Consider the following 230,686-nt stretch of genomic DNA (forward strand, 5'->3'; position numbering starts at 1 on the left):
TTCAGAAGCGGCATTCTAAGCGGCCGCGCGCGCCTTCACCAATCTGTTGCTACAGCAAAGAAAAAGTGAGTTTTCCCAGCCACCTACCCGCCACATTGCGGGAGCAAAATCGCGTCAGGGACGTTGAAGATAAAGCTCGTATCATTTTGAGGAGATAACGATGAAGAGACTTGCATCATCCTTCTTCGCAGCGTGTCTGTCACTTGGCATCGGTGTGCCTGCAATTACAACAAGCGCAAATGCGGCACAGCCAACATCGCTTATTGCACCCGCTGTCTCGCATGGCGCACAGGCTCCGGTTGAAACCATTCAATATTACGAACGTCGCGGAGATCGGCGTCATTGGCGTGATGGTTACAGGCATCACCGCCCTCATTACAGACCCCACTATCGGCCGCATTATCGCGATTGGGGTCCGCCACCACGTTATCGTCATCACCCACCGCGCTATCGCCCTGCACCAATCTATCGTGGCGGTGGCAATGCGCATGTGCGCTGGTGTTACAACCGCTATCGGTCATACCGGGCTTACGACAATACATTCCAGCCCAATTATGGCCCACGCCGCCAGTGCTACTCGCCTTATATTTAAACAGAAAAGCCCCGGGCAAACCGGGGCTTTTTCATAAGACTATTTAATTCAGAGATCAGGTGACGAAAGCACCGATGGACGCTGCGACCAGTCCGATAGCTACGGCGATCATCACGCCATAAACGCGCGGCTTGTCGAAAAGCACCGCAAAAGCAGAGAACCAGCCCACAACCGCCGCACCAAGCGCGAAAAGAAAACCGGGCTTATCGCCATGATAAAGATTGGCCGCCATCAGCGCGCCAACGATCAGCGCACCAAAAACGATCATCAGCCCTGTGGCATAGCGTTCGTAATCGTCCATTTAAACTTCCTCGTTCCGATCACATTCAACATGCACCGGAAGGTATCGCTCTGTCATTTGGCCATAAAAAGTCATGACTCATGGTCATTCCTATGGCGGTTGTCCCCACACAATCACTATTTGCTGTATTCTTCAACCATTTCGCTTAGCCATCCGCAGCAATTGTTGCGAATTATGCTATATCAATGCACATGGATTCGACCGGCATCAACATATTCGACACCCCTATCGGCCCTTGCGGGATTGCATGGGACGCCGGTAAAATCATCGGCGTGGAAATTGGTGACGCCGATGAAAGCGAAACGCGCTACCGGCTTCAGTCACGCTTTGCCAATGCGGAACCATCATCTGCACCTGACTACGTCAGCGAAGCCATCAACAAAGTTCAATTGCTGCTTGATGGCGGTGATCCTGATTTTTCACAGACACCGCTGGCGCTTGATCAGGTGCCGGACCTCAATCGAAAAGTCTACGAAATCCTTCTGGAATTAAAAGCCGGCGAGACCATCACCTATGGCGCAATCGCACGAAGGCTGGGTGACGTCAGTCTTTCGCAGGCAGTGGGCTATGCGCTTGGCAAAAATCCATTTCCGATCATTGTGCCCTGCCATCGGGTTTTGGGCTCCAATGGCAAGGTTGGCGGTTTTTCGGCTGCGGGTGGCACGGCGACCAAGCTGCGCCTACTGAATATCGAGCGTGCCAGAACATCGACCGAGCCTGACTTATTCGGCGGCCTGCCATTGCAAGCACGACTAGAGGCTGAATAATCAGCCCTTGTCGGTTACGACATCGGCAGAAAAACGTAGCTCACGCATCGGGCGTACATATTGCGTCGACGCATCGTATGTCGGATGGTTTTTATACGCGAAAAGCGCTTCTTCATCCTTAAATTCGGCATAAACAACGAGATCAATCGCGTTGCCCATCGGATCCACTTTGGAATTCGGCAGAACTTCAAACACGTCGGAATAAGGAATAGTACCCAACTGCTCCAAACCCTTGCGGACAACATCGATGTCCTGATCAGGCTTGACGCTGAAGAAAACAATGTGGCGGATCACGTCTCGTCTCCAAATCCAGAGCGGCCCGGTTCTAAATGAACCCATGCGGACCGCTCTATCTTTTTGTTTTGACGCATTATCCTACGCAAAACCGCTTCGCACTTTTGCTGGAAATGCTTTTATGAGGGTATCTACCCCATCAAGCAGACAAGCAAAACCACAAAAAGGTGATCGCTACGATTTAACTGGCTTTAATACGCCGCCAGGCAAAGCCACCTTCCTGTTGAACCGAGCCGCGACCAGGCTGATAATAGCCGGGCGTATCGACCAGACGCTGCTCGCCAAGGCGTGATTGCGCGACCTTGTTGGTCACTTGCAGGCTATCAAAACCTGTGCGCAGCATTAGTGCGGCCTGATCAATCAGCACATCACCCGTCGCCCGCAGCTCGCCCGCAAAACCCGCACGACGCAGAACCTCGGCCTTGGAATAGGAGCGGCCATCATTGAAGGCCGGAAACTCCAAAGCAATCAATGGCAGACTTTCCAGATGATCGAACAAGGGTTCGATTTTCTCCCCCGGCGCCACCGACACACCAATGCGGCGATTGGAGGCGCGACGCAATTCCTCGTCAAGTCCCAGCCAGACAGCCAGCGGAATAATGATCGCCGGTGCATCACCAGCGGTTTCGAGATCATCCGCAAAGATATAGTCATCTTCGCGAAAGCCCTGCTCGGACCAAAGTTTTGTTTCACTCATTTCTGGTCCAAAGCTCCATGATTTTTTAGGCTATCGGCAAGTCCGGTCAGATGGATGCCGCATTCGGTCTTTTCCGATCCCGACCAGCGTCCGGCGCGCTGATCTTCACCCTCGCTCACTGGCCGCGTGCAGGGCATACAGCCGATCGAGCGGTAGCCTTGTTCTGTCAGCGGATGGACAGGCAGGTCATATTTTTGCGCATAGTTTCGCAAATCATCCGCGCCTATACGTGCCAGCGGATTGATACGAATACGCGGGCCGACCGATTCAAAAACCGGCAATGCATTGCGGGTTGAGGCTTGAAACTGCTTCCGCCCGGTCATCCATGCGGTGTAAGGCGAGACTGCACGCGCCATTGGCTCGACCTTGCGGATAAAGCAGCAGCGGTCCTTGTCGGTCATGGATAGAGCACCAAACGGATCATCAGCTTTCACGCTGTCCTCAAGCGGCAGAATATCCTGCACATCAAGAAGCCCCAACCGGTCCACAAGATCATGCCGGTAATCGAGCGTTGCACGGAAATGCTTGCCCGTATCGAGAAACAGAACCGGCGTCGCTGGATCGATCCGAGAGATCATGTGCAGCAGCACAGCCGATTCAGCACCAAAGGATGAAACGACTGCAATGCGCCCATCAAAGAGTTCACGCGTGCTGAGCGCAATCACCTCTTGCGGAGAAGAAGCGCCATGGCTTCCTTCCAGCAAACGAGCCTGCGCTTCTGCTCTTTGATCTGAATTGAGATCGGCGTCAGGCAGCACGGCTCACTTCTCCATAAAGTGCCCGCTTGAAAGGCTCCATACCCACCCGACGATAGGCAACGATAAAACTTTCATCCGCATGCTCACGCAAGCCGAGATAGGTATCGACCACCGTTTCAATGGCATCGACCACTTCTTCGGATGAAAAGCCGCGTCCTGTAATGTCACCGATGGAGGTATATTCGTCCGCCGAACCGCCAAGCGTGATCTGATAGAGTTCCTCGCCCTTTTTCTCGACACCGAGAATGCCAATGTGGCCGACATGGTGATGGCCGCAAGCATTGATGCAGCCGGAAATCTTGATCTTGAGATCGCCAATTTCGAGCTGGCGCTGCTGATCGCCAAAGCGTTCGGAAATACGCTGCGCCACTGGGATCGAACGTGCATTGGCAAGCGCGCAATAATCAAGGCCAGGGCATGCGATAATATCGGTGATCAGACCGGCATTGGCCGTCACGAGCCCGTCCGATTGCAGCAGATCATAGACCGCCGGAAGATCGGCCTTCGCCACATGCGGCAGAACCAGATTCTGCTCATGGCTGACGCGGATTTCATCAGAGGAATAAGTCTGCGCAATATCCGCCACCAATTCCATCTGCTCTGCACTCGCATCACCCGGAATACCGCCAATTGGTTTGAGCGAGATCGTGACAACCGCATAATCCGGGTTCTTGTGTGACGTCACATTGCGCTGGGTCCATGCCGCAAAATCGCTATCGGCCTTCTGCGTGACGGCCAGAATTTCCCAGCCTTCCGGACGCTGTGGCAAATCCGGCATGCGGAAATAGCTTTCAATCGCATCAATATCGCGCTGCGGCAGTTGCAGATCGCTGTAACGGATTTGTTCCCATTCAGCGTCAATCTCTTCCACCAGCGGCTCAATGCCAGTTTCATGCACGAGGATTTTGATGCGCGCCTTGTACTTATTATCGCGGCGTCCATGGAGATTATAAACGCGGACAATCGCTGTCACATAGGTCAGCATGTCCTCAAGCGGCAGAAAATCGCGGATTTTCTTCGCAACCATCGGCGTGCGCCCCTGCCCGCCGCCGATATAGACAGCAAGGCCCAGCTCACCTGCTTCGCTCTTTTTAAGCTGCAAGCCAATGTCGTGCACCTGAATGGCCGCACGATCATGCTCGGAGCCGACAATCGCAATCTTGAATTTGCGCGGCAGATAGGAAAACTCAGGATGCAGCGACGACCACTGACGCAGAATTTCTGCCAGCGGGCGCGGATCGGCCACTTCGTCAGCGGCGGCACCTGCAAAATGATCAGCCGTCACATTGCGGATGCAGTTGCCCGAGGTCTGGATGGCATGCATTTCGACTTCCGCAAGTTCTTCAAGAATGCGAGGCACATCTTTTAGTGCTGGCCAGTTATACTGAACATTCTGACGCGTCGTGAAGTGTGCAAAGCCACGATCATAATCGCGCGCAATAGAGCCAAGCCTGCGCAACTGGCGGCTCGACAAAGTGCCATAAGGGATCGCAACACGCAGCATATAGGCATGCAGTTGCAGATAAAGGCCGTTCATCAAGCGCAGCGGCTTGAACTGGTCTTCCGTCATTTCACCTGAAAGACGGCGCTCAACCTGATCCTTGAACTGTGCAACGCGGGCCGCAACAAAGTCGCGGTCAAATTCATCGTAACGATACATGGTAATTTCCGATATTCAGATCAGGAGGCTTTTTTCAGGGCCGGTTGACCAAGCGTAATAATGGTGGGGCCGGAGAGCCGGATGCGCTCGCGCAGGCGAATGGGATAGAGCCCTTCGTCACGCTCTTCGACATCAATCACATTCACATCGACCACCAGATTGGCTTTGGCAGCAACTTTGCCAGCATCTTCGAGTGCTGCAACGGCTTCCGCATGACGGGCGACCAGCGCGCCATCAATCGTTTCCTGCCATGAACCGTCCGCGCCAAGCCACACGGCCTGACCATCAATGAGCCGGTTTGCGGTGAGAACTTTTACAACCATTTTTCCGACTCCTGATTTAAGCAGTGACTGCAACGGGTCTAACCGCCAGCGCTTGCGCCTTGTCGATAGCGGCACCTGCAACAGCATCGCCGATGATGACCATAACCGGACCAGCAAGCTCTTTGCGCTGTTCCAGCGATGGCAAATCTTTCAATGTTCCATGAAACAGCCGCTTATCCTTGCGGCTGGCATTTTCAACAACCGCGACAGCCGTATCTTCATGCAGACCGGCAGAGATCAGACGGCTTGCAACGGAGGCCGCAACGCTTGAACCCATATAGACGGCGATTGTTGCACCCGAGACTGCAAGTTTGGCCCAGCCCGGCAGCACATCGCCTGCCATATCGTGACCTGTTGTGAAAACCAGCGAGGATGCCACGCCACGCAAGGTCAGTGGCAGTTCCATATCGGCAGCGGCTGCGAATGCAGACGTGATGCCCGGTACGATTTCAAAGCCGATACCGGCTGACCGCAATGCGGCCATTTCTTCGCCCGCACGACCAAAGACTAGCGGGTCGCCCGCTTTCAGACGCACCACGCGCTTGCCCTGACGGCCAAGGCTGACGAGCAGATCGTTAATCTCGTTTTGGCTCTTGGAATGGCAACCCTTGCGCTTGCCGACCGAAAGACGCTCCGCATCACGACGCCCCATGGCGATAACGCCTTCTGGCACCAGTGCGTCATGCACAATCACGTCAGCTTCCATCAGAACACGATGCGCACGCAGGGTCAGCAAGTCTTCGGCACCCGGACCGGCACCAACCAGCCAGACATAACCGGCAGCATTTTGCGGCTCTGCGATCAATTCGTTTGCTGCTCTATACGCTTCCTCGCGGTCATCGTTTTCAACGGCACGGGCAACAGAACCTGAAAAGAAGCCGCGCCAGAAACTGCGGCGCGTCAGGCCTTTTGGCAGCAGCTTTTCAACCAGCGGACGCCAGCTTTCGGCATAATGCGCCAGTTCGCCAAGGCGTGGCGAGAAGGCTGCATCAATACGCGCACGCACCATCTGTGCCAGCACGGGGGCCGAACCTTCTGTGCCAATGGCAATTGCAATCGGTGCGCGGTTAACGATAGCCGGCGTCAGGAAATCGCAAAGTGCAGGACGGTCAACAACATTGACTGGAATTTTATGCGCTTTGGCAATCGCTGCAATTGCGCGATCGGTCTGTTCATCGCCGGTCGCGACAAAAGCCAGCTTTGCACCTTCAAGATGCTTTAGTTCAAAGGCTTGCTGGATCTGCTCTGCACCATGACTTTCGATGAAGCTCGCCAAGGCTGGCTCATACTCTTCTGCAACGATGCGCAAACGAGCCGACGTCTGTGCCACAAGGCGCGCTTTGTTAAGCGCTTCTTCGCCGCCGCCAACAATAACCACCACCTCTCCCGAAACACGGAAGAAGGCAGGAAAATCAGCAAGAAGTCGTTGGGACGCGAGAGCCACAGCAGTATCCTTTTTTAGACTGCTGTTATTATTCCCGGACTGGCGAAATTTTATAAGAAACGGGCTTGCGCGCGCAAATCGCGCGGAGCATCACTTTTCCTCTAAAAAGGTATTTTGAGGATTTTAATTCCTGTTTGTCTCAAATTATATCCCATAATTTTTGTAGGATTTACATTAGGTTAAAGGTAATTGCCCGACGTAAAAAATGCTGGAACATGCTTTGGCCAGCGTCGTGGCAAGACAGCCACGAGATCAAAGCGCAGCGATAATTGAGCGTAATCCGTTTGCCGTTGCAGCCACATATCCGCCGCCGCCTCGATCCGCCGCATGGCATGTGGGGTAACGGCCAGATGTGCCGCTTCCACGCTGGTCCGCGCTTTCACTTCAACAATGAGAATGAGATTGCCGCGTCGGGCAATGAGATCAATTTCGCCTAGCCGTGTGCGATAACGGCGTGCGACGATACGATAACCTTTGAGCATCAGCGCGAAAGCCGCAAGACGCTCGGCGCTGTGTCCGCGAAAGAAAGCAACTCGCTTTTTCTCGCGGAAATCACTCATTAGCTTTGCGCCTTCAACTGCATCAGACGCTGATAAAGCACTGACTTTTGCCCGCCGGTCATCTTCGCCGCCTCGCCTGCCGCCTTGGACGGAGACAATTCCTGCGATAGTGACAGCAGCAGTTTGTCGATGTCTTCTTCGCTTTGCGGTCCCGCCTCACCTGTTGGCGGACCAACGAGCAGCACAACCTCACCGCGAATACGATCTTCGCCATCAAATTGCTGTTTCAACTCCCCCAGAGTTGCGGTGACAATGGTCTCATAGGCTTTGGTCAGCTCGCGGCAGAGTGCTGCATCACGCGCGTCGCCAAACACGTCCGCCATATCGGCAAGCGTCGCGGCTGCTCGATTGGGTGATTCATAGAACACCAGCGTTGCATCGATATTCTTGAGGCTTTCGAGCTTCGAGGTCTTCTGGCCGTGTTTAACCGGCAGAAAGCCGCAGAACATAAAAGCATCGGTTGGAAGGCCGGACGCTGCGAGCGCTGCAAGAAGTGCGGAAGCACCCGGGACCGGCACCACGCGAATACCTGCCTCACGCGCTTCACCAACCAACCGGAAACCCGGATCGGACACAAGCGGCGTGCCAGCATCGGAAACCAGTGCTACACTCTTTCCAGCTTGCAAAGCTGCAATCAGCTTTGCGCCTGCCTCGGTAGCATTATGCTCATGATAGCTGATCGGGCGGCGTGCAATGCCGTAACGATCAAGCAACACGCGGGTTACACGGGTATCTTCACAGGCAACAATGTCAGCACTTGCCAGCACTTCCAGCCCGCGCAGCGTCATGTCGCCAAGATTGCCGATAGGGGTCGAGACGATATAGAGCGCGGGTTCAATCGGGCGCGCACGCTGGGCGATACCACCGACAACAAATTCGCGTTTCTGCTCGTCCAAAAATTCCGTCATTCAACTTTCCTAAGCCGCAAGATCGGCCACGAGCGCATCAAGCACTAGCGAACCATCCGGCGTTGCACGGATGAAAGTGCCATCCATTTTTTCAATCATGCCCGATGCAATCAGCCGTTCAAAGCGCTTGCGATCAATATCATGTCCCGTCAGCCGCTGATAACGCGCAAGATCGATGCCTTCGCGCAACCGCAGCCCCATCATCAGGAACTCATCGCCTTCCTGATTGCCATTGAGATATTCTTCTTCAATGATGCCGTGACCGTTGGTCTCGACTTTTTCGAGCCAGGTTTCGGGATGCTTTTCGGTCATTGTAACCGTGCGTATGCCATTCTCAACAAAACGGCCATGCGCGCCGGGACCAATGCCGACATATTGCCCGTAACGCCAGTAAACCAGATTGTGCTGCGACTCGCGCCCCTGCACCGCATGGTTTGAAATCTCATAAGCAGGTAGGCCGTGCTCCGCTGTGATCCTCTGCGTCTCTTCATAAAGAGCCGCAGCATGATCAGGTTCTGGCGTGGTCAGCTTGCCAGCCTTCCAGAGATTGTAGAACTGCGTGCCTTCTTCAATCGTCAGCTGATAGAGCGACAAATGATCAGCAGCCAGATCAATGGCTTCCTTCAGCTCTTCGCGCCATGCTTCAATCGTCTGATTGGGCCGCGCATAGATCAAATCAAACGAAAGACGTGGGAAAATCTCACGCGCCAGCCGGATTGCGGCCTTGGCTTCATCCACCGAATGCATGCGTCCGAGACGACGCAGATCGGGGGCATTCAGCGCCTGAATGCCGAGCGAGACGCGATTGACACCCGCCGCGCGATAGCCGCGAAAACGATCTGCCTCTACACTTGTCGGGTTGGCTTCCAGCGTCACTTCAATATCAGGTGCAACAGACCAGCGCGACGCAATGCCATCCAGCAGACTGCCAACCGTCGAGGGCTGCATCAGCGATGGTGTGCCGCCACCCAAAAAGATGCTGGTGACAGTACGCGAACCAGTGCGCTCACGCAGCGTGTCCATCTCTCGGTTGAAGGCTGCAGCAAAGCGATCCTGATCAACCGGCTGATGACGCACATGGCTGTTAAAGTCACAGTATGGGCATTTCGCCAAACAAAATGGCCAGTGCACATAAACGCCAAACGCACTCTCCCCATCCGCCCTCGCAATCGGCAGAATATCAACACTTCCAGCGGGTGGAGAAAAGTGTTGGTTCATTCAGCGGCATCCGAAACAACACCGAGCGCCTTTTCAGCAAACAGCTTGAAGGCACGCGCGCGATGCGAAAGTGCGGACGCATCACCTGGCTTCCAGCCATGCTTTTCGTCAGCAGTCATTTCACCAAAGGTCTTTTCATAGCCTTCCGGCTTAAAAACCGGATCATAGCCGAAGCCGATATCGCCGCGCGGAGGCCAGATCAGTGTGCCTTCCACTTCACCGCGATAATATTGAGCTTCGCCATCCGGCCATGCAAGGCAGATGACCGAAACAAAGCGCGCCTTACGCTGAACCGGAGTGGTCGCACCCTTTTCCTGCAAAAGATCTTCGACCTTCTGCATTGCCATACCGAAATCACGCGTGCCGTCTTCGGTTTCAGCCCAGTCGGCAGTGTAAACACCCGGATTGCCATCCAGCGCATCAACCATCATGCCGGAGTCGTCAGACAGCGAAGGCAGACCAGTGGCTTCGGCTGCGGCCAGTGCCTTGATATAGGCATTCTGCTCAAATGTGGTGCCGGTTTCCTCTGGCTCAGGCAGGCCGAGAGCCGCAACGGAACTGACTTCAAAGCCAAACGGCGCAATCAGTCCATCGAACTCACGCAATTTGCCTGCATTGTGCGATGCGACGATCAGTTTGCCTTTTTCAAGGTGTCTCATTGATTAGCTCCAAAGTTTCGGCTCTGCGAACTCCAGCGAATTACCGGAAAGATCGCGAAAGTAAATCGAACGCGCACCATTGGGCCATTCGAAATCGGACTCGACAGCAATGTTGTGCTTTTCGAGATAGGTGCGCCAGTCGTCAATTTCATGACGTGTGGCTGCAAAACAGACATGCCCCGGACCCGCAGTGCCATGTGGTGGCACCGGCAACGACCCTGGTAGAGGTGGTTTTAGCGTTTCTTCCGCTTTGAACAACAGCAATATGCCATCGCCACAGCGGAAGAATGCATTGCGTTCACTCACCTTGCCCACCGGCTCAAGCCCGATAATGTCGCGATAAAACGTAATCGCTTCACCAACATCACGGACATAGAGCGCAGTTTCAAGAATGCGGGATGCTTGCATAGTCTGGCCCCCTCATAAAACAAGAGAAGGCCTTAACTATCAGGCAAGTGCTGCCTTCTGCAACTCAACCAGCTGATTTACGCCGCTGCGGGCAAGCTTCATAAGCGCTGCAAACTCTTCTTCTGAGAACGGCGCGCCTTCAGCTGTACCTTGAATTTCGACAATCCCGCCTTTGCCGGTCATGACGAAATTGCTGTCGGTTTCAGCTGCCGAATCTTCAACATAGTCAAGATCAAGCACAGGCTGACCTTCATAAATTCCGCAAGAAATCGCCGCGATATGATCTTTCAGCACTTTTTCGATGCGGATCATCTGACGCGCTTCCATCCAGCGCAGGCAATCATGCAGCGCGATAAAGCCGCCAGTAATCGCTGCCGTACGGGTGCCGCCATCAGCCTGAATGACATCGCAGTCAACGGTGATCTGATATTCGCCCAATGCCTGAAGATCAACGACAGCACGCAGTGAACGGCCAATCAGACGCTGGATTTCCTGCGTGCGGCCACCCTGCTTGCCGGCTGCTGCTTCGCGGCGCATGCGGTCGCCGGTCGAGCGTGGCAGCATGCCATATTCTGCCGTGACCCAACCCTTGCCGGAATTGCGCATCCAGCCCGGAACCTTTTCCTCTAAGCTTGCGGTGCAAAGAACGTGGGTGTCACCGAACTTTACGAGGCACGAGCCTTCCGCATGTTTGGAGACGCCGCGCTCAAAAGAGACGGCACGCATTTCATCAGCAGCGCGCTTGGATGGACGCATTGTATTTCCTCAATTCGTTTTTCGTTGCGGCTTTTTAGGCTTGTCGTGCAGGAATGGAAAGGAATTTCGCATGATCCTCCAAGAGAGATGTTGAGAGAACTGTCATTATTGACGCAAAGCCTTTGACGCCTTGGGTTGCGCGCTTATATTTATAGCATGCAATTCAGAGGCTTCGCTCTAAGACCATGATCAAATCACCGGAACATCAGCTGCTTAATTCGCTCGACCAGCGGTCGCGCGATATTTTCCGGCTGATCGTTGACAGCTACCTCAATGATGGCGATCCGGTCGGCTCACGCAACCTGTCGCGTCTGCTGCCGCACAGCCTTTCGCCTGCGACCATCCGCAATGTGATGAGTGATCTGGAACAACTCGGTCTCATTTACGCACCGCATATTTCTGCAGGACGCCTGCCAACGCAAATCGGCCTGCGTTTCTTTGTAGATGCTTTCATGGAAGTAGGCGATCTGCGCCCGGACGAACGCACGTCGATTGAAGCACAGGTGCGCTCGGCGGGCATGAACAATTCGGTTGAAAGCGTTCTGACCGAAGCCAGTCAAGTTCTCTCTGGCCTGTCGCGTGGTGCGGGGCTCGTGCTTGCAACCAAAACGGAAGGCGCGCTCAAACATATCGAATTTGTACGCCTTGAACCCACCCGCGCATTGGCGGTTCTCGTGATGCAGAATGGCGATGTGGAAAACCGCGTCATCAATCTGCCTGTCGGCATTTCTGCCTCCCAGCTTGTCGAAGCATCAAATTTTCTCAATGCGCATATTCATGGCCATACGCTGTCCGAAGCAAAATCAGAGCTGGAAAAGCTGTCGCAAGAAACCAGACAGGAACTGGATCTTCTCTCGCAGGAACTGGTTGAACAGGGTATCGCCGTCTGGAGTGGTGCAGGTTCTGACCAACCGGCACGTTTGATCGTGCGCGGTCGTGCCAATCTGCTTGAGAACATTCATGCGCAAGAAGATATTGAGCGCCTGCGCCATCTGTTTGATGATTTGGAGACCAAGGATGGCATGATCCAGCTGCTTGATCTGGCTGAATCGGGTTCGGGCGTACGAATCTTTATCGGTTCGGAAAACAAATTGTTTTCTCTCTCAGGGTCTTCTCTGGTTGTGGCGCCTTATCGCGACAGCGAACAGCGCGTTGTTGGCGCGCTTGGCGTGATTGGCCCGACACGGCTTAATTATGCGCGCATCGTGCCAATGGTCGATTATACTGCGCAAATTGTATCGCGATTGCTGCGTTAAGTTGTCAGTCTTAACAAGGCCAACAAATTAGACCTTGATTTTAACGCCGCGAAACTCGATATCCGGCTCAAACACACTTCAAGACGGAAGACACAAAATGGCTGATGAAAAAAACACACCTGAAACCGCCGATCTTGAGCAGCGCGATATCAACAATCCTCGTGATCGTGATGCGCTGAAGCGTGCTGCCGACGATTTTCTGAAAAGCCGCAAGGCGGAAGCGCGCGCTGAGGTCGAAGAAGACGAAGTTGACGCCGAGAACCTCGCTGCCAACACGATTGCTGCTCTTGAAGCAGACAATGCAGAACTGAAAGACCAGATGCTGCGTCTGGTTGCCGAAATGGAAAACCTGCGCAAGCGCACCCAGCGCGATGTTCAGGATGCCCGCACCTATGCGGTGACAAACTTCGCACGCGACATGCTCTCGGTTTCCGACAATCTGAGCCGTGCACATGAATCGATCCCAGCAGAAGCGCTGGAAAGCGATGCCAACCTTAAGTCACTGGCCGAAGGCGTGGAAATGACAGAACGCGCCATGTTGCAAGCTTTGGAACGCCACGGCGTGACCAAGCTCAACCCTGAAGGCGAAAAGTTCGACCCGAACTTCCATCAGGCAATTTTTGAGGCTCCAAATCCTGAACTGCCAGCCAACACGGTCATTCAGGTTATGCAGGCAGGCTATGCCATTGGCGACCGCGTGCTGCGTCCAGCGATGGTTGGCGTTTCCAAGGGCGGCCCAAAGGCTGCTGCAGATGCCGCACCTGAAGGCAATGCATAAGCATACTGACTTCTGAACCTATTTGAGAGAAAGAGCGGCGCGTTAATCGCCGCTCTTTCTTTTTGTCGACATCCGTTGGAATATCGACAGACAATTGCTGGGAGGCGTGCTTGACGATTTTTGATTTTGCCAATTTTGCGGGCGTTTTCATCTTCGCTGCCACCGGCGCACTTGCGGCCTCGCGCCGCCAGCTCGACATTATCGGCTTTATCTTCCTAGCCAATATCACCGGCATTGGCGGCGGCACCATCCGCGACTTGCTTTTGGGTGCACCCGTTTTCTGGGTGATTGAGCCGTTCTATTTGCTGGCAGGCACATCAGCTGCCGTCATTGTCTATTTCACAGCCCATCTTGTTGAATCACGCTATCGGCTTTTGTTGTGGTTTGATGCCGTTGGTATGGCCGCATATACGGTGGTGGGCGCTGCCAAGGGTCTGGCTCTTGGCTTTGGCCCATCAGTGGCAATTGTGACCGGAATTTTCACCGCAACACTGGGCGGCATTTTGCGAGACATGGTGGCGGGCGAGCCATCGGTGCTGATGCGGCGTGAAATCTATGTCAGCGCAGCGCTTGTCGGAGCATGTCTCTATGTGATTTTGGAGCGTTTCGGGATCGATCCGCTCTTTGCCGGGCTTTCATCGGCACTAATCGCCTTTGTCGTGCGCGGCGGCGCGCTTTATTTTGGCTGGAACCTGCCAGTTTATAAAAGCCGTCCCGGTCGCACCGAGGAAGAACTCAAGCGCGACCGGATTGTGCCCTGATTAAATGAGCTTAGCCTGTGTTGCCACAGCCTTGAGATCGACCAGCGGACGCGGGCCCATTTGCTGGATAATCATGCCAGCGGCAAGCGAACCAAGACGTGCGCAATCCTCAAGCGAGCGATCCTTCGTGTAGCCATAAAGGAAGCCCGCAGCATAAAGATCGCCAGCGCCGGTGGTGTCAATCAGTTCTTCAATCTCGATAGCCGGTACTTCAATCGTCTGCTCAGACGTGACGACAACAGCGCCTTTTTCAGACCGTGTGATAATCGACAATTCACAATCCTTGCGGATCGCTTCGATTGCCTCATCTAGCGTCTTGGTCTGATAAAGCGACTTTGCTTCATCTTCATTCGCAAACACAATATCGACCGTGCGGCTGCGCATCAGATCGAGAAACTCTTCGCGATAGCGATCAACACAGAACGGATCAGACAGGGTCATCGCGACCTTGCGGCCATGTTCATGCGCGATCTTAGACGCCAGAACGATTGCTTCCTTGGCGCGCGGCGGATCCCAGAGATAACCTTCAAAATAGGTCACGCGTGCGTCTGCAACCTTGGATGTTTCCACATCTTCCGGCCCAAGCTCGACGCAGGCACCCAGATACGTGTTCATTGAACGCTCACCGTCAGGTGTCACGAAAATCGTGCAACGTGCGGTTGGCGATCCTTTTTCAAGCGGGCGCGTATCGAAAGCAACGCCCTGCGCTCGAATGTCATGTGCAAATACGCGGCCCAGATGATCCGTTGCGACTTTGCCGAAATAGGCAGCACGCCCACCAAGGCTTGCAATGCCCGCAGCCGTATTGCCTGCGCTGCCACCCGACATTTCTGTAACCTGACCCTTGATACGGCCATAGAGCAGCTCGGCCCGGTCCGCATCAATCAGGTTCATAGCACCTTTGATGATGCCGTTTGTTTCGAGAAATGCGTCTTCGGTACGCGAAATAATATCGACAATGGCATTGCCAATGCAAAGTACGTCGAATGTAGCCATGAGCTGGTCTGGGCTCCCGTTTGGTCTGCTTCTCGCCCTGATTGATGTTTTCAAACAGGGCTGGCCGCAGCAATGTGGGGCCGGTTTAACCGTTTGCAAGTGCTTTGGCCACCCTGTCAGACACGACTTAGACCTTTGGACTGGGGACAGGGATATTGCACAGGCCAAGCCCGCTTCCTACTTTCATGCGATGAGATTGCGAAAAGTGGACCTAAATGATCATTGAAGCGGCATCAAAAGCTCTCAAGCGCCTTCCAACGCCGGAATTTCGTTCGATTTTATGGAAAACACTCGGACTGACGCTTTTGCTGCTCATCGGGCTTTGGGTCGCAATTCGTCAATTATTTTTTACCTTGGCCTGGCCATGGATGGAGCAAATCCTGCCCGGCATGCCTGAATGGGCTGGCTGGCTTGGAATTGTGGCAGCTATTGTTGCTGGCCTTGGACTTGCACTCGTGCTCGCCCTAATGATTGCGCCCGTCACAGCACTTGTCGCCGGTATTTTCCTTGATGACGTGGCCGATGTGGTTGAGCGCGAGGACTATCCGGGTGAGCCAAAAGGCACGCCGCTCCCACTCGGACGGTCTGTCATCGTCTCGCTTAAATTCTTGGGCGTCGTTATTATCGGCAACATCATAGCGCTGTTTTTGCTGTTCATACCGGGCATCAATCTGATCGCCTTTTTCGTGATCAACGCCTATTTGCTTAGCCGCGAGTTTTTTGAGTTTGCTGCTATGCGCTATCGTTCAGAAGCCGAATCGAAGGCATTACGCTCGCAATATAGTGTCACCATATTTGCCGCGGGTTTGCTGATTGCAGGCTTTCTGGCAATCCCTATCATCAATCTGCTGACGCCGCTATTTGCTGCCACGATGATGATCCATCTCCACAAAGCGATCTCTGCAAAAGAGATGTTAAAACTGCGGCGGTAGCGGAATAAGCGCTGCCGGAACATCGCAGGTTTTGCCCGGATATTTACAAATATCGGCGACCACGCATTTTTCACATTCAGGCTTGCGCGCTTTACACGTATAGCGCCCATGCAGAATGAGCCAGTGATGCGCGTGGAACAAGTATTCCTTTGGAATCACCCGCATCAGAATAGCTTCCACCGCTTCCGGCGTTTTACCCGGTGCAAGCCCCATGCGGTTGCCGATGCGTAAAACATGCGTATCGACCGCCATGGTTGAATGCCCGAACGCCATACTCAGCACGACATTGGCCGTCTTACGACCAACACCCGGCAGCTCAACCAATGCATTCAAATCATCCGGCACTTCGCCGCCATGTTCGCGAATCAGCGCTTCTGACAGAAGAATAACGTTTTTGGCCTTGTTGCGCCAAAGCCCGATCGTGCGAATGTAATTGCCGACTGTCTCTTCGCCCAGCGCAAGCATCTTTTGCGGCGTGTCTGCAATCGCAAAAAGCGCACGCGTGGCCTTGTTGACCCCAGCATCGGTTGCCTGTGCCGACAGAACCACCGCCACAAGCAGCGTAAAAGCATTCACATGCTCAAGTTCGCCCTTTGGCTCAGGTCGCAATATCGAAAAGCGGCGAAAAATCTCATGAATCTCATCCGCCGTATAAAGCGTGCCAGCCACCCGGCGCGGACGGCGAGCGGGTGTTGCAACATTCACGGGGGATTTGATTTTGGCGTTTTCCATTTTGTCTCTATACTGGCACTTGGCTTTGGAAAAAACTTAGCAGCTTGACGCAGCCCCCACAGGACGTCGTTCCCATGCAGCATCCAGACGGCGCAAATCCGGATAATTTTGACACACCAATTTTCAGTGCATTGCTGACGCCCTATCGCTCGCTGGGGCGAACCGGTTTTCGTGTACTGATGGGCGCGCTGATCCTATGCTGGCTTTTTGTCTGCATCCTGTTCTGGTCAATCGGCGCCTGGCCAATCATCGGATTTTTCGGCCTTGATGTGCTGCTGATCTATCTGGCCTTTCGCTGGAATTACCACGCAGCCAATGCGCGGGAAGAAATATCCGTCTCCCGTTCAGCGCTGCATATTCGCAAATATGAGCCTTCCGGCAAAATGGTTGCGCATGAGTTTCACCCCTTCTGGTCGCGTTTCAGGATCGCCCGCAAACCGGAATTCGGCATCACATCGATGCATGTCGAAAGCCGCGAGAACCGCGTCCTTATTGGTGGATTTCTCAATCCCGATGATCGGGAAAGCTTCGCAACAGCTTTTCGCGATGCACTGGCACAGGCCAGAAGATAGACTTTCCACATCTTCTGGCAGCTTTTGCCGCCAGTGCCGCTGATTTACAATCTAAAGATGGGCTAAGGAAAGGAATCGAAATTCGGCTCTTGAAGTCGGGCTTTTCACAAGCCATATCAGTTGGGTGAAAGATACGCCGCAAGGGTGCTTTCCATAACCGGTCGCTTCGATAAGGACTGATGCAATGACACGAATGACACCGTTTTCGAGCCCTTTACTGCTCGGATTCGACACGATGGAAAAGACGCTGGAACGGATTGCCAAATCCGGCGAAGGCTACCCGCCCTATAATATCGAGCGCCTGCGCGGCGAGACCGGTTCTGAACGCCTGCGTATCACGCTGGCTGTTGCGGGCTTTGCCAGCGACGACCTCGAAGTCATGACGGAAGACAACCAGCTTGTTATCCGCGGACGCCAGACCGACGACACCGAACGCGAGTTTCTGCACCGTGGCATCGCTGCCCGTCAGTTTCAGCGCGTGTTTGTTTTGGCGGATGGAATGCGGGTTGTCGCCTGCGATCTGAAGAACGGTCTATTAGCGATTGATCTTGATAGACCTGAACCAGAACGGCTGATCAAACGTATTAATATAGCAGTTAAGGACTAAATCCGGTTCAGACTGGGTTCACGCTGAGACCGCTATAAAGAATTATTAAGCTCTTAAGCGCCATGATCGCAAATGATATGCCGCTAGAACGGAGGCTACGATGATGAACAGACATATTCTTACTGATCATGAATTCGCGCATCTGGGTGAAGGCGAACTGGCCTATGTGCGCAAGATCAGGTCCGACGACCTCTCGCGCACTTTCCCTGCGCTGCCACCGATTGCTCCGGGTTTAGAAATCTGGGCACTGTTTGGCGCGAGCGGTGAGCCGATTGTGCTCTCCGATGTCCGAGCCACAGCTCTTCAGGGCGCACAGGAACACGAACTGCGTACCGTCACTTTGCAGTGAAAGAAGTGCTGTCGTGCAGCTTTAGTTAGAAAAAAACCGCCGTTCTCCCGGAACGGCGGTTTTTTAAAACTCAATATTCGTCAAACTCAGGCAGCGTTGGTGGCTGGCTGTGCTTTGAGGAATGAATAAAGCGCCTGCGCGTCATGTGTGCCGCGCAGCTTGGCAACTGTATCGGCATCGCGCAACATACGCGCAATACGTGACAGAGCCTTCAGGTGGTCAGCGCCCGCGTTTTCCGGTGCCAAAAGCAGGAAAACGAGATCAACAGGCTGATCGTCCAGTGCTTCAAAATCCACTGGCGTTTCAAGGCGCGCAAAAATTCCGGCAATCTTATCAATACTCGCCAGCTTACCGTGTGGAATGGCGATGCCATTACCAACACCAGTCGAACCAAGGCGTTCGCGCTGGAGAATTGTTTCAAAAACTTCACGCTCAGGGAGACCGGTCAGTTCCGCAGCCTTTTCAGACAGAATCTGCAAAAGCTGCTTTTTGGAGCTGGCTTTCAACGCAGGGATAATCGCCCCTGGCTGAATCAGATCACTAAGATCCATTCTCTCCGTTCCTTCTTCAATCAAGCCATTTAAGGCCCGGTTTGGGGAAGCGCACGACAGTATCCACTGCGTGCGCTTCTGGTTTGCCGTCAGGCGCGTGGCGCGGACTGGCGGGTTACCGTTGAAGGATCAACCCAGCCAATGTTTCCGTCCGCACGACGGTAGACGATATTAACTTCATCATTGCCTGCATTGCGGAAAACCAGAACCGGATTTTCAATCAGGTCAAGTTCCACAACTGCCGACGCGACCGAGAGGGTGCGAAGAGCAACAGACGATTCCGCAACAATAGTTGGCGCGTAATCAACCGGAAGGTCCTCCTCTTCTTCCGGCAGCGGTGCCATAACACGATATGCCACATCATCATAGATCGCATTTGGTGCAGTGGCAGGACGCGATTTCAGCCGGCGCTTGTAACGGCGCAACCGGGTTTCAATCTTGTCAGCCGCCGCATCGAACGCCAGTTGCGGGTCTTGTGCATCTCCGGTGCTCTGAAGAGTGGCACCACTATCAAGATGCAAAGTGCAATCTGCGCTATAGCGCGATCCGGACTTGGTGACCGTTACCTGCCCGGAAAAGCCATGATCAAAATATTTGCCGACCGCATCATTAACCCGATCAACGATCCGGGTCGTAAAAGCTTCGCCGACGTCCATATGCTTTCCAGATACACGCAGAGTCATTTGGTACACCTCATTTGCGTTACACAACAGGACGTAGTCTAACCACATGGTGAGCGAAGCGCAAAGCGAACCAGCATCAATTTTGCTTTTCGTCCTGTGCTTATTTTAGCCTCGTTTCACATATTCCAGAGAAGCAGGCCTTGCTTTCCAGAATAGGTTCATTTTCACGGCTATTCGAGTAATTTCCCCATTCATCGTCAGGGATGGCTCACTGCACATCGTTCTTTTATGTAACGCAGAAAACGCAGAAGCGTTTCCCGAAATATTACCTAGCCTTCCATTCAAACAATCGGTCAGTGTGAAACCGACTTTTGCAGGTTCATATCGTTATGCGAGCCGGGCTTCTATTGACTGAAACGTCAATTGTCAATCGCGGCCTCTCTCGGTCACTTCTTATGCACTGCGCCCCGTCTATCAGGAAAAAGCAAATTTAAATAAACCGGATTTCAGTGGTTATGGAAGTTCCAGAGCAATTCCATGACGTTACCAAAGGGATGCTTCACTCTGATCCACTACAGGTAATCTTGATTACTTTGCGGATAATCTGGCTTTTTTCTCGCGCCTGCGTTGAACAGATGAAGCAATATTCATCGATTCCCGATATTTTGCGACTGTTCGGCGCGCGATATCCACCCCGTCTTTTTTCAACGCATCAACGATTGCATCATCGGAAAGCACGTCATCGGGCTTTTCTGCATCGATCATCTGGCGGATACGATGGCGCACACTCTCAGACGAATGCGCATCGCCACCCTCTGACGAGGCGATCGATGCATTGAAAAAATAGCGCAATTCAAAGACGCCCCGCGAGGTTGCCATAAATTTATTGGCCGTCACGCGGCTGATGGTTGATTCATGCATACCGACCGCATCGGCAACAGTGCGCAGGTTCAGTGGTTTGAGGTGTGTAACACCGTCGCGAAGAAAGCCGTCCTGCTGACGCACGATTTCCTGTGTGACTTTAAGAATCGTTCGCGCGCGCTGATCAAGACTGCGCACCAGCCAGCTTGCCGACTGCATGCAATCAGACAGAAATGCTTTTTCTTCCGCCTTCACGGAAGGGCTGACTTCCGCGTAATATTCATTATTCACGATCAGACGCGGCATCGCATCAGGGTTAAGCTCAATTGCCCAGCCCCCATCACTTGTCGGCGAAACCAACACATCAGGCGTAATCACATCAGCAACCAAGACTTCAAACTGTGTGCCGGGCTTGGGATCAAGCGCCCTTATTTCACCCAACATATCGAGAAGATCAGATTGATCGACACCACAAAGCTTCTTGAGCGATGCGAAATCTCTCCGCGCCAGCAGTTCAAGATTATCGATCAAAGCTGCCATTGCCGGATCATATCGATCTTTCAGCCGAAGCTGGATCGCCAGACATTCGCGCAGATCACGTGCAAAAATTCCTGGCGGATCAAAACCTTGCACCGCATGCAACACCCGCTCGACATGTGCGGTCTCAACACCAAGATTTTGCGCAAGCAACGATGTGTCAGCGCGCAAATAACCGCTTTCATCGAGTGCATCGGCAAGAGCAGTGGCGATAAAACGATCAGCCGGATTGCTGAATGAGAGGGCAACCTGCTCAGCAACATGCTCATTCAAAGATGGGCGGCTCGCGGTAAGCTGATCAATATCATAACTGCCGCCTGCGCCTCCACTATCGCCACCAGAAATTTTCCACTGCGGGTCAAGCATGCCCCCGGCATCATCGGAACGGCCAGGATCATCTGGGAAAATATTTTCTAACGAGCTGTCAAAGGTCGACGAAAGGTTCTGCGCGTCGGCAACGCTGTCGGTCTTGAACCAGTCTTCATCGGATGAAGCATCCGACGTGTCACCGCTATCGCTCGCAGTTTCAGGCTCTGCAAAATCGTCGTTTGCAGCTTCTATTCTGTCCAGAAGCGGATTTTTCTCGATCTCAATGTCGATAAATTGCTCCAGCTCAATATGCGTCATCTGCAACAGCTTGATGGACTGCATCAACTGCGGCGTCATCACCAGCGATTGCGACTGACGAAAATCAAGCTTTGGCGACAGAGCCATGCGGTGCGTAATCCCCCCGTTTCCCAAACGGCAATTGAGCTGGCACGCAACATGTTCCTGAATTGTTTTCAATTAAAGCGTGCAGCTCATCAAAACTGGTATGAACCTTGCTTGTCAATTCTGAATGTGCGTTTTTTCGAGAAAAGAGGAAAATAGTCGCAAAAATGACGCGACTGCTGAGGTAGTCGTCGCGTCATACATGGGAAGAAGGGAAGCGGTTTCCACAAGCCTGTGGAAACCTGAAAAAATCAAAGCGTAAACTGATCGCCGAGATAGAGCCTGCGCACGTCAGGATTGGCGACGATTTCCGCCGGGCGTCCATGGGTCAGCACCTGACCGGCATGGATAATATAAGCACGATCGATCAGGCCGAGCGTTTCGCGCACATTGTGGTCGGTGATCAGAACGCCAATGCCACGGCTGGTCAAATGGCGTACGAGCTGCTGAATATCGGAAACTGCGATAGGATCAACGCCTGCAAAAGGTTCATCCAGCAACATGAAATTCGGGCGCGATGCGAGAGCGCGGGCAATTTCGAGACGACGGCGTTCACCACCCGACAGCGAAATTGCAGCAGCTTTGCGCAGATGCGAAATGTGAAACTCTTCCAGAAGAGCATCTAGCTCCATCGCGCGCTTCTTACGGTCCTTTTCGACCACTTCCAGCACGGCCTTGATATTATTCTCGACCGAAAGACCACGGAAAATCGACGCTTCCTGTGGCAGATAACCAATGCCCAGACGCGACCGGCGATACATCGGCATCGAGGTTACATCATAACCATCGATTTCAATCGAACCAGCATCTGCCGGAACAAGCCCCGTCACCATATAGAAGCACGTTGTCTTACCGGCACCGTTCGGGCCGAGAATGCCAACCGCCTCACCAGCGCGCACACCAAAAGACACGCCGTTGACGACCTGACGTCCGCGATAACTTTTGCAAAGCCCACGCGCCACCAGAGTACCCTTAAGGCGCGTTTCTTTGCCCGGCTGCGCAGGCATCATCCCGTCAACAGCAGATGAAGGTGCAGCACTTTCAGAAACGGCCATAGACTCGTCGGCTTTCTTATTCCAGAACAATCCCACGCGTGCTCCGGTTAATTCGATTTGGGCGCAGCGCCGCCCTGCTGTTGATCCTTGGGCGACATAATGATCGAAACGCGACCCTTGCTCTGGCCCTTGCAGCTTTCGAGGAAAGCTTTGCCGGTGCCCATATTGGCTGTCAGTTTGCAACCGGTCGCCACATTGTCACCATCGGTGAGGACAACTTTCTGTCCCTGCAACACCATGACCTGACTTTTGCCGTCATAAGTGCCGGTATCGCCAGTCGCGACCTGCGTGCCGGATTTGAGGTAAACCTTGTCGCTGATTTCGAGGCGATCAATGCCGGAACCACTCAGGCCAGCAGTGCCGCCAGCGGGCTTGCCATCTTCACCCTGCGCGTCTTTGTTATAAAAGACGATCATCTTACCGGACTTCAAAAGCGCATCGCCCTGCATCACAGACACATTGCCTGTGAAAATGGCCTTGCCTTCTTTGTCGAGCATTTCGAGTTTGTCGGCATCGATCTTGATCGGGTTTTTGCCATCAGAAAGCTTGAGGCTGCCGAAAGGCACCTGCTGGCTATCCTGAGCCGACGCTACACCGGGCGCAACAATAAGACCGAGCGCCAAAGCCGCAAATCCCATCCGCAGCGTGCGGGTCTTCAAGATCTTGTTCATTGTGCCCGTCTCACGTTCCATCGCTTATACTTCCCCTAAAGACCCCTGCGGGATCAGGTCCAGCGCAATTCATAACTGTCTGACGCATAAACGGTTATGAAAAGTCGATCAACCTTTCACAACCGCAGCTCAGGCCAGAATATCAGCCTTAATCTTAAACATAACGCAGCCAGATAGAAATATCTGACTGCGCATAAACCTAATCACAACCACCTAAAAAGCGCGGCAAAAAACATGCGCTATTTTTCGGCAATTATCCCGCCCGATCATTTTCAGGCGTTTTGTCACCCGAAACTGCACCACCGTCAATGACGACACGCACTTTGTTTTCAAAGATCAGCACCTTGCCGCTCTCTTTAATCTGCATGCTGTCTGCACTGATCTGCGTGCTGCCATTGCGAATATCAACCGGCTTATCTGTCGTCACCTGTCCGCTCTTCAGATTAACATCTGCGTTGCGCATGACGGCATGAAGCCCTTCATCAGTGGTAACAGTAAAATCCTTATCAAGTTGCAAACGTCCATTCGCATTATCGTAAACGCCGGATGCAGCTTCGATTTTAGCATTACCCTTTTCGCCAACAGGCAGGTCTGCCGAAATACCTTCAAGTGCAATCGAGCCGCTATTCTTGGCATCCTGCACAGCTTTTGCTGCCACCATCGAATAAGGGCGATTATCCTTGGTGTAACCATTGAGCTGCGGATTGCTCATTACAAGCTTACCCGCCTCACCACCGTTATTAACTTCAACTTTAACCGGCGAAGCAGGTGTCGCAAGGAATGTGAACCATGAAAAAACAGCAGCCAGTGCGATTGCAGCGACAGGCAAAGCCGTCTTGAGTACCCGCACGCGGACCGAATGGCGCTGCGCTGCACGAAAAATTGAGGCTGCCTTTTCAGACGCTCCAAAATGCATGCCCGCGCTTTCAGAAACTGCGGCGGCAGCTCCTCGCGAAACATGAATATGTGGTGTGTCAGCGCTCATAGTGTCTTTCAATCGTTCCAGGTTTTCGTCAGCTTTTAATGTTGCTTTATTGCTCAACTGTTTACGAAAGCATTAGGATCAACATTTTTCGTCGAATGCTATCTTCGTTCAATGCGGCTTATTTGGGGTTCAATAGCCTGCTACTCAAGTCTGTTACAGACCACAAAACAACGCACCTGCCATGCAAACCGGGCATAGGCTCTATAAATTCGCAGAAAATACCGCGTATTCCGGCCTTTTCACTACTGATAAAAGCCCGATCAATTCCTTGTTAACATAAAACTAAATTTCATTATAGTCTCTAGCCTGAGCAGAAGGGAAGCGCACCACCTTCCCCAATTGCGAACCATATATTAAAAGGCATCAATTATTATTTATCTTGTTTGTTGAATGGATGGACCGACCGAATGGCTCAAGATGCCGAAGCCCTGATCGAAAGACGCAAGCTGCGCCGTAAATTGACTGTCTGGCGCGTCGCGTTTCTCCTTCTCTTGGCTCTATTGATCGCCGGCATCGCCTCCTATTCCATGCGCGGCACAAATTTTGCCACGCCGCATGTTGCGAAAGTGCGCATCGAAGGCACAATTTTTGAGAATGAAGAGCTTCTCAAGCGCCTTAACAAAATTGCCGATGACGATGCTGTCAAAGCTGTGATCCTTATTCTTGATTCTCCCGGCGGCACCACTGTTGGCGGAGAAACGATTTATGAAGCTGTGCGGAGAATCGCTAAAAAGAAGCCGGTCGTCACCCAGGTTGGTACCCTTGCAGCTTCCGCTGGCTATATGATTGCCGCTGGCTCAGACCATATTATTGCGCATCAGACCTCAATTGTCGGCTCAATCGGCGTGCTGTTCCAATATCCCGATCTGTCAAAACTGCTCGATACGATTGGCGTGAAGGTTGAAGCTATCAAGTCTTCGCCACTCAAAGCGGAACCAAACTATTTCAGCCCGGCAAGCGAAGAAGCCAAAGCCATGATCCGCAATATGATCATGGATTCCTATGACTGGTTTGTCGGCATTGTGCAGGAACGCCGCTCTTTCACCCATGAAGAAGCGTTGGCGCTCGCCAATGGTGCAGTTTTCACGGGCCGTCAGGCGCTTGAGAAAAAGCTGATCGACGGGCTTGGTGGAGAGCAGGAAGCGGTTGACTGGCTGACAAGCAAAGGCATTTCCAAAGATCTGCCGAAACTTGAATGGAAGCCGGTCAGCGCAGACACCGGATTTTCGCTCCGCGATCTCATTATTCATGCTGGCGCGAAACTTCTGGGCTTGCCTCAGGAAGCCAATGGATTACTTAATGAAATCGCTAAAGATCGTATCTTCCTTGACGGACTTCTCTCCGTTTGGCACGTTGACGGTCAGCCGGGCAGCAACCCGGCAAATAATTGAGTCCTTTCGTCGGACACCATAAACACAGGGGTTAAAAGCCGTGATCAAATCGGAACTCGTTCAGATTATCGCCAGCCGTAATCCGCATCTTTTCCAGCGCGATGTTGAAAACATCGTTGGAGCGGTTTTTGATGAGATCACAACCGCCCTTGCTGAAGGCAATCGCGTCGAGCTTCGCGGCTTTGGCGCGTTCTCGGTGAAAAACCGCCCTGCCCGCAGTGGTCGCAATCCACGCACCGGCGATACGGTGGACGTCGAAGAAAAGTGGGTTCCGTTTTTCAAGACGGGTAAGGAACTGCGTGACCGTCTCAACGGCGCCATCTGATCTGTCATGGTGGCAAAGCGCGTCGTAACAATTGTCATTCTTGTGCCGCTGGCGATCATTCTGATCGCTTTGTCGGTGGCCAATCGTCAAACGATTGGCCTGACAATTGATCCGTTCAATCCCGGCAATCCAGCACTGACCTATCAGGCTCCGCTGTTTATCTGGCTGTTTGGCGCGCTCATCCTTGGCGCTGTTATTGGTGCGGCCGTGACTTGGCTCACGCAAGGCAAGCACCGCCGTCGTGGTCGCCACTATAAAAAAGAGGCTTCACAGCTTCTCGAACGTGCCGAATCTGCCGAAAAACGCCACGCGTCTAACACTCTCACCAAGGTCTGATCGCGTCTTTTCGTTTTTTCACTTTCGTTCTGGCGGCATTTGCCCTACCTAAACCCAAAATAATAAACGGAGTTTCGGGTGAAGGCGCCAAAAGGAAAAGGCAAGAAGCCAACAGGCGGTAAAGAGCAGCGCGGTTCAGGCCGCGCAAAGCATGAAGAACCGCGTTCGGCTTCAAGACATGGGAACAAGCCTGACGACAAAGGTACGTTCTTTAAAAAGCCACGCCCGCAATTCGCTAAGGCACCTGTTAAGCCAGCCGAAGAAAAGCACGCTGCAGCTAGCCCTCTACGCGAAATCAAAGCGTATCAAGGCGAGCGTCCGGGCGAACGCGCACCTGTCATTCTCGAAACAGAGCCGTCAAACGATTATGCGCTGCTTGATAGCGGCGATGGTCTCAAGCTCGAACAATATGGCCCCTATCGCATCATCCGGCCGGAAGGTCAGGCCATCTGGCTTCCAAGCCTCGGCAAAGGCGAATGGGACAAGGCCGACGCAGTCTTTACCGGCAACACTGATGAAGAAGGCATGGGCCGCTGGGCATTTCCAAAGCTGCCGATTGGTGAGCAGCTTGGCGAAACATGGCCGATGCAGCATGACGGCATTTCATTTCATGGCCGTTTCACATCATTTCGTCATGTCGGCGTGTTCCCGGAACAGGCCGCCCACTGGTCCTATATGGACAAGCTTATTCGTGATGCAGCCAAGTCGGGTCGCACCGTAAAAGTGCTCAATCTGTTTGGTTATACTGGCGTAGCTTCGCTTGTTGCAGCACGCGCAGGGGCTGAAGTTACCCATGTCGATGCATCGAAGAAAGCAATCGTCTGGGCGCGCGAAAATCAGGAAATGGCCGGACTATCAGACAAGCCAATCCGCTGGATTTGCGAAGATGCGATGAAGTTTGTGCAGCGCGAAGAGCGCCGCGGCAGCACCTATGACATTATCCTGCTTGATCCCCCCGCTTATGGCCGTGGCCCGAACGGTGAAGTCTGGCAGTTGTTCGAACATCTGCCTGCTATGGTCGATACTTGCCGTGCGATCCTTTCGCCAAAAGCTTTGGCCGTCATTCTGACCGCCTATTCGATCCGCGCTTCCTTCTTCGCCATTCATGAACTGGTCCGTGACCGCTTCACCGGACTTGGCGGAACGGTCGAATCGGGCGAACTTATTCTTCGCGAACGTGCATCAAAGCGTGCGCTTTCCACCTCCATGTTCAGCCGCTGGGTAGCAAAATGAGCCGAGACGACGATTTTTCCAAAAGCGGCAATTCACATTCGGGCCAGCATTCAGGCCAACGCGTCGGTCAGGTGAAAGAAGTCACCAGCCTGACAAATCCAATTGTCAAAGACCTTCGCTCGCTCGCCCTTAAAAAGTTTCGTGATCAGCAGGGCGTGTTTCTGGCCGAAGGTTTGAAGCTCGTCATTGATGCCTTTGAACAGGATTGGCGCATTAAGACGCTTGTTTTTGCCAAGTCCGGCAAGGGCAACAAGATGGTCGAGCAGGTTGCAGCACGCACGTTTGCCAAGGGCGGACTGGTGCTGGAAGTGACCGAAAAGATCATGGCAGCCATCACCCGTCGCGATAATCCGCAGATGGTAGTTGGCGTTTTCGAGCAGCAGTATCAGCCGCTTTCAAGCCTCAAGCCAAAAGGCAATGATGTTTACATCGCGCTCGACCGTGTGCGCGATCCGGGCAATCTTGGTACTGTCATCCGCACAGCCGACGCGGTTGGTGCCAAAGGCATTATCCTGATTGGCGACACCACCGATCCTTATTCGCTGGAAACCGTGCGTGCGACGATGGGCTCGGTCTTCTCGTTGCCGCTTTATAAGACAACGGAATCCGAGTTTCTCAACTGGCGCAAAGGCTTTTCGGGGCTTCTCGTCGGCACACATCTGAAAGGTGCTGTCGATTATCGCACGATCCCTTATGCCAAAAAGCCAGTCATTCTCATGATGGGCAATGAGCAGCAGGGACTGCCAGATAACTTGGCAGAAAGCTGCGATAAACTCGCGCGTATTCCGCAGGCTGGTCGCGCCGATTCGCTTAATCTGGCGATTGCCACCGGCGTCATGCTCTATGAAATTCGCCGCGATGCCCTCACCCTTGATGAAAGAACCAGCGGATGAAGCGCCACGCCGTCCTGTCATCGTTTTTCGTTGTCTTCTTTACGGTTCTGATCGATCAGGGCGTCAAATATCTCGTTGAAACCCGGATGGGCTATCACGAGCAGATTGATATTCTGCCGTTTCTTGCACTGTTTCGCACGCATAATGAAGGCATCGCATTCTCGATGCTGGCATGGCTGCACGACTGGGGACTGGTTGCAATCACCGCAGCCGTCATTATTTTCGTGCTCTATCTCTGGTGGACCAATCCATCCAATCGTATCTTTGCGCGCTATGGCTTTGCGCTCGTTGTGGGCGGTGCGATTGGCAATCTGATCGACCGCGTGATGCACGGCTATGTGGTCGATTATATCCTCTTCCATCTGCCTACATGGTCATTCGCTGTTTTCAATCTGGCAGACACATTTATCACCATCGGAGCAGCACTGATTATTCTAGAAGAATTTCTTGGCTGGCGGCGCGAAAAAGCAGCGCGCTAACCATTCTTGCTGGTTGTTTTTTGCAGCCCGAGCGAAAGTCTTGATTGCACAGGGGCTTTCGCTTAATTTGAATTCAAATTTAACAGTTTTTTGAAGGGGATAAGCTCGACCCACTCCAATTGACACATTGGTGACACGCTTCTGTCATCCTCACGTAGCACTGAACGACTATTGCTTTGGCAAATACGGAACAAATCATCCGTTGCCGGGCAAGCCATTCGGGAATGCGCGGAAACGGAATTAGGAGCGAATCATCATGTCAACACTGCTTGGAATGAGCCAGCAAATCATCGATGATACGGTCATGTCGGGTATAGAAGCACAACAGGCACTTTTTGAGACAAACGGCGCTCCCATAGTTTTGGGACGCATCGGCACGCTCGAAGTGCGACTTGCAAATTCTCGCGAGGCGATTGAAGCCGCGCAGGAATTGCGGTTTCGTGTGTTCTTTGAAGAAATGGGCGCCCGCAAGGAAAGCATTGAAGAAGTTGAGTTGCGAGACGCCGACCGTTTCGATGCGATCTGCGATCATCTTCTGGTCTACGATACCGCCCTGCCCGTGCCAGAGCACAAGCAGATTGTCGGCACCTATCGTCTGATGCGCAGCGAACAGGCGGAAAAAGCACTCGGTTTTTATTCGGCTGATGAATATGACGTGCAGCGTCTGGCGCTTTCGCGCCCTGATTTGAGGCTTCTCGAGCTTGGTCGCTCCTGCGTCAAAGCGGAATATCGCTCCAAGCGCACAGTTGAACTGCTCTGGCAGGGTGCATGGGCTTATTGCCGCCGCCATTCGATTGATGTGATGTTTGGCTGTGCATCGTTCCATGGTGCTGTGCCGGCTGCACATGCGCTGGGACTGTCGTTCCTGCATCAGAATTGCCGTGCAACGCCTGACTGGGATGTGCGCGCACTGCCGCATCGCTATCAGCCGATGGATTTGATGCCGAAAGAAGCGATCAACACCAAGGTTGCGCTGTTCTCGATGCCGCCGCTGGTGAAGGGTTACTTGCGTCTCGGTGCGATGATCGGTGACGGCGCGGTGATCGATGAAGCTTTCGGCACGACAGATGTTTTCATCATCCTGCCGATTGAGCGGATTTCCAGCCGCTACATCACTTACTACGGTGCGGAAGCCAATCGTTTTGTATAAATAAAAAGGCGAAGCACCAGCTTCGCCTTTTTGATTTTACGCCCTGCCCGCCAATTCTTTGAGCTTATAAATCAGCTCAAGCGCTTCGCGCGGCGTCAGTTCATCCGGGCTGATGTCAGCCACAGCCTTGGACAATTCGCTGTCTTTTGCGCTCACTTGCGGCTTTGGCTTTTCCTGTTTCAGCACGACTGAAAACAGCGGCAGATCATCGATCAGCTTATCGGCTTTGCCAGATGTTTCACCGGCTTCCAGCTGATGCAGCACATCGCGCGCACGATTGACGACAGCTTCCGGCAGACCAGCAAGACGCGCAACCTGCACGCCATAAGAACGGTCAGCCGCCCCCTTTGCCACTTCATGCAGGAACACGACATCATTGTCCCATTCCTTCACCCGCATTGTCACATTCGACAGCCTGTCGAGCTTTTCAGAGAGTGCCGTCATTTCATGAAAATGCGTGGCAAACAATGCACGACAACGGTTCTTCTCGTGCAAATATTCAACCGCCGCCCAGGCTATCGAAAGCCCGTCAAAGGTTGCCGTGCCGCGACCAATCTCATCGAGAATGACCAGCGAACGCTCGCCAGCCTGATTGAGAATAGCCGCTGTTTCAACCATTTCCACCATGAAGGTCGAACGGCCCCGCGCCAGATCGTCCGATGCACCAACCCGGCTGAACAAGCGGTCCACCACACCGATCTGTGCCGAACCTGCGGGTACAAACGAACCCATCTGCGCCATGATCGCAATCAGCGCATTTTGGCGCAAGAAGGTCGATTTACCACCCATATTCGGGCCGGTCAGCAACCAGATCGCTCCATTTCCGCCATCTGATTGCGGTGAGAGATCACAATCATTGGCAACAAACGGATTGGCAGCCTGACGGCGCAGCGCCTGCTCCACCACCGGATGACGGCCAGCGACGATGTTGAAAGACAGGCTGTCATCGACCATCGGACGGCAATAGCCCTGCTCATCGGCCAGCACGGCAAGTGAAGCAGACACATCGAACACGGAAAGTGCAGCAGCAGCAGCACGGATACTATCAGCATGGCTGACTGCTTCGGCAGTCAGTTCTTCAAAGATTGCCAATTCAATGGAGAGCGCACGATCAGCGGCATTGGCGATTTTGCTTTCCAGTTCGGCCAGTTCCGTGGTCGTAAAACGCATGGCATTGGCCATTGTCTGACGATGGATGAAACGGCCCTTGGCTTCGACCGTATCGGTCATGGTGCCGGAATTATTGGCTGTAACTTCGATGAAGTAACCAAGCACATTATTGTGCTTAATTTTCAGAGTCTTGATGCCGGTTTCCTCGATATAATCGGCCTGAAGTCCGGCAATGACACGGCGCGACTGATCACGCAACGCGCGCATCTCATCAAGTTCTGTGTTGTAGCCTTCTCGCACGAAACCGCCGTCGCGCTTTAACAGCGGCATTTCGTCGGCAAGCGCGCGGTCGATATGGGCAGCAAAGCTGACGGGCAATGTCTCAATGGCTTCACGCGCTGCTGCCAATTCATCGGGCAGAATTGTGCCTTCAAGTATAGAAGCGATGCCGTTGGAGGCTTCAAAACCGCGCTGCAAAGCACCCAAATCTCGCGGACCACCACGACCAACCGCCAAGCGCGACAGTGCACGCGGCATGTCCGGCACGCCTTTCAGCTCCAGCCGCAGCCCTTCGCAAAGCGATTGTTCGCTTAAAAACCATGAAACCGCATCAAGGCGCAGCGCAATCGCCTTTGGATCAGTCAAAGGTGCGGTCAGACGCTCGGCAATCAGCCGCGCACCACCGCCTGTCACCGTGCGGTCAATGGCCTTGAGCAGACTGCCCTCGCGATTGCCGGACATGGTGCGGGCGAGTTCAAGGCTTGCGCGGGTGGCGGGATCGATGAATATCGTGCCGCCTTCCTGCTCACGTTCAGGCCGCATCAGCGGAGGACGCTCGGCAATCTGCGTCTTTTCAATATAGGCAATGGCGCCAGAAATGGCGGAAAGCTCGGAGCGGCTGAACTGTCCGAAGCCATCCAGCGTCGCCACATTAAAATAGCGCTGAATGCGATTTTCAGCCGCCGCACTGTCAAACAGAGTTGCAGGCTGCGGAATAACCGCCTTGCCGATAAGATCGAAAGTCGGGCGCAGCTCGGCATCATGAAATGCCGTATCCGCCACGATCAATTCACGCGGATCGACACGGGCAACATCGGCAAAAAGCCGGTCTTCGCTTGTTTCCGACACGCGGAATGTGCCAGTCGAAATATCAATCCATGCAAGCGCCAGCGCGCCGTCGCCTTTGGTGCGGCCAAGCGCCATCAGATAATTGGCCTCTGACGGATCAAGCAGCTTTTCTTCGGTGATTGTGCCGGGGGTAACAAGCCGGATCACATCGCGGCGGACTACCGATTTTGATCCGCGTTTTTTGGCTTCCGCCGGGTCTTCAATCTGCTCGCAAACCGCAACGCGATAGCCTTTGGCAATCAGTCTTTGCAGATAGTCATCAGAGGCATGAACCGGCACGCCGCACATCGGAATATCTTCGCCAAGATGCTTTCCACGCTTGGTCAGCGTGATGCCCAACGCCTTGGAGGCCTCAACCGCATCGTCGAAAAACAGTTCGTAAAAGTCGCCCATGCGGTAGAAAAGCAGCGAATCAACATTCGCAGCTTTGATCTCAATATACTGTTCCATCATGGGCGTGAGGCGAACAACGGTTTCCTGCGTGTTATTTTCATCCGCATCAACCTGTTTCTCTTCGACCTTCGCTTCCATGCCAAACCTTCATTTATTGCGATTTAAATCCATTTAAAGACATAATACGTTCAATATCATGCTTTTTAGGATCAATATCTATTCCAAAATGCGCTGTTTACACTCCTACGGACTGACGCTATCGAATTCGTCCCGCAGAAGAAACCGGAGGGAACATGCCAGTCTCGACGCCGAAGGGCAACACGCCAGAACGCACACCCACAGCCAGTGAGAAGGAAGCGCTCGACTTTCACGCGCATGGCCGTCCGGGAAAGCTGGAAATCAATCCCACCAAGCCGATGATGACACAGCGCGACCTGTCACTGGCCTATTCGCCGGGTGTCGCAGTACCAGTCAAAGCAATCGCCGAAAACCCTGCCACCGCCTATGATTATACGGCCAAGGGCAATCTGGTTGCGGTCATCTCCAACGGCACCGCCATTCTCGGCCTTGGCAATCTCGGTGCGCTGGCTTCAAAACCTGTGATGGAAGGCAAGGCCGTCCTCTTCAAGCGCTTTGCGGATGTGGATTCCATCGATTTGGAAGTCGATACCACGAACATTGATGAATTTATCAATGCCGTGCGCTATCTCGGACCATCCTTCGGCGGCATCAATCTCGAAGACATTAAAGCACCGGATTGCTTCATCATCGAACAGCGCTTGCGCGAGGTGATGGATATTCCTGTTTTCCACGATGACCAGCACGGCACAGCCATCATCGCCGCAGCAGGCATGATCAATGCGCTGCTTTTGACGGGCCGCGACATCAAGAATACCAAGCTCGTCTGTAATGGCGCTGGCTCCGCAGGCATTGCCTGTATCGAACTCATCAAGGCGATTGGTTTCCCTTCTGAAAACGTCACGCTCTGCGACACCAAGGGCGTCGTTTATCAGGGCCGTGAAGAAGGCATGAACCAGTGGAAGTCGGCCCACGCCATCAAGACGTCCAAGCGCACGCTTGAGGACGCGATGAAAGACGCCGACATCTTCTTCGGTGTTTCGGCAAAGGGTGCCCTGACCAAGGAAATGGTGCGTTCGATGGCGCCAAATCCGATCATCTTCGCCATGGCCAATCCGGACCCGGAAGTAACCCCGGAAGACGTGGCCGAAGTGCGCGACGATGCCATTGTCGCCACAGGCCGCTCGGACTATCCAAACCAGGTCAACAATGTTCTCGGCTTCCCGTATATTTTCCGTGGCGCACTCGACGTGCGTGCAACCACGATCAATGACGAGATGAAGATTGCAGCGGTTTACGCGATTGCGGAACTGGCGCGTGAAGACGTACCGGACGATGTGGTTGCCGCCTATCAGGGCAGCCGCCCGCGTTTTGGCCCACAATATATCATTCCTGTCCCGTTCGATCCGCGTTTGCTGGCCACCGTTTCGGCGGCTGTCGCAAAAGCCGCCATTGAAACTGGCGTTGCCGGTCGCGCTATCGAAGACATTGAAGGCTATAAGCAGGAACTGCTTGCGCGTCGTGATCCGATTGCTTCGACATTGCGCGGAATTTATGAGCGCGTGCGCCGTCAGCCAAAGCGCATCGTCTTTGCCGAAGGTGAAGAAGAGCCAACAATGCGCGCCGCTGTTTCCTATGTTAATCAAGGCCTTGGCACTGCCATTCTGGTTGGCCGCGAAGAGCGTGTTGCAGAAACTGCCAAGGAAGCGGGTCTTGATCTCAACCGTCCGGGCATTGAAATCATCAATGCGCGTCTGTCTAGCCGCAATGCGGCCTATGCCGACTATCTCTATGAGAAGCTTCAGCGCAAAGGCTATCTGACACGCGATTGCCATCGCCTGATCAACAATGACCGCAATCATTTTGCGGCTTGTATGGTTGCACTTGGCGATGCGGATGGCATGGTAACGGGCATCACCCGTAACTACGCAACTGGCCTCGAAGATGTGCGCCGCGTGATAGATTCAAAGCCGGGCCATCGTCTGGTTGGTGTGTCCATTGCGCTTTGCCGTGGCCGCACTGTCTTCATCGCCGATACCGCCGTTCACGAAAAGCCAACAGCCGAAGAGCTTGCCGATATTGCTGTTGAAGCCGCAGGAATGGCGCGTCGCATGGGCTATGTGCCACGCGTGGCACTCACCGCGTTCTCGACATTCGGTCATATGGGCGGTGAAAGCTCCGCGCGTATTCAGGAAGCCGTTCGCATTCTCAACACCCGTCACGTCGATTTCGAGTTCGACGGCGAAATGAGCGCAGACGTAGCGCTGAACCCGAAGCTGATGGAACGCTATCCGTTCATTCGCCTGTCGGGTCCGGCCAATGTCATCGTCACGCCGGATAATCACTCGGCATCGATTGCAGCCAACATGCTTCAGGAACTGGGCGGCGCGACCATTATCGGGCCGCTGCTCGTTGGTCTCGATAAACCAGCACAGATCGTCAGCATTGGTGCGAAAGATACCGACATCGTCAATATGGCGGCAATCGCTGCCTATAATGCCGGTAACTGAAAAGACGAATGAAAATTGGATAAAGGCCGGGCGATGCCCGGCCTTTTCTTTTGAATATTCATACAATTTAAAACCGGCTATAGGATAGTTCCGTCAGTTCCCTCCCAAAACGCCGGACATACAAGCCGCATGAGCGCACACGACCTGAAGCTTGAAGAAATCGTCAATCCCGAAACACTGCGTCGCAAGATCAATGAGCTCGCGGATTCAGCCGACGAAAGCTATACGAGCCTGCCTGTTCGCAAGGTCGTCTTGCATGCGCTAAAAGATGCGCTCGTGCGCGGTCGGGGTGTTGCCGAAAACATGCTGATGAAAGATGGCGGCGGTACGCTTTGCGCGCGTCGTCTCTCGTATCTCATGGACACGCTGATCAGCGCTCTTTTTGAATTTGCCAGCACAAAAGTCTATCCGGCGCTCAATCCATCCAAAGCTGAGAACATGGCGATTGTTGCTGTCGGCGGCTATGGTCGCGGCGGATTGGCTCCCGGCTCTGACATCGACCTCTTGTTTTTGCTGCCCTATAAGCAGACCCCATGGGGCGAACAAGTCGCCGAATATATGCTCTATATGCTTTGGGATATGGGGCTGAAAGTCGGCCATTCCACACGCAATATCGACGAATGCATCCGCCTTTCGCGCGAAGACATGACGATCCGCACCGCCATTCTCGATGCGCGTTTTATCATCGGCAATCGTGATCTGTTTAATTCGCTGGTTACGCGCTTTGACGAAGAAGTGGTCAAAAATACCGGCCCTGAATTCATTCAAGCCAAGCTTGCCGAGCGCGATAACCGCCACAAAAAGGCAGGCGAAACGCGCTATCTGGTCGAGCCAAATGTCAAGGAAGGCAAAGGCGGCCAGCGCGATCTGCATACGCTGTTCTGGATTGCCAAATATTTTTATCGCGTCAAAAGCAAGGAAGAGCTCGTCAAGCTTGGCGTGTTGTCACGCGCGGAGCTGAGGCTTTTCAACAAGGCTGAAGATTTTCTCTGGGCTGTACGCTGCCACATGCATTTTGCAACGCTGAAAGCCGAAGAGCGCTTGTCCTTCGATATTCAGCCGGAAATCGCCCAGCGTCTGGGTTACACCGCCCACCCCGGCCAGAACTATGTCGAACGCTTCATGAAGCATTACTTCCTCGTGGCAAAAGACGTGGGCGATCTGACACGCATTCTCTGTGCGGCATTGGAAGAAGAGCAGGCCAAGCATGTGCCTGGCTTCAATCGTATCTTTCTCACCTTCTCCAACCGCAAGCGCAAACTTGCGGGTAGCACTGATTTCATCTCTGAAAATCATCGTATTAACATTGCTGATGCCGATGTGTTCAAGCGCGATCCGGTCAATATCATTCGCGTTTTCCAGCTCGCTGATAAGCTGGGGCTGGAGTTTCATCCTGATGTGATGCAGCAGCTCACCCGCTCGCTGAAACTCATCAATTCGGAACTACGCGAGAACCCGGAAGCCAACAAGCTGTTTCTGGAAGTACTGACCTCGCCGCGCAATCCGGAACTCATTCTCAGACGCATGAATGAATCGGGTGTTCTGGGCAAGTTCATCCCCGATTTCGGCAAGATCGTCGCGATGATGCAGTTCAATATGTATCATCATTATACAGTCGACGAGCACCTTCTGCGCTGTATTGCGGTGCTCTCCGAGATTGAGCATGGCGATTTGGAAAATGAGCATCCGCTTGCCAATCATTTGGTCAATTCGATCAAGCGCGATCGCAATCTGCTTTATGTGGCCATGCTTTTACATGACATTGCCAAAGGTCGCCCGGAAGATCATTCGATTGCAGGCGCACGTATTGCCAAAAAGCTCTGCCCGCGTTTCGGGCTGTCGCCATCCGAGACTGAAACCGTCGAATGGCTGGTGCGTGAGCATCTGACCATGAGCATGGTTGCGCAGTCGCGCGATCTCAACGACCGCAAAACCATCGTCGATTTTGCCGACACCGTGCAGACCATGGAACGGCTCAAGCTGCTGCTGATCCTGACCGTATGCGACATTAAAGGCGTTGGCCCCGGCGTATGGAATGGCTGGAAAGGCCAGCTTCTGCGCACACTTTTCTATGAAACCGAGCTGGTTCTCACGGGTGGCTTCTCGAAACTGCCCCGTGCTGATCGCGACCGGCAGGGCCGCGCTGCGTTGGGCGAAAAGCTGAGCGACTGGCCAGAGGCTGAGCGCGATGCCTATCTTGGCCTGCATTACACCAATTATTTCCTCACGGTCAGTCTTGAGGATCAGGTGCGCCATGCTCATTTCATCCGCGAAGCAGACCGCAATGGTCGTGCGTTGGCAACCATGGCCAAGCCGCATACATTTGAAGCCGTCACGGAAATTACCGTGCTTGCGCCCGATCATCCGCGCCTTTTGTCGATCATCACCGGTGCATGTGCTGCCGCTGGCGGTAACATTGTCGATGCGCAGATTTTCACCACGGGCGATGGGCGCGCGCTGGATACAATTCTGATCAGCCGCGAATTTGACACCGACGAAGACGAGCGCCGCCGTGCCGAACGTGTGGGCAAGGTGATCGAGGATGTGCTATCGGGCAAAGCGCATCTGCCGGATGTTCTTGCCAAGCGCACCAAGCCCAAGCGCGGCGCAAAGGCTTTCAAGGTTGAGCCGCGCGTTGAAATCAACAACACGCTATCCGATAAGTTCACTGTCATTGAAGTGGAAGGGCTTGATCGCCCGGGCCTTTTGTCAGAATTGACCGGCCTTATTTCTGACTTGTCACTGGATATTGCTTCGGCGCATATCACGACTTTCGGCGAAAAGGTGATCGACAGTTTCTATGTCACCGATCTGGTCGGGCATAAGATTTCAAACGCGACACGTCAGGGTAATATCAGGCGCAAACTTACAGCCGTCCTTAGCGGAGAAAATACCGCTAAGACCAATGGCCGCGCAGCAGCATAATATAGGTATTTCAATCGAATGAGTTTGGTCAAAAAGTTCGCAACCGTTGCATCTGGCACGCTGATGAGCCGCATTTTCGGTTTCACGCGAGAAATGTTTATGGCGGCAGCACTCGGTACAGGTCCAGTTGCGGATGCGTTCAATGCGGCGTTCCGCTTTCCAAACACGTTCCGCAGACTGTTTGCCGAAGGTGCGTTCAATACTGCCTTCGTGCCTCTATTTTCAAAAGAGATCGAGAAGAACGGTATGGACGGCGCACGCCGCTTTTCGGAAGAAGTGTTCGGCGTACTCTTCACTGTGCTGATGTTCATTACGATTGCCATGGAACTCTCCATGCCGTTTATCGTGCGAACCGTCATTGCGCCGGGCTTCACCGATGATCCGGTGAAATTTGACAATACGGTGCGGCTCGCCGTGATCATGTTCCCCTATCTTGCCTGTATGTCGCTGGCATCAATGATGGCGGGAATGCTCAATTCTCTGCATCGCTATTTTGCAGCAGCAGTAGCGCCAGTCTTTCTCAACATCATCCTCATTGCAGTTCTCGCCTTCAGCTGGTGGCAAAGATATGACGCGTTGGCCGTCGGCTATGCGCTGTCATGGGGTGTAATGGCCGCAGGTTTGGTGCAGCTTGCTATCGTCTGGATCGACGTGCGCGTTGCAGGCATTAAAATCGGCTTCCGCCGCCCACGTCTGACCCCCGGCGTCAAACGTCTGCTCGTTCTGGCATTTCCAGCCGCAATCACCGGCGGCATCACGCAGATCAATCTGCTGATCAACACCAATATCGCCTCGGGCATGGAGGGCGCAGTTTCCTCGCTCGTTTATGCCGACCGCATTTACCAGCTGCCGCTTGGCGTGGTGGGGATTGCGGTCGCGACCGTGCTTCTGCCGGAACTCTCGCGTGCCTTGCGCGGCGGACATATGAAAGAAGCATCGAACCTGCAAAACCGCTCGGTCGAGTTCACGCTGTTTCTCACACTTCCGGCTGCGGCTGCCCTTCTGGTCATGTCGGAGCCGATTGTTCGACTACTGTTTGAACGCGGGCAGTTCAGCGCAGAATCAACGCTCGTTGTCTCCAGCATTCTGGCAATTTACGGCATCGGCTTGCCAGCTTATGTGCTGATAAAAGCTTTCCTTCCGGGCTTTTTTGCGCGTGAAGACACCCGCACACCAATGATCTTTGCTGCCATTTCGGTTGCAGTGAATATAACACTGGCCCTCACCCTGTTTCCGCGTATGGGACCGACCGGCATCGCAATTGCAGAAATCACAGCGGGCTGGATCAATGCGGTACTGCTCTTTGCAATGCTGATAAAGCGCGGACATTGGGGCAATGATATTCCGCTGCTCACTCGTATTCCTCGCCTGCTAATCGCAGCCGCAATTATGGCTGCCGGCATTCATTTTGCCATTGGCTATTTTGCGCATGAGCTTTCGTCAGCATCGTCATTTGGTATACGCGCCGGAACTCTTGCGGCCATGGTTATAGCAGCGATGGTCGTCTATTTTGCGCTGGCATTCGGGCTTGGTGGTGCGAATACCGCGATGATCCGTCGTGGCATCAAACGCGGTGCGGCCAAGAAAGAGCCGGAGAGCGAAATATAATTACCCTTGAAAGGTGCTAGCAGCTCTGCGAAAACACCGCATCAAAATTAGTGCCCTTCGCTCTCCACCGGCGAAGGCCAACATCAGGATAACATTATGAGCACGTTCAAACCGCTTGTCTTCTCCGGCGTTCAACCGACCGGAAACCTTCACCTTGGCAATTATCTGGGTGCCATTAAGCGGTGGGTCGAGGTGCAGGAGACGCAGGAGTGCATTTATTGCGTTGTCGATATGCATGCGCTCACCGTTTCGCCTGATCCTGCTGAACTGATCCAGTCAACCCGCGAAGTGACAGCCGCGTTCCTGGCTGCTGGCATTGATCCAAAGCGTAGCATCGTGTTCAACCAGAGCCGCGTGCGTCAGCATGCCGAGCTTGCCTGGGTGTTCAACTGCGTTGCGCGCATGGGCTGGATGAGCCGCATGACGCAGTTCAAGGACAAGGCTGGCAAGGACCGCGAAAATGCATCGCTTGGTCTCTTTGCTTATCCAAGCTTGATGGCTGCCGACATTTTGCTTTATCGCGCAACCCATGTGCCTGTGGGTGAAGACCAGAAGCAGCATCTGGAACTGACCCGCGACATCGCGCAGAAGTTTAACAATGACTATTCCGACCGCATTGCTTCGCTTGGCATCGGTGTGGATATGCAGGTGGGCGACGAACAGGTTTCCGGCTTCTTCCCGCTGACCGAACCTATGATTTCAGGTCCTGCCATGCGCATCATGTCGCTGCGTGACGGCACCAAGAAAATGTCGAAATCCGACCCTTCTGATCTGTCGCGCATCAATCTGATTGATGACGAAGACACCATCAACAAGAAGATCCGCAAGGCGAAAACCGATTCGGACGGTCTGCCAACGGAACTTGATGGCCTCACAGGTCGCCCGGAAGCCGACAATCTCGTCGGCATCTATGCAGCGCTTTCGTCGAAGTCGAAAGAAGACATTCTGGCTGAATTTGGCGGACGTCAGTTCTCCGAATTCAAGACTTCGCTTGCCGATCTGGCAGTCGCGAAACTCTCGCCAATCACCCATGAAATGCGTCGTCTGGTGGCAGATTCTGCCTATATCGACAGCGTTTTGAAGGATGGCGGCGAACGTGCAGGTGCGATTGCCGAAACCAATATGCGCCATGTTCGCGATATTATCGGCTGGCTGCAGGACTGATCCTGCCAAATATTACGGCGCTACCCGCTTGCGGGTGGCGCTTTGCAATGCCACATTATCGCCATGGTATCCAAACGACTTAGCCGGGAAACCGGCCACCGACGCAAGTTTCTTGCTGTTATCGACGAGACGCCCGAATGCGGGCGTGCCGTTGCCTATGCATCGCGCCGCGCAAAAAATTCAAACGGTGCGCTTGTCATGCTCTTCGTCATCGACAATTCAGATTTCCAGCAAATCTTAGGTGTTGGTGAGATCATGCGTGCAGAAGCCGAAGAGCGAGCGCGTTCAACGCTAGAAAAATTCGCCGCGAAAGTGCGCGAAGAACAGGGCATTGAACCGGAACTCATTATTCGTGAAGGCCGGATTACAGAAGAGCTACCGAGCCTGATTGAGGAAGATCAGGATATTGCTATTCTCGTTCTGGCGGCAGGTTCGGGCAACGAAGGCCCCGGACCTCTTGTGCAGTCTCTGGCCAACCGCGCACAGTTCCAGATTCCGGTGACCGTCATTCCGGCAGGTCTTTCAGATGAAGACATTGATGCGGTGACATAATCACCCTATATTGATCGTAACGCGCATGCGCCCTTTGAGATGAGGCTTGCTTAAACGCGCATCCATGCTTACGAAAAGCCTCTGATATTGAAAGCGGAGAACGGACATGTTCATCCAGACCGAGACCACGCCAAACCCGGCAACTCTCAAGTTCCTGCCCGGCAAGGTCGTTATGCCTGAAGGCACAGCGGATTTTCGCGATGCGGCAAGTGCCGGTAATACATCGCCGCTAGCGGCTAAACTGTTTGCCGTTCCGGGCGTAACCGGCGTTTTCTTTGGCTTTGATTTTATCACAGTAACCAAAGAAGATGGCGAATGGCAGCACCTGAAGCCTGCTATCCTCGGCACGATCATGGAACATTTCATGTCGGGCGCACCTGTCATGGCAGGCAATGCTGGCGTTGATGCTGCAAAGGCTGATGACGAAGAAGAGTTCTTCGACAAAGCCGACACTGAAATCGTTGATACGATCAAGGAACTGATTGAAACCCGCGTCCGCCCAGCTGTGGCGCAGGACGGTGGCGACATCACCTTCCGCGGTTTTGAAAACGGCACTGTGTTTCTTCACATGAAGGGTGCCTGCTCTGGCTGCCCATCATCCACCGCGACACTCAAGCACGGCATTCAAAACCTTCTGCGCCATTTTGTGCCGGAAGTTCAGCAGGTCGAGCAGATCTGATCTTATAGAAATCGCAATAAAAAGGCCGCTTTTCAGCGGCCTTTTTCATATCTGCTGTTATCGGACGATAACCTTGGCGCCCTGCTCGGTACGCTCATAAAGATCAATGATATCCTGATTCATCATGCGAACGCACCCCGAAGACATGGCTTTGCCAATCGACCACCATTCTGGTGTTCCATGAATGCGATAGCCGGTGTCGCCGCCCTTGTTGTAAAGATAAAGCGCGCGTGCACCCAAAGGATTCTTGAGGCCCGGTCCCATACCATTGCGATATTTCGCCAGTTCTGGCTGACGCTTGATCATTGGTGCAGGCGGTGTCCATGTCGGCCATTCACGCTTCATCGCAACGCGTGCAGTCCCATTCCAGCCGAAACCTTCACGACCAACGCCGATACCATAGCGCATTGCTTTGCCATTTGGCTGTACCAGATAAAGGAACTTTTCGCCGGTTTCGACGATGATCGTGCCGGGCGCTTCAGTGGTCTGATAGCTCACGATCTGTCGGCGATATTGCTGCGGGATCTTCTCATTCGGAATAGCTGGAATGGTGTAGCCAGCGTCGCTGACCGAAGAATAAGACGCGGTGTAGAAAGTGCCGCCGACTGTGGAGCAGCCCGTGAGGGCGCCACCAAGAAGAAGGGCTGCGGTCAGCTGCAAGACGCGAGACTTCATGAAAATTCCCCAGATTGAATAGACCATCATCAGGAGCGAATCGCTCATTCATACGCAAAGATGAGGGAGTATCGTTAACCAAGCGTTAACCGTAAATTGAAAATTCATTATTTAGCCATAATCTCGCCATTGGTTTCACAATCTTGCGCTAGGTTTGCCGCTGGTTTTTGAGTGTTTTTCAATTGTTTTGGACGTTTTTCACGCGCAAAATGCACTTATGCCAATCGTGATTCCCAACAAAACACACCCACTTTCCGATGGACGCCAATCCGAAAATGCCATGCTCGTTCGGCGCGGTGTTCAGCGTCTTTTTTTGGAAATGGGACTGGCAACGTTGCCGGAATTATCACTCGCTTCGGGCAGGCGCGCAGATCTAATAGCGGTTAACCGCAAAGGCGAAATCTGGATCGTCGAAATCAAGTCGTCCATTGAGGACTGGAAGGCCGATCGTAAATGGCCAGACTATCGCGCTTATTGCGATCGTCTGTTTTTTGCGACGCATCCGAGCGTACCAAGCGAAATATTTCCAGAAGACTGCGGATTTATTTTATCGGATGGATATGGCGCGGAAATCCTGCGTGATGCACCGGAGCACAAACTGCCGGGCGCTACCCGCAAAGCGCTGATTTTGCGCTTTGCGCGATCAAGTGCGGCACGACTGACAATTGCCGAACTCGCAGGGCTCGATGTCCCTGAGACAGACATTGATTAGCGCGGCGCGCGCTTTGCGAGAATGCGCTGCAACGTACGGCGGTGCATATTGAGACGACGCGCGGTCTCAGAAACGTTGCGCTCGCACATTTCATAAACGCGTTGAATATGTTCCCAGCGAACCCGGTCGGCAGACATTGGGTTTTCCGGCGGTGCAATCTTCTCACCCGGGCGACGGGTAAGTGCTGCAAAAACTTCATCCGCATCAGCTGGCTTGGACAGATAATCAATCGCGCCAAGCTTTACAGCGTTCACAGCCGTCGCAATATTTCCATAGCCGGTGAGTACAATCGCACGGGTATCAGTACGGCGGGTGCGGATGGCTTCGATTACATCAAGGCCGTTTCCATCACCAAGGCGCATATCAACCACAGCATAAGCAGGTGCCGCAGCTTTTGCTGCAGCAATGCCTTCCTCAACGGATTCCGCAGTTGTCACCTGAAAGCCCCGGCCTTCCATGGCGCGGGCAAGGCGCTGCAAGAAAGGCTTATCGTCATCAACCAGAAGAAGGGTTGGATCGTTGCCAATGGCTTCGGTGTCTTCCTGCTTCAAGTCTTCCATGGGGTGCTTCCTGCCTGTATTTTTGTTCCTTTATTGATACCCCTGCGTCAAAAAGTCAAATAGCCATTGAATTGTTGAAGCAATCCTTGCAAAAAATTGACAAACAGAAACAAGGCAAACTGTTGTTTTCGCAAAGTCTTTTTTAGGTTTTCCAAATAAAAATGAACTTATATGGAGGCGTTACTGCTCGCTAATTCTTTCAATAGTCAAAGATGAATTATCCAGCATATTCATTAGCTTAGGGCGAATGCAGAGCGTGGCCAAACCACCTTTACCTCGGCTCCCTGACCGGGATTTTTGCGATTTTTGAAACTGATCTGTGCACCAGAGCGTTCAAGCAAGGTTTTTGCGATAAAAAGTCCCAGACCAAGCCCGCCGCCGCCATTCTGACTGCCATCGCGACTGCTCATGTAAGGTTCACCGATTCGGTCAAGAATTTCTGGTTTAAAGCCTTCACCATCATCCTGAATGAGAACTGTCACATTGGTGTCCGTCCAACCCCATGTCACGTTGACCTCATTGCGCGCAAAATCGACGGCGTTTTCAATCAGATTACCAAGGCCGTACAGCAGGCCCGGATTGCGTCGCACAACAGGTTCAGGCTTAGGCCCATCGAGCTTGGAAACGTCAAGCACGACACCAAAGTTGCGATGCGGCTCGATCACCTCTTCGATCAGTGAGGAGAACGGCAAGCGGGACATATGCTCTTCGTTTTCCGAAGAAAGACTGGTCAGACGTTGCAGGATTTCACGACAGCGCGCCGCCTGTGATTGCAGCAGCGCAATGTCTTCTGCCAATGCCGGATCGCTATCCGGCTTTTTAGCGTAAGTGCGCTGCATTTCCTTAACCACCAGCGTGATGGTGGCAAGCGGCGTGCCAAGTTCGTGGGCCGCGGCTGCAGCAAGCCCATCAAGAGCAGTCAAATGCTGTTCACGCTGCAAGATCAGTTCGGTGGCAGTCAAGGCATCACCCAGCTGGCGAGTTTCTTCCGCGATACGATAGGCATAAACGCCGGTGAAGCCGAGCGCCGAAACAATCGCACACCAGATACCCGCCACAAAGAGAAATGGCAGCACCAGCATCTCACCCGGATACCATGGCAGAGGGCGGTGATAGAACATCAGAAACGATGTACTCAGCACTGCCAACAATGCCAGACCCAGCGTGTGTCGCACAGAAAGCGATGTTGCCGAGATAATGACCGGCGCAATCACCAAAATGATGAAAGGATTTTGCACACCGCCAGTCAGATAAAGCAGGCCTGCGAGTTGCAAAATATCAAAGGCAAGCACCAGACTTGCCGCTTCCGGATTGAGCCGGTGATTATGGGGAAAGTTAAATGCCAGATAGAGATTAAGCCATGCGGAGGATGAAATCAGCGCAAGGCAAATGCTGATAGAAAAGCTGAATTGCAGATAAAGCGCCACGAACATGACGGCTGCCGTCTGTCCGGCAATCGCCAGCCAGCGCAAACGCACCAATGTGGTGAGACGTGGCCTGCGTGAGAGATTGGAAGCGCGATTATCGAATTCTGCGTGCATGGCCACTCCCAAAAATCCCACCAAATTTTAAGACGGCATTACGTTGAGAATGCATATCCATTGCGCTGGACAAAGCGAGCCGCCATCGGCCCCTTATGCGACAGCGCAAATATTCATGCAAGCAGAACTGTGTCATCCAGTCGCAGCTTAACAAGCAATAGGCCATACCCGCGCATTTACGGGGATTTGGAGCGCAATCACATTGCCGTCAGGATGGGCGTGATTAAATTGTGTCAATTTTGTGAATAATTTATGATGACCTGTAACACGCGTAGGAGGGCACGCATGGTTATCTTCAGGGGGAGGATATCTTCGGGGCTTGGGAGGCATTCCGAGCTGATCATTCCGGGGAAGCAAAATTTGGCCGATTCACCCGTTGATTGGCCGGAAAAATTTGCCGCTGGATCACTCAATGTTCAAATTGTGGAATTTCCCGAGGCACTGAAAAGCCTACGCACCAGGTTGAAGGCGCTGGATCGCGGGGTGATTCCGCCGACATTAGTAATCCCGCAAGACAGAATTGAAAATAACAGCCTGCAACGTAAGTTTTTCAAGCCGCGTCGAGGCATGGGGCAAGCATGGCGAGCCACGCTTTACGCCAAGTCGAGGTCGATGCCAGTTTGGGTTTTCCGGCGTGTGGGATCACACATGCATGATTGTCTGGAGTTGATCTCGGATAAGCGCATTCGCAATCATCTCGACATACGCGATGAAGACGAAGTGAGCGTCGTTCTGCATGCTTAGGTTCCGCGTGGCTTGGCGCGGCTGGTAGCTTGCGCATTCGCAGGATCTTCCGGCCAGACATGGCGCGGATAACGTCCGCGCATATCGGTCCGCACATCGGCCCATGAGCCCTGCCAGAAGCCCGGCAGGTCGCGCGTGATCTGGATCGGACGGTGAGCTGGAGAAAGCAATTCCAGCAAAAGCGGTACTTTGCCATTGGCAATGGCCGGATGAATACCAAGGCCGAACAGCTCCTGTACGCGAACGGCGAGAACTGGCTCCTCTGCATCATAACGGATCGGAATATTGGAGCCGGTTGGCACTTCAAAATGTGTTGGCGCGAGTTTGTCGACGCTGCGTTGCATATCGAACGGCACAAGGCTCATCAAACCGTTTTTCAACACATGCGCCGGGATGCGGTTGAGTTGTGACTCACCCGTAAGAAATGGCAAAAGCCAGTCATCAAGGCGCTCAATGAGATTGTCGTCATCCATGGACGGCCACGGATCGCCAAGCCCCCGATAAAGCCAGCCCAGACGACGACGCAGGATTTCAGCCTCTTTGCCCCACGGCAGGATTTGCAGTCCATGCTCACGCACGGCAGCAATCACGCCTTCATCGGCGCTCACGCCGGAAGGGGCGGCCAGCGGCCTTTCCGACAAGGCAATAGCGCCAATGCGAATAGCTTCACGGGCACGCAAAGCGTTCTTTTCTGCGTCATAGACGACTTGGCGACCGCTTTCGATCTTCGTGCCAAGAGCAATGCGGATTTCGGTTTCTGAGACTTCAGCCGCAGAAAGAACGCGAGCACGGCCTGCTTTGCCCGACATATCGGCCACCACCAGCCATTGCGCACGGCTCATGCTTATAGCGGGATCGACTTCACCGCCACGGCCATTGGCCAGCAGGAATTGCCCGATTTGGCCGCGTGCCTTGGCGATGCGGTCGGGATAGGCGTCGATCAGCATACGGCCAACACTGGAACCGGCAGCTTCGCCCTTGTTGGGCACATTTGCAGCCAGACGTTTCGCCAGCCCTTTGGCGCGCTGGGCGCGATCAGAACGATCATTGTGGAACCGCGACATGCGCGTGTCGAGATCGGTTTCATTGCCGCCAAGACCGCGCTCGGTCAGAAGAACGGCGAGTTCTGCAGCGCGCAAAGCTTCGCCGCGCTTACCAGCCTCAGCCACCATATGCGCAAGGCGTGCAGGGAGTGCCAGCGAGCGCATGGCCTCACCATCTGCGGTCAGGCGTCCAGCATCATCAAGCGCGCCAAGCCGGCTAAGCAATGCCTTGGCTTCTTTAAGCGCAGGTAGCGGCGGCTTGTCGAGCAGCGAAAGCGTTGCCGGATCGGTTACGCTCCATGCAGCCGCATCTAGCACGAGGCCGGAAAGATCGGCCTCCAAAATTTCGGGCGGAGAAAAAGCAGGGAGTGACGCCGTTTGCCCCTGATGCCAGAGCCGGATGGCGATGCCCGGTTCGGTACGACCAGCACGACCAGCGCGCTGATCAGCACTCGCACGCGAAGTACGCACGGTTTCAAGACGGGTCAGGCCGGTGGCGGGTTCGTATTTTGGCAGGCGGGCAAGGCCGCTATCGATCACCACCCGAACGCCGTCGATAGTGATGGAGGTTTCGGCAATCGAGGTCGCCAGCACCACCTTGCGATGCCCTGCGGGAGTTGGCTTGATTGCCGCATCCTGATCACGGCCTTCCATCGCGCCATAAAGTGGGGCAAGAATAATATTGGCAGGCAGAAACTTTTCCAGATTGTCAGCCGTTCGTTCAATCTCGCCCTGACCGGGAAGAAAGGCAAGAATGCTGCCGGTTTCGTCAGTCAGCGCCTCGCGAATGGCTTTCACCATCGCATCTTCAATGCGTTCGTCAGGCTTGCGGTCGCGGTGGCGAATATCGACAGGATAAGCGCGGCCTTCGCTCTCGATGATGGGTGCATCGCCCAAAAGTGAGGCCACACGCGCACCATCCAGCGTTGCCGACATGACGAGAATCTTGAGATCGTCGCGCAAAGCGGCCTGCACATCGAGCGCCAGCGCCAGACCAAAATCGGCATCAAGGCTACGCTCGTGAAACTCATCGAACAGAACAGCGACGATACCCTTGAGATCGGGATCATCGAGGATCATGCGTGCGAAAACGCCCTCGGTGACGACGAGGATTTTGGTCTTCGCCGAGACCTTGCTTTCAAGACGCATACGATAGCCGACCGTTTCGCCCGGCTCTTCACCAAGTAACTGCGCCATGCGGCGGGCGGCGGCGCGGGCGGCGAGACGACGCGGTTCGAGCAGCACAATCATGCCGTCGCCGCGCCAGCTGGCATCCAGAAAATGCAGCGGCACCAGCGTCGTCTTACCCGCGCCGGGAGGTGCCACAAGAACTGCGCTTGCATGGGTGGCAAATGCGGCGTCAAGTTGCGGCAGAATGCGGGTGACGGGAAGATCGGGCAGACTCGTCAAATGAAATTCCGTATTATAAGGCGTTGCTTTGGTGCTTATCCCACAAGGAACGCTGATGATCCATATCCGAAAATCTAATCCGGCGGATGCCCCCGCACTAACCGCTATCTGGCGCGCGAGCGTGCTGGCAACGCATGACTTTCTAAGCCGCGAAAATTTCGCTGAAATCGAAAAGCTGGTCGGTGAGCAATATCTGCCGAATGTGGAAGTCTATGTCATTGAGGATGACGGCAAGCCGGTCGGCTTCATGGGCATGACCGATAACAATATCGACAGCCTGTTCATTTCGCCCGATCAGCGCGGCAAGGGTATTGGCAAGCATATGATTGCGCACGCGAGAAAGCGGGGCACTTTGACGGTCGATGTGAATGAGCAGAACACGCTAGGCGTGGGCTTTTATCGCCATTTGGGCTTTGTCGAGACGGGTCGCTCGGAGACGGATGATCAGGGACGCCCTTATCCGCTGCTGCATCTCAAGCTTGAGGCTTAAAATCCGGGCCACGCCAATTGCGAAGAAAACCATTCTCGCAAAAGGCATTTCCGGAGCAATTGACATACTCCCCTATAGTATATAGATTTTGTGAAAATCGGGAGATTCCATGCCGCATTCACCGGAAGACAAAAAGCGCGCTTTGACGCGCCTGCGCCGTATCAAAGGCCAGGCCGAAGGCTTGGAGCGCGCGGTGGAAGCAGGCACGGAATGTGCTGCACTCTTGCAGCAGATTGCGGCGTTGCGCGGGGCTGCCAATGGATTGATGGCGGAAGTGCTGGAAAGCCATTTCCGCGAGACATTCGGGCAAGCCCGTGAGACCATAGCGCGCGATGCTGTGGCAGATCCCGATGCAGAGATCGACGAAATCATGCGAATTTTGCGCACCTATCTGAAATAGGCGCATAAACGAACACTGAAATTGAAGGGAATATCGTCATGAAGTCACGCGCAGCCGTTGCCTGGGAGGCAAAGAAGCCGCTCACCATCGAAACCGTTGAAATCGGCGGTCCACGCGCTGGCGAAGTGCTGGTCGAAATCATGGCGACCGGCGTTTGCCACACCGATGCCTACACGCTTTCCGGCCTTGATTCCGAAGGCAAATTCCCGGCCATTCTTGGTCATGAAGGTGCAGGCATTGTGCGCGAAGTGGGCGCTGGAGTGACTTCCGTGAAGCCGGGCGATCATGTGATCCCGCTTTACACGCCGGAATGCCGCCAGTGCAAAACCTGTCTGTCGCAGCGTTCAAACCTTTGCACGTCGATCCGCTCAACGCAGGGTCAGGGCCTGATGCCAGACCGCACCACCCGCTTCTCATGCGATGGCGGCGAAGTATTCCATTATATGGGCTGCTCGACCTTCTCGAACTTTACCGTGCTGCCGGAAATCGCTGTCGCCAAGGTCCGCGAAGATGCACCTTTCGACAAGATCTGCTATATCGGCTGCGGCGTAACCACCGGCATTGGCGCAGTTATTTACACGGCTAAAGTGCGTCCGGGTTCGAATGTTGTGGTGTTTGGTTTGGGCGGCATTGGTCTTAATGTCATTCAGGGCGCACGCATGGTTGGCGCGGATAAGATTATCGGCGTCGACATCAATCCATCCAAGGTGGAAATGGCGAAGAAGTTCGGCATGACCGACTTCATCAATCCACGCGAAATCGGCAATGATAAGGTTGTGCAGGCCATTCAGGATCTGACCGATGGCGGTGCGGATTATTCGTTCGATGCCACCGGCAACACCGATGTCATGCGTCAGGCACTGGAATGCTGCCATCGCGGCTGGGGTGAATCGATCATCATCGGCGTGGCCGAAGCGGGCAAGGAAATTGCCACACGTCCATTCCAGCTCGTCACCGGACGCGTCTGGAAAGGTACAGCCTTTGGCGGCGCACGCGGTCGTACCGATGTGCCGAAGATCGTCGACTGGTACATGGAAGGCAAGATCGACATCGACAGCCTCATCACCCACACCATGCCGCTTGATGAGATCAACACCGCCTTCGATCTGATGCATGAAGGCAAGTCGATCCGTTCGGTGATTGTCTACTGATGAGTGAAAAGCTTTTTACCTCCCATTGGGATGAAATCGACAATCTGACCCCGCGCGCGCTTTATGCGATGCTGAAGCTGCGCGTGGATGTTTTCGTGGTGGAGCAGAATTGCCCTTACCCGGAAATTGACGGCAAGGATTATGATGCGTTTCACCTGCGCATTCTCGAAGGTGAAGAACTCACAGCAAGTCTGCGGGTTCTGCCGCCAGAAAAGGATGGTAAGCCGGTGAAGATCGGTCGCGTTGTGGTGGCAGCCGATTATCGTGGTTACAAGCTTGGCCAGCGCCTCATGAAAGAGGCTGTCGCCTTTGCTCAGACACGTTTTCCGGGAATTGCCATTGAGCTTGGCGGACAGAGCCATTTGCAGAAATTTTATGGCTCGTTCGGCTTTGTCGCGATTTCGGACGAATATCTGGAAGACGGCATTCCGCATGTCGATATGCGGTTAGAACCGCAGGAAAGCGCTGCCTGATGTTTTTGCTGCGTCGCCATATGTCGTTTTATCTCGCAGCTATTGGCGGCGCGCTCGCATTTATCATTGCATGGGTTCTCAAAACCCCGCTGGCACCGGTCATTGGGGCAAATGTTTTCTTCGTGCTTTATCTGGCGCTCGCATTGTGCGCCTTGCCAAAACTGACAGCACCTTATCTGAAAAAACATGCAGCCACGGCAGATGAACCGATGTGGATCATCTTTCTGGTCACATTTGCAACCGTCGTGGTGGCAATCGTGTCGCTATTTGTGCTGGTTAATCAGAAGCCTGAAGCAGACTTGCTTTCGCTTATTGTGACGCTGGCGTCTGTGCCGCTTGGCTGGTGCACAATCCATATGATGACGGCGATTCACTATGCACATTTATACTGGCAGCCAACCGAGCCTGCCGGAAAAGATGCGGCGCATGCCAGTCGCTACCGGGGCGGTTTTGCGTTTCCTGAAACGCCGCAACCTTCTGGTTGGGATTTCACTTATTACGCCTTCATCATCGGCATGACGGCGCAGACCTCTGACACCAATGTGACCACGACCGCGATGCGAAAAGTGACGCTTCTGCACAGCGTCGTCTCATTCTTCTTCAATACTGTCCTTGTGGCTGCAACCGTCAATGTCGCGGTCGCCCTTGGAAGTTAAAGTATCCGGGAGTTAGGATTTACTATGGAAACGATTTCGACCGCAAAATGCTTTGGTGGAACGCAGGGTGTTTATCGCCACAAGAGCGAAGTCACTCAATGCGAAATGACCTTTGCCGTTTTCCTGCCACCACAGGCAAAAGATGGCCCCGTTCCAGTGCTTTGGTATCTTTCCGGCCTTACCTGCACGCATCAGAATGTGATGGATAAAGGCGAGTATCGGCAAATGGCTGCAGAATTAGGAATTGCCGTTATTTGCCCGGATACCAGCCCACGCGGTGACGACGTTCCCGACGAGCCGCAGAACTGGAAATTCGGCAAGGGTGCGGGCTTCTATGTTGATGCGACGCAGGAACCATTCGCCAAAAACTATCAGATGTATAGCTACATCACCAAGGAATTGACCGATCTGGTAGCAGCAGAGTTTCCGCTTGATATGTCGCGTCAGGGCATTACAGGCCATTCGATGGGCGGACATGGCGCACTTACGATTGCGCTCAAAAATCCCGACCGCTTCAAATCGGCATCAGCCTTCGCGCCGATTGTGCAGCCTTCAACCGCCGACTGGTCAAAGCCTGCGCTGGAGAAATATCTCGGTTCAGAAGAACGCGCATGGCGCGCCTATGACGCAACGCTGCTGATTGAGGATGGCGCGCGCTTTTCGGAGTTTCTCGTCGATCAGGGTGAAGCGGATGCGTTCCTTGAGGAAGGACTATGTCCGTGGTTGCTGGAGAAAGCTTGCCAAAAGGCTGGAATTCCACTCACGCTCAACATGCGCGAAGGCTATGACCATTCCTATTTCTTTATCTCATCCTTCATGGATGACCATCTGAAATGGCATGCGGAGCGTCTTAGCAGATAAAGCTGTTGAAGGATCAACATGGCGAAGAAGAAGAAAGTTGTCACCGTCGGCGCATTGCTGGTGAACGCTGACAAAAAGGTCCTGATGGGACTTCGCTCGCCATGGAAAAAGGCGTGGCCAGAACATTGGGACACGCCCGGCGGCCATGTCGAGCGTGGAGAAACGCTGGAAGATGCGCTGGTGCGGGAAATGGGCGAAGAGCTCGGCATTCGCCCGATCAAGTTTCGTGAGATCGGCGCAATCGATGAGAAAAAGCCCGAACTCTATGGCGATTCCATCTGCCATATTTTTCAAGTCACAGCATGGAGCGGTGGCGAGCCGCGCAATGTCTGCGATGAACATTCTGAGCTTGCATGGTACAGCCCCATCGAGCTCGAAACCATCAGTAATCTGGCCGACCCCGAATATCCGCGTCTTGCCCGGATCGCCATTGGCGCGGCAACCGATTAGCGTTTCGTAACTTTCATCGGCAGGCCGCCCTGTGGCTGGGTAGTGAGTTTCTGCACCGGCCATGGCTTTGTCGTCTCCAGCACATCAAAGCGGCGACCATCGAGCAAGGTTGCAAGTGCAATGACCGCTTCCTGAAGCGCGAAGCTCGCACCGATGCAGACACGCGGACCGGCTCCAAAGGGCAGATATTGAAAGCGATCCAGTTTGTCGCGGTTTTCCGGCCAGAAGCGTTCAGGCATGAAGGCATCCGGCTGATCCCAATAAAGCCTGTGGCGATGAATCACCCAAGGCATCACCAGAACAGCCGTTCCCTTGGCAATTTTCAGATCGCCATAGGTATCATCCGTCGCGGCCTCGCGATTGATTGATGGTGCTGGCGGATAAAGACGCATCGCCTCCTCAAAAGCTGCACGCGTGAAGGGTAGTTTTGCCAGCCATTCCTGCGGCGGCAGGTCATTGCCGCCATCAGCAAAGAACGCATCGATCTCAGCCTCAACACGCTCGCGTTCCTGCGGCGCCTTGGCAAGCAGATAGAGCGTCCAGCCCAGCGCACGCGCTGTCGTCTCGTGCCCAGCACCGATGAAGGTGATGATGTTATCTTCAATTTCCGAACGGCTCAGACCGTCCGGGCCTTCGGCGCGCAACAGCAGGGTCAGGAAATCATTGGGGACATCTTCGCCTTTATCCATCCGCGCTTTTCGCAATGCAATGGTGTCGGAGACAAGTTCGCGGAAAAAGCCAAGCGACTGGTTACCGCGAAGGCGCGTGAAGCGCGGCAGCCAGTCCGGCAGGCCGAGCAAATCAAACGGATCGACGCGGCCCATGGTTTCAAAAAGCTTGTCGATCTGGTGCGCAAAATCATTGGGATCACCGGCAATTTCGCCAGAGAACAGCGTTTCAGCCAGAATGTCATAGGTGAGCAGCGTCATGTCATGCGCAACATCGGTGATGATACCGCTTGTTTTGTAACGCTCGACAAACTGGCGCGAGCGATCACGCATCGCTCCCGCAAAGCCACCGATATGGCGTGGAGTGAACACGGGTGCCATAGCCTTGCGCGAGCGCTTCCAGACTTGACCCTCGGCGGTCAGCAAACCATCGCGCAAGAGTGGACGTAAAACCCGCTGGCGAATTGCAGACATCGGATAGTTTGCGGCATTATCGACCAGCACATGCCGGATAAGGCCGGGGTCATTGGCGATGATGGTTTTGATACCAAGCCAGCTCACGGAAACCCAGCGCTCATTATAGGAAGGCTCGCCCCACAATTCGAGCGGGTTTTTATAGACCACACGCATCATCTCGAAGCGTCCAACCGGCTTTTCGCGCGGACGCGGTGCCGGTGGGATGAATGGTTGTGCGGCTTCGTTCATCGCCATGGTGGTATCCATAAAGTGCTCCTCGTTATCGAGAATGCCCCTGCTGGAAAACAATATAAGCGCCAATTGTGGCGGTTCCAAAGACTGACGGGGCCAAAGCCCCGTTTGGTCAATGTTAAGACTTGTCCGCGTTTTTCAAAGTGGCTTGCAGAAGCGCTGAAATTACATTGGAAAGCTCTGCATGAATAGCGCTGCGTGAACGCTTTGTCGGCGCACAGATTGGGTCGGGTTCATTGATGGATTTCAGGAAAGCTTCCGCATCTGGTTTGCATTCGGGCAGAAAGCTAAAGTGGTCAGATTCCTGAACGCTCACATAGCTACCATTGGGCGTTATCTCCGCAAGCTGACGTGCCTCTGTCGCCAGTGGCACCGTGCCTTCACTGCCGAAATTGATGAAATTCATCGAGATTTCGGTCTTCGCGAGGCTCTCGGGCACATAGGCACGGGCCATTCCGGGATCAACAATAATAGCCGTGCGAAGACGCGGATCGCGGTTTGATTGCTCGAACAATTGCCGGTCTACCTTGCGCAGATCATAAGGCCCGACTTTGACTTCCTCATTATCGCGAAAGCCAATGCCGTTGGCATACCATGCGCAATCCCATTGTTTATAACCATCGCAATAGCGCGCATAAGCCTCAAGATTGTTTCGCGCACCAGACATTCTCATAACTGTCGTGCCTCCCAGCGAAAAGCCAACGGCACCGATGCGATCCACATTGATATGCTGCTTCCACTCTGCATCCTTGCTCATGAAATCGATCACGGCTGAGAGATCGCCCACACGCTGCCAGACTTTGGGTGTTTCTGCAGGTAAGGAATCGCCCGACGTCGTGCCCGGGTGATTGGGGCCTGCCACAATAAAACCGGCCTTCACCAGAATATTGGCAAGCCAGCCCATTGCCTCGACATTGCCCCCAGACCCGTGCGAAAACAGCACCAGAGGATATATTCCTGCACTCAAAGGTGCATTTTCAAACGCCTCTGCACCTTGAAAAACACGGTTTTCACCCATCGAAGCAGGTTTGCCGCCCTTTTGTGCCGGATACCAAATGCGCAGTTTAAGATCGCTCCCACGCGTAGGCGACTGAATATCGACTGCACGCACGCCGACCTCTGTGGCCAAAGCGCCAGACGCCGAAGACAGGATCACCCCAAAAGTGAGACCGAGGACCAGTTTACAAAGTTTCATGTCTTTCTCCATGCATATTCAATTCAGATGACGATGCGTTGGAGCTTTCTGCTAAATCTTGGCGGCTCGCGTTCTCAATCGTGTTTCAGGTCGCCCAAAATCGCGATAAAGGACAAAACGCGACAACAGCCAAACATAGTTCATGCCAATCGCAAGCTGAGGTGCCCTTGATTTTCATACCCCTGCCCTTTGTCGCAGCGCTTGCATTGTTGGCTTTGCTTATTCCGACACTGCGCAATCAGGAACTTGCACGCCAACATTGGCCGTTCATTCTGGTGATCTTCCTCAGCGCTATTCAATCAGCACTTGTTGGCTTGCGATGGGGCTATGACATCACCGCTTTGCGCATGGTGTCGCCCGTCATTGCATCTTGTCTGCCGCCACTGATCTACTTAGGCTTTTGTAATCTTATTCATCGGGAAAAACCGTCAAAAAACCCGGCTTTCTGGTCGGCACTGTTGCTACCTTGTCTGATGGTAACATTGCTGGTTTTTGCGCCCGAATTGCTCGACGCAGCGTTGTTTGTCATTTTTATTTTCTTCGCATCTGCACTACTTTTTATGGGCGGGGCCGGACCAGACCGGCTGGAGGAAGCGCGCTTTGATGCTGCAATTTCAGCCCATCGCGCACTGATTATTGCTGCCATTTCGCTTTATTTTTCAGCATTTTTTGATGTTGCCGTTCTTGTTGATGCAGGATGGAGCGGTGGCCAGCACACGGCCTTCATTATCGGCAATGCCAATCTCATCGGCCTATTTCTGATCGGCGTCACAGCACTCATTGCAAGCAATGCGATTGCTGCTCCAATGCCCGAAAATCGCGAGGATATTTCCGATGTATCCGCGCAGGATCACGACGTTCTTCTCAGGATAAAAACGCTGCTTGATGAAACACGGCTTTATCAGAACGAGAGCCTCAATCTGACGCGGCTTGCACGCAAGTCCGGTATTCCATCGCGACAGATTTCAGCCGCAATCAACCGAGTAAGCGGAGAGAATGTCTCGCGCTTCATCAACAATTATCGGATCCATGAAGCCTGCCGATTGCTCACCGAAACCGACCTGCCTGTGACCACGATCATGCTGGATGCAGGCTTTCAAACCAAGTCGAATTTCAACAAGGAGTTCAGGCGTGTTACCGCTACGAGCCCTTCACTTTGGCGCGAAAACAACCGTGAGAAGATAAGCATATCCAAATAAGCGCAATCCCCGGTAAATTTGGCTGCTAAATTTGGAAAAATCGCCGTTAACGCCTATATTAAAGCCATGTTTGTCGAGTGATTCGACATGAGTTTTTATGCTGGATAAGCAGCAGGATTTAAGGCTGCATTCGCGGCACATTTGCGAAAGATTTTCATGACCGAGACTCCAGAGATGAATTCTGAAGCCCCTGCCGAATATGGCGCGGATTCCATTCGTGTTCTGAAAGGCCTCGACGCAGTTCGCAAGCGTCCGGGCATGTATATCGGCGATACGGATGACGGCTCAGGCCTGCATCACATGGTGTACGAAGTCGTCGACAACGCAATCGATGAGGCGCTTGCCGGACATGCGACACTTGTGACAGTGACGCTAAACGCCGACGGCTCCTGCACCGTTACCGATAACGGTCGCGGCATCCCGACCGATATCCATAAGGAAGAAGGCGTCTCGGCTGCTGAAGTCATCATGACCCAGCTTCACGCCGGCGGTAAATTTGACCAGAACTCCTATAAGGTTTCCGGCGGTCTGCATGGCGTGGGCGTTTCCGTTGTGAACGCGCTGTCGATCTGGCTTAAGCTAAAAGTTCGGCGCGCTGGCAAAATCCATGAGATGGCTTTCACCCATGGCGTGGCCGATGCGCCGCTGGCAGTGATTGGTGATGCAGGTAGCGATACCGGTACGGAAGTTAGCTTCCTGCCTTCGCCCGACACGTTTTCCATGGTCGAATTTGATTACGACACGCTGGAGCGTCGCTTGCGCGAGCTGGCGTTTCTCAATTCTGGCGTCCGCATCAAGCTGAGTGATCGTCGCCATGCCGACATCAAAGAACATGAACTGCATTATGATGGCGGCGTTGTTGAATTCGTGAAATATATCGACCAGAGCAAGAAATCGCTTCTGGAAACACCGATCTATATCAAGAGCGAAAAAGACGGCATGACCGTTGAAGTCGCTATGTGGTGGAACGATTCCTACCACGAAAAGGTGCTGTGCTTCACCAACAACATTCCGCAGCGCGATGGCGGTACGCACTTGGCCGGTTTCCGTGGCGCGCTGACGCGTCAGGTAACAGGTTATGCCGATGCATCCGGCATGACCAAGAAAGAAAAAGTCAGTCTCACTGGCGATGATTGCCGTGAAGGTCTGACTGCTGTTCTTTCGGTCAAGGTTCCTGATCCGAAATTCTCATCGCAGACGAAAGACAAGCTGGTTTCTTCGGAAGTGCGCCCGGTCGTTGAAAGCCTCGTTAATGAAGCACTTTCGACATGGCTGGAAGAGCACCCGGCGGGCGGCAAGACCATCGTTGAGAAAGTCATTCAGGCAGCTGCCGCGCGTGAAGCAGCGCGCAAGGCACGCGACATCACCCGCAAGAGCAATTTGAGCGTTACGTCCCTGCCGGGTAAACTTGCCGATTGTCAGGAACGTGACCCTGCAAAATCAGAAATCTTCATCGTCGAGGGTGACTCTGCTGGTGGCTCCGCCAAGAGCGGTCGTTCGCGTCAGAACCAGGCAATTCTACCGCTGCGTGGTAAGATCCTGAACGTGGAACGTGTTCGTTTTGACCGCATGATCTCGTCCGATCAGGTCGGCACGCTGATCACAGCGCTTGGCACATCGATCGGTAAAGACGAGTCGCACGGCTTTAATCCTGACAAGCTGCGTTATCACAAGATCATCATCATGACGGATGCTGACGTCGACGGCGCGCATATTCGCACATTGCTGTTGACCTTCTTCTTCCGCCAGATGCCAGAACTGATCGAACGCGGCCATATCTATATCGCACAGCCGCCGCTCTATAAGGTTGTGCGCGGAAAATCCTCGCAATATATCAAAAATGAAGCAGCCTTTGAGGACTTCCTCATCGAGACCGGTCTTGATGAAGCGGCTCTTGAAATGGCTAGCGGAGAAGTGCGCGCCGGACCGGATCTTCGGTCTGTCGTTGAGGATGCCCGCACGCTGCGCCAGCTTCTGGGTGGCCTGCATACACGTTATGATCGCCGTATTGTTGAGCAGGCGGCAATTGCCGGACTGCTTAACCCCGGTTCTACCGCGAATGACGCGACAGCACAGGCATCCGCTGCAACGGTTGCCAAGCGTCTCGACATGATTTCGGAAGAAACCGAGCGCGGCTGGACTGCGCATGTGACGGACGACGGCGGCTATCGTTTCGAGCGCATGGTTCGCGGCGTGAAAGATGTTGCTATTCTCGATATGGCACTGCTTGGTTCTGCCGATGCACGACAGATCGACCGTGTTGCTTCGCGCCTTTCAGACGTATTTGCTGAGCCTCCGGTGCTGCGCCGCAAGGACAAGAACGATACGCTTTCCGGCCCGATGGCGCTGCTCGACGCAATTTTCGCAACAGGTCGCAAGGGTCTGACGCTACAGCGTTATAAAGGCTTGGGCGAAATGAACGCGGAACAGCTTTGGGAAACTACGCTTGATCCAAACGTGCGTACGCTTTTGCAGGTCAAGGTCAACGATGCGACGGATGCAGACTCGCTGTTCTCGCGCCTGATGGGTGATGAAGTTGAACCGCGCCGCGAGTTCATTCAGGAAAATGCGTTGAGCGTTGCTAATCTCGACGTTTAAACCAGATTGGGTTCAGAGATAATGAAGCCCCGGAAGAGAAAAATCTTCCGGGGCTTTTATGTTTTTGGAGTTTTTGACAAAAGAAAAAGCCCGCCAATTGGCGGGCTTTTTTAATCATTAGAGCGATTACTCGCCGCGTGGCTTTTTCGAATAGCCGTCGTTGGATTTACGGCCGTCCTTCTTGAAACCATCTTTCTTGAAGTCGCCTTTCGGCTTCGACCAGCCACCCTTGGCGCCATCACGGAAATCGCCTCTTGGCTTGTCGCCGCGCGGCTTGAAATCACGCTTGCCTTCGCGAGGTGCCGCATCGCCGCCCGCACCTGCAACGGCAGTGCGGATCACGAGACCCTTTTCGCCAGTGCCGCGTTCTTCAACCGAACGGCGGAATTCTTCAGCCTTGGCTGCAGTGATTTCAAAGCGGGTTTCGTTGTCGAAAATCTTGATCGAGCCAACATCGCGCTTGGAAACATCGCCAGCCTTACAGATCAGCGGCAGCAGCCACTTTGGATCGGCGCGGTGCTTACGGCCAGCAGAAACCGAGAACCATACGCCATCAAAACGTGCATTGCGGTCGAAACGTTCGCCCGGTTCACCACGATCAAAACGCTCGCCACGTTCCGGACGATCACCACGCTCTGAACGCTCGCGTGGCTTTTTGCTGGAAATCGGATGAACAGGCGCGTCTGAAATATCTTCAGCCGCAGGCAATGCGGAGAGTTCGCGATTGAGGAAAGCGCTCGCGATCTGTTCCGGCGTATAACGCTCGGTCAGCGCTTTCAACAGATCCTGATGCTCTTCATCAATCGGCTGGCTGAGAGCTTCGCTGTTGAGAATGCGCTCATTGTTCTTGGCCTGAACGGCGGCAATGCCCGGTGCCGGAACTGTCTGCGCATCAAGCTTAGCAAGGCTCAGAAGACGCTCCGCACTGCGACGACGCGAGAACGGAACGACCAGAACGCAAGTACCCTTGCGGCCCGCACGACCTGTACGGCCCGAACGGTGTAGCATGGTTTCAGGATTGTTCGGCAGATCAGCATGGATAACCAGATCAAGATTTGGCAGATCGATACCGCGTGCAGCAACGTCGGTTGCCACGCAAACGCGGGCACGTCCATCGCGCATCGACTGAAGCGCATTGTTACGCTCGGCCTGGCTCAATTCACCCGACAGCGCCACAACCGCAAAACCGCGATTAGAAAGGCGGCTTGCCATGTGCTTAACCGCTTCACGTGTCGAGCAGAAAATGATCGAGTTCTGCGCATCGTAATAAAGCAGGGTGTTAATGATTGCATGATCGCGTTCCTGTGGCGGAACCGGCATAGCAAAATAATCAATATCGGCATGCTGACCAGCTTCGCCCGCAGCAGTAATGCGTAGCGCATCTTTCTGGAAGCGCTTGGCAAGCTGGGCAATCGGCTTTGGTACGGTTGCCGAGAACATCAGTGTGCGGCGGTCTGCCGGTGCTTCACCGAGAATGAATTCGAGGTCTTCACGGAAGCCCATGTCGAGCATTTCGTCGGCTTCGTCGAGCACGACGACGCGAAGCTGCGACATATCAAGCGCATTGCGCGAAATATGATCACGCAGACGGCCCGGTGTACCAACAACGATATGCGATCCACGTTCAAGCACACGGCGCTCGGAACGAATGTCCATGCCACCAACGCAAGAAGCAATCACCGCACCCGTATCGGCATAAAGCCATTCGAGTTCACGGCGAACCTGCAAAGCCAATTCGCGCGTTGGCGCGATAATCATGGCAAATGGCGATTCAGCGCGGCCAAAGCGCAGCTCGTCGCCAAGAATTGTGGAGGCCATCGACAGGCCAAAGGCAACGGTCTTGCCAGAGCCTGTCTGCGCGGAAACAAGCAAATCGCCATGAAGTGTTTCAGGAGCCAAAACGGCATTCTGAACAGCGGTGAGCGTATTGTAACCACGAGCGGCTAATGCTCCGGAAAGAGCCGGAGCGATCGTATCAGGTAGGGACATGAGTGACTTTCAAAAAAGCTTCACAAGCCGCATACCCATCGGTTGTGAACCTTTTTGTTCACAACTCTCCTGACGACTACCGAAGCACCATAATTAGCGCCTACCTATAGGCTTGCGCCTCTCAGGTCAACAGGGAGAGACTCTAATGCGCCTCATCCCAGTTATGCGCTGCACGCGCATCGACATGCAAAGGCACTGAAAGCGACACAGCTGGCATGGCTGCGTTTTCCATGACATCACGCACCAGCGTAATCGTCTTTTCGACCTCATTTTCAGGCACTTCGAAGATCAACTCGTCGTGGACCTGCAACAACATACGAGCTGCGAGTTTCTCTTTTGCAAGCGCATCTTCCATGCGGATCATGGCGCGGCGAATAATATCGGCAGCAGCACCCTGAATTGGCGCATTGATCGCAGCGCGTTCATTAAATGCCCGCACCTGTGGATTGGATGCTTTGATGTCGGGATAATGCGCGCGACGGCCAAAGATGGTTTCGACATAGCCGTGCTCGCGGGCAAAGGCCTTGGTCGCTTCCATGTAGTCCTTGATGCCCGGAAAACGTTCAAAATAAGTGCGGATATATTGCCCTGCTTCTTCACGCGGGATGGAAAGCTGATTGGCGAGACCAAAAGCCGAGATGCCGTAAATGATGCCGAAGTTGATTGCCTTGGCACGGCGGCGCACTTCCGACGGCATGCCTTCAACAGGTACACCAAACATTTCAGAAGCCGTCATCGCATGAATATCGATACCATCCGCAAATGCTTGTTTTAGCTGCGGAATATCGGCGACGTGAGCGAGAACACGTAATTCGATCTGGCTGTAATCAGCTGAAACCAGTTTGTTGCCGGGTTCGGCAATGAAGGCGGTTCTGATCTTGCGACCTTCAGCGGTACGCACCGGAATATTCTGCAAATTCGGCTCAGACGAGGATAGTCGTCCAGTCGATGTTGAGGCCATCGAATAAGATGTGTGAACACGCTTGGTCTGCGGATGAATATAACCCGGCAGAGCATCGGTATAGGTCGATTTAAGCTTCGTCAGCTGGCGCCAGTCAACAATCTTGCGCGGCAGAGGCAAGCCTTCAGCAGCCAGATCTTCCAGCACTTGCGCAGAGGTTGACCATTGCCCGGTCTTGGTTTTGGACGCGCCGGGAAGCCCCATTTTTCCAAAGAGAATATCGCCAAGCTGCTTGGGCGAACCGATATTGAATTTTTCGCCGGCCAGTTCGTAAATTTCATCTTCATAACGCGCTGCGGACTGTGCGAGATCGCCCGACAGACGCGAGAGAACCTGACGATCAACCGAAACGCCGCGCTCTTCCATACGCGCCAGTACATCGACAAGCGGACGCTCTAAACGTTCATAAACGGAAGCCAGACCTTCTGCCGCAAGACGCGGTTTCAACACCTGCCAGAGACGCAATGTCACATCAGCATCTTCAGCGGCATAGGCCGTTGCGCGATCAATCTCGACCATATCGAAAGTGACAGCATTTTTGCCGCTGCCTGCCACGTCCTTATAGGCGATTGGTGTATGGCCCAACCAGCGTTCGGACAGCGGGTCCATGCCATGACCGCCGGTGCCAGCGTCCAGCACATAAGAAATCAGCATCGTATCATCAAAAGACACGGTGTTGATGCCATGGCGGCGCATGACCAGCCAGTCATATTTCATGTTCTGCGCAATCTTGAGAACGGATTTGTCCTCAAGAACACTCTTCAATGCTGCCAGCGCTTTATTGAGCGGTATTTGGCCTTCAACCATGCCGCCACCGAGCAAATCATCTAAGCCGGACTTATGCTGAAGCGGGATATAGGCAGCTTTACCAGGCGCAAGCGCCAGCGAGAAGCCGATCAACTCTGCTTGCATTGGATCAAGCGAGTTGGTTTCCGTATCAAATGCAACGAGACCTGTTTCAACAGCTTCGGCGAGCCACTTATTCAGCGTTTCAATGTCGCGAATGCAGGTATAGGCCGTTGTATCGATTTTCTGTGCCAAAGCATCCGATGCACGCTTTGCGGCAAGTGCTTTTGGCGTGTAGCCGCTCGCGTCGGACGTTTCAGCCGAGGGAGCAACAGCAGTTTCAGATGATGGCGCAGCTTCTGACTTCACCGGCACATCGACGTCCGGTCCGTGGGCATCAGCACCCCACTCGGTCTCGATGTGGCAAGGTTCGACTGCCGACGCATCCGTGTCGGTTGCCTCCGCCACGCGACGCGTCAGCGTTGTGAAATCGAGCGCCTTTAAGAAGCCAATGAGTTTCGGGCCATTCTGCGGCTCGAGCACAAGACCATCAAGATCAACGTCGAGCGGCACATCGACTTTAAGCGTCACCAGCTCACGCGCGATCTTGGTTTGATCGGCATAGGCAATGATGTTTTCGCGGCGCTTGTTCTGTTTGATCTCGGACGCGCGTGCCAGCAACGTATCAAGATCGCCAAACTCTTCCAGCAATTGCGCAGCGGTCTTCGGGCCGATGCCGGGAATGCCCGGAACATTATCGGTGCTGTCGCCAGTCAGCGATTGCAGATCGATCATCTTTTCCGGCGGCACGCCCCATTTTTCGATCACTTCCGGGATCGAAATCTGTTTGTCCTTCATACCATCATACATCGACACTTGTGGTGTCACGAGCTGCATCAGGTCTTTATCAGACGACACAATAGTAACATCAGCACCGGCTTCTGCAGCAATCCGCGCATAGGTGGCAATCAGATCGTCGGCCTCAAAGCCTTCTTTTTCAATGCAAGGCAGATTGAACGCGCGGGTTGCCTGACGGATCAGGCCAAATTGCGGGATCAGGTCTTCCGGCGGCGCGGTACGGTTTGCCTTATATTCGGGATAAATCTCTTTGCGGAATGTCTGCGACGAATAGTCGAAAATGACCGCAAAATGCGTCGGCACCACACCCACATCGGTATTGCGCGCATCCTTCAACAGCTTCCACAGCATGTTGCAGAAGCCAGACACGGCTCCCACCGGCAAGCCATCCGACTTGCGGGTCAGCGGTGGCAGGGCATGATAGGCGCGGAAAATATAGCCCGAGCCGTCGATGAGGAAGAGATGATCGCCTTTTTTCATGACTTAGGATTAGATCAAACAAAGCGCAAAGAAAACCGGCCTTGTGTCAGGAGAAACGAGTGTCCACTTGAAAGGTGAACTTTTGCACCGCCTGTTCACGCAAAGCTCCCAACTTGATAACGTTTATGTTACGAATTTGTAATCTAAAATGCCCTTGAATAGCCACAGTTGGAGGGCCAATTCTAGGTCATCGACAGTACGTTGATCGCCGGTTTACTGACCCGTCCCCCGTTGGAAACCGGTTGTGAGCGACAGCCTAAATCCCCTCTCCGGGCTGTCGTTTGTGAGTGTAGTGATATGGCCGTTGTGGTAACCCCCTCACCACGACGGCCAATTCATTTTGAGGCAACTTTCCTTTATCGAATTGGGTTTCTTCTTGAGCTTCGCAGTTGTACTGTGCGCGCAGTATTACGACTCGTCAGGAAGTGTTCATGTCCGCGCAATCACTCGATAAAGTCCTCAACCATCTCGACGCAAATCTCGACAAGAGCATCGATCATCTGTTCGATCTTCTTCGGATCAAGTCGATCTCGACCGATCCGGCTTACAAAGCCGATTGCCGCAAGGCCGCCGAATGGCTGGTCGAGGATTTGAAGTCCATTGGTTTTGACGCAAGCGTGCGCGACACACCCGGTCATCCAATGGTTGTCGCCCATCATGACGGCGCCACCGCCGATGCACCGCATGTGCTGTTCTATGGCCATTATGATGTGCAGCCGGTTGATCCGCTTAACCTTTGGGAAAACGATCCGTTTGAACCTGCGATCAAAGACGTTGGTAATGGCCGCAAAATCCTGACCGGTCGCGGAACTTCTGACGACAAGGGCCAGCTGATGACCTTTGTTGAAGCCTGCCGCGCTTATAAAGCCATCAACGGCAACCTGCCTGTCAAAGTGACCTTGCTGTTTGAAGGCGAAGAAGAGTCTGGCTCACCATCGCTCAAGCCATTCCTTGATGCCAACAAGCAGGAATTGAAGGCCGATGTGGCGCTCGTCTGCGACACCGCCATGTGGAATGAAGAAACACCAGCGATCAGCGTTGGCCTGCGTGGTCTGGTTGGCGAAGAAATCGTCATCAAGGCTGCTGACCGCGATCTGCATTCGGGCTTCTTTGGTGGTGCCGCTGCTAACCCGATCCATATTCTGAGCAAAATCCTTGCAGACCTTCATGATGAAACTGGCCGTGTCACGGTTCCGGGTTTCTATGAAGGCGTGGAAGAAACACCATCGCAGATTTTGCAGTCATGGGAAAACCTTGGCCGCACGGCTGAAAACTTCCTTGGCCCAATTGGCCTTTCGGTTCCTTCGGGTGAAAAAGGCCGCAGCGTTCTCGAACTGACATGGGCGCGCCCGACGGCCGAAGTCAACGGGATCATCGGCGGCTACACCGGCGAAGGTTTTAAGACCGTTATAGCAGCGGAAGCATCCGCCAAGGTTTCGTTCCGCCTCGTGCATAAGCAAGACCCAGTCAAAATCCGCGCAGCCTTCCGCGCTTTCGTTGAAGAGCGTCTGCCAGCTGATTGTTCGGTCGAGTTCCACCCGCATGGCGGCTCGCCAGCCATTCAATTGCCTTACGACTCGCCACTGGTTTCCAAGGCCAAGGACGCACTCTCGGACGAATGGCCAAAGCCAGCAGTCCTGATCGCCATGGGCGGATCGATCCCGATTGTCGGCGATTTCGATAAGTTCCTCGGCATGGAATCGCTGCTTGTTGGCTTTGGCCTTGAGGATGACCGCATCCATTCGCCCAATGAAAAATATGAGCTGAACTCGTTCCATAAGGGCCAGCGCTCTTGGGCACGTATTATGGCGGCTATCGCTGCCAAGTGAGGCCAGACGCCGAGCTTGAATTATGGCAGCCACCGCTGCCGAATAAGGAAGACTAAATGACTATCCGTTTTCATAAAAACGATCTGCCGAACCTCGAACATTATCAGGTGGATTCGGTTGCAATTGATACCGAAACGCTGGGCCTCAACCCACATCGCGACCGCCTATGCGTGGTGCAGATTTCGCCGGGCGACGGCACAGCAGACGTGATCCAGATTGAAGCTGGCCAGAAAGCTGCGCCTAATCTGGTAAAGCTTTTGCAAGACAAAGCGATCACCAAAATCTTTCATTTTGGCCGCTTTGATCTGGCTGTGCTGGCGCATGCTTTCGGCACCATGCCGGAGCCTGTTTTCTGCACCAAGATCGCATCCAAGCTGACCCGCACCTATACCGACCGTCACGGCCTGAAAGAAATCTGCGGCGAGTTGCTGGATGTTTCGATCTCCAAACAGCAGCAGTCATCCGATTGGGCAGCAGAAGTTCTGTCGCAGGCGCAGCTCGAATATGCAGCGTCCGACGTTCTTTATCTGCATCGCTTGAAGGCTGTTTTTGAACAGCGCCTTGAGCGCGATGGTCGCACGAAGCAGGCAGAAGCTTGCTTCAAGTTTCTGCCAACCCGCTCAGAACTTGATCTGATGGGCTGGCCTGAGACGGATATTTTCGCTCACGCGTAAGTTGCTGCCAATATTAAAGGAGCGCCCCAACGGAGCGCTCCTTACATTTTCTGCTGAGTACCTGTTCTGATTGTAAATAGCTTCATAAGCACTTCAACCGCAAAACAATCGATAATTTAACCATTTGATAACCAACAATAACGGCTTTTTCGCGTAAATACCCGGAAATACGTGGTTTTTCCTGCCAGATATTCACTGTGGTATTCTTGCTACAGACTTTATCAGTGGAAGGATTATATTGGGGGCAACAAATGAGTTTCCCCAATTTCTCCACCGGAGGTTTTATTATGACACTTAAGTCCCTTCTTCTCGCATCAACTGTTGCTCTTCTTGCTACCACTGGCGCAAAAGCCGCTGATGCTATCGTTTACGAAGAACCAGCACCGGTTATCTCTGCTCCAGTATTCAGCTGGAACGGCGCTTATCTTGGTGGCCAGGTCGGCTACGGCTGGGGCAAGTCACAGGTAAGTGGCGATCTCAATGGCAATGTTAAGCCAGATGGCTTCCTCGGCGGTCTTTACGCTGGCTACAATTTCGATCTCGGAAATAGCGTCGTTCTCGGTATTGACGGCGATATTTCTTACAATGATCAATCGAAGGGAACTAACATTTACTTCAACGACGTGATTGTTGGTTCTGCTAAGACTGACCTTCGCTGGTCGGGTGCGGTTCGCGCTCGTGCAGGCTATGCTGTTGATCGCTTCCTTCCATACATCGCTGGCGGTGTAGCTTTTGGTGAAGTAAAGAATTCAGTTACTACAGTTGGCGGTTTCTCTGACTCGGAAAGCAAGACCCACACTGGTTGGACTGCAGGCGCTGGTGTTGACTATGCTGCAACCGACAATGTTATTCTGCGTCTTGAATACCGTTACACCGATTACGGCAAAAAAGACTACAGCTTCGATGGAATCGATGTTCGCAACAAGTTTAAGACCAATGAAATTCGTCTTGGCGTTGCATACAAGTTCTAATTTGACTTGATAAAACTACGGAAAAGGCCTCGCATTTGCGGGGCCTTTTCTTTTTGAGCTGCTGGAAGGTTGTTTTTTGTGAATGCTGAGTTTACGCCCCTTTAAACTGCCGCATTTACACTTCAGGCGATAAACAACTTAAAAAATATGCAGGCGGGTGGATTTAAGCAGATATGGCATCGCGAGACGGTAGAAACGGACGTATCGAACCTTCCTTCGGCAACGCGCCGAAAAAGGAAGAGGAAGAAGACGTGTTTCGCGTCGATGATGAGGAGCGCATGGCCAGAACGCAGCGCAGCGGCAAGCAGCCAAAAGAGCGTGAACCGCGCGGTTCACGCCGCAAAGCTAAAAAACGCGGTGGCTTTTTTGGCTTCGTTCGCCGTGCCTTTTACTGGTGCCTTGTGCTCGGCCTTTGGGGCGGTATCGCATTTGCTGGTATGCTCGTTTACTTCGCAGCAAAAATGCCGCCGACAACCGACTGGTCGATCCCAGACCGTCCACCAAATGTGCGTATTGTTGATGTTCAGGGCAATCTAATTGCCAATCGCGGCACGACCGGCGGCGAAGCCGTTGGTCTGCATGAAATGTCGCCGTTTATTCCGCAAGCGGTTATGGCAATCGAAGATCGCCGCTTCATGTCGCATTTCGGCATTGATCCAATCGGGCTTGCACGCGCCGTTGTGACCAACATCACCTCGGGCCGCGCCGTTCAAGGTGGTTCGACACTGACGCAGCAGCTGGCTAAAAATCTGTTCCTGTCGCCTGATCGCACGCTGGAACGTAAGGTGCAGGAAGTGATGCTCGCCCTCTGGCTTGAGCATAAATATACCAAAGAGCAGATACTAGAGATGTATCTGAACCGCGTTTATCTCGGTTCAGGCGCCTATGGTGTTGATGCTGCCTCACGCCGCTATTTCAACAAATCTGCAAAAGACCTCAACCTGATGGAAGCGGCGACAATCGCCGGTCTTCTGAAAGCGCCGTCGCGCCTTTCGCCTGCCCGCGACCCGGAAGCAGCCGCTACCCGCGCGCGGCTGGTTCTCGGTGCCATGCGCGAAGAAGGTATGATCGATGACCGTCAGGTCGCGATTGCGGAAAGCGAGCCGCCAGCACGTGCTGCCTCTTATTGGCAGGGGTCGGAAAACTATTTTGCCGACCGTGTGGTCGCTGAAATTCCATCCCTAATTGGCGAGACAAAGACAGATATCACGGTTGAAACCACTGTTGATCTCAACCTTCAGCGCGCAGGCGAAGAAGCAATCAAGGATCAGATTTCCGCAAACGGCAAAAAGATGAATGTGAGCCAGGGCGCGCTTGTTTCAATCGATGGTACGGGGGCAGTGCGCGCTTTGGTTGGTGGTTATGACTATGCGGCCAGCCAGTTTGACCGCGTGACCGATGCACGCCGTCAGCCAGCATCGTCGTTTAAGCCATTTGTCTATCTGACTGCTTTGGAACAGGGCCGTACGCCGGATTCTGTACGCAATGATGCGCCCGTGCGGATCGGAAAATGGACGCCAAGCAACGACAACGGCAAATATATGGGCGAAGTGACGCTTGCGACCGCGCTGTCTCACTCGCTCAACTCCGTCTCTGCACAGCTTGTGATGGAAGTCGGACCGCAGACCGTTATCGACACCGCACATCGCCTTGGTGTGCAATCAAAGTTGGATCCCAATGCATCACTTGCGCTGGGCACTTCTGAAGTATCGTTGCTGGAACTGACCGATGCCTATGTGCCTTTCGCCAATGGTGGCTATCGCGCTCCGGTCTATTTCATCACCAAGATCACCGATTCAGAAGGCAAAGTTCTTTATCAGCGGGAAGACGGCATTGGTCCGCGCGTCATCGATGAGCGTAATGTCGGCATGATGAACGCCATGCTGCGCAAGACTGTAGAAGACGGCACGGCAAAACGCGCAGCCTTCGGCTGGCCAGCCGCTGGCAAAACCGGCACGAGCCAGAATTTCCGCGATGCATGGTTCGTCGGCTACACCGCCAATCTCACCACTGGCGTCTGGTTTGGCAATGATGATGGCAAGGGCATGAAGCGTGTGTTCGGATCGACACTGCCGGTGGCTGCCTGGAAAGCCTATATGAAGGAAGCGCATAAGGGCGTGCCCGTTGCCGAGCTTCCCGGCCATTACGACATTCAGAACATCATTCCCGGTGGCAGTGACGGCATCGATCCGAACAATCCGTATGAACCGGGTATGATACCGCAGGGCGGCTATGGCGAACAGCCGCTGGCTGGCAATGGCGATGACGGCTATTGGCCGCCAGCTCCTGACTCGCCAGCGCGCAACAATGTTCAGCAGGATCAGCAACCCGGCATGCCTGCCAATTACCCAGCCAATGATAATGGCACACCTCTGCCTCCCGGTGATGTCGGCGGACAGCCACAACAGAACCGTGATTCAACCACGCTTCTCGATATCATTATGGGCAATACGCAGTGATCTTATGTTAGGGCCGGTTAATACCGGCCCTTATCGCGATCAAGTGAAGCAGATAGCGCTAATAGCTATGAAATCCGCTCGAAATCCTGAGTGGCTTAGTCTATTCAAGGATGGAGAGTGAGGTTTTCATGTCTACAGTTTCCCAAACAGATGCGGCCCGGTCTGACGCTCCCAAGCCAGAAGCGGAACGCAAAACAATCGTTTTGACAGGCGCAAGCCGGGGTATCGGCCATGCGACGGTTAAGCGTTTTTCGCGCGCTGGCTGGCGCGTCATCACCTGCTCGCGTCAAGACTTCGCTGAGAATTGCCCATGGCCAGCAGGCCCGGAAGATCACATTAAGGTCGACCTTGCAGATCAGGAAGACGTTGGCAAAGCCATTGCTGAAATCCGTCGCAGGCTAGAAGCCAATGGCAGCAAGCTGCATGCGCTTGTCAACAATGCCGGTATTTCACCAAAGGCAGAAGGCGGTCGCCGCCTCAACTCCATCGAAACGCCGATGGCTGTGTGGCGCGATGTATTTCAAGTGAACTTCATGGCACCGATCATGCTGGCGCGTGGCTTGTTCAAGGAACTGGAATCCGCGCAAGGCTCCGTGGTCAATGTTACCTCCATTGCTGGATCCCGCGTGCATCCATTTGCGGGTACAGCCTATGCCACCTCAAAAGCAGCGCTTGCAGCCCTCACCCGAGAAATGGCTTCGGATTTTGGTCCGCATGGCATTCGCGTCAACGCCATAGCGCCCGGCGAAATTGATACAGCCATCCTGTCTCCCGGCACGGAAAAACTTGTCGAGCAATTGCCGATGCGTCGTCTTGGAAAGACCTCGGAAGTTGCCGAGACCATCTATTATCTTTGCACCGAAGCCTCGTCCTATGTGACGGGTTCAGAAATCCATATCAATGGCGGTCAGCACGTCTGATCGATTTTCAAAAGTGCGGCATTGATCAACGCCGCGCTTTTGTGTTTACCTTGCTCGTTTTGTAATCTTCAATCGATTTAACAACTGAGTTGAAACCATGATCCTATGCTGCGGTGAAGCCCTGATCGACATGCTGCCACGCGAAACCGCGGCAGGTGAAACAGCATTTTTACCGCTCGCTGGCGGGTCTGTTTTCAACACCGCGATTGCACTTGGGCGTCTTGACGTTCCAACGGGTTTCTTCTCCGGCCTTTCATCGGACTTGTTTGGCGATGTGCTGCGCGACACACTTGCACGTTCCAAGGTCGATTATTCATTTTCAGCCACGTCGGACCGTCCGACAACACTGGCTTTTGTCCGCCTCGTTGATGGGCAGGCGCGCTATGCTTTCTATGATGAAAACACAGCTTTGCGGATGCTCTCCGAAAGCGATATTCCGCCGATTGATGCTGCGATCAAGGCCATGCTTTTTGGCTGCATCAGCCTGATTTCCGAGCCATGCGGCAGCATTTATGAATCGCTGATGACCCGCGAGGCATCAAAGCGCGTGATGTTCCTTGATCCGAATATCCGCTCAGGCTTCATCAAAGATCGCGAAACGCATCTGGCACGCATGAAGCGGATGATTGCGCTTGCGGATATTGTGAAGCTTTCGGATGAGGATCTCGAATGGTTCGGCGAAAAGGGAAGTCACGACGAGATTGCTGCGCGATGGCTTAAGCTTGGGCCGAAGCTGATTGTCATCACCAAAGGCGCACATGGAGCTGATGCCTATAGCACAAACGCCACCGTTCGGGTGCCCGGCGTAAAGGTTGACGTGGTTGATACGGTTGGCGCTGGCGACACGGTCAATGCGGGTATTCTGGCGAGCCTGTATGGTCAGGGGCTTCTCGACAAAGAAGCACTCGTCAGTCTGGATGAGGATCAGATTCATGCCGCTGTGGCGCTTGGTGTTCGCGCGGCTGCCATCACGGTTTCACGCGCGGGTGCCAATCCGCCGTGGGCAACCGAAATGAAAGACTAGATCGAAATCTACTGCAAACTTGCGTGTGAACGGATGCTCCCCTGCCCTTGACCTCAATCATTTAGCGCCTTCTATTGGACGAGGGCGAAAGAGAATCGAATTCAAGCGAGGGACAATCATTGGACGTCTTGCGTATAGCTGCCTTCTCGCAAGGTAATCAGGGCGGCAACCCCGCCGGTGTGCTGATTTCTGAAAAAATGCCCTCTGCTGAGGACATGCAGAAAATCGCCAAGGACGTGGGTTTTTCGGAAACTGCCTTTGCAATGCCAGAAGCCGGAGGTTTTCGCGTGCGCTATTTTGCACCGGAAACAGAAATTCCATTCTGTGGCCATGCCACAATCGCATTGGGTGCCGCACTTGCCATGCGCGAAGGCGATGGGCGCTTTGCATTGAAGCTCAACAATGCCGAAATCAGCGTGGAAGGCCGCAAGGAAGGCGAACTTTTCGCCGCCAGTCTGCAATCGCCGGGAACGCGCAACCGTGCAGCATCGGATATCGAAATTGAGCAGGCGCTAGCGCTCTTCAACTATGAAAAAGATGATCTGGCGCCGGGCATTCCACCAGCACTTATTCACGCCGGAGCCGATCATATCGTGCTCGCATTGCGCTCACGCGAGAAGCTTGCAGCCATGCATTACGATCTTCAGCGTGGCCGGGTACTGATGAGCCGTCAGGGCTGGACCACGATCCTTTTGGTGCACGCAGAAACGCCTACGCGTTTCCATAGCCGCAATCCATTTGCATCGGGTGGTGTTTACGAAGACCCAGCAACGGGCGCTTCGACTGCCGCATTTGCGGCCTATCTCCGTGATCTCGGCTGGCCACATGGCGGCGCAATCGAAGTGCTTCAGGGCGAAGACATGGGAATACCGTGTCATCTGCGCGCAGAGATTGGCCATATACGCGGCGAATCTATCCGCTTGTCGGGTACGGCACGCTTGATGGAATAGTAACGCCGCAGCTCATTAAAACGCCGATCTGAATAAATCAGATCGGCGTTTTAGCTATTTGTCTTAACGCGCATCTTTTCCAAAAATGTTTCACACTTTTCGGGATGCGCTTTATACTTTGACGAGCTGCTCCACCCGCTCCTCATTGCCAAAGAATTTCAGATAGCGCGCGACTTCCTTCGGATCGCCGGTCGCCTTCTGCGGATTATCAGACAGCTTGACCGCCGGACGGCCATTGGCATCAATCACTTTGCAAACCAGAGATATAGCTTTGAGGCCATGAATGGTTGTTGGCGCGCAACCAGCAAAGTCATTCGTCAGGTTCGTGCCCCAACCAAAGCTCATGCGGACGCGACCTTCAAAGTGGCGATAGGTTTCTTCAATCGTATCGACATCAAGCGCATCAGAGAAAATCAGCAGCTTATCGCGCGGGTCTTTGCCGCGTGATTTCCACCATTCAATGATCCGTTCGCCGCCTTCGATTGGCGGTGCGCTGTCTGGACGGAAGCCTGTCCAATCGGCAACCCAATCGGGCGCGTTGCGCAGGAAGGCAGCTGTGCCAAAAGCATCCGGCAGCACGATCAAAAGATTGCCGCCATAATAGCGGTTCCAGTCCTGCAACACGCGATAAGGCGCGGTTTGCAGTTCCTCATCCGTATTGGCGAGGGCTGCCAGCACCATTGGCAATTCATGCGCATTGGTGCCAAGCGCTTCCAGATCATTATCCATCGCGAGAAGCACGTTGCTGGTGCCGGTAAAGGAACTACCGATGCCTTCTTTCAGCGCCTCAACGCACCAGCGCTGCCACAGAAACGAATGGCGGCGACGCGTGCCAAAATCGGAAATCTTCAATTCTGGCAATTCGCGCAGACGCTCCACCTTGCTCCACATCTTGGCCTTGGCGCGGGCATAAAGAACGTCAAGCGAGAAGGGTCCAAGATTCTTCATCGCAGCGCGTGAACGAAGCTCATTGATGATGGCAAGCGCCGGAATTTCCCACATGGTTGTGTGCGACCACGGACCATGGAAATGCAGCTCATACTGGCCGTCTTTACGGCTCAATTCATATTCCGGCAGCTGGAAATCAGGCAGCCAATGGAGGAATTCCGGCTGGAAAATCTGCTTGCGGCCATAAAAGCTGTTACCCGCGAGCCAGATCATTTCTTTCTTGGTAAAGCGCAGAGTGCGTGCGTGATCAAGCTGTGCGCGCAATTCGCCTTCATCAATCTCGTCGGCAAGGCGCACGGAGGTCGTACGATTGATCAGCGAGAAGGTGGCGTCCACCTTGGGGTAAAGCCCCCAGATCATCTGCAACATCAGAAGTTTGTAGAAATCCGTATCCAGCAGGCTGCGAACAATCGGATCAAGCTTCCATGCATGATTGAACACGCGCCGCGCAATATCGGTCTTGGCCATAACGGCCTCCATTCCATGAGCATATACCGCTGCCTAGCCAAATGCTTGGCAGCAAAAAGAAAGGCGGGTTTTCACCCGCCTTTTTAAATGCTTCATTCAGATTTGGGAAGCTCTACAATGATTTCATGTTCGCCATCCGGCTTGATGATTACACCGTCTTCAGGCTTGGTGACTTTGCGACCATCGAGTTTAATCGCCTTGGTCTTAGCACCCGTAACAACTTTCACACGATAGAGCGCTTCACCGAAACGAAGTTCTGCTTCATAGCCATCCCATTCCGGCGGCAAAGCCGGGTCGAGATGCAGACGATCACCGCGCTTAGTAACGCCGAGAATGCCTTCGGTTGCCACGCGATAGAACCAGCCGGCAGAACCCGTATACCATGTCCAGCCACCCTGTCCGCGACGCGGCTCGACCGAGTAAATATCGGCAGCAATCACGTAAGGCTCAACGCGGTAAGTATCCGGGTTGCGGCCATGATTGACCGGACTGATCAGCGAGAACAGCTTCCATGCTTCCGCCGCCTTACCCATGCGGGCGAGCGCCAGAATAGCCCATGTTGCACCATGGGTATATTGGCCGCCATTCTCACGAACGCCCGGCGGATAGCCCTTGATGTAACCCGGCTCCTGCACCGTCTTGTCGAAAGGCGGGGTGAAGAGACGCAGCAATTCACCCTGATCATCAAGCAGGTGCTTTTCAAGCGAGGCCATGGCTTGTTCCGAACGCTTAGGATCGGCAACGCCCGACAGCACACTCCAGGACTGTGCGATGGCATCAATCTGGCATTCGTCGCTGTCTTTTGAACCAAGCGGCGCGCCATTGTCAAAGAAGCCACGGCGATACCATTCGCCATCCCAACCATCACGATCAAGCGCTTTAGTCAGGCTTTCCAGATGTGCCGCCCATGCTTTCGCACGGGAATCCTTGCGGCTTTCTGCAATCGGGATGAACTGACGCAAGGTGTAAGCAAGGAACCAGCCGAGCCACACGCTTTCGCCCTCGCCCTTCACGCCGACAAGGTTCATGCCGTCGTTCCAGTCGCCGCCGAGCATCAATGGTAGACCATGCTTGCCGGTGCGTTTGATGGCGAGATCAAGCGCCAGCGCGCAATGCTCATAAAGGCTCACGGTTTGATCGGAAATCTCCGGCTCAAAGAACGCATCATGTTCGCCCTCTTCAAGCGTGCGTCCCTTCAGAAACGCCAGCTTTTCGTCTAGGATCGCATGATCGCCAGTCGTTTGCACATAAAGCGACGTGCCATAGCCCAGCCAGACCACGTCATCCGAGATGAGTGTGCGAACGCCCGCACCCGTTGCAGGCAACCACCAATGCTGAACATCACCTTCCGGGAACTGACGTGAAGCAGCGTTGAGAATCTGCGCACGAGCCAATGACGGATCAATCAGCAGCAACGACAGCGTATCCTGCAACTGGTCGCGGAAGCCAAAAGCACCGCTGGCCTGATAGAAGGCTGCACGCGCCCAGATACGGCAGGCAATCGCCTGATAGGGCAGCCAGCCATTAATCAGCAGATCGAATGCCGGATCAGGTGTCTTGACCTGTACGCGATTAAACAGACTGTCCCAGTGCTTGCGAGAGGCGTTGAGCTTCTCGTCAAAGGAAGCCTTGCGGCTTTCTGTGACCAGCGCCTTTGCCTGCTGCTGATCTGCAGCATTACCGAGCAGGAACACCACTTCGCGGCTTTCGCCCGGACCAACTTCAACGTCGATTGCAAGCGCTGCACACGGATCGCGCCCAGCCTCGACCGTGTTGGACAGCGCTTTGCCAGCCAGCACGATTTCAGGACGATCGACCGAGCCCGTCGAGCCAATAAACTCGCCACGATCAGCCGTTACCGATTGCGGCTTTTCGGTTGCCGCAAAGAACGCCACCTGACCAGACTTGTCCGGGTGATATGGATTGCCTGCAAAGAGCGCACCGAGTTCTTCATCCTGCGATGGCACGATGAACGGCACATTCTTGGAGCGAGCATTGCCCAGCACCCATTCGGCATAGCCATAGACACGCAGCTTGCGTTTTGAACGGCCCTTATTGGTGATTGTCAGGCGCGAGAGCCGGACTGGTTTTTCAGCGTCAACGATATGGGTCAGTTCCAGCGCGAGTTCGCCATGTTGGGCAGCAAACGTGCTGTAGCCATGGCTGTGACGTGCTTCATAGGTCACGGCCTCGTCACGGAGCACACTTGCGGTTGGGGCAAAACTGCGTCCGGTTTCGCGGTCGAGAATATAGATCGCTTCGCCCGGACGGTTTGTGACCGGATCATTCGCCCAAGGGGTGAGCTGATAATCGCGGCTGTTGCCCGCCCATGTGAAAGCCGAACCTTCTGCCGAGACGTGAAAGCCGAAATTCGGATTGGCAATAACGTTGATCCAAGGATGCGGCGTCGTTACGCGGTTGTTGATGCGCACGACATAGCTGCCATCCTCAGCAAAGCCACCGTAGCCATTCCAAAACTGGAGATCGTCGCCAGTTGGAGCGGGACGCACAGCAGGCTTTGGCTTGGCAACAAGACGGCGCTCTTCGGTGCCGCGTTCGATTGCTGCTGGTGCAAGACCGGCAGCGCCAAGCCCCTGCTGCAAGGCAGGCGTCTTGCCATCGCCGCGTGCAGCCAGATCGACAGTGAGTTCTTCACTGCGGCGAAGCTGTTCGGCCAACGAGCCGTTCTGGGCGTGCATCACGATGCGAGCGGAAGCAAGCAGCGTATTGTAGCTCTCTTCGCTCATCTGATCGCGACGAACCGCAAAGATATGCGGCTGACCACCACCACGAGCGCGGAAGCCCTCAATGATCCAGTCAATCGCGCGCTGCGTATCCTGCGCATAGGAGAAGGCGCGTTCATTAACGGCAACCACATCCACAGTCAGGCCCTTGCTGCGCCAGTATTCCTGAGCACGCAACACGCCACGCAGCACATCAAGATCGACTTCGTTATCAATGCGGAGCGCAAAGATCGGATAGTCGCCCGAGATCGACATTGGCCAGAGGTTTGACTGCTTGCCAAGTCCCGCTGCAATGGTTTCGGGGGGTTGGCGCATAGTCCGCTCTGGATAGAGCAGATAGGCCGCAACCTTCTGATAGTCAGCTGCTTCCGCTGGCTTGATGCCGATATGGTAGAGCTGCACCTGCGAACTCGTCCATGACAGCGAATATTCGCGAACGAAAGTTTCCGGATGACGGTGGGTTGCAACAGCATGCTCCACCGCATCACGGCTACCGCCTGCGAAGGTCCAGAAAACAAGGCTTACCTTCTTGTGCGCTGGAACGCGGACGCGTGTGCGCACCGATGCAATCGGATCAAGCACGCAGCCTTGACTTCCGGTGAACTTTGCACCTTCATCAAAGGCCACTGCATCGCGCAGCGAACGGCCACGCCCGATGAACGCACGGCGGTCGGTTTCCACTTCCGTTTCACGAACCGAGCCAGACAAGTCGGTCACAAAGTGCGCGACATGAATGTCCGGGTCAGACGGCGCACGCTTGCGACGCTTCGCATAGATGGTCGAGCCATTATCCGAAATTTCGGTTTCAACGAACATCTTGGCAAATGCCGGGTGCGCGGCATCGCTGTCGCTGTCGGTCAGAACCAGTTCGGAATAGGACGTCACTTCAATCACGCGATCACGCGCGGATGTGTTGATGATGTCGAGCCTGCGGCCTTCGCCATCCGATTCCGACGAGACGATCACTTCCACAACGGTCTTGATATCACCGGCGGTTTTGTAAAACTCCGCCTTGTCTTCGGTGAAGACAGTCTTGGTTTCCTCATCCGGATTGCGCACTGGCTCGCCAGTTGCCGACCACCAATAACCGCTTTCCATATCACGCAGGAACAGGAAGCTGCCCTGCAAATCTTCCGATGCATCGGCATGGAAGCGCGTGATGTCCCAATTATGCCAGCGGCTATAGCCAGAGCCATTGGCCGTGACCATCAGCGCATATTGGCCATTCGACATCATATGCGTGGTGCGTGGTGCCTTGAACGGCACATCGATAATCCGCATCGGTGCATCGTCGAAGCCGCCCGAATCCACGCGCATCGGATTTTCCGTCTTCGCATAGATCATCGGGATTTCGCGTGGTGCCTTTTCCTGCAACAGCAGTTCTGCTGCTTCGATCACCGGATCGGAGTGGAAACGCTCACGCATACGGCCTTCGAAAATCACGTTGTTAACCGCGATGATCGCCATGCCATGATGATGGGCATAGTAGTTTTTCACGACAGCATAGGTTTCACCTTCGCGAACGCGCGATGGGGTGAAATCAACTGAATCGTGGAAACCATAACGGCCAAGCGCACCGAGCTTTGCCAGACGCTTCAAGTTCGCAACAGCTGCCGCTGGCTGATACTGCGCTGCAAGCAAGCTTGCATAAGGCGCGATAACAGCATTACGCGACAGACCACGCTGGAGACCGAGGTTCGGCACGCCAAAGTTCGAATACTGGTAATTCATATGCGCGTCGCGCGCATTGAATGCTGCTTCTGAGATACCCCATGGCAGACCACGCGAGGTCGCATAGTCGATCTGGCGCTGCACTACGAGCTTGTTGGTCTGATCAAGAAGCGAACCAAGCGGTTCGGACATGACCAGCGGCGGCATCAGATATTCGAACATCGAGCCGGACCAGGAGAGCAGAGCGCCCTTCCAGCCAACCGGCACCAGAAGGCGGCCGAGCTTGAACCAATGTTCAACCGGCACATCGCCCTTGGCAATCGCAAACAGGCTCGCAAGACGCGCTTCGGACGCCAGAAGATCGTAGCAGCTTTCGTCCAGCTCGTTTTCCTGCACGCGGAAACCAATGGAAAGAAGGCGGCGTTCTTTACGCTCCAGGAAGCCAAACTGCATATCAAAGGCCAACTGGCGCGCACGCCCGGCCAGATCTTGCAGACGTTCGCGCAGCTCGTCTGTGTTGTGCTCACCAACGGAATCATCGGTGTGTGCCTTACAGGTATCGACCAGAATATTGGCCCATTCCTTGGCTTCAGCACTTGCAGCTGTTTCGATTTCGCTATCCAGCTCTTCCATCAGGCGCACAATATCGGTCGCAAAAAGCGACAGATTGATCGTGCGGAAAGAGGCTGTTTCCGGCTCTTCTTTGATGGTGCGAACAGCGCGGCGGAAATTGGCAATCCGCTCTTCCAGACGACGACGAAGCGGACGCAGAATGCGGCGATCATCCGGTATCTGCGCGATGCTTTCCTCAAGGATATCATTGACATCAAGAATGCCATCGAGATCGGCCTGAAGGTAGACACTTGGCGCTTCCGCCCATTCTTCGAGTGCCGAAGAAAGCGTCACAAGATGGCCAGCCAAGTTGCCACTATCAACCGCAGAAACATAAAGCGGACGCATCGGCGTCAGCGTGTTGGTTTCATACCAGTTGTAGAGATGGCCCTGATATTTCTCCATCTTTTCAAGCGTGGTGACGGTCGCAGAGAGGCGATTGAGTGTTTCATCAAAACCGATCCAGCCGAAATCGCGGGCCGCGACAACGGACAAAACATAGACACCAATATTGGTTGGCGACGTGCGCTGAGCCACGATCGGTGCCGGGTCTTCCTGAAAGTTATCCGGCGGCAGATGGTTGTTTTCCTCATTGGAAAACTCGGCGAAATAGCGCCATGTACGACGTGCATAACGGCGTAAATCGGCCTTGTCGGAGGAGAGAACTTCCAGCGTATCCTGCGGCTTGGCTGAACGACTGACGAGCCAGGCGATCAGTGGCGACGCAAACCAGATCACAGCAAACGGTGCTGCAATCAGTGCAGCATGGCTATCAGCACCAAGTGGGATGAACACTGCAAGACCGGCAATGATAATGGCAGGCCACATCAACTGGAAATAATAAAGCAGCGTATCCGGCGATGACTTTGCCTGCGCCGCTGTTTTCCATTCAAGCATATCGCGATGCGATACAAACAGGCGATAGATCGTGCGCACGATTGCATCGGCCATCAGGAACGCAGAATGCGCGATAAAGGTGGTGCGCAGCGCCACATCCGCTGTGCCCAATGCAACATCGGTCAGAACCGATTGCGCGTGGCCTTTCAGCGAATAATCCATATTCGACGGAATAAGATTGGTCAGAATACCGAAAGTCGGCGCCACAAACATGCTGACGATCAGGAACGCCTGCCAGACTGAGGCGACGCCAATCGGCAGAATACTCCAGCCGATTACCGAAGCAATCAGCCACATGATCGGGTTCAGTGAACGACGCAGATTGTCGACCATCTTCCAGCGTGTAACAGCACTCACACCACGGCTTGTTGAGAACAGCCACGGCAGAAGCTGCCAGTCACCACGCGCCCAGCGATGATGACGCGATACGTCGACATTATAGCCGGTCGGATAATCTTCAACGACTTCAACGTCACTAACGAGTGCCGCACGCGCGTAGCCACCTTCGAGAAGATCGTGGCTGAGCAGCGTATTTTCCGGCACGCGGTTTTTCAGTGCCACTTCAAAAGCGTCGATGTCGTAAAGGCCCTTACCCGTGAAAGTGCCTTCTCCGAGCAGATCCTGATAAGTGTCGGACACAGCAAAGACATAAGGATCGATGCCGCGATTGACCGAGAACACGCGTTGCAGGAACGATGCTTCGTCGCCAGTGGTGAGCGATGGTGTAACGCGTGGCTGCAAAATGCCGTAACCGCGCACAACACGGCCCGTCTTCTCATCAAAAACAGGGCGGTTCAGCGGATGGCTCAACTTGCCGACCAGATGCGTGACCGCTTCCGGCGTCAGACGCGTATCCGCATCCAGCGTCATCACATATTTGATGTCTTTTGGCAGACGGGCATCAGGTGCAAAATAGCTTGTATCCTGATCGCCACGCAGCAACAGGTTCAGCTCATGCAGCTTGCCGCGCTTGCGCTCCCAGCCCATCCAGCAGCCCTGCTTTTCATTGTAAAGCCGGCGGCGGTGAAGCAGGAAGAAACGCGGCTGTTCATCACCAGTATAATGCGCATTGAGCTTGACGATTTCTTCGCGCGCATATTCATAGATTTCCATATCAGCAGGTGTGATTTCCTGCTTGGCATCCGTCCAGTCGCTGACCAGCGAGAAATAAATCTCACCACGCGGATTGGTGAGATAATGGACTTCGAGATTGCGGATCTGCTCGTCGATGGAATCACGTGAAGTGATCAGCGTTGGCACCGCAACCAGCGTACGTGCCTCAGCCGGAAGACCTTCCTTATATTCAAACCCGATCAAACGGGTTGGCTGCACAAAGCGCGGGACGAGCGCATTGAACAGCGAATAGGAAGCATCCATTGCCGGGAACAGCGCAAGCAGCGTAAAGAGCGTGCGCAGATCAGCCGACAGGCCAGCCTTCATCATGCAGTAATGCACGATTGTCAGAATAATAACCGTGAAAATTGCTGTCGGGATAAACAGACCCAGCAAACCAAGGCCGCGATAAAAGCGCAGGGCTTTAGTGCCAAACGGTGCCTTGTAGCCGCAAAGCTGCTCAAGTTCCTTACGACCATCACCCGAAAGAAAATAGGCAATCGAGCCTTTACCTTCCGCTTGCGCCTCTCCAACCTTGCTGTCTTCTGCAAGTTTGAGCGCCGCCCATGTGATGTCGATTTCGCTCATATCCGAAAAGCGGGCGAGCTTTTCAATCGTCACACGATAGGCATTGCGCGAGCGGAAATCGAGTAGTTCAAAATCGCTATGATCGCGCAGGATGGCATCGACTTCGTTGACAGTTTCAAACCATGTTTCCCAGTCGATATCGTCAATGCGCTTGAGACTGGTAATCGCATTGCCCATGGTCACGCCGCCGGTGGACTGACGGGCATGTTCTTCGACAATCGCGTCTTCGGCGTTGCTGCCTTCCTGCTCGAGGATGCGCTCAAGCCAGATCGATGCCGCGGAAGTATCGGTTGAGGCACTGCGCAGACGATAAAGCAGATGCGTGGCAAAGGTGCTGTCGCGTGCGGCATGCGCATATTGTGCAAGCACCGTTTCCAGTTCATGCTCATTGGCAGCAATGACGATGCGGTCAGCAGCCGTATTGGCGAGATTGCGCATGTTGCGCGCGCGATCAACACGCAGTGCTAAACGGCGCACATTCTCAATCAGGAAATAGCGCACCGCCGATGGCAGCGCCCACAACTCACCAATCTTGAGTGGCTCGACGCTTTGAAAGCCCTGCACCAATGCAGTCAGCGATTTCAGCGAAAAGTTGCTGTCGGTATGCGCGACATAGAGCCAGGCCAGCGCAAAAATGCGCGGCATATCTTTCTGCGCTGCATAGGTCGGCAATTGGCGAATGAACTTGCGCGGCAAATCGCGGCGGGTCTGCTGTGCGGTCTTATCCACCTGGTAGTGGTTATCGAGCAGCCACTGCGCAGCGGGCGTAATGGTTTCACCTGCGCGCGATGCCGCGTCCGATGAACGATAAGCATGCAGGATCAGCTTGCCGTTTTCAGACAGGCGCTGATCGAATTCAAAAGACTGATAGCCGGGGAGTGCCAGCACATCTCCGCGCGCAACAGAAGCTGCGAGTTCGCGCAGCTCATCCTCGCTTTTGTAGAGAGCTCGTATCGGAGAAGGTTGCTCGGGCGGAATCTGATCCGAAGTCTTGCGATCGACGATGGATGAATTTGACGGCGAAGAAGACAATTCCGGCATGTGCCTTAACAGCCTTTCGGAAGGAAATGAGTTGAATGCGGCGGGTGAATACTAAATAGAGTTTCAATTCAGAAAAACGACAGTATCCGTAATCGGTTCCCTGAATGTCTGTATCATTTGACCAAAATGCGACGACGGGTTGTGCTGATATTCAAATCGGTTAGATCGCAACGCACAAATCTTTCCCGGTAGTAATGTTGCGTTATGAAATGTGCGGTTTCCACAACCCTAACATACTGAAAATAAAAATAATACCACTCAGAGTCTAGCTCCATTGTAATACTTACCGGGCAAGCAAATCAGCAAGAGACATAAAAAATCCGCACCCCGGTTAGGATGCGGATGATGATTTGAGAGAATAAATCGGCTGTGCAGCAGATTTATGAAGCCTTATCGAGCACATTCGATGCATTTTCGGCATCTTCGCGGCCAAAAACCTTCCAATAACGCGGACGAAAGGCGATACGGCTTTTTTCAGATGCCGGATGCTCGGCGGGGATTTCGATTTCGACGCGCTCACGCGAACCACCGATTTCAAGTTCCACGCGACGCTTGCCGCCAGACCGTCGGCTCGCAATAACCGTGCCCGCGATACAACCGCCGCAACCATCAAGCAGTTCAACTTCATGCGGACGGAAGAAAAGCTGCGCTTCGCCGTCAGCCTTGTTCTCGACGCTGAGGCCAATATTACGATCTGCAAGCCAGACTTCACCATTTTCAATGCGCACGGGCAGCGTGCTCGATTCGCCTATGAAACCATAAACAAACGGTGAGTTGGGATTGTCATAGACCTCATCCGGAGTACCAATCTGCTCGATACGACCCTGGCTCATCACCACCACTCGATCAGCCAGTTCCAGCGCTTCGTCCTGATCATGCGTTACGAAAACAGTGGTATGGCCGGTCTTGTCGTGAATTTCGCGCAACCAGCGACGCAATTCCTTACGCACCTGCGCATCAAGCGCACCAAACGGCTCATCGAGCAACAGCACCTTCGGCTCAATTGCCATGGCGCGAGCAAGGGCAACGCGCTGACGCTGACCACCAGAGAGTTGCGATGGATAACGATTTTCAAGGCCCTTCAGCTGTACCAGATCAAGCAATTCGAGCGCACGGCGGCGGATTTCTGCACTTTCGGGGCGTGTGCGGCTTGGACGAACCTTAAGGCCAAAGCCGATATTGTCGGCGACCGTCATATGGCGAAACAGCGCATAATGCTGAAACACGAAACCGACATTACGCTCCTGCACACTTTTGTGCGAAGCATCTTCATCGCCAAAATAAATGGCACCATCGGTTGGCTTTTCCAGACCGGCAATCAGGCGCAGCAAGGTTGTCTTGCCGGAGCCAGACGGTCCAAGCAAAGCAATCAACTCGGATGAGCGGATATCAAGCGACACATTATGCAATGCCGGAAAGCGAGCAAACTCTTTACGCACACCGGCGACACGAACTTCCATTCCAGACCCTTTCCCCTACCGCCACTGGTCAACAAAACCGGGCGGCTTATTCTCTTGTATCTAATCTAAGTGTTAATGCCCGTTACTGCCAGCCAGTTCATCGCCATAGCGCAATTCCAGAAACGCTTTAACCGCCAGTGTCACGAGAGCCAGCAGTGCCAGCAGCGATGCCACGGCAAAAGCCGCAACGAAATTATACTCGTTATAGAGGATTTCGACATGCAGAGGCATGGTGTTGGTCAGGCCGCGAATATGTCCGGACACCACCGAAACCGCACCAAATTCACCCATCGCACGCGCATTACAAAGCAGGACGCCGTAGAGAAGTCCCCATTTGATATTGGGCAGCGTAACATAACGAAATGTCTGCCAGCCATTCGCACCCAGCGAAATGGCCGCTTCTTCATCACCGCTTCCCTGCTCCTGCATAAGCGGGATCAGTTCACGCGCCACAAAGGGAAAGGTCACAAACAACGTCGCCAGCACAATGCCCGGCACTGCGAACAGGATTTGAATATTATGGCTTTCAAGCCAGGGTCCAATCAGGCCATGGCTTGCAAAAAGAAGCACAAACACCAGACCGGAAATAACCGGCGAGATCGAAAATGGCAGATCAATCAGCGTGGTCAGAAGCGCCTTGCCCTTGAACTCAAACTTGGCAATTGCCCAAGCCGCAGCGACACCAAAAACCAGATTGACCGGCACAGAGATCACGGCAACCAGAAGCGTGAGCTTGATGGCTGCAATCGCATCTGGTTCGACCAGTGCTGCCAGATATTCGCCGGTGCCCTTGCGAAAGGCTTCCACAAAAACGGCAATAACCGGCAGGATCAAAAACAGCGCGAGAAAGACCAGCGCTATGCCGATCAGAATGATCCGTGTCGGCAGGCTTTCTGTCACAGCGTTGCGCGTGGAAGAATTAGACGCCATAGCCGTACTTCTTTCTTGTCCACGACTGGATCAGATTGATGAGCAGCAGCATAGCGAATGACAGCGCCAGCATGACAGTGGCAAGTGCGGTTGCACCGGCATAATCATATTCTTCTAACCGGATCACGATCAGAAGCGGCGCAATTTCCGAGACATAAGGCGTATTGCCTGCAATGAAGATGACTGAGCCATATTCACCGACACCACGCGCGAAAGCCAGTGCAAAGCCCGTGAGAATGGCTGGCTGAAGACTTGGCAACAGCACGCGCCAGATGGTCTGAAAGCGCGATGCACCAAGGGTTGCAGCGGCTTCTTCAACTTCGCGGCTGATCTCTTCCATGATCGGCTGCACCGTGCGCACCACAAATGGCAGGCCGATAAAGATCAGCGCCACGACAATACCAGCGCGCGAAAAGGCAATCCGAATATCAAAAGGGGTCAGCAGACTGCCAATCCAGCCATTGGGCGCATAAATCGACGCCAGCGCGATACCGGCGACGGCTGTCGGAAGTGCGAAAGGAATATCAACAATCGCATCGATGAACCGGCGCCCCGGAAAACGATAGCGCACCAGCACCCATGCAAGAATGACACCGAAGACCACATTGACCAGTGCCGCTATGAAAGCCGTACCAAAGCTTGTTTCAAGCGCCGCCACCGTGCGCGCATCTGTGACGATCTTCCAAAATCCCGCAAAGCCGACATCAGTGGAACGCAGCACCAATGCTGCCAGCGGAATAAGAATAAGCAGAGTCAAATAGGCGACACTAAAACCGAGTGTCAGTCCAAAGCCTGGAATGACGCTCGGTTTTCTGAAATGCCACCCTGCTCTGACCGGTGCAGGGTGAGAAGACATTGTTATGTTCCCTTTTATTGGTCGTACTGACTCGTAACCAAGAGCAGCTTATTTTGCTGGCTTGTAGATCTGATCGAACGTTCCGCCATCACCGAAGTGATAAGGCTGCGCCTTGGCCCATCCACCAAAGATTGGATCATCAATCGTCACAAGCTGCAACTGCGGGAAATCGCGCTTCTGGTCAGCAGGCACCACATCAGGCTTCGATGGGCGATAAAAATGCTTGGATGCCAGACCCTGACCTTCCGGCGAATAGAGATATTCGAGATAGGCTTCCGCAACCTTGCGGGTTCCGTTGTCATCGGCATTCTTGTCGACAAGGGCCACTGGCGGCTCTGCGAGAATTGACTGCGGCGGCACAACGATATCAAAAGCATCGTCACCGAATTCCGCGATGGAAAGGTAGGCTTCGTTTTCCCACGCCAACAACACGTCACCCAACTGACGCTGCACGAAGGTTGTGGTTGAACCACGCGCACCCGTATCAAGCACCGGCACATGGCGGAACAGTTCGCCGATATATTCCTTTATCTTGGCTTCATCGCCGCCATATTCTTTATGCGCCCACGCCCATGCCGCCAGATAGTTCCAGCGGGCACCGCCTGATGTCTTCGGATTTGGCGTAATCACTTCAACGCCATCTTTTACAAGATCGCCCCAATCTTTCAGACCCTTTGGATTGCCCTTGCGCACGAGGAAAACAATCGTGGATGTGTAAGGCGATGAATTGTCTGGAAGGCGCTTGCGCCAATCCTTATCGATCTTGCCGGAATGCTCGACGATGGCATCAATATCGCTTTCCAGTGCCAGCGTGACGACGTCAGCTTTCACACCGTCAATAACCGAACGCGCCTGCTTGCCCGATCCGCCATGCGAAGCGCGAATGGTGACCGTCTCGCCGGTTTCATCTTTCCAGTGCTTAGCAAAAGCCGCATTATAATCTTTATAGAGCTCTCGTGTTGGGTCATAGGACACATTGAGCAATGTCTGGTCAGCGTGACTTGCCTGAATCCCACCGGCAAGCGCTGCGGTCGCAACAAAAGTTGCAAGCGCGAATGAAAATTTCGATATTTTCTTTGACATGTTCAGGTCCACCTCTCCGCGTTTCATTCCTCAAAGAGTATCAGAGGTCATGGATCACAGGATGCCACAAGGTTTCTGTTATTTAAACGCTGCACGAAAATTCTAAGCGATCAGAGCTGATTTTAAGGAATAAATTTTCCAGCGCCCTCTTTTAAAACTGAGAGGGAGGTAAGAATTATCAATGTGGTAATGAGAAGAAGCCAGTTCTTTAACTGGCTGAACCCTGAAAAGGTGGGACCCGGATTGGGATTGCGGGGGCAAATTTAGTCCGGGTCCCGGCCGATCTAACGACCAGCACACTCATAACGGAATACCATGATTTCGGTTCCATTAGAATATTGAAAATTCTTAAGATTTTTTTATGACCCAAAAGTTGCCCCTTAATCATAAGAGCATTTGCTATCTTGAAGTGAATAATTGCCGCATTACAATGCGATACGTTCTAAACCGCGCAAATAAAGAGGCTTTCATGCGACGCAAAATTGAGACTATGGCAATCGCATTCACTGCGGCTTCTCTTATAGCAGCGCCAGCATTCGCTCAGACCATCAGCCGTGATTCAGTCATTCGCACAGATTATATTTGCGAGCGCGGTGTGGTTGTTCCAGTCACCTACATCCATGCCGGTGAAGAGCCAGCCTTTGCAGTGCTTGATGCCGAGGGAAAAATGGTCGCACTGCAATGGCACAACGCATTAAAAAAATATGTCGCGATGGATGAGCAGGATAGCTATCGCTGGAATGAGAAAGACGGGAAGGCTGTTTTAACCCATCTTGAAGCTGATGATTCAGCAAAGGAAGTGACGATACTTGCAGCCTGCCGCGCGGACGACAATGAAGAATAAAATCTAATCAGGGGACGAGGTAATGCTTGTCCCATTGATCCTGTGGAACTTCGTCGCCGATTTCATAATCAAATGAGGTTACGCTGATGTGGTCATCAGCAGTCTTGCAAACAAATGCGAGCTTATACCAATGCTCACCGCTGCGAAACGCAGCGCCATCGGCCTTGATGCTATTTTTACTCGTATGCGGGTCGGAAAAGGCATAGGCCAAAACCTTATCGACTGAGAACTTCCGCACATCACGGCTGATCTGCTCCATAGCCTCGACATCACAGCGCTGTTCAAGGCGCGTTGCAGGATCAAGCTTCTCAAGTTGCGCTTTTTCAAGCGCAGTCATGGCCATTGCTGGCGCACTAACAGCAATCAGAAAAGCAACAAACGACAACGCGCGTACAACGATAGATATAGGCATCAGACGATATAAAAACTGCATTGGATTTTGGAAAACTCACTGGCAAAGAAATTAAATCAGAACCTTAATAACACACTCTTTATGCTAGCTTGTCGACCTTCACAGCAATGTTATTGATTGTGATCCCCACAAGAATTGGCTTCGCCCAACAAGCTGGTCTGGCTATCAAAATCAGCTGCCAAAGAACGTGCGGTTTCGCCCGGCTTTTTTAGCCGCATACAAAATCTTATCCGCTGCCTCGACAGTTTCCCAGAAATCCCCGTGGGTTTCGAGCTTGGCCGCGCCAAAGCTACAAGTCACCTGCTGACCTTCCGACAAACGTGCAAACTGTCGATCATTCACAGTTTCCCGAATTGTCTCGACCAGAACCAGCGCCTCGTCGGAGGGCATATCGTCGAGATAAAGAATAAACTCTTCACCTCCGATACGGGCTGTCAAATTGCGATCACCGGAATACGACTGAAGAATATCAGAGAACTCCCTCAAAACGGCATCGCCCGCCGCATGGCCATGGAGGTCATTGATGGCTTTGAAGTGATCAATGTCACAAGCAACAATCCACCCGGAAAGATGGCTGCGCTCTGTTTCAAGAATACGCGCTTCCAACCCCCGTCGGTTTAAAAGCCCTGTCAAAGGGTCCCTATCGCGCTCGTGTTCGAGCTCACTTAACCGATCGGCACCGGCAGCAGCAAACAACACAAGCCCCGCAATAACGCCTGCCACCGCAGTCGAAAACACCGTCCATTGCCAAAACGGTGTAAAAGAAAAATCGATGCCAGTATCTTCGCCGACAATAGATTTTGCGGTTAACAATGTTCGTGGGAAGAATTGCATCGATACGAGTAACAACATACCGAGAATGAGTTTGTCAGCGACAGAGCCATGAACCAACCCGCGCAAATACCAGACAAACGCCAAAATCATGAATGCAAGGCCAAAATTTACAACGTAAATACGGCCAATCGCATTGGGTTGGGGGTACAGAAACCAAAGAACGCCACCCATGATCAACACGATGCTGACAATAGAGAACCCAACAGACAGGCTAAGACCTGATCTTCTAAGTATGCCCTGTCCACCCGCCAAAGCGCCCAACACATAAATGCCAGTGGTTAGCAGCGTATTATTCTCATCATCCGCCGGTATATCGACAAGCTGGCTAAGCATGGCAAAGCCAATGCAGATAAAGCAGACTGCACACCACAAAAGATGACGACGCAGTTTATCTATGACCCCGACGATAACAAAGGCCAATGAAAACAGGATAAAAACGGCAGGCAGTACATAAAGCATAGATTGATTATCTTATTTCCAATTTTAAGCTGTGTTATCGCCCCCATTAATTAAAAATACAATTGAGTAAATTAAACCAAAGGCAGAAACGCACGCATGGGTGAAACGCTCTTGATTTAGAGCCTCTTACCGTGCTTGAAACAGCCAAGGCAATCGGCAATTCAGTCACAAGTCGTCAAGGCTAATTGTGGCGAAAGGAACAAATATGAAGCCCGTTTTTCTGCAACTGCAATGCGCGCCCGGCAAGACCTATGAGGTTGCTGACACGCTTTATCAGCGCGAAATCGTTTCAGAGCTTTATTCGACAAGTGGTGAATATGATCTGCTTGCAAAAATCTATGTGAAAGAAGGCGACGATATTGGCAAGTTCATCAACGAAAACGTGCTGAATATCCCGAATATTGTCCGCTCGTTGACAACACTGACATTCACGGCATTCTAAAAAGCTATCACTTATCGATAGGAGATGATTGCTGTCGTTTTTGCGACATAACAGAAATAAAGATTTGATTTACCATTAATCTATTATCCTGCTGGCAATGGAACCTCTTTGCATCCTCGCGCATTGACTCGATGAAACCCTCAAAAAGGATTCACCAAAGAGTATATAAATAGCGACAGTGGAAAGACGATGGATAATCTTGAACATAGACGAATACTTGTTGTGGAGGACGAAGTTTTCGTTGCTCTCGACGTAGCGGCTACTGTGGAAGATGCCCGCGGGACTATTATAGGGCCAGTCGGAACAGTAAAAAAAGCCATCGAACTTATCGATAAACAAGATGTTGATGCAGCAATTCTTGACGTCAATTTGGCAGATGGAAACCTTGAGCCCATTCTCGAACGACTGAGGAGCCGCAATATTTTTGTCGTGGTGCATACAGGCGGAGGAATGCCTGCACATGTTGCAGCGCGCTATCCGGAGGTTCCGGTATTTCGCAAGCCAGTGCCGCCTTATGTACTTACGCGCACACTTGCTCACGCATTTTCGTCAGAAATGGCAGAGCAACGCTGATGCGGCATAGTTTTCCAGACTTTGCGACCATCTTGAAGGAAGCTGAAACCGAAAGCGAGCGCGTGGAATATGCACGTCCTTCGCATGTTCACCTCGCTTCGGCAGTCTTCACCGCAGGCTTGAATTCAGCTTCAGCTGACACAGAACAAGCCAGAAGAATATTGCCTCAGTTCGACCTAGAAGAATTTGAAAACGAAGCAGATACGTCCAATTGTGAAATGCGCGAACTTGCAAAGCGTATGGAAAGCCAGTCACCTTCATCTATTCGCGTTGAGCTCGGCTTATACGCTGGTATGAAACGAAGTGAGCTTCAGCGTCTTCGACGCAGTTTTGCAGCCGAGAACCACCCCGACCGCCTTCCGCATGAATTCCGTCTCGCCGCGGAACAGCGCATGAAAATGGCCAATGCTCTGCTCGACAGCGCCATAGCCTCTGCGCCAAATGAGCTTTAAGAAATTTCCTTACGTTTAAAGCTTTAAATCTTTTGCATTATATCAACAATATGTTAGATTATCAGCGTCGGTGCCTGCAATTGCGATTGCACGCCTGAATCTTCCGTGGAATGCAACGTGCCTTAAAAATAGTGCGCCAGTGCAGTCTCTGGGGCAATTTGCGCTTTGCTCTGCGGAAGCAGTTCTGTCATACCGGCATCATAAATTAGAATAGTCCTAAAAGGTTTGAAAATGCCTCCTTATCGTTCGCGTACTACCACCCACGGCCGCAATATGGCTGGCGCGCGCGGCCTATGGCGCGCCACCGGCATGAAAGATGAGGATTTTGGCAAGCCGATCATTGCTGTGGTGAACTCGTTCACGCAGTTTGTGCCGGGCCATGTGCATCTGAAAGATCTCGGCCAGCTGGTCGCACGCGAAATCGAAAAAGCAGGCGGCGTTGCCAAGGAATTTAACACCATTGCGGTCGATGACGGCATCGCGATGGGCCATGACGGCATGCTTTACTCGCTGCCATCACGCGAACTGATCGCCGACTCGGTCGAATATATGGTCAATGCCCACTGCGCCGATGCGATGGTCTGCATTTCCAATTGCGACAAGATCACCCCAGGCATGCTGATGGCGTCGCTGCGCCTTAATATTCCAGTCGTATTCGTTTCCGGCGGCCCTATGGAAGCTGGCAAGGTTATCTGGGACGATCAGGTCAAGAAGCTTGATCTCGTCGATGCCATGGTTGCAGCCGCTGACGACAGCTACACCGACGATCAGGTGAAAGCCATTGAGCGTTCTGCCTGCCCGACCTGCGGTTCGTGCTCTGGCATGTTCACAGCCAACTCGATGAACTGCCTCACCGAAGCGCTTGGTCTGTCGCTGCCGGGCAATGGCTCGACGCTCGCAACCCACGCTGACCGCAAGCGCCTGTTTGTTGAAGCCGGTCATCTGATTGTTGATCTTGCGCGCCGTTATTATGAGCAGGACGACGCAAGCGTGTTGCCACGTTCGATTGCGAGCTTCGAAGCGTTTGAAAATGCGATGACGCTCGACATTTCCATGGGCGGCTCGACCAACACGGTTCTGCATCTGCTTGCAGCCGCTCAGGAAGCCGAAATCGACTTCACCATGGCAGATATTGACCGCCTGTCGCGCGGTGTTCCGGTGCTTTGTAAAGTTGCGCCCGCCAACAACACCGTCCACATGGAAGACGTGCATCGTGCAGGCGGTATCATGGGCATTCTCGGCCAGCTCGATAAAGCCGGTTTGATCAATACCGATCTGCCGACCGTGCACAGCGAAACCATGGGCAAAGCGCTCGATACTTGGGACGTAACCCGTACCAAGAGCGAAATGGTGCATAAGTTCTATTCCGCTGCTCCCGGTGGTATACCGACACAGGTTGCATTCTCTCAGGAACGCCGCTTTGACAGTGTCGATTCTGATCGTGAAAAGGGCGTTATCCGCTCGAGAGAGCATGCCTTCTCTCAGGATGGTGGTCTCGCCGTGCTTTACGGTAATCTCGCCGAAGATGGCTGTATCGTGAAGACAGCCGGTGTGGATGATTCCATCCTGAAATTCTCCGGCCCTGCCCGCATCTTCGAAAGCCAGGACTCGTCGGTTCTTGCCATTCTCAACGGCAAGATCAAAGCTGGCGACATTGTGCTGATCCGCTATGAAGGTCCGCGCGGCGGTCCGGGCATGCAGGAAATGCTCTACCCAACCAGCTACCTGAAATCGAAGGGTCTGGGCAAGGCTTGCGCGCTGATCACGGACGGGCGCTTCTCGGGCGGCTCTTCGGGTCTTTCGATTGGTCACGTTTCACCGGAAGCAGCCGAAGGCGGCACAATCGGTCTGGTGCGCGAAGGCGATATCATCGATATCGACATTCCGAACCGCACGATCCATCTGGCTGTTGATGATGCGACACTGGCACAACGCCGCGCCGAGCAGAATGAAACAGGCTGGAAGCCAGTGGAACAGCGCAAACGCAAGGTTTCGACCGCGCTGAAAGCTTACGCTTCCATGGCAACCAGTGCTGCCAAGGGTGCAGTACGGAAACTGCCAGATTGATAAACTGAAAAAGCAAAAGCCCCGCACATGCGGGGCTTTTTCCATTTTATAAGCTTTATTATTGCAGTGCTTTGGCCACCGCCGGCATCAGGTCATTCTTCACCGACTCTGGCGTAAACGGTCCGACATGCTTGTAAACAATCTTTCCGTCGGCATTGACGAGGAAGGTTTCTGGCACGCCGTAGACGCCCCATTCGATGGCTGAACGTCCGGCACGGTCGGCACCGACTGCGGCAAATGGATTGCCGAGATCACCTAAGAAACGGCGAGCGTTTTCGGGCTGGTCCTTGTAATTAAGGCCAACCACCCGGATGCGCTCATCTTTGGCGATCTCCATCAGCAGCGGATGCTCCTGACGGCATGGTACGCACCACGATCCCCACACATTGAGCAGTGTGAGTTTACCCTTAAAATCTTCGCTGTTGAGGCCCGGCACGGACGCGCCGTCCTGCACAAGACCTTCGACTGGTGGAAGATTGGTTTGGGGCGCATCCTTGCCGATTAGTGCGGACGGAATGGTCGTGTTGTCTTTTCCTGATAAGAGCTGCACCGCAAAGATTGCGGCAAGGCCGACGAAAATTATCAACGGCAGCAGCGCAACCCATGTTGCGCGTTTCTTAGTGGTTTCAGTCATTGTGCAGAACCGGATGCTTTGTCGGAACGGCGGCGCACACCCTGAGCCTCAAGCCGTTTCAGCTCGCTTTTCTGAATACGTTGATCGATCAGTATCCAGCCAATCGTTATGGCAAGGGCCACGGCGGCAATCCCGTAAGACGTCATCACATAAGCGAAATGGCTCATTGTGCGGCCTCCCCTTGCGCGTCAGCGCGCTCTCTTTTCAGGCGGCTGCGATCTGCATTGCGGGCTGCAAGCTTTTTCATCATTGCCACGCGACGACGCCAGATTTCATTGCGCATCGCCATCATATGCAAGGTCAGAAACAGTAGCGTGAAGCCAATTGCCATCACGAAAAGCGGACGAAGCATGGAGCCGTCAATGGTCGGGCCATCCATGCGGAAGACTGATGCTGGCTGATGCAATGTGTTCCACCAGTCGACCGAGAATTTGATGATCGGGATATTGATGAAGCCAACAAGCGTGAGCACGGCCACAGGCTTGGCGCTTTTTGCCGGATCATCCATGGCACGCGACAGCGCGATAATGCCAAGATACATCAGGAAGAGCACAAACACGGAGGTCAGACGCGCATCCCACACCCACCATGTGCCCCACATCGGCTTGCCCCAGAGCGAGCCGGTTGCAAGTGCAAGTGCCGTGAACACCGCGCCCAAAGGAGCTGCGGCACGGATGGAAACATCGGCCAGCGGATGACGCCAGACCAGCGTGCCCAGTGCTGAAATTGCCATGATCGAATAACACATCATCGAAAGCCATGCGAAAGGCACATGGATATACATGATGCGAACCGTCAGCCCCTGCTGATAATCATCAGGCGACAGAAAAACCATATAAAGCCCAGCGGCCAGAAACAGCGCAGAGAGGATAGCCAGCCACGGCAGAACCTTGCCCGCAAAGCCGAGAAAGCGCGTGGGGTTTGCCAGATCAAGCCAGCTTGTGGTTTTCACAATGTCATTCGTCATGGGCTATACTTATACCTGACGCGTTATGGCGTTCAATTGACCGTAATCAACTGCGTCAATCCGCCGAGAATGATTTCATCTTATCACGACAGATTCTTGTTTAATCTGCCGAGCTTTTTAAGGAGGCCGATGCAGCCAACGGCCCCAGAACTGCAAAAAACAAAGTCAGTGCGCAGAGAATAAGAAACGGCGCAAAGAATGGCGCCACCATATCGGTCGCGCCATAAGACGCAGACACACCAAAAATCAGCACCGGAATGGTCAGCGGCAGCACGATTACTGAAACCAGCAAACCGCCGCGTGGAAGCGCGACCGCAAGTGCTGCACCCACCGCGCCGATAAAGGTAATTGCGGGCGTTCCAACCAAGAGTGTGAGGGTGGTTGCAGCCGTGGCCGTGGCATCCATATTCATGAACAGCCCCAGCAAAGGTGAAGCAATCACCAGCGGCAAAACGCTTGCAACCCAGTGCGCAAAACATTTCACAAAGACTGTGAAAGCCAGCATATGCCGGTCTGCTCCAATTAGCAGCAGATCGAGCGATCCATCGTCGCGATCTGCCTGAAACAGCCGATCAAGACCGAGCAGTGTTGCCAGCAAAGCACCGATCCACAGCATGGCAGGGCCAATGCGCGACAGGAGATTAAGATCGGGACCGACGCCGAACGGCATCACGGAAATGACTGCCAAAAAGAACAGGATACCGATCAGCGCGCCGCCACCGGCACGGAAACTCAGACGCAAATCTCGCAGAAATAGCGCCATCATCACACGACCTCGGGCGAATATTGCGCCATGTCGAGCGTTTTGACACCTTCAAGACCGAGCGGAATATGCGTTGCGGCAATCACCATGCCGCCCTCGCGCATATGATCGCGCATCAGTTCTGCAAAGCGGGATTCAGATGCCTTGTCGAGGCCAGCAGTTGGCTCATCGACAATCCAGAGCGGACGATGACTGATCAACAGTTTTGCGATGGAAACGCGGCGCTTTTGCCCGGTTGAAAGATAACCAAAGGGAAGATGTTCAACGCCCGGCAGATCAACGGCTTCCAAAGCTTCATCAATTTGAAGCGCTGCTGCACCATTAAATTCTTGCCAGAACAGCAGGTTCTCACGCACGCTCAAAGCAGGCTTCATCGCATTTTGATGACCGAGATAATGACACGCGGCGCGAACGGGGAGTGTTGTTGCGTCCTCGACGAGGGTAATCTTGCCTTGTTCAGGTGCAAGCAATCCGCAGATGATCCGCAGCAGCGTGGATTTTCCCGACCCGTTCGGGCCTGTGACAATCAGCGCTTCACCTGACGACAATTCAAATGAGAGGTCGGCAAAGATCGTCTCGCCGCCGCGTTCGCCCGCCAGATTTTCGGCCCCAAGCCGCATATTCTCTCCTTGGGTCAAGCTGACAAAGCCGACCGGGATAACGTAACATTTTGCCGCAAGGGATGACGTTCACGATAATCTGTCTGGAATCGTTATAAGAAACTCCCTATATCTGAGTTACCATGCCAGCGGTCGGTGTGGAAACAAATTTTGGCCGATCTCAAACACTTGGCGCTTACGAAAGCACAGGTTTCGGGACGGACAGCGGAAATGACTGCACCCGCACCTTGGCGCGTCCTTGAAACGCATGCCTAGGCGTTCGTCCTGGTTTTCCGGCCAGTAGCATGAGGACGAACTAACGTGTCAAACATTGATAGTTTCAAAAGCCGCAAAACGCTTACCGTCAACGGTAAGGACTATATCTATTACAGCCTGACAGAAGCCGAAAAGAACGGTTTGACGGGCATTTCGAAGCTTCCATTTTCCATGAAGGTTCTGCTTGAGAACCTGCTGCGTTTTGAAGATGACCGCTCTGTTAAAAAGTCGGACATCGAAGCCATTGCCGCATGGCTTACAGATCGCGGTTCTGCTGGTGCAGAAATTGCCTACCGCCCTGCCCGCGTATTGATGCAGGACTTCACCGGCGTTCCAGCCGTTGTCGATCTTGCAGCCATGCGCGACGGCCTCAAGGCGCTTGGCGGCGACCCCGAAAAGATCAATCCGCTGGTTCCTGTCGATCTCGTCATCGACCACTCAGTTATCGTTGATGAGTTCGGCAACCCAAACGCGTTCAGGGCCAATGTGGAGCTCGAATATGAGCGCAATGGCGAGCGCTACCGCTTCCTCAAATGGGGTCAGCAAGCATTCAAAAACTTCCGCGTTGTTCCTCCGGGCACTGGTATCTGCCATCAGGTAAACCTTGAATATCTGGCACAGGCAGTCTGGACCAAGGAAGAAGACGGCGTGACCGTTGCTTATCCTGACACCTGCGTCGGCACCGACAGCCACACCACCATGGTCAATGGCCTTGGCGTTCTTGGCTGGGGTGTTGGCGGTATTGAAGCGGAAGCGTCCATGCTTGGTCAGCCTGTTTCCATGCTGCTGCCGGAAGTTATTGGCTTCCGCCTGACGGGCAAGGTCAAGGAAGGCGTGACCGCAACCGATCTCGTGCTCACGGTTACACAGATGCTGCGCAAGAAGGGCGTTGTCGGCAAGTTCGTCGAGTTCTTCGGCGAAGGCCTCGAAAACATGACGCTTGCTGATCGCGCGACCATTGCCAATATGGGCCCGGAATATGGTGCAACGTGCGGCTTCTTCCCGATCGACAAGGAAACGCTCAACTATATGAACACGACCGGTCGCGCAGAAGACCGTCTCGCGCTCGTTGAAGCCTATTCGCGTGCGCAGGGCATGTGGCGCGAAAAAGGTTCGGAAGACCCTGTCTTCACCGATATTCTTGAACTCGACATGGGTGACGTTGTCCCATCGATGGCCGGTCCAAAGCGTCCTGAAGGCCGCATTGCGCTGGAAAACATCGGATCGGGCTTCGCGACCTCGCTTGAAACAGAATATAAAAAGACCACCGGTCAGACCACACGTTATCCGGTTGAAGGTGAAGACTATGATCTTGGCCATGGCGATGTGGCAATCGCCGCTATCACGTCATGCACCAACACCTCGAACCCAAGTGTGCTGATTGCGGCCGGTCTTCTGGCCCGCAATGCAGTTGCCAAAGGCCTCAAGACGAAGCCTTGGGTTAAAACCTCGCTAGCGCCCGGCTCTCAGGTGGTTGCCGCTTATCTTGAATCTGCTGGTCTCCAGAAGGACCTTGATGCGCTTGGCTTCAACCTCGTTGGTTTTGGTTGCACGACCTGTATCGGTAACTCCGGTCCATTGCCTGCTCCGATCTCCAAGACCATCAACGAAAAGGGTCTGATCGCTGCTGCTGTCCTTTCCGGCAACCGTAACTTTGAAGGCCGAGTTTCGCCGGATGTTCAGGCGAACTATCTGGCATCACCTCCGCTCGTTGTTGCCCATGCGCTTGCAGGTACGGTCACAAAAGACCTGACCAAGGAGCCACTTGGCGAGGATCATGATGGTAATCCGGTGTTCCTGCGTGACATTTGGCCTTCATCAGCTGAAATTCAGGATTTCATTGCAAAGAACGTGACCCGCAAAGTCTTCTCCGAAAAATATGCGGATGTGTTCAAGGGCGATGAAAACTGGCAGGCCGTACAGGTTCCTGCTGGTCAGACTTACGCATGGGACGACAATTCGACCTATGTGCAGAACCCGCCTTACTTTGTGGGCATGGGCAAGTCGGCTGGCACGATTGCAGACGTTAAGGGCGCACGCGTTCTGGGTCTCTTCGGCGACAAGATCACGACCGACCATATTTCGCCTGCCGGTTCCATCAAGGCACAGTCGCCGGCTGGTAAATATCTCATTGACCATGGCGTCGGCATTGCCGACTTCAACCAGTACGGCACGCGTCGTGGCAACCATGAAGTGATGATGCGCGGCACCTTTGCTAACATCCGTATTCGCAATCACATGTTAGGCGAAAACGGTCGCGAAGGTGGTTACACCATTCACTATCCGTCAAAGGAAGAAACCTCGATCTATGATGCTGCCATGCAGTATAAGGCCGAGGGTGTTCCACTCGTCATCTTTGCAGGTGTCGAATATGGCAATGGCTCGTCGCGTGACTGGGCTGCAAAGGGCACCAATCTGCTTGGTGTGAAGGCCGTGATTGCGCAATCGTTCGAGCGTATTCACCGCTCCAACCTTGTTGGCATGGGCATTGTGCCTTTCGTCTTCGAGGAAGGCACAAGCTGGCAGACGCTGGGTCTTAAGGGCGACGAAATCGTCTCCATCGAAGGTCTTGCCAATGTGCGTCCACGTCAGAAGGTCGAAGCTTCGATCACTTATGCCGATTGCACGGTGAAGAAGGTTCCACTGATCTGCCGTATCGATACGCTGGACGAACTCGACTACATGAAGAACGGTGGCATTTTGCAAACCGTTCTGCGTGATCTCGCTGCTTAATCAGCGCGTTCATAAAACAAAAAGGCCGCTGGAGAAATCCAGCGGCTTTTCCATTTATAGCCCCGAACGAATCATTTCCCTGATTTTGACGGCTTTCTCAAAGTGATCGAGCTTATGCGTTTTGATCCACCATCCCGCTGCTTCCATAAGCAGGTCCGGGTCTGAGTTTTTATTGGAAAAGAATGCATAAAAGGAAATGCCGACCGTTTCACCCTTTTTCGCGATTTTCTCATCGCAAATAGCGATGGCCTTTTCTCTTAAACTCGCCCTCATATTCACTCAGTCCCATGCCTATATAATTGTGCGTAAGCGACGCTTATCGCAAGCCAGCTCAATCGTGGGATAAAAGAAACACCCATATGACAAAAACTGCGACAAATCTCACTGCAACGTGACTTCCTATTGATCGTCGCAATTCCTACATAATAGATGTCAGCGTCAATTATAGCAGGATGAAACCAAAGTGACCTTCCACTCCCCTTTCAATGGGACATATACATGGCTTTCCGACGAGTGCGCTCCCGGTCTGCGTTGTGTTTGTGCTGCTCTGGGGATGGCGTTCACGGGTTGCCTGTCAATGAGTGGCGCTGCAAAGGCACAGGACAACAGCACGCGCACATCAGTGCTTGAGCTTTATACGAGCCAGGGCTGCAAATCCTGCCCGCAAGCCGACAAGAATCTGGCATCCTATGCGGATGATCCAAACGTTCTGGCGCTGTCGTTTCACGTTAATTACTGGGATTATATGGGATGGCGCGATACGCTTGCCTCTCAGGATAATACCGACCGGCAGAATGCCTATCGCAATTCATTCAATGCGAAGATGGTTTATACACCGCAGGCTATCGTTAATGGTGCTGTTGAGATGAACGGTAACGACGCTGGCATCGTGAAAAAACATCTCTCAGACAACAAGCTCAATGTGCCAGTTTCGATTACCAAACTGGATGACGGCCGCCTTTCGATTGAGATTGCAGCCGGTGAAAAGCCGGAAAAGCCAGTGCATGTTGTAATGTTTTATCTGCGCGATTCGGTGACGATACCAATCGACAAAGGCGAAAACGCCGGTCAATCGGTTACCTACCGCAATACGGTAACTGACATCAACACAATCGGCATGTGGGACGGCAAAGCGCTGAAGATTGAACTGCCTGCCTCAGAACTCACCCGCAAGGACGTGAGCGGTTGCGCGGTCGTTCTGCAGGAAAGCAACAGCGAAAAGGCACTCGGACCTATTCACGGCGCAGCGATCTTCAAGCAGAAAAATCCGCTGGCTCTCTGAGCCCAAAGCCTGACGGTTCAGCGTATAAATCACTTTGTCATTTCGGGAAATATTGCCGCTGCCGAAACAGCTAATCATCAGAGGTTGGTTCGGTTCGGGCAGTCCTTTGGGCGGGGGGCTTGGGGTCGGACATACCCGAACCGAACCGTCTCAGGCAACGAGCTAATATATGCCACAGAATCGGGCCGGAATGGGGATTTGACAAGGCCAAAATGTGGCCATAGATCACCATTGAGAACAGCCATTCTCTTTTCGTGATCAGCTAATATACAACTAATTGGGAGTAGTTTTGTATAGACCAATCAGAGAGTGAGCGCTAGCCCTCAAACACAACCTTGCAAAGATTTAATAAAAGCATCACCATAGCACTATGAAGCAAGACATTGCCGCTTGCTCATTCCCTTCACGACCCATTCTGCGATGAAAGGAACACAATGGATATTCCAAGCGCTGCGAATGAAGATCAATCATCGCAACCCATTTCTCCTACATCGGCAACGCCAAAAGTAATCCCTCTTGGCCCAACACGTCCGCAATCCCCGACTGTTAGCTTTGACAGGCACGAACTGGGAAAAATCCTCAATATTTATGGACGCATGGTCGCGACAGGTGCGTGGCGCGATTACGCCATCGACCATCTTGCCGACAGAGCAGTTTTCTCCATCTTTCGCCGGGCCAGCGAAGTTCCGTTGTTTCGTGTTGAGAAAAACCCCAAGCTTGCGAACAAGCAGGGGGCCTATTCCGTTATTGCTGCAAGCGGGCTCATCATGAAGCGCGGGCATGAGCTTGAACGCGTGCTCCGCGTTTTCGATAAAAGTCTGAAGCTCGTAGGCAATTAAGAAGCGCATCTTATCCGAAAACCGCTTCGCACTTTTCAGGATGCTGCTCTTTCTGACACGCATCTTATCCAAAAACCGCTTCGCACTTTTCGGGATGCTGCTCTTTCTGGCGCGCATCTTATCCGAAAACCGCTTCGCACTTTTCGGGATGCGCTTTTATTCAGTCAGCGGCATCGGTCCAGGATCAACCGAGCAGCCACCATTGAGCGGTAACTGCATAAGCACCGTATCAAGCCAGCGCCCATGCTTGAAGCCCGATCCCTGAATGCGCCCACAATGGACATAGCCGAGGCTCTCATGCAGCTTCACTGATCCAATATTATGCTCGCCGTCACCAACGACTGCCAGCAATTGCCGGAAGCCGAGCGCTGTTGCGCGTTTGATCAGTTCACCAAGCAGAAGCTTGCCAATGCCCTTACCCTTCGCATCGGGTGCGATATAGATCGAATCCTCCGCAAGCCAGCGATAAGCCGGGCGGGTGCGGAAATAGCTGATATAGGCATAGCCCAGAACAAGCCCGTTTTCTTCGGCAACCAGAATTGGAAAGCCCTGTTCGACAAAGCTCTCGAAGCGGCGTGTCATGTCTTCAAGCGTCGGCGGCTCGAGATCATACGAACCTGAGCCGTTCAACACGGCTTCAGTATAGATGGTTGTGATGGCTTCAATGTCGGTGGGATGAAAGTCGCGAATATGGGGCATGTGGGCCGGGACTCAGTTTGAAATTACCCGATGAGCATGACTCCAAGCATTCATTTTGAAAAGCAAAAAGGGCAGCGTTTCCGCTGCCCTCTCAAATTCTTATAGCTCGGACTGATTAGTCACGGTTGCCCATGAACTGAAGCAAGAACATGAACATGTTGATGAAGTCGAGGTACAGACGCAGCGCGCCCATAACAACCTTGCGGCCCTGCGATTCAGCAGAATCACCTTCGAAGTACATTTCCTTGATCGACTGTGTGTCATAAGCGGTCAAACCTGCGAAGATCAGAACGCCGATCACCGAGATTGCAAACTGCAGCGCGGTGGAGCCGAGGAAGATGTTAACGACCGAAGCGATGATCAGGCCGAACAGACCCATCATCAGGAACGAGCCCATCGCCGACAGGTCGCGCTTGGTGGTGTAGCCGTAAAGCGACAACGCACCGAACGAGGCAGCGGTTACGAAGAAGGTGCGAACGATGCTCTGTCCGGTGTAAACCAGAAAGATCGACGACAGCGAGAGACCAACGAGCGCTGCATAGCCCCAGAAAACGGCACTAGCTGTTCCGACCGAAAGACGCTCGATACGGAAGCTCAGGAAGAATACGGCAGCCAACGGCGCGAGCATAACAACCCAGCGCAGTGGCGATGTGTAAAGTGCTGCACCAAGTGCAGTAAGCATCTTGCCGTTTGACATCTGTGCAACCGCAGCCGACGGATCGGTTGTGACAGCCAGTGACGAAACAGCCAAAGCGGCAAGGCCGGTAACAACCAGACCAATTGCCATCATATTGTAGACGCCGAGCATATAGCTACGGAGGCCCTGATCGATGTCGGCACCAACACGAGCGCCACCTACCGGCCTCTGCTGTGCCTGAATATTGCGAAAGTCAGCCATGACTTAAATCCTTTTGCGTTGTCCCGTCCGGTGTCGAGGTCAGGCTCTTTTCGAGCCGCTCCCAGGCGCCGCTGGCGGGACCCCAGCATGCCTGCGTTTTATTATGGGGATTTTGCCGCTCTCACACAAGTACTACTTGAAAAAAATCGTGATGATGCTGGTTGAAATACGGATCGCATTATCCATGCGATCCAAAGGCTTAAGGGATTTTAAGCTTCCACATTACAAATGGTTCATAAGGTCCGAAGCACATTTGCAGGCTTCTGGCCCAGTACTCGCCATGTTCCGGCAAGACCAAAACCTACAGTCAGCACCAGAGCAACACCAACGGTCATCAGTGCAACATCCGGTAGAAACTGTGCTTTGAGCTTCATCACCTCCACAACCACATACCAGCCCGCGACACCACCTGCGACCAGCGCAAAGACCGCCGTTGCCAGACCCAGTAGCATATATTCAATGATATAAGCGCTGATCAGCGTGCCGCGCGTGGCACCCAGTGTTTTCAACACCACTGCGTCGTGAACACGGGCGCGGTTGCCTGCAGCCAAAGCGCCACCCAGCACCAACACTGAAGCAGCAAGAGCAATCGATGCCGCCGCGCGAATTGCCGTTGCAAGCTGGCTGATCAGATCGTTTGCCACATCGAGCGCATCTGTCACGCTGACGGTCGTGACAGCTGGCCATGTTTTCGTGACCTGTCGCAAAACATCGGGTGCCAGATTTTTCTGACCATCAGGAATGGTCAGCGTCGCAAGCCATGTGGCAGGTGCTCCGGCAAAAGTGTTGGGCGAAAACACCATGACGAAATTCATCGCCAGCGTTTCCCACTGCAACTGCCGGAAGCTTGCGATTTTGGCATTGATGTTGCGGCCAAGTACATTGACCGTAACCATATCGCCGACCTTCAGGCCGAGTTCTTTGCCTTCACGTTCAGCAAAAGACACAAGTGGCTCGCCGGAGTAATTTTCCGGCCACCATTCGCCTTCCGTCAGCGTCGAATTTTCAGGAACCTTGTCAGCAAAGGTAATGCCACGATCACCGCGCAGCACCCATGCAGCCTCCGGCGGGATGGTCATATCACGCACATTAGTACCGTTGAACGCGACGATACGACCGCGCAGCATCGGGCCGGAGGTGAGTTTACCATCCGGCACAATACCGCTCACAAGCTTGGTGAAATCGCCAATGTCGTTGTTCTGAATGTCGACAAAGAAGAAGTCCGGCGCTTGTGCCGGGATATTCTCCGTCACCTGACGACGCAGATTGCCGTCGATGAGCGCAATCGCCACCATCAGCGTCAAACCAAGGCCGAGTGAAAGTACGACAGATGGCGTGAGCGCGCCGGGACGATAGATATTGCCAATTGCCAGACGAAAGGCGGTCGAACGGGTGCGCGGCGCACGGCGCGCCAGCCAGCGGATACCATCGGCAACAAGGCGCAGCACGCCAAAGGCTGCAATGGATGAGACGATGAAGATCGCTGCAATCCGCCTGTCATAAGCGACATAAAGTGCAAGACCGGCCAAAGCTGCGATCAGCAGAACGGCCAGCGCCAGATAGAGGAACGGCGGCAATCCGCGCTGCTCAAAGCCCTGTTCGCGAAACAGTGCAGTCGCCGGAATTTCACGCGCACGACCAAGCGGGATAATTGCAAAGGCAAGCGTTGTGATCAGCCCGAAGACAGCTGCCAAAGCGAGTGCATCGGGGAAGAAACCGCCGCCGCCCGCAACCGGCAGATAATTGGCAAGCGCCAAAGCGGCTGCAAATGGGATGATTGCTGCAAGAACAAGCCCGATCGCAATGCCAATCAGACCGATGACCATGATCTGCACCAGATAGACCAGCACGGCAAAACGCGCCGGTGCGCCCAGCGATTTAAACGTCGCAATCACGCCGCGCTTGCCATCAAGATAAGCGCGCACGGCATTAGCCACACCAACACCGCCCACGATCAACGCTGTCAGGCCGACGAGTGTGAGAAATTGCGAAAAGCGTTCGATATTGGCGGTTAGTGCTGGCGCGGCATTGTTGCGCGAACGGATGTTCCAGCCAGCGTCGGGGAAGTCGGCGGTAGCGCGTTCACGCAATTGCGCGATCGCAGAATCAGGCGCACCATCGGGCAATGCGACCTTATAAATATGATCGACAAGGCTTCCGGGCTGGATCAGGCCGGATGCGCGAAGACCATCTATTGAAACCAGAAAGCGCGGTGCAAAATTAAAGCCCGACGACAGGAGGTCAGGTTCGCTTTCGATCAGCGCGCGCAGTTCAAATGTTTCCGAACCGAGCAGAACTTTCGTTCCGAGCTTCACCCCCATGCGATTGAGGAAATCCTGACTGACGGCGGCGCCATAGGTTCCATTCTGCTGTTTCGTCATGTCCTCGAAAGAAAGCTCTGGTGCGACCTTCAACGCACCATAAAGCGGATAGACAGCATCAACCGCCTTCACCTCGACCAGCGACTGATCGGAGCCATCCGGCAGACGCGCCATCGAGCGCATGGTCGCACTTTCAGCAACCGTGCCCTGCCCGTCTATGAAAGCGCGCTCCTCAGCGCTTGCTTCGCGCTGGTTAAGCGCAAAGCTGACGTCGCCGCCTAGAATGCTCTGCCCTTCGGCTGCAATGCCAGTGCTGACGGAGCGAGCAACAGAATTGACGCCGCCAATTGCTGCTACGCCCAACGCGATACAGGCGAGAAAAATATAGAAGCCGGAAAGCCCGCCACGCATTTCGCGCAGCGCAAAGCGAAGAGCTAATGAAAATGAGGCAAGTTTGCTCATGCGCCAGCCACCGCTGTTTCAAGCGCTGGCTCTTTTCGGGCTGGTTCTTCAATGCGGCCGGAACGAACCGGAATTTCCTGATCGCAACGCGCTGCTAGCGATGGATCATGCGTGACAAGCACCATGGTCAGGCCATTTTCACGCTGCTTGGAGAACAAAAGATCGGCGATCTGACGACCTGTGGCCGTGTCGAGATTGCCAGTTGGTTCATCGGCAATCAGGATTTTCGGGCTTGGCGCAAGCGCACGGGCAATCGCTACACGCTGCTGCTCGCCGCCGGAAAGTTCTGACGGATAATGCGTGAGACGCTCGCCAAGGCCGACGGCACACAATTCACGCTCGGCCACTTCAAACGCATCTCTGCGGCCTGCAAGCTCCAGCGGCACGGCGACATTTTCCAGCGCCGTCATATTCGGAATGAGATGGAAGGACTGGAAGACGATCCCGATATTGGCGCCGCGAAATGCGGCGGCCTGATCTTCCGTCATTTTGCTGATGGTTTCGCCTGCGATCTTCACCGTGCCCTGATCGACATGCTCAAGACCGGCCAGCACCATCAACAGTGTAGACTTGCCCGAGCCCGATGGACCGACGATACCGACAGAGCGCCCCTGCGCAATTGAAAGCGAGACACCTTTAAGCACATGCACGGATGATGCCGCATGTCCCAGAGTCAGATGAACATTCTCTAGCTCGATGATCGGGCCATGATTTAGCGAAGTCACCTGTTCCGTCACGCGTTTTTCTTCCTATATGAATATTAAGAGCCAAAGCGCGTCACAAAAATGATCTTGTTTTGCGCAAGAAGGAATCATGTAGGTGGATCCACCACCAATTAGCTAGATATGGGTTGCTAACGATGCGTTTCAAACACTCGATCACGGTTTGGTTATCGATTTTTGTCGTAGCTGCGTCTTTTATCGCTACCGCTGCGCGTGCGCAGGAAGAACCCACGGGGCTTGAGGACGCATTGCCAACCGAACAGCTCGCACCCGTCAAAATTGTTGGCTTCGGTGACAGTCTGATGGCGGGTTATCTTCTGCCTTCAAATGCCGCCTTCCCGCAGCAACTCGAAAAAGCGCTTGATGACAAGGGTTATCAGGTCAGCATCGAGAATGCTGGCGTATCGGGTGACACCACAACCGGTGGTCTGGCCCGCATCGACTGGTCGATCCCGGATGGTACAAATCTCGTTATTCTTGAACTCGGAGCCAATGATGCGCTGCGCGGGATTGCGCCTGATATTACTGAGAAAAATCTCGATGAAATGCTCTCGCGTCTCAAAACACGCGGCATATCGGTTATACTCGCTGGCATGATAGCCCCGCCCAATATGGGCAAAGATTATGCCGACAAGTTCAACCCGATCTATCCGAAGCTTGCGCAAAAATATGGCGTGCCGCTGTATCCATTTTTCCTTGATGGTGTCGCTGCACAAAAGCAGTTGCAGCTTGAAGACGGCATGCACCCGAATGAAAAGGGCGTGGAAATGATGGTGAGCAATTTCATGCCAACAATCGAGAAAGTCCTCAAAGCCGAACAAAAGACGGGGACATCAGGCGGCTGACACAATCGTCAAGCATAAACAGCTTGCCCAAGAGGGCGAAGAATGATTCGCTAAGAAATACATCGATTAGGAAAAAGAGATTCGTTTTTCCCCTGATCGATGCACAGGCACTCTAATTCAGAGCGTCCTCCCGTGGCCGAAGCCACACGACGCTCTGGCTCAGAACCGTTCGAGGAGGATGCTAAATGCCGCGTCTCTTTACTGCCCTCGAAATCCCGCGCGACGCCGCGCTTTCGCTCTCGTTATTACGGGGCGGCCTCCCAGGCGCACGCTGGATCGATGTTGAAAACTACCACATAACTCTGCGTTTTATTGGAGATGTGGAAGGCCACGTGGCCGACGAGGTTGCCAATGCACTGGATCGCGTACGGCGCCCCGAATTCATGCTCAATCTGTCCGGTGTCGATGCTTTCGGTTCGAAAAAACCGCACAGCATCTATGCGGGCGTATCACCCTCACCTGAACTCAACGCATTGCAGGGCGAAATAGAACGCATCTGCCAGCGGCTTCACATACCCGCAGATCCGCGCAAATTCACACCCCATGTGACTTTGGCACGGTTAAAAAACCCACGCATTGAAGATGTCGTTCAATATCTCTCATCGCGCGGCAATTTCTCGACAATGCCCTTCAAAGTGGGGCGTTTCGTTCTGATGTCATCGCGCGATTCTGTGGGTGGCGGCCCTTACATTGTCGAAGAAGCCTGGCCTTTAATGGCTGCATCACGCCAGAACTGGTCGGCCAGCGCCTTTGAAGAGGTAAGCACCATTCGGTAAACCTGCTCGAAATCCCCGATATTTCCGTAATAAGGATCGGGGATTTCCACCGCTTTGCCCTCTGCTATTTCGGTGAAAAGGCCAATGCGCGCGGTTGCGTTCGCGGGCTGACGCTGCGCGATCATGCGCATATTGTAACGATCCATCCCAAGAATGAGATCAAAGCGGGTGAAATCACTTGCGGTCAGCTGGCGGCAAGATTGTTCAGAAATATCAAGACCATGCTTTGCAGCAACCCGGACTGAGCGTTCGTCCGGTTCTTCGCCCGTGTGATAGCCGTTCGTGCCTGCCGAATCGATCAGCACATGATCAATACGCCGCTCTGCCAGAACCTGCGCCATCACGCCTTCTGCAAGCGGTGAACGGCAGATATTGCCTGCACAGACGAACAAAATACTCGTTGGGGCTGGTTGGGTCACGGAACTCTCGCGGCTATGGTAAGTTATAATCAGAACCGCAACATAGGCGAAATGTGATGGCACGCAACAGGCTAACAGAAGAAGAACTGAAACAAGCTCTCAGCGAGCTTGAAGGCTGGCAGAAGCTTGATAGCCGCGAGGCGATCAGCAAGAGTTTCAAGTTCAAGGACTTCAATGCAGCTTTTGGATTTATGACGCGGGCAGCGCTTTATGCCGAAAAGCTCGACCACCACCCGGAATGGTTCAATGTTTATAATCGCGTTGATGTGACGCTTTCAACTCATAGTGAAAACGGTATTACAGAGCTCGACATTAAGCTTGCGCGCAAAATGAATACGATTGTTTAACGCATTCATACCTTTGAAATATAAACGAAAATCGTCTTCTTATGAAAATTGAAACTGCCGTCGCGGTTTCTGGCAATAAATGGAAGTGCTTTGGTGAGATTGACGCAATCACTCCATTGTTGGCCGAGCGCGCCACCATTTATACTGCGAATAAACACATCTCCGACCGAAACGGCCGAATGGAAAATGTGGCCGGCCCTCACATCGTAAAAGCCGATGGCGCGCCCATAGGGCAGCGATGAATAGCCATTCCACAATTCGCCAGCCCGAAAGTTTAACAACGGTATCCAGTTCTGCCCGGATGTACCGCGTAATGTATGCTCGGAAATACCGGCTCCAAGCAGAAAGCGCATATAGGCCGTGATGTCATAACACATAGCGTCTTTCAAATCGATATTGACATGATCGCCAACATCCAGTGCGGCTGCGAGTTGATTGCCGCGATAGAACTGGCTCGACCGGTCACTGCGCACAAAGTTTTCGCCATAACCAGTTAAATGCATCGGATAGCTCCACTCCATCACATAATGTTCAGCCCGAAGAGGGCAAAAGCCATAATCCAGTGATTTGGGAGTCGTGGTGAAGCTGATGATTTTGGCAGGGTCTGCCAGTGTCTCATCCGGCAGAAAACTTGAAAATGACGGGAAATCATCCCATCTTCTTGTGATGACAGCCCTCTATCTGGCTGACAGGAGTTAAACTGACTATGGATCGTACCAAGATTGATGACATCCTTGAACCTGGAAGCGAGCGCGACCACGAAAAGCGCAGCGAACGTGTGAAAAAGGGATTCTGGAAGACAGCACGCCGTGCTGGTCGCATGGTTCCGTTCATGGATGAAGTCGTGGCGGCTTATTATTGCGCACTCGATGAAAAGACTCCCACACGCGTTCGCATGACGCTAATGGCAGCACTTGCTTATTTTGTGCTGCCGTTCGACATTATTCCCGACATGCTGGTCGGTATTGGCTTTACCGACGATATTGCGGTGCTGATGGCTGCATTGACCGCTGTACGCACACATATCACGCCAGCGCACAGAATCGCAGCCCGTGATGCAATGCGCGACGACGGCGAAGCGGCATAGGCCGGTTTCACAGATTTGTTACGGTGGAATACATCGCTCATCACGAATTGACGCGATATGACAAACTCTTGCCGCTTTCTTTTCATTGAACTTGGCAACGGGATCGCGGGGGCTTTTGCCTACTCGTTCAAGTTTTCTTTCAAAACTTCACCGTTTGGTAACCCAGATTAAGGCACATTAAGGGTCATCAAACGGGGCGGCGTGTTGAACGGCGACATCCCGATATTCGACTTTGAAGCAAACGAAAGAGAACCGGTAAAAAATCATGCTTGGAAAATCGATCGTCGCGGCTTCGGTGTTCACGATTGCAATGGCAGGCTCAGCACTCGCCCAGACACCGACCCAGATTAAGCAGTTCGACGCTTGGGGCGCATATAGCTACCAGTCTGCCAATGGCAAGGTTTGCTATGTCCTGTCCGTTCCGACGCAGAAAGCGCCCGCCAATGTTGATCATGGCGATAACTTTTTCCTCGTGAGCAAGAAGCCAGGCCAGAACGTCAACCTTGAGCCTCAATTCATGGCTGGCTATGAGCTGAACGCCAATGCGAATGCCAAGGTTATTGTTACTGTGGGCAATCGCAATTTCACGATGTTCGTGAATGGCAAGTCCGGCTGGATGGAAAATGCAGCAGAAGAGCCGCAGCTGATCGCAGCGATGCGTGGCGGCGCGGACATGAAGGTGCAGGCACAATCCAAGCGCGGCACAAAGACCAATTACACCTATTCGCTCAAGGGCATTTCGGCAGCACTCGCAGCCATTCAGAATTGCAAATAAGCCAATCGGTCGCTTTCTACTTTTACGCACATCTTATCCGAAAACCGGTTCCCACTTTTCGGGATGTGCTTTAAACTCATTAGCCGGGGCTTCGCTCCGGCTTTTCTTTTGAGGTCGTATCCTCACTTATGCATGCCTGCCGCGACAGACTGCGGGATGACGGATGCAATATTGTGTGCTATGAGCGCGCGCAACAGGCTCGCATTTCAGATGAACGAGCCCATATATCCATGCAACAGATCGTGTTTACCGGCGCGCTTTATGCGGCGTCCTCAACAGTTGAAAACATATGTCCATTTCGTTCGACCTGACCATTGATGATACGCGTGACCAGCTTGCCCGCCATGTGCGCGCAAATATGGAGCAAAAGCCGTCGCTCATCGGCATGTCGCGTGAGGAAATGGCTGATGAGCTGATCAAGATTGGCGTCTTGCCAAAGCAGGTCAAGATGCGCATTGCGCAGCTCTGGCATTGGCTTTATGTGCGCGGCGTTTCTGATTTTGCCGATATGCGCAATATTTCCAAAGATCTGCGCGCTCTTCTAGCGCAGCATTTCACCATTGCGCGCCCGGAAGTCGTTGAAGAACAGATTTCGCAGGATGGCACGCGCAAATGGCTGTTCCGCTTCCCACCACGCGGTGCTGGACGCCCTGTTGAAATCGAATGTGTCTATATTCCTGAAGAAGGCCGCGGAACGCTCTGCATTTCCTCACAGGTTGGCTGCACGCTGACCTGCTCGTTCTGCCATACCGGCACGCAGAAGCTGGTGCGTAATCTGACCTCGGAGGAAATTCTCGCGCAGTTGATGACGGCACGCGATCGCCTCGGCGATTTCCCCGAAACCGACACACCGGACGGCGCTATCGTGCCTGCTGAAGGTCGCAAAGTCACAAACATCGTTATGATGGGCATGGGCGAACCACTTTATAACTTCGAGGAAGTGAAGAAGGCTCTGCTGATTGCGTCTGATGGCGATGGTCTGGCACTTTCCAAGCGTCGCATCACGCTGTCGACCTCTGGCGTTGTGCCTGAAATCTATCGCACCGGCGAAGAAATCGGCGTTATGCTTGCAATCTCGCTGCATGCCGTGCGCGATGAATTGCGCGACCTTCTGGTGCCAATCAATAAGAAATATCCGCTGGAACAGCTGCTTAAAGCGTGCCGCGAATATCCAGGCCTGTCGAACGCCAAGCGCATTACATTTGAATATGTGATGCTCAAAGACATCAATGACAGCATGGAAGACGCCAAGCTGCTCGTGAAGCTTTTGAAGGGCATTCCAGCCAAGATCAATCTGATCCCGTTCAACCCATGGCCCGGCACGAATTACCAGTGCTCGGACTGGGAGCATATTGAACGCTTCGCAGACTATGTGAACGCTGCCGGTTACGCATCGCCAATCCGCACGCCACGCGGTCGCGATATTCTGGCTGCCTGTGGCCAGTTGAAGTCGGAATCAGAACGCATGCGCAAGACCGAGCGTCTGGCGCTCGAAGCCATGATGATAGCCGGGCATGGTGAATAATTCGGGGGAGATTAAACGCATTTGACCGATACGTTTGATTATATCACGCGCTTTGTTGTTATTGTTTTCGGCTATTGCTTAGCCGTTCTGGCCGCTGGATTTTTTCTGGCGGCTATTTTGTATAGCCAGATCGATGTGCTGGGCTATGCCATGTCAGACCCGTTCTTTGAGGACGTTTTTACTGAAATCCGCAACAGCTGGGATACGACTGGCTTTTATGCAGCGGTTCTCGTTGGTGGCCCGGTTCTGGCTTTTATGGCAGGTGGTTTCAGCTTCTTCCCAGCGCTGGTGCTGATTGTCATCAGCGAAGCACGCGGCTGGAAATCATCGCTGCCTTATTGCATCGGCGGTTTGGTGATTGGATTGCTTGGAATGGGAACGGGATCGCTTTTCGCGGTAACCGATCAGCAAATCTCTGCCGGGATTGCTCTCCTGACAGGCGCTTTCGCCGGTTCAGGTGTTGTCGGCGGCTTCGTCTATTGGCTGATAGCTGGCCGCAATGCCGGGCGCTTTTTGAGTCGCCCGGCTGAATAATTTTACTTCGCTTGCGCTGTGATAATTTTCAGCGCGAAAGCTGAGAAAATACCTGCAAAAAGCCAATCCACAATCCGCGTGACAGTTGGGTTCTTCTTGAGAAGACCGGCGAACTTGTCCGCTGCCACCACCATTGGAATGGTGAAAGGCAGTGCCAGTGGAATGAAGGACAGGCCTAGGAAGAACAGTTTTCCCATCGCATGCGGATCACTGGCCGAAACGAACTGCGGCAGGAAGGTCATGTTGAACAGGATGATCTTCGGGTTGAGCAAATTGATGCCAAGGCCCGTTGCCCAGTTCTGAAACAAGGTATGCTTTTTGCCGCCATTTTTTTCCGGCGAGAATGCAGACCCCTTGCGGATTGCCTGCACTGCGAGCCAAACAAGATAAATGGCGCCAACAGCTTTCAAAGCCGTGAAAGCGGCGGGAGACGCAAGAATCAGCGCGGACAGGCCGAGCGCCACCATGCTTGTATGAATGACGATGCCAGTGCTGGCACCTGCCATGCAAGCAAAGCCCGCAGCCTTGCCCTCAGATAATGCACGACCGACGAACAGCGTCATGTCTGGGCCGGGGGTGATCGACAGGATTGCAGTGGCAATCACGAACTGGACGAAGATTGTCCATTCGGGGATGAAGGTTAGATTTGTCAGAAACGACATTGAAAAGCACTCCGGGAATTCGCGGCAAGCTAACGCGAATTCATGTCCTCCGCCATCGAATTTTTTAGCGGTCTTAGCGACGCTATTTTATGCGCAGGCAACCCATCCGCGATAGGTGAATGACGCATAAAAAAGGCTCGGATTCTTAAAGCCTGCACCACGGATAAGTGCCTCATCATGTTGGGGCGTCAGAATATGCAACCGCTCATTGAGCGCTATGCTGGTTTTGGTTGCACTTGCCAGATCAACACCAGAATCATTCAAAAATGCAGCATAGCGCGACAACCATAAAGCCCGCTCATCGTCATTGCTCTGCTCGAAACTGAAATGGGCCATGATGAACGGTGCACACGGTCTCAATCGGCGATGTACATCTGCAAGCGTTTGTCTGCGCGTTTCCTGATCCAGAAAATGCATGGTCAACAAACAGACAGCACCATCAAACAGCCCCGTTGCAGCAGTGTCGATATAGCCGTGATGGAAGTTCACTCGCTCCGCATTGGGGCCTAGATTTTGCCGCGCCAATTCCAGCATTTCGGCGGAGGGATCAACTGCTTCAAAAGTCCAGCGCGGATGATTTTCTGCAAAGAGTGTGAGCTCAAGCCCACCACCCGCACCCAACACCAGTATGCGCGCATCATCAGGAACCTGTTCGGCAAGCAGCAAACGCGCCATGCGTTGCATATCCCGAAAACCGGGCACAGCCTTCGGCGGCCCCTCGCAATAACGAGCAACCACCTGCGGATCAGAAAATGGATTGGCTTGATTTTTCATGTAACTTTTATAGTTACAAATCAAGATGACAGTCAACACTGTTCAAAATGGAAGATAAAGCTTTCTTTTCGACCACAACGCACCATCCGGCTTGCACGCTGCTTAGCAACTGATAAAAGAGCTGCAACATCCTGTTCTACGGCCCTTCGGGCCACCATCGCATCTCAGACGGAAGTGAACTATGAGCAAGCTGAAAGACGTCAAAAAAGTCGTTCTGGCCTATTCGGGCGGTCTCGACACCTCGATTATCCTGAAATGGTTGCAGACTGAGCTGAACGCAGAAGTCGTTACCTTTACCGCCGATCTCGGCCAGGGTGAAGAACTTGAACCAGCACGCAAAAAGGCGGAAATGCTGGGCATCAAGGAAATCTTCGTTGAGGATGTGCGCGAAGAATTCGTGCGCGATTTCGTCTTCCCGATGTTCCGCGCCAATGCTGTCTATGAAGGCGTTTATCTGCTGGGTACCTCGATTGCCCGTCCGCTGATCTCCAAGCACCTGATTGAAATTGCCAAGAAGACCGGCGCTGACGCGATTGCACACGGCGCAACCGGTAAGGGCAATGATCAGGTTCGTTTCGAGCTTTCCGCTTATGCGCTGAACCCCGACATCAAGATCATCGCTCCATGGCGCGACTGGTCGTTCAAGAGCCGCACGCATCTGCTCGAATTTGCTGAACAGCACCAGATCCCTGTTGCGAAAGACAAGAAGGGCGAAGCACCTTTCTCAGTTGACGCAAACCTGCTGCACTCTTCGTCTGAAGGCAAGGTTCTGGAAGATCCGGCAATCGAAGCGCCTGAATATGTGCATATGCGCACGATTTCCCCAGAAACCGCACCAGACACACCAACCATCATCAAGGTTGGCTTTGAAAAGGGTGATGCGGTTTCGATCAATGGCGAACGTCTGTCGCCTGCAACTCTGCTTGCCAAGCTCAATGATTATGGCCGTGACAACGGTATCGGTCGTCTTGACCTCGTTGAAAACCGTTTCGTTGGCATGAAATCCCGCGGCGTTTATGAAACACCGGGCGGCACGATCCTGTTGGCTGCGCACCGCGCTATCGAATCGATCACGCTCGACCGTGGTGCAGCGCATCTCAAGGATGAGCTGATGCCACGCTATGCAGAACTCATCTATTACGGCTTCTGGTTCTCGCCGGAACGCGAAATGCTGCAGGCTGCAATCGACCTCAGCCAGCGTCATGTTGAAGGTGAAGTCACGCTCAAGCTCTATAAGGGCAATGTGATCGTAACTGGCCGTGAATCGGACAAGTCGCTTTATTCCGACAAGCTCGTGACGTTTGAAGACGATCAGGGCGCATACGACCAGAAAGACGCAGCAGGCTTTATCAAGCTCAATGCGCTTCGTCTGCGCACATTGGCTGCTCGCGACCGTCGCTAAGCTGTTCACACCAAGACAAAAGCCCGCCTTCCGGCGGGCTTTTTCTTTTCAGGAACGAAAGCCGTGTTTCTTTATCTGGCGCTGTCTCTTTGCATTCTGCTTGGCATTTATCTGCTGGTCAGCTGCATTTCTGTCCTGTTGGGCATCATCACGCCAACAGTCCGTCATCGCTTTAAAGCCGACAGCCAGCCACATGTGTTTCAATTGCCAAATGCCGGACGATACACTGTCAGCATCGTTTTTCCGCCGCTGACGATTGTCACAGGAATCGCTTATTTCTCAACGCAACTTGCAATCAAGTCACTACCAAGCGGCGCAGCAATCGCATATCGCTCGACAAGCCGTTCGCTGCTCGGCGTCAGACGCACGGACATGCGCGGCTATGCTTCGCATGTGCTTGGCAATTTTGAATGTTCAGCAGCGGGCGATTACGAAATAACCTGTCTTACGCCTGAAAAAATCAGGTCGAATTTTCAGTTAGAAATATCGCCCTATGTTTCGTTCCTGAAACTCGTGCCTGCAATCTTAGGGACAATTCTGGCAAGCGGAATGAGCATCGGCGGAACGATAATATTCATCCTTTTACTGGCTGGTAATATCGGGTGATCGTCATACCGCGTGACTGATAGAGCCAAGCATCTTTTCTTCGCCGGGGCGTAAGGTCAGCACCCGAACGCCATTCGACGTAACAGCCACCGTATGCTCAAACTGCGCTGACAATTTTCCATCACGCGTCACCACGGTCCAGCCGTCTTTTTCAGTCTTTACCTTGGCTGTGCCCTGATTGAGCATCGGCTCGATGGTGAACACCATGCCTTCGCGCAAACGAGCGCCTGTACCGGGCTTGCCGAAGTGCAGAACCTGCGGCTCTTCATGCATTTCACGGCCAATGCCATGACCGCAATATTCGCGTACCACGCTGTAATCATGCCGTTTGGCATGACGCTCGATCGCATAGCCAATGTCACCCAGCGTTGCACCGGGGCGCACAGCGGCAATGCCCTTCCATAATGCTTCATAGGTTACACGAACCAGACGCGAAGCAAAGGGAGCAACATCACCAATCATATAGGTTTTGCTGGAATCAGCGATAAAACCATCCTTCTCCAGCGTAATATCGAAATTGATGATCTCACCATTAGCGATGATTTCATCATGAGACGGCATGCCGTGACAGACAACTTCATTCCTTGAGGCATTAAGCACATAGGGAAAATCATATTGCCCCTTGCTAGCCGGACGCGCCTGCAATTCGCGGGTGATATAATTTTCAACCAGATCATTGACCTGCATTGTACTCATGCCAACAAGCGGCGTGTTATCGAGAAGCGTGAAGACAGACGCCAGCAGCGCGCCCGAAGCCGCCATCTTTTCCACTTCAGCCTGCGTCTTGATCATGATGGCTGCACCGCCAGAACCGGTATTTCCACATGGGCGGCGCGCAACTGCATCTGCACAATTTCATTGAACGACAGTTCAGGGTTAGCCTGCGCCAGCATGCCGACTTTCATCCAGTATTCTGCCTGCGCATTGATCGAACGGCACATGACATCACTCGCCTTGCGCAGTTCTTCGTGCAGTTCGTCGCTGATTTTTACGATACCCATGGTTACTTTCCGCCATCAATATATGAAACATATATAAATCGTATATTGCACTCAATCAAGTTCCATCATCTGCACCCTTTTGCTTAAACCACTTGAATTTAGTACGGCACCATACTATATGTCGCCGTATGGAAATTATTGAGCAAAAGCATCACGCCCTTCTGGGCGAAATGGAACGCCGCAACGCACCCTCAACCGGCGCGTTGAAGGCCTGTTTTGAAGTGCTATCGCTGGCAGCAGCCATCGACCGTGACTGCGCAAACAGGCTTAGCCCCCACAAGCTTTCCGAAGGCAAGTTTGTGCTGCTGTTTTTGTTGCAGAATGCAGCTGACGGTCTTTCGCCGCATGAGCTGTCGGAACGCGCTGGCGTCACACGCGCCACCATTACCGGCCTGCTCGACGGGCTGGAGCGTGACGGTTTTCTGACACGCCATGCAGATACGCAGGATCGCCGCAAGCTCGCAGTCAGACTTACACCCGAAGGTGCGCGATTGGCACAAGAGCTTTTCGATCAGCATACCGCCTGGATCGCGGGACTGATGAGCGATCTTTCAACCGGCGAGCAACAACTGCTGAGCACCCTATTGCGCCGCATCTGGAGCCGAACCGATGCGGGCCAATCTTTTAAAATCAGTGAAACCCTAAGGGATATGACATGACCTATTACCTCGCCGAGCTTTACTCGCCCAAGACAAGTTGGCTTGAACTTGATGCACAAGGCAGACAAGCTTTCTTTGAAAAAGTCGGTGCAGGCATGGGCGGTCTCGCAGCACTAGGCGTTGAAGCTTTAGCTTTAGGTCCGGTGGATGCCACCAAGCCTTACGCACCAGATCAAAGCTTCTTTGCCATCTGGCGTTTCCCGGATGAAGCGGCTCTCGACACGCTAATTGCCGGAATCACTGCAACCGGCTGGCATGATTATTTTGACACCATCAATGCGGCAGGTGCTGGCACTGACCTAGGCGGTCACCTCGCCCAACTGGCAGGCGTGCCTTTCAAAGAAGCCGCCTAAACTGCAAGACAAATGCTCCCTATTGAGGAGCATTTTTCTTATCCACACCAACCCACAGATGATCCCGCTTGACTCTTCGCTGACTCGATTCAATACTAGAACATAAAGTGAACAAATTGCAGGTTTCAAACGTGAGCGGCATCGACATCGCGGCGTTGCGGCGCATGGTTACAGCCATTGAAGGCAACGGCACACAGGGCAGTTTTAGCAGTGAAGCGGCCACAGGTTTCGGGCGTGCGCGCAGTTTCACGCTTGGTTTTGCGCAGGCAGATGATGCTTTTCCGCATGGTTTGGCAGGCGATGCTTTGCATGAGGTTTTTGCAGAAAACCCTGGTGCGCATATGGCAGCAACCGGCTTTGCACTGGCGCTTGCGTTGCGGGCATCGCCTGCAAAAAAGCCGATTATCTGGATTGAGGAGGAAAGCACGTCAACTGAATATGGCGGACTTTATCCGCCGGGACTTCATGCCTTTGGCATTGATCCGGCGCGGCTGCTTATTGTGCGCTGTCCCACCGCGCAGGATGTGCTCAAAGCATCCAATGATGCGCTTGAGGCGGGAAGCGGTGGCAAGGCTTCGCATCTCATCTCCGGCGTCGTTGCTTCGATAATTGGCCAGCCGAAATGTCTAGACCTGACCGCTTCGCGTCGCCTGCTGCTGGCAACCGAGACAGCTCAACTACCAGTTTTCCTGCTTAGGAGCCACCGAACGGGTGTTCAGAGTGCAGCCGTCAGTCGCTGGCGGGTAGCCCCCGCGCCGTCCCGCTCCAGCGGAGCCAATGCCCCCGGAAAGCCCGCCTTTTCTACCGTGCTTGAGCGAAACAGGCACGGCACATGCGGGCAATGGATCATGGAATGGAACAATGAAAGCCTTGAATTTGGAGCAGCAGAACGGGGCGACAGAACGCGTATTCCTCGCCCTGTGGTTTCCATTTCTGCCAACCGACCGGCTTCGCCGCTCCGCTCCGCATGAAGACAAACAGCAACTGCCACTTGTCGTTACCGAGCGCACGGCCAACGCACTGCGACTGACTGCTGTGGATATTGAAGCCGCAAAGCTTGGCCTTTTTCCCGGCATGGCGCTGACCGATGCGCGGGCGCGAGTGGAAAAGCTTGACGTGGCGACAGCTGCACCCCAGCGCGACGCAGCGCTGCTCACGCGGCTTGCGCACTGGTGCGAGCGCTATACGCCGCTTGTCGCTCTCGATCAGCCCTATGGGCTGATGCTCGACATTACCGGCTGCGCTCATATTTTTGGCGGTCTTGCCGCCATGCGCGAGGACGCAATCATGCGAATTGAACGGGCTGGGCTCAGTATACAGGCAGCGATTGCCGATAACAGTTTTGCCGCACGGCTTTTGGCGCGAGGCACGAAAGGTGGTGTTTTCAGCAAGGCTGGGGCCGACCATTTTTTGCCGCGCCTGCCGATCAGCGCTCTTGAACTGAACGAAGCTGCTGAAACGGGCCTTAAACGCGCCGGGCTGAAGCATATTGGCGATGTGATGGCGCTTCCGCGTGCAACGCTAACCGCGCGTTTCGGAACTGACCTTGCCACGAAGCTTGAACGACTTGCGCGGCAGGAACGGGCACCGATTTCGCCCTTGCGCATTATGCCGCTCAGTATAGCCGAACGCCGTCTTTCAGAGCCGGTCACGGTGATGGCGCTTGTTGAGCAAATTTTGCAGGAACTGGCGCAGGAATTATTTGCCCTGCTTGAGACCGAAGGCAAAGGCGCGCTGCTAATCGAAGCTTCGTTTTTCCGGGTCGATGGCGAGGTACGTCATATCCGCATTGAAACCGGCCAGCCTTTACGCGAAGACCGGGTTTTTCTGAGACTGGCGCGTGAACGGCTCAATGCGCTAACCGATCCGCTTGATGCTGGTTTTGGCTTCGACATGATCCGGCTTGCGGCACTGCGTTCTGCTGCCATTGCCCAGCGTCAGACCGGACTGGACCAGAACGAGGAAGATCAGGCCGGTTTCAGCCAGCTGATTGACCGGCTCGCAGCTCGGCTTGGTGCAAACCGCGTACTCATCCCATTTGCGCGCAACACCCATATGCCAGAACGGGCTTTCGGCCTTCGTTCTGCCATGCAGACAGGCCGTAAGAATGACGCGGATTATGAAAGCAGTCGGAAGCTTCCCGGTGATCCACCCGCGCGACCGATAAAGCTGTTTCATCCGCCGCAGCCAATCGAATCGATTGCTGAAGTGCCCGACAGTCCGCCCTCATTTTTCCTGTGGCGGCGTGTGCGCCATCATGTGCGCCTTGCCGAAGGGCCAGAACGGATCGAACCGGAATGGTGGCTTTCTATCGGTCAGAATGTGCCGCTATTGCGTGACTATTACCGCGTAGAGGATGATAACGGCCAGCGTTTCTGGATTTTTCGTGAGGGGCTTTATGACGGATCCAATCATCCGCGCTGGTTCTTGCATGGATTGTTCGCCTGATGGACCGCTATTTTGAAATGGCTGCAGCCAGCAATTTTTCCTTTCTGAGCGGCGCATCGCATCCGCATGAGCTTGTCTTGCAAGCCCATGCGTTGGGGCTTTCCGGCATTGGTATTGCAGATCGCAACACACTGGCGGGTGTGGTGCGTGCGCATGCAGCATGGAAGGACTTTCGCGACACAAGTAAGTTTAAGCTTTTCATCGGCTGCCGCCTTTCCTTCATCGATGGCACGCCGGATATGGTCGTCTATCCGCGTGATCGCCCCGCTTATGGGCAATTGTGTCGCCTGCTGACAGAGGGCAAGGGCCGTGCTGCCACCAAGGGCGAATGCCATCTTGAATGGGGAGACGTACTGTTTCGGGCGCGGCAGTTTCAAATTGCCGTCTTTGCGCCCGACGAAGACGAGCCTGATTTTGGCTCACGCCTGACGGAGATTGCAAAGGCTGCACCCGGCTCTGTCTGGCTGGCGCTGACCATGCCGCATCAGGGCCATGACGGACGCCGTGCGGAACGCATTGCGCATTTTGCAGCAGAATCGAATGTACCGCTGCTTGCCACCAATGATGTGCTTTATCATCATACCGACCGGCGCGCTTTGCAGGATGTGCTGACAGCAACGCGCAATTACACAACAGTTTTTGCCGCCGGGCGAATGCTTGAAAAAAACGCTGAGCGACATCTCAAGCCGCCACATGAAATGGTGCGTCTGTTCCGCAATTATCCCGGCGCAATTGAAGCAACTGCCGATTTTGTGGCGCCTATCACTTTCCAGCTTGATGAGCTGCAATATGATTATCCTGATGAGCCAGTACCGCCCGGCAAGACACCGCAACAGCATCTGCATGATCTCGCATGGGACGGCGCTGCCGGGTATTATGGGGCGGACACGATCCCGCCAAAGGTCCAAAAGCTGATCCACAAGGAACTGGCGCTGATAGAACAGCTGCAATATGCGGCCTATTTTCTCACTGTTCATGACATTGTGCGCTATGCGCGCGGGGAAGGCATTCTGTGTCAGGGGCGTGGCTCGGCGGCTAATTCGGTTGTCTGTTTCTGCCTTGGCATAACCGGTGTCGATCCGACAGAAGTGGACCTTTTGTTTGAGCGCTTCCTTTCGGTCGAGCGCAAAGAGCCACCAGACATCGACGTCGATTTCGAGCATGAGCGGCGCGAAGAGGTGATGCAATATGTCTATAAACGCTACACGAGAGACCGTGCGGCGATTGTCGCAACCGTCATCAGCTATCGCTCCCGTAGCGCTATCCGCGATGTCGGCAAGGCGCTTGGGCTAACAGAAGATGTGACGGCAGCACTTGCCAACACCGTCTGGGGCATATCGGGTGGCGGCATCGACAAAGAACATATCAGGCAAGCGGGGCTTGATCCCGATAATCCCATTATCCGGCGCGCTGTGGAACTGGCGCTGGAGTTGATCGGCTTTCCAAGGCATCTGTCACAGCACGTCGGCGGCTTTGTGCTGACGCGTGATCGGCTGGATGAGACCGTGCCGATTGGTCCGGCGGCGATGGACAAACGCTCTTTCATCGAGTGGGACAAGGACGATATTGACGAAGTGGGCCTGATGAAAGTGGACGTGCTGTCGCTTGGCATGCTCACCTGTATCCGCAAGGCTTTCGATCTCATCCATGCGCACAAGCCGCAGCTTTATGACGGCGAAAAACTGACGCTGGCGACCATCGAGCGTAAAGACAAAGCCGTCTACGACATGCTTTGCAAAGGCGATTCAGTCGGTGTGTTTCAGGTCGAAAGCCGTGCACAGATGAACATGCTTCCACGCCTGCAACCTCGCAAATATTATGACCTAGTCATTCAGGTGGCCATTGTACGCCCTGGCCCTATTCAGGGCGATATGGTGCATCCATATCTGCGGCGACGGAGCGGACAAGAAAATGTCATTTACCCCTCCCCCTCACCGGAACATGGCGAACCGGATGAATTAAAAAAAATTCTGGAAAAGACCAAAGGCGTGCCACTGTTCCAGGAACAAGCTATGCGGATTGCCATTGAAGCTGCACAGTTTTCACCTGATGAGGCCAATCTGTTGCGTCGCGCCATGGCGACTTTCCGCAAAATGGGCACCATCGGTACTATGGAAAAGAAGATGATCGATGGCATGGTCAACCGTGGCTATGACCGGACCTTTGCGGAGAACTGCTTCAACCAGATCAGAGGCTTTGGTGAATATGGTTTCCCTGAAAGCCACGCGGCCAGCTTCGCACATCTCGTTTATATTTCCGCATGGATCAAATGCCATCACCCGGAGGTGTTTGCGGCGGCTTTACTTAACTCACAGCCGATGGGGTTTTATGCACCCGCGCAGATCGTGCGCGATGCGCATGAACATGGTGTGCAAGTGCTGCCAATCGATGTGAATTTCAGCCATTGGGACAATACTCTGGAAAACAGAGCCACTATGCAACCAGCGCTTCGACTTGGTTTTCGTCAGATTGATGGGTTTTCCAAAGATGCTGCAAAGCTGCTGATTGCTGGTCAGCACGACCCCTATCGTAGCATTGAGGATATGCATCGCCGTCTGCGGCTTGACCGGCGTGCTTTCACGCTTCTTGCAGATGCTGATGCTTTTGGCTCTCTCAACATTGACCGACGTGCAGCGCTCTGGGCTGTGCGCCGTTTGCCAAACGACGAAACCTTACCGCTGTTCATGGCTGCTGAGACCAGCGAGTTGGCAGAAGAGCCGCGCACGATACTGCCCGAAATGGCGGCTTCCGAGCATGTGATTGCTGATTATGAGACGACCCGGCTCTCGCTCAAAGGTCATCCTGTGCAATATCTGCGTGAAAGGCTTGCGGCAGAAGGCGTTTCCACCTGCAAAGCTGTGCAGCAAGCAACACAGAGTCGCCGCATGAAAGTGGCGGGTGTTGTCACCGTGCGCCAGCGCCCGGGCAGCGCCAAGGGGGTGGTGTTTCTCACCATCGAGGACGAAACCGGCATCGCCAATATTGTTGTATGGCCGAAGATCATGAAGACATTTCGCCGCGAGGTGATGGGCGCACGGCTCATTCTCATTGATGGGCAGGTTCAGCGCAGCCCGGAAGGCGTCGTGCATCTGGTTGCATCAAGACTGGAAGATCGTTCAGCCGCGCTCATTGAAATGAGTGGGCGCGAGCCAAACCGCCTTATCGCGCCATCACAGACCACAGCACGCCATCCGCGCAATGTGAAGATAATGCCAAACTCACGCGACTTTCATTAGGATTGAACTTCACGTTCCGACGACAAACACCGCGCAATAATGCAGTGCCGCACCAACCACGACAAAGCCGTGCCAAATGGCATTCTGAAAACGCAACCGCTCCCAAACATGGAAGATAACGCCAAGCGAATAGACCATGCCACCAGCGGCAATCAGCCAAAACACCGCCGGCGGCAGCGATTGCACCATGGTGTCATAGACCATTACACCACTCCAGCCGAGCGCCAGATAAAGCAAGATCGACAGCCGGTCGAAACGTCCCGGCATGAAGAGTTTGAGCATGATACCGACAAAGGCCACACCCCAGACAAAGAGCAGCAGCGGCACAGCCTGATCCCCCATATGTATGGTGAAAGGCGTGTAGGTCCCCGCGATCAGCAGATAGATTGCGGAATGATCGAAGCGGCGCAAAAACCACTTGGTCGTCGATACTGGCCAGATATTGTAAACAGCCGAGACACTGAGTGCCGCCAGAAGGCTTGCGAGATAGACCCCGGATGAAATCGACGTGGCCGCTGACATATTCGGCAGGAAATAAATCAACATCGCGATGGCACCGGCAAGTGCCAGCGTGACGCCCAAAACATGAACGACACCATCGGCCCAAAGCTCGGCGCGGTCATATTTCCATTTGACTGAATAAGGCAGCCTTACATCCATCGCGCTTTTCCATGTTCACAAATCAAACTTGTGATGACATCGGATTGCAGCGTCAAGATGACAGAGTGTCGTTTGGTTTCTTACTGAGCGGCAGGCGCAAATGAAGCCTGAACGGGTGTAACGCCCGGCAGTGGCACAGCGTCGCCTTGCGGGAGAACTGCTGGCTCTACCGACGTTGCGGCTGCCTCAACAGTCGGGCCATTGCGCTTCAGGCTTCCGTCCAGGCCAGTTTCCTGCAAAAGACCCTTGCGCTTGGCATCATAATAATAGCCCCGTGCATAATAGCGGACAGCCTGACTTTCATCACCACCAGCAACCTTATAGGCACCCGACAGATAACGAACCGCATATTTCAGGTTGGTCTCGGCATCGAGCAGCCCCTTGGGATTGCCCTTATAACCCATGCCACGTGCGGTCGGATGGCTGATCTGCATCAGACCCCAATAAGGACCGTTGCGCGCGCCAGGATTGAAGCGGCTTTCGCGATGGACCACGCGGCGCACCAGACGTTCCGGTACATCATAAGCCACCGAATATTTGGTAATTAGATCATCGAGACCTTCGGGTGCATGATCCGGCGTTTCAAATGCCATATTTGTGGCAAGCGAAGCGGGCGAAGCCGCAGCCTGTGCGCCAGCAAAGGCAAGCATTGGCTCAGATTGTCCGCGAACACCCGGAATTGGCACAACCGATGGAAGCACAGGGTTTTCAAGCGATGCAACAGTTTCCGTGCCCGGAGCGGCGTTCGCAGCCGCAACTGCTGTGGTGCCTGCGGCAGGGGTGACTGCGTCGCCGGTTGCCGTTGTCGCAGCAGCTACAGTCGTTGCGGTCGCAGACGTTTCAGTTGGTGTGATCAGCGCGGTTTTTGCAGTCTTGCCATCATTCGTCGTGTTGCATGCACTCAATGCAAAAGCGCAACCAAAAAGCAGTGCCCCTTTGAAAAGTGGAAGAACGAGTGGTTTTGAAAAAGACTGAAATCGCATGATCAACCGATCCTATGAATCGAAATCTTGTTCGATGCGTTTTTCGAGTTCAACCAGATCTTCTGGCAGAGGCATGCCGGTCGCTTTAAGCGTATTGAGCTTTTCGCGAACGATTTCACGAACCTCGTGAACGTCCTGCGGCTGGTTTACCATCTGCTCAAACAGCAGAGCGATCTCTGCTTTGATGTCCTCGAATGCCATAAGATCCTCTTGGCTTAACAGGCGCAAATGCGGCCCGGTTCAGTCAATATTCTTTCAATCGATGACAGTGATGTACCACGCTAAATGAGCAAAGCGGAAGCCCTGAAAGTCATTCAAGCGTCAAAATGAATATTTCAGCGCGTAACAGAGCAATTTTCCGGCTCATAAAATTCGGGGCAACATCGTATCTATCGCATTGAATTCATGAGCAAAAATTCCAAGATCTTCAAAATCGAGACCACCCTCCGGATTGAACAGATAAATGCTCATCCAGATCAGTGCCACAGTCAGCACAATCGCCAGAATCGTCAGAAGTAACAGGCGGCGACCGAGAGCGGCCTTATGGCCAGCTCCCTCAGGTGGAATCTTATTCATCATCAATCGTCATTCGTGGCGTTCAAATCTTCAGGCGGTGTACCATGTTCTGGCGCTGCTGCAAGATAGCCCTGATGCACAAGTGCTTTTCGCAGAATCAGAATAATTGCCTCGGTCTGATTGATGCCTGGATGCGTCTCGTTGATGAAGCGCTCAAGGGCGTCATGAACGTCGGTCGGCAGATATGTGCTCATCGTTCCTCCAGAGTTTCAGCGTCTTTCAAATAAATCAGACGACCTTGACGGAAATAGAACCGACACCGTCCACATTACCTTGCAGCACGTCGCCGCGCTGGACCGCGCCAACACCAGCAGGTGTGCCTGTATAAATAAGATCACCGGGTTGCAGCTCAAACAGCGAAGAAAGATAGGAAATCGTCTCGGCAACCTTCCAGATCATCTGATTGAGATTACCCGACTGACGGGTCTCACCGTTGATTTTGAGCGAAATCCCAGCCGATTCGGGATGGCCTGTTTCCGATACCGGCACGATGGCCGAGCAAGGGGCGGAATGCTCAAACGCTTTCGCTACTTCCCATGGACGACCTGCTTTTTTGGCCACGGCCTGCAAATCGCGTCGCGTCATGTCGATACCAACCGCATAACCAAAGACATGATCGAGCGCTGTTTCAACCGCAATATCCTTGCCGCCCGTTTTCAATGCGACAACGAGTTCGATCTCGTGATGCACATCTTCGGTCTTGGGCGGATAAGGAAAATCACCACCATCAATCACCAGATTATCCGGGTTTTTCTGGAAGAAAAATGGCGGATTGCGAGTAGGATCACCACCCATTTCAATGGCGTGATCAGCATAGTTCTGGCCGACGCAGTAAATGCGGTGCACAGGAAAGCGCGCTTCTGTTCCCTTAACCGGCACGTAAGGCTGCGGCGAAGGCTGAAAAACATAATTTGTCATAAAAAGCTGATCCCGTGAGATATGTATGAGGTTTTTATCATGCAGGCAGGAATCACCCGCTGCAAGTCTTACCCGAGCAATTTTCCGTCATGAACTATGCCGTTTTGACAACGTAATTCGCATTACGTGAGGACGAGACAACGAGTTCTGCATTCGGAATATCGTTGGAAAGTGCGCGTTCGCGTGCGGCATTGGGCGTATGCCCATGGTCAAGCCAGCGTTGAATAAGCCGACGTTCAAGCTCCGCCAAAGGGACATCGAGAAAGATCGTCATATCAAAAAACGGCGCAAGTCGTGTCCATGGCTCCTGATTGAGCAGCAGATAATTGCCCTCAACCAGTAAAATCCGATGATCGGTACGAACGATAGACGCACCGGCACGCGCAAGATCAAGCGTGCGATCGAAAACGGGAATGACAACGTCTTCCGATGTGTTTTTCAGACGTTCAAGAAGTGTGGCAAAGCCTGCACAATCAAAAGTCGGCGGAGAGCCTTTGCGACTACGTAAGCCGCGCTCATCAAGAATCGCATTATCGAGATGAAAGCCATCCATCGGCACGATGACAGCTGGCCCGGACTCGCCCTGATTGATTGCATCCCGCAGGTGTTCCGAGATGGTGGATTTGCCGGCACCGGGTGGCCCCGCAATTGCAACGATCAATCGACCACCCATATCGGAAAGCTTTGCGAGAATTTCGGCGGGCAGGCTTTCCGCTTGGAAAGGCTTCATATGGCGTCATCCGGAATGAAAAAGAGAACTGTTTCTTCACAACAGCACACAGTTTGTTATTTTCAAACAATAAGTTTGATCTATCTTGTCTTGCAATGACCGCAAAGACTGATCACTTGCTAATTCAAATCATTGAATCGAACGGGAAAAAGATGACCGTCAAGACAGTTGCCACCACGCCGTTTCAGGATCAGCAGCCCGGCACATCGGGTCTGCGCAAGAAAGTGCCGGTTTTCCAGCAACCCCATTATGCCGAAAACTTCATCCAGTCGGTTTTCGATGTGCTGGACGGTTTTGCGGGCAAGACCCTTGTGGTGGGCGGCGATGGACGCTTCTATAATCGCGAAGTGATCCAGAAAGTCATCAAGATCGCAGCAGCCAATGGCTTTGGCCGCATCATGGTTGGTCAGGGTGGCATTCTGTCCACGCCCGCCGCTTCCAACATGATCCGCAAATACAAGGCTTTTGGCGGCCTCATTCTATCAGCAAGCCACAATCCCGGCGGTCCAACCGAAGATTTCGGCATCAAATACAATATTGGTAACGGTGGCCCTGCGCCGGAAAAAATCACCGAGGCGATTTATGCGCGCTCCAAGGTGATTGATCAGTACAAGATCATTGAGGCGACAGATGTGGACCTCAACACGCTCGGAACCGCCAAGATTGGCGACACCGAAATCGTCGTCTTTGATCCGGTTACCGATTACGCGGAACTGATGGAAAGCCTGTTCGATTTTGACGCGATCCGCGCCATGATCAAAGGCGGCTTTGCGTTGAAATTTGATGCCATGCATGCCGTTACCGGCCCTTATGCCAAAGAAATCTTTGAGCGCCGTCTTGGTGCGCCCGAAGGCAGCGTGATGAACTTTGTGCCTTTACCAGATTTTGGCGGGCATCATCCCGACCCAAACCTCGTTTATGCCAAAGAGCTCTACGATCTTCTGATGTCGGATAGTGCGCCGGATTTTGGCGCGGCATCGGATGGCGATGGCGACCGCAATCTCATTATCGGTCGCGGTATTTTTGTGACCCCATCCGATTCGCTCGCAATGCTTGCGGCCAATGCGCATCTGGCACCCGGCTATAAGGATGGCATCAAGGGCATCGCCCGCTCCATGCCAACCAGTGCCGCAGCCGACCGCGTCGCAGAGAAGCTCGGCATCGGTATTTATGAGACGCCGACCGGCTGGAAATTCTTTGGCAATCTTCTCGATCATGGCAAGGTTACGATCTGCGGCGAAGAGAGCTCTGGCACTGGCTCCGATCATGTGCGCGAAAAAGACGGCCTTTGGGCTGTTCTGCTCTGGCTCAACATTCTCGCCGTGCGCAAGGAAAGCGTGAAGTCAATCGTTGAGGAGCATTGGGCACGCTTTGGCCGCAACTATTACACCCGTCACGACTACGAAGCGGTTGATTCTGACATTGCAAAAAAACTGGTTTCTGATCTGCGTGGCCAGCTCGCAAGCCTGCCCGGTACCAGCGTCAACGGTTTGAAAATCGAAAAGGCTGATGACTTCGCCTATCATGATCCGATTGATCATTCGGTGAGCGAACATCAGGGGATTCGTATCTACTTTGAAGGCGGCGCGCGCGTGGTTCTGCGTCTGTCTGGGACAGGTACATCGGGCGCGACTATCCGCATCTATATCGAGCGCTATGAAGCCGATACAGCCAAGCACAATCTCGACACGCAGGAAACGCTGGCAGCGCTGATTGATGCTGCCGAGCAAATTGCCGAGGTAAAGAAACGTAGCGGACGGACTGAGCCAAGCGTCATCACATAATGAAAAGGGCCCTCACGGGCCCTTTTCTTTTTTAAACTACTCGAAAACGATTGCGGGAGCGGGCTTTCCCGCGCCTGCACCTGATTTCATATTTTCCCAGACCTTACGCGCAATATCACGATAGATTTTCGCGTGTTCGCTATCCGGTTCCACTGCGGTGATCGGCGTGCCATTGTCTGAATGTGCGCGCACATCCATATGCAAAGGCACTTCGCCAAGGAACGGCACATTAAGACGTTCCGCTTCTGCACGCGCGCCGCCATGGCCGAAAATGTCATAACGCTTACCGGTATCAGGCGCGATGAAATAGCTCATATTTTCAACGATGCCCAAAAGCGGAACATCGACCTTGCGGAACATGGCAAGTCCCTTGCGCGCATCGATCAGCGCAAGATCCTGCGGCGTGGAAACAACCACAGCACCCGCCAGCGGCACCTGCTGTGCCATGGTGAGCTGTGCGTCACCCGTACCCGGAGGCATATCGACAACCAGAACGTCGAGATTACCCCAAGCCACTTCGCGCAGCATCTGTGTCAGCGCGGAAATCACCATCGGTCCACGCCAGATCATCGGCGTGTCTTCATCCACCATGAAGCCCATGGACATGACCTTGACGCCATAGTTTTCCATCGGCTTCAAAGTGCGGCCTTCGACGGTTTCCGGGCGACCAGAAAGGCCCAGCAGGCGCGGCATCGATGGGCCGTAAATATCCGCATCAAGGATGCCGACCTTCAAGCCATTGGCCACCATACCGAGCGCCAGATTAACCGCGGTCGTGGACTTGCCCACACCACCTTTGCCCGATGCAACCGCAATGATTGCGCCAACGCCCGGAACGCCGGGTTTTGCTGCGGGGCGCGGTTGTGGTGCGGCAGCTGTTGCCGCAGGGCGTGGCTGAGGTTTTGGTGGTGGCGGTGCATCGTCGCTTGTGCGACCACCTTTCTTTTCCGCAGTCAGTGTGACCAGTGCGCCAGAAACGCCCGGAATTTCCTTAACTGCCTTTTCAGCAGCCAGCCGCATCGGCTCAAGCCCGTTTGCGCGATCTGCAGGAACCGTGATGGAAAAGAAAACCTTGCCGTCGGCAATGAAAATATCCGACACCAGACCGAGCGACACGACATCGCTTTCGAAATCTGGTCCTGTTACGGCCTTCAGCCGCTCCAGAACTTGTTCACGCGTTACGCCTGACATTATTCCAACCTCGTCTGCGGCAAGCCCTCGTCTGCAACACGCATTGCGCTTGCCCGCTTTGCATGTCTTGAGATAAGCCAGTTTTAGCCAAAAGGCCAATAGAACCAAGCAAAGAGTTTTATAGAGACAGGTGACATAATGGCCAAAGCCATCCATACGATGATACGCGTTCTCAATGAGGAGCGTTCCGTTTCCTTCTACGATCAGGCTTTTGGTCTGAAAATTGCCGAACGCATCGATTTCGAAAGCTTCACGCTCATCTATCTGCGTAATGACGAAGCGGACTTTGAAGTTGAGTTGACCGTGAACAAAGGTCGCACCGAGCCTTATAATCTTGGCGATGGCTATGGCCATGTTGCTTTCGTGGTTGATGATCTCGCTGCCGAGCATGCCCGCTTCACTGAACTAGGTTTCAAAGTCGGCAAGCTGGTAGACTTTAAAAATGGCGATGTGCTCGTCGCACGTTTCTTCTTTGTCGAAGACCCGGATGGCTACAAGATCGAAGTCATTCAGCGTGGCGGACGCTATCAATAAGATTTTTGGGCGAGCGGTTTATCAATTTGCTGCTCGCCTTCTCATAAACCAGCTTCTATTTGACGCTTGGCAAAGACGGTTCGCTTGGAATAGATAAGGTCAATCCTGAAGGAGCACTCGGATTGAATAGGCGCACAGTCCAGTTACGGGCAACATTGGCAATACGCATTCTAAGCGTATTGGCGTTGATGCTTGTCGCTTTCGGACACAAGCCAGTCGCGCTCGCTTCTCCAGAACAATTGCTGCTCGCAGAATATGTCTTGCCTGATGGCAGCTATCCGGTGCTTTGCATCACTGATCATGCGATTGATCATGATAGCCATGACGGCGACCAGCATGTGCACAACAGCAATATTTGCGATGCCTGCCGCATTTCATCGGCTTTCCTATGTCCTGCGCCTGCTCCATCGACGGGAGCTGCAATCAATATTGCAACTGCTGATATTATCACGCCGTCAGAACCAATTCTGAGGCAGCAGACCTATCCGCCGCAAGCGCCGCCACAAGCGCCGCCTTTGGCCTGAAATCAATCTTTTCCTGTACGCGCTTAGAAAAGCTGCGTCCCGACACATGATTATTCAGGTTTTTTACAATGAAAAATGCTCGTCTTTTGACATCCGCCATTTCGCTTTTTGCCCTTTGCGTTTCCGCAGGCATGGCCAACGCCCATTCATCGCTTGACCAGGATGAGGCCACCGCCGGAAGCCGCTATAAGGCTGTGGTTCGCATTCCACATGGTTGCGACGGCAAAGCCACAACCTCAGTCAAAATTGAACTTCCGGAAGGCTTTATCGCGGCCCAGCCACAGGCAAAAGCCGGTTGGAAAATTGAAACTGCTAAGGGTGATTACGCACAGAGCTACAAAGTCCATGGGCGCGATGTAACCTCTGGCGTGAAACAAGTCACTTTCAGCGAAGGCGAACTGCCAAACGATTTCTACGATGAATTTGTCGTCGTCGGTCAGCTTGCCAAATTCGACAAAGACACAACGCTTTCCTTCCCCGTGACCCAATATTGCGGCACAGATGATTCCGTTGCATGGACCGAAATTGCAGCGGACGGTCAGAATCCACACGACCTGAAAAGCCCTGCCCCGCAGCTTCGCGTTCTCGTGGCTGCCGCGTCTGATGATCACTCCGGTCATGGATCGCATGGCGATCACGCCATGGTGCCAACCAAAGCGGGAGATCTGAGCATCAGCGGCCCTTCGATCCGCGCAATGGTTCCGGGTGCCAAGGTTGCTGGCGGCTTCCTCACCATCAAGAATGACGGCAAAGATGCCGACAAGCTGGTCAGTGTCACAACGACTGGCGTTAAGCGCGTTGAAATCCATGAAATGAGCATGGAAAATCAGGTCATGAAGATGCGCAAGCTTGAAAATGGTCTGGATATTCCCGCCGGTGAAACGGTTGAGCTGAAATCCGGTGGCTACCACCTGATGTTCATCCAGCCAGACCATCCCTACAAGGAAGGCGACAAGGTTTCCGCCACGCTGGAATTTGAAAAGGCTGGGAAAGTTGATCTGGAATTCCCTGTGACCCCGCAAAGCGGCAAGTCGGAAGACCATTCAAACCACTAAGCTTCAGAGTGAAGGGCGCTAGCGCATTTCTCTCCTGACCGCATTATGCGCCCGTTTGCCGCAACCGCTGCACGTTGTAGCGGTTGCGTTCTTCATTTATAGCTATAAACATGAATGTAATAGTATAGAATAATTCTAATTTATTGAAATAATTCTGCTTTTTAAAGCTGACTAATTGACTCCAGATCAATTTGCAGCTTTTATGCGCCAGAGTTATTTTATGCAGCCTTTGATGTTTGGGCCTTGAACCCGTTCGATTGGAGGACCAGATGATCGGTCTCAGTGAGTGCCGGTCCGCAAATGTGGATGGATTGCCGTGGCAGTTGCATCTTTTGCCGACCGGATATTGTAATGCGCGAGGGGAAACAGAACGCCTCGCGAAATCAAAGCAGCAAGACTGCGCACGTGCGCGCACCTCTGAATGGAGGCGCACATGAATATGCGTATTTCTGAGCTGAATGGCACCAACAGCGTCGGCTATTATGACCGCCTTCCTGAAAAGCTGGTGCTTGAAGGCTATCGCCGCTGGACCGCCGGTTTTGAGACTGGATCGATCATTCCCTGGGAAATGACCTGGGGCCTCTATTCGGAATTGCTTGGCGCATCAGAAGCAAAGCGGGCTGTAGGCGAACTCTCCCAGTTCATCCGTGTGCTGCACCATTGTGCAAGCTGCCAGCTGCGCGCCTTTCCATTCGATTCGCACCATGTTTGCCGCGAAGAGTGTCTGACACTCGGCCTGATCTCTGGCATCCAGAATCAGGATGGCTTGCTGCTCGATACCTGCCTTGAGGCGATTGCCAGTAAGCGTCGCAGTCATGATGTGGCCGATGCTGCACGCAGTTTCGCCGAAACCTTGGCGGATTTCGGACAGACTTTGCTGCCAATACCGATCCATGCAATCGACAGCGCTTTGAACATATCCCGTCGCGCGACTTTTCACTGAGCTGAAAACGCAGCACGGAAACCAATTCAGATTGAGGCCGCGAAAAGCGGCACGAGGAGAACGAAAATGCAGGCCAGAACAGAACGTCGCCTCGGCTTTGTAGCAGCGATTGCACTCACAGCATCAGCCTTTGCAATGCCAGCAGTATCGACCCAGATGGCACAGGATACCACTGCACCTGCTACGCTTCATGCATCAGTGGACAGCGTGAAATTGGAACTATCCCGCCTTGTCGCTTTTGCTGACAATGCTGCTAAGCCAGCTCACTACGAATAAATTCGTTGGCTATTAGCCGGGCGAAACGCCTCCAGTCAGTCCGGTAAAAACAAGAGCGCGTGCATTACGAAATGCACGCGCTCTTTTTGTTTGTGCCTATGGGCGAACCAATCATCCAACGATGATCGGCGCCTGTCCCTGAACACGATTATAAAGATCGATAATGTCCTGATTCATCAAGCGGATACAGCCCGACGACATCGACTGACCAATCGACCACCATTCTGGTGAGCCGTGAATGCGATAACCCGTGTCGCGCCCATTCTGGAAAATATAGAGCGCACGCGCACCCAGCGGATTCTGCGGTCCCGGCTCCTGACCGTTGCGATATTTTTCAAGATCAGGTCGGCGCTGGATCATTTCCGGCGGAGGCGTCCAGCGTGGCCATTGCTTCTTATACTGTACATTGGCGCGGCCCTGCCATTCAAAGCCTGCCTTGCCAATGCCAACGCCATAGCGCAGTGCTTCGCCGCCCGGCAGGACGTAATAGAGGAAATGATCCTTTGTGCTGACGACAATAGTTCCCGGTGCCTGCCCTGTCGGATCTGGCACGATCTGACGGCGAAATTCCTTCGGTACTTTCTGATACGGAATAGCGGGAAGCGCATATTGGCCTTCCTGCACCGCCGCATACATCACATCCGGCGTCGTGATGTTCTTATCGACGCTGATTTGCGGACGCATTGGCGTGATGCCTCCCGTCGACATCGGGTCCAGATTCATCTGAAACGCCGACATGTCCATGGTTTGCGAACAACCTGCAACGCCGCCCAGCATAGCGGCACCTGTGCCAAGCAGAAAATGGCGGCGGCTTAATTTCTCAGTCAACTTAGACATACAAATCGCCTAACTCAAAACAACTGGCAAAATGCCTTCTGATCATTTTGACAATTTGCGTCCTTATGGTTGAGGAAGCGTTAAATAGCTCGCGCAAACGTTAAGAAAAATGGTTACCGCGCCATAGATAAAACAAAGACCGGGATCACTCCCGGCCTTTCAAATTTCAACGAATGATGGATCAATAGTCTTTTTCGTAGAAGATACCGGCACTGGAATCGCCATCTGATCCAACTGCGCCCTTAATCTTCAGGTTTCGCGAAATATCGAGATTGACGGTGCCTTTCGTCGCCCCAGCGGCACCGGCTTCAACGCCGAGATAGATATTATCCCGAATATAGCGCCCTGCCTTCACACTGGTCTGGCCCTTACTGTCTGTTACGACATCAATGTCGTCCAGCCCCGTGCCCTGACGCAATTTGCTCATGAGCGAGTTGTTGGAGCCACCGGCAAGCTCCGCAGCAGCGGCTGCAAGCTGCGCGATCTGGAAGGCTGACAGTTCACCAATGGAGCGCTTAAAGATGAGCTGCGCAAGCACTTCGTCCTGTGGAAGTTCCGGCGAAGATGAGAAAACGATATTGAGATTATCGACAGTCCCCGTCACAGTCACAATTGCTGTGATATTGTCGCCTTCACTGCGGGCCACGAAATTGATCTGCGGGTTGAGATCGCCAACAAGCGTGACACTGCCTTCGTCAAAGGTAATACGCTGACCAAGGATGCTGATGCGACCACGGATCAGGTCAAACGAACCCACCGGTTGGATATTGGTGACAGGGCCGGTAAGGCGCACACGCCCGCCCAATTCCGTATCAAGACCACGACCACGCACAAAAATCTGGTTCGGCGCATTAACAAGAATATCCAGGCGCGGAACGGTTGGACGCGAGATTGGCGTAGGCACTTTGCCCCTGCGCGTTTCGACCTTGGCGCGTTCAAGCGTTGTCAGCACGTTCTTTGGCGTATTGATATGCTGCACCGGGACGTAAGTCGCGCCACCGCCCAGATTTTCCGGCACGGTGATTTCTGCGCGTTCGACATCAATACGACCAGCAATCAACGGATCGCGCATCAGCGGGCCGGTGATGGAAATGCCGCCATTGACGGTTGCTGCTACCAGTTTGCCATCGGCATAACGCGCATTATCGAGCTTGATGTCGATATTCGCGGGGAAGCTGGCAGCCGCATTGGTCGAGATCGTGCCAGTCGCGGAAACCGAACCGCCACCGCCCAAGGCTGCATTGACCTGACGAAGCGTGATGGTTTCACCCTCCATCGCGCCCATGACATTGATATTGTTCAGGCGCAGATTGGTTTCAGGATCAATGAACTGTGCACCCGACGTCGAGAACATGCCACGCAGCTGCGGCTTGTCGAAACCACCTGAAACGCTTGCGGTCAGCGACAGCGTCCCGCTTGCTTGTGAACCACGATCAGCAAGGAAGCGATTGGCGAGAGCCAGCGGAACACTGCCCGAAACATTCACACCAAGGCCCTGCCCCGAAAGCGGAACCTTGCCATTGGCAGTGACATTGAGACCCTGTGGTCCTTCAAGCGTCAGCGACGAAATATCGACAGTCTTTGCTGCGTAATTGCCAGCCGTCTGCAAGCTTATTGGCGCAAGGCCATTGTCGCGCAGAGGCTTTGCTGCAAGACCTGTTCCACGCAGATTAAACTGCGCTGCAGGGTTGGTCAGCGGGCCAGTCACCCGCGCAGTACCTGTCACGTTACCCGCCAGATCCTGACCTTTGACCGCGCCGTTCAATGCTGTCAGCGGCAGATTGGCGAGATTAACATCAACGGCCAGGTCGCCCTTGCCAAGCGGCACAGCCCCCTTGGCGCTCACATCAATGCCACCGCCACCAGTAACACGCGCATCGACATTGAGACGATTGTTATCCGAGGTGCCTTTGGCATCTGCATCAAGCGGTGCAATGCCCTGATTTTTCAGTTCAGCAGCGGTTACGCCACGCGCGGTGATATCAAATGCTGCGTTCGGATTATCTTTGGTGCCTGTAACGCGCGCCGTTCCGTTGAGCGTACCGCCAAGGCCAAGCTCGGGCTTAAACGTATTGGCGAGCGCCAGCGGCAAATTGGAGAGTACGACCGAAAGATCAAGCCTATCGCCAACTGCGCCATTGACCTTCACCTGTCCGTTGCCCGTATTGACGATAATGTCGCCAAAGGAAATGTTGCTTCCCTTCATGGCAATAGTAGCAGGCGCAGCAAGCGTTGCCGCAAGGTTTCCCTGCTTCACGTCGGCAGAAGCGAGTGCAAGTTCAAAACCACCATCTTTCGGCTCGAGTGAACCAGAAGCATTGGCAAGCGTACCAATCTTGAGTTTGGTACTGGCCGTAAAATCGGTCTTTGTGCCAGTTGCATTGGCTTTGGCGTCAAAATTATCGATGCCGAACGTACCAACCAAAATGTCGCGCGCACTTGCCGTACCATCGACAACCGGAACGCCGAACAGATCCTGAGCGGTCAGCGCAATATCAGCCGATGTAATATGATTGCCGTTGATTTTAAGGCCATTGGCCTTGGCATTGACTGTTGCGTTCTGACGTTCGCCGTTGGCATCAAGCGCAATATCGGCATTGGCAGAACCAGTCGCATCAGCAAGGAAGAGCGCTGCGGCAGTGGAAATATCTGGTGCATCAACCTTCAACTGGCCAGCCAACAAGCCTTTTGCATTCTGCGTAACATTGCCAGAAAGATGCGCACCGCCTGCATTGAACACCAAATCAGTCAGACGCTTCTCGTCATTGACGATGTCAATCAGCGTAGCAAGATCGATCTTCTGGCCATTGAGGAATGCGTTACCGGCAAGCTTGCCCGACAGCGAGGCACCCGTTGTGGCATTCCCATCAAGCAGCGCATTGAAATCAAGTGCGCCTTCTGTGAGCTTGCGATCCGCCAGCGTCCCCTGTGGCGCATCGGCACGCAATGCCAGCGCAATCAGCTTGTCATCACCACGCGCGCTGCCCTTGATCGTCATGCGGCCCGAAGCTTTGTCGGACAGGAGCTTGAGATCCGAAAGCATGACACCGAAATCAAAGTCCGCCTTGTCGGATGCAAAAGAGCCATTAGCAGTGATTTCGCTCAGCTCATTGCCAATGCGGAAATTACGCGCTGCGAAACCTTGCGCGCTGCGGGCAATGCCGCCGCTCAGCTTCACATCACCATCAAGGATATTATCGACGGCTTCCGTGCCGGTGCGCATATTCTGCGCATTGCCATCAAGATTGAGATCAAAAGCACCGCTGATCGGGCTGACCGTGCCCGATGCTTTCACATCAATGCTGCCTGCAAGATCGCGGTCAGCGAGCGCTGCATAAGGCGCAAGGCTTGCAACCTTGGCTGCAATATCGCCATTGAATGTGAAATCATCAATCTTGCCAGCGAGTTCAAGGCTCAAGCCATTGCCTTCGATTGCAGCTTTTGCAAGATCGACAGCAGTGCCGGAACGCCATCCGCCCGCAATCGCGAGATCAATTTTATCGCCCAGTGCCTCGGCAACTTTAGCATCGGTGGCATCAATTCCGCTGACACCGCCCTTCACATCAAAGGTCAAACGGCGGTTGGCCGCATCGTTCAGGTTTTCAGCGACGCCGCCCATATCGAGCGCAATGCTGGAAGCGGAAACTGTCGCGTTCTTGAACCCAGTTACAGCAAGCTTACCGGTCCAGTCATTGGTCGGCCGGTCGCCGTAAGCGATTTGCAGTGTGGCATTATTGATGGTTGTTTCACCACCCTTGACCGGCAAAAGCACTTCACTCTTGCTGTCATCCTGAATGGTTGCGTCCACGCGCAGCTTGTTCAGAAAGCCGTCATTGCCAGATTCAGCCGACGCTTTAACATTCAATGCAGCACTCTTGAGTGCCAGATCATCAAGACGGAAACCACCGCCATCTTTCAGCAGACCATTAGCGGAAAGCGCTGTTTCAGCACCAAAGAAATCGCGGAATGCGGGCGGCACCAGAACGGCGATAGGACCATTGATCTGCGTCGCAAACACCCGGCCATCAGCCTGACGCACCAGTGTAAAACCACCCGTCAACGTGCGACTGCCATTGGTATCAAGCGCCAAATCGATCTTAAGATCATCCAACGTGCCCTTGCCAGTCAGCGTCAGATCAACCGGCGGACGACCATCGATATTGAGCACATTGGCAATAATACCGTTAGCAGGCTCCATGACTTTCAGATCAAGATCGAGCTTCTGATCAGCATTGGCATAGGCGGCACGCAGCGCAAAATTGCCGCCCGGACCATCAAGACGTTTGATGTCAAATGCAGAAGTCAGCGATCCATCGGCAAGCGACAAATTACCATTCAGCGATACTTCCGATTGCAACCCGAAAATATCCGGGCCGAATTTGAGACGTGCCACATCGAGGCTATCGATATTGATCGACAGCGGCAGTTCCGGCAGGCTGAAACTCGACGATTCAGGCGATGGCAGCCCCGTATCCGGTAATGGCTTGCGGATAAAATCGATGCGCTCAGCAACAAGCGACTGTATGCTCAGACGACCGGTGAACAGTGCCGTACGGCTCCAGTTAAGCTTCGCATTCTCAATGCGCAGCCACACACCTTCACGGTCAGCAATGGTGATCTGGCCAACACTTGCCTCAGACGACAGAAGCCCGCTCAGACCAGAAAACTGGATACGTCGGTTTGGCGCGGAAAGTTTGCTTTCCACGAAGGAAATAAAATACGACTTTTCCTCTTCCTGCTGCTGCTCTTGGGCGACGGCAGGTACTGCGAAAAGGATGAAGGCGAGAAGTGCGAGAAATCTGGTCAAAACGCCTGTCCTATGCCCACGTAGAATGCATAGCTCGGATCGCCCGAGCGGCGGTTAAGTGGAAGAGCGACATCAAGACGGATCGGCCCAAGCCCCGTCAGGTAGCGCAGACCAAGGCCCGCGCCGACACGCATTTCTTCCGAAAAGTCAGGATAGGATTGTTCGCCGACATAGCCAGCATCGACAAAGCCAACAACGCCAATGGAATCAGTGACGCGTGTACGGACTTCGCCCGATGTTTCAACCAGTGAGCGCCCGCCAATTGTGTCTCCAGTCGATGTTTCGACACCGATGCTACGATAAGAATAGCCACGGATCGAGCCGCCGCCACCTGCAAGGAACAGTTGGTTCGGCGGAAGGTCAGCAATATCTGCGCCCACGACAGAGCCAAGCTTTACGCGACCTGCGAGAACAACGCGATCCGTTGCGCCAAAGCCGTAATAGGCGCGGCCTTCTGCTGTGAAGCGTGTCGCGAAGTTACCACGCTGGAATTCATAGAATGGCTGAATATTGCCTTCTGCGTAAAGGCCCGAAGTCGGATCAGGCTTGTTGTTGCGGCCGTCATAAAGAAGATTGCCTTCAAGCCCGCCAGTCGTGAACTCGCGCTTTCCGAAATAATCATCATCAAAGCGGCCATGGCTCGCTTTGGCATAAAGCGCACCGGACAGTTCATCGCTGAAGATTTGCGTGAAGCCAGTTTTCGCATTCACCGACGTTTCGGTATAGGCGTCAAGCACTTCACGCTTCGCATCAAGCGCTGCCACAAAGTCCGTATCCGGCGTATAAACGCCCGGCTTGGCAAAGCTCGTGCCAAGCGTATAGGTAAAATTTGTTGGGTCGAACGAATTATCCTGCGAGCCGCCAACACCGCTAACCTTAGCATCAAAACGCAGACGTTCGCCTCGGCCAAACAGGTTGCGATGCATCCAGTAGCCGGTGACACCGAACCCATCGAGCGTCGAATATTCGGCACCAAAACCAAAGCGACGCGGCTTGCGCTCTTGCACATTAAGGGTCATCGGCAAGCTGCCATCCGGCTCGATCTTGTCCGCTTCCTCAAAGTTCATCGCACGGAAAACTTCCATGCGGCCAAGGCGTTTCTTGGCGTCTTCGATATCTTTGGGGCTGTATTGCTCACCTTGTTTAAGGCCGGTCATCCAGGCCACAAATTGCGGGTCCATACGCGCGGTGCCAACGACGCTGACCGGACCATAAAATGCCTTTCGACCCGGATCGAGCGAAACATCAGCGGCAACCGTGTCGCCATCATGGTTGGCAACAATGTCTTCGCCGGTGATTTTCGCTTTCGCATAACCTTGCTGTCGCCATGCCTCAACCGCCAGTCGCTCAGCCTTCAGGATCGTGGTTGATCGGGCAACCTCACCCGGCGCAAAGCCAGCTTCTTCCGGCGTTTGAATTTTATTGCGTTTATCCGCATATGGCGGCGCGATATTTGAAATCGCCGTGCGGGAGAACAAGAACTGCGGACCCGGATCAACGGAAATATCAATCTTGGCATTGTTCGGAATGTCGGTGTCGGCGGGAATATCCGCTGCCTCACGTCCATTGACCTTAATGGAAATCGTGCCACCGTAACGGCCATCAACGTAAAGAGCGGCCAGAATACGACGATAATCACCGCGTGCTTTTGCCAAAAGGCCAGCTGAACCGGATGCAGGCGTTTCTTCATCTGAGACGAGACCAGACGCACCATCAATTACAGATTTCAGATCAGCATCGCTACCGTCAGCATTTTTTCGGGTGCCGGAAGTAGTGACTTCTACGGTGTAGCTTTTGGGATCAATAATATCGGGATCAGTTTCTTTCTTCTGACCCCAGAGGTGAATCCCAAAAATCTCGAACGCCAAAGCAGGCGAAACCGTCATGGAAGCAAATTGCACCGCCAAAGCGAGTACAATCAAACTTCTTCCCTGTATCGTCCTGTTACGCCTAGTCATACACAATACTGTCCGGTTGCAATTTCACGACCGCTTGGGCAGCGCCTCGTCCTCCCCCAAAATCCCAGGACGATTCAGGGATTAACATAGTGCGGTAGGAAGACCAAGCTTCAACCCAGTGCGTTTTGACATTTCAGACCCGGATGTAGTGCTTTGCGAGCAATGACTAGCTTTAACAAAAGCCTTCACAGCGAACCCAAATAGCAATCCAAGCCCTAAAGTCAAATATGCCCTATTTTGAATAGATTGAGTCAATGGAGCGTTAATAAGCCGACAAGATTGCTGTAAAATTATTCGCAATATGAATGCGGCCCACCAGAGGGAGGGACTCTGGCAGGCCGCGGCTCAGGTCATGATTGTGCGGGGAGGATATGACCTGAAGACAGAAAACATTTCTCAGAAACGTTAGAACGTAAGACTCGTCTCGCTTTCTCCTTGCTATTCATGTTCGTAATTATGCGGTTGCATCTAAGCGGAATGGCCAAACACAAGCCGATCAGTCCGCATTTAATCAGGCGACCTCATGGGCCTCACACCTCCACCAATAGGAGGAACTGCTGACGGCCCGGTATCACGATAGGGATCATATCCCGGTGCGGGGCCCCGTGCCGGATCCGGTTGATAAGGATCATAACCGGGGCGCGCGGTTGGGCGCCGTCTAATCTCCACACCATCGCCGATAGTAACTCTAGCGCCACGCGACATTGGATAGTTTGGCGCAGGCGCATAACGACTAAAGCTTAAAAAGCGAGACGATACCCAACCTCTATAGAAGCTAGTACGGACTTGACACCAACTGCCGCGACATGGGCCAGCATCAACTCCCATACCCGCCGGTAGCGACGCTAGTCGCCCATAGTTACTTCCGGGGCCAGTTCTTAAATTCACGTTCGCATTTACCGTTGCAGGTGCTGCAAAGACGGTACTTGGCACCAGGAATAGAGATGTCAAAACTAACGCGCCGAAAAATCTATTACTCGTCAAAAAATCAAATAAATACATTAACATTTCTCCAAATACGCAATTTAAAATATACGATTTAAGAAGTTAATAAGCGTATCTCTATACCAAATATCCTAAAAATGCAAATACACATCAAAATCGTGCTTAATAATGGTAATTAATACATCGTACTATGTACGTTTTATATCAGATAATTTTACTTATTAACATTTTTAACAAATTTAAATTAAATTTACTTCTAAATTTATTCATCAGTATATCAAAATAAAAGCGCCCTGGAGGGAACCAGGGCGCCACGCAACTTTTAAGGGGGAGAGGGAGGAAAAAAGCCGCGCAACCGGGCCGTCAGACCTGGTTTCAGGCGATCAGAAGGCCAACCAGAACCAGCCTTCTGAAATTCAATTATGGCAGATTACGTGCATCATCCGGTGTCATATACATCGGCATCATATTGGTATCGAGGTGATGCATGACCCAGATGGAGCCTGCAAGCACGATAGCCAGAATGATGACCGTGAAAATGAGTGCCAGAATGTTCCAGCCATTTTCCGACTTTGGATCAAGGTGCAGGAAGTAAACCAGATGCACCACAATCTGAACAGCAGCCATACCGATAACAATCGCTGCGGTCGTTGCTGGTGTGAAGTAACCATTCATCGCCAGCATAAACGGAACGATGGTGAGAACAATCGCGAGAGCCAGACCAATCAGGTAGGACTTCAGGCTGCCATGTGCGGCTTGATCGTGTGTTTCGTGTCCAGAGCTCATCACAATACACCCAGCAGATAGACAAGGGTAAAGACGCCAATCCAGATGATGTCCAGGAAGTGCCAGAAGAGGCTCAAGCACATCACGCGCGTCCGGTTCTTTTCAGTCAGGCCATCACGCAGAAGCTGGGCGGAGAGCACCAGAATCCAGATCAGACCCGAAGTAATATGCAGACCGTGCGTTCCGACCAGCGCGAAGAAGGCGGAAAGGAATGCACTGCGGCTTGGTCCTGCGCCTTCAACGATCAGGTGATGGAACTCATAGATTTCCATAACAAGAAACGCTGCGCCGAGCAGGAACGTCACGCCCAGCCACAACAAAACGCCTGCGCGGTTGTTGCGGTACATCGACAACGTGGCCAGACCATAGGTCAGCGACGATGCCAGCAGGATCATGGTTTCTGTCAGAACGAACGACAGGTCGAACAGCTCACGGCCGGTCGGGCCGCCCGCAAACTGATGCGCCAGAACGGCATAGGTTGCAAAAAGGCCCGAGAAGAGAACGCAGTCGCTCATCAGGTAGATCCAGAAGCCGACCAGTGTGGTCGACCCTGCATCATGATGATCTTCGTGAGCCGGATGCTCGTTGCCACCTGTGAAGGGAGCAGATTTATAACCAATAGCGCTCATGGATCATGCCTCCTGAGCATTCAGTTGCCGAGTGCGTGCATCTTCGACACGCTGCACTTCTTCGGCCGAGACATAATAGTCTCTGTCATTGTTGAACGAGTGAGCGATAGCGACAGCAAGTACACCGAGCGATGCCGCAATTGCCAGCCACCAGATATGCCATATCAGAGCAAAACCAAGTGGAATGGTGAGGATACCGATAATGAAGCCGGTACCAGTGTTGCGCGGCATGTGAATGCGGGCAAACTTTTCTGTACGACGAACATAACCGTTCTGCTTCATATCCCACCAGCTATCCGGATCACGGACATGTGGAACTTCTGCAAAGTTGTAGAATGGTGGAGGCGAAGACAGCGACCATTCCAGCGTACGGCCATTGCCCCATGAGTCACCATTGAGGTCGCGCAGCTTTTCGCGATCACGGATCGAAATCATGATCTGGAGAACCTGGAAGACGATACCGCAGAGGATAATCGCAACACCGATGGCAGCAACGATCAGATAGATGTGCCATGCTGGATTTTCAGTGTGGTTCAGACGGCGGGTCATACCCATCAGGCCGAGCACGTAGAGCGGCATGAACGCAAGGATGAAACCAACGAGCCAGCACCAGAATGCCTTGCGGCCAAGTCCTTCATGCAGCTTGAAGCCGAATGCTTTTGGCCACCAGTAGATGAGACCGGCAAAGCAACCAAACAGCACGCCCGAGATGATCACGTTATGGAAGTGAGCAATCAGGAACACCGAGTTGTGCAGTACGAAATCTGCAGGCGGAACAGCAAGCAGAACGCCCGTCATACCACCGACAACGAAGGTGCACATGAAACCGATGGTCCAGTACATTGGCGTCGTGAACTGGATGCGGCCCTTATACATGGTGAACAGCCAGTTGAAGACCTTGGCCCCCGTCGGGATCGAGATGATCATGGTTGCAACACCAAAGAAGGCGTTAACGCTTGCACCGCCACCCATGGTGAAGAAGTGGTGCACCCAGACGAGGAACGACAGAACGGTAATCGCAACAGTTGCGTAAACCATCGACGTGTAACCAAAGAGACGCTTGCCGGTGAAAGTCGAGACGACTTCAGAGAACACACCGAACGCAGGCAGAACCAGAATATAGACTTCCGGGTGACCCCAGATCCAGATCAGGTTCACATACATCATCGGATTGCCACCACTGTCATTGGTGAAGAAGTGGAAATCCAAATAACGGTCAAGTGAAAGCAGAGCGAGGGTCACGGTCAGGATCGGGAACGCAGCCACGATCAGAACGTTCGAGCAAAGTGCGGTCCATGTGAAGACAGGAACCTGCATCATGCCCATGCCCGGCGCACGCATCTTGATGATGGTGGTAATCAGGTTAACGCCCGAAAGAAGCGTACCCATACCGGAAATCTGCAAAGCCCAGATATAATAATCAACGCCGACATCCGGACTGAACTCAATGCCCGACAGTGGCGGATAAGCCAGCCAACCGGTCTTGGCGAATTCACCGATACCCAGCGACAAGTTGATCAGGACAGCGCCGGAAACGGTCAACCAGAAGCTCAACGAGTTGAGGTATGGAAAGGCCACGTCGCGCGCACCGATCTGAAGCGGAACTGCAAAGTTCATAAGACCGACGATGAAAGGCATCGCCACGAAGAAGATCATGATCACGCCATGCGCCGTGAAAACCTGATCGTAGTGATGTGGCGGCAGGAAGCCTTCATTCGCACCAGAGGCAATCGCCTGCTGAGCGCGCATCATTACAGCATCCGAGAAGCCGCGGAACAGCATCACGAAAGCCAGAATAATGTACATAATGCCGATGCGCTTATGATCGACCGACGTAAGCCAGTCGTTCCAGAGCGGACCCCATTTTTTATAGTAGGTAATGGCTGCGAGAATAGCGAGCGCCCCACCAGCCACCGCGGTCAGTGTGACCATGATGATAGGCTCGTGATAGGGTATCGCTTCGAGCGTAAGTTTTCCGAACATTTCTATTCTTACTTCGATTGGAGTGCGATAAGCAGTTCAAGCCCCGGGGATTACATCCGGGGCTAAAACCGCATCGGCATATCAGTTTTCAAGCTGCGTCATACGCTGCGGCTGAGTGAGGCACAGAATGTCATTTGCCCACTGGCTGAAATCGACGGGCGACGACTTGCGCAGGTCAGCGCGCGCTTCACGCACCATCTGTTCCTGATGCATCTGATCATCGATACAGACGGACTTTCCATCCCAGCAACGATTGACGATGTTATGAAACAACGCCTTGTCGTTATAGGCAAAGTGCTGAACAGGTGCCTTTTCACTTGGTTGAACCAGCGAAGCATAACGCTCACGCGACAGTTCCTGACCCGAAGCTTTGGCATCGGCAATCCACTTATCAAAGTCAGCCTGGTTCAGCGAATGCGCCTTGAAGCGCATCTGAGCAAAACCCTGACCGCTATAGTTAGCGGAAATACCGTCAAACACGCCTTCATGATTTGCAATCAGGTGAAGCTTGGTCTGCATGCTTGGCATGGAATAGACTTGGCTACCGAGCGCAGGAATGAAGAACGAGTTCATAATGCTGCTGGATGTCAGCTTGAAGTTAACAGGAACATCAACTGGCATCGCCATTTCATTGACCGACGCAACACCCAGATCAGGATAAATGAACAGCCACTTCCAGTCGAGCGCAACAACTTCAACGTTGATCGGCTTCGCATCAGACACCAGCGGACGATACGGATCAAGCTTATGCGTTGTGATCCACGTCACCGTGCCAAGCACGACGATGATGACCACAGGGATCAACCAAACCGCAGCTTCGATCTTGTTTGAATGGTGCCAATCAGGCAGATATTCTGCCTTCTCATTGGTCGCGCGGTACTTCCAAGCGAAGTAAAGCGTCATACCAATGACCGGGATCACGACGAGCAGCATAAGGCCCGTCGCAAAGAAAATAAGATCGCGCTCTGCCACACCGACCTCTCCTTTCGGAGAGAGCAGGACCTGGTTCTCGCAGCCGGCGAGGAACGCCGTGAGGGCCAAGACGGCGAACGAAACGATCGTCCGGGGGGTGCCGTGTTTCATTTGTCTTTCCATCCTGCACGCAAAGCGTCAGCTCTGGTGCATGCGTCATTTTCTAGATTTCGGTAAATTCTGAAAATTTCAAAAGTACCGATATAACGAATAATCCCGTTTGTCACGCGCCAGACCAAAAATGTATTGGATCGAAATGTCGCGGCTGCATGGGTTTGAAGAGTCATAATCGACCCATTCGGAATCATATTGGACAAGCCAATTGCGATTGGCGGTTCTCTACAAGTTCAAATCAAAATTTTCAAGACGATATTCAGCGGTAAACTGGCTGTGATTAATGACAATTGGGAAATTTGTTAAGAAGAATACATCAAGTCTAATGAATGCCATCCATGCTTATTTCGTATTTTGCAAATTAATCATATTAAAACACAAGACATACAATACCATATATATATCGATACAACAAATATTTCTATGGAATCCATCGAAAATTGGACTCAGAACGATTCCAGTCTGCGTTGAGATACTGTAGTTTCAACTTGCAGGAACTAGAGCGCGTTTCGATCTGATTAAATCAGATCGGCGCTCTAATCATTTGTTTGAACGCACATCCTGGTCCAAAAACCGGTTCCCACTTTTCGGGATGTGCTCTAAACCAACGGGACATGCATGATTTTTGGTAATTGGCCAATCGAAGAAACTGAGGGAGCAGTACTTGGCTATGCAATTGCCGCAGGGACTCACAATTTTCGGAAAGGCACGCTGCTCACGTCAGATCATGTTGCGGTTCTGAAACATCATGGCCTCACGCATATTTTCGCAGCTCGTCTCGAAAAAGATGACGTTAGCGAGAATGACGCGGCGCTTGCAGTTGGGAAATTACTGATTTCAGCAAATCTCCAGGCAGGCCCGCCCATTGCAGGACGCGTCAATCTTTTCGCCCGTCATGCCGGTCTGTTCCATGCCAATGCCAGCGACATTGATGCAATCAATCTGCTCGATCCTCGCATTTCAATTGCAACAGTACGCAACGATTGCCGCGTTGATCGCGGTCAGATGGTAGCAACCGTCAAAATCATCCCGTTTGCCATTCCTAAAGCCTTGATTGAAAAGCTAGAGGCAAATCAAAGCAAAGCGATTGACGTCAGGCCATTCCGCGCCACGCGGATCGGTCTCATACAATCCCGGCTGCCGTCGATACGTGAAACGATATTCGAAAAAACCAAAAATCTGATTTCCAGTCGCGTTGAGCGAAATCAGGGTTCTGTGTCCATGGAGCATCGTGTCGCCCATGAACACTCAGCATTATCTTCTTCCATCACTGAGGTGGCTAGGGATTGCGATATCATCGTGATTTTCAGTGCATCATCAATTGCTGATGAGGCAGACATCGTTCCACGCGCAATCATCAATTGCGGGGGGGAAATCCTGCGAATGGGCGTTCCGGTTGATCCCGGCAATCTTCTTGTGCTGGCAAAGCTAGGCGAAAAATATATTGTCGTAGCACCCGGATCAGCGAGAAGCGCACGCGAGAATAGTCTCGACTGGATACTGGATCGGCTGATGGCAGGAATGCAACTCAGCGCTGACGATCTGGGAAGAATGGGCGTCGGCGGGCTTGTTCTATAGAACTGGCTTAGCAGTTGTAGTCGAACACGAGAATCCCATCGATCCCGCCCTCTGCGAGTTCAACAAGCTTTCCACCGACCACCACATGATCAGGATGCGGAAGATACGCATCTCGCGCCGCTTCATCCGTGAAGTCGACGACGAAACCGTGCTGGAAACCTTTTTCCAATGCTTCAGGGCTGGTATTCGCACCAACGCTGACCGCTAAAATGCCATCAATCTTTTCACGCAATGCAACAACCTGATCGAGTGCTGTATCGATTTCCGCGGCTGGAACATCAGACCTGAATTTAACAAGAACGATATGGCGCAGCATTGATTACCTCCTCACAGAATGCCGCCAGACATTAGAGCCTATTCGGGAAACCGAGAAGAGATTTTCGATGCATCACCTGCAAATGATGAAAGACTGAAATAACAGCCGTCGAAGATCAGCAAAACGAGTGCATTTTTAAAACGAAAAAGGCCGGGCTGAACCCGACCTTCCGCTTCCATTCTGATTTTGCGCCAGTACATCCGTGGACACATTATCGAATGAATTCCCGATACATGAGCAGATTTAGCATCTGTCCATTTCAGGTTTATGACACTTCCCGGTAAAATCCCGGTCGTTCAAGCTGCCATCGGCGTTTCAATCGGCGCGGGATTATTATATTCCCAAACTTCGATCAAACACTGCCGCATCAGATCGAGATCAACCGGACCAATCCGGCTCAATACGAGATCCAATTCGTCCGGCTCGACGCCACGATTGAGAAGCTCGACTATTGCTTCGATCAAAACTTTTTTGTCGTCAAATCTATAGCGCTGCATCAAACCTGCTCCGCCAGATGTTCCTTTTTGATACAGTCAGACTACACCAGCATGGTTAACCGAAGCTTACCGTTTTACAAATGCTGTAGATAAAGCGAGACCCTACAATTTCAGAAACACCTGCACATGGAAACAAAAAAACATATTACTAAAATATACCATTATAAAAAACGGCATTAAATTAAGTAATAATTCGCATAAATTACTCTTGTTACGAATAATTACAATAATAAATTATGAAATGAATTAATTTTAGACTATTCTATTATATCAATAAAAAAACGCCGATAAAAATACCGGCGTTTTTTATTCTTAATTTACAACCGCGATATTCTGATAAATTCAGAATATGCGATCATTGCAAAATTATCAGTCAAGACCGACGATCTTGCCGTCTTCCCATTTAAACACGTCGAAGCTTGGCGACGAAAGATCGCCCGTTTCGCCATAGGTCAGCTTGCCAATAACAGTTTCGATTGGCTGACCATCGCGAAGAACCTTAGCAACAGCTGCGGTATCTTCAGTTGTACCGGCGCGTTCAATGCCATCGGCAAGAACCTGAACAGCGGCGTATGCATTCATCGTGAATGCTTCAACCGGAATGTTCTTTGCAGTCAGTGCATCGACGGCTTCCTTGGAAGCTGGGTTCTTGGTTGCATCAACAGCGTTTGTGAAGAGTGTGCCTTCAGCATTCTTCTGGCCAATTGCCCAGAATTCGGTGTTGGAAAGACCTTCACCGCCGAGAATCAGCGCATTCAGACCTGCATCATGAAGCTGGCGCGCCAGAAGACCGCCTTCACCATGATAGCCGCCGAAGTAAACGACTTCAGTGCCAGCAGCCTTCAGTTTGGATACGAGCGCGCTGAAATCCTTGTCGCCCGGCGTAACGGAATCATACTGAACTTCCGTGATGCCGTCTTTGTTGATTGCAGCCTTGAAGGAATCTGCCAGACCCTTGCCGTATGCGCCCTTATCGTGGACGATCGCGACTTTCTTGTCCTTAAGATTCTTCAGGAAGTAAGCAGCCATTACGTCTGCCTGCTGGTCGTCGCGGCCGCAGGTGCGGAACACGGTTTCCAGACCGCGAGAGGTCAGGTCAGGGCCAGTTGCCGTTGGCGTAACCATGAGAACGCCGTTTTCAGCGAAAACATCGGATACAGGAATTGCAACGCCGGTGGTAACAGGACCAACGACAAACTTGATGCCTTCGCCGACCAGCTGGTTAGCAGCTGAAACGCCCTGCTTTGGTTCGCCCGCATCATCAGCAAATTTCAGAACGATCTTTTCGCCCTTGATGCCGCCATTTGCGTTGATAACTTCAACAGCGGTTTCCGCACCCTTCTTGACCTGATCGCCATAAGCAGCAACCGGACCTGTGAGCGGTGCAACAACACCAACGGTGATGTCCGCATAAGCAGCGCCGCCAAAACCAAGAGTAGCGGCAAAAGCTACGCTGGAAAGAAGCTTGAGGTTCATTCTTTTTCTCCTTTGCGAGGTCTCGTTTTCCCGATGACCCCAAACAACCCATGCCGGTCAAATCGCAGCGTCTTTGCGCCACCAGTTTGCCGGGCCCTCCCTTTTATTTCAATCATACGATTTTAAAGGGTCAATCCAAAAGCGCGCCACACCACCCGTTAAGGCACCTGAGCCATAATATTATCCGAAATTGCTCTCGCGCTTTCGGAATCATGCTCCGGAATGAGAGCGAGCTTTCATGATGTAATAAGAATGCATTTCCGGCTTGCGATTGCAAGCGTTCAACTGCCTGCAACTACAACAGAAATACCCCCACCATAATCGGCGGGATTTATTCCCGTTCATAATCATCCTGGTTCTTTTGAACCGGTCATCAGAACATGCGAAAACGCCCCACATCGCAGTACACGAAAGGCAGGCTTAACAGGAGACTGAACCTAAGCGAGATCAACAAGATCGCGATAAAGTTCCAATGCTTCCGGATTTGCCAATGCTTCGCGGTTTTTCACCTCGCGCCCATGCACAATATCACGCACCGCAAGTTCAACAATCTTGCCTGACTTGGTGCGCGGAATATCACTGACAGCAACGATTTTCGCAGGCACATGGCGCGGTGTCGCGCCAGTGCGGATTTTGGTTTTGATACGCGCTTTCAGATCGTCATCGAGCGAGACGCGCTCAGCAAGCCGAACAAACAGCACGACCCGCACATCATTGTCCCAATCCTGCCCGATGCAGAGCGCTTCTGCGACTTCTGCCATCTGTTCGACCTGATTGTAGATTTCCGCGGTACCTATGCGCACGCCACCCGGATTAAGTGTCGCATCTGAACGACCGTGAATCACAATACCATCATGTTCGGTCCATTCAGCGAAATCGCCATGGCACCAGATATTGTCAAAGCGCTCAAAATAGGCAGCCTGATATTTGGCGCCTTCGGGATCGTTCCAGAACTCCAGAGGCATACAGGGAAAAGCCTTCGTGCAGACCAGCTCGCCTTTCTCACGGCGCACCGGCTTACCATCGTCGTCCCAGACATCGACCGCCATACCAAGACCAGCGCCCTGAATTTCGCCCTGCCAGACAGCTTCGGTTGGAACACCTAGCACGAAGCAGGAGACAATATCAGTGCCACCGGAAATGGAGGCCAAATGCACATCCGGCTTGATCGCTTCATAGACGAAAGCAAAACCTTCCGGCGACAGCGGCGAACCAGTCGATGAAACCGTACGCAAAGCAGACATATCATGGGTTTCGCGCGGTTTAAGCCCAGCTTTCAGCACCGCATCAATGAATTTTGCAGACGTGCCGAAATAGGTCATTTTTTCTGCTGCCGCATAGTCAAACAGCACATTGCCATCGGGATAGAATGGTGAACCATCATAAAGCAGAAGCGTTGCGCCAGACGCTATGCCGGATGCCAGCCAGTTCCACATCATCCAGCCACAAGTGGTGAAATAGAATAAGCGATCGCCATCGCGAATATCGGCATGCAGACGATGTTCTTTGAGGTGTTGCAACAGCACACCACCAGCCCGGTGAACAATGCATTTCGGAATGCCGGTCGTGCCCGACGAAAACAGAATATAGAGCGGATGATCGAATGACAGGCGTGTGAACGCGACGTCCTTCGCAGCAAATGGTGCGAGGGCTGCATCAAGCGCAATGCCATTTCTAGCTTTCGCTGCAACAGTCTCAGCTTCACCCAGATAGGTCACGATAACTGTGCGCTTGCTGCTAGGAAGTTTCGCCGTCACTTCGGCAATCTTCTCGCTCACATCAATGCGCTTGCCATTGTACCAATAGCCGTCACAGGCGAAAAACAGTTTTGGCTCGATTTGACCAAACCGATCCAGAACGCCCTGTGAACCGAAATCTGGCGAGCACGAAGACCACACCGCACCGATAGACGAAGCTGCCAGCATCAGCGCAATTGCTTCGGGCATATTGGGCATCATGCCTGCAATACGGTCGCCGGGTTTGACGCCTTCCGCCAACATGAACTGCTGGAGTTTTGAGACCAGCGCGTGCAGATCATCCCATGTCAGACGGCGCTCGACCTTGTCTTCGCCGCGAAAGATGATTGCTTCGCCCTCACCCTTATGGCGAAGAAGATTTTCTGCGAAATTAAGCTTTGCGTCCGGGAAAAATTTTGCCTCGCGCATGTGGCCACTATCGATCAACGCCGTATCACCGCGCTCACCAATCACATCACAGAAATCCCAGATCAACGTCCAGAATGCAGCGCGATCCTCAATCGACCAGCGATGCAGCGCCTGATAATCGGAAAGCTTCCGCCCTGCGCGCTCCTCTGCCTGCACGCGAAAATGTTCAAGCCCGCTCGCTACAATGCGATTTGCACCAGGTTGCCACAGCGGACGATCATTGACGGAAACATTCTTATTCATCATTCCTCCCAGAATTATGTGAGCTGAGATGTTCTCCCGACCAGCTCCATAGAAGTCTCTAAAAGAGACTCGACGTGGCGTCTATGCTTTTCCTGATCTTAATCAGTTGCACGCAATTCAACACCCGTTAATATCAGCACCTATGCGGATAACGGGCTGGGTCATCAAACTGATAATCATCGGTTTGCAAATTACGACAATAACACCTTCACAGGCAGCGAATACCCCCTGTAGCGGCAGCAAGGGAGGCATATCGCATTGCCGTGGCGATATTTTCATCTGCAATGATGGTTCAGTCAGCGGCAGCAAAAAATCCTGCCAGGCTTTTATGGGCTCAAGTAAGGGTGCAGTCGGTTTGATCAGTCCCGCTCAATCGAATATGCAATCCTCATCCAACAACGAATGCTCATGCCGCGACGGCCTGATATGCACCGGTCCACGCGGTGGAAAATATTGCATCGATGATCGAGGCAAGAAAAGCTATTTACGACGCTGAATTAATTGGAAATTTGGTGGAGCCAAGCGGGATCGAACCGCTGACCTCTTGCATGCCATGCAAGCGCTCTCCCAGCTGAGCTATGGCCCCATCAGACCTCTTGCGAGGTGGGCCAGACAGAAATTTCTGTCCGGTGTGGCGGCTTCTTAAATGGCGTTTGAGAGAAGATCAAGAGCTAAATCGCAACTCTTATCGCATCGGCCAAAAATAATTTGCCGAATATCTATCCGCCGTTTGCGGTGCCGTAAAAAGCAACGAGGCGGCTCAATGAGCCGCCTCGTTTCAATCTATCTCGAGAACAGAAGATTAAACTTCTTCGTCATCATCACCGACGCCGCCGCCGAGAATGCCCGAAACGTCGTCGTCTTCATCTTCTTCTTCTTCGAGGAAGGTGTCGTCGTCGTCATCACCAAGATCGACATCATCGTCGAGGTCCGGCAAATCTTCGCCACCCTTAGCTTCATCGTCCGCATCCTCAAGAGAAACGAATTCTGGCTTTTCGAGAGCGGTATCGACTTCTTCCGCTTCTTCTTCCTGCTCAGCCGCACGGCTTTCCGCTACGCTCGCTTCGAAATACGACCGTGGGTAGGAAATGCCGCTGTAAGGCGAAACAATCGGATCGCGATTGAGATCGTAAAATTTCTTGCCCGTTTCCGGATCAATGCGCTTGGTTCCAAGTTCAGCTTTTGACACGTTTAGCCTCGTGAGTTGATTTCCCCGTCGCGCCTGCGACGCTTGCATGCATTAAGCTCGCCATCAAACTCCTAACCGTCAATCAGTCGGGAGATGCGCCTTACGGTGTTGTTTGGTGCATAAACGTAATTTGCGGCTTTTGTCAAAGCCAAAGACTCATTCTGCGCGTTTACAACACCTGAAAATATGCATTGGCGGATGACCAAGCCTTGTTCCTGTGTTAGGAAGCTGCCGCTTTGATTAATCCAGCGTGAATAACGCCAAAATGAGACAGTGAAGAATCCATGTCCCATTCCGCTACCCCGAAACCTGCAACCGCCCGCCGCTCGGAGGCTTTAAAGGGCGAAATCCGCATTCCGGGTGACAAATCCATATCGCATCGTTCCTTCATGTTCGGTGGTCTTGCTGCGGGTGAAACCCGCATCACAGGCCTGCTTGAAGGTGAAGACGTTATCAACACAGGCCGCGCTATGCAGGCCATGGGTGCCAAGATTCGCAAGGACGGCGATATCTGGATCATCAATGGTGTCGGCAATGGCTGTCTTTTGCAGCCGGAAGCGCCACTTGATTTCGGCAATGCCGGAACCGGTGCCCGTCTCACCATGGGCCTTGTCGGCACATACGACATGACCACAACCTTTATCGGTGATGCATCACTGACCTCGCGTCCGATGGGCCGTGTTCTCAATCCGCTGCGCGAGATGGGTGTTCAGGTGAAGGCTGCCGAAGGCGACCGCCTGCCGCTCACGCTCACTGGTCCAAAGACGGCGAACCCGATCAGCTATCGCGTGCCAATGGCATCCGCGCAGGTGAAGTCGGCAGTGCTACTTGCTGGCCTCAATACGCCGGGCGTTACAACGGTCATCGAACCAGTCATGACCCGTGATCACACCGAAAAAATGCTTCAGGGCTTTGGTGCCGATCTCACGGTTGAAACCGATAAGGACGGCGTGCGCCATATCCGTATCGTCGGACAGGGCAAACTGACCGGCCAGACCATCGACGTACCGGGCGATCCGTCCTCAACCGCCTTCCCGCTTGTTGCGGCACTGCTGGTTGAAGGTTCAGACGTTACCATTCTTAATGTCCTGATGAACCCTACCCGCACCGGACTTATTCTCACATTGCAGGAAATGGGCGCAGACATTGAAATCATCAATCCGCGTCTTGCTGGTGGTGAAGATGTTGCCGATCTGCGTGTGAAATCATCGAAGCTCAAGGGCGTTGTCGTTCCACCAGAACGCGCACCATCGATGATCGATGAATATCCGGTTCTGGCGATTGCAGCCTCCTTTGCGGAAGGCGAAACCGTCATGGACGGTCTTGATGAGCTGCGCGTCAAAGAATCAGATCGTCTTGCAGCAGTTGCGCGCGGCCTTGAAGCCAATGGCGTTGATTGCACCGAAGGCGAAATGTCGCTTACGGTTCGCGGTCGTCCTGACGGCAAAGGTCTTGGCGGCGGCACCGTTGCCACACATCTCGATCACCGGATTGCGATGAGCTTCCTTGTCATGGGGCTGGCCGCTGAAAAGCCAGTCACCGTTGATGACAGCACGATGATCGCCACTTCGTTCCCGGAATTCATGACAATGATGCCCGGCCTTGGTGCAAAAATCGAAGTCAGCGAGAAGCAATGACAAGTTTCGTCGTAGCCATCGACGGACCAGCAGCCTCGGGCAAGGGAACCCTTGCCCGGCGCATTGCCATTCATTACGGCATGCCACACCTTGATACCGGCCTGACCTATCGCGCAGTGGCGAAAGCGCTGCTCGATAAGGCGCTCCCGCTTGATGATGAGGCGATTGCGGCGGATGTGGCGCTCAATCTCAATCTGCATGATATGGATAAGGCCGTGCTTTCGGCCCACGCCATTGGCGAAGCGGCATCAAAAGTGGCGGTCATGCCTGCCGTGCGCCGCGCTCTTGTTGAAGCACAGCGCAGTTTTGGCAATGCATTGCCTTCAAGTGTGCTTGATGGTCGAGACATTGGAACGGTGGTCTGCCCGCAGGCGCAGATAAAGCTCTTTGTAACTGCATCGCCAGAAGTCCGCGCCCAGCGTCGCTTTGACGAGATTATTGCCAAAGGCGGCACAGCTGATTTTGATGAGATTTTAGCCGATCTCAAAAAGCGCGACGAGCGCGACATGAACCGCACGGATTCGCCCCTTAAGCCTGCGGAAGACGCGCACTTGCTAGATACGAGCAAAATGAGTATAGAAGCGGCATTTCTGGCCGCGAAAAAGCTGATTGATCATGCTCTTGCGCAGCACAAGGCATAATATCGGGACAGTTTTACAACTTTCTGATAGAATAATGCCTCTGAAACGCTGAATAATCCGGGTTTTGTTCCTATATAGGGCTCACCCAAACTTATAACCTGACTTCGCGTTCCACGCGCCGGTTGTCTCTTAAGAGACGGAGCCGAAGGACAGGCCTAACGCAACTCTAACCCCCGGCGCCGCATCCGATGTTGTTTTATACCGGATGCATCAGGAGTATTTATGTCTGAATTCAATCCCTCCCTCGCAGACTTCGAATCGCTGCTGGCTGAATCCTTTGCCAACAATGACCTTGCAGAAGGTTATGTTGTAAAGGGTCGCATCGTTGCCATCGAAAAAGACATGGCAATCATCGATGCCGGCCTCAAGGTCGAAGGTCGCGTACCGCTGAAGGAATTCGGCGCGAAGGGCAAAGACGGCTCGATGAAGCCGGGCGACGAAGTTGAAGTTTACGTTGAGCGTATCGAAAACGCACTCGGCGAAGCTGTTCTGTCGCGCGAAAAAGCACGTCGTGAAGAAAGCTGGGGCAAGCTCGAGCAGAAGTTCGCAAACAGCGAACGCGTCGACGGCGTCATCTTCAATCAGGTTAAGGGTGGCTTCACCGTTGATCTGGACGGCGCAGTTGCGTTCCTTCCACGTTCGCAGGTGGACATTCGTCCAATCCGCGACGTTACCCCACTTATGCACGTCCCACAGCCTTTCGAAATCCTCAAGATGGACAAGCGTCGCGGCAACATCGTTGTTTCGCGTCGTACCGTTCTTGAAGAAAGCCGTGCGGAACAGCGTTCGGAAATCGTTCAGAACCTTGAAGAAGGTCAGGTTGTTGACGGCGTTGTCAAGAACATCACCGATTACGGTGCGTTCGTTGACCTCGGCGGCATTGACGGCCTCCTGCACGTTACCGACATGGCATGGCGCCGCGTCAACCATCCTTCGGAAATCCTCACAATTGGCCAGTCGGTCAAGGTGCAGATCATCCGTATCAACCAGGATACACATCGTATCTCGCTCGGCATGAAGCAGCTCGAGAACGATCCTTGGGATGGCATTGGTGCGAAGTACCCGATCGGCAAAAAGATCACCGGTACTGTAACCAACATCACCGATTACGGCGCATTTGTCGAAATCGAGCCAGGTATCGAAGGTCTGATCCACGTTTCAGAAATGTCGTGGACCAAGAAGAACGTACACCCAGGCAAGATCCTGTCGACCACTCAGGAAGTCGAAGTTGTTGTGCTCGAAGTTGATCCGGTTAAGCGCCGTATCTCCCTCGGTCTCAAGCAGACTCTCGACAACCCATGGACGACCTTTGCTGACAAGTACCCACAGGGCACAATCGTTGAAGGCGAAGTCAAGAACAAGACCGAATTCGGTCTGTTCATTGGTCTCGACGGCGACGTTGACGGCATGGTTCACCTTTCCGATCTCGACTGGAACCGTCCAGGCGAACAGGTCATCGAAGAATACAACAAGGGCGAAGTTGTTAAGGCCGTTGTTCTCGACGTTGACATCGAAAAGGAACGCATCTCGCTCGGCATCAAGCAGCTTTCCGGCGACAAGGTCGGCGAAGCAGCAGCTTCGGGTGATCTGCGCAAGAACGCCGTTGTAACCTGTGAAGTCACAGCTGTTACCGATGGTGGCCTTGAAGTCCGTCTCGTTGACCACGATCTCGAAAGCTTCATCAAGCGTTCGGATCTGTCGCGTGATCGTGACGAACAGCGTCCAGAACGCTTCACCGTTGGCCAGAAAGTTGACGCTCGCGTCATCGCCTTCGACAAGAAGACCCGCAAGCTGCAGGTCTCCATCAAGGCTCTGGAAATCGCTGAAGAAAAGGAAGCAGTCGCTCAGTACGGCTCGACCGATTCCGGTGCATCGCTCGGCGACATTCTCGCTGCCGCAATGAAGAAGTCGGAAAACAACTAAGTTTTCGGCACTTCAATAAATACGAGAAAGCCCGCCAAATGGCGGGCTTTTTCTTTGGTCAAAAAATTCTTAAACGCTGGATATATGACGATGCACTTTTGCCGCTTTTGGCAATTCGGGTATCTTTCCCGCTCTGATGCGCTTCACCCGTGCATTCATCCAATACCTGACAATATGCCGATAAATCTGTCCACGCAGCCAGCCGAATTTCTGCTGATGCAGCGTATAAAAGTCATCAGGTGTGTCGAACAACCCAAGATCAGTGTTAATTCCGGTGCGTTGTATGTAGGTGTCTTCACCGATCCAATCGACCTGCGGAGCAGACAAGCAATCTGTTCCCGCACCATATCCACACAGGCTTTCACCATCGCGCCCGAACCTGTTTTGCAGTGCGCGCAAAAAAGGGCGATCCAGAATGAAGCCTTCCAGATTGATCCAGCGCCCGTCGTGCCAGATTTCGATCCAGCTATGTAAAATGCTCTCAGGTGCAAGGGCGTAGGCCAGTTCAGGCACGACACCGCGTTGGAGATCCTTATGGATCGTGAAACCATGCAAGCGGCAAGGAACACCAAGCCCACGCAGCAAGGCCATCAACAGAGTGCCTTTGGTGTTGCACTGGCCATAGCCATCGGCCAGCACGGCAGATGCCGTAATATTATCGCTGCTGTTATATCCGAACTTGATCTCATCACGCACAAAGTCGTATGCCGCACCAATCCTCTCAAAGCTATTGAGATCAAACCAGGCTTTTGAAGTCATCAGTTCCTGAAGTGTCGCCGAGCTGAAGTCGAGAAGCGCCGTTTCTTTGAGGTAATTGCGATCCATTTCAACATTCCTGTTACGAATTTAAAGCGTCGTAACATCTCTAGTGACTAGAGGATCAAGTGGATTTTTGAACGGACAATCCGCGCAGACGGAAAATCAAACAACACCAAGCAAATGGATCAGGCCCAGACTGATCGCACCAAGTGCCAGCAGCGACAAGATGGCCGCAAGGGTGACGCGACCGCCAGCCGAAGCCACAGATCGAACATCAACTCCAAGCCCCAGAGCGGCCATTGAAATGATGGTCAGTGCCGTGGATGAAATATGGATCATGGGGAGAATGGTTTCCGGGATCAGGTGCAACGAGCGCAACACCATCATGCCTAGAAAACCGATGATGAACCATGGCACGAGTTGCAGAAAACCGGGCTTCACTTCAGCATCTTTATTTCCGGCCAAAACAGACAGTGTCAGAATAACCGGACCCAGCATCAGCACCCGCACCAGCTTGACCAGCGTGCCAAGCTGAACGCTGATTGCAGCAACGGGCGCGGTTGCAGCAAGCACCTGCGGCACGGCATAGACCGTCAACCCTGCAAGAACGCCATATTGCGTAAAAGACATTCCAAGCAGCGGCACCAGCAACGGCAGTAGCAACACAACAACGACGCCCAGAATGGCGGTAAAGGCAATGGATGCGGCTACGTCTTCACTGTCAGCACCAATGACGGGAGCCGTTGCCGCAATCGCCGAGTTGCCGCAAATCGAATTTCCGCAAGCAACAAGAATGGCCATGCGATGCGGCAGCTTCAGTACCCGACCAATGCCATAGCTTAACGTGATCGCAATGGCGACCACACAGGCAATGCCGAGGATAAGCCCAGGCCCCGCATCAATCACCGCACTTGCGCTGATCGACGCACCAAGCAACACCACGGCAATCTCCAGCAGAAGTTTTGCTGAAAAGCTGATGCCTTTGGAAAATTGCTTACCCGGACGAAAAATGGTGCGAACGGCTGTTCCAAGAAGAATTGCCAGAACCAGTGCTTCCAGCCATGCTTTGCCGGTATAATGTTCCTCGATCTTTTCCAAACCGACCGCGACCGCCGATACCGCCAGACTAAGCGCTAGTCCGGGGAGAATGTTCTGGAATTTGGTGGCAGTTGCGGTGGTCATCGGAATCGGCATTCATATCAGGAGAAATATTTTCCAATCTGATGCGCCTTTTCCTCTGTTCATTCCATCGCATAATATGGCACAATTCATTCGATAAAATCGAACGATTATAGCTATGACACTGGAACAGTTACGTATTTTTATAGAAGTGGCCGAGCGCGAGCATCTTACTCGCGCATCAGAGGCACTTAATCTCACGCCATCGGCGGTGAGTTCGGCCATTCGCACGCTGGAAGATCGATATGGAGCGATGCTTTTCAACCGGGTCGGACGGCGGATTGAGCTAACCGGCGATGGCCGCATGTTTCTCGATGAAGCGCGGGCGACACTGGCGCGCGCGCAATCGGCAGAGCGTATGTTGTCGGAGCTTGGCGGCGGCAAACGTGGCATTCTCGCAATTCATGCCAGCCAGACCATTGCGAGCTATTGGCTGCCGCCTTATCTGGCGCAGTTTCATGCGGCATATCCGATGATCGATGTGCGCCTGACGCTCGGTAATACCGAAAGCGTGACGCAAGCGACTGAGGCCGGTTTGGCAGATATCGGCCTTGTGGAAGGTGCTGTGCAGGCTCCAAACCTTTCGCTTCGCAAGGTGGGCACCGACAAGCTGATCGTCGTCACGAAGCCTGAACATGAATGGCACGGTGCCGGAAAGCTCACATGGGATACATTGTTTACCGGCCAGTGGATATTGCGCGAACATGGGTCAGGAACACGCAGCGTGTTCGAAGATGCAGCACGCGTCGCAGGCTATAATCCGGCGCGTCTGAACATTGCGCTTGAACTGCCGTCCAATGAGGCGATTTGCTCGGCGGTTTTATCCGGCAATTACGTCACTGCAATTTCCGAACTGGTTGCTGCACCCCATCTGGCAGCGGGCACATTGGTCAAAGCCAATTTTGCATTGCCTCAACGACAGTTCTTGATGCTTTCGCATAATGATCGCTATCAGACAAAAGCGCTTAAATCTTTCGCGGACATGCTGACGAGAGAACCGGACATGTCGCGCACAGAACAACTCCCCGACCGATAACCGCTGTAGGCTTCACACACGGGTATATCCCCGCACTGTCAATCTGGAGGAGGTAGACATGAGCAGGAATAGAGGCGTTGTGTATATGCGCCCGGGTAAAGTCGAAGTTTGTGACATTGATGATCCGGTGCTAAGCGCACCTAATGGTCGTAAGCTGGATCATGCAGTCATCCTGAAAGTCATCACAACTAATATTTGCGGCTCTGATCAGCACATGGTGCGCGGGCGCACCACTGCAATGCCCGGCCTTGTGCTTGGCCATGAAATCACCGGCGAAGTGATCGAAAAGGGTAGCGATGTCGAAATGCTCGAAGTGGGCGACATCGTTTCCGTTCCCTTTAACGTCGCCTGTGGGCGCTGCCGCTGCTGCAAGTCGCAGGACACCGGCGTTTGCCTGACGGTCAACCCATCACGCGCAGGCGGCGCGTACGGCTATGTCGATATGGGCGGCTGGATCGGCGGACAGGCACGCTATGTCATGGTGCCTTATGCCGATTTCAATCTGCTGAAATTCCCAGATCGCGAACAAGCCATCGAGAAAATCCGCGACCTGACCATGCTATCCGATATTCTACCGACAGGTTTCCATGGAGCGGTGAAAGCGGGTGTCGGTGTTGGCTCCATTGTCTATGTGGCGGGCGCCGGACCAGTCGGACTTGCTGCTGCCGCATCTGCCCGTATCCTTGGCGCTGCGGTCGTCATGGTTGGCGACTTCAACAAGGAACGACTGGAACACGCCCGAAAGGTCGGCTTCGAGCCGATAGATCTTTCAGCCAGCGACCGGCTTGGTGATATGATTGCGGAAGTGACCGGAAGCAATGAAGTGGACAGCGCCATTGACGCTGTCGGCTTTGAAGCCCGCGGCCATAGTGGCGGCGAGCAACCCGCTATTGTTCTCAACCAGATGATGGAAATTACCCGCCCGGCAGGTTCTATCGGTATTCCGGGATTATATGTGACGGAAGATCCGGGAGCTGTTGACAGTGCAGCCAAGCAGGGAAGCCTGTCGCTGCGCTTTGGTCTTGGCTGGGCAAAGGCACAGTCTTTCCATACGGGTCAGACGCCGGTGGTTAAATATAACCGCCAGCTCATGCAGGCCATTCTGCATGGACGTCTGAACATTGCCGATATCGTCAATGCGCAGGTAATTTCGCTGGAAGATGCACCTCAAGGCTATGAAAGCTTTGATCAAGGCGTGGCGAAGAAATTCGTGCTCGACCCGCACGGTATGCTGACAAAGGCTGCCTAAAGTTTTGCGCCGGAGCGATTATCTCACTCCGGCGCAAATTTTAGCGAATGGATTTAACCAGTTCAGGCTGGGTAAAGCACGATGGTGCCATTCCATTCTTTGACTGCCACAAACCAATCGAACGACGGGTTTTGAAGCCCGGCAGACCATCGGCCTTACCAATATCATAACCTTGCGCCTGCATGCGCTTTTGCATCGCCAGAATATCAGAGCGATACATGGTGCCGACATTACCCCACTGCGTCTGAAAATCACCCGCACCATAGGCGATGCGGTCGCCAATATGGCCGATAAACAGCGCATAGAGATCGCTCATATTGTAATCTTTGATGACGTAGAAATTCGGCGTCACGATGAAGGCCGGGCCATAGCGACCAGCAGGCATCAGCAGAAAGCCCTCGCCGCGCATTTCATTGGCCGGAAACGCCTTGCCGTTTGCGCGGGTGATGCCAAGCTTTGACCATTCGGCGAATGTCTTGCCCTGATCTGGCCCTTCCAGAGAACACGAGATATTCTGAGGGACATTCACTTCATAGCCCCAGTCGCGGCCTACCTGCCAACCGTGGATTTTAAGGTAATTTGCAATCGATGCCAGCGTATCGGGAACCGAATTCCAGATGTCGCGCTTGCCATCGCCATCAAAATCAACAGCATGTTTTAGATAAGAGGTTGGCATGAACTGCGGCTGACCCAGCGCACCCGCCCACGAGCTTTTCATCGAACCATTAGCGATGTAACCGCGCGATGTAATTTGAAGCGCTGCTATCAGCTCCTTGCGAAACATATCCTTGCGCGTTGCCATGAACGCCTTGGTGCCAAGCACTTCAAAGGCATTGTAAGGAATTTTGACTGTCCCGAAACCTGACTCACGACCCCATATGGCAACAACAATGCGGCCCGGCACGCCATATTGCTGCTCAATGCTTTTGAGCAGGCTTGCATTCTGGCTAAGCCGTGCCTTGCCGCCGCTCGTGACGCTGCCGACAGTCTTCGCATTGAAATATTTGCCCGGTGCGCCGAATTCAGCCTGTTTCTGCTCTTTGGGTCCAGTGGGCTTTTCGCCCGGGATAACCAGATCAGGCAGTTTCCAGTTGATGCTGACGCCCGCAAAAGCCTGCTCAAAGACAGGCCGCGAAACGCCTGCGGCTTTGGCTTCGGGCCAAAGGTCTTTTTCAATCCAGTTGCGATACTGGCTTTCAATTTGCGCTTTGGAAGGGGCAGCCAGAGATGGGGAGGCAGCGCATGCTGCAAACAGACAAAGAGCCGTGGTCAGGCGTCGTTTCCAGAATGCAGCCTTCATATACCTCTCCCGAGTTGAATGTCAGAGTGCAGTTCGCGCCCGCAGAGCTGCCGCAAGCGTTCCTTCATCAAGATAATCAAGCTCGCCACCAACCGGCACGCCATGCGCAAGCCGTGTCACACGAACCTCAAAATTCGTCAGCTGATCGGTGATATAATGCGCGGTCGTCTGCCCTTCGACAGTGGCGTTGACTGCTAGAATCACTTCCGTGATGCCACCCGATGCAACCCGCTCGACCAGACCCTTGATGTTGAGATCATCCGGCCCCACCCCATCCAGCGGGGACAGGCGGCCGCCGAGCACATGATAACGGACATTCATGGTGCCAGCGCGTTCCAGCGCCCAGAGATCGGATACGTCTTCCACGACGATCAGCACGGATGGATCACGGCGGTCGTCTGTGCAGATCGTGCAAGGGTCGCTGGTATCGACATTACCGCAGCACGAGCAGATACGCACTTTTTCAGCCGCTTCCTGCATTGCACCGCCAAGCGGCACCAGAAGCGCCTCTTTCTTTTTGATCAGGTGCAACGCCGCGCGACGCGCAGAACGCGGACCCAATCCCGGCACTCGCGCCAGAAGCTGGATAAGACGTTCAATTTCAGGACCGGCAATACGTTTGGACATGCTGCTTTATGAAGTTGGAAAGTAGGGGAAAATGAAATGGGGGCTTAATCGCCCCCTCATCGCCTAGAATGGTAGTTTGAAACCCGGAGGAATTGGCAGACCAGCGGTCAGCGACTGGGTCTTTTCAGCCATTTCAGCTTCGAGCTTCGCCTTGGCATCATTATGAGCTGCGATGATCAGGTCTTCGAGGATTTCAGTATCCTCTTCCTTCATCATCGAAGGATCGATCTTAAGCGAAGACAAGGTGCCCTTGCCCGAAAGCGTGACCGTAACAAGACCGCCACCCGAAGAAGCGGTCGCTTCAAGATTGGCGATTTCATCCTGCATGACCTTCATCTTGGCCTGCAATTCCTTCGCCTGTTTCATCATGCCCATCATGTCACGCATGGGTTCACTCCATCATTTTTTGAACGCGCATCATACTCCGAAAACCGCTTCGCACTTTTCGGGATGCGCTCTAAAATTCAGTCATCGTCAGAAGGCGCACCGGGCAGGTCTTCAACTACATCGAGGTCTATATCGTCATCGTCGCTCTGTTCTGCAACCGCAATGCGGACGTCAGTGATCTTTGCACCGGGAAAAGCCGCGAGAATGGCTGCGACATCCGGGTCAGCACGCGCATCGGTCACAAGATTATCGCGACGCTCGGTTTCAGCTTCGGCAACGGTTTGCCCAGAAACATCACGTGCAACCGTTACCACCCAGCGAATGCCAGTCCAGTTATGCAGGCGCTGCGAAATATCGCTCGGCAAGGATTTTGGCGCATCATCCGTGAGGCCGATTTCAAGCCGCCCTACCGCAATAGACGACAGACGAACACAGTTCTTGACCAGAATCTTGAACTGCATGTCGCGGAACTTATCGGCCAGCGTCACAATATCGTTGAGGCTGTTGATCTGAACCGAAGGCTGCGGCGTGTTATCGACAAACTGCTGAGGAGCAGGCGGTTGAACCGGTTGCGGCTGTGTTTCGACCAAACGCATGGCCGTTGCAGGACCACCCGATGCTGGCATCATGGTTGAGGCGGCAACTGCATCAACACTGCTGCGCGCTTCTGGCTGCGAGCCGCCATTGGGCCTTGCGCCACCTGAAGGCTGCGGACGTGGTGCCGAGACCGAACCATTTTCCAAGCCACGCAGCGCTTCATCCAGCGTTGGAAGATCAGCAGCATGGGCCAGACGGATCAACAGCATTTCCGCCGCCTGCACAGGACGCGTTGCCGTATCCACTTCCGCAATGCCTTTAAGCAGCATCTGCCAAGTCCGCGAAAGCACGCGTACCGAGAGCTTTTGCGAGAAGTCGCGGCCACGCACGCGTTCATCTTCCGAGAGCGAAACATCTTCTGCCACATCCGGCGTAAAACGCAGACGTGTCACCAGATGGTTGAAATCAGCAAGATCGGTCAGCACGACAGATGGGTCAGCACCGACATCATATTGCGCGCGGAACTCGGTCAAAGCACCAGCCACATCACCACGCATAATCATCTCAAAAAGATCGATAATACGGGCGCGGTCGGCAAGGCCAAGCATCGAGCGCACAGCTTCTGCTGAAACATGACCCGCACCATGCGCAATCGCCTGATCGAAGATCGAGAGCGAATCGCGTGCCGAGCCTTCGCCCGCGCGCGCAATCATCGCAAGCGATGTATCATCGACTTCGATCGCTTCTGCTTCGGCAATGCGACGCAGATGTGCGGCGAGCGTTCCCGATTCGATACGGCGCAAGTCAAAACGCTGACAGCGCGACAGAACCGTGATCGGCACTTTGCGAATTTCGGTGGTGGCGAAGATAAACTTCACATGCGGCGGCGGCTCTTCAAGCGTCTTCAACAGACCGTTGAAGGCCTGATTGGACAGCATGTGCACTTCGTCGATGATGTAGACTTTGTAGCGTGCCGACACAGGGCGATATCGCACCTGTTCGATGATTTCGCGAATATCGTCGATACCGGTATGCGAGGCCGCATCCATTTCGATCACGTCGACATGGCGGCCTTCCATGATCGCCTGACAATGCTCACCCATTACGGAGAGATCAATGGACGGCTGATCGACAGTATCGGTCTTGTAATTGAGCGCACGCGCCAGAATACGGGCCGTCGTCGTCTTGCCCACACCGCGCACACCAGTCAGCATCCATGCCTGCGCAATACGGCCAGTCTCGAACGCATTTTTCAGCGTGCGGACCATCGGCTCCTGGCCGATCAGATCATTGAAATTCTGGGGGCGGTATTTGCGGGCGAGAACGCGATAAGCGCCAGTTTCGGATTTTGTGTCCATTGCGACCCTTCCGTTCTCTGTTCGCTTGTTCCGATCAACAAACTCTAAACAGTTTGGACCAGAGACGAAAGTGGCTTTGGCGATGGCTTATCAACCATCAACAACCATGATCGTTTTAGAAAGGTGGGAGGCTGGCACGATGACCCGTGCCGTGCTCGTTGGGGCTGCTTCCTTCCGGACCTGACCCGGTTGGCGAGTGGCTCGTCCACCACCAACCTCCCACGCTGCATATCGTCAATTACCACGCAAAAAGCAAGCGCAGAGACAAAAAAACTGATAAGAATTATTCTATGGAACAGTTTGAACTCGATAAACGGCTCGATGCCGATACTTTTTTAGTGGCCAAGCTTGGCCTTTGCGAGCTGCGATTGATGAATGATAAGCGCTGGCCCTGGCTGATCCTTGTGCCGCGCCGTGCCAAACTATCAGAAATTCACGACCTGACGCCGCTTGATCAGACCATGCTGACCTTTGAAGCGGCAATCGTTTCGCAGGCACTTAAAAGCACCACCAATTGCCTCAAAATCAATACAGGCGCTTTGGGCAATATGGTTCGCCAGCTGCACATGCATGTGATTGCGCGCAATGAAGGTGACGCTGGCTGGCCCGGACCTGTCTGGGGTCATGGCACACGCGAGCCTTATAGCGATGCTGAAGCGCAAAAGCTGATTGAAGACATTCGCGCTGCACTCTGATCCCCTCACAAACGTTTCCCGAGAACATCATGGCTTTTCGCCTTTACGACCTGCCGGAAATTGAGCCGAGCCGCCTTGTCGGCTTTGCAGGCAACCGCATTGATCGCCTATCCGAAAAGCGACAGGACGATTCCGCTTTTACTGCGCTGGAATTGCCGGAAACCCGTGTGATGGTTCTCGGCGGTAACAAACTACTGCTTGATTACACGCAGGAAAACGCACCCCGCGCCTTGTTCTCGCTTAGTGAAGCACAAGCGTTTTCACCAGATTTGCATGAGCCCATTCTGCTCGGCTTACAGGATGATGCGCCGATTGTTGCACTGATGGCACCGCTTGATCCGGATGCAATCGAGCAGCCTTACCGCGCGCAAGATTATCGCAGCATTTATATGGAAGGACTGGTTTCTTCGGATATTGTTGGTGCGCTGGCACAGGCTGGAGCACTGAGCGCATGGCATAACAACCATCGCTTTTGCGGGCGTTGTGGCACCAAAAGCGAAATGCGCGCCGGTGGTGCAAAGCGCGTTTGTCCAAATTGCAGTGCCGAACACTTTCCGCGCACCGATCCGGTGGCGATTATGCTGCCGGTTCGCGGTGAAAAGTGCATTCTCGCACGCAGCGCGCATTTTACTGCTGGTTCTTATTCGTGCCTTGCAGGATTTATCGAGCATGGCGAGACGATTGAAGCAGCAGTTCGTCGCGAAAGTTTTGAGGAAATGGGACTTCAGATCGGGCGTGTTGGCTATCATGCGAGCCAGCCTTGGCCGTTCCCCTATTCGCTGATGATCGGCTGTCACGCCGAGGTACTGTCTGACGACTTCACTATTGATCGCTCAGAACTCGAAGACGGCCGCTGGTTCGACAAGGCGGAAGTACGCGCCATGCTTGCAGGCACTCATGAAAATGGGCTGCGTGTACCGGCAAGCGGTGCCATCGCAACCCATTTGATCAGAGCTTGGGTGGAGGGTTAGAGCGGACCAGCCGCTCTAACTATCTCTACGCATTTTCCCACGCGAAACCGGTTCCCACTTTCGCTGAAAATGCTGATTACTCCGCCGCCAGCAGCTGCGTTCCACGAATATCGCTGCCTTTATAGACGCCGAGAATCCGCACTTCCTTTGAGAAAAACGCCAGTTCTTCCAAAGCAAGCTGCACATTACGGTCTTCAGGATGACCTTCAATATCCGCATAAAACTGCGTAGCAATGAAACGTCCGCCAACCTGATAGCTTTCCAGCTTGGTCATATTGACGCCATTGGTCGCAAAGCCGCCCATTGCTTTGTAAAGGGCGGCGGGAACGTTGCGCACGCGAAACACGAAGGTCGTGATAATACGCTCGTCCTTTTCGGGACGCGGTTCCCATTTCTTGGTTTTGGACAGAACAACGAAACGGGTCACGTTGTCTTCTGCGTCTTCGACGTTCTCTTCCAGAATATCGAGACCATAAAGTTCAGACGCTAAGCGCGGTGCGAGCGCTGCCATCGAACGGTCCTGCATATCAGCAACAAGACGCGCAGCACCTGCCGTATCGCCGGCAATGACCGGCTTCCAGCCGTTCTCGCGGATGACCTTGCGGCACTGACCAAGCGCATGAACATGGCTATGTACAGTCTTAATTTCTTCGCGCTTGACGCCCGGAAGCACCATCAGCTGGAAATGGATCGGCAGGAAATATTCGCCAACGATATGAATATCAGCCAGCGGCAGCAAATAATGAATATCGGCAACGCGACCAGCAAGCGTGTTCTCAATTGGAATCATCGCGAGGTCGGCAGCACCGCTTTCAACCGCGTTAAACGCATCTTCAAAAGTCGGGCACGGCAAAGGCTCCATATCGGGAAACATGTTGCGGCAAGCCGTATCGGAATTGGCGCCCGCTTCACCCTGAAAGGAAATCCTGTTGGTCTTCATCGTGTCCGTACTTTCTCAAATACCCTCGTCTGTTTTGAGGGCTTCTTCTGGTTATAAACCCTTTGCGATAATTTCCCGTGCCCGGTCAAGATCGGCCTGCGTATCAACGCCAAGCGGAACGGTGCGGACAATCTCGGCTTCTATGCGCATTCCGTCTTCAAGTGCGCGTAACTGTTCAAGCTTTTCGCGCTTTTCAAGCACAGATGGGCCAATCTTCACAAAACGCTCAAGCGCCGCACGGCGATAGGCATAAAGACCGATGTGGTGATAAAGCGGACCATCGCCATAAGGGGCGGTCGCGCGCGTGAAATAAAGTGCGCGCAGACGTTCGCCGCCATTCATTGGTGAGCCAACGATCTTGACCACGTTAGGATTGACCTTTTCCTCATCAACCGTGATCTCGACGCCAAGCGTTGCAATATCGGCAGGCCCATCAACGAGCGGCAGCAAAGAGCGGCGGATTGTTTCAGGATCGATGGTCGGCAGATCGCCCTGCACATTGACCACTGCTTCGACCTCGCCATTCGGGTCGACTTTTTGCAGCGCTTCATAAATTCGGTCCGATCCCGACTCATGATCACTGCGCGTCATAATGACCTCATGACCATGCGCCTGAACGGCAGCAAAAACCTCTTCACTGTCCGTCGCAACCACCGTGCGACCAAGCTTTGCGGCCACAGCCCGGTCTGCCACATGAACAATCATCGGCTTGCCGCAAATATCCGCAAGAGGCTTGTTTGGCAGGCGCACCGAGGCCATTCGAGCCGGAATGAGTGTCAGTGTTTTCAAAGTCTGAAGCATGATCATCTCGTCATGTATGGTTTAGTCAGAAAGGTCTTATTGCGCCTTCTTTTGACATTTATCTACCCACCCATTGCAGCAAAAGTGTCAAAAAGTCACGGGGGTAGCAGCCCTTATAAGTGTTGCACCCCCCCCGTAAAAGACCTAGTTTCCGCCCAATGCCGGGGAGAGACTTGCCAGACTTACACATAGGTTTTGCATGCCGGCCTTTGGAGGCGTTGAGTAGAGGGAGCGCTGACCGGCGATGAATTCAACCCGGACGAACAAATTTATCATGGCTTTTCTGGCAACGGTTTTCGTTGTCATGACAACGGGCATTCTGTCCGATACGCTTTTTCATGCACCCGCACCTGAAAAGCCAGGTTTCATAATTGAAGCAGCAGAAGCTTCAACAGGCGGTGAAGCAGCCCCAGCCAAGGAAGAAGTGTCGATTGCTGTTCTGATGCAATCCGCTGACCCTGCGCGCGGTGAGACTGTTTTCAAGCGCTGTGCAGCATGTCATACGTCTGAAAAAGGTGGAGCCAACAAAGTTGGACCGCATCTTTGGGATGTGTTGGACCGCCCAGCCGCATCTGTTGATGGCTTTGGCTATTCCGCTGCCATGAAGGCTTTTGGTGCCGAAGGAAACAAATGGGATTATGAACATCTCAACAAGTTCCTCACCTCGCCTAAAGGTTATATCAAAGGCACAGCCATGGGCTTTGCTGGCGACAAAAAGGACAATGAACGCGCGGATCTGATTGCGTTCCTGCGTACTCTTGCTGACAATCCTGCACCGCTTCCAACTGCTGCCGCAGCACCTGCTGAGGGTGGGGAAGCGAAGCCTGAAGGCGAAGCAGCACCTGCTGCCGGTGAAGCCGAAAAACCTGCGGATCCAGCACCTGCACAACCGGCACCGGCTAACTGAGATTAGATTACACGAGACAAGAAAATGCCGGGCATTGCCCGGCATTTTTGTTTTTAAGCATCAGTTCAGCTTGGGATGGCGATCCACAAGCGATTGCCTGCGTATTCTCAGCGCTTCTATATCGCCTTCAAGCGATGCGATCTTTTCATCGATATCTTCCACGCGCTCTTCAATATGGTCATAGGCCTCTTGAAGCAGCTGCTTTGCTTCCGACTTATTCGACGCACTCGGCGTATCGCCACGAAGTGGCTTATTGGCTGTTTCTGGCAGAAAGAATGCCGTTATCAGACCAACAATCGAAGCGATCATCAGATAATAGGCTGGCACATAAAGACTGTCGGTCGCCTCCACCAACCAGGCGGCCAGTGTCGGCGTCAGGCCCGCGATAATGATCGAGATATTAAACGCACTCGCCAATGCGCTGTAGCGTATTCTTGCTGGGAACAAAGCAGGCAAAGTTGATGCCATAACCCCAGTCAAACAGTTCAGGAAAACCGCTAAGACGAGAAGGCCTGCAAAAATCTCTGGCGTGTTACCGCTCGTAACGAGATGAAATGCCGGCAACGACAGAAATAGCAAACCCAGACTACCAATAAGCAGAAAGGGTCGGCGTCCAAATCGGTCACTAAAGAAGCCAACAACCGGCTGCACAAAGAGCATCCCTATCATCACAACAATAATGATGAGAACGCCATGGTCCTCGGAATAGCCAAGGCTTTGTGACAGATATGTCGGCATGTAAGTCAGCAGCATGTAGTAGGTGATATTGGTTACAAGAACCATGCCGATGCACACTGACAATGACTTCCAATAGCTGCGAACAATCTCTTTAAAAGATATGCGCGGACGATCTTCAATCGCGTCTTTGTCTTCCTTTTCCATGCGCTCCAGCTGCTGAGTGAAGGCTGGCGTTTCTTCTGCCGCATGGCGAAGATATAGCCCGATCAGCCCAAGTGGTGCCGCCAGATAGAACGGCAGACGCCATCCCCAATCGAGAAACGCAGCCTCGCCCATCATTGTGCTTAAAAACACAACCAGTCCGGCGCCCATCACAAAACCAGCAATCGAACCAAAATCAAGCCAACTACCAAGGAAGCCACGCCTGCGATCGGGTGCATATTCCGCAACAAAAATGGCTGCGCCCGTATATTCACCGCCCACAGAGAAGCCTTGAACGAGCTTACAGATGAGCAGCAAGACTGGTGCCCAGATGCCAATGGTTGCATAGGACGGAATAAGGCCGATACAGAACGTGCTTGCAGCCATGATGATGATCGTTAGCGACAGCACTTTTTGACGTCCGAAGCGATCACCCATCACTCCGAAAAATAGTCCGCCAAGTGGGCGGACAAGAAATGGCACCGAAAATGTTGCCAATGCTGCAATGGTCTGAATACCGGGGGCAGCATTCGGAAAGAACACCTGCCCCAAGGCATAGGCCACAAAGCCATAGACACCGAAATCAAACCATTCCATCGCGTTGCCAAGCGCCGCAGCGGTAATAGCCTTTTTAAGTTTAACATTATCGATGACTTTGATGTCTTGGATTTTGAGTGGTTCAACCGCAGTTGCAGTGGCTGAAGTTTCGTTTTGCACCATTCGCCGAGCCTTTATACGCCTTGGTCACATTCATTATTACTTGCAATAAAGCGGACGATTTCTGAAAAACAAGGCAACGGCGCGGAACAATCAGCTTTAATGCGCGAAAGCACCAAAAGAGCTAATAATTGAAAGAAAATTCAGCCAGACCAGATATTTATTGAATAGTTGCCTTTCTTCCTCCGCAAAAACCCATAAAACTTGATCCCAATATATCCGAAGCAGGAACGGAGATGCTGGATGAAGGGTTTTTGGGCGGGCGCTTTCGCAGTCACCATGTTGGCGGGCACGGTATCTTTTGGTTACGCAGCAGACGGCGAACCACAATGGCACACCTCTTCCAGCCTCATAGGCGAACCCAAATATCCGGCTGGTTTCAAGCATTATGACCATGTAAATCCTGATGCACCCAAAGGTGGCGCGCTCAATCAAGTCGCGGTTGGCACATTCAACAGCTTCAACCCTTATGTTGTTCAAGGTGTGCCAGCAGCTGGCCTCGCCCCATTCGGCGGCGGGATGCTCTACGACACTCTTATGAGCGACTCGCTTGATCAGGGCTCAACACAATATCCACTGATCGCCGAAGCCTTGCAGTATCCTGATGATTATTCATGGGTGAAGTTCAAGCTCAATCCGAATGCGAAATGGCATGATGGTCAGCCGATCACTGTTGATGACGTGATCTGGTCGTTCGATGTGCTGAAAAAGCAGTCGCCGATGTATAACAAATATTATGGCGACGTCGAAAAAGCCGAAAAAACCGGCGACTACGAAGTGAAGTTCACCTTCTCAGAAAAGGGCAATCGCGAACTTCCGCAAATCTTGGGGCAGCTTGCGGTGCTTCCGAAGCACTGGTGGGAAGGCAAAGATGCGCAGGGAAGACAGCGCGACATCAGCCGCCCAACACTCGAAATTCCGCTGGGATCAGCTGCTTATAAGATTAAGAGTGCCGTGCCGGGAAGTTCAGTCGTATGGGAGCGCGTTGCCGACTATTGGGGCAAGGATTTGCCCGATAGTGTTGGCCGCAACAATTTTGATGAAGTGCGTTACGAGTATTACTTAAGCGAAGATGCGACCTGGGAAGCCTTCAAAAAGGGCGGCCAATACGATTATCGCAACGAGAATCGGGCACAGCGTTGGGCCGAGCAGTATAACTTCCCGGCAGTACAGCGCGGCGATGTGGTGAAAAAGTCGTTCCCATATAATGCTGTCGGGCGGATGCAGGGCTATTTCCTTAACACCCGCAAAGACAAGTTCAAGGATCCGAAAGTACGTGAAGCGCTGACATACGCTTTCGATTTTGAAACCATGAACCGTTTGCTGTTCTTCAACCAATATACCCGCATCAACAGCTATTTCTCTGGCAATGAATTGCAGCTCGATGGTCCGCCGACAACTGAAGAAAAAGCCATTCTTGAAACGGTAAAAGATGCACTGCCCGCAGCAGCCCTCACAGACGAGTTCAAAGCGCCCGTTTATGACACGCCACAGGCAACACGCGATAATCTGCGTAAAGCGCTGCAACTCTTTGGAGAGGCGGGTTGGAAACTACAGAACAACAAGCTGGTTGACGCGAATGGCAAGCAGTTCACGATTGAGTTTCTAGATGACGGCCCAACATTTGAGCGCGTCCACAATCTCTACATCCAAAACCTGAAAAAGATCGGTATTGATGCGCGAATTCGCACCGTCGATGCTGCCCAGTATCAGGCCCGCCTCAATGACTTCGACTATGACGTTATATCGTCTGTTACCGCGCAAACTGCCTCTCCGGGCAACGAGCAACGCGATATGTGGGGCTCGAAAGCAGCGGACTTCAAAGGCAGCCGCAACTATGCGGGTATCAAGAATCCAGCCATCGACAAGCTGATTGATCGCATCATCTATGCGAAAGATCGTGACGAACTGGTAGCCGCAAGCCACGCGCTTGATCGTGCACTGTTGTGGAACTACTACGTCATTCCGCAATGGTATTCTGACCACATCAATGTTGCCTATTGGAACAAGTTTGGTATGCCCGATAAGCAACCCGATTATATGGGAATTGACCCATTTTCGTGGTGGGTAGATCCTGCAAAGGAATCAAAGATCAAGACTGGCACCCAGTAGAGTATCGAAAGAATGACCACTCTTCACATGGATCGCCGCCATTTTCTCGGACTTACGGGCAGTGCAGCCATCGCTGCCTGCCTGCCAGAAATTGCTTTTGCAAATCTTGCCGTCGATCAGCCTTTGCACGGACTGTCTGCCTTTGGCGAACTGAAATACCCGCCAGAATTCACGCATTTCGATTATGTGAACCCGGATGCACCCAAAGGCGGTACGTTCACGCTCGCGCCCAATACTTGGTTCTGGAACCAGAATACCTCCACTTTCAACACGCTGAATACGTTGACTTTCAAGGGTGACGCACCGCCACGCATGGAGCTGACCTTTGATGGGCTCATGGCATCAGCGCTTGATGAGCCGGATGCTGTCTATGGGCTGATTGCGGAAAGCGTCACGCTCTCCAAAGATCGGCGGACCTGCCTCTTTAAGCTGCGCAAGGAAGCACGGTTTCATGATGGTTCGCCGATTGAAGCGAAAGACGTGGTATTCACGTACACGACACTGAAAGAAAAGGGTCATCCGCTTATTCGGCAAACGCTCGCAGCGCTTGAAACAGTGCAGGAAGCAGGCAAGCTGGAAGTGAAGATGCACTTTGCTGCCGACCGTGGTGTCAGCGCTATTCTTGATGCCGTGACGCTACCGATCTTGTCGAAAGACTGGTTTAAGGATCGCGATTTCGATGCAGCCAATATGGACGTCATCCTCGGATCCGGCGCTTATCGCGTGGGAAAAGTGGTTGCCGGTCAGTCAATCGAATATGATCGCGTTGACGATTATTGGGCCAAAGATTTGCCTGTGCAGCGCGGCTCCAATAATTTCGATCATCTAAGGATCGAGTTTTATCGTGATCGCCAGCCAGAATTTGAAGCTTTCAAGAAAGGCAGTATCGACTTCCGACAGGAAAGCGTCGCTAAAAACTGGGCTACGGCCTACGACTTCCCGGCGATTGAGCAGAAGAAGATTATCAAACGGACTTTTCCGCGAGAAAAACGTCCTTTGATGCAGGCATGGGCGCTCAACCAGCGCCACGAACGCTTTCGTGATCCGCGGGTACGCGAAGCAATCAACCTCTGTTTCGACTTTGAATGGACGAATGCGAACCTGTTCTATTCCACCTATGAACGCTCGCAGTCCAATTTCAATGGCTCTGATTTTCAGGCCGTGGGCGTACCGACACCAGACGAAATGAAAGTGCTGGAACGCTATCGCGGCAAAATTCCCGATGCAGCCTTTGGTGAAGTCTCTCTCATGCCCGTCTCGGACGGTTCAGGACGTGACCGCAAGCAGTTTTCACGCGCAATTGAGCTGATGCATGCGGCGGGCTTTGAACGCAAGAATGGCCAGTTCCATAGCAAGAGCGGCGAAAAATTCTCGCTAGAGATACTCAGCAATTCGGAAAGCTTTTCGCGCATCTATAATCCATTTGTGCAGAAAATGCGGGCAATCGGCATCGATGCCAGTCTGCGACTGGTCGATCCAAGCCAATATCAGGCGCGAATACAGGATTTCGATTTTGATCTCGTGGGTATGGCGATGCAGTTTGGTGCGACGCCAACAAAAGAATCGCTCGCGAGCATGTTCGGTTCGGAATCAGCCAAAACGCCGGGCAGCTATAATCTTCCGGGTACTTCCGACCCGATAATCGACGCATTGATCGACGATGTCGGCAAAGTTTCCACACGCGACGAGCTCATTGCAATAATCCGGGTGCTAGATCGCTACTTGCGTATCCGGCTGGAGTGGATTCCAAATTGGACAGCAGCGAATCACCTGGTTGCCTATTGGGATCGGTTTGGCTTTAAGGAGCCGAAGCCCGATTATGGTTTTCCGGTTGAGACGCTTTGGTGGACTAAACCGTAATTTAAAAAAGTATAAAGGCGAAACTATTGGCAAGCCGTGAGAGCAATCTGAACATGTGGAGCTGTGAGAGCTGATGGGCGCATATATTTTACGCCGCCTGCTTTTAATGATCCCGACGATCCTCGGCATTATGGCCATATCTTTTGCTGTCGTTCAATTTGCGCCCGGTGGACCTGTCGAGCGCGTTATTGCGCAGCTCTCAGGTCAGGGCGGCGACGCTCTTGATCGTATTTCAGGCGGTGGTGCTGATGCTGGACAAGCCGGGATCGATAGCGGCTCGGTCAATTCCAAATATCGCGGTGCGCAAGGTCTTGATCCGCAATTCATTGCCGATCTTGAAAAGCAATTCGGCTTCGATAAGCCTCCGCTTGAGCGTTTTGGTCATATGCTCTGGAGTTACATGAGCTTCGATTTCGGCCGCAGCTACTTCCGTGACATCAGCGTCATCGATCTCATCAAAGAAAAGCTGCCGGTTTCGATCTCGCTCGGCCTCTGGCTCACGTTCCTGTCCTATCTGATCTCGATCCCACTCGGTATTCGCAAGGCGATCAAGGAAGGCACGCGCTTTGATACATGGACCAGCGGGATCATCATTGTCGGCTATGCAATTCCGAGCTTCCTGTTTGCTATCCTGCTGATTGTGCTTTTTGCAGGAGGTTCGTTCTTCGACTGGTTCCCGCTGCGTGGCCTCGTGTCACCTGATTTTGCGCAAATGTCGCTCTGGGGTAAGATCGGCGACTATCTATGGCACATGGTGCTGCCAGTGACAGCGCTCGTGCTTTCGGCCTTTGCCACAACAACGCTTCTGACGAAGAATTCGTTTCTTGAAGAAATTCGCAAACAATATGTAACGACGGCACGCGCAAAGGGTCTGACGGAACATCAGGTGCTTTACCGCCATGTGTTTCGCAATGCCATGCTGATCGTGATTGCTGGTTTTCCGGGCGCATTTATCTCAGCTTTCTTCACCAGCTCACTGCTGATTGAAACGATCTTCTCGCTCGATGGGCTGGGCCTGCTCGGCTATCAGTCGATTATCAATCGCGACTATCCGGTGGTGTTTGCCAGCCTGTTTATTTTCTCGCTAATCGGCCTCTTGGTCGGGCTGTTGTCTGATTTGATGTACACATGGGTTGATCCGCGCATCGACTTTGATCGGAGGGACGTGTGATGACAGACGCCACTCTCTCACCTGCCGCAAAGCCCGTAAGGCGCCCGTTTTTATCTCCGCTCAACCGTCGCCGCTGGCAGAATTTCAAAGCCAATAAGCGCGGTTACTGGTCGCTATGGATTTTCCTGTTCCTGCTTGTCGCAGCCCTTTGCTCCGAGTTTATCGCCAACGACAAGCCCATCCTCGTTTCCTATAAGGGCGAGCTGCTGACGCCGGTTTTTGTCGATTACCCGGAAGAGAAATTCGGCGGCTTTTATGCGGTCACAGACTATCGCGATCCGGTGATACAGGACGAGATCAACAATAATGGCTGGGCGATCTGGCCGCCGGTTCGCTATTCCTACAACACCGTCAATAATGACATTCCGGAAGCAGCACCATCCAAGCCATTCTGGCTTTATACAGCAGAGCAGCGCTGCCAGCGTTATCCGCTGGGTGTGAATGATCCGAACTGTATTGTTGGCAATTTCAACTGGCTCGGCACAGACGATCAGGCGCGCGATGTGTTTGCGCGTGCGCTTTATGGCTTCCGCATTTCGGTGCTGTTCGGCCTGATCCTCACATTCTTTTCCGCCGTCATTGGCGTGACAGCTGGTGCGGTACAGGGTTATTTCGGCGGTTGGGTCGATCTGATCTTCCAGCGCGTGATCGAAATATGGTCTTCAATCCCAGTGCTTTATCTGCTGCTGATCATAGCTGCGATATTACCGCCCGGGTTCTGGGTCTTGCTCGGCATTATGCTGTTGTTCTCGTGGGTCGCCTTCGTCGGCGTCGTCCGCGCCGAATTCCTGCGCGCCAGAAACTTTGAATATGTGAATGCGGCCCGTGCGCTTGGCGTGAAAAACGGCACCATCATGTGGCGGCATCTGCTGCCCAATGCGATGGTGGCGACGCTGACCTTCCTGCCGTTCATTCTCAATGGTTCGATCACCACGCTGACCGCGCTCGATTTCTTAGGCTTTGGCCTGCCGCCGGGTTCGGCTTCGCTCGGCGAATTGCTCGCGCAGGGCAAGAACAACCTTCAGGCACCTTGGCTCGGTATTACTGGCTTTGTGGTGATCTCGGTGATGCTGTCGCTGCTGATTTTCATCGGTGAAGCAACGCGTGATGCATTCGATCCACGAAAGGCGTTTCAATGAGTGGGTCGATGATTAAGCCTTTGCTTTCTGTCCGCGATCTTTCCGTCGCTTTCCGCCAGAATGGCGAAGAACGGATTTCCGTGGACCGCGTTTCCTTCGACATTGCTGAAGGAGAAACCATAGCACTTGTGGGCGAGTCGGGTTCTGGCAAGTCAGTTTCAGCACTCTCCATCCTCAAGCTTCTGCCCTATCCGGCTGCAAGCCATCCTTCCGGCGAAGTTCTTTTCGACGGTAAGGATCTGATGAAGGCATCCGAGCCAGAGTTGCGGCGCGTGCGCGGCAATGACGTGACGATGATCTTTCAGGAGCCGATGACATCGCTCAATCCATTGCATACGGTGGAACAGCAAATCGCTGAAATTCTGAAAATGCATCAGGGCATGGGCGATCAGGCAGCGCGCAAGCGCACGCTTGAACTTCTGCATGAGGTTGGTATCCGCGAACCGGAAAAGCGCCTCGCATCTTTCCCGCATCAGCTTTCAGGCGGGCAGCGTCAGCGTGTGATGATCGCCATGGCACTGGCCAACAAGCCAAAACTGCTGATCGCCGACGAGCCGACAACGGCGCTTGATGTGACTGTCCAGGCACAGATTCTTGAGCTTCTTGCGGAACTCAAAGCCTCGCAGGGCATGTCGATGCTTTTCATCACTCATGATCTTGGCATTGTGCGCAAGATCGCCGACCGCGTCTGCGTGATGAGCAAAGGCAAGATTGTCGAAGCTGGACCGACGAAAGAAATTTTCGAAAATCCGCAACACGACTATACAAAGCATCTGCTTGCAGCAGAGCCAAAGGGGGAGCCGCCAGTTGCCGATCTCAGCGCCAAAACGGTTATGGAAGGCAAAGACGTTCGCGTCTGGTTTCCGATCAAGAAAGGCTTTCTGCGCAAGACAGTCGATCATGTGAAAGCCGTGGATGGCATTGATGTGCAACTGCGTGCAGGCCAGACGCTTGGCGTGGTGGGTGAATCAGGCTCCGGCAAAACCACACTTGGTCTCGCGCTTTCACGGATGATCTCATCAAAAGGTGAGATTCGTTTTGACGGTCGCGATATTGCACAATTCAGCTTCAAGGATATGCGTCCGCTGCGTCGTGAAATGCAGATTGTGTTTCAGGATCCATTCGGATCACTCAGCCCGCGCATGACCATCGCGGATATTATCGCAGAAGGGCTTCTGGTGCATGAACCAAAGCTGTCCGCTGATGATCGGGACCAGCGGGTCGTAGCAGCACTCAACGAAGTGAGCCTCGATCCTGAAAGCCGCTTCCGCTATCCGCACGAGTTTTCCGGTGGGCAGCGCCAGCGCATCGCAATTGCACGCGCCATGGTGCTTAACCCAAAATTCGTGATGCTGGATGAGCCAACCTCGGCGCTTGATATGAGCGTTCAGGCGCAGGTTGTCGATCTGCTGCGTGCATTGCAGAAGAAGCATGATCTGGCTTATCTTTTCATAAGCCACGACTTGAAAGTGGTGCGGGCACTGGCCAATGATGTGCTGGTTATGCGCAATGGCAAGGCAGTCGAATATGGAACGTCAAAGGAAGTCTTTGCCAATCCAAAAACCGACTACACCAAAGCGTTGATGGCAGCGGCTTTCCACATGGAGGCCACACCGGGAGGAGTTAAGCAATGACAAGCAATAATGATGGCAACATTCTTCTCGCAATAACCAATTGGGACCCGGCAACCTGGACCGATAGCTTCAAGGCGCATGCGCCTGAACGCAATGTCGTGATAGAACGTGCGGAGAATGATCCCAGTATCGAATATGCGCTTGTTTGGAAACAGAAGCCCGGCTCGCTGGCCAATCTGCCAAACCTCAAAGTGATCTTTTCGCTGGGCGCTGGCGTTGATCATGTCTTTCACGATCCGCATATCCCAGATGTGCCCTTGGTGCGTGTCATTTCCGATGATCTCACCATGCGCATGACAGAATATGTGGTCTGGCAGGTGCTTGATCACCATCGTCTGGGCGCAAGCTATCGCAAGCAGCAGAAAAACCACATCTGGCACGAAGATCCACGCCAGCCGGCAGCACATGAAGTCACCGTTGGTATCATGGGGCTTGGTGTGCTTGGCCGCGATGCAGCCGAAAAGCTTAAAGTGCTGGGCTTCAATGTTACCGGCTGGAGCCGTCGTCCGCAGGAAATCGACGGTGTGCAGACTTTCAGCGGCAAAGAAAGTTTTGGGCGTTTTCTCAAGACCGCCGATATTTTCGTTTGCCTGTTGCCTTTGACGCCAGACACCAAGGGCATCCTATCCATGACCATGTTCGCACAATTGAAGAGCGATGGGCCGCTCGGTGCGCCCGTGCTGATCAATGCGGGTCGTGGAGGCTTGCAAAACGAAGCCGACATTCTGGCGGCACTTGATCGTGGATTGCTATCTGCAGTGACGCTTGATGTGTTTAATCAGGAACCTTTGCCTTCTGAAAGCCCGCTCTGGACGCATCCCAAAGTGACGATCACCCCACATGCAGCGGCAAGCTCGTCTGCGAATGCCATTGTTCCGCAGATTATTCGTCAGATTGAAGCCTTTGAACGCGACGGAACACTCGAAAACGTGGTCGATCGCGCCACGCAATATTAACAGGTTACCCGGCTAATCACCGTGCGCGATTATTTTGCGCATGGTTATTGACGTTGTGCGGTCAAAACCCGGATGAGACGTCTCGGCAATTTTACGAAAGCCAAGCTTTTCAAAAACAGCATGATTACGCGTGAGTTCTATCCGCGTTTGCAGCTCTAATTCTGGCTTGCCATGCGCAACAGCCTGCTGCTCTGCTTCTTCCATCAGTCTGCGACCGATGCCTTGTCCTTCGAAGGCAGGCGCGACGGCAAGCTTACCGAGATAGAAGTGATCGTCTTTTTCCTTGATAAACACGCAGCCAGCCAGTTCCCCGCCAACAAAAGCTGCAAAGCCCAGCTCGTCCTGTGCTTTGGTCTGCAAGTTTTCAACCGTCAACAAATGTGCGGACGATGGTGGGTCGATTACGCCATCCATATAAGCAAAACTATCCCGAATAAGCTTGAGAAGCTCGCTCCAGTGCTGAAAATCTGCACCAATGGGAGCGATACGAACAGAATTCATTTGGGTTTGCGCGCCTTGTAACGAATGGTTTCAAAACGCACGTTCAATGCATTGTAGAGCAATAAGCGGCCCACGAGCGGCTCGCCAATGCCCGTGATGAGCTTAATCACTTCCATTGCCTGCAAGCTGCCAATTACACCCGGCAACACGCCAAGAACTCCTGCTTCGGCACAGGTGGGAACAGAACCTGCTGGTGGCATGTCAGGAAACAGATCACTATAGGACGGATTTTGTTTGCCATCAGCGCCTTTTGCATAGGGTATGAGCACTGTCACGGTGCCATCAAAGCGCCCCATAGCGCCTGAAACCAGCGGACGCTCGGCAAGCGCACTTGCATCGGCCAAAGCATAGCGGGTGGCGAAATTATCAGAACCATCAACCACAACATCATACTGGCTGATTAAATCCTGCGCATTATCGCCATTAAGTCGCAAGGAGTGCGTTTCGACGTTCACATGCGGGTTGATACGGGCGATAGACGCTTTCGCGCTCTCAACCTTGCTCTGCCCTACGCTATCTGTGTCGTGGATCACCTGTCTTTGCAGGTTGGAGAGCGAAACTGTATCGTCATCGACAAGGCCAAGTGTGCCAACGCCTGCGGCAGCCAGATATTGCAGCACCGGCGCACCAAGCCCACCTGCGCCGACAATCAGCACACGGGCAGCTTTGAGCTTCTGCTGCCCCGGTCCGCCGATTTCCGGCAACACGATATGGCGCGCATAGCGTTCTAATTCTTCAGATGAAAAAGGCTTTGATGATGCATTCATGATGCTTGAACATAAGCCTGCTCACATGCGCTGTCAGCGACTATTTTCAAATTTTCGTCAGTTCGCCTGCTGCGACATTGAAAAACTGCGCGTCGCCTTCAAGCGCTTCAAACAGCGAACGGTCAGTTCCGGTCATAAAAGCCTGTCCGCCAAGATCATCAAGAATGCCGAACAGAGCCGCACGGCGTCCTGTATCAAGATGGGCTGCAATTTCATCAAGCAGCAGAATCGGTGCCATGCCGGAAAGTTCACCCGTAAGACGAGCATGGGCGAGAATGAGGCCAATCAGCAGAGCCTTTTGTTCGCCCGTTGAACACAGCGCAGCGGGCATGGATTTTGGCCGGTGCTGCACAATCAGATCCGTGCGATGCGGACCTTCCAGCGTGCGTCCTGAAGCGCGATCACGCGGACGGCCATCGCGTAACAGACGGCGGAAGTCCTCTTCCAGATCAAGGGCTGCTTCCAAACCTATACGCTGCTCAAGCGAGCCTTCCAGAAAGCAATCGGCTTTCGGAAATGGACCATCGCTAGGTAGTCGCTCAATCATCGCAGCAATCAATCGCATCGCTTCAGCGCGCGCTGCTGCAATAGCGATGCCAAGCTCGGCCATCTGGCTTTCAATCGCATCGAGCCACTGATTGTCGTTGTTGCCGTCACTCAACAGACGATTGCGCGAGCGCATTGCCTTTTCATAATCAAGCACACGTTTGCCATGGCCTGTATCAATGGCCAGCACCATGCGGTCAAGAAAGCGCCGCCTGTCCGATGCGCCGCCGGTGAACAGCCCATCCATTGACGGCACCACCCACAACACACGCGCATAATCGAGAAGCTCGTCACCCGATGCTGCATTGCCGTTGATACGCACCTTGCGGCCACCTTCGCCGCCGCCTGCCGTCCCGGTGCCGATTTCGGCATCACCGTAGATCATGCAATCAAGTGCGGCGTGAATGGCAAAGCCATCATGTCCGGTTGTGCGCGCAACATCGTCATAAGATGCACGACGCAGCCCCCTTCCCGGCGACAGGAAAGAAAGCGCTTCAATGAGATTGGTTTTGCCGGAGCCGTTTTCGCCTGTCAGCACCACATGGCCGGGGCCGAGTGGAAGCGTGAGTTCCGCATAATTACGGAAATCAGAAAGTTTAAGCCGCCGGACCGAGACTCGATCCGGGCGGCTTATATTTGTTTCAGAAATACTCACTGTCGATTTTTAAATCCTAGACGCGCATTGGCATCAGAACATAGAGCACATCTTCATCGCCGGTATCACGCACCAGCGTTGGCGAGCCAGCATCAGCCAGCATGAAGACCGCATCCGAACCCGAAAGCTGGCTGGTGATGTCGAGCAGATATTTCGAGTTGAAACCGATGTCGATTGGATCATCATTATAATCGGCTGCAAGCTCGTCGGTCGCGCTACCCGAATCGGGATTGTTGACCGTGAGCGTCAGCTGACCGTCGGCAATCGAAAGCTTGACCGCACGGCCACGCTCGCTCGAAATGGTCGAAACACGATCAACGGAAGCTGCAAAATCCTGACGGCCAATGGTGAGTTTCTTATCATTGCCCGAAGGAATCACGCGCTGATAATCAGGGAATGTACCGTCGATCAGCTTGGACGTCAGAACAACCGAACCAACAGTAAATCTGATCTTTGCATCTGACAGCTCAACACCCACAACCGTATCTGGCACGTCTACAAGCTTCTGAAGTTCAGCGACGGTTTTGCGCGGAATAATGATGCCCGGCATGCCTTCAGTGCCCGAAGGTGCTTCAAGTTCAGCACGCGCCAGACGATGACCATCCGTTGCTACTGCACGCAGCTTGAGCGCGCCATCGCTTTCAATCGCGTGGAAATAAATACCGTTGAGGTAATAACGGGTTTCTTCCGTCGAGATCGCAAATTGTGTGCGATCAATCAAACGCTTCAAAGCCTGCGCTTCAATACGGAACGTATGGGTGAAAGAACCGGAAGTCAGTTCAGGGAAATCGGACTGTGGCAAGCACTGCAAACGGAACGACGACTTGCCTGAGACAACCGACATCGATCCGCCATCAGGATTGGTCGACAACATCACTTCCGCACCATCGGGAAGCTTGCGCACGATGTCATAAAGCAGATGTGCAGGAACTGTCGTTGCCCCGGCCTGCTCGACCATTGCAGCCGTTGCTTCGTTGACTTCAAGGTCAAGGTCGGTGGCTTTCAGTGCAAGGCTCGCGCCTTCGGCCTGCAAAAGCACGTTCGACAGAATCGGAATCGTGTTGCGGCGTTCAACAACGCGATGCACGTGATTGAGGGATTTAAGAAGGTTCGACCGTTCCAGGGTTACACGCATATTGAAACGCACTCGCTCTCTAGGACTGGGCAACCGCGCAACGGGCAGACACCCTTATCAATAAGGCGCTTATCGCGCCCGAAGGTTTGTTAAAGTGCCAGATTTATAAGCTCAAAAGCAAGCCCATGCCGCGTCGCAAATCGACACGGCATGGGCTTTTTGTTGATAACCACTGTGAACAGTGGGGATGTCTGCGAAATTAGGCAGCCTGATCGTTAATCAGACGCTTCAACAGTTCCAATTCCTGCGCAAGCTTGGAGTCTGCACCAACCAGATCTTCGATCTTGCGCACTGCATGGAGAACCGTGGTGTGGTCACGACCACCAAAGCGGCGGCCAATTTCCGGAAGCGAACGCGGTGTCAACATCTTGGCCAGATACATGGCAACCTGACGCGGCTTAACGATGGTGCGTGTGCGGCGGCTCGACAGCAAATCCTGCTTCGATACATTGTAATGGCGCGCAACGATGCGCTGAATTTCTTCAATGCGAATACGCTTTGGCTCGCCCACGCGGGTCAAATGACCAAGCAGTTCATCGACGCGATCAATCGAAAGATTAGGCTCGAACGACTGACGGAACAGAAGCTGGTTGAAAGCGCCTTCCAGTTCACGTCCCGATCCGGTGACGGTGCGGGCAACATGCGAAAGAATTTCATCGCTGATGCTGAGGCTTGGATCTTCAACCTGCGCTGCAGTCAGACGACGACGCATCATTTCAACGCGCATTTCATAGTCGGGCGCTGCAACTTCGAGAGCCACCCCGCCCTGAAGACGCGAGCGAACACGAACATCAAGCGATTCCAGTTCCGATGGTGCACGGTCGGCAGCAACGACAACCTGTTTTGCGCTGTCGAGTAGTGTGTTCAACAGATGGCAGAACTCATGCTGGATCGACTTGCCCTGCAGGAACTGCATGTCGTCAATAACCAGAAGGTCGATGTCGCGGAGCTGCTCCTTGAACGACAGCGCATTGTTATCGCGGATAGCAGTCGCAAAGCGCCACATGAAATATTCAGCAGTCAGATAAACAACGCGTGCTTTTTCCTGGCGCTGCAAAGCAGCTGCGGCGATTGCCTGAAGCAGGTGAGTCTTGCCAAGGCCAACGGATGCATGAATGAATAGCGGATTGAAGCGAACTGCACTTGTGCCTGCTTCTGCGATGGTACGGGCGGCAGCGAGTGCCACACGGTTGGATGCACCATCAATGAAGGAATCAAACGTGTAACGCGGATCGAGTGGCGAGCCGAGAACAGCACCAGAGGCAGCAACCGATTCTGCAACAACAGCAGAACCACGTTTTTCAGCGCTTGGCTGGCCAACAGGGAAAGCAACCTTCTCACGCAAACCAGCTGCTGGCGATTTTGTTTCAGAGACGTCTGATGTTTCAACAGGTGCTGCAGTACGAACCACACGGCTCATTCCGCGCACGACAACTTCAACTTTCAAAATCTGCGGGTTTTCTTCCTGCCACAGCTCGGTCAACAGGTCGGAGTAGTGATTGTTGATCCACGAGCGCAAAAAGGCTGTTGGAACCGACAAGCGAACAACACTCTTGGAAAGATCGTCAAGCTTAAGGCGACCAAACCAGCTCGAATAGATCTCGCTGCCAACGCGCGCTTTGAGCTTTGCTGTCAGACGCTCAAAAACGTCATCACCGATTGGCGACTCAGCGCTCACCACGAGGCTGTTTTCTTTTCCAGTTGCAGAAGATCCATGGATACGGTTCGCATGCGCATCATCACCCATCGTTGCCGTCGACTTACCAGTCATCATTGCCATCGTCTCGCCTGCCTTCACATTCTTACGCGCCATTTTTACGGCGCTTATCTTTTTTTCCTGCTTAAGGTCGCCAGATCTTATGATCAGGTCGCCTCGCTGGTACTCACTCTACACTGGCGCCTCATGCCGAGGACCAAACACAAACTCAAAACGGTCTACGCATCAAACAGCTATCACGGACCGGTGCCCGGATGCTCCTTTCCGGCTACGCGTTACGACTCATACAATCCTTGCTCAAGGCTGATTGCCCAGAACGACTCTTGCGACAACCATTCAATTGACGAGCATGTGCCTAAAGCAGCAATCCAGTTAATGAATGGTAAGCAATCGTCGAAAGAGACAAACTTAATAGGAACAGGAACTTAAGACCAGAATTCAGCAATCGCGGACACACATGCCCACGCCAAAGAAACTTCAATTTAATGCTAACTCCGGGCCAAGGCCCACCCCTCTTGTGCTCTGACTTTAGCGAAGGCTGGCGGCAAAGAGCAAGCCTCGAATCTATAGTTTTTTCTTCAATTAAGACTTGCATTGCTTCGAGGCGAAGACTGAGAATCGGGCACTGAGGAAATAACACCTTTGGATTCAATGCGTTTCGATTGGCTATTTTTTAGATGAACACGATATGTTCTCCGGGAAAATAATTTTTAAAAATCTTCTTGACTCATCACCCCTTCCGAGTCCTTTCCGGGGCCTGTGGATAAGTGTGGACAATAATTTGCAAGCTTTTGAAAAAATAAGGGAAATTCGATTCTCTATTGAATGAAACATGGAGGGTTTCATTCATCAAATGCAAAATTACTAAAGAATTATGTTCTGAAAATCCGTCGTTAAGTTTCTTTGTAAAAGCTCTAAAAAAGAAAACCCGGCTAACAATGAGCCGGGTTTCCAAAATCTAATCTCAATTTAGATTATATTAGGCGTTCAGAGCCTTAACGCGTGCAGCAAGGCGCGAAACCTTACGAGCAGCAGTATTCTTGTGAACTACGCCCTTTGAAGCAGCGCGCATCAGTTCTGGCTCAGCAGCCTTGAAAGCAACCGTTGCTGCTTCCTTGTTGCCGCTCAGGAGCGCATCTTCAACCTTGCGGAGGAATGTGCGAACGCGCGAACGACGCGATTTGTTGATTTCGGTGCGGGCAGCGATCTTGCGCACTGCCTTCTTCGCCGAAGGAGTATTGGCCATAAATGCCTCTCTTTTTCTGTCAGCAGCCCACGGTCAATAACCGTCAGGCACAAAAACCTCTAGGGCAGCCATAATGCCTAGGGCCGCCGATCCGTGGCGGGCTTATAGATCAGCTTTGCCTGCACGTCAACGAGGATTCTGATCTCAACCCCTTTCAAAAGGCCGGATATGCGGCCTTCTGGCTCAAATTATGACGCCCAAGCAAGCGAGAGTGCTTCATTTATAGCCTCTCGCGGTCATCACATCAGCGATTCTTGAAAGACGGCGTCCGTTTGTCGATAAATGCGGACATGCCTTCCTTCTGGTCTTCGGTCGCAAAAAGCGAATGAAACAGACGGCGTTCAAAACGCAAGCCCTCATCCAGCGTCGTCTCATAAGCACGGTTGACCGATTCCTTGACCATCTGCACTGAAGGCTGCGAGAAAGACGCAATGCGCTCGGCAGCTTTCAGCGCTTCCTCGATGAGCTCTTCAGGCGCAACAAGCCGTGAGACCAGACCGCAACGCTCGGCTTCTTGTGCATCCATCATGCGGCCTGTCAGGCACATATCCATGGCCTTGGACTTGCCGACATAGCGGGTGAGCCTCTGCGAGCCGCCCATGCCAGGCATAACGCCCAGTGTAATTTCCGGCTGGCCGAATTTCGCGTTGGTTGCCGCAATAATGAAATCGCACATCATGGCAAGTTCACAACCACCACCCAGCGCATAGCCGGAAACAGCTGCAATGATTGGCTTGCGGGTGCGATCTACCTTGCGCCAGTCGGCAAACATGTCCTGCAAATAGGCATCAACAAAGTTGATCGGCTGCATTTCCTTAATGTCTGCACCAGCAGCAAAGGCTTTCTCAGAACCTGTGAGAACAATCGCACCTATTTTGCCATCGCTGTCGAAAGCAGCAAGCGCCTCAGTCAGCTCTTTAAGAACGGTGCTGTTTAACGCATTGAGCGCCTGCGGCCGATTAAGCCGAACAAGTCCGACACCGCCGCGTGTTTCCACAACGATCGTTTCATAAGCCATGAGAAAGTCTCTCCTCCAAGATCAGTTCATATTCTGGGTTCAAGCTGGACCAGCCGTTTCAATTTAACAAGGTCAGCTGACAGTTAACTTTGGCACGAAGCGCAGAAAAACGTTGAGCGCCCCGACTGTACTGCACGCTCAATATTATTTTTGCAGCCGGGCGCACGACATGGCTGCGCCTCCCGCCCATAGACGGAGAATGAGTGCTGAAAATAGCCAAGCGCACCATCGGCCTGAATATAATCTTTAAGGCTTGAGCCGCCCGCGGCAATCGCCTCGGCAATCACCGTGCGGATATCCTCCGCCAGTCGATCAAGAAGCTTTGCATCCTTAGCAATAGAGCCTGCGGCACGCATTGGTGACAGACGCGAGCGCCACAACGCCTCGCAGACATAGATATTGCCAAGCCCGGCAATCAGCCGCTGATCAAGCAACGCTGCTTTCAAAGGTGTCTTACGGCCTTCAAAGAGTGTGCCAAGCAATTCGCCTGAAAGGCTGTTGCCGGTCGGCTCAACGCCCAGACCTTTAAGAAAAGGATGGTCATTCAGAGCGCCATCTTCTGCAAAGAGCATGAAACCGAACCGTCGCGGATCATTATAGATGATGCGCGCAGTCGAACCATTTGCGCGCTTTAAATGAAAAACCACATGGTCATGTTTGGTGAGTTTGGAGCGCTCATGATGAAAGTCTCCCGGTACGTCTTCCGCATCATCCGCCTCAATCCGAAACGAGCCGGACATGCCCAGATGACTGATCACGGAAAGCCCGTCATCAATATGCATGGTCAGATATTTCGCGCGCCTACCCAATGCATCAATATTGCGTCCTGTAAGACGCTCGACAAATTGATCAGGAAAAGGAAAGCGTAAATCAGGCCTGTTCTGCTCGACATGCTCGATTTTTGAACCTTCCATAAAAGGCTGCAAACCACGGCGAACTGTTTCAACCTCGGGTAATTCGGGCATTTTTCATCTTTCGGGCAGGAAAAGAAACAAGCTGTTGCAATGATATAATGCCGGTTAGCGGCATTTGCCATCCGTTAACCCAAACCACATCCAAGTCGCATCTAACCTATATTAACGTTTTATTTTCCTTGTTTCTTAAACTCATCACAATTGGCAGGCACTAAAAGGAAACCCAACGAGACTTCAGTTCAGGGTAAGTAACATGCCGACTTTGATGACGCGCTTTATCAAAAACAGATCGGGTGCAGCGATGATCGAATGCACACTCATCGGTGCGCTTGCCGTTATTGCTGTCATTAGTGGCATGGCACTGTTTGCCGGAAAGCCCGCTTCTGCTTTTGATTACAAAGCGGCACAGATTCAGATGACTGAACGCAACTGAGTTGTTTCACTTCATAGAGATTTGAATAGCCACCCGGTTCACGCCGGGTGGCTATTTGTTTATTGATTAAGCCAGAAATTCTAATCGCCGAGGAATGTCATGACCGTTGAAATCATTACCGCGAAGTCAGCCGATAGCCGCCCTGTCTGGTTCATCTCGAAAAATGCCGTTGATCAGGCGGGGCTTGCGCCGGATTCGGCAGCCTGGGCAAACGCGAATGATTTTAATGGCGAGGCCGGTCGTGTTCTGGTTCTACCCGGTCAAGACGGCGCGATTGCCGGTGCACTGTTTGGCACAGGTGATGCGGAACAGAGCGGGCAGTCACAGCTGCTCGCCGGAAAGCTTGCACGCAGCCTTCCCGAAGGCGACTGGCATATTGAAGGCACGCCAGATCATGCAGAACTGGTAACCCTCGCCTTTCTGATGGGCGGCTATAATTTTACGCGTTACCGTAAAGGCAGCGACAAGCTCATCCGTCTGGCCGTGCCGGACGGTGTGGATGCGGCTGAAATCAACCGCATAGCTGATGCCGTGACATTGGCACGCGATCTGATCAACACGCCGACCAATGATATGGGGCCGGATGCGTTGGAACAGGCCGCACGCGATCTTGCAACGAAAAATGGTGCGGTAGTCAGCACCGTTGAAGGTGAAGCGCTTCTTGAGCAGAATTTCCCGATGATCCACGCGGTTGGCCGTGCTGGCAGCATTGCGCCGCGCCTTATCGATCTCACATGGGGTAAGGACAGCGATCCGAAAATAACGCTCGTTGGCAAAGGTGTGTGCTTTGATACCGGCGGTCTCGACATCAAGCCTGCGAGCGGCATGCTCACCATGAAAAAAGACATGGGCGGCGCTGCCAATGTGCTGGGTCTTGCCTCCATCATTATGGATGCCAAACTACCCATTCGTCTGCGCGTTCTAATCCCTGCGGTCGAAAACTCTATCGCTGGCAATGCTTTCCGCCCAAGCGACGTACTGCAAAGTCGCAGGGGATTAACCGTTGAAATCGGCAATACCGATGCCGAAGGCCGTCTGGTTTTGGCCGATGCGCTGGCGCTGGCCGATGAAGAAGAACCGGAACTCATCATCGATATGGCAACGCTGACAGGGGCTGCGCGTGTGGCGCTCGGCCCTGATCTGCCGCCTTTCTACACACATGATGATGCGCTTGCAGAAAACATTGCGGAGAAAGCCCTTGAGGCCGCCGATCCACTGTGGCGGATGCCACTCTGGCAGCCTTATGCGCAAAAACTTTCATCACGCGTGGCAGACATCAACAATGTCACCACCGATGGCTTTGCTGGCTCGGTGACGGCTGCATTGTTCCTGAGCCGCTTTGTCGAGAAGGCAAAAGGCTGGGCGCATTTCGATATTTTCGGCTGGGTACCGGTTGAAAAGCCTGCCTCGCCGGTTGGCGGCGAAGCACAGGCCATTCGTGCGGTTTATGCGCTTCTCAAGCAAAAATATCCCGCAAAATGAAATCGCTTGCCTGCAAAGCGAAAACGGCGTTGAATGATACGGAACCGAAACGATATTAAGCGTTGCGTAAAATATGCCCGTTGAACTGAAGCCTTTGCAGGCACTGACATTGCTGAGAACGCTGTCACTGGCACAGGTGCAGGATGAAATGCCTGACCTCACAACGCGGCAGGCCGCCATTCTTCTCACCGTTTATCTCGAGCCGCCGCCGCATACGGTGCGGGGGCTTGCAGCCAAGCTTGATGTCACCAAGCCGGTGATTACGCGTGCACTCGACACGATGGGAACGCTCGATCTCGTCTCCCGGCATCGTGATGAAAAAGATCGCAGAAATGTGCTAGTAAAGAGAACGGTCACGGGTGCACTTTATGTCGAAAGACTGGGTGATCTCGTGATTGCCAATGCCCGGGAGTTACCATTGTGAGCATGCTCGATCGTCGCCTCAACGCCTACCGCCCCGATCTCGCCGATGAGCGGCTGAATGGTCAGGTGGAAGCGAGCCGCTTTACCGCAGGCACGCTGATGCAGGTTTCTGATTCTGTGGTCGATCTGCGTGCAGAGCCACGCACCGACAGCGGACCGCAAACACAGATCATCTTTGGCGACATGGTACGCGTTTTTGAAGAGCAGGACGGCTGGTGCTGGGTGCAGGCTGAGCGCGACGGCTATACTGGCTACGTCTCAGCGGCTTCGCTGACAAAGCCTGTTGGCGAGCCGACGCATATGGTGATTGTGCCACGCACATTCGTCTATCCCGGCAATGATCTGCGTTTTCCGCACACTCATGCGCTGTCGCTCGGTTCACGAGTGCGAATCGTTGGTTCGTCGGAAAAGCGAGGCACCGAATATGCACTGCTTGAAGGCGGCGAAGCGCTGATCGCAAAGCATCTGGCGCCTTTGGGCCAACATGCAAATGACTTCGTAGCGGTTGCCGAAACGCTTCTGCACACGCCTTATCTCTGGGGTGGCACATCGGGCTTTGGCATCGATTGCTCTGGTCTGGTGCAACTTTCGATGTGGGTTTCGGGCAGATCTGTTCTGCGCGATTCGGATATGCAGGAAAATTCGCTCGGTGACGTCATCGAGCCGGACGCCGATTATTCCAATCTCAAGCGCGGCGATCTCGTTTTCTGGAAAGGCCATGTCGCGATCTGCCAATCGCCAGACATGCTTCTTCATGCCAGCGGTCACACGATGACTGTAACGCTTGAACCGCTGAAGGATGCGATCAAACGCATTGCTTATCTCTACGATCTGCCGACGCTCATCAGAAGGCCATAAGCGTGAGACGATGAAGAGCAAAGGGACATTATGGATTGCAGGGCTGGTACTCGGCCTCACAGCCTTTTTCCCTTCTGCTGTCTCCTTTGAAAGAATCGCCCGCATGACCATCACCGCTTCGCCAGCGAGTTTTGCCAGCGTTAACGGCATCGAGATGTATTACCGCGTCGTGGGAAAAGGATCGCCGATTCTGCTTATTCATGGCGGCCTGTCAGACCAGCACGTCTGGGATGCGCAGCTGCCGATTCTCGCGCAACATCACACAGTCATTGTTGCTGACAGTCGCGGACAGGGCCGCTCAACCCGGACCACCGAGCCACTCACCTATGAACTCATGGCCGACGATTATGTAGCGCTGCTCGATTATCTCAAGATCGACAAGGTTGATCTTGTCGGCTGGAGCGATGGCGGCATTATCGGCCTCATCATGGCGATGCGTTATCCAGATAGGCTGAAAAGTGTGTTTGCGCAGGCGGCCAATGTGTCGCCGGAAGGCTCGACCGGCTATGCGCTGGCGCGCGCTGAAGGCAAGCCTGTGCCTGAGCTGCGCCACTATGAGAGCATCGATAAGGAAATCCATGCGCTTTGGGCAAATGAGCCGAATTACAGCGCAGATGATCTGTCAAAGATAAATGTGCGCACAGCAATCGTAATTGGTGATCGCGACACGGCAATCACGCGCGAACATACCGAATTTATGGCGCATCATATTCCGGGTGCGAGCCTGATCATTTTGCCCGATTCGGGCCATGGTGTTCCGGCTGAGAATCCCAGGCTTTACGCGCATGCGGTCCTGAAATTCATTGCTGGCGACGAGCAGAGCGATCCAAAAAGCGCCAGCAAGTAATTAAATTCTGTTCGGCAACACGCGATCAGGCGGACGGTGCCCATCAAAAAACGCTCTGATATTGATGATGACCTTGTCGCCCATATCGACACGGCCTTCAATCGTGGCTGATCCCATATGCGGCAGAAGCACAACCTTGCCCTTTTCGGCCAGCGACAACAGGCGCGGATTGGCAGCGGGTTCATTCTCGAACACATCAAGCCCGGCACCGGCGATCTTACCCTGTTCGATCAGATCGACCAACGCATTTTCATCGATGATCTGACCGCGCGATGTATTCACCAGATAAGCGGTTGGCTGCATCAGCGCGATGCGCCGCGCTGAGAGAAGGTGAAAGGTTGCCGGCGTTGACGGGCAATTGACCGAAATGATGTCCATCCGCGCCAGCATCTGATCGAGGCTGTCCCAATAGGTCGCTTCCAGCTCTTCCTCAACCTGCGCATTAACGCGCTTGCGGTTGTGATAATGGATCGAAAGGCCAAATGCCTTGGCACGGCGTGCAACCGCAGTGCCGATTCGGCCCATGCCAACGATACCGAGGCGCTTCCCCCAGATGCGGCGTCCAAGCATCCATGTCGGCGACCAGCCCGGCCACTCGCCATCGCGCTCATTGAGTACATTCGCACCCTCTACCAGACGGCGCGGCACCATCAGCAAAAGCGCCAGCGTCATATCGGCGGTATCTTCAGTCAGCACATTGGCGGTGTTGGTGACGGTGATTCCGCGCTTTGCAGCGGCGGCAACATCAATATTATCAACACCATTGCCAAAATTTGCGATCAGCTTGAGATTGGGGCCAGCCTGCTCAATGGCTGCCGCATCGATCACATCAGTGATGCAGGGCACCAGAACATCGGCTTCTTTCATCGCAGCGATAATTTCAGGCTGCGACATGCGATGGTCATCAATATTCAGGCGTGTGTCGAACAGTTCCCGCATTCGGGTTTCCACCGGGTCGGGCAGTTTCCGGGTCAGTACCACCAGTGGTTTTTTCTTGTTCGACATCTCCACCCCATTTTTTGAGCAAAGCCAGCGGTAAAAGGCTTACAGATTTCTCAGGAAACCTGCCCTGCCGTTTCACACGTTGAGACCTCCTTAACCAAGAAGGTGCAATATGTGATTTTGCTTCAGTTGCTCATCTCTAGCAAGGTGGCGCTGCAAAGACAAAGAAAAACAGAACCGCGAGAGCGGCATCAAATGCGGGCAACCGCACAATTTATTCATTCCGCAGTTTCAGACGCACCTCCCCCAGTCCTGAAATTGCCCCACATGACAGGACGGCGAGAGGTCAGAATTGTACCGGGTACTTTCGCAACGCTTTTTTATCGCAACGCTTTGCGGCATCGCTCTGCTGCTGGTTGGTGCGCCATTGTTGGCATCGCACAAACACGGCGCAAATGCACAGGCGCAATCCGGCACGCCTGTGGGTGCAAGTGGCCTACCTGTCCCGCGCTTTGTCAGCCTTAAGCCAGCGCGTGTAAATCTGCGTGTCGGACCAGGACGTGATTACGCTGTGTCGTGGCTGTTTATGAAAGCCGGCCTGCCTGTAGAGATCATTCAGGAATATGATAACTGGCGCCGTATCCGCGATGCCGATGGCACAGAGGGTTGGGTCTACCAATCGCTTCTATCGGGCAAGCGGACCGCAATCACGGCTCCATGGCTTAAAAACGATCAAGGTGCGATGATTACCATGCGTCGTGATCCTAGCGAAACATCTGGCCTGTCAGCCGAAGTTGAACCAAATGTCGTCGGCACCGCACGTGAATGCAATGGCCAATGGTGCCGGATGGATATTCAGGGCACACGTGGCTGGATCAGGCAGTCGGACCTCTGGGGTGTTTATCCAGATGAAGTTTTCGACTGATTGATCAAAGACTACAGCTTGACGCCTGTCTATTGTTGGCAGTATTTTTGTCGGACAAGATACGAAGGAGTTTTATGCGCAGAAGTTCATTGCTGCCGTTTTAACGGATTTGGACCCCGCCAGTTGGGTGGGATTTTTGTGCATATAAAACTCTGGAATCATCATGCAAAACATGAGTATTACAATCCGCGCCTATCAGGCTGCGGACAAGCAGACCCTATCCTCTATATGGTATCGTGCCTCGCTAGAAGCACATGCGTTTTTGGGAAGCGACCTGCTAAGCAAACAGCAAAAGCTCATTGAAGACGTTTATCTCGATAAAGCCGAGACCTGGGTTGCTATTCTGAATGACAAACCTGTCGGCTTCATTGGCCTGCTCGACTGTTTCATCGGCGGGCTTTTCGTGGATCCAAGCACACAGGGACAGGGAATCGGATGCAGCCTGATTGAACATGCTCTCAACCTCAAAGGCGAACTCTCCTTAGAGGTTTATGCCGATAACAAACAAGCATGTCGCTTCTACACGCACTTGGGCTTTCAAGAAGTCAGTTGCCGCACGGAAGATGATAACGGACTTCCGTTTGCCAATATTCAAATGCAGCTAAAAGCTTAATAGCAAAGCGGGGCGATTGCTCGACCCGCCACCAAAACAATTTCAATAAGAATTGTCACCAGGCCGGAATGACCGAGCCTTTGAATGTATCAGCGATAAATTGTTTCACTTCCGGGCTGTGATAGCTGCTGACCAGCGTCTTCACCCAATCAGCATCCTTATCTTCAGTACGCACGACCAACACATTGACATAAGGTGCCTTTTCGCCTTCGCGGATTAATGCGCCAGCAGCCGGATCAAGGCCTGCTTCCAGTGCGTAATTCGTATTGATGACCGCAGCATCGACATCTTCAAGCGAGCGCGGCAATTGCGCAGCATCCAGCTCCACAAATTTCAGGTTCTTCGGGTTTTCCGTTACATCAATTGTTGTAACCTTCAGGCCCTTGGAAGTATCGAGCTTGATGAGACCATTATCCGCAAGAACCAGAAGCGCACGACCACCGTTCGTTGGATCGTTCGGGATCGCGATGGTTGCACCATCTGCCAGTTCCGAAATGTTTTTCAGTTTACTTGAATAGAGGCCCATCGGAAAGTTGACCGTTGGCGCTACTGTTTCAATCGGAAAGCCGCGATCTGCAACCTGATTGTCGAGATAAGGCTGATGCTGGAAGGAATTGGCCTCAAGCGCCTTGTCGGCCAGCGCCATGTTTGGAATCACATAATCAGAAAATTCCTGAATATCGATTTCCATTCCTTTAGTCGCGGCGACTTCCTTGACCTTCTCCATGATCTGCGCATGCGGTCCGGGCGTTACACCAATGCGAATTTTCTCAGCAAAAGCGCTTGCTGTTGAGAACAGGGCAAAAGCGGTAGCGGCAATGATCAACTTGCGCATGGGCGTCTCCAGTCAAATGGTTATCGACGCATTCATGCGGGGTTGGGAGGTCCGAGATGAGATGCGCCAGTTAAAAGGAATGCTTTGGGTGAATCACTTTAGGCTAAGATGCGCAACAAAAAAGCGGCCCCAAAAGGCCGCCTTCTTAGAAACTTTTACCAAATAACTTATCGTGTTTTACGACGAAGGCGGACGATAATGTCCACATTGACGATTTCCATGCCTTCTGGTGCTTCCGGCATGTTGGAAACCGTTGGCTGGCCGCGCTCGCCATGCGGAATATCGAACACGACATTTTCACCTTCGAGGAAAAAATGCTGGTGATCGGAGATATTGGTATCGAAATAGGTTTTCGAACCTTCTACCGCGATGATGCGCAGCATACCGGCTTCGGTAAACTGGTGCAGCGTGTTGTAAACAGTCGCAAGCGATACGGGAACATTCGCGAGGACTGCTTCTTCATGAAGGTCTTCAGCGGAAAGATGGCGATCACCCTGCGCATAGATCAGGCTGGCAAGCGAAACACGCTGGCGCGTCGGGCGCAAACCCGCGCTGCGAAGGCGTTCTTCCATTGAAACCATCGAGTGGCTGGCATGATAATTCTGCATATTCACCCTTGGATCCGTCACAAGCTTGTAGCAATTTCGTCAAAGATTAAACGGGCTGTTGCCCATTGCCTACTGACATTGATATATGCCGTTGCGAATTAAGTATCAATAGGCTTGGTAATTCCGCCTTTTTTTGGAAAACCTCGCGCACTATTTTACTGATGGAAACACTCTATGATAGAGGTGTTCCCGAATTGATGAAACGCGATCGCTCCTCAAACGCAGGAGCCGTCACAAGAATAACCCTCAAGGGAGGCGTAATGGCAGAACAGAAATCGAGCTACGGGTATGAAGAGCTCCTCAGCTGCGCACGTGGCGAGTTGTTCGGTCCCGGCAATGCACAGCTCCCCCTGCCGCCAATGCTGATGGTGCACCGCATCACCGAAATTTCCGAAACTGGCGGAGAGTTCGACAAGGGCTATATCCGTGCTGAATATGATGTCAGCCCCGACGACTGGTATTTCCCATGCCATTTTCAGGGCAATCCAATCATGCCGGGCTGCCTTGGCCTCGACGGCATGTGGCAGCTGACAGGCTTTTTCCTTGGCTGGCTCGGTGAGCCGGGTCGCGGTATGGCGCTTTCGACCGGCGAAGTGAAGTTCAAGGGCATGGTTCGCCCGCATACCAAGCTTCTGCAATACGGTATCGACTTCAAGCGCGTCATGCGTGGCCGCCTTGTTCTTGGCACAGCCGATGGCTGGCTCAAGGCCGATGGCGAGACCATCTATAAGGCAAGCGACCTGCGCGTCGGCCTGTCCAAAGACGGCGACAGCGCTTAATTCAACCATCATTCACGGGCGCGGACGCAGAAAATCACGAGTTTTCATGCAGTCGCGCTCAAAACATGCGAAGATCGCACCTATGTAACCGGGAACAAGGGTCAACTCATACGGGTTGATCACACGGAACAGGTGTAAAGGAGAACGCGATGCGGCGTGTGGTCGTAACGGGTATGGGGATTGTATCCTCGATTGGAAACAACACTGAAGAGGTCACGACCTCTTTGCGTGAAGCCAGATCCGGCATTTCCCGTGCTGAAGAATATGGCGAACTCGGTTTTCGTTGCCAGGTGCACGGCATTCCAAAGATCGATGTCGAGGCGCTCGTAGACCGCCGCGCCATGCGTTTTCATGGTCGTGGTACGGCATGGAATCATGTCGCCATGGATCAGGCCATTGCCGATGCGGGTCTTTCGGAAGAGGAAGTCTCCAACGATCGTACTGGCATCATCATGGGTTCGGGCGGTCCTTCAACACGCACGATTGTCGATTCTGCCGACATCACCCGTGAAAAAGGCCCGAAGCGCGTTGGTCCTTTTGCTGTGCCAAAGGCCATGAGCTCGACCGCATCAGCGACACTTGCGACCTTCTTCAAGATCAAGGGCGTGAATTATTCGATCTCGTCAGCTTGTGCGACATCGAACCATTGTATCGGCAATGCCTATGAAATGATCCAGTATGGCAAGCAGGACCGCGTTTTCGCCGGTGGCTGTGAAGACCTCGACTGGACGCTTTCGGTGCTGTTCGACGCGATGGGTGCCATGTCATCCAAATATAACGACACACCTTCAACCGCTTCGCGCGCTTATGACAAAAACCGCGATGGTTTTGTTATTGCTGGTGGTGCAGGCGTTCTCGTGCTGGAAGACCTCGAAACCGCACTTGCGCGCGGTGCGAAGATTTACGGCGAAATCGTTGGCTATGGTGCAACATCGGATGGCTACGACATGGTCGCTCCATCGGGTGAAGGCGCGGTCCGCTGCATGAAAATGGCGCTCTCGACCGTCAAGGGCAAGGTTGATTACATCAATCCGCATGCAACCTCGACACCTGCTGGCGACGCTCCTGAAATCGAAGCGATCCGTCAGGTATTTGGTTCAGGCGATGCCTGCCCGCCGATTGCGGCAACCAAGTCGCTGACCGGCCACTCGCTCGGTGCAACTGGCGTTCAGGAAGCTATCTATTCGCTTTTGATGATGCAGAATAACTTCATCTGCGAAAGCGCTCATATCGAAGAACTGGATCCTGCCTTCGCGGACATGCCTATCGTTCGCAAGCGCATCGACAATGCTCAGCTCAATACAGTGCTTTCCAACTCGTTTGGATTTGGCGGCACCAATGCAACGCTGGTGTTCCAGTGCTATCAGGGCTGACGGAGAGGGACAATATGCAAGGTTTGATGCAAGGCAAACGCGGCCTCATTATGGGGGTCGCGAATAACCACTCACTCGCCTGGGGAATTTCTAAGCAACTCGCAGCACAGGGTGCCGAACTCGCATTCACCTATCAGGGCGATGCACTTGGCAAACGCGTTAAGCCACTGGCCGAACAGGTCGGTTCGGACATGGTGCTGCCTTGTGATGTTGAAGACATCGCATCGGTCGATGCTGTTTTTGCTGAAATCGAGAAGAAATGGGGAAAGCTCGATTTCATCGTTCACGCCATCGGTTTCTCGGACAAAACAGAGCTGAAGGGACGTTACGCAGACGTCACCACGCGCGATAATTTCAGCCGCACCATGGTGATTTCCGCCTACTCCTTCACGGAAATGGCACAGCGCGCAGAAAAGCTTATGAAGGACGGCGGCTCGATCCTGACGCTGACCTATGGCGGTTCCACGCGCACGATCCCGAACTACAATGTCATGGGCGTTGCCAAGGCTGCTCTTGAAGCCATGGTTCGTTATCTCGCTGCCGATTACGGCCCGCAGGGTATCCGTGTTAACGCGATCTCCGCTGGTCCGGTGCGCACCCTTGCCGGTGCTGGTATTGGCGATGCGCGCGCGATCTTCAGCTATCAGCGCCGCAATTCACCGCTGCGTCGCACTGTCGATATCGATGATGTTGGCAAATCGGCTGTTTATCTGCTGTCGGATTTGTCGAGCGGTGTGACGGGCGAAATCCATTATGTGGATTCGGGCTACAACATCCTTTCGATGCCGACACTGGAAGAACTGAAAAGTTCAGCTGACACACGCGGCGAATAAGCCTTATACGCTCATTAAAAAAAAGCCGCCTTTCGGGGCGGCTTTTCTTGTTTCACTTCTTAGCATCGAATATTTTAAAGCCATTCGCTTCCTCAAGAACAGTCACGTTCTTGAACAAGCTTTTAAGTGTCGCCTCGTAAGGCAATTGACGGTTGGCAACCATCAGCAGACGTCCACCGGTCTTAAGCCGTGAAGCGGCGGCGGCGATAAAGGTTTGACCGAGCGACACTTCGGTTGCCCGTCCCTCGTGAAACGGCGGATTCATAATCACCGTGTCGTAAATCCCGGTGAGTTTCTCACTCGTCACATCGAACCAGTTAAACGAAATCGGTACAGATGCGCCAAGCCGCTCCAGATTACCGCGGGCGGCCTCCAGTGCTTCGTAATCGGCCTCAAAGAGATCTATACCCTTAAGACGATCAGCATATTTAAGGCTCTGCGCTGCAAGATAGCCCCAGCCAGCGCCAAGATCGGCAACCTGACCGAACACGATCTTTTCCATATGTGGCACCAGTAGCGCCGAGCCCTTATCAATTGCACCATGCGAGAACATGCCGGGCTCTGTGCGAAACACATCGTCAATATCGCTTGCAAGCGGCTTCAAAGCATTGATGAAGTGTGTCGTCAGGTCTGCGGGGCGTTGCAGCCAGAAAGCCACCGCATGATTCTTGGACAGGCGATCGCTGATTTCCGCGATATTGCCGACCCATTTGCGGAAACTATCGACGCCAAGCTTCTTGTCACCTGAAACAACGATCCAGCCGCCCGGCTCAACACGCGCCAAAAGCTCCGCAAACCACACCTCATTGCGTCCGCGATGTTTTCCGAGCAGAAGCAGCCCGCCAGAGAAACGGCTCTCCTCGTCAAGCTCTGCCCCTAACTGGGGGATTGCCTTAAAGCCTTCTTTATTGAGAGCCAGCCAATCAGGACGCCATGGCTGCAAAAAAGTCAGCGCCTGCTTCCATTCATCCTCAAGATGACGATCGGCAGACAAGCCGCAAGCAAGGAAGGTCTGGCCTTCTTCAGGCATATCCAGAATGTCCTGATAGAAGGGGAGAAAGAGTGTTTGTTGTGCTGGTGTCATCATGGCTCATCCATGGTCTTGAATTGATTCACGTGCAACAAAAAAGCGCGCCCCAAATTAGCTCTGAGGCGCGCTTTCGATAATTTATAACAGCTTCAACGCTTATTCAGCGTCTGCTTCTGCCTTCTTTTCAGCAACGATTTCTTTGCCGGTTTCCTGATCGACAACCTTCATCGACAGGCGAACCTTGCCGCGCTCATCAAAGCCCATGAGCTTGACCCAGACTTTCTGGCCTTCCTTAACCACGTCAGTGGTCTTGGCAACGCGGTCGGAAGCCAACTGCGAAATGTGAACCAGACCATCACGTGGACCGAAGAAGTTTACGAATGCGCCGAAGTCAGCAGCCTTAACAACTGTACCTTCATAGATTTCGCCAACTTCTGGCTCAGCAACAATCGAGTGAATCCACTTCTTAGCGGCTTCGATTTCCTTGCCGTTCGACGAAGCGATCTTGACCGTACCATCGTCTTCGATGTTGATCTTCGCGCCGGTCTTTTCGACGATTTCACGGATAACCTTACCGCCCGAACCGATAACATCACGGATCTTGTCGGTTGGGATGTTCATGACTTCAATGCGTGGAGCAAATTCGCCGAGTTCTTCACGCGAGGTCGAAAGAGCCTTGCTCATTTCGCCGAGAATGTGAACGCGACCGCCCTTAGCCTGTTCCAGAGCAACCTTCATGATCTCTTCGGTGATACCGTCGATCTTGATGTCCATCTGAAGCGCTGTGATACCGTTTTCAGTACCGGCAACCTTGAAATCCATATCGCCGAGATGATCTTCATCACCGAGAATGTCGGAAAGAACTGCGAAACGTTCGCCTTCCTTGATGAGGCCCATAGCAATACCAGCTACTGGACGGATGATCGGAACGCCCGCATCCATCAGAGCCAGCGATGTGCCGCATACAGTCGCCATCGACGACGAACCGTTGGATTCCGTGATCTCGGAAACAGTACGGATCGTGTAAGGGAACTGCTCAGCAGCAGGCAGCATTGGATGGATCGCGCGCCATGCGAGCTTACCATGACCAACTTCACGACGACCTGGCGAACCCATACGACCGGTTTCACCAACCGAATATGGCGGGAAGTTGTAGTGCAGCATGAAGGATTCTTTGTACGTACCGGTCAAGGAATCGATCATCTGTTCGTCTTCGCCGGTGCCGAGCGTGGCAACAACGATTGCCTGCGTTTCGCCGCGGGTAAACAGAGCCGAACCGTGGGTGCGTGGCAGAAGGCCAACTTCAGAAACGATTGCACGAACCGTCGACAGATCGCGACCGTCAATACGGTTGCCAGTGTCGAGAATGTTCCAGCGAACGATCTTAGCCTGCAAATGCTTGAATACGGTTGCAAACTTTTCAGCCGAGAATTCTGGCTCTTCAACGCCTTCTGGGAAGAAATGCGCCTTAGCCTTGGCTTTCGCTGCATCAACAGCGACGTAACGAGCCTGCTTTTCGGTGATCTTGTAAGCGTCGCGCAGGTCGTTTTCGACAACTGCGAGCATCTTCGCTTCGATGTCCGACAGGTCTTCCGGCTGGAAGTCGCGTGGTTCCTTGGCAGCAACTTCAGCGAGCTTGATGATCGCGTCGATCACTGGCTGGAATGCCTTCTGACCGTAAACAACGGCGCCGAGCATAACTTCTTCGGACAGTTCCTGTGCTTCTGATTCAACCATCAGAACGGCATCAGCGGTACCGGCAACAACCAGATCGAGCTTCGATTCTGGCATTTCGTCGATATTTGGGTTCAGCACGTATTCGCCGTTGATGTAACCAACGCGTGCGCCACCGATTGGGCCCATGAATGGAACGCCCGAAATGGTCAGCGCAGCCGATGCTGCAACCATCGACAGAATGTCCGGGTTGTTTTCGAGATCATGCTGAATGACGGTCAGAACAACCTGTGTGTCGTTCTTATAGCCATCAACGAAAAGCGGGCGGATCGGACGATCGATCAGACGCGAAACGAGTGTTTCGTTTTCGCTTGGACGACCTTCACGCTTGAAGAAACCGCCTGGAATCTTACCGGCAGCGTAAGTCTTTTCCTGATAGTTTACGGTCAGCGGGAAGAAATCCTGACCTGGCTTTGGTTCCTTGGCAGAAACGACAGTCGCCAGAACGACGGTTTCACCATAGGTTGCGAGAACTGCACCGTCAGCCTGACGTGCGATCTTGCCGGTTTCGAGTGTCAGCGGACGGCCGCCCCATTCGATTTCAACTTTGTGTGTGTTGAACATATCTAGTCCTTGTTTGGAGATGCCGCGCAAAAGCGTCTGAAGGCATCATCCGGGTTGGCGGACACGCCACGGGCAAGACAACGGGAAGTTCGTTACGTGTCGGAACATTCACTGCGAATGTTCGCTGGCACGAACTGCCTGCAATCCTGCCCCATGACTGGTCCAGGTCATGAGCCTTATGGCTCGGTAGGCATGACGGAATGCACCCGGTGCGCCGTCTCATGCCAGTGGGCATTCGCCCGAAATATCGCACTCTCTTTTTGAAAGCGGCTATCCGCTTCTCAGAATGCTTTAAGGTATTCCTTCAGTGCGCATCGCAAAGACGCGCTCTAAATCAAACGGGCGACGTTTTGAGACGTCGCCCGATTTTACCGTTAGCGGCGCAGACCCAGACGGGAAACCAGCGCCTGGTAACGTGCCTGGTCGATGCCCTTGACATAGTCAAGAAGACGACGACGCTGCGAAACCAGCTTCAGAAGGCCGCGACGCGAATGATTGTCATTCTTGTGGCCCTTGAAATGATCGGTAAGGTTAGCAATACGCTCGGAAAGAACGGCAACCTGAACTTCAGGGGAACCGGTATCGCCTTCCTTGGTGGCGTATTCCTTAATAAGTGCTTGCTTGCGTTCAGCAGTAATCGACATCGTACACCCTTTCTTGATGAGAGGAAAAAGAGACGCCCAGGCCGGGATGTCGTCCAGCGCGGGCCATGGAAACAATCTCACAATTAATTTGTGAGACCGCTGATGGGGCATATAGTGCAAAAACGGCAATAATACCAGTGTCAAATAATAGCCGATATTATTGCGGTTAACTTAACCTGCCGTGAAAACACGTTTTGGCTTAAACTGACCCTGCTCGATATAGCCAATTGCAAGCAACTTGCCCTTCGAGGTTACGCAGGCTTCGTCTGCTTCCAATGGGGCATCGCGTCCACGGATAATCACAGGATTACCAAGGCGCACACGTTGCGCCTGATCATCGCTCAATGGAACCTGCGGCAAGCAATCAAGTGCTGCACCCGTATCAATCACGAGCGCGTCGATTGCTGAGAAATCGCGGCGCGGCGCTGGCTGTTCGACAACGTCAGCCTCTGCGTCTTCTGCACCCTCTTCCTTCTTCAGAGGCAGCGGCGGCCAGGCTTCTTCAAGCTCTGCCAGCGTGACCATATCCTCATCAGTGAAGGGCGCCACTTCAATGCGACGAAGGTCGGAAATGTGGCCAAAGCAGCCAAGATCGCGGCCCATATCGCGCGCAAGCGAACGAACATAGGTGCCCTTAGAACATTCGACTTCAAATTCTGTGCGATCCGCATCAGGAAACTCAACGATTTCCAAACGGTCGATTTCGACTTCGCGTGCTGGAATTTCTACGGTTTCGCCTTCGCGTGCCAAATCATAAGCGCGCTCGCCGCCAATCTTAATCGCCGAGAACTGCGGGGGAATCTGCGAAATGATGCCTGTGTAGTTTGGCAAAAGCGCTTCGACATCTCCACGTGACGGGCGATTGTCAGAGTTCTTGGTGGCAACGCCTTCCAGATCGTCGGTCGAGCGTTCTTCACCCCAAGTCACCGTGAAACGGTAAACCTTGGTTCCATCCATGACATAAGGCACGGTCTTGGTAGCTTCGCCCAGCGCAATTGGCAGCATGCCGGATGCAAGCGGATCGAGTGTGCCAGCGTGACCGGCCTTTTCAGCATTAAAAAGCCACTTGATCTTTGAAACGGCTTCTGTCGAACCCATGCCTTTTGGCTTGTCGAAAATAACCCAGCCAGAAACCGGACGGCCTTTTTTCTTGCCCCGTCTTGCCATGCTTTATGCGTCTCCATTGCGGGAAGCGTCATCCGCCTCACCGTTTTCGTCATTGTCACGTCCAAGATCACGCGCCACTTCTGGCGAGCGCAGAAGTGCATCGATCTTGGAAAAATTGTCGAAGCTTGTGTCAGGCCGGAAACGGAATTCCGGCATATATTTCATCTGGCTCAGGCTTGGTGCAATGCGACCGCGAATGAACTTTGCATTTGAAGCCAGTGCCTTAATCACTGCCTGTACATCTGTGCTGCCGAGTGGCGTGATGAAACAGGTTGCGATTTTCAAATCCGGCGACATGCGCACTTCTGAAACGGAAATAACCGTGCGCTCGAGCAATTCATCGCGAATTTCACCGCGCTGAAGAACCTGTGCCAATGCGTGACGTACCTGCTCGCCAACACGAAGCTGGCGCTGAGAAAGACCGCCTGAGCCTTTCGGATCGGGGGAACGTGCCATTATTTATCCTCGATAAACAGCCATGGACGAGCAAGCAAACGTGCCTGCCGATAAAATGGCTACAAATTTATAGGTTCAATCTACCACAATTGCGACGGGAGTCAGACCCTCGGAACCGGGCAATGAAAAGCCGGACCACCCAATCGAGGACCGTCCGGCATCAAGATATTAGAGCGTACGCGTAATGTGTTCGACGCGGAACGCTTCGATCGTATCGCCTGCGCGAATATCGTCGTAGTTTTCGAATGCCATACCGCATTCCTGACCCATCGGCACTTCTGCAACTTCGTCCTTGAAGCGCTTGAGTGTCTTGAGCTTGCCTTCGTGGATAACCACGTTGTCACGGATGAGGCGGACGCCTGCACCACGTTCAACCTTGCCATCAACGACACGGCAACCAGCAACCTTACCAACCTTGGTGATGTTGAAGACTTCGAGAATCTCAGCATTACCGATGAAGGTTTCACGACGTTCTGGCGACAACAGACCCGACATCGCTGCTTTCACATCTTCGATCAGATCGTAGATGATGTTGTAGTAGCGAATTTCCGTGCCCTGCTGATCGGCTGCATCGCGTGCCTGCTTGTTGGCACGTACGTTAAAGCCGATGATCGCGGCATTGGAGGCTTCGGCCAGCGATACGTCGCTTTCCGTGATACCACCTGCGCCCGAATGAACGATACGTGCACGAACTTCGTCGGTACCGAGCTTGTCGAGTGCTGCAATAATTGCTTCGACCGAACCCTGCACGTCACCCTTGATGACAAGCGGGAATTCCTTCGTGCCATTAATCTGCAACTGGCTCATCATCTGTTCAAGCGAACCGCGCTGACCAGTCTGACGTGCAACAGCCTTATCGCGAGCAAGACGCTGGCGATAATCAGCAATTTCACGTGCCTTCGCTTCGTTAGCAACAACTGCGAAGCGGTCACCAGCCTGTGGCGTGCCCTGAAGTCCGAGAACTTCAACAGGCATCGCAGGACCAGCTTCCTTGACATGTTCGCCATGGTCGTTGACCAGAGCACGAACGCGGCCCCACTCATTACCAGCAGCGATAATGTCGCCCGGACGCAATGTACCCTTCTGAACCAGAACGGTCGCAACGGAACCACGACCACGATCGAGCTGAGCTTCGATAACAACGCCTTCAGCGGTACGTGTCGCATCGGCCTTGAGATCAAGAATTTCAGCCTGCAACAGAACTGCTTCAAGCAGCTTGTCGAGGTTCAGCTTCTTCTTCGCCGAAACTTCAACGTCGAGCACTTCACCGCCGAGCGATTCAACGAATACGTCGTGCTGGAGCAGCTGCGTACGAACCTTCTGCGCATCAGCTTCCGGCTTATCGATCTTGTTGATTGCAACAATGATCGGCACGCCAGCAGCCTTGGCATGGCTGATGGATTCAATCGTCTGCGGCATCACGCTGTCATCAGCGGCAACCACCAGAATGGCGATATCGGTTGCCTGTGCACCACGAGCACGCATTGCAGTAAACGCAGCGTGGCCCGGCGTATCGATAAAGGTGATCTTATGGCCATTCTGTTCGACCTGATAAGCACCGATATGCTGTGTGATACCACCAGCTTCACCGGAGACCACATTGGCCTGACGGATAGCATCGAGCAACGATGTCTTACCGTGATCGACGTGACCCATGATGGTGACAACAGGAGGACGCGAAACCATTGCACCCTGATCGTCCGCAACATCAAAGATACCTTCTTCAACGTCCGATTCAGCAACGCGCTTAACGGTATGGCCGAATTCTTCAGCGATCAGCTGCGCCATATCGGCATCGATCACATCGCCCGGCTTCATCATCTGGCCCTGTTTCATCAGGTACTTGATAATATCAACCGAACGTTCGGTCATGCGCTGTGCGAGTTCCTGAAGCGTGATGGTTTCAGGAATGATAACTTCACGAGAGATTTTCTCGCGGGTTTCCTGCATCTGCGAACGCTTGAACTTTTCCTGACGGCGACGCATTGCCGACAGCGAGCGTGAACGACCTTCATCTTCCAGATTGCTGGAGATGGTCAGCTTACCACGACGGCGGTCGTCTTCGCCCTTCACAACCTTTGGAGTGCGGGCATCAGGCTTTGCCGGTGCGCTGCTGCGGCGTGCGCCTGCTGGACCACGACGATCATCATCATCCTGACCTGCACCCGGCTTGCGCTGCTGGCTTTGCGGCAATGGCTTATTCGCCGTTGGAATGACGTCTGCAATCGCTGGCGATGTCTGACGCTGGCCCTGTCCCTGACCGGGACGACCACCCTGCTGGGGACGACCCGACTGCTGCGGACGGCCACCCTGCGGTGCAGGACGGGAATCGCCACGCTGTTCTGGACGGGCGGCGGCCTGTGGAGCGCGCTTTGCAGCTTCAGCTGCGGCGCGTGCCTTAGCTTCTGCTTCCGCTTTCAGACGTGCTTCTTCCTCTGCCTGACGGCGAGCGGATTCTTCACGTTCCTTAGCGCGACGCGCATCTTCTTCAGCACGACGCTTGGCTTCTTCAGCGGCGCGAATACGATCTTCGGCATCACGAACCAAAGCACCTTCAAGCGCACGGCGACGAGCATCCATTTCCGAGCTCGAAAGCGTGTTCAGCACCATGCCCGAGCGATCGGACTGGCGTGGACGCTGTGACTGCTGGCCGGGGCGCTGTTGACCGGGACGCTGCTGACCCGGACGGGACTGCTGCTGGCCGGGACGCTGCTGCTGGGAACCCTGCGGACGCTGTGCGGACACTGGCGCTGCTGGTGCAGGCTTTGGCTGCTGCGGTGCAGGAGCGGCAGGCGCTGCTGCCACTGGAGCTGCCGCCACTGGTGCAGCAGGCGCTGGCGTAGGAGCCGGAGCTGGCGTCGATGCCACAGCTGGAGCTGCCTGAGCTGTTTGTGCAGCAGGTGTTGGGGTTGCAACTGGAGCAGGCGCTGGAGCTGCAGCGACAGGAGCTGGCTTTGGCTCAACAGGCGTGGCTGCAACCGGAGCAGGAGCCGCAGGCTTTGGTGCCGCTGCTACTTCCGCTTCAGGCTTCTCATCAGGCCGTGAGAACTTGCGCTTCTTCGTTTCAACGACGACAGCCTTTGTGCGACCGTGGCTGAAATTCTGGCGCACGGTGCTCTGCTCAACCCCTGGCCGCTTGATGGTCAGCGTCTTCTTGGAATTGACGCTCAGCGTCTTATCGTCGTTTGTTTTATCGCTCATTACGTTTCCGTTTCCTTCGCGGCTTCAACCGCTTTACCCGAGCATTATCCAACACAATCAAATCATTTTGGATAATGCTCCGGTCATCCACTTCAGTGCACAATCCGGTTGAGCCAAACAGCCCAAACATCCGGTTCATGCTCCAGAGCGGACCCCGTATCGTCGGGATTTAAGAGAACCGCTCTACTAATTTACCACACAGCAGTGTCGGACTGCTGCTCGAATTCGCCGTTTCAACTCACCGTCTCAATCGGTGGGCTTTCGCCACGATAGCTATGCAATAAAAGCAGTCTTTGCACGACGCCGGCTGATGCCCTTCCGCCGAGCACGGCTGCATGTATCACATTTCCGCCCCCAAATGCCAAATCCATTTCTTCAACTCCGAAAAGAGTGAATGCCGGGATTTGAGGGCCATCCATATGCACGACAACACGTCTTGCCTGATCCAATTTGCGAACCCCATCAGAGGCTGCTTCCTTCGCATGCAATACCAACACCGCTTGTCCGGAGCGAATTGCCTGATCGACCTTGGTCGAACCAGAGGCAACAGCACCGGATTTGCGTGCCAGTGCCAGACTTCCCAGTGCGGATTTCGTCAGCAGCTGGTCAACCAGCGCGCCAAGATCTGCCTGCGGCGTGACACCTTCTTTTAACGCCCGCGCAAACAGCTTGCGCTTGACGGCTTCGTCAACCAGACGCCGTTCTGCCTTAACCCAACAGCCCCTGCCCGGCAGGTTACGCTTCAAGTCCGGCACAACTGAACCATCAGGCCCAGCCACAAAACGGATCAGATCATCCGCAGAACCACCTTCACGTGTGACGATACAGGTTCTGTCGTTCATATCCTGCTCCACACGCAATGATGGCTTTGCCATAGACCGCCTTTATTCAATTCCAAAACTGGCAGCGACCTAGCAGAGCTAACGCCACATCACAATATCAAACTCTAACAAGAGCGTGGTGCCGCATCATTTACGCCCGATTTGCATCAGAGCGATCATAATGCGGCTCCCTTTCTTTACGAAGCGGCTTCTTCTTCGCCAGCTTCTTCAACTTCATCGCTTTCAACTGCGACCAGTTCGTCTTCTGTGATCCAGCCAGCCTTAAGGCGTGCAGTCAGGATCATCTGTTCCGCATCGACGCGGGAAACATCGAACGTTGACAGGATACCGCTGTGATTAACGGTTTCGCCGTCCTTGCGTTCACGCCAGCCAACAAGATCGTCAACAGCATAGCCAGCAAAGTCTTCGATGTTCTTCACGCCGTCTTCGCCAACAGCAACAAGCATTGCGGTTGTCAGTCCTGGAAGGTCGCGAAGCTCATCTTCTACGCCCAGTTCCTTACGACGGTCATCCTGTTCGTTTTCGATACGCTCCAGGAATTCACGTGCGCGTTCCTGAATTTCACCAGCGGTATCATCATCGAAACCATCGATAGAAGCGATTTCAGCCGGTTCGACGTAAGCAATTTCCTCAACCGAGGCAAAGCCTTCCGAAGCCAGAACCTGACCAACCATTTCGTCAACGTTGAGCGCTTCCATGAAGAGGTTCGAACGCTCAGCAAATTCTTTCTGGCGACGATCGGACTCTTCGTCTTCGGTCAGGATGTCGATGTCCCAGCCGGTTAGCTGTGACGCAAGACGCACGTTCTGACCGCGACGACCAATTGCCAATGATAATTGGTCATTCGGAACGACAACTTCAATACGTTCTGCATCTTCATCGAGAACAACCTTGGCAACTTCAGCTGGCTGAAGCGCGTTGACGATGAAGGAAGCCGCATCTGGCGACCATGGAATAATGTCGATCTTTTCGCCCTGAAGTTCAGCCACAACAGCCTGAACGCGCGAGCCGCGCATACCAACGCAGGCACCAACAGGATCAATCGATGCATCACGCGATACAACTGCGATCTTGGCGCGCGAACCCGGATCACGGGCTACCGACTTGATTTCGATAATGCCGTCATAGATTTCCGGGACTTCCATGTTGAAAAGCTTCGCCATGAAAGATGGATGGGTACGCGACAGGAAAACCTGCGGGCCGCGCTGTTCGCGACGAACGTCGTAAACATAGGCGCGAATGCGGTCGCCATAGCGGAATGCTTCGCGTGGGATCAGTTCGTCACGACGAACGATTGCTTCGCCACGACCAAGATCAACGATCACATTGCCATATTCAACGCGCTTAACGGTGCCGTTCGCGATTTCGCCAACGCGATCCTTGAATTCGTCATACTGACGGTCACGCTCGGCTTCGCGCACCTTCTGCACGATAACCTGCTTAGCCGACTGGGCAGCAATACGACCGAAATCCATTGGCGGCAGCTGATCAGCAATGAAATCACCAATCTGCGCATCAGGGTTACGGTCGCGTGCAGTGAACAGCGAAATCTGCGTAGAGTAGTCTTCGACAGTCTCAACAACTTCGAGCAGGCGCTGAAGCTTGATCTCGCCGGACTTCGCATTGATGTCCGCACGGATGTTGCTTTCCTGACCATAGCGCGAACGCGCGGCCTTCTGGATCGCGTCGGCCATGGCCGCAAGAACGATCTCGCGGTCAATCGACTTTTCACGTGCGACCGCATCGGCGATCTGCAGAAGTTCCAGCCTGTTTGCACTGACTGCCATAGGTCTCTCCTTGGTGGCGCATCCGTTCTTCTTTGAGAGCCGGACGCCTGAAACTCACTTTGAAACTTATTTGTTTTCTGTTTCGGATTCAGCCGAACCTGCTTCTTCCGTATTATCACTCGCGCCATCGCCCAGATCATCACCGGGGATGCGGCCTTCGCGCAGGGCTTTATCCTTGCGCAGTGCATCGCGGATCAGATCATCGGTCAAAACCAGACGCGCATCAGAAATCAGGTCAAACGGAATACGAACAACAGGTTCATTTCCATAAGAAATCTGGTCACTTTCGATCACGATTGAATCAGCGCCTGCCGCTTCATCAATCACAATGCGACCGCGAAACTTCTTGCGACCTTCATGCACAATCGACGTCTCGACCTTGGCGATATGACCGGCCCAATCGGTAAAATCGGACTTGCGAACCATCGGACGGTCAATGCCCGGCGACGAAATTTCAAGATGATACTTGCCGCTAAGCGGATCTTCCACATCGAGAACCGGAGCCACGGTGCGGCTCAACAATTCACAATCTTCAACAGTCATCGTGCCATCAGGACGTTCTGCCATGATCTGCAATGTCTGACCATTAAGGCCAGAAAGGCGCACACGCACAAGGCGGAAACCCAGCGTATTGATCACCGGCTCCACAATGGATGCTATTTTCGCATCGATACCCGTTTCGCGAATGATACGCTCATCCGCGGTTACGGTTTCAATTGCCTGTTCGTGTTCGCTCACTCGATAAACCTTCTTTACTGGGTCGCAGGTAACAAAAAAGAGCGGGTCCGGGAGGGCCCACTCTTGTTCAAACGACCAAGAATTTGAGATCTATATACCAGCCAGTACGGATTTTTTCAAGACCCGCATCCCAGATAGATCACTTCCGAATGAAAGTAAGATAAGCAGCAACGCGTCCTTCCCGGAAAGCCTTGGCTTCATAACGGGTGCCCGGCCAGCCATCATAGGCATTGTTCCAGTCGTCCGGACCCTCCGCCTGCCATTCGAAAGCAGGGTGCCTGCGGCAGTGTTGCAGCGTCCAGTTGACGTAATGTTCAATGTCGGAAGCAAAGCGGAACTTCGCACCAGGTTTCAGCAAGCGCGCGAAACGGTCGAGATTGGCATCGCTGACAAAACGGCGCTTCCAGTGGCGGCGCTTGTGCCATGGATCAGGATAGAAAAGGTCAATTCCGGCAAGCGATGCATCCGGCAACCAATCCAGCACATCGGTCGCGTCTTCATCATAGAGACGGAGATTCGTACGTGGAGCTTCATGAAGGGCAGCCAGCATCTTGGCCATGCCGTTAACGAAAGGCTCAACACCAATGAAGCCGGACTGCGGATAGCGTCCGCTTTCCTGATGGAGATGTTCACCACCACCAAAGCCGATTTCCATGCGCACATTTTCAACTGGCGCATCGAACAATGTTCGCAAATCCTGTGGTGCAGGCGTATCGAGATCAAGTTTCAGGCGCGGCAGCAAATCCTCAAACAGATTGTTCTGGTGTGGACGCAGTGGCTTGCCGTGACGGCGACCGAAGAAGTTTCCGGCCGCGCGTACTGGATGAGATTCATCGGTCATTTATCGCGGTTCCAGTTAAAGCGGTAACGTAGGAACCGCTCTAACTCTTTTTTACGCATTGTCCTATGCAAAACCGCTGCGCGGTATTGCTGAAAATGCAATCAATCAGGCTGAAAGTGCTGCCTTCAACGCCTTGCTGAGATCGGTCTTTTCCCATGAGAAGGAACCGTCGCGACCTGCTTTACGTCCGAAATGGCCGTAAGAAGAAGTCTTGGCATAGATAGGCTTGTTGAGATCAAGATGCTTACGGATGCCGGTTGGAGACAGGTCCATAACCTTGCGCAACGCGTCCTCGACAGCTGCCTCATCTACTTTGCCAGTGCCGTGCAGGTCCACATAGACCGAAAGCGGCTGTGCAACGCCGATGGCGTAGGAAAGCTGGATCGTGCAGCGGTCTGCAAGATTGGCAGCAACCACATTCTTGGCAAGATAACGCGCTGCATAAGCTGCCGAACGGTCAACCTTGGTTGTGTCCTTGCCGGAGAATGCGCCGCCGCCATGCGGTGCTGCACCGCCATATGTGTCCACGATAATCTTGCGACCTGTAAGGCCCGCATCACCATCTGGTCCGCCAATAACGAACTTGCCGGTCGGGTTGATGTACCAGTTGCAGTTAGCAGCAATTGGAAGATCACCCAGCGCTTCGCGGATGTAAGGCTCGACAACCGAGCGAACTTTCTTTGAATCCCAGCTTGCATCGAGATGCTGCGTGGAAAGAACGATCTGGGTTACTTCGGCAGCCTTGCCGTTTTCGTAACGCACAGTCACCTGGCTCTTCGCATCAGGTCCGAGCTTGCCAGGATCGCCTTCGCCTTTGTGACGGGCTTCGGCAAGCTTTTCGAGAATCTTGTGCGAATAATAGATCGGCGCAGGCATCAGATCAGGCGTTTCGCGGCAAGCATAGCCGAACATAATGCCCTGATCGCCTGCACCCTCTTCACCCTGACGGTCGGCAGCATTGTCCACGCCCTGCGCAATATCGGCAGATTGTGGATGCAGCAACACGTCGATTTTCACAGTGCGCCAGTTGAAGCCATCCTGCTCGTAACCGATTTCGCGGATCGCCTTGCGCGCAGCCGAGCGGAAGCGCGATGGATTAATCAGTGGATGACCCGCCGCGTCATGCGCGATTGTGCCGTCCTTATTCTTCTTCAGGAAAGTTTCAGGCACGCGGACTTCGCCAGCAATGACCACACGATTGGTGGTGGCAAGCGTTTCGCATGCGACACGAACAGACCAAGGATCAACGCCAGTGCGGCGCGCTTCCTTATAGATCATGTCTACGATTTCATCGGAAATACGATCGCAAACCTTGTCCGGATGACCTTCGGACACCGATTCGCTGGTGAAGAGATAAGAACTGCGCGACACGGGTAACCCCTCTTGAAAATCCAACGGATGAAATATCCGCCATGGAAACACAGTAGCGCCCGGAACCGTTTCGTATGGTCCGGGCACAGCATTGTGTTAGCGAAGTTAGGATTAAACCGTCAATGCATATTCTTGTTGCGACACCCTGATGCCGGAAAAAATCCTTCCGGCATGCGGTTTTGCCAGCAAAACTATGCGTTATTCACCGTCTGCGGCGAGCGACTTCACAAGATCGATAATCTTGCGGCGCACTTTGGGATCAGAAATCTTGGTAAATGCACGGGTCAGTTGGACACCCTCATTCGAGTTGAGGAAATCGACAACATAGGTCGCTTCGTTGTCCTCAGCAAAACCTGCCTGAGTGGGCGAGGAACCCGGCGCATCTTCAAAAAAGAAAGAAACCGGAACAGTCAGAATAGCGGAAATAGCCTGAAGTCGGCTGGCGCCAACGCGGTTTGTACCTTTTTCATATTTCTGGATTTGCTGAAACGTAATTCCTAGGCTTTCGCCTAATTTTTCCTGACTGAGGCCCAGCATATTGCGGCGAAGACGAATGCGGCTGCCCACATGCACATCGATGGGGTTGGGCTTCTTCTTATTCTCAATCATACAGTTTCACTCCTCGCGACCGCGAGCTTTCATTCATGGTCTGTTCAGAAGAACAGAGATAAAAATCATTGTGGGAGGTAGTCAGACTGGCTTTCTAATGAAAGCGTCACCGCCCCAGTATAACAACGTAACAAAAATGCCATGTCAATGAAAACGCTTGCGGAAAAACAGCCTCAACCACACGCATACGGCGAATAACGACAACAGAATCACAAGAGCCTGTTTGCCGGAAGGCGCACTGCCCCAAAATGGAACACGCTCTTCAGGTAAATAAGCATCAATTACCCCTACAGCGTCAAGCGGCAACTCCTGAATGATTCGTCCATAGGCATCCACGACTGCGGATATGCCATTATTAGCGGCGCGCACGAGCGGAAGTCCCTGTTCAACAGAGCGTACCTGCGCCTGTCTGAAATGTTGGTAAGGTCCGGGCGTATCGCCATACCATGCATCATTGGTGACGTTCACAATCGCCGTTACTTTACGTCCGGTATAATGGAGTTCATCAGGAAAAATTGCTTCATAGCAAATCAACGGCAAGAAGGTTTGCCCTTCCATGACATTGATTGCATGGCGCGCCTTGGCAGCTGTGAAGCCACCTGGCATTTCGACGACTTCCTGCATTCCCCAACTGCGCAGATAGCGCTCAAATGGCAGATATTCTCCAAAAGGCACCAGATGGACCTTATCGGTATAATCGACGATTTTACCGTCGCCATTGATCGTCAGGATTGAATTATAATAGCGAGGATCGCGACGAGGCACGATTTCTTCACGCACTGCGCCTGTTAACAGCACCTGATCATCGCCAACCACATCGGCAATACGCTTGAGCGCTTCTGGTGTAGAAGAAAGAATATAAGGAACTGCTGTTTCAGGCCAAATCACCACATCTGGCCTCGGCGCACCCTCTGCTGGTGCCTGCTCAGTCATGGCGATAAATTTATCAAAGATCGCCCGCCGTTCATTGTTGTCCCATTTCAGACTCTGCGAAATGGAAGGCTGAACGATACGAATTGAAAGCGTTGTCCTATCAGTATCAAGCGCTGGCGCATTCGACAAAACCCATGCGCCAAAACCGATATGTGTGGCGACAAGAACAACGGCCAAGCCAAGCCCGGTCTTTGCGAAACGACCGCCACTGAGCAATGCGGGTGCTGAAAACACGAGCGCTGCAAATGCGCTCATACCAATGAGGCCGACAATCTCAACCGACTGCATCATCATCGGCGTTGGCATCGCGGCATAGCCCAGCGCATTCCACGGAAAGCCTGTGAAAACAAACGTCCGCAGCCATTCTGTCAAACCAAAGCCGAGCGCCATCGCAAAGATGCGCCCAATGCCCTGGGACCAGAAAAGCCGCGCAACCATCGCGGCGAATCCGTAGAAAATCGCCAGAAACGCCGGAAGGCCTAAAACTGCAAACGGAATAGCCCAGGCAAATTGCTCCGCATCCACCAGAAGAGCAGTTCCGATCCACCAAAGACCGGATACGAAATAGCCAAAGCCAAACCACCAGCCGATCAGGCCAGCAGGCAAAAAGCGTCGGATCGGGCCTTTTTCCCTGTCCGGCACTGCACCATCAATCAGCCAGACCAGCAGAGGGAAGGTGATAAAACCGGCGATAAAGATATCAAACGGTGGTTGAGTGAGCGTCGCAACTGCACCACTAAGAAAAGCGACCAGCGCCCGGCGCCAGCCGCTCAATGAAGAGATCTTCCCCGCAAATCTCTCTATCATCAGGCCTCTTTGGACGTGTCCGTTATGTTTTCGGATGCATCATCATCCGTGCTGACAACTGGATGTAGCCGATGACTTTCTGATTCCGAAAGTGGCACAATGCGAACCCGCTTCACGCGGCGCGGATCGACTTCCAGCACGTGGAACTCGTAACCCGGGATAGCCTGAACGACCTCACCCCGTACAGGGATGCGTCCAAGAACAGAGAAAATCAGGCCACCGACAGTGTCCACATCCTCGCCATGTTCTCCGGCCTCAAAAGATGGACCGATCTTCTCAGCCAGTTCTTCAAGATCAGCACGGGCATCCACGACGAAAACGCCGTTGGCTTCTTCAGAGATCATGATTTCTTCGTCGTCATGCTCATCTTCAATATCGCCGACAACCATTTCAACGATGTCTTCGAGCGAGGCCAAACCATCAGTGCCGCCATATTCATCAATGACCAGTGCCATCTGAATATGAGCCGCCTGCATGCGTGCCATAAGTCCGCTCGCCAGCATTGATGGCGGCACGAACAACACTTTGCGAATAAGATTAAGTTCGCCGATCGTCTTCGTGAGATCGATACGCCCCATGTCAAACTTCGCAGCACTCGTCGCGTCGGTCTTCTGACGGGATTGCTGTGTAATGTAATTCAGCACATCGCGGATATGGATCATGCCGCGCGGATCATCCAGCGTTTCAGCATAGACAGGCATGCGTGAATGGCCGGAGCTTTCAAACAGTTCCAGCGCTTCCCAGAGCGGTGTAGAAATTTCAATCGCTACAACATCCGCGCGTGGGATCATCACATCTTCAACGCGGATTTCGCGCAAACGCAGGATGTTGTTGAGCATCGCCTTTTCTTCAGGCGAGAAAGCCGAATCCTGTTCGCTTTCAGTGCTTGAAAGCGCATCAGCTAAATCTTCGCGCAAAGACGATGATTGGCGCGAACGCATAAATGGAAAAATATTTGCCAGAAGAGAACGCTTTTCGCTCGATTGCGAGCGCTGCGTACTTTGCCCTTCGGCGTCTTGTGTGTCGCTTCGGCTATCGCCAGCGGTCGAGGAATTGTTTTGGTCAGCCATGATCAATCTGTTTCAACGTTTAAATCGGATACAGCATAAGGGTCGGGGATGGCAAGAGCATGAAGGATTTCGCGTTCGCGACGTTCCATCTCTTCGGCCTCCTCCTCAGTCTCGTGATCGTAACCCAAAAGATGCAAAAAGCCATGCACAACGAGATGCGTGAGATGGTTATCGAACGGCTTGCCCTCTTCAAGAGCTTCACGCTCCACCGTTTCGCGCGCAATAATGATATCACCCAGCATCGGACCCGGCTGCTCGCCAGCCTTTACAGGATAGGCCGGGAAAGACAAAACATTGGTCGCCTTGTCTTTGTTTCGCCACTCAGCATTGATCTTGCGGATAGAAGCATCGTCGGTAAAAACCAGACTCAGTTCACTCTCAGCAGGCTTAAGCTGGAGATTAGCCCAAGCTGCCTCTACGGAGCGCTGCACAAGTCCTTCAAGGACCGTTTCTTCCGGCCAGTTGCCGGCTTCGATCATAATGTCGATTTGGATCGCGTTATCTGACACTTATCTCGCGGCTTGCGATGAAACAGCCGCTCTATCCTTCCAGTTGTTAAAAGAAGCGTCCGCCTTTCGGCGGACGTAATATTTATAAATCGTCATTATTCTACGCGAATACAAGAATAATTTTGAATTATTCTGAGCGAGCGTGCTTTTTAGCGTCAGTGTCGTAAGCGGTAACGATAGCTGCAACCAGCGGATGACGCACCACGTCCTTCTCGGTAAAGCGCACTTTGACAACCGATTCGACATTTTCAAGAACGCGAAGCGCTTCAACGAGACCTGATTTCTGGCCCGGCGGAAGATCGATCTGGCTTGGATCGCCATTGACCATCATGCGCGAACCTTCACCAAGACGCGTCAGGAACATCTTCATCTGCATCGATGTCGTATTCTGCGCTTCATCAAGAATGACCGCCGAATGCGCCAGCGTGCGTCCACGCATGAAGGCAAGTGGTGCGATTTCGATCACACCTGCGGTAATAGCGCGTTCGACCTTTTCCGCAGGCATCATGTCGTAAAGCGCGTCATAAAGCGGACGAAGATAAGGATCGACCTTTTCCTTCATGTCACCCGGCAAAAAGCCAAGACGCTCACCAGCCTCAACAGCCGGACGTGACAGAATAATACGCTCGACCAGACCGCGCTCCAGAAGCATCGCAGCATGGGCAACGGCCAGATAAGTCTTGCCCGTACCGGCTGGTCCGACACCCATAACCAGTTCCGAGCGATCAAGAGCGCGCATATAGGCGTCCTGCGTCGGTGTGCGGGCAAAGATTGTCTTCTTGCGCGTCGATATTTGCGCAGCCGACATTTTCCCTTTAGTTTCAAGGGTCGGTAAGACCAGCTGATCATCTGCAGCAATAGCAATGCGGATCGCGCCATCGACATCCGAAGCGGTCAGCTCATTACCTTTTTGCAGATATTCATAAAGTTGATCAAGCGTGCGGCGGGCCTGTTCGGTAGCCGTTGGCTCTCCGCGAATGGAAAGCTCGTTACCCCGTGAGCGCACATCGACGCCGAGCTTCTGCTCAATACGCGCCAGATTCTCATCGAACTGGCCGTAAAGCGCACTGGCAAGGCGGTTATTGTCGAAGGTGAGGACGATATGGGCCATATCGGAGGCCCCGGATGGCGCAGTAATAGCAGAACTCGCAGCCGGGCTTGAAATTGTGTTTGTTTGCGTATGGATGGTTGGCTTGGCAGGCTTTAGTTTTTCCGTAGCGCTCAAACGCATCTCCCAAAGGTTCACGCATTGCAATCGCAGTAACGGCAGAACGTTCGGTCAAAGACTACTCACCGCGACTACTGCCTTAATCCCATCATGCGCTTAGACAAGCTTTTGCGCAATAAGACTATTGGTGCCAGTCCCCGTAATTTTTACGCGGATAATTTCACCGACCTGATCGTCATTGTCATCGATAATGGCTGGTAGCAACCACGGCGAACGACCGACCATCTGGCGCTCGAAACGGCCCTTCTTTTCCAAAAGCACATCCATCTCACGACCAACCAGCGAATCCTGAAACGCATATTGCTGCTCATTGAGCAAAGCCTGAAGGCGCTGCAAACGCTCATCCTTGACCGCCTCTTCCACATGATCGGGAAGATCGGCACCGGGTGTTCCGGGACGCGGCGAATATTTGAACGAATAGGCCTGCGCATAATGCACTTCGCGCACCAGTCGCATTGTATCTTCAAAATCCTGATCGGTTTCACCGGGGAAACCAACAATAAAATCGCCCGAAAGTGCCATATCCGGGCGTACTTCGCGGATACGCTCGACAAGACGGATATATTCATCGGCCTTGTGACGACGGTTCATCGCTTTGAGAATACGATCCGAACCGGCCTGAACCGGCAAATGCAGATAGGGCATTAGCTGACGCAGATCGCGATGCGCTGCAATCAGCGTATCATCCATATCGCGCGGATGGCTGGTCGTATAACGCAGACGCGCCACACCGGGAATGCGTGCGAGGCGGAACAGAAGTTCGCCAAGGCCCCATTCGCGGCCATCATCGCCCGCGCCATGCCATGCATTGACGTTCTGGCCCAAAAGCGTGAGTTCGCGCACGCCGCTATCGGCAAGGCGTTCTGCCTCCGCAACAATCTGCGCAACGCTGCGCGAGACTTCCGAACCGCGCGTATAAGGCACAACGCAGAAGGTACAGAACTTGTCGCAACCTTCCTGAACCGTGAGGAATGCCGAGACACCGCGCTTGCGGGTTTCTTCGCGCTTCGGCGCAGGCAGATGCTCGAATTTGTCTTCGATAGCATATTCAGTTTCGACGACCTTTTCGCCGCCCCGCACACGCGCCAGCGCGTTGGGCAGACGGTGATAGGTCTGCGGTCCGATGACCAGATCGACATTGGGCGCACGACGCAGGATTTCCTGACCTTCGGCCTGAGCAACGCAACCGGCAACACCAATGGTCAGTTCCTTGCCATTGGGTCCGCGCTTGTCCTGCATCTTGCGCAGGCGACCCAGCGCTGAATAAAGCTTTTCCGATGCCTTTTCGCGAATATGACAGGTGTTGAGCAGCACCAGATCGGCATCCTCGGGAGTGTCCGTCGTGACATAGCCTTCAGAGGCTAGGCTGTCGGCCATACGCTGGCTGTCATAAACATTCATCTGGCAACCATAGGTCTTCACAAAGACCTTACGTGTGTTGCTGCCATCTGATGCTTTTTGAATATCGGTCATGTTTTCGCTCATAGCGGCTATCTAGCGTTTTTATCGCGGCATTAAAAGGCGACAAACTTACGCTCTTATACCAAGGCGCTGAGATGCTAACGCATCACGCCTTGAAGAAGTTCAATCGCCACTCGCGCTGCACCCAATTCTATCGAGTTTCACTCGATAGAATTGGGTATTAATCTTCCGCGATTTCGCGACCATGCAACGACGTCTGCAAAAGCGCCCTCACCCGGTTTTCCATGGTACGGGCAAGTGCCTTACGATCCGTTTCAGCAGTCACCACAATCGGCTCGCCAAAACGTATTTCAACGTCGATCGCGCCTTCTTTCAGGATGCCTTTGAGATGCGGCATCAACTGAACATCGCCCGGCCATGAGGCAATCGGGCGATGATAGCGGCCCATCGCCATGCCATGCATGCCGGTATAGGCAATGGCCACAGGCTGCACGATCACTTCTGGCACACCCGCCTCACGAATAGCTGCATGTGCAGCCCCAAAAAGTGCGGTCTTGAATGGCAAGACGCGATTACCGTCAGAGGTCGTACCCTCCGGGAAAAGAACCATCGCGTCACCATCGGCCAAACGTCTTGCAATGTCAGACGTCTGTTCGCCCGTTTTTCCGCGTCGTTCGCGTTCAACAAAGACTGTGCGCTGCAGCACAGCGAAAAAGCCAAACACCGGCCAGCTTTTCACTTCCGATTTTGCAATGAACGAAACCTGACCCGCCGCCGACAGAACAACAATATCGCTCCATGACGTATGATTGGCGACCAGCAAAAGCGGTCTGCCTTCCGGCATTTCACCAACAATCGTAATGCGGAAGCCGAACAACCGTGCAATAATACGATGAAAGAAATTCGGCAGACGACGCTTCCAAGTGTTTTTGAGTTTCAAAAACACATATTGAAACGGGATGAGCGACAGGCTGAGAGCCACCATCGCCACAACCACTAAAATGATGCGGATTGCGCCAATCATTGCGGCCTCACGAGATCGCGCCGCAGAATGAAAGCCGATGAACGACCATTTTCTGTTTCATAATAGGCTGGACGATCACCGACCTTGTTGAAACCAATCCGCCGGTAAAGAGCGAGTGCCGCAACATTGTTTTCATCGACTTCCAGAAACAGCGTTTCCGCCCGTTCCTGATAAAGATAGCGCAGCACCGCATCCATCAATGAGCGACCAACGCCTTGCTTACGCACCTCATCGGAAACCGCAATCGTCAAGATTTCCGCCTCACCTGCAACCAGTCGCGCCAGCACAAAGCCGTATGCTTTGCCGGGCTTGCCTTCAGGCCGCGCCACAAAGCCAAACACGTTATCCTGTGCGATCAGCGAGCGGAAATCGTCGGAGCTCCAGCTGTGATGAAAAGCCAGCGCATGAACGCGGTGAATTTCTCCGCAGTCCTTCGCGCTAAGCGGCTCGACCGAAACAGGCTTGCGGCCAAAGCGTGGGAGCGAAAAGCCCAGCATCTTATTCTCCGCCTGCCTTACGCGGCAGCGCAAAACCAGTCTGCGGCTTCACATCAGGTCCGCGCATGTAAAGCGGCTTCGGCGCTTCGCCCGGTTCGCGCAATGCTGCAAGCTTCGCATAAGTGCCGATCCGTGCCGTCGGTTCAACGCGTGCCGTGCTGAATGTTCCGGCCAGAATCTCATTGAGCGCATCTGCGGCAGAACCAGCAAGCACCGTCTCTGAGGATTGTTGCTGGATAAGCATCAGCGCTTCATCGCGCGGCAGTACCATTGGGCTGGTGACAGCCAAACTCTCGGCATCAAAGCCCTGCGCATAGATTTCGCCGCGATGCGCTTCAAGCAGCACCAGAACCGGCTGACCCGGATGGCTGATCGCCACTTCCGATGCAAGCGCATCGAATGCACTGACACCGATTGCCGGACGCTCCAGCGCCAGCGCAAAACCGCGCGCTGCCGACACGCCAATCCGCACACCAGTAAACGAACCCGGACCAATATTGACAGCCACGCGATCAAGATCGGCCATGGCAATTCCGGCTTCAGCCGTCACGCGCCCGATATAGTCCATCAGGACTTCGGCATGTCCTTTGCCGATATTCTCGCTGACCTCAGCGAGAACCGTGTCGGTGCCAAAATCATAGATTGCGGCAGCACACCAGGAAGAAGCGGTATCAAGGGCAAGTATCTTCATAAGCCATCGGGTAAATCAGAATTCGTTATGCCACAAGCAAAACACATGAATTGTGCCAAATTTATCAGCGTTTTCGGGAACAAAATGCGGTGCAGAGCGTTTTAATGCTGGATGCGGGGCGGAATTGAATTACCCTATCCAAACCGGCCTTACATTGAGATCCGGCGGGGGCGGTTTCAGAAAGCAAATCTGCTTTCGCTCAGTGATGTCCCAATCACTGTGATATGAGTCGGATCGTGCAAAGGATATGAGGATCAAATGTCCAAGAAGTCGATGCATGCAACCCGCAACGATCTTCCCTCCAATACCAAGACCACAATGATCGCGCTGCTGAACGAAAATCTGGCTGCGACCATTGATCTTGCCCTCATCACGAAGCAGGCGCATTGGAACCTCAAGGGACCGCAGTTTATCGCTGTGCATGAATTGCTCGATACATTCCGCACTGATCTCGACGATCACGTGGATACGATTGCAGAACGCGCTGTTCAGCTTGGCGGAACCGCCTATGGCACAACGCAGATTGTCGCGAAAGACTCCAAGCTCAAGGCCTATCCAACCGATATTTATGCCGTGCACGACCATCTTGCAGCGCTGATCGAGCGTTACGGTGATGTCGCCAACCTCGTGCGCCAGTCTATCCGAGATGCAGACGAAGCCGGTGATGACACCACTGCCGATATTTTCACAGCCGCGTCGCGCAGCCTCGACAAGGCGCTATGGTTCCTGGAAGCCCACGTTCAGGAAAAGAACTGATTTTGACGCTCTGACGGCCTGCAAATGGCGTTTTTCTGCGTTTCCGGTGCTCATGTACCTTTAAGTACATTCCGCTCCAGTTCTCGAGATCCACAATTTTCGGCACGTCATAACATCAAAACGGATAGTCCTCTAACTACAAAGAAAAGGCCGGGAAACTCCCGGCCTTTGTAAAATCAGTTGGCCCATTCGCCGCCACGCATGACAGGCTCGCGGCTGCCATCGGCATTGACCCCATCAACATCAATCTTGTCTGAACCGATCATCCAGTCGATATGGATCAGGCTCGAATTGCCGCCCTGCGCTTTAATTTGCTCAGGCGTCAACTTTGCGCCATCGATAAAGCATTTCGAATAGCACTGACCGAGCGCGATGTGGCTTGCTGCATTTTCATCAAACAGCGTATTATAGAAGAGAAGCCCACTCTGCGAGATTGGTGAAGAATGCGGAACGAGTGCCACTTCGCCCAGACGACGTGCGCCTTCATCAGTATCCAGCACTTTGTTGAGAACCTCTTCACCACGGCTCGCCTTGGCGTCAACAATGCGTCCGTCTTCAAAACGCACCGAGATATTATCAATCAGCGTACCCTGATGCGACAGCGGCTTGGTGCTCGACACATAGCCATCGACGCGGAGCGCATGCGGTGTGGTGAACACTTCTTCGGTCGGGATATTCGGATTACAGGTGATGCCGTTTTTCGCTGTGGATGCGCCGCCATGCCATTCGTGACCATCGGCAAGACCAACCGTCAGATCAGTGCCCGGTCCCTTGAAATGCAACGCGCTGTAAGCCTTGCCGTTAAGCAAACGCGTGCGGGTGCGCAATGCCGCATTGTGCGCGGCCCACGCACCGACAGGATCATCCACATCAACGCGGGAGGCTGCGAAAATCGCATCCGCAAGCTTGCGGGCCGCAACGTCTTGCGCATCATCCGGGAACATCAGCTTCGCCCATTCCGGGTTCGGATAGGAAATGATGTTCCAGTTAATGTCGAAGCCTGCAATCTTTTCCAGTGCGGGCTGATAGGCTTTGGAATTGGCGCGGTTGGCACGCGAAACCTTTGATGCATCCTGCGAAGACAAGAGCATCGGATTGTCGGCTGCAATCGCAAGGCGGGCTGCACCATTGGAATAGGCCTTTGCCATGCCTTCATAGAGCCAGTCGGCTGCACGATCAAAGCTTTCGTCCGATGCATTTTCATAACGTGCCAGCGCAATGGCATCGTCAGAGAAGAATGGCGTCACGATACCTGCGCCAGCCTTATAGGCGTGTTTCGCAATCAAACGCACAAGCGGCAGCGCAACAACTGGTGCCGTAATGACAAGATCCTGCCCTTCACGCAATTGCAAGCCAACGCGCACGGCAACTTCGGCCAGACGTTCGAGTTTTACCGGGTCGATGACGGGAGCTTTATTGTCATGTGCCATAGGGCTGCAAACCTTGTGTTTGATAGAATCAGCGGCAGTGTATCAGAAGGCATAATTTCACCACTCTTTTTACTGCTATTGCGCTATATTGATCATGCGGTCGATTTTTTTATTCAATGAGAGCAACGGCTATGAAGAAAAGCGTGCTTATAATCCTCGGTATTGCAGCGCTGCTTGCAGGCTGTCAAACCATGACACCTGAACAGCGCCGCGCGGCAGATGAACAGACCTGCCGCGGCTATGGTTTCAAACAGAAATCGGATGCTTTTGCGAATTGTCTGATGCGGCTTGATCTCGACCGCCGCGCGGATCGGCGTGAATGGCAAAACAGAGCCGATTTTTACGACAGGCCGATGGTGATTTATCAGCCCGTTCCGGTAGCAGTGCCTGTAAAATAAGAAAGCGCCCTTTGGGGCGCTTTTTTATTCTGCGATCAGCTCAACTTCAGAGCGGTGATTGCGGGCGATCCTGCGCGAGAAGCATCGCACCAATTGCATCAACATGCTTCTTATCGGCGGTATATGCCAGGGATGCATTCTGTTCCGCTGGTGCCGTTTCATCGAAAGTCGGCTGATAGCTTGCAACTTGAGTCAGAACTGGCTTTTCAGCAGGCGTCACAGGCAAGGTTGCCAGACGATCACCGCGCGCCTGTGGGCCAACGCCACCATTCTGCTGCGTCTCTGCCGTCTTTGCAGCCTCAGCCAGAGCAACCTGAACCGTTGGTTGTGCTTCCGGAACAGTTCCATCCTGCTGCGTGGTCACGTTGTAAAATGGTCCATCCGGCATCGATGGCGATTGTGGTGTTGATACATAGGCGAGATTGTAAGGCGTCTGTGGAACCGGGTTCTGCAATTCGCCGTCACGGCCACGCTTCTCGTAGAAGGAGTTTCCACCTGCAACCAGCACATAATGCATATTGTTGTAAGGGAATTTGAGCCCTGCAGTATGGAAGAACATCGAGTTCTTCAAAGATGGATGACGCTTGCCTTTAAGAACTGCATCAGCAGCTGCTTGAACATCTGGCAAAGCTTTGGAATTCATCTTGCGGGTCAGAACGCCCGGCGCAAACTGGTTCTTTTGCCCAACAACGCCGCAGATCGTATCAGGATAGCTGCCCGATGCGAGACGGTTCATCACGACCGTACCGACGGCCATAAGACCATCGGAGCTTGAACGGTTCGATTCGAAAAACATCGCGCGTTCAAGACACTCACGATCTCTCGCTGTGTAAGTGAAAGTCTTCACGCCATTGACCGACTTAACGTGGCTTACAGCCGCTGTCTTTTCGGTCTTGGTCTTGCTCGTACCGCCAGTCGTCGTGCAGCCCGTCACCAAAAAAGGTGCTACGAACAGACCAAGAATAACCGGCAGTTTCCATTTACGAGCGCGCGTCAACGGCTCAATCTCTTAATTAGGCGCATCATTACGACCCTTAACTGATCCAGTCTGTTTTAGCTTTTAGAGCGCCTTAAAGGCGCTGCAAAATCAGACTGGCGTTCAAGCCAAATCGAACGAAAATTAAAATTCAAACGTTCTGCTAATCTTCTTAGAGTGCAAGAATTAAGAATTTTTCGGCAAAAACAAGGCAAAAAATCATATTTCAAATTCGGGATGATATTGAAACACAAAGACTCAACACATCGAATCCGAGATCAATATCCAAAGCTAAACCCTTCTAAATTATTAACAAATCGTTAACGCAACTGCTCAAATCTTATAAGGTATTGATTACACGCGATTCAATTGCGATGCAGCGCGCACCATAGAGCTGCCTTAATTCGTTGATGCTGTAAAATCCTGCTAAGCCACAGAAATCGGCGCTGAAAAAATCAGAACATGCTCCTCTCACGAGCATCACCTTCGCTTTCAGTCAAATCTTTGAAATGAACTGTAACATCGTGTGATGCGAGCCGTTATGGAACGCATTTTCATCAAGAACACGAATCGGAATGATGCATTTCGTAACAAAAATGGCCCGATGCCTTTCAGGCAACGAGCCATCTATAACGCGTTCCGTGAACTCTGACGATTAGCCGAACGAATAGCCCGCGCCGCGCACCGTGCGGATCGGATCAAGCGTGCGACCAATATTAATCGCTTTACGCAGACGTCCGACATGCACATCGACCGTGCGATCATCGACGTAAATATCCGGACCCCAGACACCATCAAGCAACTGACTGCGCGAGAACACGCGGCCTGGCGACATCATGAAATATTCCAGCAAGCGAAACTCTGTCGGTCCAAGACGAATTTCTTTTTCCTTGCGATATACCCGGTGCTGCTGACGGTCGAGAACCAGCTCGCCGACTTTAAGCACATGCGATAAAACACTTGGATTGGCACGGCGCAGCATGGCTTTAACACGTGCCAGCAGTTCCGGTGTCGAGAATGGCTTGACCACATAGTCATCAGCACCGACGCTCAAGCCGCGAACACGTTCGCTTTCTTCGCCGCGTGCGGTTAGCATGATCACCGGAAGACGTTCTGTTTCCGGCCACTGACGCAGACGTCGGCACAATTCGATACCCGAAACACCCGGCAGCATCCAGTCGAGGATAAGAAGATCCGGCACGTTTTCACGCAGTGCAATCTCGGCTTCATCACCACGCAGGATCGTATCAACGTGATAGCCTTCGGCTTCCAGATTATAGCGTAACAAAACGCTCAGCGCTTCTTCGTCTTCAACCACAGCAATCTTGGGTGCCTGTGACATGCAATGTTTCCTATTGAGTTAAGCGTGGCGACACATACAACTCCCCCGTTCAGCCGCGTGCCGCCGCGTTTTCTTACATATGCAAATGGCTCGCTGCATGCTTACAGCAAGCCATGTTTTCAGGATTTACGCGCCTCGTCCACGACAATACCGTGGCTCAGGTCTTCTTTCGGGCGTTCTGCAGGCATCTGCAGGCCAGTTACGATGTAATAGACCGTTTCTGCGATGTTGGTTGC

At 53.2% G+C, this 230,686-nt stretch carries 213 protein-coding genes, 1 tRNA gene, 1 other RNA gene and 1 pseudogene (1 of these 216 running past the window's edge); 95 read left to right on the forward strand and 121 right to left on the reverse strand.

The annotated features are described in order from the left end of the window. Nucleotides 1-160: 160 nt before the first annotated feature. Entirely contained in the window at nt 161-592 is a 432-nt protein-coding gene (locus J2782_RS11120) for a BA14K family protein (RefSeq protein WP_250039089.1), read from the forward strand. 55 nt (nt 593-647) lie between these two features. On the opposite strand, the gene J2782_RS11125 is transcribed toward J2782_RS11120, so the two are convergent. Further along, a complete protein-coding gene (locus tag J2782_RS11125) occupies nt 648-893 on the reverse strand; it encodes a hypothetical protein (protein WP_007873334.1) in 246 nt (81 codons plus the stop codon). Between the two features lie 191 nt (nt 894-1,084). On the opposite strand from J2782_RS11125, the gene J2782_RS11130 reads away from it, so the two are divergent. Then, a complete protein-coding gene (locus J2782_RS11130; protein ID WP_310013321.1) occupies nt 1,085-1,660 on the forward strand; it encodes a methylated-DNA--[protein]-cysteine S-methyltransferase in 576 nt (191 codons plus the stop codon). Here the strand turns inward: J2782_RS11130 and J2782_RS11135 are convergent, their stop codons facing one another. The 12 genes from J2782_RS11135 to rph all read right to left on the reverse strand — a co-directional run bounded on the left by J2782_RS11135 (nt 1,661) and on the right by rph (nt 11,345). Continuing rightward, complete coding sequence (locus tag J2782_RS11135; protein WP_007873331.1) at nt 1,661-1,954, reverse strand: Dabb family protein; 294 nt, start codon at nt 1,952-1,954, stop codon at nt 1,661-1,663. Between the two features lie 181 nt (nt 1,955-2,135). Further along, nucleotides 2,136-2,651 carry a DUF934 domain-containing protein gene (locus J2782_RS11140; protein WP_310012436.1) on the reverse strand — a complete coding sequence of 172 codons (516 nt, stop codon included), beginning with the start codon at nt 2,649-2,651 and terminating at the stop codon, nt 2,136-2,138. Next, nucleotides 2,648-3,409 carry a phosphoadenylyl-sulfate reductase gene (locus J2782_RS11145; RefSeq protein WP_310012438.1) on the reverse strand — a complete coding sequence of 254 codons (762 nt, stop codon included), beginning with the start codon at nt 3,407-3,409 and terminating at the stop codon, nt 2,648-2,650. The genes J2782_RS11140 and J2782_RS11145 overlap by 4 nt, the downstream gene beginning before the upstream one ends. Continuing rightward, the gene (locus J2782_RS11150) at nt 3,399-5,069 is read right to left on the reverse strand and encodes a nitrite/sulfite reductase (protein WP_310012441.1); all 1,671 of its coding nucleotides are present in this window, start codon (nt 5,067-5,069) and stop codon (nt 3,399-3,401) included. The genes J2782_RS11145 and J2782_RS11150 overlap by 11 nt, the downstream gene beginning before the upstream one ends. A 20-nt stretch (nt 5,070-5,089) precedes the next feature. Next, nucleotides 5,090-5,392: a DUF2849 domain-containing protein gene (locus J2782_RS11155; protein WP_310012444.1), complete on the reverse strand. Its 303-nt coding sequence runs from the start codon at nt 5,390-5,392 to the stop codon at nt 5,090-5,092. 16 nt (nt 5,393-5,408) lie between these two features. After that, nucleotides 5,409-6,836: a siroheme synthase CysG gene (gene cysG / locus J2782_RS11160; RefSeq protein ID WP_310012445.1), complete on the reverse strand. Its 1,428-nt coding sequence runs from the start codon at nt 6,834-6,836 to the stop codon at nt 5,409-5,411. A gap of 179 nt (nt 6,837-7,015) precedes the next feature. Next, a complete protein-coding gene (locus J2782_RS11165) occupies nt 7,016-7,396 on the reverse strand; it encodes a YraN family protein (RefSeq protein WP_310012447.1) in 381 nt (126 codons plus the stop codon). Continuing rightward, complete coding sequence (rsmI, locus tag J2782_RS11170) at nt 7,396-8,304, reverse strand: 16S rRNA (cytidine(1402)-2'-O)-methyltransferase (protein WP_310012449.1); 909 nt, start codon at nt 8,302-8,304, stop codon at nt 7,396-7,398. Before rsmI ends, J2782_RS11165 begins: the two co-directional genes overlap by 1 nt. 9 nt (nt 8,305-8,313) lie before the next feature. Further along, the gene (hemW, locus tag J2782_RS11175; protein ID WP_310012450.1) at nt 8,314-9,522 is read right to left on the reverse strand and encodes a radical SAM family heme chaperone HemW; all 1,209 of its coding nucleotides are present in this window, start codon (nt 9,520-9,522) and stop codon (nt 8,314-8,316) included. After that, nucleotides 9,519-10,181 carry an RdgB/HAM1 family non-canonical purine NTP pyrophosphatase gene (rdgB, locus tag J2782_RS11180; RefSeq protein WP_310012451.1) on the reverse strand — a complete coding sequence of 221 codons (663 nt, stop codon included), beginning with the start codon at nt 10,179-10,181 and terminating at the stop codon, nt 9,519-9,521. The genes hemW and rdgB overlap by 4 nt, the downstream gene beginning before the upstream one ends. Before the next feature lie 3 nt (nt 10,182-10,184). After that, entirely contained in the window at nt 10,185-10,589 is a 405-nt protein-coding gene (locus J2782_RS11185; protein WP_310012452.1) for a VOC family protein, read from the reverse strand. Nucleotides 10,590-10,628: 39 nt separating this feature from the next. Then, nucleotides 10,629-11,345 carry a ribonuclease PH gene (gene rph / locus J2782_RS11190; RefSeq protein WP_310012455.1) on the reverse strand — a complete coding sequence of 239 codons (717 nt, stop codon included), beginning with the start codon at nt 11,343-11,345 and terminating at the stop codon, nt 10,629-10,631. Nucleotides 11,346-11,530: 185 nt separating this feature from the next. Here rph and hrcA point away from each other — a divergent pair, with 185 nt between their 5' ends. The 3 genes from hrcA to J2782_RS11205 all read left to right on the forward strand — a co-directional run bounded on the left by hrcA (nt 11,531) and on the right by J2782_RS11205 (nt 14,140). Continuing rightward, nucleotides 11,531-12,601 carry a heat-inducible transcriptional repressor HrcA gene (gene hrcA, locus J2782_RS11195; RefSeq protein WP_250039109.1) on the forward strand — a complete coding sequence of 357 codons (1,071 nt, stop codon included), beginning with the start codon at nt 11,531-11,533 and terminating at the stop codon, nt 12,599-12,601. A 97-nt stretch (nt 12,602-12,698) separates the two neighbouring features. Next, a complete protein-coding gene (gene grpE, locus J2782_RS11200; protein WP_310012458.1) occupies nt 12,699-13,379 on the forward strand; it encodes a nucleotide exchange factor GrpE in 681 nt (226 codons plus the stop codon). Nucleotides 13,380-13,489: 110 nt separating this feature from the next. After that, entirely contained in the window at nt 13,490-14,140 is a 651-nt protein-coding gene (locus tag J2782_RS11205; RefSeq protein WP_310012460.1) for a trimeric intracellular cation channel family protein, read from the forward strand. Here the strand turns inward: J2782_RS11205 and J2782_RS11210 are convergent, their stop codons facing one another. After that, on the reverse strand, nt 14,141-15,136 hold the full coding sequence (locus J2782_RS11210) for an adenosine kinase (protein ID WP_310012462.1): 996 nt from the start codon (nt 15,134-15,136) through the stop codon (nt 14,141-14,143). It lies immediately after the preceding gene. A 215-nt stretch (nt 15,137-15,351) separates the two neighbouring features. On the opposite strand from J2782_RS11210, the gene J2782_RS11215 reads away from it, so the two are divergent. After that, entirely contained in the window at nt 15,352-16,068 is a 717-nt protein-coding gene (locus J2782_RS11215) for a sulfate transporter family protein (protein ID WP_310012463.1), read from the forward strand. Here the strand turns inward: J2782_RS11215 and nth are convergent. Next, nucleotides 16,051-16,800 (reverse strand): endonuclease III, encoded by a 750-nt coding sequence (nth, locus tag J2782_RS11220; RefSeq protein WP_310012465.1) that lies wholly within the window; start codon nt 16,798-16,800, stop codon nt 16,051-16,053. The genes J2782_RS11215 and nth overlap by 18 nt on opposite strands. A gap of 74 nt (nt 16,801-16,874) precedes the next feature. On the opposite strand from nth, the gene J2782_RS11225 reads away from it, so the two are divergent. From J2782_RS11225 to J2782_RS11235, 3 genes are all read left to right on the forward strand, one after another. Further along, nucleotides 16,875-17,372: a DUF2244 domain-containing protein gene (locus J2782_RS11225; protein WP_310012470.1), complete on the forward strand. Its 498-nt coding sequence runs from the start codon at nt 16,875-16,877 to the stop codon at nt 17,370-17,372. 184 nt (nt 17,373-17,556) lie between these two features. Further along, complete coding sequence (locus J2782_RS11230) at nt 17,557-17,979, forward strand: Hsp20 family protein (RefSeq protein WP_250039117.1); 423 nt, start codon at nt 17,557-17,559, stop codon at nt 17,977-17,979. A 103-nt stretch (nt 17,980-18,082) separates the two neighbouring features. Continuing rightward, nucleotides 18,083-18,328, forward strand: a complete 246-nt coding sequence (locus tag J2782_RS11235) for a BQ00720 family protein (RefSeq protein ID WP_250039449.1) — start codon at nt 18,083-18,085, stop codon at nt 18,326-18,328. Between the two features lie 86 nt (nt 18,329-18,414). Here the strand turns inward: J2782_RS11235 and ptsN are convergent, their stop codons facing one another. The 6 genes from ptsN to lptC all read right to left on the reverse strand — a co-directional run bounded on the left by ptsN (nt 18,415) and on the right by lptC (nt 24,322). Further along, nucleotides 18,415-18,879 (reverse strand): PTS IIA-like nitrogen regulatory protein PtsN, encoded by a 465-nt coding sequence (gene ptsN / locus J2782_RS11240; RefSeq protein WP_250039118.1) that lies wholly within the window; start codon nt 18,877-18,879, stop codon nt 18,415-18,417. A gap of 89 nt (nt 18,880-18,968) precedes the next feature. Continuing rightward, nucleotides 18,969-19,562, reverse strand: coding sequence for a ribosome hibernation-promoting factor, HPF/YfiA family (hpf, locus tag J2782_RS11245; protein ID WP_250039120.1), 594 nt, complete (start codon nt 19,560-19,562; stop codon nt 18,969-18,971). Between the two features lie 528 nt (nt 19,563-20,090). After that, entirely contained in the window at nt 20,091-21,614 is a 1,524-nt protein-coding gene (gene rpoN, locus J2782_RS11250; RefSeq protein ID WP_310012473.1) for an RNA polymerase factor sigma-54, read from the reverse strand. Between the two features lie 248 nt (nt 21,615-21,862). After that, the gene (lptB, locus tag J2782_RS11255; RefSeq protein ID WP_310012475.1) at nt 21,863-22,702 is read right to left on the reverse strand and encodes an LPS export ABC transporter ATP-binding protein; all 840 of its coding nucleotides are present in this window, start codon (nt 22,700-22,702) and stop codon (nt 21,863-21,865) included. A gap of 11 nt (nt 22,703-22,713) precedes the next feature. Then, nucleotides 22,714-23,358 (reverse strand): LptA/OstA family protein, encoded by a 645-nt coding sequence (locus J2782_RS11260; protein WP_310012476.1) that lies wholly within the window; start codon nt 23,356-23,358, stop codon nt 22,714-22,716. 232 nt (nt 23,359-23,590) lie between these two features. Beyond that, a complete protein-coding gene (gene lptC, locus J2782_RS11265; RefSeq protein WP_310012479.1) occupies nt 23,591-24,322 on the reverse strand; it encodes an LPS export ABC transporter periplasmic protein LptC in 732 nt (243 codons plus the stop codon). A 407-nt stretch (nt 24,323-24,729) separates the two neighbouring features. On the opposite strand from lptC, the gene sppA reads away from it, so the two are divergent. The 7 genes from sppA (at nt 24,730) to olsB (ending at nt 30,129) form a co-directional block, all read left to right on the forward strand. Further along, nucleotides 24,730-25,713: a signal peptide peptidase SppA gene (gene sppA, locus J2782_RS11270; RefSeq protein ID WP_310012480.1), complete on the forward strand. Its 984-nt coding sequence runs from the start codon at nt 24,730-24,732 to the stop codon at nt 25,711-25,713. Nucleotides 25,714-25,753: 40 nt separating this feature from the next. Continuing rightward, entirely contained in the window at nt 25,754-26,038 is a 285-nt protein-coding gene (locus J2782_RS11275; RefSeq protein ID WP_250039129.1) for an integration host factor subunit beta, read from the forward strand. Between the two features lie 6 nt (nt 26,039-26,044). Beyond that, complete coding sequence (locus J2782_RS11280; protein ID WP_310012486.1) at nt 26,045-26,374, forward strand: LapA family protein; 330 nt, start codon at nt 26,045-26,047, stop codon at nt 26,372-26,374. A 78-nt stretch (nt 26,375-26,452) separates the two neighbouring features. Beyond that, a complete protein-coding gene (locus tag J2782_RS11285; protein ID WP_310012488.1) occupies nt 26,453-27,607 on the forward strand; it encodes an RsmD family RNA methyltransferase in 1,155 nt (384 codons plus the stop codon). Beyond that, the gene (locus J2782_RS11290; RefSeq protein ID WP_310012490.1) at nt 27,604-28,500 is read left to right on the forward strand and encodes a TrmH family RNA methyltransferase; all 897 of its coding nucleotides are present in this window, start codon (nt 27,604-27,606) and stop codon (nt 28,498-28,500) included. Before J2782_RS11285 ends, J2782_RS11290 begins: the two co-directional genes overlap by 4 nt. After that, complete coding sequence (gene lspA / locus J2782_RS11295) at nt 28,497-28,979, forward strand: signal peptidase II (RefSeq protein WP_310012492.1); 483 nt, start codon at nt 28,497-28,499, stop codon at nt 28,977-28,979. Before J2782_RS11290 ends, lspA begins: the two co-directional genes overlap by 4 nt. A 256-nt stretch (nt 28,980-29,235) precedes the next feature. Then, nucleotides 29,236-30,129 carry a l-ornithine N(alpha)-acyltransferase gene (gene olsB / locus J2782_RS11300; RefSeq protein WP_310012493.1) on the forward strand — a complete coding sequence of 298 codons (894 nt, stop codon included), beginning with the start codon at nt 29,236-29,238 and terminating at the stop codon, nt 30,127-30,129. 36 nt (nt 30,130-30,165) lie between these two features. Here olsB and mutS read toward each other — a convergent pair whose 3' ends face one another. Then, nucleotides 30,166-32,898 carry a DNA mismatch repair protein MutS gene (mutS, locus tag J2782_RS11305; protein WP_310012495.1) on the reverse strand — a complete coding sequence of 911 codons (2,733 nt, stop codon included), beginning with the start codon at nt 32,896-32,898 and terminating at the stop codon, nt 30,166-30,168. Between the two features lie 155 nt (nt 32,899-33,053). Here mutS and J2782_RS11310 point away from each other — a divergent pair, with 155 nt between their 5' ends. From J2782_RS11310 to J2782_RS11335, 6 genes are all read left to right on the forward strand, one after another. After that, nucleotides 33,054-35,348: an NADP-dependent malic enzyme gene (locus J2782_RS11310; RefSeq protein ID WP_310012497.1), complete on the forward strand. Its 2,295-nt coding sequence runs from the start codon at nt 33,054-33,056 to the stop codon at nt 35,346-35,348. A 129-nt stretch (nt 35,349-35,477) separates the two neighbouring features. After that, nucleotides 35,478-38,273, forward strand: coding sequence for a [protein-PII] uridylyltransferase (locus J2782_RS11315; protein WP_310012500.1), 2,796 nt, complete (start codon nt 35,478-35,480; stop codon nt 38,271-38,273). A gap of 18 nt (nt 38,274-38,291) precedes the next feature. Beyond that, nucleotides 38,292-39,881, forward strand: coding sequence for a murein biosynthesis integral membrane protein MurJ (gene murJ, locus J2782_RS11320; RefSeq protein ID WP_310012507.1), 1,590 nt, complete (start codon nt 38,292-38,294; stop codon nt 39,879-39,881). Nucleotides 39,882-39,977: 96 nt separating this feature from the next. Then, nucleotides 39,978-41,045 (forward strand): tryptophan--tRNA ligase, encoded by a 1,068-nt coding sequence (gene trpS, locus J2782_RS11325; RefSeq protein ID WP_310012510.1) that lies wholly within the window; start codon nt 39,978-39,980, stop codon nt 41,043-41,045. Between the two features lie 63 nt (nt 41,046-41,108). Then, a complete protein-coding gene (locus tag J2782_RS11330; protein ID WP_250039451.1) occupies nt 41,109-41,597 on the forward strand; it encodes a universal stress protein in 489 nt (162 codons plus the stop codon). A gap of 106 nt (nt 41,598-41,703) precedes the next feature. Then, nucleotides 41,704-42,276: a NifU family protein gene (locus J2782_RS11335; protein WP_310012514.1), complete on the forward strand. Its 573-nt coding sequence runs from the start codon at nt 41,704-41,706 to the stop codon at nt 42,274-42,276. A gap of 57 nt (nt 42,277-42,333) precedes the next feature. Here the strand turns inward: J2782_RS11335 and J2782_RS11340 are convergent, their stop codons facing one another. Further along, nucleotides 42,334-42,951, reverse strand: coding sequence for a L,D-transpeptidase (locus J2782_RS11340; protein ID WP_250039452.1), 618 nt, complete (start codon nt 42,949-42,951; stop codon nt 42,334-42,336). A 217-nt stretch (nt 42,952-43,168) separates the two neighbouring features. Here J2782_RS11340 and J2782_RS11345 point away from each other — a divergent pair, with 217 nt between their 5' ends. Then, nucleotides 43,169-43,663, forward strand: a complete 495-nt coding sequence (locus J2782_RS11345) for an MmcB family DNA repair protein (RefSeq protein ID WP_310012517.1) — start codon at nt 43,169-43,171, stop codon at nt 43,661-43,663. On the opposite strand, the gene regA is transcribed toward J2782_RS11345, so the two are convergent. Next, nucleotides 43,660-44,223 carry a global response regulator transcription factor RegA gene (gene regA, locus J2782_RS11350; protein ID WP_250039154.1) on the reverse strand — a complete coding sequence of 188 codons (564 nt, stop codon included), beginning with the start codon at nt 44,221-44,223 and terminating at the stop codon, nt 43,660-43,662. The genes J2782_RS11345 and regA overlap by 4 nt on opposite strands. Before the next feature lie 233 nt (nt 44,224-44,456). Continuing rightward, on the reverse strand, nt 44,457-45,764 hold the full coding sequence (locus J2782_RS11355) for an ActS/PrrB/RegB family redox-sensitive histidine kinase (protein WP_310012519.1): 1,308 nt from the start codon (nt 45,762-45,764) through the stop codon (nt 44,457-44,459). Nucleotides 45,765-46,124: 360 nt separating this feature from the next. Between J2782_RS11355 and J2782_RS11360 the strand changes: the two genes are divergently transcribed. Beyond that, complete coding sequence (locus J2782_RS11360) at nt 46,125-46,508, forward strand: hypothetical protein (RefSeq protein WP_310012523.1); 384 nt, start codon at nt 46,125-46,127, stop codon at nt 46,506-46,508. On the opposite strand, the gene hrpB is transcribed toward J2782_RS11360, so the two are convergent. After that, nucleotides 46,505-48,961, reverse strand: coding sequence for an ATP-dependent helicase HrpB (gene hrpB / locus J2782_RS11365; RefSeq protein ID WP_310012527.1), 2,457 nt, complete (start codon nt 48,959-48,961; stop codon nt 46,505-46,507). The two genes, J2782_RS11360 and hrpB, sit on opposite strands and share 4 nt — an antisense overlap. Before the next feature lie 55 nt (nt 48,962-49,016). On the opposite strand from hrpB, the gene J2782_RS11370 reads away from it, so the two are divergent. From J2782_RS11370 to J2782_RS11400, 7 genes are all read left to right on the forward strand, one after another. Further along, nucleotides 49,017-49,451 (forward strand): acetyltransferase, encoded by a 435-nt coding sequence (locus J2782_RS11370; protein ID WP_310012529.1) that lies wholly within the window; start codon nt 49,017-49,019, stop codon nt 49,449-49,451. Between the two features lie 109 nt (nt 49,452-49,560). Then, complete coding sequence (locus J2782_RS11375; RefSeq protein ID WP_007873209.1) at nt 49,561-49,851, forward strand: metal/formaldehyde-sensitive transcriptional repressor; 291 nt, start codon at nt 49,561-49,563, stop codon at nt 49,849-49,851. 38 nt (nt 49,852-49,889) lie between these two features. Further along, nucleotides 49,890-51,002 carry an S-(hydroxymethyl)glutathione dehydrogenase/class III alcohol dehydrogenase gene (locus J2782_RS11380; protein WP_310012535.1) on the forward strand — a complete coding sequence of 371 codons (1,113 nt, stop codon included), beginning with the start codon at nt 49,890-49,892 and terminating at the stop codon, nt 51,000-51,002. After that, entirely contained in the window at nt 51,002-51,475 is a 474-nt protein-coding gene (locus J2782_RS11385) for a GNAT family N-acetyltransferase (protein WP_310012536.1), read from the forward strand. Before J2782_RS11380 ends, J2782_RS11385 begins: the two co-directional genes overlap by 1 nt. After that, nucleotides 51,475-52,131, forward strand: coding sequence for a DUF1345 domain-containing protein (locus tag J2782_RS11390; protein WP_310012538.1), 657 nt, complete (start codon nt 51,475-51,477; stop codon nt 52,129-52,131). The genes J2782_RS11385 and J2782_RS11390 overlap by 1 nt, the downstream gene beginning before the upstream one ends. A 24-nt stretch (nt 52,132-52,155) precedes the next feature. Beyond that, nucleotides 52,156-52,992, forward strand: coding sequence for an S-formylglutathione hydrolase (gene fghA / locus J2782_RS11395; RefSeq protein ID WP_310012541.1), 837 nt, complete (start codon nt 52,156-52,158; stop codon nt 52,990-52,992). Between the two features lie 18 nt (nt 52,993-53,010). Beyond that, a complete protein-coding gene (locus J2782_RS11400) occupies nt 53,011-53,442 on the forward strand; it encodes an NUDIX hydrolase (protein WP_310012542.1) in 432 nt (143 codons plus the stop codon). Here J2782_RS11400 and J2782_RS11405 read toward each other — a convergent pair. Together J2782_RS11405 and J2782_RS11410 are read right to left on the reverse strand one after the other, a co-directional pair. Further along, nucleotides 53,439-54,815, reverse strand: coding sequence for a cytochrome P450 (locus J2782_RS11405; protein ID WP_404989634.1), 1,377 nt, complete (start codon nt 54,813-54,815; stop codon nt 53,439-53,441). The two genes, J2782_RS11400 and J2782_RS11405, sit on opposite strands and share 4 nt — an antisense overlap. 121 nt (nt 54,816-54,936) lie before the next feature. Then, nucleotides 54,937-56,013, reverse strand: coding sequence for an alpha/beta hydrolase family protein (locus tag J2782_RS11410; RefSeq protein WP_310012544.1), 1,077 nt, complete (start codon nt 56,011-56,013; stop codon nt 54,937-54,939). A gap of 167 nt (nt 56,014-56,180) precedes the next feature. On the opposite strand from J2782_RS11410, the gene J2782_RS11415 reads away from it, so the two are divergent. Together J2782_RS11415 and gyrB are read left to right on the forward strand one after the other, a co-directional pair. Further along, nucleotides 56,181-57,212, forward strand: coding sequence for a helix-turn-helix domain-containing protein (locus tag J2782_RS11415; protein WP_310012545.1), 1,032 nt, complete (start codon nt 56,181-56,183; stop codon nt 57,210-57,212). Between the two features lie 156 nt (nt 57,213-57,368). Next, entirely contained in the window at nt 57,369-59,810 is a 2,442-nt protein-coding gene (gene gyrB, locus J2782_RS11420) for a DNA topoisomerase (ATP-hydrolyzing) subunit B (RefSeq protein WP_310012547.1), read from the forward strand. Between the two features lie 126 nt (nt 59,811-59,936). Here gyrB and J2782_RS11425 read toward each other — a convergent pair whose 3' ends face one another. Both J2782_RS11425 and polA read right to left on the reverse strand, forming a co-directional pair. Further along, nucleotides 59,937-61,799 carry a DEAD/DEAH box helicase gene (locus J2782_RS11425; RefSeq protein WP_310012549.1) on the reverse strand — a complete coding sequence of 621 codons (1,863 nt, stop codon included), beginning with the start codon at nt 61,797-61,799 and terminating at the stop codon, nt 59,937-59,939. A gap of 142 nt (nt 61,800-61,941) precedes the next feature. Next, the gene (gene polA, locus J2782_RS11430) at nt 61,942-64,884 is read right to left on the reverse strand and encodes a DNA polymerase I (RefSeq protein WP_310012551.1); all 2,943 of its coding nucleotides are present in this window, start codon (nt 64,882-64,884) and stop codon (nt 61,942-61,944) included. A 431-nt stretch (nt 64,885-65,315) separates the two neighbouring features. On the opposite strand from polA, the gene J2782_RS11435 reads away from it, so the two are divergent. From J2782_RS11435 to J2782_RS11465, 7 genes are all read left to right on the forward strand, one after another. Next, complete coding sequence (locus tag J2782_RS11435; protein WP_310012553.1) at nt 65,316-66,713, forward strand: dipeptidase; 1,398 nt, start codon at nt 65,316-65,318, stop codon at nt 66,711-66,713. Nucleotides 66,714-66,769: 56 nt separating this feature from the next. Then, nucleotides 66,770-67,387 (forward strand): ribonuclease D, encoded by a 618-nt coding sequence (locus J2782_RS11440; protein WP_310012556.1) that lies wholly within the window; start codon nt 66,770-66,772, stop codon nt 67,385-67,387. Between the two features lie 287 nt (nt 67,388-67,674). Next, on the forward strand, nt 67,675-68,358 hold the full coding sequence (locus J2782_RS11445) for an outer membrane protein (RefSeq protein WP_310012561.1): 684 nt from the start codon (nt 67,675-67,677) through the stop codon (nt 68,356-68,358). Between the two features lie 173 nt (nt 68,359-68,531). Next, nucleotides 68,532-70,817 carry a transglycosylase domain-containing protein gene (locus J2782_RS11450; RefSeq protein ID WP_310012563.1) on the forward strand — a complete coding sequence of 762 codons (2,286 nt, stop codon included), beginning with the start codon at nt 68,532-68,534 and terminating at the stop codon, nt 70,815-70,817. Between the two features lie 128 nt (nt 70,818-70,945). Continuing rightward, a complete protein-coding gene (locus J2782_RS11455; protein ID WP_250039185.1) occupies nt 70,946-71,737 on the forward strand; it encodes an SDR family NAD(P)-dependent oxidoreductase in 792 nt (263 codons plus the stop codon). Nucleotides 71,738-71,834: 97 nt separating this feature from the next. Further along, nucleotides 71,835-72,761, forward strand: a complete 927-nt coding sequence (locus J2782_RS11460; RefSeq protein WP_310012569.1) for a carbohydrate kinase family protein — start codon at nt 71,835-71,837, stop codon at nt 72,759-72,761. Nucleotides 72,762-72,880: 119 nt separating this feature from the next. Further along, nucleotides 72,881-73,711 (forward strand): PhzF family phenazine biosynthesis protein, encoded by an 831-nt coding sequence (locus J2782_RS11465; protein WP_310012572.1) that lies wholly within the window; start codon nt 72,881-72,883, stop codon nt 73,709-73,711. Between the two features lie 111 nt (nt 73,712-73,822). On the opposite strand, the gene pncB is transcribed toward J2782_RS11465, so the two are convergent. From pncB to J2782_RS11495, 6 genes are all read right to left on the reverse strand, one after another. Further along, nucleotides 73,823-75,127, reverse strand: a complete 1,305-nt coding sequence (gene pncB, locus J2782_RS11470) for a nicotinate phosphoribosyltransferase (protein ID WP_310012574.1) — start codon at nt 75,125-75,127, stop codon at nt 73,823-73,825. 92 nt (nt 75,128-75,219) lie between these two features. Beyond that, entirely contained in the window at nt 75,220-83,793 is an 8,574-nt protein-coding gene (locus J2782_RS11475) for a glycoside hydrolase family 94 protein (protein WP_310012576.1), read from the reverse strand. Between the two features lie 380 nt (nt 83,794-84,173). After that, nucleotides 84,174-85,253, reverse strand: coding sequence for a sulfate/molybdate ABC transporter ATP-binding protein (locus J2782_RS11480; RefSeq protein WP_310012578.1), 1,080 nt, complete (start codon nt 85,251-85,253; stop codon nt 84,174-84,176). A gap of 72 nt (nt 85,254-85,325) precedes the next feature. Further along, nucleotides 85,326-86,183: a sulfate ABC transporter permease subunit CysW gene (gene cysW / locus J2782_RS11485; RefSeq protein ID WP_310012580.1), complete on the reverse strand. Its 858-nt coding sequence runs from the start codon at nt 86,181-86,183 to the stop codon at nt 85,326-85,328. Then, a complete protein-coding gene (gene cysT, locus J2782_RS11490; protein WP_250039196.1) occupies nt 86,173-87,039 on the reverse strand; it encodes a sulfate ABC transporter permease subunit CysT in 867 nt (288 codons plus the stop codon). The genes cysW and cysT overlap by 11 nt, the downstream gene beginning before the upstream one ends. A 48-nt stretch (nt 87,040-87,087) precedes the next feature. Further along, nucleotides 87,088-88,122 carry a sulfate ABC transporter substrate-binding protein gene (locus tag J2782_RS11495; RefSeq protein WP_310012584.1) on the reverse strand — a complete coding sequence of 345 codons (1,035 nt, stop codon included), beginning with the start codon at nt 88,120-88,122 and terminating at the stop codon, nt 87,088-87,090. A gap of 469 nt (nt 88,123-88,591) precedes the next feature. Here J2782_RS11495 and J2782_RS11500 point away from each other — a divergent pair, with 469 nt between their 5' ends. Continuing rightward, nucleotides 88,592-88,966 (forward strand): lysozyme inhibitor, encoded by a 375-nt coding sequence (locus tag J2782_RS11500; RefSeq protein ID WP_310012588.1) that lies wholly within the window; start codon nt 88,592-88,594, stop codon nt 88,964-88,966. Between the two features lie 7 nt (nt 88,967-88,973). On the opposite strand, the gene J2782_RS11505 is transcribed toward J2782_RS11500, so the two are convergent. Beyond that, the gene (locus J2782_RS11505; RefSeq protein ID WP_310012590.1) at nt 88,974-89,399 is read right to left on the reverse strand and encodes a DUF930 domain-containing protein; all 426 of its coding nucleotides are present in this window, start codon (nt 89,397-89,399) and stop codon (nt 88,974-88,976) included. Nucleotides 89,400-89,549: 150 nt separating this feature from the next. Continuing rightward, nucleotides 89,550-90,671, reverse strand: a complete 1,122-nt coding sequence (locus J2782_RS11510) for a GGDEF domain-containing protein (RefSeq protein WP_310012592.1) — start codon at nt 90,669-90,671, stop codon at nt 89,550-89,552. A 205-nt stretch (nt 90,672-90,876) separates the two neighbouring features. On the opposite strand from J2782_RS11510, the gene J2782_RS11515 reads away from it, so the two are divergent. From J2782_RS11515 to ilvD, 4 genes are all read left to right on the forward strand, one after another. Further along, nucleotides 90,877-91,113, forward strand: a complete 237-nt coding sequence (locus J2782_RS11515) for an Lrp/AsnC ligand binding domain-containing protein (RefSeq protein WP_140904866.1) — start codon at nt 90,877-90,879, stop codon at nt 91,111-91,113. Nucleotides 91,114-91,302: 189 nt separating this feature from the next. Next, on the forward strand, nt 91,303-91,686 hold the full coding sequence (locus tag J2782_RS11520) for a response regulator (protein ID WP_310012595.1): 384 nt from the start codon (nt 91,303-91,305) through the stop codon (nt 91,684-91,686). After that, nucleotides 91,686-92,138 (forward strand): hypothetical protein, encoded by a 453-nt coding sequence (locus J2782_RS11525; RefSeq protein ID WP_310012597.1) that lies wholly within the window; start codon nt 91,686-91,688, stop codon nt 92,136-92,138. Before J2782_RS11520 ends, J2782_RS11525 begins: the two co-directional genes overlap by 1 nt. A 231-nt stretch (nt 92,139-92,369) precedes the next feature. Further along, nucleotides 92,370-94,205 carry a dihydroxy-acid dehydratase gene (gene ilvD, locus J2782_RS11530; RefSeq protein ID WP_310012600.1) on the forward strand — a complete coding sequence of 612 codons (1,836 nt, stop codon included), beginning with the start codon at nt 92,370-92,372 and terminating at the stop codon, nt 94,203-94,205. Nucleotides 94,206-94,263: 58 nt separating this feature from the next. On the opposite strand, the gene J2782_RS11535 is transcribed toward ilvD, so the two are convergent. The 5 genes from J2782_RS11535 to ccmA form a co-directional block, all read right to left on the reverse strand. Further along, on the reverse strand, nt 94,264-94,839 hold the full coding sequence (locus J2782_RS11535; RefSeq protein WP_310012603.1) for a DsbE family thiol:disulfide interchange protein: 576 nt from the start codon (nt 94,837-94,839) through the stop codon (nt 94,264-94,266). Next, nucleotides 94,836-95,006, reverse strand: a complete 171-nt coding sequence (gene ccmD, locus J2782_RS11540; protein WP_310012604.1) for a heme exporter protein CcmD — start codon at nt 95,004-95,006, stop codon at nt 94,836-94,838. Before ccmD ends, J2782_RS11535 begins: the two co-directional genes overlap by 4 nt. Continuing rightward, nucleotides 95,003-95,806: a heme ABC transporter permease gene (locus tag J2782_RS11545; protein WP_310012606.1), complete on the reverse strand. Its 804-nt coding sequence runs from the start codon at nt 95,804-95,806 to the stop codon at nt 95,003-95,005. The genes ccmD and J2782_RS11545 overlap by 4 nt, the downstream gene beginning before the upstream one ends. 100 nt (nt 95,807-95,906) lie before the next feature. Further along, entirely contained in the window at nt 95,907-96,572 is a 666-nt protein-coding gene (gene ccmB / locus J2782_RS11550) for a heme exporter protein CcmB (RefSeq protein WP_310012613.1), read from the reverse strand. Then, entirely contained in the window at nt 96,572-97,189 is a 618-nt protein-coding gene (gene ccmA / locus J2782_RS11555; protein WP_310012618.1) for a heme ABC exporter ATP-binding protein CcmA, read from the reverse strand. The genes ccmB and ccmA overlap by 1 nt, the downstream gene beginning before the upstream one ends. Nucleotides 97,190-97,489: 300 nt before the next feature. Between ccmA and acnA the strand changes: the two genes are divergently transcribed. After that, nucleotides 97,490-100,177, forward strand: coding sequence for an aconitate hydratase AcnA (gene acnA, locus J2782_RS11560; protein WP_310012620.1), 2,688 nt, complete (start codon nt 97,490-97,492; stop codon nt 100,175-100,177). 54 nt (nt 100,178-100,231) lie between these two features. On the opposite strand, the gene J2782_RS11565 is transcribed toward acnA, so the two are convergent. Continuing rightward, nucleotides 100,232-100,450 carry a DUF6500 family protein gene (locus tag J2782_RS11565; RefSeq protein WP_310012622.1) on the reverse strand — a complete coding sequence of 73 codons (219 nt, stop codon included), beginning with the start codon at nt 100,448-100,450 and terminating at the stop codon, nt 100,232-100,234. Between the two features lie 274 nt (nt 100,451-100,724). Between J2782_RS11565 and J2782_RS11570 the strand changes: the two genes are divergently transcribed. Next, the gene (locus J2782_RS11570; RefSeq protein ID WP_310013324.1) at nt 100,725-101,459 is read left to right on the forward strand and encodes a DUF1223 domain-containing protein; all 735 of its coding nucleotides are present in this window, start codon (nt 100,725-100,727) and stop codon (nt 101,457-101,459) included. 434 nt (nt 101,460-101,893) lie between these two features. Next, the gene (locus J2782_RS11575) at nt 101,894-102,298 is read left to right on the forward strand and encodes a DUF2794 domain-containing protein (protein ID WP_310012625.1); all 405 of its coding nucleotides are present in this window, start codon (nt 101,894-101,896) and stop codon (nt 102,296-102,298) included. Nucleotides 102,299-102,454: 156 nt separating this feature from the next. Here J2782_RS11575 and J2782_RS11580 read toward each other — a convergent pair whose 3' ends face one another. From J2782_RS11580 to J2782_RS11595, 4 genes are all read right to left on the reverse strand, one after another. Continuing rightward, nucleotides 102,455-102,997, reverse strand: coding sequence for a GNAT family N-acetyltransferase (locus tag J2782_RS11580; protein ID WP_310012626.1), 543 nt, complete (start codon nt 102,995-102,997; stop codon nt 102,455-102,457). A 115-nt stretch (nt 102,998-103,112) separates the two neighbouring features. After that, nucleotides 103,113-103,895 carry a Bax inhibitor-1/YccA family protein gene (locus J2782_RS11585; protein WP_250039221.1) on the reverse strand — a complete coding sequence of 261 codons (783 nt, stop codon included), beginning with the start codon at nt 103,893-103,895 and terminating at the stop codon, nt 103,113-103,115. Between the two features lie 233 nt (nt 103,896-104,128). Continuing rightward, the gene (locus J2782_RS11590) at nt 104,129-106,678 is read right to left on the reverse strand and encodes an ABC transporter permease (protein WP_310012630.1); all 2,550 of its coding nucleotides are present in this window, start codon (nt 106,676-106,678) and stop codon (nt 104,129-104,131) included. After that, a complete protein-coding gene (locus J2782_RS11595) occupies nt 106,675-107,403 on the reverse strand; it encodes an ABC transporter ATP-binding protein (protein WP_404989635.1) in 729 nt (242 codons plus the stop codon). Before J2782_RS11595 ends, J2782_RS11590 begins: the two co-directional genes overlap by 4 nt. Before the next feature lie 134 nt (nt 107,404-107,537). On the opposite strand from J2782_RS11595, the gene J2782_RS11600 reads away from it, so the two are divergent. Both J2782_RS11600 and thpR read left to right on the forward strand, forming a co-directional pair. Beyond that, the gene (locus J2782_RS11600; RefSeq protein WP_310012634.1) at nt 107,538-108,245 is read left to right on the forward strand and encodes an arylesterase; all 708 of its coding nucleotides are present in this window, start codon (nt 107,538-107,540) and stop codon (nt 108,243-108,245) included. 185 nt (nt 108,246-108,430) lie between these two features. Beyond that, complete coding sequence (gene thpR, locus J2782_RS11605) at nt 108,431-109,021, forward strand: RNA 2',3'-cyclic phosphodiesterase (protein WP_310012636.1); 591 nt, start codon at nt 108,431-108,433, stop codon at nt 109,019-109,021. Here thpR and J2782_RS11610 read toward each other — a convergent pair. After that, complete coding sequence (locus tag J2782_RS11610; RefSeq protein WP_310012639.1) at nt 108,931-109,440, reverse strand: low molecular weight protein-tyrosine-phosphatase; 510 nt, start codon at nt 109,438-109,440, stop codon at nt 108,931-108,933. The two genes, thpR and J2782_RS11610, sit on opposite strands and share 91 nt — an antisense overlap. A 56-nt stretch (nt 109,441-109,496) precedes the next feature. On the opposite strand from J2782_RS11610, the gene J2782_RS11615 reads away from it, so the two are divergent. After that, entirely contained in the window at nt 109,497-109,787 is a 291-nt protein-coding gene (locus J2782_RS11615; protein ID WP_310012641.1) for a 4a-hydroxytetrahydrobiopterin dehydratase, read from the forward strand. Nucleotides 109,788-109,792: 5 nt separating this feature from the next. Here the strand turns inward: J2782_RS11615 and J2782_RS11620 are convergent, their stop codons facing one another. Further along, complete coding sequence (locus J2782_RS11620; RefSeq protein WP_310012643.1) at nt 109,793-110,290, reverse strand: hypothetical protein; 498 nt, start codon at nt 110,288-110,290, stop codon at nt 109,793-109,795. A gap of 203 nt (nt 110,291-110,493) precedes the next feature. On the opposite strand from J2782_RS11620, the gene J2782_RS11625 reads away from it, so the two are divergent. The 4 genes from J2782_RS11625 to J2782_RS11640 all read left to right on the forward strand — a co-directional run bounded on the left by J2782_RS11625 (nt 110,494) and on the right by J2782_RS11640 (nt 113,708). After that, nucleotides 110,494-110,874 carry a YkvA family protein gene (locus J2782_RS11625; RefSeq protein WP_310012644.1) on the forward strand — a complete coding sequence of 127 codons (381 nt, stop codon included), beginning with the start codon at nt 110,494-110,496 and terminating at the stop codon, nt 110,872-110,874. A 265-nt stretch (nt 110,875-111,139) separates the two neighbouring features. Next, nucleotides 111,140-111,649, forward strand: a complete 510-nt coding sequence (locus J2782_RS11630) for an invasion associated locus B family protein (protein ID WP_250039236.1) — start codon at nt 111,140-111,142, stop codon at nt 111,647-111,649. Between the two features lie 289 nt (nt 111,650-111,938). Beyond that, nucleotides 111,939-113,174: a dual-specificity RNA methyltransferase RlmN gene (rlmN, locus tag J2782_RS11635; RefSeq protein WP_250039238.1), complete on the forward strand. Its 1,236-nt coding sequence runs from the start codon at nt 111,939-111,941 to the stop codon at nt 113,172-113,174. A gap of 21 nt (nt 113,175-113,195) precedes the next feature. Further along, nucleotides 113,196-113,708: a hypothetical protein gene (locus tag J2782_RS11640; protein WP_310012647.1), complete on the forward strand. Its 513-nt coding sequence runs from the start codon at nt 113,196-113,198 to the stop codon at nt 113,706-113,708. Between the two features lie 2 nt (nt 113,709-113,710). Here the strand turns inward: J2782_RS11640 and J2782_RS11645 are convergent, their stop codons facing one another. Beyond that, nucleotides 113,711-114,370 (reverse strand): LysE family translocator, encoded by a 660-nt coding sequence (locus J2782_RS11645; RefSeq protein ID WP_310012649.1) that lies wholly within the window; start codon nt 114,368-114,370, stop codon nt 113,711-113,713. A gap of 87 nt (nt 114,371-114,457) precedes the next feature. Continuing rightward, nucleotides 114,458-115,144, reverse strand: coding sequence for a class I SAM-dependent methyltransferase (locus J2782_RS11650; protein WP_310012651.1), 687 nt, complete (start codon nt 115,142-115,144; stop codon nt 114,458-114,460). A 181-nt stretch (nt 115,145-115,325) separates the two neighbouring features. On the opposite strand from J2782_RS11650, the gene J2782_RS11655 reads away from it, so the two are divergent. Both J2782_RS11655 and J2782_RS11660 read left to right on the forward strand, forming a co-directional pair. Next, complete coding sequence (locus J2782_RS11655) at nt 115,326-116,546, forward strand: argininosuccinate synthase (protein WP_310012653.1); 1,221 nt, start codon at nt 115,326-115,328, stop codon at nt 116,544-116,546. A gap of 63 nt (nt 116,547-116,609) precedes the next feature. Next, nucleotides 116,610-117,152 (forward strand): hypothetical protein, encoded by a 543-nt coding sequence (locus J2782_RS11660; protein ID WP_310012654.1) that lies wholly within the window; start codon nt 116,610-116,612, stop codon nt 117,150-117,152. A gap of 3 nt (nt 117,153-117,155) precedes the next feature. On the opposite strand, the gene map is transcribed toward J2782_RS11660, so the two are convergent. Continuing rightward, nucleotides 117,156-117,944, reverse strand: coding sequence for a type I methionyl aminopeptidase (gene map / locus J2782_RS11665; protein ID WP_310012655.1), 789 nt, complete (start codon nt 117,942-117,944; stop codon nt 117,156-117,158). Next, nucleotides 117,941-118,153 (reverse strand): ParD-like family protein, encoded by a 213-nt coding sequence (locus J2782_RS11670; RefSeq protein WP_310012657.1) that lies wholly within the window; start codon nt 118,151-118,153, stop codon nt 117,941-117,943. The genes map and J2782_RS11670 overlap by 4 nt, the downstream gene beginning before the upstream one ends. A 128-nt stretch (nt 118,154-118,281) precedes the next feature. Between J2782_RS11670 and J2782_RS11675 the strand changes: the two genes are divergently transcribed. From J2782_RS11675 to J2782_RS11695, 5 genes are all read left to right on the forward strand, one after another. Beyond that, nucleotides 118,282-118,812, forward strand: a complete 531-nt coding sequence (locus J2782_RS11675; RefSeq protein ID WP_310012658.1) for a MarR family winged helix-turn-helix transcriptional regulator — start codon at nt 118,282-118,284, stop codon at nt 118,810-118,812. Next, nucleotides 118,809-119,165, forward strand: a complete 357-nt coding sequence (locus J2782_RS11680; protein WP_310012659.1) for a DUF6616 family protein — start codon at nt 118,809-118,811, stop codon at nt 119,163-119,165. The genes J2782_RS11675 and J2782_RS11680 overlap by 4 nt, the downstream gene beginning before the upstream one ends. Nucleotides 119,166-119,296: 131 nt before the next feature. Then, the gene (locus tag J2782_RS11685) at nt 119,297-120,136 is read left to right on the forward strand and encodes an ImuA family protein (protein ID WP_310013326.1); all 840 of its coding nucleotides are present in this window, start codon (nt 119,297-119,299) and stop codon (nt 120,134-120,136) included. Beyond that, entirely contained in the window at nt 120,027-121,613 is a 1,587-nt protein-coding gene (locus tag J2782_RS11690; protein WP_310012661.1) for a Y-family DNA polymerase, read from the forward strand. The genes J2782_RS11685 and J2782_RS11690 overlap by 110 nt, the downstream gene beginning before the upstream one ends. Continuing rightward, on the forward strand, nt 121,613-124,849 hold the full coding sequence (locus tag J2782_RS11695; protein WP_310012662.1) for an error-prone DNA polymerase: 3,237 nt from the start codon (nt 121,613-121,615) through the stop codon (nt 124,847-124,849). Before J2782_RS11690 ends, J2782_RS11695 begins: the two co-directional genes overlap by 1 nt. A 9-nt stretch (nt 124,850-124,858) precedes the next feature. Here J2782_RS11695 and trhA read toward each other — a convergent pair whose 3' ends face one another. From trhA to J2782_RS11730, 7 genes are all read right to left on the reverse strand, one after another. Continuing rightward, nucleotides 124,859-125,509, reverse strand: a complete 651-nt coding sequence (gene trhA / locus J2782_RS11700; protein ID WP_310012664.1) for a PAQR family membrane homeostasis protein TrhA — start codon at nt 125,507-125,509, stop codon at nt 124,859-124,861. A gap of 80 nt (nt 125,510-125,589) precedes the next feature. Beyond that, a complete protein-coding gene (locus J2782_RS11705) occupies nt 125,590-126,492 on the reverse strand; it encodes a lytic transglycosylase domain-containing protein (RefSeq protein ID WP_310012668.1) in 903 nt (300 codons plus the stop codon). A gap of 12 nt (nt 126,493-126,504) precedes the next feature. Further along, nucleotides 126,505-126,693, reverse strand: coding sequence for a hypothetical protein (locus J2782_RS11710; RefSeq protein ID WP_187543572.1), 189 nt, complete (start codon nt 126,691-126,693; stop codon nt 126,505-126,507). Nucleotides 126,694-126,855: 162 nt separating this feature from the next. Continuing rightward, entirely contained in the window at nt 126,856-127,068 is a 213-nt protein-coding gene (locus J2782_RS11715) for a hypothetical protein (RefSeq protein ID WP_250039457.1), read from the reverse strand. 2 nt (nt 127,069-127,070) lie between these two features. Further along, nucleotides 127,071-127,262 carry a hypothetical protein gene (locus J2782_RS11720; protein ID WP_250039257.1) on the reverse strand — a complete coding sequence of 64 codons (192 nt, stop codon included), beginning with the start codon at nt 127,260-127,262 and terminating at the stop codon, nt 127,071-127,073. A gap of 34 nt (nt 127,263-127,296) precedes the next feature. Continuing rightward, nucleotides 127,297-127,986: a fumarylacetoacetate hydrolase family protein gene (locus tag J2782_RS11725; RefSeq protein ID WP_310012671.1), complete on the reverse strand. Its 690-nt coding sequence runs from the start codon at nt 127,984-127,986 to the stop codon at nt 127,297-127,299. A gap of 94 nt (nt 127,987-128,080) precedes the next feature. After that, nucleotides 128,081-128,716, reverse strand: coding sequence for a nucleoside/nucleotide kinase family protein (locus tag J2782_RS11730; RefSeq protein ID WP_310012672.1), 636 nt, complete (start codon nt 128,714-128,716; stop codon nt 128,081-128,083). Between the two features lie 152 nt (nt 128,717-128,868). Between J2782_RS11730 and J2782_RS11735 the strand changes: the two genes are divergently transcribed. Further along, on the forward strand, nt 128,869-130,500 hold the full coding sequence (locus J2782_RS11735) for an alpha-D-glucose phosphate-specific phosphoglucomutase (protein WP_310012676.1): 1,632 nt from the start codon (nt 128,869-128,871) through the stop codon (nt 130,498-130,500). Between the two features lie 36 nt (nt 130,501-130,536). Here J2782_RS11735 and J2782_RS11740 read toward each other — a convergent pair whose 3' ends face one another. Continuing rightward, nucleotides 130,537-131,691, reverse strand: a complete 1,155-nt coding sequence (locus J2782_RS11740; protein ID WP_310012681.1) for an Mrp/NBP35 family ATP-binding protein — start codon at nt 131,689-131,691, stop codon at nt 130,537-130,539. Nucleotides 131,692-131,829: 138 nt separating this feature from the next. On the opposite strand from J2782_RS11740, the gene J2782_RS11745 reads away from it, so the two are divergent. The 5 genes from J2782_RS11745 (at nt 131,830) to J2782_RS11765 (ending at nt 135,023) form a co-directional block, all read left to right on the forward strand. Next, nucleotides 131,830-132,225 (forward strand): VOC family protein, encoded by a 396-nt coding sequence (locus J2782_RS11745; protein WP_310012682.1) that lies wholly within the window; start codon nt 131,830-131,832, stop codon nt 132,223-132,225. A 188-nt stretch (nt 132,226-132,413) separates the two neighbouring features. After that, nucleotides 132,414-132,749 (forward strand): hypothetical protein, encoded by a 336-nt coding sequence (locus J2782_RS11750; RefSeq protein WP_310013329.1) that lies wholly within the window; start codon nt 132,414-132,416, stop codon nt 132,747-132,749. A gap of 68 nt (nt 132,750-132,817) precedes the next feature. Further along, nucleotides 132,818-133,804 (forward strand): DUF1775 domain-containing protein, encoded by a 987-nt coding sequence (locus J2782_RS11755; protein ID WP_310012686.1) that lies wholly within the window; start codon nt 132,818-132,820, stop codon nt 133,802-133,804. Nucleotides 133,805-134,237: 433 nt separating this feature from the next. Further along, nucleotides 134,238-134,747, forward strand: a complete 510-nt coding sequence (locus tag J2782_RS11760; protein ID WP_310012688.1) for a hypothetical protein — start codon at nt 134,238-134,240, stop codon at nt 134,745-134,747. Nucleotides 134,748-134,813: 66 nt separating this feature from the next. After that, nucleotides 134,814-135,023, forward strand: coding sequence for a hypothetical protein (locus tag J2782_RS11765; protein ID WP_310012689.1), 210 nt, complete (start codon nt 134,814-134,816; stop codon nt 135,021-135,023). A gap of 111 nt (nt 135,024-135,134) precedes the next feature. Here J2782_RS11765 and J2782_RS11770 read toward each other — a convergent pair whose 3' ends face one another. From J2782_RS11770 to cyoA, 8 genes are all read right to left on the reverse strand, one after another. Next, nucleotides 135,135-135,860 carry a L,D-transpeptidase gene (locus tag J2782_RS11770; protein WP_310012691.1) on the reverse strand — a complete coding sequence of 242 codons (726 nt, stop codon included), beginning with the start codon at nt 135,858-135,860 and terminating at the stop codon, nt 135,135-135,137. A 181-nt stretch (nt 135,861-136,041) separates the two neighbouring features. Then, nucleotides 136,042-140,667, reverse strand: a complete 4,626-nt coding sequence (locus J2782_RS11775; RefSeq protein WP_310012693.1) for a translocation/assembly module TamB domain-containing protein — start codon at nt 140,665-140,667, stop codon at nt 136,042-136,044. After that, a complete protein-coding gene (locus J2782_RS11780; RefSeq protein ID WP_310012694.1) occupies nt 140,664-142,625 on the reverse strand; it encodes an autotransporter assembly complex protein TamA in 1,962 nt (653 codons plus the stop codon). Before J2782_RS11780 ends, J2782_RS11775 begins: the two co-directional genes overlap by 4 nt. A gap of 507 nt (nt 142,626-143,132) precedes the next feature. Next, nucleotides 143,133-143,633, reverse strand: coding sequence for an SH3 domain-containing protein (locus tag J2782_RS22850; protein ID WP_404989628.1), 501 nt, complete (start codon nt 143,631-143,633; stop codon nt 143,133-143,135). Nucleotides 143,634-143,990: 357 nt separating this feature from the next. Beyond that, nucleotides 143,991-144,356 carry a cytochrome o ubiquinol oxidase subunit IV gene (gene cyoD, locus J2782_RS11785; protein WP_310012700.1) on the reverse strand — a complete coding sequence of 122 codons (366 nt, stop codon included), beginning with the start codon at nt 144,354-144,356 and terminating at the stop codon, nt 143,991-143,993. Then, complete coding sequence (cyoC, locus tag J2782_RS11790) at nt 144,356-144,985, reverse strand: cytochrome o ubiquinol oxidase subunit III (protein WP_310012702.1); 630 nt, start codon at nt 144,983-144,985, stop codon at nt 144,356-144,358. The genes cyoD and cyoC overlap by 1 nt, the downstream gene beginning before the upstream one ends. A gap of 3 nt (nt 144,986-144,988) precedes the next feature. Continuing rightward, complete coding sequence (gene cyoB, locus J2782_RS11795; RefSeq protein WP_310012705.1) at nt 144,989-146,968, reverse strand: cytochrome o ubiquinol oxidase subunit I; 1,980 nt, start codon at nt 146,966-146,968, stop codon at nt 144,989-144,991. Between the two features lie 81 nt (nt 146,969-147,049). Beyond that, nucleotides 147,050-148,051: a ubiquinol oxidase subunit II gene (cyoA, locus tag J2782_RS11800; protein WP_310012707.1), complete on the reverse strand. Its 1,002-nt coding sequence runs from the start codon at nt 148,049-148,051 to the stop codon at nt 147,050-147,052. Nucleotides 148,052-148,672: 621 nt separating this feature from the next. On the opposite strand from cyoA, the gene J2782_RS11805 reads away from it, so the two are divergent. Then, nucleotides 148,673-149,632, forward strand: a complete 960-nt coding sequence (locus J2782_RS11805) for a molybdopterin-binding protein (protein ID WP_310012711.1) — start codon at nt 148,673-148,675, stop codon at nt 149,630-149,632. Between the two features lie 7 nt (nt 149,633-149,639). Here J2782_RS11805 and J2782_RS11810 read toward each other — a convergent pair whose 3' ends face one another. The 6 genes from J2782_RS11810 to J2782_RS11835 all read right to left on the reverse strand — a co-directional run bounded on the left by J2782_RS11810 (nt 149,640) and on the right by J2782_RS11835 (nt 155,518). Next, on the reverse strand, nt 149,640-149,948 hold the full coding sequence (locus tag J2782_RS11810) for a Dabb family protein (RefSeq protein ID WP_310012713.1): 309 nt from the start codon (nt 149,946-149,948) through the stop codon (nt 149,640-149,642). A gap of 296 nt (nt 149,949-150,244) precedes the next feature. Further along, a complete protein-coding gene (locus tag J2782_RS11815) occupies nt 150,245-150,445 on the reverse strand; it encodes a hypothetical protein (protein WP_310012714.1) in 201 nt (66 codons plus the stop codon). A 369-nt stretch (nt 150,446-150,814) separates the two neighbouring features. Further along, complete coding sequence (locus J2782_RS11820; RefSeq protein WP_310012717.1) at nt 150,815-151,921, reverse strand: ABC transporter substrate-binding protein; 1,107 nt, start codon at nt 151,919-151,921, stop codon at nt 150,815-150,817. A gap of 437 nt (nt 151,922-152,358) precedes the next feature. After that, complete coding sequence (locus tag J2782_RS11825; protein WP_310012720.1) at nt 152,359-154,332, reverse strand: acetoacetate--CoA ligase; 1,974 nt, start codon at nt 154,330-154,332, stop codon at nt 152,359-152,361. A gap of 507 nt (nt 154,333-154,839) precedes the next feature. Beyond that, nucleotides 154,840-154,915 (reverse strand) — tRNA-Ala (locus tag J2782_RS11830). Nucleotides 154,916-155,131: 216 nt separating this feature from the next. Next, nucleotides 155,132-155,518 carry a TIGR02300 family protein gene (locus J2782_RS11835; RefSeq protein WP_250039299.1) on the reverse strand — a complete coding sequence of 129 codons (387 nt, stop codon included), beginning with the start codon at nt 155,516-155,518 and terminating at the stop codon, nt 155,132-155,134. A gap of 284 nt (nt 155,519-155,802) precedes the next feature. Between J2782_RS11835 and aroA the strand changes: the two genes are divergently transcribed. The 3 genes from aroA to rpsA all read left to right on the forward strand — a co-directional run bounded on the left by aroA (nt 155,803) and on the right by rpsA (nt 159,719). After that, on the forward strand, nt 155,803-157,155 hold the full coding sequence (gene aroA / locus J2782_RS11840; RefSeq protein WP_310012724.1) for a 3-phosphoshikimate 1-carboxyvinyltransferase: 1,353 nt from the start codon (nt 155,803-155,805) through the stop codon (nt 157,153-157,155). Then, a complete protein-coding gene (gene cmk / locus J2782_RS11845; protein ID WP_310012725.1) occupies nt 157,152-157,796 on the forward strand; it encodes a (d)CMP kinase in 645 nt (214 codons plus the stop codon). Before aroA ends, cmk begins: the two co-directional genes overlap by 4 nt. Nucleotides 157,797-158,018: 222 nt before the next feature. Next, nucleotides 158,019-159,719, forward strand: a complete 1,701-nt coding sequence (gene rpsA / locus J2782_RS11850; protein WP_250039303.1) for a 30S ribosomal protein S1 — start codon at nt 158,019-158,021, stop codon at nt 159,717-159,719. A 69-nt stretch (nt 159,720-159,788) separates the two neighbouring features. Here the strand turns inward: rpsA and J2782_RS11855 are convergent, their stop codons facing one another. Both J2782_RS11855 and J2782_RS11860 read right to left on the reverse strand, forming a co-directional pair. Continuing rightward, the gene (locus tag J2782_RS11855; protein ID WP_310012731.1) at nt 159,789-160,544 is read right to left on the reverse strand and encodes a transglutaminase-like domain-containing protein; all 756 of its coding nucleotides are present in this window, start codon (nt 160,542-160,544) and stop codon (nt 159,789-159,791) included. A 96-nt stretch (nt 160,545-160,640) separates the two neighbouring features. After that, nucleotides 160,641-161,660 (reverse strand): YeiH family protein, encoded by a 1,020-nt coding sequence (locus tag J2782_RS11860; RefSeq protein WP_310012733.1) that lies wholly within the window; start codon nt 161,658-161,660, stop codon nt 160,641-160,643. A 115-nt stretch (nt 161,661-161,775) separates the two neighbouring features. Here J2782_RS11860 and J2782_RS11865 point away from each other — a divergent pair, with 115 nt between their 5' ends. Then, a complete protein-coding gene (locus J2782_RS11865; protein ID WP_310012735.1) occupies nt 161,776-162,693 on the forward strand; it encodes a LysR family transcriptional regulator in 918 nt (305 codons plus the stop codon). 58 nt (nt 162,694-162,751) lie between these two features. Continuing rightward, on the forward strand, nt 162,752-163,942 hold the full coding sequence (gene fdhA, locus J2782_RS11870; RefSeq protein ID WP_310012738.1) for a formaldehyde dehydrogenase, glutathione-independent: 1,191 nt from the start codon (nt 162,752-162,754) through the stop codon (nt 163,940-163,942). Between the two features lie 40 nt (nt 163,943-163,982). Here the strand turns inward: fdhA and J2782_RS11875 are convergent, their stop codons facing one another. The 5 genes from J2782_RS11875 to ffs form a co-directional block, all read right to left on the reverse strand. Then, entirely contained in the window at nt 163,983-165,242 is a 1,260-nt protein-coding gene (locus tag J2782_RS11875) for a lytic murein transglycosylase (RefSeq protein ID WP_310012741.1), read from the reverse strand. A gap of 21 nt (nt 165,243-165,263) precedes the next feature. Further along, nucleotides 165,264-165,869, reverse strand: a complete 606-nt coding sequence (gene recR, locus J2782_RS11880; protein WP_310012744.1) for a recombination mediator RecR — start codon at nt 165,867-165,869, stop codon at nt 165,264-165,266. A gap of 63 nt (nt 165,870-165,932) precedes the next feature. After that, nucleotides 165,933-166,256 (reverse strand): YbaB/EbfC family nucleoid-associated protein, encoded by a 324-nt coding sequence (locus J2782_RS11885; protein ID WP_064322329.1) that lies wholly within the window; start codon nt 166,254-166,256, stop codon nt 165,933-165,935. Nucleotides 166,257-166,333: 77 nt separating this feature from the next. After that, nucleotides 166,334-168,235, reverse strand: a complete 1,902-nt coding sequence (locus tag J2782_RS11890) for a DNA polymerase III subunit gamma/tau (RefSeq protein ID WP_310013331.1) — start codon at nt 168,233-168,235, stop codon at nt 166,334-166,336. A 39-nt stretch (nt 168,236-168,274) separates the two neighbouring features. Next, an RNA gene (gene ffs / locus J2782_RS11895) (signal recognition particle sRNA small type) lies at nt 168,275-168,371 on the reverse strand. A gap of 70 nt (nt 168,372-168,441) precedes the next feature. On the opposite strand from ffs, the gene J2782_RS11900 reads away from it, so the two are divergent. Together J2782_RS11900 and nudC are read left to right on the forward strand one after the other, a co-directional pair. Further along, nucleotides 168,442-168,846: an HIT domain-containing protein gene (locus J2782_RS11900; RefSeq protein WP_250039313.1), complete on the forward strand. Its 405-nt coding sequence runs from the start codon at nt 168,442-168,444 to the stop codon at nt 168,844-168,846. A gap of 29 nt (nt 168,847-168,875) precedes the next feature. Beyond that, nucleotides 168,876-169,817 (forward strand): NAD(+) diphosphatase, encoded by a 942-nt coding sequence (gene nudC, locus J2782_RS11905; RefSeq protein ID WP_310012748.1) that lies wholly within the window; start codon nt 168,876-168,878, stop codon nt 169,815-169,817. 76 nt (nt 169,818-169,893) lie between these two features. Here the strand turns inward: nudC and J2782_RS11910 are convergent, their stop codons facing one another. Together J2782_RS11910 and J2782_RS11915 are read right to left on the reverse strand one after the other, a co-directional pair. Then, nucleotides 169,894-170,757, reverse strand: a complete 864-nt coding sequence (locus J2782_RS11910; protein WP_250039317.1) for a prephenate dehydratase — start codon at nt 170,755-170,757, stop codon at nt 169,894-169,896. 51 nt (nt 170,758-170,808) lie between these two features. Beyond that, nucleotides 170,809-171,558: a 3-deoxy-manno-octulosonate cytidylyltransferase gene (locus J2782_RS11915; protein ID WP_250039319.1), complete on the reverse strand. Its 750-nt coding sequence runs from the start codon at nt 171,556-171,558 to the stop codon at nt 170,809-170,811. A gap of 244 nt (nt 171,559-171,802) precedes the next feature. Between J2782_RS11915 and J2782_RS11920 the strand changes: the two genes are divergently transcribed. Beyond that, the gene (locus J2782_RS11920; RefSeq protein ID WP_310012749.1) at nt 171,803-172,465 is read left to right on the forward strand and encodes a c-type cytochrome; all 663 of its coding nucleotides are present in this window, start codon (nt 171,803-171,805) and stop codon (nt 172,463-172,465) included. 60 nt (nt 172,466-172,525) lie between these two features. Here J2782_RS11920 and proP read toward each other — a convergent pair whose 3' ends face one another. Then, nucleotides 172,526-174,064 (reverse strand): glycine betaine/L-proline transporter ProP, encoded by a 1,539-nt coding sequence (proP, locus tag J2782_RS11925; RefSeq protein ID WP_310012754.1) that lies wholly within the window; start codon nt 174,062-174,064, stop codon nt 172,526-172,528. A gap of 240 nt (nt 174,065-174,304) precedes the next feature. On the opposite strand from proP, the gene J2782_RS11930 reads away from it, so the two are divergent. The 6 genes from J2782_RS11930 (at nt 174,305) to J2782_RS11955 (ending at nt 182,933) form a co-directional block, all read left to right on the forward strand. Further along, entirely contained in the window at nt 174,305-176,173 is a 1,869-nt protein-coding gene (locus J2782_RS11930) for an extracellular solute-binding protein (protein ID WP_310012758.1), read from the forward strand. Nucleotides 176,174-176,185: 12 nt separating this feature from the next. Beyond that, the gene (locus J2782_RS11935) at nt 176,186-178,033 is read left to right on the forward strand and encodes an extracellular solute-binding protein (RefSeq protein WP_310012761.1); all 1,848 of its coding nucleotides are present in this window, start codon (nt 176,186-176,188) and stop codon (nt 178,031-178,033) included. A gap of 73 nt (nt 178,034-178,106) precedes the next feature. Beyond that, a complete protein-coding gene (locus J2782_RS11940) occupies nt 178,107-179,204 on the forward strand; it encodes a microcin C ABC transporter permease YejB (protein WP_310012763.1) in 1,098 nt (365 codons plus the stop codon). After that, nucleotides 179,204-180,343 carry an ABC transporter permease gene (locus J2782_RS11945; RefSeq protein ID WP_310012765.1) on the forward strand — a complete coding sequence of 380 codons (1,140 nt, stop codon included), beginning with the start codon at nt 179,204-179,206 and terminating at the stop codon, nt 180,341-180,343. The genes J2782_RS11940 and J2782_RS11945 overlap by 1 nt, the downstream gene beginning before the upstream one ends. Nucleotides 180,344-180,351: 8 nt before the next feature. Further along, nucleotides 180,352-181,977, forward strand: coding sequence for an ABC transporter ATP-binding protein (locus J2782_RS11950; RefSeq protein ID WP_310012766.1), 1,626 nt, complete (start codon nt 180,352-180,354; stop codon nt 181,975-181,977). Next, nucleotides 181,974-182,933, forward strand: coding sequence for a 2-hydroxyacid dehydrogenase (locus J2782_RS11955; RefSeq protein ID WP_310012769.1), 960 nt, complete (start codon nt 181,974-181,976; stop codon nt 182,931-182,933). The genes J2782_RS11950 and J2782_RS11955 overlap by 4 nt, the downstream gene beginning before the upstream one ends. A 12-nt stretch (nt 182,934-182,945) precedes the next feature. On the opposite strand, the gene J2782_RS11960 is transcribed toward J2782_RS11955, so the two are convergent. From J2782_RS11960 to mutM, 8 genes are all read right to left on the reverse strand, one after another. After that, nucleotides 182,946-183,434, reverse strand: coding sequence for a GNAT family N-acetyltransferase (locus J2782_RS11960; protein WP_310012771.1), 489 nt, complete (start codon nt 183,432-183,434; stop codon nt 182,946-182,948). Next, complete coding sequence (locus J2782_RS11965; RefSeq protein WP_310012775.1) at nt 183,431-184,201, reverse strand: molybdopterin-synthase adenylyltransferase MoeB; 771 nt, start codon at nt 184,199-184,201, stop codon at nt 183,431-183,433. The genes J2782_RS11960 and J2782_RS11965 overlap by 4 nt, the downstream gene beginning before the upstream one ends. A 46-nt stretch (nt 184,202-184,247) precedes the next feature. Next, nucleotides 184,248-185,402, reverse strand: a complete 1,155-nt coding sequence (gene recF, locus J2782_RS11970; protein ID WP_310012776.1) for a DNA replication/repair protein RecF — start codon at nt 185,400-185,402, stop codon at nt 184,248-184,250. A gap of 16 nt (nt 185,403-185,418) precedes the next feature. After that, nucleotides 185,419-186,537: a DNA polymerase III subunit beta gene (gene dnaN / locus J2782_RS11975; protein ID WP_250039341.1), complete on the reverse strand. Its 1,119-nt coding sequence runs from the start codon at nt 186,535-186,537 to the stop codon at nt 185,419-185,421. A gap of 199 nt (nt 186,538-186,736) precedes the next feature. After that, the gene (gene dnaA / locus J2782_RS11980; RefSeq protein ID WP_404989636.1) at nt 186,737-188,311 is read right to left on the reverse strand and encodes a chromosomal replication initiator protein DnaA; all 1,575 of its coding nucleotides are present in this window, start codon (nt 188,309-188,311) and stop codon (nt 186,737-186,739) included. 922 nt (nt 188,312-189,233) lie between these two features. Further along, entirely contained in the window at nt 189,234-189,500 is a 267-nt protein-coding gene (gene rpsT / locus J2782_RS11985) for a 30S ribosomal protein S20 (protein WP_187543721.1), read from the reverse strand. Between the two features lie 244 nt (nt 189,501-189,744). Continuing rightward, nucleotides 189,745-190,518 carry an enoyl-CoA hydratase gene (locus J2782_RS11990; RefSeq protein WP_310012782.1) on the reverse strand — a complete coding sequence of 258 codons (774 nt, stop codon included), beginning with the start codon at nt 190,516-190,518 and terminating at the stop codon, nt 189,745-189,747. Nucleotides 190,519-190,601: 83 nt separating this feature from the next. Further along, on the reverse strand, nt 190,602-191,483 hold the full coding sequence (gene mutM, locus J2782_RS11995; RefSeq protein ID WP_310012785.1) for a bifunctional DNA-formamidopyrimidine glycosylase/DNA-(apurinic or apyrimidinic site) lyase: 882 nt from the start codon (nt 191,481-191,483) through the stop codon (nt 190,602-190,604). A 202-nt stretch (nt 191,484-191,685) separates the two neighbouring features. Between mutM and J2782_RS12000 the strand changes: the two genes are divergently transcribed. The 5 genes from J2782_RS12000 to J2782_RS12020 all read left to right on the forward strand — a co-directional run bounded on the left by J2782_RS12000 (nt 191,686) and on the right by J2782_RS12020 (nt 195,475). After that, on the forward strand, nt 191,686-191,865 hold the full coding sequence (locus J2782_RS12000; protein WP_250039344.1) for a Flp family type IVb pilin: 180 nt from the start codon (nt 191,686-191,688) through the stop codon (nt 191,863-191,865). 99 nt (nt 191,866-191,964) lie between these two features. Then, on the forward strand, nt 191,965-193,347 hold the full coding sequence (locus J2782_RS12005; protein WP_310012789.1) for a leucyl aminopeptidase family protein: 1,383 nt from the start codon (nt 191,965-191,967) through the stop codon (nt 193,345-193,347). 73 nt (nt 193,348-193,420) lie between these two features. Next, nucleotides 193,421-193,771 carry a MarR family winged helix-turn-helix transcriptional regulator gene (locus J2782_RS12010; RefSeq protein WP_310012791.1) on the forward strand — a complete coding sequence of 117 codons (351 nt, stop codon included), beginning with the start codon at nt 193,421-193,423 and terminating at the stop codon, nt 193,769-193,771. Between the two features lie 2 nt (nt 193,772-193,773). Continuing rightward, complete coding sequence (locus tag J2782_RS12015; protein ID WP_310013337.1) at nt 193,774-194,628, forward strand: C40 family peptidase; 855 nt, start codon at nt 193,774-193,776, stop codon at nt 194,626-194,628. Between the two features lie 10 nt (nt 194,629-194,638). Continuing rightward, entirely contained in the window at nt 194,639-195,475 is an 837-nt protein-coding gene (locus tag J2782_RS12020; RefSeq protein WP_310012792.1) for an alpha/beta fold hydrolase, read from the forward strand. Here the strand turns inward: J2782_RS12020 and J2782_RS12025 are convergent, their stop codons facing one another. After that, nucleotides 195,476-196,480: a 2-hydroxyacid dehydrogenase gene (locus J2782_RS12025; protein WP_250039348.1), complete on the reverse strand. Its 1,005-nt coding sequence runs from the start codon at nt 196,478-196,480 to the stop codon at nt 195,476-195,478. It abuts the gene before it with no gap. A gap of 289 nt (nt 196,481-196,769) precedes the next feature. Here J2782_RS12025 and J2782_RS12030 point away from each other — a divergent pair, with 289 nt between their 5' ends. Both J2782_RS12030 and J2782_RS12035 read left to right on the forward strand, forming a co-directional pair. After that, nucleotides 196,770-197,342, forward strand: coding sequence for an SH3 domain-containing protein (locus J2782_RS12030; protein ID WP_310012797.1), 573 nt, complete (start codon nt 196,770-196,772; stop codon nt 197,340-197,342). Nucleotides 197,343-197,505: 163 nt separating this feature from the next. Then, nucleotides 197,506-197,955, forward strand: a complete 450-nt coding sequence (locus tag J2782_RS12035) for a GNAT family N-acetyltransferase (protein ID WP_310012802.1) — start codon at nt 197,506-197,508, stop codon at nt 197,953-197,955. Between the two features lie 55 nt (nt 197,956-198,010). Here the strand turns inward: J2782_RS12035 and J2782_RS12040 are convergent, their stop codons facing one another. Both J2782_RS12040 and irrA read right to left on the reverse strand, forming a co-directional pair. Then, nucleotides 198,011-198,790 carry a MetQ/NlpA family ABC transporter substrate-binding protein gene (locus tag J2782_RS12040; protein WP_250039351.1) on the reverse strand — a complete coding sequence of 260 codons (780 nt, stop codon included), beginning with the start codon at nt 198,788-198,790 and terminating at the stop codon, nt 198,011-198,013. Nucleotides 198,791-198,957: 167 nt separating this feature from the next. Continuing rightward, nucleotides 198,958-199,398 (reverse strand): iron response transcriptional regulator IrrA, encoded by a 441-nt coding sequence (irrA, locus tag J2782_RS12045; protein WP_140904767.1) that lies wholly within the window; start codon nt 199,396-199,398, stop codon nt 198,958-198,960. Nucleotides 199,399-199,658: 260 nt separating this feature from the next. On the opposite strand from irrA, the gene fabA reads away from it, so the two are divergent. The 3 genes from fabA (at nt 199,659) to fabI (ending at nt 202,383) form a co-directional block, all read left to right on the forward strand. Beyond that, the gene (gene fabA, locus J2782_RS12050) at nt 199,659-200,177 is read left to right on the forward strand and encodes a 3-hydroxyacyl-[acyl-carrier-protein] dehydratase FabA (protein ID WP_024898331.1); all 519 of its coding nucleotides are present in this window, start codon (nt 199,659-199,661) and stop codon (nt 200,175-200,177) included. 149 nt (nt 200,178-200,326) lie between these two features. Further along, nucleotides 200,327-201,550, forward strand: a complete 1,224-nt coding sequence (gene fabB / locus J2782_RS12055; RefSeq protein WP_310012809.1) for a beta-ketoacyl-ACP synthase I — start codon at nt 200,327-200,329, stop codon at nt 201,548-201,550. A 14-nt stretch (nt 201,551-201,564) separates the two neighbouring features. Further along, nucleotides 201,565-202,383, forward strand: coding sequence for an enoyl-ACP reductase FabI (gene fabI, locus J2782_RS12060; protein ID WP_250039353.1), 819 nt, complete (start codon nt 201,565-201,567; stop codon nt 202,381-202,383). A gap of 52 nt (nt 202,384-202,435) precedes the next feature. Here the strand turns inward: fabI and J2782_RS12065 are convergent, their stop codons facing one another. From J2782_RS12065 to tsaB, 20 genes and pseudogenes are all read right to left on the reverse strand, one after another. Continuing rightward, nucleotides 202,436-203,470, reverse strand: a complete 1,035-nt coding sequence (locus J2782_RS12065; RefSeq protein ID WP_310012811.1) for a class I SAM-dependent methyltransferase — start codon at nt 203,468-203,470, stop codon at nt 202,436-202,438. 99 nt (nt 203,471-203,569) lie between these two features. Then, nucleotides 203,570-205,711 (reverse strand): polyribonucleotide nucleotidyltransferase, encoded by a 2,142-nt coding sequence (gene pnp / locus J2782_RS12070; RefSeq protein WP_250039355.1) that lies wholly within the window; start codon nt 205,709-205,711, stop codon nt 203,570-203,572. Nucleotides 205,712-206,085: 374 nt separating this feature from the next. Then, the gene (gene rpsO / locus J2782_RS12075; RefSeq protein ID WP_187546493.1) at nt 206,086-206,355 is read right to left on the reverse strand and encodes a 30S ribosomal protein S15; all 270 of its coding nucleotides are present in this window, start codon (nt 206,353-206,355) and stop codon (nt 206,086-206,088) included. Between the two features lie 171 nt (nt 206,356-206,526). Further along, the gene (gene truB, locus J2782_RS12080; RefSeq protein ID WP_310012815.1) at nt 206,527-207,522 is read right to left on the reverse strand and encodes a tRNA pseudouridine(55) synthase TruB; all 996 of its coding nucleotides are present in this window, start codon (nt 207,520-207,522) and stop codon (nt 206,527-206,529) included. A gap of 3 nt (nt 207,523-207,525) precedes the next feature. Next, nucleotides 207,526-207,978, reverse strand: coding sequence for a 30S ribosome-binding factor RbfA (rbfA, locus tag J2782_RS12085; protein WP_250039357.1), 453 nt, complete (start codon nt 207,976-207,978; stop codon nt 207,526-207,528). A 168-nt stretch (nt 207,979-208,146) separates the two neighbouring features. After that, on the reverse strand, nt 208,147-211,179 hold the full coding sequence (gene infB, locus J2782_RS12090) for a translation initiation factor IF-2 (protein WP_310012817.1): 3,033 nt from the start codon (nt 211,177-211,179) through the stop codon (nt 208,147-208,149). A 233-nt stretch (nt 211,180-211,412) separates the two neighbouring features. Then, entirely contained in the window at nt 211,413-212,054 is a 642-nt protein-coding gene (locus J2782_RS12095) for an RNA-binding protein (RefSeq protein ID WP_310012819.1), read from the reverse strand. 143 nt (nt 212,055-212,197) lie between these two features. After that, on the reverse strand, nt 212,198-213,808 hold the full coding sequence (gene nusA / locus J2782_RS12100) for a transcription termination factor NusA (protein ID WP_310012821.1): 1,611 nt from the start codon (nt 213,806-213,808) through the stop codon (nt 212,198-212,200). 66 nt (nt 213,809-213,874) lie between these two features. Further along, a complete protein-coding gene (gene rimP / locus J2782_RS12105) occupies nt 213,875-214,546 on the reverse strand; it encodes a ribosome maturation factor RimP (protein WP_310012823.1) in 672 nt (223 codons plus the stop codon). A gap of 139 nt (nt 214,547-214,685) precedes the next feature. Then, complete coding sequence (gene trmB / locus J2782_RS12110) at nt 214,686-215,387, reverse strand: tRNA (guanine(46)-N(7))-methyltransferase TrmB (protein WP_310012827.1); 702 nt, start codon at nt 215,385-215,387, stop codon at nt 214,686-214,688. A 105-nt stretch (nt 215,388-215,492) separates the two neighbouring features. Next, nucleotides 215,493-216,758, reverse strand: coding sequence for a methionine adenosyltransferase (gene metK / locus J2782_RS12115; RefSeq protein ID WP_310012832.1), 1,266 nt, complete (start codon nt 216,756-216,758; stop codon nt 215,493-215,495). Between the two features lie 198 nt (nt 216,759-216,956). Then, complete coding sequence (locus tag J2782_RS12120) at nt 216,957-217,367, reverse strand: helix-turn-helix domain-containing protein (RefSeq protein WP_310012834.1); 411 nt, start codon at nt 217,365-217,367, stop codon at nt 216,957-216,959. Between the two features lie 144 nt (nt 217,368-217,511). Further along, complete coding sequence (lnt, locus tag J2782_RS12125) at nt 217,512-219,107, reverse strand: apolipoprotein N-acyltransferase (protein ID WP_310012835.1); 1,596 nt, start codon at nt 219,105-219,107, stop codon at nt 217,512-217,514. An 82-nt stretch (nt 219,108-219,189) separates the two neighbouring features. After that, a pseudogene (locus J2782_RS12130) lies at nt 219,190-220,177 on the reverse strand (hemolysin family protein); the annotation flags it as partial. Between the two features lie 2 nt (nt 220,178-220,179). Next, complete coding sequence (gene ybeY, locus J2782_RS12135) at nt 220,180-220,686, reverse strand: rRNA maturation RNase YbeY (RefSeq protein WP_310012836.1); 507 nt, start codon at nt 220,684-220,686, stop codon at nt 220,180-220,182. Nucleotides 220,687-220,813: 127 nt separating this feature from the next. Next, nucleotides 220,814-221,911 carry a PhoH family protein gene (locus J2782_RS12140; RefSeq protein ID WP_310012839.1) on the reverse strand — a complete coding sequence of 366 codons (1,098 nt, stop codon included), beginning with the start codon at nt 221,909-221,911 and terminating at the stop codon, nt 220,814-220,816. 99 nt (nt 221,912-222,010) lie between these two features. Next, nucleotides 222,011-223,399, reverse strand: a complete 1,389-nt coding sequence (gene miaB / locus J2782_RS12145) for a tRNA (N6-isopentenyl adenosine(37)-C2)-methylthiotransferase MiaB (RefSeq protein ID WP_310012843.1) — start codon at nt 223,397-223,399, stop codon at nt 222,011-222,013. A gap of 157 nt (nt 223,400-223,556) precedes the next feature. Continuing rightward, nucleotides 223,557-224,360, reverse strand: a complete 804-nt coding sequence (gene olsA, locus J2782_RS12150) for a lyso-ornithine lipid O-acyltransferase (RefSeq protein ID WP_310012846.1) — start codon at nt 224,358-224,360, stop codon at nt 223,557-223,559. Next, complete coding sequence (gene rimI / locus J2782_RS12155) at nt 224,357-224,857, reverse strand: ribosomal protein S18-alanine N-acetyltransferase (RefSeq protein WP_310012851.1); 501 nt, start codon at nt 224,855-224,857, stop codon at nt 224,357-224,359. The genes olsA and rimI overlap by 4 nt, the downstream gene beginning before the upstream one ends. Before the next feature lies 1 nt (nt 224,858). Beyond that, on the reverse strand, nt 224,859-225,548 hold the full coding sequence (gene tsaB, locus J2782_RS12160; protein WP_310012853.1) for a tRNA (adenosine(37)-N6)-threonylcarbamoyltransferase complex dimerization subunit type 1 TsaB: 690 nt from the start codon (nt 225,546-225,548) through the stop codon (nt 224,859-224,861). Nucleotides 225,549-225,806: 258 nt separating this feature from the next. Between tsaB and dps the strand changes: the two genes are divergently transcribed. Next, on the forward strand, nt 225,807-226,304 hold the full coding sequence (gene dps, locus J2782_RS12165) for a DNA starvation/stationary phase protection protein Dps (RefSeq protein WP_310012858.1): 498 nt from the start codon (nt 225,807-225,809) through the stop codon (nt 226,302-226,304). A gap of 176 nt (nt 226,305-226,480) precedes the next feature. Here dps and J2782_RS12170 read toward each other — a convergent pair whose 3' ends face one another. Then, nucleotides 226,481-227,734 (reverse strand): aminopeptidase, encoded by a 1,254-nt coding sequence (locus J2782_RS12170; RefSeq protein ID WP_310012861.1) that lies wholly within the window; start codon nt 227,732-227,734, stop codon nt 226,481-226,483. A gap of 131 nt (nt 227,735-227,865) precedes the next feature. Here J2782_RS12170 and J2782_RS12175 point away from each other — a divergent pair, with 131 nt between their 5' ends. Then, nucleotides 227,866-228,132, forward strand: a complete 267-nt coding sequence (locus J2782_RS12175) for a lipoprotein (protein ID WP_310012863.1) — start codon at nt 227,866-227,868, stop codon at nt 228,130-228,132. A gap of 46 nt (nt 228,133-228,178) precedes the next feature. Here the strand turns inward: J2782_RS12175 and J2782_RS12180 are convergent, their stop codons facing one another. From J2782_RS12180 to phoU, 3 genes are all read right to left on the reverse strand, one after another. Beyond that, entirely contained in the window at nt 228,179-229,129 is a 951-nt protein-coding gene (locus J2782_RS12180) for a cell wall hydrolase (RefSeq protein ID WP_310012866.1), read from the reverse strand. Between the two features lie 634 nt (nt 229,130-229,763). After that, complete coding sequence (gene phoB / locus J2782_RS12185) at nt 229,764-230,450, reverse strand: phosphate regulon transcriptional regulator PhoB (RefSeq protein ID WP_187543657.1); 687 nt, start codon at nt 230,448-230,450, stop codon at nt 229,764-229,766. Nucleotides 230,451-230,569: 119 nt separating this feature from the next. Continuing rightward, on the reverse strand, nt 230,570-230,686 hold the end of the coding sequence (gene phoU / locus J2782_RS12190; RefSeq protein WP_250039375.1) for a phosphate signaling complex protein PhoU. 606 nt of this gene lie beyond the right edge of the window; the window shows 117 of its 723 coding nt (coding positions 607-723); the start codon falls outside the window, past its right edge; it ends in the stop codon at nt 230,570-230,572.

The organism is Brucella pseudogrignonensis, from assembly GCF_031454375.1.
Classification (GTDB): Bacteria; Pseudomonadota; Alphaproteobacteria; order Rhizobiales; family Rhizobiaceae; genus Brucella; species Brucella pseudogrignonensis_A.

Excerpts from the sequence above, each read along its gene's own strand:
- trhA (WP_310012664.1), bottom strand. The coding sequence starts at position 125,509 with ATGGATGTAAGGCTGCCTTATTCAGTCAAATGGAAATATGACCGCGCC.
- trmB (WP_310012827.1), bottom strand. The coding sequence starts at position 215,387 with ATGACCGATGAATCTCATCCAGTACGCGCGGCCGGAAACTTCTTCGGT.
- J2782_RS11225 (WP_310012470.1), top strand. The coding sequence starts at position 16,875 with ATGCAGCATCCAGACGGCGCAAATCCGGATAATTTTGACACACCAATT.
- J2782_RS11745 (WP_310012682.1), top strand. The coding sequence starts at position 131,830 with ATGGCCAAAGCCATCCATACGATGATACGCGTTCTCAATGAGGAGCGT.
- aroA (WP_310012724.1), top strand. The coding sequence starts at position 155,803 with ATGTCCCATTCCGCTACCCCGAAACCTGCAACCGCCCGCCGCTCGGAG.
- J2782_RS11950 (WP_310012766.1), top strand. The coding sequence starts at position 180,352 with ATGATTAAGCCTTTGCTTTCTGTCCGCGATCTTTCCGTCGCTTTCCGC.
- J2782_RS11720 (WP_250039257.1), bottom strand. The coding sequence starts at position 127,262 with ATGAGCACATATCTGCCGACCGACGTTCATGACGCCCTTGAGCGCTTC.
- J2782_RS11345 (WP_310012517.1), top strand. The coding sequence starts at position 43,169 with ATGCCAATCGTGATTCCCAACAAAACACACCCACTTTCCGATGGACGC.
- nth (WP_310012465.1), bottom strand. The coding sequence starts at position 16,800 with ATGGAAAACGCCAAAATCAAATCCCCCGTGAATGTTGCAACACCCGCT.
- J2782_RS11940 (WP_310012763.1), top strand. The coding sequence starts at position 178,107 with ATGGGCGCATATATTTTACGCCGCCTGCTTTTAATGATCCCGACGATC.
- rpsT (WP_187543721.1), bottom strand. The coding sequence starts at position 189,500 with ATGGCCAATACTCCTTCGGCGAAGAAGGCAGTGCGCAAGATCGCTGCC.
- J2782_RS12020 (WP_310012792.1), top strand. The coding sequence starts at position 194,639 with ATGAAGAGCAAAGGGACATTATGGATTGCAGGGCTGGTACTCGGCCTC.
- J2782_RS11935 (WP_310012761.1), top strand. The coding sequence starts at position 176,186 with ATGACCACTCTTCACATGGATCGCCGCCATTTTCTCGGACTTACGGGC.
- hpf (WP_250039120.1), bottom strand. The coding sequence starts at position 19,562 with ATGACTCTGCGTGTATCTGGAAAGCATATGGACGTCGGCGAAGCTTTT.
- J2782_RS11290 (WP_310012490.1), top strand. The coding sequence starts at position 27,604 with ATGAGCCGAGACGACGATTTTTCCAAAAGCGGCAATTCACATTCGGGC.
- ccmB (WP_310012613.1), bottom strand. The coding sequence starts at position 96,572 with ATGATGGCGCTATTTCTGCGAGATTTGCGTCTGAGTTTCCGTGCCGGT.
- nudC (WP_310012748.1), top strand. The coding sequence starts at position 168,876 with ATGGCTTTTCGCCTTTACGACCTGCCGGAAATTGAGCCGAGCCGCCTT.
- J2782_RS11765 (WP_310012689.1), top strand. The coding sequence starts at position 134,814 with ATGCAGGCCAGAACAGAACGTCGCCTCGGCTTTGTAGCAGCGATTGCA.
- phoB (WP_187543657.1), bottom strand. The coding sequence starts at position 230,450 with ATGTCACAGGCACCCAAGATTGCTGTGGTTGAAGACGAAGAAGCGCTG.
- J2782_RS12120 (WP_310012834.1), bottom strand. The coding sequence starts at position 217,367 with ATGATTGAGAATAAGAAGAAGCCCAACCCCATCGATGTGCATGTGGGC.
- J2782_RS11495 (WP_310012584.1), bottom strand. The coding sequence starts at position 88,122 with ATGTCAAAGAAAATATCGAAATTTTCATTCGCGCTTGCAACTTTTGTT.
- J2782_RS11475 (WP_310012576.1), bottom strand. The coding sequence starts at position 83,793 with ATGCCGGAATTGTCTTCTTCGCCGTCAAATTCATCCATCGTCGATCGC.
- J2782_RS11945 (WP_310012765.1), top strand. The coding sequence starts at position 179,204 with ATGACAGACGCCACTCTCTCACCTGCCGCAAAGCCCGTAAGGCGCCCG.
- J2782_RS11965 (WP_310012775.1), bottom strand. The coding sequence starts at position 184,201 with ATGAATGCATCATCAAAGCCTTTTTCATCTGAAGAATTAGAACGCTAT.
- J2782_RS11955 (WP_310012769.1), top strand. The coding sequence starts at position 181,974 with ATGACAAGCAATAATGATGGCAACATTCTTCTCGCAATAACCAATTGG.
- J2782_RS12010 (WP_310012791.1), top strand. The coding sequence starts at position 193,421 with ATGCCCGTTGAACTGAAGCCTTTGCAGGCACTGACATTGCTGAGAACG.
- rpsA (WP_250039303.1), top strand. The coding sequence starts at position 158,019 with ATGTCTGAATTCAATCCCTCCCTCGCAGACTTCGAATCGCTGCTGGCT.
- J2782_RS11340 (WP_250039452.1), bottom strand. The coding sequence starts at position 42,951 with ATGAAGTCTCGCGTCTTGCAGCTGACCGCAGCCCTTCTTCTTGGTGGC.
- cyoD (WP_310012700.1), bottom strand. The coding sequence starts at position 144,356 with ATGAGCTCTGGACACGAAACACACGATCAAGCCGCACATGGCAGCCTG.
- J2782_RS11960 (WP_310012771.1), bottom strand. The coding sequence starts at position 183,434 with ATGAATTCTGTTCGTATCGCTCCCATTGGTGCAGATTTTCAGCACTGG.
- rsmI (WP_310012449.1), bottom strand. The coding sequence starts at position 8,304 with ATGACGGAATTTTTGGACGAGCAGAAACGCGAATTTGTTGTCGGTGGT.
- J2782_RS11620 (WP_310012643.1), bottom strand. The coding sequence starts at position 110,290 with ATGCATTTAACTGGTTATGGCGAAAACTTTGTGCGCAGTGACCGGTCG.
- rlmN (WP_250039238.1), top strand. The coding sequence starts at position 111,939 with ATGTCCATTTCGTTCGACCTGACCATTGATGATACGCGTGACCAGCTT.
- fabI (WP_250039353.1), top strand. The coding sequence starts at position 201,565 with ATGCAAGGTTTGATGCAAGGCAAACGCGGCCTCATTATGGGGGTCGCG.
- J2782_RS11385 (WP_310012536.1), top strand. The coding sequence starts at position 51,002 with ATGAGTGAAAAGCTTTTTACCTCCCATTGGGATGAAATCGACAATCTG.
- rimI (WP_310012851.1), bottom strand. The coding sequence starts at position 224,857 with ATGCTGGGCTTTTCGCTCCCACGCTTTGGCCGCAAGCCTGTTTCGGTC.
- J2782_RS12035 (WP_310012802.1), top strand. The coding sequence starts at position 197,506 with ATGCAAAACATGAGTATTACAATCCGCGCCTATCAGGCTGCGGACAAG.
- J2782_RS12040 (WP_250039351.1), bottom strand. The coding sequence starts at position 198,790 with ATGCGCAAGTTGATCATTGCCGCTACCGCTTTTGCCCTGTTCTCAACA.
- J2782_RS11370 (WP_310012529.1), top strand. The coding sequence starts at position 49,017 with ATGATCCATATCCGAAAATCTAATCCGGCGGATGCCCCCGCACTAACC.
- J2782_RS11390 (WP_310012538.1), top strand. The coding sequence starts at position 51,475 with ATGTTTTTGCTGCGTCGCCATATGTCGTTTTATCTCGCAGCTATTGGC.
- J2782_RS11150 (WP_310012441.1), bottom strand. The coding sequence starts at position 5,069 with ATGTATCGTTACGATGAATTTGACCGCGACTTTGTTGCGGCCCGCGTT.
- J2782_RS11440 (WP_310012556.1), top strand. The coding sequence starts at position 66,770 with ATGACTATCCGTTTTCATAAAAACGATCTGCCGAACCTCGAACATTAT.
- cyoB (WP_310012705.1), bottom strand. The coding sequence starts at position 146,968 with ATGTTCGGAAAACTTACGCTCGAAGCGATACCCTATCACGAGCCTATC.
- J2782_RS11625 (WP_310012644.1), top strand. The coding sequence starts at position 110,494 with ATGGATCGTACCAAGATTGATGACATCCTTGAACCTGGAAGCGAGCGC.
- J2782_RS22850 (WP_404989628.1), bottom strand. The coding sequence starts at position 143,633 with ATGTTAATGTATTTATTTGATTTTTTGACGAGTAATAGATTTTTCGGC.
- J2782_RS11410 (WP_310012544.1), bottom strand. The coding sequence starts at position 56,013 with ATGAAACTTTGTAAACTGGTCCTCGGTCTCACTTTTGGGGTGATCCTG.
- J2782_RS11335 (WP_310012514.1), top strand. The coding sequence starts at position 41,704 with ATGTTCATCCAGACCGAGACCACGCCAAACCCGGCAACTCTCAAGTTC.
- J2782_RS11715 (WP_250039457.1), bottom strand. The coding sequence starts at position 127,068 with ATGAATAAGATTCCACCTGAGGGAGCTGGCCATAAGGCCGCTCTCGGT.
- J2782_RS11860 (WP_310012733.1), bottom strand. The coding sequence starts at position 161,660 with ATGACCACCGCAACTGCCACCAAATTCCAGAACATTCTCCCCGGACTA.
- J2782_RS11725 (WP_310012671.1), bottom strand. The coding sequence starts at position 127,986 with ATGACAAATTATGTTTTTCAGCCTTCGCCGCAGCCTTACGTGCCGGTT.
- irrA (WP_140904767.1), bottom strand. The coding sequence starts at position 199,398 with ATGCAGAATTATCATGCCAGCCACTCGATGGTTTCAATGGAAGAACGC.
- cyoA (WP_310012707.1), bottom strand. The coding sequence starts at position 148,051 with ATGAAACACGGCACCCCCCGGACGATCGTTTCGTTCGCCGTCTTGGCC.
- J2782_RS11695 (WP_310012662.1), top strand. The coding sequence starts at position 121,613 with ATGGACCGCTATTTTGAAATGGCTGCAGCCAGCAATTTTTCCTTTCTG.
- J2782_RS11990 (WP_310012782.1), bottom strand. The coding sequence starts at position 190,518 with ATGGCTTATGAAACGATCGTTGTGGAAACACGCGGCGGTGTCGGACTT.
- trpS (WP_310012510.1), top strand. The coding sequence starts at position 39,978 with ATGAGCACGTTCAAACCGCTTGTCTTCTCCGGCGTTCAACCGACCGGA.
- J2782_RS11885 (WP_064322329.1), bottom strand. The coding sequence starts at position 166,256 with ATGCGTGACATGATGGGCATGATGAAACAGGCGAAGGAATTGCAGGCC.
- J2782_RS11405 (WP_404989634.1), bottom strand. The coding sequence starts at position 54,815 with ATGAACGAAGCCGCACAACCATTCATCCCACCGGCACCGCGTCCGCGC.
- J2782_RS11600 (WP_310012634.1), top strand. The coding sequence starts at position 107,538 with ATGCGTTTCAAACACTCGATCACGGTTTGGTTATCGATTTTTGTCGTA.
- J2782_RS11585 (WP_250039221.1), bottom strand. The coding sequence starts at position 103,895 with ATGGCTGACTTTCGCAATATTCAGGCACAGCAGAGGCCGGTAGGTGGC.
- tsaB (WP_310012853.1), bottom strand. The coding sequence starts at position 225,548 with ATGAAGATACTTGCCCTTGATACCGCTTCTTCCTGGTGTGCTGCCGCA.
- J2782_RS11230 (WP_250039117.1), top strand. The coding sequence starts at position 17,557 with ATGACACGAATGACACCGTTTTCGAGCCCTTTACTGCTCGGATTCGAC.
- J2782_RS11655 (WP_310012653.1), top strand. The coding sequence starts at position 115,326 with ATGAGCAAGCTGAAAGACGTCAAAAAAGTCGTTCTGGCCTATTCGGGC.
- mutM (WP_310012785.1), bottom strand. The coding sequence starts at position 191,483 with ATGCCCGAATTACCCGAGGTTGAAACAGTTCGCCGTGGTTTGCAGCCT.
- J2782_RS11155 (WP_310012444.1), bottom strand. The coding sequence starts at position 5,392 with ATGGTTGTAAAAGTTCTCACCGCAAACCGGCTCATTGATGGTCAGGCC.
- nusA (WP_310012821.1), bottom strand. The coding sequence starts at position 213,808 with ATGGCAGTCAGTGCAAACAGGCTGGAACTTCTGCAGATCGCCGATGCG.
- J2782_RS11650 (WP_310012651.1), bottom strand. The coding sequence starts at position 115,144 with ATGAAAAATCAAGCCAATCCATTTTCTGATCCGCAGGTGGTTGCTCGT.
- J2782_RS11900 (WP_250039313.1), top strand. The coding sequence starts at position 168,442 with ATGGAACAGTTTGAACTCGATAAACGGCTCGATGCCGATACTTTTTTA.
- thpR (WP_310012636.1), top strand. The coding sequence starts at position 108,431 with ATGCCGCGTCTCTTTACTGCCCTCGAAATCCCGCGCGACGCCGCGCTT.
- J2782_RS11515 (WP_140904866.1), top strand. The coding sequence starts at position 90,877 with ATGAAGCCCGTTTTTCTGCAACTGCAATGCGCGCCCGGCAAGACCTAT.
- J2782_RS12025 (WP_250039348.1), bottom strand. The coding sequence starts at position 196,480 with ATGTCGAACAAGAAAAAACCACTGGTGGTACTGACCCGGAAACTGCCC.
- J2782_RS11780 (WP_310012694.1), bottom strand. The coding sequence starts at position 142,625 with ATGACTAGGCGTAACAGGACGATACAGGGAAGAAGTTTGATTGTACTC.
- J2782_RS11260 (WP_310012476.1), bottom strand. The coding sequence starts at position 23,358 with ATGGAACGTGAGACGGGCACAATGAACAAGATCTTGAAGACCCGCACG.
- lnt (WP_310012835.1), bottom strand. The coding sequence starts at position 219,107 with ATGATAGAGAGATTTGCGGGGAAGATCTCTTCATTGAGCGGCTGGCGC.
- J2782_RS11445 (WP_310012561.1), top strand. The coding sequence starts at position 67,675 with ATGACACTTAAGTCCCTTCTTCTCGCATCAACTGTTGCTCTTCTTGCT.
- rpoN (WP_310012473.1), bottom strand. The coding sequence starts at position 21,614 with ATGGCTCTGTCGCCAAAGCTTGATTTTCGTCAGTCGCAATCGCTGGTG.
- J2782_RS11140 (WP_310012436.1), bottom strand. The coding sequence starts at position 2,651 with ATGAGTGAAACAAAACTTTGGTCCGAGCAGGGCTTTCGCGAAGATGAC.
- J2782_RS11770 (WP_310012691.1), bottom strand. The coding sequence starts at position 135,860 with ATGTCTAAGTTGACTGAGAAATTAAGCCGCCGCCATTTTCTGCTTGGC.
- pncB (WP_310012574.1), bottom strand. The coding sequence starts at position 75,127 with ATGGCCAAGACCGATATTGCGCGGCGCGTGTTCAATCATGCATGGAAG.
- J2782_RS11375 (WP_007873209.1), top strand. The coding sequence starts at position 49,561 with ATGCCGCATTCACCGGAAGACAAAAAGCGCGCTTTGACGCGCCTGCGC.
- J2782_RS11615 (WP_310012641.1), top strand. The coding sequence starts at position 109,497 with ATGGCACGCAACAGGCTAACAGAAGAAGAACTGAAACAAGCTCTCAGC.
- J2782_RS11740 (WP_310012681.1), bottom strand. The coding sequence starts at position 131,691 with ATGTCAGGCGTAACGCGTGAACAAGTTCTGGAGCGGCTGAAGGCCGTA.
- gyrB (WP_310012547.1), top strand. The coding sequence starts at position 57,369 with ATGACCGAGACTCCAGAGATGAATTCTGAAGCCCCTGCCGAATATGGC.
- J2782_RS11580 (WP_310012626.1), bottom strand. The coding sequence starts at position 102,997 with ATGCCCCATATTCGCGACTTTCATCCCACCGACATTGAAGCCATCACA.
- dnaN (WP_250039341.1), bottom strand. The coding sequence starts at position 186,537 with ATGCGTGTAACCCTGGAACGGTCGAACCTTCTTAAATCCCTCAATCAC.
- J2782_RS11125 (WP_007873334.1), bottom strand. The coding sequence starts at position 893 with ATGGACGATTACGAACGCTATGCCACAGGGCTGATGATCGTTTTTGGT.
- J2782_RS11425 (WP_310012549.1), bottom strand. The coding sequence starts at position 61,799 with ATGTCCCTACCTGATACGATCGCTCCGGCTCTTTCCGGAGCATTAGCC.
- J2782_RS11460 (WP_310012569.1), top strand. The coding sequence starts at position 71,835 with ATGATCCTATGCTGCGGTGAAGCCCTGATCGACATGCTGCCACGCGAA.
- fdhA (WP_310012738.1), top strand. The coding sequence starts at position 162,752 with ATGAGCAGGAATAGAGGCGTTGTGTATATGCGCCCGGGTAAAGTCGAA.
- proP (WP_310012754.1), bottom strand. The coding sequence starts at position 174,064 with ATGGTGCAAAACGAAACTTCAGCCACTGCAACTGCGGTTGAACCACTC.
- J2782_RS11450 (WP_310012563.1), top strand. The coding sequence starts at position 68,532 with ATGGCATCGCGAGACGGTAGAAACGGACGTATCGAACCTTCCTTCGGC.
- J2782_RS11805 (WP_310012711.1), top strand. The coding sequence starts at position 148,673 with ATGATTTTTGGTAATTGGCCAATCGAAGAAACTGAGGGAGCAGTACTT.
- J2782_RS12000 (WP_250039344.1), top strand. The coding sequence starts at position 191,686 with ATGCCGACTTTGATGACGCGCTTTATCAAAAACAGATCGGGTGCAGCG.
- pnp (WP_250039355.1), bottom strand. The coding sequence starts at position 205,711 with ATGTTCAACACACACAAAGTTGAAATCGAATGGGGCGGCCGTCCGCTG.
- J2782_RS11730 (WP_310012672.1), bottom strand. The coding sequence starts at position 128,716 with ATGAAGCCTTTCCAAGCGGAAAGCCTGCCCGCCGAAATTCTCGCAAAG.
- hrcA (WP_250039109.1), top strand. The coding sequence starts at position 11,531 with ATGATCAAATCACCGGAACATCAGCTGCTTAATTCGCTCGACCAGCGG.
- grpE (WP_310012458.1), top strand. The coding sequence starts at position 12,699 with ATGGCTGATGAAAAAAACACACCTGAAACCGCCGATCTTGAGCAGCGC.
- J2782_RS11630 (WP_250039236.1), top strand. The coding sequence starts at position 111,140 with ATGCTTGGAAAATCGATCGTCGCGGCTTCGGTGTTCACGATTGCAATG.
- J2782_RS12175 (WP_310012863.1), top strand. The coding sequence starts at position 227,866 with ATGAAGAAAAGCGTGCTTATAATCCTCGGTATTGCAGCGCTGCTTGCA.
- olsB (WP_310012493.1), top strand. The coding sequence starts at position 29,236 with ATGTCAACACTGCTTGGAATGAGCCAGCAAATCATCGATGATACGGTC.
- J2782_RS11520 (WP_310012595.1), top strand. The coding sequence starts at position 91,303 with ATGGATAATCTTGAACATAGACGAATACTTGTTGTGGAGGACGAAGTT.
- hemW (WP_310012450.1), bottom strand. The coding sequence starts at position 9,522 with ATGAACCAACACTTTTCTCCACCCGCTGGAAGTGTTGATATTCTGCCG.
- J2782_RS11185 (WP_310012452.1), bottom strand. The coding sequence starts at position 10,589 with ATGCAAGCATCCCGCATTCTTGAAACTGCGCTCTATGTCCGTGATGTT.
- ccmA (WP_310012618.1), bottom strand. The coding sequence starts at position 97,189 with ATGCGGCTTGGGGCCGAAAATCTGGCGGGCGAACGCGGCGGCGAGACG.
- fabA (WP_024898331.1), top strand. The coding sequence starts at position 199,659 with ATGGCAGAACAGAAATCGAGCTACGGGTATGAAGAGCTCCTCAGCTGC.
- J2782_RS11510 (WP_310012592.1), bottom strand. The coding sequence starts at position 90,671 with ATGCTTTATGTACTGCCTGCCGTTTTTATCCTGTTTTCATTGGCCTTT.
- J2782_RS11565 (WP_310012622.1), bottom strand. The coding sequence starts at position 100,450 with ATGAGGGCGAGTTTAAGAGAAAAGGCCATCGCTATTTGCGATGAGAAA.
- fghA (WP_310012541.1), top strand. The coding sequence starts at position 52,156 with ATGGAAACGATTTCGACCGCAAAATGCTTTGGTGGAACGCAGGGTGTT.
- J2782_RS11865 (WP_310012735.1), top strand. The coding sequence starts at position 161,776 with ATGACACTGGAACAGTTACGTATTTTTATAGAAGTGGCCGAGCGCGAG.
- J2782_RS12095 (WP_310012819.1), bottom strand. The coding sequence starts at position 212,054 with ATGGCAAAGCCATCATTGCGTGTGGAGCAGGATATGAACGACAGAACC.
- murJ (WP_310012507.1), top strand. The coding sequence starts at position 38,292 with ATGAGTTTGGTCAAAAAGTTCGCAACCGTTGCATCTGGCACGCTGATG.
- J2782_RS11645 (WP_310012649.1), bottom strand. The coding sequence starts at position 114,370 with ATGTCGTTTCTGACAAATCTAACCTTCATCCCCGAATGGACAATCTTC.
- J2782_RS11480 (WP_310012578.1), bottom strand. The coding sequence starts at position 85,253 with ATGGAAGTTCGTGTCGCCGGTGTGCGTAAAGAGTTTGCTCGCTTTCCG.
- J2782_RS11680 (WP_310012659.1), top strand. The coding sequence starts at position 118,809 with ATGACCTATTACCTCGCCGAGCTTTACTCGCCCAAGACAAGTTGGCTT.
- J2782_RS11750 (WP_310013329.1), top strand. The coding sequence starts at position 132,414 with ATGCTTGTCGCTTTCGGACACAAGCCAGTCGCGCTCGCTTCTCCAGAA.
- J2782_RS11575 (WP_310012625.1), top strand. The coding sequence starts at position 101,894 with ATGGATATTCCAAGCGCTGCGAATGAAGATCAATCATCGCAACCCATT.
- J2782_RS11910 (WP_250039317.1), bottom strand. The coding sequence starts at position 170,757 with ATGAAGACCAACAGGATTTCCTTTCAGGGTGAAGCGGGCGCCAATTCC.
- ptsN (WP_250039118.1), bottom strand. The coding sequence starts at position 18,879 with ATGGATCTTAGTGATCTGATTCAGCCAGGGGCGATTATCCCTGCGTTG.
- J2782_RS12065 (WP_310012811.1), bottom strand. The coding sequence starts at position 203,470 with ATGATGACACCAGCACAACAAACACTCTTTCTCCCCTTCTATCAGGAC.
- miaB (WP_310012843.1), bottom strand. The coding sequence starts at position 223,399 with ATGAGCGAAAACATGACCGATATTCAAAAAGCATCAGATGGCAGCAAC.
- J2782_RS11930 (WP_310012758.1), top strand. The coding sequence starts at position 174,305 with ATGAAGGGTTTTTGGGCGGGCGCTTTCGCAGTCACCATGTTGGCGGGC.
- J2782_RS11735 (WP_310012676.1), top strand. The coding sequence starts at position 128,869 with ATGACCGTCAAGACAGTTGCCACCACGCCGTTTCAGGATCAGCAGCCC.
- J2782_RS11130 (WP_310013321.1), top strand. The coding sequence starts at position 1,085 with ATGGATTCGACCGGCATCAACATATTCGACACCCCTATCGGCCCTTGC.
- J2782_RS11215 (WP_310012463.1), top strand. The coding sequence starts at position 15,352 with ATGATCATTGAAGCGGCATCAAAAGCTCTCAAGCGCCTTCCAACGCCG.
- J2782_RS11535 (WP_310012603.1), bottom strand. The coding sequence starts at position 94,839 with ATGACTGAAACCACTAAGAAACGCGCAACATGGGTTGCGCTGCTGCCG.
- J2782_RS11315 (WP_310012500.1), top strand. The coding sequence starts at position 35,478 with ATGAGCGCACACGACCTGAAGCTTGAAGAAATCGTCAATCCCGAAACA.
- J2782_RS11165 (WP_310012447.1), bottom strand. The coding sequence starts at position 7,396 with ATGAGTGATTTCCGCGAGAAAAAGCGAGTTGCTTTCTTTCGCGGACAC.
- J2782_RS11755 (WP_310012686.1), top strand. The coding sequence starts at position 132,818 with ATGAAAAATGCTCGTCTTTTGACATCCGCCATTTCGCTTTTTGCCCTT.
- polA (WP_310012551.1), bottom strand. The coding sequence starts at position 64,884 with ATGAAAAAAGGCGATCATCTCTTCCTCATCGACGGCTCGGGCTATATT.
- J2782_RS11235 (WP_250039449.1), top strand. The coding sequence starts at position 18,083 with ATGAACAGACATATTCTTACTGATCATGAATTCGCGCATCTGGGTGAA.
- rph (WP_310012455.1), bottom strand. The coding sequence starts at position 11,345 with ATGCGTCCATCCAAGCGCGCTGCTGATGAAATGCGTGCCGTCTCTTTT.
- J2782_RS11810 (WP_310012713.1), bottom strand. The coding sequence starts at position 149,948 with ATGCTGCGCCATATCGTTCTTGTTAAATTCAGGTCTGATGTTCCAGCC.
- ccmD (WP_310012604.1), bottom strand. The coding sequence starts at position 95,006 with ATGAGCCATTTCGCTTATGTGATGACGTCTTACGGGATTGCCGCCGTG.
- J2782_RS11380 (WP_310012535.1), top strand. The coding sequence starts at position 49,890 with ATGAAGTCACGCGCAGCCGTTGCCTGGGAGGCAAAGAAGCCGCTCACC.
- J2782_RS11500 (WP_310012588.1), top strand. The coding sequence starts at position 88,592 with ATGCGACGCAAAATTGAGACTATGGCAATCGCATTCACTGCGGCTTCT.
- J2782_RS11815 (WP_310012714.1), bottom strand. The coding sequence starts at position 150,445 with ATGCAGCGCTATAGATTTGACGACAAAAAAGTTTTGATCGAAGCAATA.
- J2782_RS11455 (WP_250039185.1), top strand. The coding sequence starts at position 70,946 with ATGTCTACAGTTTCCCAAACAGATGCGGCCCGGTCTGACGCTCCCAAG.
- cmk (WP_310012725.1), top strand. The coding sequence starts at position 157,152 with ATGACAAGTTTCGTCGTAGCCATCGACGGACCAGCAGCCTCGGGCAAG.
- J2782_RS11400 (WP_310012542.1), top strand. The coding sequence starts at position 53,011 with ATGGCGAAGAAGAAGAAAGTTGTCACCGTCGGCGCATTGCTGGTGAAC.
- J2782_RS11675 (WP_310012658.1), top strand. The coding sequence starts at position 118,282 with ATGGAAATTATTGAGCAAAAGCATCACGCCCTTCTGGGCGAAATGGAA.
- J2782_RS12015 (WP_310013337.1), top strand. The coding sequence starts at position 193,774 with ATGCTCGATCGTCGCCTCAACGCCTACCGCCCCGATCTCGCCGATGAG.
- rbfA (WP_250039357.1), bottom strand. The coding sequence starts at position 207,978 with ATGGCACGTTCCCCCGATCCGAAAGGCTCAGGCGGTCTTTCTCAGCGC.
- truB (WP_310012815.1), bottom strand. The coding sequence starts at position 207,522 with ATGGCAAGACGGGGCAAGAAAAAAGGCCGTCCGGTTTCTGGCTGGGTT.
- J2782_RS11690 (WP_310012661.1), top strand. The coding sequence starts at position 120,027 with ATGAAAGCCTTGAATTTGGAGCAGCAGAACGGGGCGACAGAACGCGTA.
- lptC (WP_310012479.1), bottom strand. The coding sequence starts at position 24,322 with ATGAGCGCTGACACACCACATATTCATGTTTCGCGAGGAGCTGCCGCC.
- cyoC (WP_310012702.1), bottom strand. The coding sequence starts at position 144,985 with ATGAGCGCTATTGGTTATAAATCTGCTCCCTTCACAGGTGGCAACGAG.
- J2782_RS11120 (WP_250039089.1), top strand. The coding sequence starts at position 161 with ATGAAGAGACTTGCATCATCCTTCTTCGCAGCGTGTCTGTCACTTGGC.
- J2782_RS11760 (WP_310012688.1), top strand. The coding sequence starts at position 134,238 with ATGAATATGCGTATTTCTGAGCTGAATGGCACCAACAGCGTCGGCTAT.
- J2782_RS11820 (WP_310012717.1), bottom strand. The coding sequence starts at position 151,921 with ATGAACCTCAAGCTTCTTTCCAGCGTAGCTTTTGCCGCTACTCTTGGT.
- regA (WP_250039154.1), bottom strand. The coding sequence starts at position 44,223 with ATGGAAGACTTGAAGCAGGAAGACACCGAAGCCATTGGCAACGATCCA.
- J2782_RS11505 (WP_310012590.1), bottom strand. The coding sequence starts at position 89,399 with ATGCAGTTTTTATATCGTCTGATGCCTATATCTATCGTTGTACGCGCG.
- J2782_RS12170 (WP_310012861.1), bottom strand. The coding sequence starts at position 227,734 with ATGGCACATGACAATAAAGCTCCCGTCATCGACCCGGTAAAACTCGAA.
- fabB (WP_310012809.1), top strand. The coding sequence starts at position 200,327 with ATGCGGCGTGTGGTCGTAACGGGTATGGGGATTGTATCCTCGATTGGA.
- J2782_RS11355 (WP_310012519.1), bottom strand. The coding sequence starts at position 45,764 with ATGCACGCAGAATTCGATAATCGCGCTTCCAATCTCTCACGCAGGCCA.
- infB (WP_310012817.1), bottom strand. The coding sequence starts at position 211,179 with ATGAGCGATAAAACAAACGACGATAAGACGCTGAGCGTCAATTCCAAG.
- lspA (WP_310012492.1), top strand. The coding sequence starts at position 28,497 with ATGAAGCGCCACGCCGTCCTGTCATCGTTTTTCGTTGTCTTCTTTACG.
- J2782_RS11210 (WP_310012462.1), bottom strand. The coding sequence starts at position 15,136 with ATGGCTACATTCGACGTACTTTGCATTGGCAATGCCATTGTCGATATT.
- J2782_RS11670 (WP_310012657.1), bottom strand. The coding sequence starts at position 118,153 with ATGGGTATCGTAAAAATCAGCGACGAACTGCACGAAGAACTGCGCAAG.
- J2782_RS11705 (WP_310012668.1), bottom strand. The coding sequence starts at position 126,492 with ATGCGATTTCAGTCTTTTTCAAAACCACTCGTTCTTCCACTTTTCAAA.
- J2782_RS12005 (WP_310012789.1), top strand. The coding sequence starts at position 191,965 with ATGACCGTTGAAATCATTACCGCGAAGTCAGCCGATAGCCGCCCTGTC.
- J2782_RS11875 (WP_310012741.1), bottom strand. The coding sequence starts at position 165,242 with ATGAAGGCTGCATTCTGGAAACGACGCCTGACCACGGCTCTTTGTCTG.
- J2782_RS11435 (WP_310012553.1), top strand. The coding sequence starts at position 65,316 with ATGTCCGCGCAATCACTCGATAAAGTCCTCAACCATCTCGACGCAAAT.
- J2782_RS11710 (WP_187543572.1), bottom strand. The coding sequence starts at position 126,693 with ATGGCATTCGAGGACATCAAAGCAGAGATCGCTCTGCTGTTTGAGCAG.
- J2782_RS11825 (WP_310012720.1), bottom strand. The coding sequence starts at position 154,332 with ATGATGAATAAGAATGTTTCCGTCAATGATCGTCCGCTGTGGCAACCT.
- cysW (WP_310012580.1), bottom strand. The coding sequence starts at position 86,183 with ATGGCGTCTAATTCTTCCACGCGCAACGCTGTGACAGAAAGCCTGCCG.
- mutS (WP_310012495.1), bottom strand. The coding sequence starts at position 32,898 with ATGGAAGCGAAGGTCGAAGAGAAACAGGTTGATGCGGATGAAAATAAC.
- map (WP_310012655.1), bottom strand. The coding sequence starts at position 117,944 with ATGATCAAGACGCAGGCTGAAGTGGAAAAGATGGCGGCTTCGGGCGCG.
- dps (WP_310012858.1), top strand. The coding sequence starts at position 225,807 with ATGTCCAAGAAGTCGATGCATGCAACCCGCAACGATCTTCCCTCCAAT.
- J2782_RS11920 (WP_310012749.1), top strand. The coding sequence starts at position 171,803 with ATGAATTCAACCCGGACGAACAAATTTATCATGGCTTTTCTGGCAACG.
- dnaA (WP_404989636.1), bottom strand. The coding sequence starts at position 188,311 with ATGATGACTGGTAAGTCGACGGCAACGATGGGTGATGATGCGCATGCG.
- J2782_RS11590 (WP_310012630.1), bottom strand. The coding sequence starts at position 106,678 with ATGAGCAAACTTGCCTCATTTTCATTAGCTCTTCGCTTTGCGCTGCGC.
- J2782_RS11855 (WP_310012731.1), bottom strand. The coding sequence starts at position 160,544 with ATGGATCGCAATTACCTCAAAGAAACGGCGCTTCTCGACTTCAGCTCG.
- recR (WP_310012744.1), bottom strand. The coding sequence starts at position 165,869 with ATGTCCAAACGTATTGCCGGTCCTGAAATTGAACGTCTTATCCAGCTT.
- sppA (WP_310012480.1), top strand. The coding sequence starts at position 24,730 with ATGGCTCAAGATGCCGAAGCCCTGATCGAAAGACGCAAGCTGCGCCGT.
- J2782_RS11915 (WP_250039319.1), bottom strand. The coding sequence starts at position 171,558 with ATGCTTCAGACTTTGAAAACACTGACACTCATTCCGGCTCGAATGGCC.
- rpsO (WP_187546493.1), bottom strand. The coding sequence starts at position 206,355 with ATGTCGATTACTGCTGAACGCAAGCAAGCACTTATTAAGGAATACGCC.
- ilvD (WP_310012600.1), top strand. The coding sequence starts at position 92,370 with ATGCCTCCTTATCGTTCGCGTACTACCACCCACGGCCGCAATATGGCT.
- cysT (WP_250039196.1), bottom strand. The coding sequence starts at position 87,039 with ATGTCTTCTCACCCTGCACCGGTCAGAGCAGGGTGGCATTTCAGAAAA.
- J2782_RS11545 (WP_310012606.1), bottom strand. The coding sequence starts at position 95,806 with ATGACGAATGACATTGTGAAAACCACAAGCTGGCTTGATCTGGCAAAC.
- olsA (WP_310012846.1), bottom strand. The coding sequence starts at position 224,360 with ATGATTGGCGCAATCCGCATCATTTTAGTGGTTGTGGCGATGGTGGCT.
- rdgB (WP_310012451.1), bottom strand. The coding sequence starts at position 10,181 with ATGAGACACCTTGAAAAAGGCAAACTGATCGTCGCATCGCACAATGCA.
- J2782_RS11280 (WP_310012486.1), top strand. The coding sequence starts at position 26,045 with ATGGTGGCAAAGCGCGTCGTAACAATTGTCATTCTTGTGCCGCTGGCG.
- J2782_RS11330 (WP_250039451.1), top strand. The coding sequence starts at position 41,109 with ATGGTATCCAAACGACTTAGCCGGGAAACCGGCCACCGACGCAAGTTT.
- J2782_RS11310 (WP_310012497.1), top strand. The coding sequence starts at position 33,054 with ATGCCAGTCTCGACGCCGAAGGGCAACACGCCAGAACGCACACCCACA.
- J2782_RS11525 (WP_310012597.1), top strand. The coding sequence starts at position 91,686 with ATGCGGCATAGTTTTCCAGACTTTGCGACCATCTTGAAGGAAGCTGAA.